This window comes from Brevibacillus sp. M2.1A (assembly GCF_013284355.2).
GTDB lineage: Bacteria > Bacillota > Bacilli > Brevibacillales > Brevibacillaceae > Brevibacillus.
This window is the reverse complement of record NZ_JABSUY020000001.1, coordinates 2,842,501-3,073,186: the sequence shown is the minus strand read 5'-3', so window position 1 is coordinate 3,073,186 and position 230,686 is coordinate 2,842,501. Positions and strand designations below refer to the sequence as shown.

Genomic DNA, 230,686 nt, shown 5'->3' with positions numbered 1-230,686 from the left:
TCTTCAAACAATCCGAGTGTGTTCGGGTTCGTCAGCATCAAAGCAGCCGTGTCAGGTCCTACTGCATCACGCAGCGCTTGAATGTCAACCAATCCACGCTCGTCAGATGCAATGGTTACGGTATCCAAACCAGCTACAGCAGCAGATGCCGGGTTCGTACCGTGTGCGGAGTTCGGCACGATTACTTTGGTACGATGGCCTTCCCCACGGCTCTCGTGGTAGGCGCGGATCATCATCAAACCTGTCCACTCACCCGCAGCACCAGCGGCTGGTTGCAGAGTAACTGCGTCCATGCCTGTAATTTCACCCAGCTCTTCTTGCAGGTTGTACAACAGCTCCAAAGCACCCTGTACGGTTTCTTCCGGTTGGTACGGATGTGTCTGCGCAAAGCCTGCGTAACGGGCAACGTCTTCGTTAATTTTCGGGTTGTATTTCATCGTGCAAGAACCAAGCGGGTAGAAGCCATTGTCTACCCCGTGGTTGCGACGAGACAATTCTGTATAGTGACGAACCAATTGCAGCTCAGATACCTCAGGCAGCTCAGCCGGCGTTTCGCGAATGAGGTGCTTTGGCAAAAGGCTTGCTACTTCTACTTCTGGAACATCCAATGCCGGCAAATTGTAGCCCACACGGCCTGGCTTGCTCATTTCAAAAATCAGTGCTTTCTCTTGGTCGTTACGCACGTGTGATCGCCTCCAATTCAGCCGCCAATGTGTCGATTTCTTCTTTGGTTCGCAGCTCAGTTACTGCAAGCAAGGTATGATTTGCAAACTCTGGATAGTCGAGACCGAGATCATAGCCCCCGATGATTCCTGCAGCCAACAGGCCTTTGTTTACTTCTGCAACTGGTTTGTTCAGCTTCACCACAAACTCGTTGAAGAATGGAGAAGTGAATACGATCTCCAAGCCTTTTGCTTGCAGAGCATTCTTGGCGTAATGAGCTTTTTGCAGGTTCATCATCGCCATTTCTTGTACACCCTGTTTGCCGAGTGCTGTCATGGCAATAGAAGCAGCCAATGCGAGCAGCGCTTGGTTCGAGCAGATGTTGGAAGTCGCTTTTTCACGACGAATATGTTGTTCACGCGCTTGCAGTGTCAAAACGAAGCCGCGTTTGCCATTTTCGTCCTTCGTTTGACCGACGATACGACCTGGCATTTTGCGCATCAGTTTGGATGTGGTAGCAAAGTATCCGCAATGTGGTCCACCAAAGGATGCTGGGATACCAAATGGCTGCATGTCGCCCACTACGATATCTGCGCCCAGTTTGCCCGGCGCCTCCAGTACACCCAGAGCAAGCGGATTGGAGGATGTAATCAACAGTGCACCTTTTCCGTGCGCGATTGGTTCAATCGCTCCCAAGTCCTCTACGTTTCCGAAGAAGTTCGGATACTGCACGATGACCGCTGCTGTGTTTTCATCGACAAGCGCTTCCAGAGCCGCTGTATCCGTAACGCCATTGCTGTTGATACCTACTTCAACCAGCTCAACGTTTTGACCATACGCATATGTTTTCAAAACGCCACGCGCTTCTGGATGTACAGCACGGGAAACGATTACGCGCTTTTTGCCAGTATGGCCAGCAGCCATCATTGCTGCCTCTGCCAAAGAAGTCGCGCCGTCATACATCGAGGAGTTGGCTACCTCCATGCCAGTCAGCTCACATACCATCGTTTGGAACTCGAAAATAGCTTGCAGCTCACCTTGGCTGATTTCTGGCTGGTAAGGTGTATAAGCGGTAAAGAATTCACCGCGGAGCAGCATGTGATTGACTGTGCTCGGCGTGTAATGTTGATAAACACCCGCACCTAGAAAGTTAACATGCGTGCTGAAGTTTACGTTTTTATTTGCGAGGTGTGTAAAATACTTCACCAAATCTGGCTCGGAAAGTGCTTCTGGAATATTCAAAGCACCTTTGAAGCGCACTTCTTCCGGAATATCAGCAAACAGTTCTTCTACACTCGAAATGCCGAGGGTTTCCAGCATTTCGCGCTTGTCCTGATCAGTTTGGGGCAGGTAGCGGTATTTCACGGACGTTGTCCTCCTCTAAAAGGATGTATGTGGTGGATCGTTTAGTTTTTTGGGCGTTTATAAAATGGAGCGGCAACGACTTCTGCTTTCAGACGTTTTCCGCGGATTTCTACTTCTACTTGTGTACCTAGCGCAGCATGCTCGGTTTTTACGAGAGCGAGACCGACGTTTTTCTTCAAGGTTGGGGATTGTGTTCCCGTCGTCACTTCGCCAATGAGCTCTTCTCCCACATAGACAGGATAATGCGTGCGCGGAATCCCACGATCGATCATTTCGATCCCTACCAGCTTGCGTGGAGCTCCGTTTTCTTTTTGTGCCTTCAGTACTTCTTGACCGATGAACGGCACTTCTTTGTCTACCTTGACAGCAAAGCCAATGCCCGCTTCGATCGGCGTAATGTCTTTGCTGAGCTCTTGACCGTACAGTGGCAGCTTGGCTTCAAAGCGAAGCGTATCGCGCGCACCGAGACCGCACGGCAACAGACCTTCATCTTTTCCGGCATCGAGCAAAATGTCCCACAGCTCTGCTGCACGATCGGCATCCAAATAAATCTCGAAGCCATCTTCGCCAGTATAGCCAGTGCGAGAGACCAATGCCGGAATGCCGCTCACTTGCACATCACGCTCAAAACGGAAAAAACCGATTTGTGACAAGTCTGTAGTCGTCAGCTTTTGCAGAATGGACTCTGCCAAAGGACCTTGAATCGCGATTTGTGCTGTTTGTGGCGAAATATTCTCAATCGTTACGCCTGGAATCAGATGTTCTTCTAGCCACGCATAGTCTTTGTCGATGTTCCCCGCGTTGATGACGAGCAGGTAATGATCATCTGCATACTTGTAAACAAGCAGATCGTCTACCGTCCCCCCATCCGGGTAGCAAAGCACACTGTACTGCGCCTGCCCGACTTGCAGCTTGGACACGTCATTCGTAGTCACACGCTGGAGATAAGAAAGAGCGTTTTCCCCTTTTACGTCCACTTCTCCCATATGGGAAACATCAAATAGACCAGCTTTTGTCCGAACGGCTTCATGCTCTTGACCAATGCTTGTAAACTGCACTGGCAGATCCCAACCACCGAAGTCGATGGTTTTCGCGCCATACTTTGCATAAGAATCAAATAGTGGCGTACGTTTCAAATTGGACATGTGGCACCTCCTGTGAACAATAAGATCTTAGAAAACTTGGCTTCACTGAGCCTTTGGCGAGGCCTTCGTTGCACTTATGTCGATAGGAGTCTTATCGACCAAAACAAAACAGAGGGGGAAAAACGGGTACACCAAAATGAATGGTGCCCATTTCTCCTCCTCTGTCCTTGGTACCTGAGAGTTACCTTGCGAATCAGATGGGGGGTTACATCGTTCCCCACTTGCAAGTTTCCCCTTTGGTGGCTCATGTGAGCTCTCTCCAGAGTTGCGTCCGGTAGAGGTACTTTTGCCTGAGAGATTCACCGTTTACCGGCTTGCTCCTTCGGCGCTGCCAAACGTTCAAGCAGTCTCTCCCTACTACCATCATTCGCGGTTGTTTCATGGTCATACATAAGTTTCTGCTGTCATTTCCATACTAAGGGATGTACTACCTCTTTATCCTACCATGAGAGTCCAAAGTTGAAAATATACAAATTAACAGTCAGATTCAGAAAAACTTAACAAAACACATTGACAATAGATAAATGTTCAGTTTTTTGACGATAACCTTGAAAGTTATGGCAGAGCTATGAAAAGGAGTATCTTATATGCCGAATGTTCCTATTTCATTTGATACGAGTTGGATCAATCCGCTTACAGAACGCATGCAAGAAGATGGCCCCTGGGATAAGTGGGAGCTGTTCAAGCTCTCATTGGAAGCGGAGGAAGCGATGGCTGTTCACGAATTTGACCAGCTACAGTGTCTGAAATACCTCCCACTCTTATCGCCATTTCCTCACCAGTTGGACACAGCAAAACGGGTCCTGCTAGAAATGCGCGGTCGTGCCATTCTCGCAGATGAGGTCGGTCTGGGAAAGACGATCGAAGCAGGATTGATCATGAAAGAGTATATGGTTCGCGGCTTGGCTAAAAAAATTCTCGTCCTGGTTCCAGCCTCTCTCGTGATTCAATGGACAAAAGAGCTTCATCAAAAATTCGGCATTGCAGCCGTCGCACAAAAAAAAGAATATATGTGGCGCCAGCACGAAGTCGTGGTCGCATCGATAGATACAGCAAAACGAGATCCGCACAGGCGACACGTACTCGACATCGATTACGATATGCTGATCATCGACGAGGCCCATAAACTCAAAAATAAACGGACACGCAACTATCAGTTCGTCAAAGAGATCCGCAAAAAATATTGCCTGCTCCTTACAGCCACCCCCATTCAAAATGAGATGGACGAGCTGTACAACCTCATCAATTTGTTAAAGCCAGGTCACCTCGGCCATACTTCCACCTTCTCTACCAATTACGTAGAGGGCAAACGTCAATCCAAAAACAGCGAGAAATTGCGGGAAGAAATTGAAAAGGTCATGATTCGCAACAAGCGAAGTGATGGCGGTATCCAATTTACCAGCCGCCGCGTTCAGTCCATTCCGATTGACCTTTCGCCTGAGGAAATGACGTTGTACGAAGGCGTGACCCGCTTTGTCCGCGAGCAGTACCAAACTGGATTGGGGGTTGGGGGCTTCAACTCCCTTGCTTTGATTACCTTGCAGCGTGAGGTCTGTTCAAGTAAGGAAGCTGCGTTTATGACGCTGTATAATATGCACCAGCGCACTGGCGAGGACTCTCCCCTGCGTACGCAAATTCTTGAGCTAGTCGAGATGATCAAACAAATTGAGACGCATTCCAAAGCTGCCAAAACGGTTGAGCTCATTCAACAAATCAACGACAAAGTGATCATTTTTACAGAGTACCGGGCAACACAAAACTACCTGCAAAAATATTTGCATGACCACGGCATTACTTCTGTCCCCTTTCGCGGCGGCTTTAAACGCAGCAAAAAGGACTGGATGACTGATCTTTTCCAAAACCGAGCACAAGTCCTGATCGCGACGGAAGCAGGCGGCGAAGGTATCAATTTGCAGTTCTGCAATCAGGTGATTAATTACGACATGCCTTGGAATCCCATGCGAGTGGAGCAACGAATCGGCCGCGTCCATCGACTGGGTCAAAAAAGGGATGTGCACATTTACAATTTATCGACAACAGGAACGATCGAGGAGCATATTCTCAAGCTGCTGTATGAAAAAATCGATCTGTTTGAAATGGTCATCGGTGAACTCGATGATATTGTGGAACGCCTGAATCTAAATCACTCCTTGGAAGATAATCTGATTCAAATCATTATGGATTCCCGTTCGTCCAAAGAAATGGCGCTGAAGCTCGATAACATTGGACACGCCATTCGGGCAAGCAAAATAACAAAAGAAGCCGTCCCGCTTTCTGAGGCGGCTGACCAATAATTTTTGTTGGAAACGAAAAAGAAATGAGGTCTCCTGATGCAGCAACAACAGGTCAGACAATTTGTCGAGCGCTATTTGGCGACTTTTTCTGCCCATATCGTCGAGTCTCACCCGGATTATTTCACAGTCAAGCTCCCTGTCGAGGTGGACAAAGATATCGGCAATCGCCCTTTTTACTGGAGCTGGGTGGATAAGATGAATTTGGCTTATCAGCCATTGGTGCTCACCTTTACTTTTCATCCGGATTGCACGCCTGAAGGTTTGCGATCTGAGCATCTGCATATAGGCGCTACCCGCATGCAACAAATTTTCGCTTCAGCCAAAAAGCACGGCAGCTTTGTCTGTATGTACGAGCAACAAGGGGGCCTTTTAGGTAATGCAGGCAAGCGTAGGTCAACCCCTCTCGTGCCTTGGCTCGGGATGAATTTAAAGATTTCTCTGCTCTGTGACAAGCGACGGGACATTTTATTGTACCTGGGGATTAATTTGCATCAGCCACGGCTGGTGACGGATTTCACATCGTTTTTATTTTCACTTTCCCTGACCCCTGCGATCCCTGACTACTACTACACATTGGATCGGAAGGTTACCATACAGGAAGCCCTCCAAATGGCACAGCAGGAAGTCGAACATACACTGGAACAAGAAGATCAGCAATGGGCAGAGGAAGCGCGCACACGTTTGCGTGAAGAGTTGGCCATCTTGGAAGCGTACTATGAAGAATTGGCACGACGCGAACCGGAAAATCAGCAGACAAACACAGACGAAGCCGAAGAAGAAGAAGCAGAGCAGCCGGAAGCTCAGCCGTCACTCGAGCAAGAAGCTCTGCACCCCGAGCCTGATCCAGCTGGACCAACTTCTGTCGAACAGCCCGTATCTTTTGACGAATACCGGGCGTCTGGCGGACGAATCCTCGACTTTTTACGTACAAACGGAATCCCAATCACTCCACGCGAAGAGGTTAATCAAGCAGAGTGGAAAAAGAGCACACCAGATGAGGAGCGACAACGCAGAAAAGACGAGCTGGCATGGCAATACGAGCCGCGGATCGAGGTTTCGTTCATTAATGGTGGCTTGTTCTATTTATCTTCCGTTCCTCCGCTCATGCGGTCATCGAAAGCAAAAAGCATGCGACATCTCCCCGCATCAGGGCGAATCATGTAAAAGATCAACGAGAAAATGTGAAACAGAAAAGACACGTTGCAACAAATCTTTTTGTCATAGCTGGTTACAATAGGAATAGGTTAAGCCTTTACAAAAGGTGGTGCATAGTTGTGACCAGACGATTTTTTCCTTTTATCGCTGCTCTTTTGGCTCTAATGCTGCTTTCCTCACCAGCTTTTGCACAAGACGAAGCAAGCTGGGACAAGCAATTCCAAGCACAAATTCGAGAATGGATGGATGCGATCGCAAGCCGAGACCCTCAATTCAAGCAATGGCAAGGCGCAAAGACGGACGTGCAAACACTTGGTGCAGGACAGCATCAATGGCTGGTAAGTATAAAAAAAGCGGACAAGCAAGTAGGATATTTGGTGGTAGGAGAAGCACCTGATTCCACTACCCATCAAAAATTTGTTCTGCTGGAATACGGTGTCGGGGAGTACATCTTGTTCGATGACGCTTTTGCTCCGAAGGAAATCGCGGCAGAGCCAGTTTATGACGGGTTCGCTTCCTACTGGCTGATCACCCAGAAGTCAGATACACAAATGGTCAATGCAAAAACGGGAGAAATGTATCCCACTTCTTTTCAAATTAGTGAACCCGCTGTCGATGCTTTTGCAGACGAGCAGCTCATACAAAATGGCCAACGCCTGACTCAAATGAGAATTTTAAGCGCAGCCGAGTCTGATCCTTTTGATCATATCGGGTGGGTCAGCCAAATGAGTACAACGGATACGGACGTGTCCTGGAACCAATTATGGCAGCAAGATTATACCTCACCGGTAACATTAGCCGTCCCGATTCATCAGTCACAGGTTTTGGCACCCTTTGTCGTGGGGTCCCTGCATTTATGGAATGATCAAAATGCTTATGTCGGTGTATGGGATGAGGGCCTGCGCTTTGTTCCGTATTCGTATGCCCATCGCGTCGGACGATTTTTCGTAAACGAAACAAGCTCTCCTGCCGAATAACCGGTTGGAGAGCTTGTTTTTTACGTTTTCTATTCACCGATGTTCTGTAGGAGAGAGACGTTCATGAACGGCATGAAAAATTTCATTGACCGTCATACCCTCTGCATTAATGACGGGAGCTCCAGTAATCGTTTTGTTTTGATCACCCAGTACGTTGATATCCTGTCCTGTAATGACAATCGCATCTACCACCTGCTGCCAGTTGCCCAGATCAACAACTTCGTAACCATTTTGACGCAGCATCTTGCACACTTCAGACAGGGAATTTTCTACCGCTACTCTCGCCATATGCACCCTCCGTCTCGTTCATGATAGGTTTACGAATTTTATTTGCGCCACAACAATCGAATGGACATGGGAATGGCACCAAACCAGCGTGACGACCAGGACTCCCGTGGAGTCTTACGCAAACGGCGTTCATCTTTTGGGGTGTCCATGTACTGGACAAACAGTTTCGTCAGGTACTTTAAATATTCCTGAAAGGACATCGCACTTGACCTCCTTCTTACTCGTGGATTCCACCACGGCGCAAGCGCTGTCCCCTCTATTGTTCCCCGTCCTGTGTTCTTTCAACCACTTGGCTCGTAATTTCCATCACGATATCGGAAAGGCTCTTTCCTGTCGTATCCACCTGAATCGGAGCGAAATCGTATACACCTGCGCGCTCCGTCATTAAGGTTTTTACCCTGGTTGCGACTCCTCCTGCCAACAACGGCCGGCCTGTATCATTTTCCAAACGCTTGATGAGCTCCTCTTCCGTGGCATGCAGCGCGATGACGATGCCATACTCCATCATCATCTCTACATTTTGCTTCCGCAATACAGCTCCTCCCCCAGTTGTTACTACCTGAGATCCTACTGCCAGTAATTGCGCCAGACGTTTCGTCTCAACGTCTCGGAAATACGCTTCTCCTTGATCCGTGAAGATTTCTGGAATACTCCGACCTTCACTTTCCACAATCGCATCATCCAAGTCCGTATGCTTCATTCCCAAAGAGGCAGCGAGTGCGGCGCCAACCGTGGTTTTTCCCGTTCCCATAAATCCGACCAACACCAGGTTTTTCATTTTGTTTCTGCCGCCCTTCCAATCGTTTGGTATGTATTGATCTTCACCGTTTTTTGTTGTTGATTGTACGCTGTCTCATATCCCAATGCTTTTTCAAAAAAGGACAGTGGAACCATCGTACGTTCTTTGATCTCAATTAACGGGCTGCCTAGATCGATTCGCTTCCCATCTACGTCAGCAAAGCGCTCCCGTTCCTTTATAAATACCTCGCGTCCATTTCCTTTTACGCGGATCATTTGTTTCTTGTCGTCCCAGCTAATCGCTAATCCCATTTTCTCACCGAGCTCTCGCAACGGGATATACACCGTATTTTGGGTGACCCGAGCTGGAATCGATGGATAAAAACTCATGTTATTAATGATTGTGGTGATATAGGGTTCCAATTGAACAGCACCAAAGCCATTCTTATTTGCACTGTTGGTATACAGGGTGAAATATTTCGCTTCCCCTTGCAAGGTTTGTCCAAGCGCCTGATCGAGATGCTCTGCACCAATGACACTGCCATGATAATTTTGCTGGACGCGCTGCAAGAATCGCTTATAGGCATCGTCACCAATTTTGCGGCGCAGGTTGTCGAACAGGAGTGCTCCCCGGGAATACCAGGTCAGCTTAAACTCTTCTTCGGTGGCAAACCTCTGCAATGGCTTGTCGAGCTTTCCATTTGGATAACGCTCTTGCAAACGTTTAACATCCCGGTTGTACGTATCCAGCAGAGTCGTAGCTGATTGAGCACCATAACGCTTCTGCAAGTAATGGGAAACACCGAGCTCTACCAGCCCCTCATCAAGCCACCCATGCGAGGACTCCAAGGTAGCTACACTGTTGTACCACCAAAGATGTCCTACCTCATGCGGCAGCCAATGATCGATCAAATTATTGTGATGCATGTCTCTTTTGAACACAGCGAGGTTTGCGTATTCCATGGCGTACGTCGTTCCTGAACTTGTTTCCGCAATCGCCACATGCGGATACGGCAACGGTCCATACATGTCGATGAAAGTAGGAAAGACCGATTGGGCAATGGTCTTGATTCGTTCAATGTTACCTTTATCCACGGAAGCAATGTCCACCGTTAAATTCGGAGCAAATTGAATCGTTTCAATGTGATAAAGCGGACTTCCCACCAATCCAAAGTTCAACAGATTTTTTGCTTGATAATGGACTTGCTGCTTATTTCCACCGATTGACTTCGTTTGCCCTCTGCCCCACGAACTGACCCATTTGTAGCCTTGTGGAGAGGTAAATGACACATCGTAATCTCCATAGTGGTAGACGAATGGATCACCAAAATCAACGCGTTGCGGCGGGTCATACCAAACGCCTTTTTGATTTTGGGCCCCAAGCATCGGGTACCAAGTCGTCAACGTCCATATATCGTCTTTGACCCCAAAACGTGTGCCTCTGCGTGGAACCGGGTTCTCGAATTCAATGGTTAAGGCGCCACGAAGCTCCTTACCAAGAGGATTTGCCAGCTTCACCAGCGATTGACCACGTTCAAAAGAAAGCGGCTTGTCCTTGTAGCGAATCGACTTCACCGTCATTTTGTTCCAAAGGTAATCGTAAATATACAATCGTACATCTGGCGTTTTCGGATTATCGAACTCCAATGTCATGTTTCCGGTTATTTTTGCTTCAGACGTATGTAATTCAGCTTGAATCTTATATACCGGGTTTAAATCCTTTACATAAGACGGCAGAGGCGGATCATATGAAAATGGATCGACGAACGTTTGCTCCCCCTCAGGTGATTGATTCATGGCAATGATTTGAGAAATGGCTGGCCAATACGCGACGACCCCAACTGAGCCGAAAAAAACGAGGATCGTCACGCATACGAGCAAGCTGGTTTTATGTAGTGATTTCATGACAGCCCCCATATAATAAATCGCCCGGCGGCAGGCGCTATATGTTTTTGTTTCATTGTAGCAAATATATGTCAAACTGAGTAGAAATTCAGGAGATTCTGTAGAGAAAACGCCTTATTTGGCGATGATCTTTCTGCGAAAATAAAAAGCCGCCACTCATTGTATCGTAATGATTGGCAGCTTACTTTAGTATTTACCAGGTTTCGTACATAATTTTTCCGGTCTGGCTCAGATCATATCCCCCAACTGCTTCCAGTTCCTTTTGAAATGGACGCGACCCGAGAACATCAAGCACTGCCTGAATGAGCTGCTCGTTGTCCTTGTTTTTCAACAAGACGAGGTCATATCGCTCACGAATAGTTGGGACAAACTCCACTCCGACGAGTGAAGCTGCCTTTTCAATGCCCACCCCTACGTCTGCCTCGCGCCGTGCTACTACCCCTGCGACTGCCAGGTGATTGGACTCTTCCCGTTCATAGCCAATCACGTCACTCCCCGCTATTTTTGCCAATCGAAACTGCTCTTCAATCAACGTGCGTGCACCTGACCCTTTTTCCCGATTGACCATGCGAATGCCCGGCTTCGTGAAATCGCTCCATGCTTTCATCTGTTTCGGATTGCCTGCCTGAACGTAAAATCCGGCCCAACGTGACAACATATTGATGACAACATAACGATGCCCACACAAAATGCGACGAATATACGGGACATTGTATTCATTGGTATCCCCATCGTACAAGTGAGTGCTGACGATATCAGCCTTACCCGTATACATCGCCACAAGGCTGTTCAGAGAGCCCACGTACGAGCGAAGCGGTCGGTATGCCTCATCCTTTTTCTCCAAATGCCCAGCCAGTAGGTCCAAGCTCACATCCTGCCCGCTGATAATGATATTCCGACCTGTGCCAGCCTGCTCATGTCGTGACGTCTGCTGAGCTTGTCCTGCCTGCGGGATGCTGACGGCTGAGGCTTGTCTGTATTCCCCCTTTGCCTTCGCCTTGTACGCTTCCAGATCGCTTTCGTCTACGCGCATTTGCCGACCGACCCGATATGCAGGCAGCTCGCCTTTTTTAATCAAGTCGTAGACCGTCAGCTTAGAAATACGTAGAATTTTTGCTATTTCTTCGGTGGTGTAAGAATTTTGTTGACTCATGTCCCGCCTCCGTTATCTCCTTTGCTCTATTTTCAAACAAGTGTCGTAAAATCGCAATTGATTATTCATTACGAATCCATATAATCTAGTTATGTCCAGTTATAATTAATTATAACTAAATATAGTTATGGAGGTCCTTTTTTATGAAGAAGCACTGGTTAGCCTTATTGACAGCATTTTGCTTGATGCTGACTGCTTGCTCAACAACGCAAACAGCGCCACAAACAAGTGAGCCAGCCAAAACCGATGCAGCAAAGGTAGAACTGATGATTTCTGCTGCTGCCAGCTTGACAGATGCCTTGAATGAGTTGAAAACCCAATACGAAACGGAACACCCGGGAACGACCCTCACCTTTAACTTCGGAGGCTCTGGCAAACTCGCCACACAGATTACACAAGGCGCTCCGTCTGACGTATTTTTGTCTGCTAGTAAAAAAGACATGGACGGTCTAGCGGAACAGCAACTGATTGCCAAAGACACACGCCAAGACTTCACGCAAAACTCGCTTGTTCTCATTGCTGGTAGCACAAGTGCTGTCGCTATCTCTTCTTTTGAAGAGCTGAACAACTCAGCAATCAAGCATATTGCCGTTGGTGAGCCTGAGACGGTCCCGGCAGGACGATATGCAAAAGAAACATTGGATACGTTGAAAATGTGGGATTCTCTTTCGGCACAAATGGTATTTGGCAGCGATGTTCGCCAAGTCTTGACCTTCGTAGAATCCGGTAACGCCGAAGTCGGCATTGTCTACTCCAGTGATGCCGCAGCTTCGAAAAATGTTAAGGTATTGGCGACAGCAAAGCCTGAATGGCACAAGCCGATCGTTTATCCAGGTGCAGTCGTCAGCGCATCGAAGAACCCAGATGCAGCAAAAGCTTTTCTAGCCTACTTGACAAGCGATAAAGGAAAAGCGATCTTACAGAAGTACGGGTTCCAATAAACCAAACGAATCGAATTGGAGGTGGCAAGCGTGATCGAAACCAATCTTACTCCTTTGATGCTTTCCCTTAAAGTTGCTGCGCTCTCCACCTCCTTTGTTTTTGTCCTGGGGATGGTTTTTGCAAGGTGGATGACACAAAAAGATTTTTGGGGGAAGAATGTGCTGGAGTCCTTCTTTTTGCTTCCGCTTGTTCTTCCTCCTACTGTTGTTGGCTTCGGCTTGTTGCTGCTTTTCGGAAAAAATGGTTTTCTCGGTCAGCTTCTGCATGAATGGTTCAATATTACCGTCGTCTTTACGCTGACAGGAGCCGTTATTGCCTCGATTGTCGTTTCCTTTCCGTTGATGTATCAGAGTGCAGTCGCTGCCTTCACGGGAGTGGATCGTCGTTTGGAGAATGCGGCACGCACGATGGGTGCTTCCGAATGGCGATTATTCTGGACCGTTACCTTTCCGTTGGCTTGGCCTGGCCTGTTGGCAGGGTTTGTTCTTTCTTTCGCACGTGGTTTAGGGGAGTTTGGCGCTACGCTGATGCTCGCAGGCTATATCCCTGGGAAAACCGATACGATTCCCGTCGCCATTTATTTTGCTGTTGAGGCTGGTCAAATGGATAAGGCATTGTTTTGGGTCGTCATTATTGTTTCCTTGGGGATGGGTACGACTCTCTGGCTGAATTGGTGGAGTCGTCGCAATGTGCGCAGGTACGCCAATCAAAAGTAAGGCAGGTGAATGGTCATTGCTCTTTGTCCACATACAGAAGCGTTTGCCTGATTTTACTCTGGATGTGTCCTTTTCGGTGCAAAAGGAAATTGTCGTGCTGTTCGGACCATCCGGCTCTGGCAAAACAACGATATTGAACAGTATTGCAGGTCTGGTTCATCCTGATACGGGTGTGATCCAATTAAACGAGAACATCTTTTATCGAGAAGGACAGAAGCCGCTACCTGTACAAAAACGCAACATCGGGTATTTATTTCAAGATTATGCGCTGTTCCCTCACATGACCGTCGAGCAAAATGTTCGCTACGGCTTGAAAAAGGGGCATGAGCTGAATGTAGAACCATTGTTGTCCACGGTAGGAATCGATCATCTGTTGCAAAAATATCCTCACCAGTTATCCGGGGGACAAAAACAACGGGTGGCACTTGTACGAGCGCTGGCGACTGAACCAGACATCCTGCTCCTTGATGAGCCTTTATCCGCGCTGGATGCGGATACCCGTAAACAATGCCAGGATGAGTTGCTTCGCCTTCACGCCATGTGGAACATCCCGTTTCTGCTGGTCACCCATGATCGTGAGGAAGCCGAGAAGCTCGCCAATGTCATTTTCCTGATTGACAACGGCACAATCAAAGAACGGAAAAATGAAAAAAGCCATTCAGCAACGTCCCTCTCCCGATAATGGGATGGCATTGCTGGATGGCTTTTTACCTATCGAGCTGTGATTGGTTCAATTTTTACATCGTTTTGCTTTGCCCACTTATGTACTTCGCCAAGGAATTGCAGTACGTCATGGCTCTCGTGATGGACACAAAGGGTATCGGCTGCCAAGTCAATGTGCTCGCCATTAACCGTCATTACTCTTTGTTTTAAAACGAGCTGACGTGTCTGCTCCATGCGTTCTTCCTTGCTGATCAGCACGCTTCCTTCCAACTCACGCGGGGCCAATCGACCATTCGGCAAATAAGCCCGCTCTGCAAATACTTCCTCTGCCACCTGTAGCCCGTATTCCAAGCCTGCCTCTACAAGTTTGCTGCCGGACAGTGCATAGAGGATCAGCTCTTCATCAATATCCGCAATGGCTTGAACTACCGCTTCGGCGAGCTCTGGGCGTTCAGCCGCTTCGTTATACAGCGCGCCATGCAACTTTACATGGTGAAGCTCCCCGCCGAGTGCTTTTGTAGTTCCAGCCAAGGCTGCAATTTGATACAGCACCAGCTCATACACTTCATTGACAGACAAGTTCATCGAACGACGTCCGAAGCCTTGAATATCTGCATAGCCGGGATGTGCCCCGATTTTCACATCATGCTTGAGTGCAGCTTCGATTGTTCTGCAAATAATATGGGGATCCCCTGCATGCAATCCGCAAGCAATATTAACGGAGGTGATCCATTTCATAATCCCCAAATCCTCTGATTGTCGACCTCTACTGAAGCCCTCTGCCATATCGCAGTTAATATCCAGATGAATCATGTATGCTCACCTTTCTTTCACTAATCCATCTCTTGAAAACGCATTCATGCGCGTGACTTCTCGTTTTCTTCCACTTTAGCATACCATGTACGCCAGTTTAACAAAAGCAAAAAAGCTGCCGAAAAATGGCAGCTTATGAACAACTTATGTCGAACCAACGGTTGCTTGACTGCTTTCTTCTGTCTGTAAGGTCTCTGCTAGTGCCATTACCTGGTTCTTTTCTTGTTTATAATCGTATTCCTTTGCCTTATCCGGTCTGGCATTGTTGTACTCTACCGGGATCTCGTGGCGATGGGAACGTTCAATTTTCGTTACAAAGTGCAGCTTTTCCATAATGCGAATCGTTTCGTCCAACAAATTGGCATCCACATACATCGAAACGTAATTTAAGCGCTTGGAGATGTAATGAATGGTGCCAAATTTGCGTAAATTTTTGGCGGCACGCGTGTTTTTCACCCACACGGCGACCCCCAGACGTCGCTCTCTCATGTTTGGCCGTCGGTCTCCTTCCCAATCGTGGTATACTTACTGGTGAAAGCTTATTACAGAAAGGAATCGTGGTCTATGCTGGCTACGTTTTATCATCAATTTGAGGAAGCGCTTCACCGCGAAAAAATCGTGACCCATAGCAGTTGGCAAACATATGCAGGCCAGCTCTTTTTCTATGTATGCAGTACGCTCCCTGCTCCTCTCTTAACGAAGCAACTCATGGAAACAGGAGAGCGCCTGACCACTGATACCAAATTACAGCCAGAATGCATTTACGTGCGTTCAGATGACGTGCAACACGTGTATCGCTTCCGCTTTCGTGTACCTGACGAAAAGCAATTTTGCTGTGGCAATCTTTGTGAAAACTGTTTTCTGCTGCGTCAAAATGAATCTGGAACAGCGTAAATTACGATGGCTTTTTCACGCTGCAGCCACAGCTTCCGCCTGTCCCGCAACCGCTGCCCTGCGCCTCTAAAAACGGATTGTTGCTCGGTACCTTGATCGTTTCCGAGACGGAATGAGCAATGGTTCTACTCACCTGATACAAGAGTTCATCCAGAGCATCTTCTGCTCGCTTGAATGCCTGTACGGAATCCCTCAGTTCAATGCTGCGTTTCAATTCCCGTACTTCTTTGGATATATGATTGTAATCCGGGTGATACTTCCCGAACCGTTGCACATCTTCGTACTGTTCCTTCTTAGCCTCGAACACGACGAGCAGACGTTGCACTTCCTCATCTGCTTCCATTTGGCGTTTGGCCTCCAGATACTCTGAGACCTCGCGCGATTGGTTAATCATCGTGGACAGCTCATGAGACTCCATGATCAACTGTGACATATCCACAGCTTCCAATGTTTCCATAAAGCGAGACCTCCTTTCGCCGTAAAGCTTGAAAACTTTACGTCATTCCTGATTGTATCACGATGCACACCCTTAGTACAGATATTCGGGCACTACAATGCGCACTCGCTCGATGTTCTCGAGACGGTAAGACTGTTTGCCGCCCTGTCCTGCAATCGTAACCATCCAGTACCCCATTTCCAGGCGTACCTCTGTTGGTAGCCCGCGCAGCTTTTCTTTTCCACTTTGCTGGATCTCGACTTCCAGCTTCAGTTCTATTGCGCGCTTAAACAAATCCCGCATCGATTGTGGATGATACGATTGGAAATGCTTCGTCCACATTTTGGGAAGTGCTGCGATTTGCTCATTTTGCTCAGGGAACGTGTTTTCTATAGCATAACCGTCCCAGGGCCGTTCAATGAGAAGCAGGCCCTTATTTCCCGCTTGACTGTTTTGAAGTGGCTGGAGCTCCTTGCCTGCACTAGCAACATGCGCCAGTACTTGTGGTTCATAACCGAAGTGCCGTAGTAAACGAATCAATTCTTTTTCCTGCGTGAACGGAATCAAAAACGAAGTCGGCGAGATCACTTGGGTAAGAAATGGCCGAAAATCAGGAATTTCGCGCCATTCCTCCAGAAATCCAGCATGTGCTGTCCGCACGAGGAAGTACGGCTCCATTTGAATCTGCCTCGCTGTTCTCGCCCATTGGCTCACAACCTCAATCAAGCTTTCAGGCAACGGATGAACACAGGAGGCACGGAGCTTTTCGATGACTTGCTCCTCCGTCCCTCCTTGGGCCAAATACGATTGCAACAGCCTTGCTTGCAATTCACCCCGAATCAATTGCCCATCAAATTGGAGCTGGCAAAATCGGCTGATCTCCCATACTTCCAGCAACGGGACAAGCGGAGGGATTGTAATGGCACCTGTGGGGTCCACAAACCAGCCTTCCTCCGCCGACAATCGCGGCAAGCTGCTCCAACGCCAAAAAATCATTCGATTCTCGTCCATTCCGAGCTGAATCCATCCCAAGCCTAACAGCAAATGCAGCCATTGCTCCACAATCAGCTCCCCTGCATTGTCGGGCAATGGGAATCCGGCGTCTTTTAACATGCGCAATTGCTCATGGATGGAGCACCACTGCTCGACTGGAACCTGTCTCATCAATTGAATAAAAAATTCCCACCAGTCGCCATGCGGCAAAAATTGTTCCATGACGAGTTGGTACATCTCTTCCCAACGTACGAGGGGAGGTTGCTGCAGCCATTGCTTCGTTCGATTGAGATCGAGGACAAGTTCCCGCTCTTCCCTATGCACCAAGCCCAGTCTGAGCGCAATATCGAGAACAACGGTCAAGGATAAGCCCTCTCTCTGTTCCTGATCGATCGGCGGAATGATGATTCCTTTTACATGCTCATCTGTTAACGAGAGCAGCGGCAGCATTTTTTGCGACATCCTGCGATGAATACTTCCTTTTTGCGTAATGGGAATTTGGTTGTCCCGAACAAACAACAAAAGCCCAAAAAGATCCAGCTGTATCCCTCTGCCTGCTGATATATAATAAGGGAGCGTTTTTGAAAGAGAAACAAAAGCCTGAGAGGCTTCCGGCAGCATTAGATTCGTCAACTGCTCGCGAACCTCCTGTGGCATCAAATAGCCAATTTCACTCCACATTTTCCGTACAGTCAAGATCAGTCCAAGCCGTCGCAATTTCGTCAAGCCGACTGACAGATGTCTGTGCTCTTTTGCCGTTTCGCGTTCCCAAGTTCGTTTGCTAAAAAAACCTCTCGTCGCTTTGGTTACGAAAAGCCGGATAACGGTTCGTTCCAACTCATCTGCCTGTCTCCATACTTGCCCAATAAAAACCGGGTCCAATAATCTCGCTGTTAAATCTTGCTCTTCGGCAATCTGATATCGTTTGGTTTGTTCATGTAGAATCGCTTGTCGCGTTGATTCGGACAGGTATTCCAGCGAATCCTTCACACGCACGCCTGTCACCTCGGTCTATATGATGTTCGATTCATTACTTTTACCAATTGGAGGGATCTTGATGTTGCATGTATTTCCTAGTTTACTCTTAACGGCAACCTTGGCAGTAACGGGTACACAAGTCTTGTCACCTCAACATCCTACCGTATCTGAGCCTGTGGGGAAAGAGGCTGTACAAGCAGATGCTGTTTACGAAGCCGTTGCTGCTCCCTATCCTCCTGCCGTGCAGGAAGCTTTGAAAAAAGTTCGAAAAACTGGCGGACACACCATTGTTCGTGCCAATGGAAAATCCTATGTTGTCGTGGGTGCAGGACAGCGCCCTACAGGAGGATATCGTTTAGTGGCGGATCAAGTCAAGCGGACTGGCCCACATGCCTTTGCCGTACACGTTCGGGTACAAGCACCCGCTCCAGGTTCGATGAAAACCCAAGTCATCAGCTATCCGACTTTGGTGATTGCCCTGCCAGACCAGCAAGCAAAAGTCAGTGTGCATATGCGTTAGTCTATCCATGAAAAAAGCCGACAGTTCGAAAGCCACAAGGCGTATCGAAGTCGGCTTTTTTCCTTTTCCCTACAGTACCCTTTGCTTATCAGGGCTTTACCTCAATGGAAAAGCTCTCTGCAACACCATACGACTCGTGGTTATTATGGGCCAATTCTACCTTGACCTCATGCTTCCCAGCAGGGATATCCTTCAAGACATAGCTAGGCTCAAATACTTTGGCGATCTTTTTGCCGTCGAGGTACAGATGTACATGACCTTCCCCGTGCTTGTTTTCTTTTCCCATGTTTTCGAGGGAAAAAGAGAAGTTCGTAACAGCCAATTTGAGCTGCAAATCATCTTTCTCAAGGGTATGCGTCACAGCGAGTGTCGGCGCTGCATGATGAGCGTGCGACTCGTCTGCTACCACTTCGGTTTGCGCTTGTTGGTTCGCATACACAAACCATTCCACACCAGCCGCAATGGCAATCAATAGAAACAAGCGGAAAAGAAATCGTTTGGTTTTCACCGGAGCTGCTCCCTTCCAAAATGAGTCTTACCCCAGTGTGCCCGACTCCTGTTTGGTTCATTCATCCATTTTTACTGCATGATCTCCCCTGCTATCCATACATACTCAGCTTTCCAATAGGCAAAAGTAACCACAAGATGCTTTGGGGAGGTCATTGACTGCTTATGAATACATCGAATGAAACTCTTTCTATTTTTGCATTAGGAGGAGTATATGAAATCGGCAAAAACATGTACGGGATTCAATATGGGGATGAAATTGTCCTCATCGATTGTGGCTCGAAGTTCCCGGATGAGAGTTATTTAGGAATTGATCTGATCATACCGGACATTAGTTATCTGCTGGAAAATCAAGAAAAAGTCCGAGCCTTGATTGTCACGCATGGGCATGAGGATCACATCGGGGGCATTCCTTATTTTTTGCGACAACTAAACGTCCCTGTGTATGGTACCCGCTTAACGTTAGGTCTTATCGAATTAAAGCTCAAGGAGCATAATTTGCTTCATCAGTCCACCCTCATCTCCATCGATCGTGACTCTACTATTTCATTGGGCTCGCTCTCGATCAGCTTTTTTCAGACGAACCATAGCATCCCAGATTGCTTGGGCGTTGTATTTGAGACAAAAGCAGGCTCCATTGTGCATACGGGCGATTTTAAATTTGATTTAACACCGGTGCATAAGCAATCCCCCGATTTGCACAGAATGGCTGAAATCGGTCAGAAAGGCGTATTGGCTTTGTTGTCGGAGAGCACCAATGCGGAGCGTCCAGGCTTTACCCCGTCAGAAAAACACGTAGGCGATCGTCTGTTAGAGGCATTTAGTAAGGCACAGCAGAAAATCTTTGTCTCGACGTTCGCTTCCAATGTATACCGTCTCCAACAAGTCATTGATGCCGTAGAAGCAACGAATCGAAAGCTAGCTTTGCTGGGCCGAAGTATGGTCAATGTGGTCAAAATCGCATCGGAACAAGGCTATTTGCATATTCCAGAAGACATGCTGGTGGAAGTAGAAGAAGTAAACGAGCTCGATCCAGCCCGTGTTGCTGTTCTGTGCACGGGAAGCCAAGGCGAACCGATGGCTGCTCTATCCCGGTTGTCGACCTCCGGCTATCGGCACGTGAAAGTAGAACGCGGCGATACCGTCATCCTCTCTTCATCCCCTATTCCAGGGAATGAACGAAATGTAGCGCGCATCGTCGACAACTTGTTTATCATGGGTGCCAACGTTATTTATGGCTCCGGGACGGGCATGCATGTATCTGGTCATGGCTTCCAGGAAGAATTGAAGCTCATGCTCACTCTCATGAAGCCAAAATACTTTATCCCCATTCACGGCGAGTATCGGATGCTCCATCAACATCGTCTGTTGGCTGAATCTGTCGGCGTTGATTTCGAGTCCATTTTCATTGTGAATAACGGAGATGTCGTGGATATTCAGGACGGTGTGGCTATGCAGGAAAGAAAAATCCCTGCTGGAAATACGTTGGTGGATGGTTTAGGAATCGGTGATGTAGGGAATGGAATATTACGGGATCGCAAACATCTTTCGGAAGATGGCATTCTCGTGATCGTTGTGACGCGCAGCAAAACCGACGGCAAGATTTTGTCGGGTCCTGACCTTATTTCTCGCGGATTTATCCATGCCCCGGAATCGGAGGGCCTGTTGGAAGAAGCGACTCGCATTGCATCCGAGGTGATCACCAATTTGCAGGAAGCAAATGTGAGCCAGTGGAACCGCTTGAAACAAGGAATGCGGGAATCGATTGGGAAATTCGTGTATGCCAAAACAAAGCGCAGACCCATGATCCTGCCGATTATTATGGATGTGTGAGGGAAAAGCCTTCTTTTAGGAGGGCTTTTCCAGCATGTTATTTTCAATCTTGGGGTGATTTGAAATGGTGAAAATGGTTAGACTTTTAGCGTGCTTTCTTGCAATCTTTTTTATTTTCTTTGCTTCAGTTCCAGAGTCTGAAGGGGCAGAACTCAAGGCAAATGTCATTGTAGATTCAATGATTTATGGAAGATCAGAGGACAACAACACGTTTTTTATTTATGCCCTATTACTTAATCTAGGTGAAGCAACCGCTACAAATTTTAGCTACGCAGGTCTCTCATTTGAGGGCAAAAACGGAATGGACCACTTCTACCCCGAAACTAGCCACACTGTTATCAATTCATCGTTGAAGCTAGAGCCGGGACATTTTGTAGAAGCAAAATTTGAACTGCCCTTAGATTTTATTGATTCTAGGTTTAAAAACATAAATGACATCAAAAAAATTAGTATTTTGATTCTCCGCGATAACTCTGCTCCTTATAAAGACGACTCAGCAGTGACTGTGACCGTAAATAATAAAAAGCTTGTGCAACAAACCTTTATTGAAAATGATGTCACTTATGTTTCCCTTCGCGAGTTAGCCGACGTTCTTGGTGCTACGATCCAGTGGAATGATCCTACCCAAACGGCAACGCTCATCCTGAGAGACAACTTCATGGAATACGATAGACAAATAGTCATACCGGTTGGCAGTGATCGCTTTATTGATCAAGGTCGCGAAACTACTGTGTCGGGAAAAGCGAAGCTGTACAATAACACCACCCTGGTTGTACCTTTACGAGATATTGTAGAAATGCTGGATTACTATGTTGTTTTTGAACATAAAGGGGGTCAGAAAACCATCGTCGTCATTCCGAATGATCTTCTTTATAGATGAGAAGGGAAAAGCCTTCTTTACTGAAGGCTTTTCTAACATGATATTTTCAATCTTGGGGTGATTTGAGTTGGTGAAAATGGCAAAACTGTTTATGTGCCTTCTTTCGAGCTTTTTTATTTTCTTTGCTTCGGTTCCAGTTTCCTTGGCATCATTGGAGAAGAATCCTTTACTGTTCGAATTTACGGAAGTAAAATTTGTAACCAAGCCAGATGGAAGTCACTATGCACAAGGATACTTGAACTGGGGAAATCTCAGTCCTTATGAAATTATTGAACTTAAGGGAAGCATTGATTTGCTCAATAAGCAGGGACAAAAAATCAGTACGAAACCTAAATCCATTGAAAGTTATCATCTCGATTCGGGTACTAGTGGTTATGACTTTTTTGAATTGGTAGACTTTGATCTTGTTCCTTCCGTTACAAATCCCAAACAAATCGAGGGTGCTTATCTAAAACCAACGTATACATTTACATTAGGAAAAAAAGCTGAACTCAGACCTGACATCGTACCAGGAGGAATAACATTTGGGCCGTCCGGGGACACTCTCTCCATCAAGACCATTTTAATTAATCACGGAGAGGCAACAGCCTCAAATTTTAAATACTCGGGAATATCATTAACCGATCAAAATGGAATGGTACACTTCTATTCTGAAACAAATCACGATGTTATCAATTCATCATTGCGGCTAGAACCGGGGCAATTCGCCCGTGTATCCTTTCAAATACCAATGAATTTTATCAATTCTAAGTTTAATAGCTTTCAAGATATATTCACGATAAAGTTTTCTTTTACGCATGAGAACTCAGCACCTTATAAAGATACAGCCCTGAGTGTGACAGTTAATAATAAAAAGCTTAATGATTTAATCTTGGTTGAAAATGATGTCACATATGTGCCACTTCGCGACTTAGCGGATGCTTTTGGTGCTACTCTTCAATGGGACGATTCAACTCAGTCCGCAACAATCACAAAAGAGACCTACCCGGGAAGCGCAATTTGGATTACCATTCCAGCAGGGAGTAATCGATTCATCATCAATAATTACCCAGTTACTGCATCGGCAAAGGCAAAGCTGCACAATAATACCATTCTTGTGGTCCCGTTACGAGAAGTTGCAGAAATGTTAGAGTGCGAGGTTATTTTTGTTCATAAATGGGGGCAGAAATCCATTATAGTGATCCCATACGATTTTAGCGAAGATTAACAACTTCAATCACCTTCGCCAGCTATGGGATAGAATAAATTAGAAAAAGAGAGCCCACCAGCTCTCTTTTTTAACATTCAAAATATCTTCTTCGCATCCCGTTCTTCCTTCAAAATCTCTACAGCCTCGCGGAAACGCATAGAGTGAACCACTTCCCGCTCCCGCAAAAACTTCAAGCTGTCCTGCAAATCAACATCGTCGGTCATGTCGATCAGCCATTGATACGTCGCGCGGGCTTTTTCTTCTGCTGCGATATCCTCATACAAATCAGCGATTGGATCGCCCTTGGCAGCGATGTAGGCAGCCGTCCACGGTACACCACTGGCATTGTTGTAAAAGAGCGCCCGATCATGATTGGCGTAATGGTCACCCAGACCGGCTTCCTTCAATTCTTCTACCGTCGCGTCTTTGGTCAGCTTATACACCATCGTGGCAATCATCTCGAGATGCGCAAACTCCTCGGTAGCGATATCCGTTAATAATCCGACCACTTTATTTGGGATTGTATACCGCTGATTCATATAGCGCAAAGCGGCTGCCAGCTCTCCATCTGCTCCTCCGTATTGCTCAATCAAATACTTCGCCATTCTCACATCGCACTTACTGACACGAACCGGATACTGTAGTTTTTTTTCATAGATCCACATCGGTTTCGTTATCCCTCTCTTCTAAACTTGCCAAGGCCATGGATCATCATTCCACTGCCACGGATAGCCTGAATAGCTGCGGCCAAGATTTTGCAAAGGTCCATACAGCCTCTCATACTCGTTTGCCAAAACCCAGCGTTGTTCCGTTAAATCGTTAAACTGCTGGAGCGCATTCTGATCGGTTGGATGAGTATCTAAGTAAAGATTTAGCTCTACCAGCACGAAGTCGATCGCTTGCAACTGTTCAAGCAATGCGTAATATTGTTCATCGCCAAATCTATTTTCAGCTGTCATGTGCCTCCCCTCCCTAAATGACTCAGTCTGGGATCATATGGGCTAAAAAGCGCCGGCCATAGCGTACCTAATTTCAACGCTTCCATCGGGCTGTATTGCGGCAAGTTCTCTGGCTGAAACTGCATAAAAAGCTGAGGGGGCACCTGGTATGTTTTTACCCGAATCGGCGGACAAGGATCGAAGGGACCAACGTACGGAAAGTAGTCGCGTGTTTGCGAATGCAATGCCAATATCCTCCTCCAACTTGCAATGTCACTTCCTTCATGACTACACTATGCAGCCCACCCAGTAGGCGTGATTGCTACCCCAAAAAGAAAGGCATTCTCCTCCCCCGTTGCTTCATCCCGTCACTTGCAAGCTACCAATCATGCCGCTTTCTTTGTGTCCCGGGATCGTACAATAAAATTCATAGTTTCCTTCCTCCAATGCCTTCCACACTGTTTCAACAGACTCTCCCGGTTTGGCGTGCAAGTGAACCACACCCTCAGCCATTCCTCCATGCTGATGTTCACTGCTTGATTCTGAAATCGTAACGATTTTTCCATGAGAGGCAACCTTAATATCGTGCTCTACATTGCCATCATTTTGAAAGACGACTTTGATCTCCGTATCTTTTTTAACAGTAAATTGGTTCGGTTTATAGGAAAAGTCGACGGCTGTGAGGGTGATTTCTGTCGCATAAAGCGCCGGAGATGGAAACGGTAACGATTGAAACCAGAAGAAGACGGCAAGCAGCAACACAGCTGGGGTAGCTGGATGATGAAAAAAGGAAGACCACTTCGTTTCTTTTTTATTGAAATCAATCAGCTTGGATACGAGTAGCATACATACGGTATAGAGCATGACGAAAACAAACAGGAGAGGCTCTACTTTTTCACCGGGAACCATTTCTCCCAGCATCGCGCCCATCATCCCGCCCATGACGCCAGATAAGATTCCTTCTACAATACTCAGGATCGACAATGGAACGCCTAGCAAAAAACCAGACAATCCACCTGCCAGCATTCCCCACATAGTGGATACATAAAGGTCTCCCTTGTAAACATCGCCGAAGATCAACCCTCCGATCAGGCCAATTATCATACTGACAGACATCGTGCTCATCATGCCTTGCATATGATCGATCCCTTGCTTTCGTCGCCAAATAAACCATGTGAAGCAAGCATAAGCGAGACTGACGTAGATCAGGACCTGATACACCGCGCTCAAGATACCACCCCCGAGTATATTCCCCTCATTGTAAAGTATGTCCTACGCCAACTAAATAGGACAAAACGAACTAGAAAAGGACACCCTCGTTGAATTCATGCATAGACCGTCGTCTTCGTCTTTTTACTGCGAAAAACATCCCCTGCTTCATTTCAAAACTTGTCCAGATTTTGCACCGTCACACGCTTTCTCCATTATAAAAAGCTTCATTTCTGAAGCTTTTTATTTCATCAGCTTATTCATCGTGGTTAACAGCTCGTCAATGACTGCACTGTCCCCTTCTTGGATGCGCTCAATCACACACGATTTCATATGTCCTTCCAAAAGGATACGTCCCACTGAATTTAAGGCAGATTGTACTGCAGCAATTTGATTCAAGACATCATCACAATAAGCATCCTTCTCCACCATGCCCTTAATCCCGCGAATCTGCCCCTCAATCCGATTGAGACGCGCCTGCAAGTTTTGCTTGGTTTTTTCTGAATGATGACTGTTTCGATCAGATGTATGACAAGACTGCACAATGTTCAATTCCGCATTTGACAATAAGATTCCCCCTCTAATCATCCTACAATATTCACATCTCTGTCAGGAAGACAGCCCCAATTCTTTTCGGACATTCTCCAATCCAAATCGCTCGACAAACTTGAAAAACTTCTCTCTCTTTTTCCCTTGCGTCTGATACAACGCAATGATGCTTTGGACGATGGTGGATAATTGTTCTTCCTTCACCTGCTCGATCAGGAGCTGGGCTGTTCTGGCCTCCATTGTTTTCGATTGGCCTCCGACGTAGATTTCAAAGGTTTCTTTTCGCTTGACGATCCCGATATCTTTTACCAACGGCTCTCCACAGGCATTTGGGCAGCCTGTATAACCGACTCTCATCGTAAAAGGAACGGTCATCCCTGCAATCGTGTCATTTAAATTTCTCGCTGCCATAAGCCCTTCAATCTCCGCTCCTTTGCAAAAAGAACAGACTGACAAATTCTTTACAACAGAGCCCGTTTCGTACACGCATAAGCCTTTGTCACGCAGCGCATTTTTGGCAGCCTCCGCCTTCTCTTCATTCATCTCGACTATAAGCTGCTGAAAGATCGAAAGTTCGAGTTGGGCATCCTCGCCAACGATTTGACCGATTGCCATCATATCTGCAGGAGTAAACACAGAACCCCCGACACGAATTTCTGGACTTACGGCAAACTGTACACGCTTCAAAAAGCATTCCTCCTACACTATCTGGATTTGTAATATTCGGTCAACTGATCGATATACGAAAGGCTGCAATTCTACAATCACAGCCTTTCCCGCAACTTTTGCTTATACGACATCGTATCCTTGATCTTCAATCGTCTCTTTCACATTTTCCAGCGAAACAACAGATTCATCAAAAGTCACGCTTACCTGATTGTCAGCAAGGCTTACCGTTGCTTTGCTAACCCCTTCCAGTTTTTGTAGAGCACCTTCTATAGAGATAACGCAGTGATTGCAGGACATTCCTTGTACGTTCAAAGTGACATTCATTTTACATCCTCCTTTGTTTTTGGGAAACTTATCTCGATTACATTTTACAATACCCCTGTAGGGTATACAATACCCAAATTTACATTTCCTGCTGTGTACATTTAAAAGAGCTCCCCATCTATTTAAGACAGGGAGTTATTTGCTTACGCTTCTTGGCTGAGATGCGTTCTTATGGGAACAAAAAACACTTGCTCCACCTCATTCGCTGATAATGGGCGACTGTAATAGTACCCTTGAATTTCCTTGCAATGATTTTCTGTTAAAATATCCAGCTGATCCTTCGTTTCAATGCCTTCTGCAATCACATCCAATTTCAGATGCTTTGCCATCGAAATGATGGTGGCCACAATGGCTTTATCGTTTTCATTTCGAGACAGGTCTGTTATGAAGGAGCGGTCAATCTTTAGCTTGTGAATCGGAAACTTTTTCAAATAGCTCAATGAGCTGTAACCGGTTCCAAAATCATCCAAGCTAATTCTCGTTCCGATTTTGTTTAACTCTTGCAGGATACTGATCGATACTGCCGGATCCATCATCATGCTCTCCGTGATTTCCAGCTCCAAAAAGTGCGGGGCAAGCTTGGTTTCCTCGAGGATATTTTTGATGTACTGGACGAGGTTCCGTTGGTGAAATTGATGGGAGGACAAGTTGACGGAAACGGGTATCAACGGTCCCCCTCCATCATGCCACTGCTTCATTTGCCTGCACGCTTCGCGAAGCACCCATGTACCAATCTCATAGATCAACCCTGTCTCTTCAGCAATAGGGATAAACACTCCTGGTGAAAGCATCCCTTTGGTAGGATGATTCCACCTGACGAGAGCCTCCACTCCGATCATGCGATTACTTTCCGAATGAAATTGAGGTTGGTAGTACACCACCAGCTCTTTTCGTTCAATTGCTTTTCTTAGATCACGTTCTATTTCAATATTTTCCAGCAATTGGACGTCAAATTCGGGCGTGTAGAACAGATGACCATTTTTCCCCTGTTTTTTCACCTCGTACATGGCCGTATCCGCTTTTTTGAGTAGCGCGACAGCATCCGTTCCATGGTCTGGGAAGATTGCCGTTCCGATACTCGCTGATATGTAAAACTCACTGTCTTTTAGCGAGAATGGCTGTTTCAACGCTTCAATGATCTTATCCGCTAAACTCGCCGCTTCCCTGCGGTCCGCTCCTGTTTCGCAAAGGATGGTAAATTCATCTCCACCCATCCGGGCAATTGTGGCGTGGTACCCTTCCGCACTCTTTGCAATTCTGTCGCTGACCCCCTGCAAAAAGATATCGCCGTAGGAGTGACCCAAGGAATCATTGATCATTTTGAAACGATCGATGTCGATAACCATGATGGCAAAGCTCGATAAATCTTGGCTGCTTTTTTCAATGGATTGATGAAGAACTTGATTAAACTTTCTTCGGTTCGGCAAGTCGGTCAGCTCATCGTGATAAGCTAAATATCTGATTTTTTCTTTCACGCGATTCTCTTCGGTAATATCCTTCACAATGATGTGATTCCCCACCACTTCTCCTTCAATCTCAACCGGGACATTGAGTACACTCAACTCTACGCGATTTCCGTTCGGATGAAAAATGGTCGTCTCAAAATTATTCCGATTGGGCTGAAAAGACTGGGCAAAAGAATCTTTGGTGATGTCCCTTTTCTCCTCTACAATATGCATGCCAATTTTCGATACGTGTTGATTAATGAATTCTTCCTCCCGCAATCCACCAATCTTCGTAACAGCTGGGTTCATTTTGATAATACATCCGCCTGTATCTAAGGAAATAATCCCGTACTCATTATTTTTATAAAGGGAACGATACCAGCTTTCACTTTCCTGAATGACCGTATCTTTTTGCGAGAGTCGTTTGTTAATAAACAAGCCGAACAATGTAATGCCGATCAGTAAAAAGGTGGCCAAGACAATGATATAGGCCAAGGTCTCCGGCTCAATCTGCGTTTCCACTTCTGTTGTCGGCAGTTCTGTAACGTAGAAATGCGCTGCAACCATCCCGGTGTAATGCATGCCCGCGATTGCTGCTCCCATTATGAGTGAGCTGCCCAATTTGTATAAATACGCGTATTTTGCCTGATCACGGCGAAAGTAAAACAAGAGCCAAAGTGCCGCTGCCGAAGCAGTCGCTGCGATGATAATGGATAAAATGACGATCCACATATCGTATGTAATTTCAATAATCATCGCGGCCATTCCAACGTAATGCATCCCAGATATTCCAGCAGCCATAAGAATTCCCGCGATACCTAGCTGTCTCGCATGTAAGTTGCTTTTCGTGACGGTAAACAAGGCTATGCTTGAGACAAAAATAGCAAGGATGACGGATAGGACGACATACTCCATGTCATACAAAACCTTAATGGGGAGGGTAAGTGCCAGCATTCCGACAAAATGCATGGACCAGATTCCAAGCCCCATCGTTGTGGCACCAAAAATCAACCAGAGTAGCTGATGCTTCCCCTTACTTTTACTCACTCTGGCTGCCAGGTTGAGAGCAGAAAAAGAAGCTGCAACCGCGATTAAATAAGATAGTATCACAAGGAAACTGTCGTACGTTCCATGTATCTGGTGATCCAAGCTCGTTCACCGCTTTCCTTTTGTTAATCTCGATGGTCTCACTTAACCATGCTGCCTGATTTCCCATAACGATTTACCTGCAAAAAGGAATCGATTTCTTTCGTGGGCAGCGGCTTACTGTAAAAGTACCCTTGGACTTCATTACACATTTGTTCCTTTAGAAATTCAACATGTTCGTGTGTTTCTACGCCCTCTGCAATAACGGCAATTTTCATGTTGTGTGCCATGTCGATGATCGTTTTTATAATCGCTTGATTCCGTGGATTCAAATTCCGGACAAAGGATTGATCGATTTTGAGCCGGTCGATCGGAAATTGACTTAGATAGCTCAAAGAACTGTAGCCCGTCCCGAAATCATCGATACTGATGCTAATCCCAAGACCTTTCAACCGATTCAAAATCCGTATCGTATAGTCTACATTTAGCGCCATGCTTTCCGTGATTTCCAGCTCTAAGTATTGCGGTGATAAGCCTGTTTCTTCAAGGATTGAGGTAATCATCTCAATGAGGTTGTTTTGCATAAATTGGCGTAAGGATATATTCACTGCAACAGCCAGTTCTGTATAGCCTGCTTCTTGCCACACTTTTGTTTGCTGGCATGCCGTTCGCATTACCCATTCCCCAAGTGGAACGATTAAGCCTGTTTCTTCTGCGATCGGGATAAATTGAATTGGTGGGATGAGACCAAGGTCTGGATGTTCCCAACGAATCAGCGCCTCCATGCCGATAATCTTGCCGGTGTGCAAATGAATCTTCGGTTGGTAGTGCAGTGTAAATTGTTTCTCATCCAGAGCTTTTCGCAATTCTCTTTCAAGCTGTAGCTTTTTAGCTAAAACCTGATGCAGCTCCTCCGAGAAAAATTGATAATTATTTTTTCCTTGCTCTTTTGCCAAATACATGGCTGCGTCTGCATGCTTCAGTAGCGCTTCGATATCGTCTCCATCATCCGGATACATGCTGATGCCGATACTTGGTGTGATAAAGATTTCGATATGGTCTAACGTAATCGATTCTGACATGCTCGTGATGATTCGCTGCGCAATTTCACCAGCCTCCTTGTGTGAGACACCTGTGAGAAAGATGGCGAACTCATCTCCACCTAGTCGAGAAACAGAATCTTCTTTTCGCAAACAACCGATGAGACGATTTGCTACTGCTTGTAAAAGGACATCCCCAATGGAGTGGCCAAGCGTGTCATTGATGTTTTTGAAACGATCCAAATCGATGAACATGACGCCGATTTTCTCATTTTTTTGTTTTGCCTTGAGCATGGCCTCAGCCAGTTTTTCATGAAAAAGCGTTCGATTAGGCAGGTTGGTTAAGGAATCGTAATGGGCCATGTAGCGAATCGTTTCTTCTGCCTTTTTTCTCTCGGTGATGTCAATCATGGAGCCTACCATTTCCACGATCTCTCCGTTTTCCTCAATAGGCGACAATGTAATGTAATAATCATTTCCGGATAGTTTCAGTTCGAAGGTAACAGACTCACCAGCAAATGCTCTGCGAAAATAGCTTTCCATTTGCTCCGCTACCTCATATGGAAAGATTTCATACGATGTTTTTCTCAACATCCTCTCAGACGTTAGCCCGAGCTCTTCGGCAATTTTCCCTTCACACAAGGTATAGGTGATGTTTCCTTTTGGATCTGTTACGATCTTGAACACGCAGTTTTGCAAGTTTTGGACCGTCCTGCGAAAATCGTTCTGCAATGCTTCTGCCAATGCTGCCTCTGCTTCAATCCGGTCGGTAATATCCGTACGGATCGAAACATATTGATACGGAACTCCCCGGTCGTCTAAAAATGGCACGATGGTCGTATTCATCCAGTATTCACTGCCGTTTTTGGCGCGGTTCTTCACTTCGCCCTTCCAGACTCGTCCTTGCTTGATCGTTTCCCACATCAATTTAAAAAACGACTTGGAATGATAGCATGAGTTAATGACCCGATGTGTATTTCCAACCAATTCATCCACTTCGTATCTGGAGATTTCACAAAACTTGTCATTTACATAAGTAATGACGCCTTTATCGTCTGTAATCGCTACAATCGAAGATTCATCAAGTGCATTTTTGATATCGTGCAAGTCCTTCATCGTCTTTGAAAGAGACTCTTCCATCTGCTTTCGTTTCGTGATGTCCGTCCCAATTGCCACGTACTGATAAAGGAAACCACTGTCGTTCATGAACGGCACTAACGTCATGCTAAGCCAGTATTCCGTACCGTCCTTTGCCCGATTTTTCATCTCGCCTTTCCACACTTTTCCTAGGCTGATGGTATCCCATAGCGATTTAAAATAGTTTCTCGGATGGAAACCGGAATCGACGATGTTATGGTTTTTTCCGATTAATTCCTCTCTACTAAACTTGGATATTTGACAGAAGTTGTGATTGACGTAGGTGATGATTCCTTTTTCATCTGTTATCGAAATAACAGATGACTCTTCCAATGCAGATAATGCATACTTTACATCTCTGATTTGATTAAACACATGGCACCCCCGCCTGTTCTCGCATTACAATTGAAACTTACGAATGGAATGCTGCAGCTCTTCTGCCATTTCGGCGAGTGTACTAGAAGCGGTTGTAATCTGTTCCATAGAAGCTGTTTGTTCTCCGCCACCATTCTTGAAACATGAGCAATTCCCTCTGAAAATTCCACGACGGAAACCGTTCCGTAATTGGCTTTATTGATTTGTCCTGACATTTCTTGTGTTCTTTTCGAGATTCGTTTGACTCGCGATTTTCGTAATAATCGAAACGATTGAACCGACTTCTTTTGATTTTTCGCCGAGCATATTGACCACTTCAGTTGAAGAGCTCACTCTTTGATTCATCTCATTCATTTGCTCGATAGATTTGGCAACCACTTCATTCCCTTCTGTTGCTGTTTTGTTCGCTTCAATGGATGAGCTGATCGCATGCTCCATGCTCGTTGCTGTCAATTCCTCGGAGGAAGCGGCTACTTGTTGTGAATGGAAGGAGACTCGTTCTAATAAATCTTGCAAATTGTGCTTCATTCGGGAAAAATGGCGGGCAAGTTCACTAATCCCTTTATCTTATGTAACGGCATTTACCATAGGTCTTTTGACCTTTTTTCATCAATTAACATCGTTCTGTAACATTTCTGAAATTCTTTTCGACAAGGAAAAAGCCCCGACTGCCAAGGCAGACGAGGCTTACATTTTCATTTATGCGGCTCATGTTTCCTGCATGTCTTATCGTTTTGGCGCCCGAAAACCTGCTTGCTGGGCTTCTTCCTCCGTCGCAAACCACATTTCCGCTTTTGTTTGCTCATAGCTAGCGGAGCCAGGAACGTGATAGATTTTCTCGCCCTTGCTGTTGACATTGCCCTTGATGGTCTTGCCTTCTGGTGGTGCAGCGTCTGCGGCGGTATTGTTATTGGATTGTTTTTGGGGCTTGGCTTTTTCCTTAGAAGCCCCTGCCTTTTGCCCTTCTAAAGCCCAAAGCCCTCGATTCTGCTCCCGCGCCTCACGCTCGGCTGCCAGGAACAGCTCTGCTTGGGCTACATTCGGTGGGATCGTCATGATCCGGGCGTAGCCGTCACGAACGAGCTTTTCATTGACAAAGGTTCCATCTTCCAAATATACGTAAGCAAGCAAACGCTTGTATTTGTCATAGGGCTCGACATCGAACTTCAGCTTAACCTTTTTACCCGTTAAAAGCTCCTTGGAGTAATCGCTCGCTTCTTTCCCATACGGTTCGACTGGATGGTTGGGTTTCACTGTCTCCGGGGTATCTACGCCAATCATACGGACTTTTTCCCCGCTGTCCAGTTCGAATGTATCGCCATCAACCACTCGTTTGATCACAGCATCCATCTCTCCGTTAGCTTCTGGTTTGCCGGACGCTCCACAGGCCGATAGCAAAAGAGCCAGTGCGAGCAGATACATTGCAAATCGTTTCATAGACTTCCTTCTCCTCTTCTATGTTGCATTGTTTTCCAGCGTAGTGGATTTGCCCGCGCAGGTCAATAGGAGAGAAAAAAGTACAAACACTCAAGACTTTTGGTAAAATAATGAAAATGGAAAGGGAGCGATTCTTGATGGGTTGGGCTGAATTTCAACTTGTACCAAACCAGTACAACGACGAATGCAAAAAAATCGACGAGAGTATTCTTCAGCTACTTCGTGAGCGAAAAGTGCTTGCAAACGGGAAAAGATTAACCCCACCCCAGGAAATCCGACAGGAATGGGCTGAGAAATACGGTATCGATGAAGCTGAACTTGGTTGGTTTCTGCACACATTAAATTCTGAAATAAGGCCCGTATTCCCTGATGAGCACGGCGAATTGATCGGTGTGCTGCCAATTATGAAAACAACTGTGCTTGATGGTTTTACCTACACATTGACACATGCCATGCAACACAAGAATTTGAGCATCGTTCATGTCGAGATAAAATCGGGATTGACCGATTATGAAGACATTGGTATGCTACGCCCACATCTCATGCTTGAAATCAAAAGCTCACAGGAGCACCATGTACGCAAAAGCGGAGCGCGCGGCTCTGAGCGAAAAATCTCCCTGCAGTTTATGGTCAGTCCTGCCCTTCCCGATCAACTCGATAGTGTTGGCTTCTCCTTGACCCCCTACGCAGCGCCACGAGAACTGCCACCGCTCGAGTATGTGTTGGATAAAGAAGTCCATTTTGGGTAACGAAAAAAACGACCTTCGCGCAAGGTCGTTTTGTTTATACGTCCAGATTTTAGTCACGATCGGCACTAAACAAGAACAACAGGACGACCACGACAATAATAATCCATATAAATTCCTCGTTCTCGCGATCAAAAAAACCGTCGAACAGACCCATGGTGGAGTCCTCCTTTCCTTCTCGCTACAGCCTATGCAAAAGGCTAGACGCGTGCCAGTAGGTGGAAGAGCCCAAAAGTGAAATGCGTGTTCGACAGACGACTTTTAAAAAACCTCAACAAGAATGTACTACTTACTAGTAGACAGGATCAAATGCGTATAGGTACCTAGCTGTCTGACTTCATTCGTAAAACCAAGATGAACAAGCTCCTGTAGCAACCGAGAGCGATCAGCATAACAGCGGTCCTGAATATCTGCTATCACGCTCGTATGGCCAGCCTCCTCTAGTGCAACAAGATGCGCTTGTCTATGTGCCTGATCCACAAACATCAAATCGGCAATGACCAAGCGTCCCCCTGGTTTTAACACACGACGACATTCCGCCAAGGCAAGCTGCTTTTGATCATCCGTCAAATGGTGCAAGGCGTAACTCGTAGCCACAAAGTCAAACCGATTTTCTAAAAACGGAAAGGCGAAAAAGGTTCCCAGCTTCGTCTCGACCTCTGGGTGTTTCGCTCTGCATTGCTTCAGCATTTGCGGTGATTGGTCGAACCCGCTCATCCTGGCTCCTTTTTTCACAAGACGCCCTGCGAGGTTTCCAGTTCCCGTTCCGGCATCTAGGCCACATTCTCCCGGTTTGACTGCAACTGTCGCAACGACTTCATCCAGCACGTTTTCGTAAGATTCGTGACCATTCCCGCCATATACCCATTCGTCGTATCGGTCCGCCCATTCATTAAAATTCCATCGATCCACCCAGTTATCCCGAGTCTGCTTTAATCGCTTGTTCGCCTCTGCCAATGTAAACAGCTCTGCTGGATCAATCGACTCTCTACCCTTTATCCGCTCAATCATCGCTTCTGTCGTTTGGATGACCTTGCTCATTTCTACCCATCTTGTATACATAAACGAACGCTGCAGCTCTAAATAATGGAGAAGAGTGCCTTCCTGATCCTTCATTTGAATCAGAAGCTCCCGAATGTCTTCTACCGCCATCCCGACCTCGCGCAGTGTAATGATGGTTTGCAGTCTCCAGACATCTTCCTCTGTGAACTGGCGATAACCGGATGCATCTGCTTTCGATGGCTTGATTAGCCCTTTTTCTTCATAATATCGAATCGCACGCGGGGTTATTTGCAAGCGATGGGCCATGTCTTTGATTTGCATGGAACTCTCTCCCTGTATCATTCTTTTCTTATCATAAACCTTGACGCAGCGTGAATGTACAGATAGAAAGAAAAAAAGCTGCCGGATTCCTCCCGACAGCTCATTTCTATACTTATTAATGTGGCGCCGGCTCAGAAATTTGTTGGAGAGCGTCACTCGCCTCATCGTGGTGGACTTGACGAACAGCCATATCTGCCAACGCCACAATTCCGACCAGCTTGCCATGCTCGACAACGGGCAGGCGACGAATTTGATGCTGAGCCATCACCTTTGCCGCTTCATCAACCGTCATTCCTGGCTGACCGAGAATAATGTCTCGGGTCATGACAACCTCGGTTGCAGTCGATCCTTCATGCTTTTCAGCCAAACCGCGAATCACAATATCACGATCCGTAATCACGCCGATCACATCATTTTTTTCATCTACAACCGGAATGACCCCTACATTCCAATCGCGCATTTTGCAAGCCACTTCATACACATTATCCTTAAGCGTCACAGTAGCGACATCTTTTGTCATAATTTCGCGCAGAGTGCGATTTTCCAGCTTTGCCATTTCATTCTCCTCCTTTTGCTAATCAACGATTGTAGTTTGTCCGCTCATCTATCGTTTCATTCGCAAGAAAGAGTATGATATATTGCGCTTCTTCCAAAAACAGACTATGATTAATAAGTGAATATCTCACCCATTTTTAGGAGGAAAAAGAATGGTCATTAAGGACACGGGTATTGGCACGAAAGAAGTCTTTTTCGCCGATCTGGAGCACTATATGAGCGAACTCGGCTTTGATCGCGGCGCTTGGGATTACAAGCATGCTACATACGATTATAAAATCCAAGATAAAGGCAACGTCTTCTACCTGCGCATCGAAGCGAACGTGACAGAAGGCAAACTTGAGGATACGCACGCAGTCCTGAAGCTCGAAGATCCTTACATGGGCAAACACCTTTTCCCACACGGTCTGGATTACGATTACCCAATGCCAGACTCCGTTGTAAAAACAGCGAAGTTGAAGCTGCAAATGCTGGGTGAAAAGCTGTCCTCACACTAAAAAATGAAATGGCACGGTGTACAGAGAGGAATCCCCTCTCTGTTTCACGTAGAGGGGGGTTATTTTTATGAAGACGAGGGGCGTACCTGACTTCTTGCTCCTGTTTTTGACCGCCCTACTTGTTGGGTTTGGGATAACCATGGTGCTTAGCTCCAGCTCCATTTTCGCGTTGACGAGCTTTACAAGCGGCGGCTGTGATTATTGTGGCGGAGATGAGCTTTATTTCGTGAAGCGTCAATCTGTTTTCTTGCTGCTCGGTGTCGTTGGGATGCTGGTGGCCATGAACATTCCCTTCTCCTTTTATAAGAGAAACTTCTTATTGATTGCGCTAGTCAGCTTCTTTTCTTTGCTCCTGGTCCTTGTTCCAGGTATTGGTAAGGAAGTAAACGGAGCTCGATCGTGGTTTGAAATCGGTTCTGCAACTATACAGCCTGCGGAGTTTGCCAAGCTTGGCCTTATTCTGTACTTGGCAGCGATCATCTCCAAAAAAGGGAACGGGATTCAAAAGCTGAAATCTGGTTTGATGCCCCCACTGATGGTAACGGGGATGTTTTTTATGATGATTGTAGTCCAGCCTGACCTCGGTTCTGCCGCCATCTTGCTCGGGTGCGCTTTGATTGTCATGATCTGCGGTGGAGCCAAAATCCGTCAACTGGTCGGTCTCGGTGCACCAGCTGTGACTGTTGCGCTATTGATATACATCACAGCTAAGCCCCATGCCTTGAATCGGATTTACTCGTACCTCAATCCGTGGAGTGATATGGATGGCACCGGCTACAACATTATTCAATCCTGGATTGCGATTGCACATGGCGGTCTGACTGGGACAGGCTTTGGGAAAAGCATTCAAAAGTATTTGTATTTGCCCGAGAGACATACCGATTTTATTTTCTCAATCATGACAGAAGAGCTTGGTTTTATCGGTGCCTCGGTGTTCCTCTTGATTTTCTTGCTTTTCCTGCTGCGAGGCATCCATATTTGTCTGCGCGTAAAAGACACCTTTGCCAGTCTGGCAGGTATCGGTGTTGTCAGCATGTTTGCCATTCAGGCGATCTTAAACATCGGCGGAGTGACGGGTTTGATTCCTTTGACAGGTGTACCATTGCCGTTTATCAGTTATGGTGGTTCCTCCTTACTCGTATGTCTGCTCGCCACTGGCTTTTTACTCAGTATATCGCGGGAAGTCAGTCGCCAGAAGGTAGAAGAGCAATTACAAAAACAGCCATATGCCATGTGAAAAACAAACAAAAGGGATACCGGATGCGTCCAGTATCCCTTTTTTCTTAGTCATTTCGAAGAAGTTCGATTGTTTCCACCCGTACATTCACAGCTTCCACATAAAGACCTGTCAGTGTTTCCACCGCTTCTTTTACTTTTTCCTGTAGGACGTGACAGACGTGATGGATCTGCGCCCCATAACGGACGGATACACGCATGTCAATGGTGACTCTGTCGTCGATTACGGATACAGTAATGCCTTTCGCGCCGCCATTCAGCTTTTTCGCCAAATCTTGATAGATTCCGCCTGAACGGACTGTGACTTCCAACACTTCTTCTACAGCAACGCCAGCAATGATTGCGATCACCTGATCTGCTACTCTGATTTCGCCAAGCCTGTCAGCCATCAGGACGCCCTCCCTCTTCGCCCGTTTCGTTCTTCCCCCACTGGTTTCATTTGCCTTTTCTTTCATTATAAACAAATCATGCTTGGGCTTGGAAGGAAATTTGTTTTTTTCTCTCCGTTAGTGTCGGAGACGTGCAATGTATGTCAACGAGTGTCAACTGATCTGCAGCAAAAGCCTCCCGCAATACTGGCTCAAGAGCTTGTACCTCTTTGACAACCTTGCCGCTGATTCCGCAAGCACTCGCCAATTGCTGAAAATCTGGATTACGCAATTTCACTCCAAAAGGGATCAAACCCGCCTGACTCATTTTCACCTCTTCCAATCCTAATGTCCCATTGTTCACCACAAGAATCACAATCGGAAGTTGGAGCTGGGCCGCTGTCATAAGTTCCGCCAGATTCATTTGTAATCCCCCATCCCCAGCGACGCAGACGACCTGCTTCTCAGGATAGGTGAGCTTTGCAGCCACAGCCGCAGGCAACCCGAATCCCATTGTTCGCCACTTTCCCGAAAAGAGTGGGGTCTGTTTTTTCCCACGGAACGCACGGTTAAACCAGATTGTGTGCTCCCCCGTATCCAGGACGATAATCGCATCTTCATTGACCATGCCCCCAAGTGTATGCATCAAGGTTTGTGGCTTTACTCGTTCACTCACTTGTTGAATGACTGCTTGCTCTGTCTCCTCGCCAAACTCTCCATGCCAACGCTTGATCTGTTCCTGCCACGCATCGTCTTTTCTGTGCGATTGCAAACGCCTCATCCAGATCGGCAGGACATCATCCAATTCAGCTGTGACAGACTGGAGGTAGGGATGAGCATGTATGGATCCAGGCTGATGATCTACTTGAATGACGGACAGTTTCTTTGGCAAAAAAGTACGAGGGAACCAGCTCGCTCCCAGAATCAGCAACAAATCTGCTTCCGCTAACGCATGTAAAGCGGTTTCGCTGCCCCCCTCTCCCCAACCGCCAATCACAAGTGGATGAGATTCATCAACCGTCCCTTTTGCTCCGAGCGACAGCAACACCCCTGCCCCTAGCTGTTCCGCTAGCCTCACACACGAATCGGCCGACTTGCGGGCACCGATTCCAAGGAGAACGAGAGGCTTTTTCGCCTTCGCAACCTGCTCGGAAACAAGCTCAATCTCCATCCGATCAGGATAAATGGCATGTGGAATACGTGGAAGTGCTGCAAGGACAGCTTCTGAAGTCGTTTGGGTGAAGACATCCTTGCAAATGGCGAGATGTGTCACTCCTTTTTGTTGCATAGCCGTGACAAATGCTTTGTGCAGAACACTTTGGATTGCGTCTGGATGCGTAATCGTTGTCGAATAAAAACTGATGGGGCGTATCATATCTTCTTGTGAGATAAACTGCTTGTACGCACCACCCAGCTTGTATGTCTCCACTTGACCTGTAATTGCAATGACAGGTACACGATCCGTATGGGCATCTGCAAGTCCATTCAGCAGATTGACGAAACCCGGCCCCATCGTCGCGGTACAAACAGCCGGAAACCCCGTCAGTTTTGCTTCCGCACTTGCCATCATGGCCGCAGCAGATTCATGCTTGCAAGCAATGTATTGAATGTCGGATTGCTTCGCGATCTGATCCAGCCAGGCAAAGATTCCGTCACCTGCCACCCCGTAGATTCGTTTTACTCCCCATCTAATCAATTGCTCCGTCAAATATTGCGCGACCTGCATCAAAATCTTCCCCTTTCAGGACAAAGTGCAAATACATGTACTCGTAGTCTACGCATTCTCCAATATTTTACTAAGACCAAAATGACGGAAGTTGGAGAACCTAACAATAATCAACTGATATACAAATCCATACCCGAAGGAGGGTAAGAAATGAAACAGCCTGTCAAATGGCTGCTAGCTGTAGTAGTATTCGCACTTCTGATTACGTCTGCGGTTATGGTATCTCCCTTACGCTCGGATGCATTCAGTAAGCAGATCGTCAAAGTAGGGGCAGAAGGCTCAGACGTGCGCGAAATGCAGTATCGCTTGAAGCACCTTGGCTTCTATACCGGAAAAGTAGACGGGGTATTCGGATGGCGTTCTTATTGGGCGCTGCGTAACTTTCAGTATGAGTTTGGCTTAACCGTAGACGGTGTCCTTGGGGCGCAGACGAAAGTAAAGCTGTACAATGCAACGAAAAATTATAAGCCCACTGCTTCTGATCTCGGGGTGCCACAAACCGCAACCCCAGCACCAACGAAGCCTTCTACGCCTTCTAAACCTACGTATCACGCAGCTGGAATATCGGAGAACGACCTGCGTCTGATGGCGAATGCCGTTTACGGAGAATCGCGTGGAGAGCCCTACATTGGCCAAGTGGCAGTGGCGGCTGTTATTCTAAACCGGACGAAAAATGCGTCCTTTCCCAATACACCCGCGGGCGTTATTTTCGAACCTCGGGCCTTTACGGCCGTGGCGGATGGTCAGATTTGGCTAACACCGAACGAGCAGGCAAAAAAAGCAGTGAATGACGCGCTCAAAGGTTGGGACCCAACTGACGGGGCCATTTATTATTTCAACCCGGATACCGCTACATCCGGTTGGATTTGGAGCCGCCCTCAGATCAAAAAGATCGGCAGACACATTTTTTGTCGTTAGCATTCTATTAAAAACAGGCACGACAGTCGTAAACTGTGTGCCTGTTTTCCTTTTCGCGTTTCATTTCGAACGCTGCGATTGGAAATGCTGGGCCATTTTGATGAATCGTTCTTCCGGTTCAGTGGTCCCGCAAACTCCACATTGTATCATGTAGTTCTCACCTTTGTACGGCTGGTGAAACATATCGAGCTGGTCTTGATGGAGTTCTGCTACGACTTCGCCTGACTGTGGATCCAGTCTTATATAGCGAGGGGTCTGCTCAATGACAGTGAACCTCATCCGATTCGATTTACATGTCGGGCACAATAAAGGCTGGGTCATAAAAAAACACCTCCCTTTTCTAGTTCATGGTTAGTTTTGTCCAGAACAGGAACTCTATACCTATAAGGTTTAGAGATGCGTAAAAACTGCTGAGGTGATGAAATGAACTTGAAACTCTTTTTCTCATTAGTAGGCGGGAGCATGCTATTAGCCCTTTACGCCCACTATTTTTCTGGAAATGAAATGCTCCAATTCGCCACGTCTTCCCTTGCCATCATTTTTTTGGCGGCTTGGCTCGGAAAATCGACAGAGAGCGTCGCCCATTATGCTGGGGACCGAATCGGGGGCTTTCTTAACGCTACCTTCGGAAATGCCGCTGAACTTATTATTGCTTTTTTTCTGGTGAAAGAAGGCTTGTTCGATATGGTCAAAGCCTCTATTACCGGTGCGATCATCGGAAATATGCTGTTGGTTCTCGGCTTGAGCACGCTACTGGGCGGTCTTAAGTACAAGGAACAAACCTTCAATAGCAGGCTGGCCAGTCACAATGCTTCCCTGATGACACTCGCAATCGTCGCTTTGTTCATACCGGCAGTCTTCATGTTTGATCTGCCTATGATCAAGGTAGAGATCATCAGCATCGTCATCGCCAGCCTGCTCATCATTGCCTACATTTTATGGCTCATCTTTTCAATGATTACCCACAGTGATTTTTTATCGGATATCGAGCCGCAAGAAAGTGATGCGGTATGGTCAAAAGGCGTCTCTCTCTTGATGCTTGCTGTCTCCACCTTTTTCGTGGCCGTTGTCTCGGAATGGCTGGTAGAGGGAGTTCAGCATGTCTCCGAATCGTTAGGGTGGTCAGAGTTATTCGTCGGTGCTTTTGTCATTGCGATCATCGGGAATGCGGCAGAGCACAGCGCTGCCATGCTTTTGGCACTAAAAGGACGCATCGGTGCAGCAGTCGAAATCGCGATCGGCTCCAGCTTGCAGATTGCCTTGTTTGTGGCCCCTACTCTCGTCATTCTCAGTCTCTTGCTAGGCAATCCGATGGACATCGTGTTCACTAGCTTTGAATTAGCTGCGATCGGAGTTGCTACCTTTATTACGATTTCCATCACACGGGATGGCGCTACGAACTGGTTTGAAGGCGTACTCCTTTTGACGGTGTATATTATTTTGGGTACGGTTTTTTTCTTCGCGTAGGGCGCAGGAACAAAAAAGGCTCCGCCATCCTAAAGTGGCGAAGCCTTTCGTTGTTTTACCAGATTCCCAGCATTTGCAGGAAAACGGCGAGAATCGCGATAGGTGCTACATATTTAATCAGGAGAAGCCAAACAATAAACAGGCGTTTGCCCAGAGAAGTATGCGCCCCCAGCTCGTTGATCAAGGTCTCCCGCTTCATTTTCAAAGGAACGAAGATCGCAATAAGCAGCGCTCCCAGCGGCATCAAGATATTGCTGACCAAAAAGTCCATCGCATCAAAGATAGATTTACCGAACAGCGTAACCTCGCTCCATACGCCGAATGACAACGCCGACGGTACACCGACGATAAAGATCAACAGACCAACCACCCAAGCAAGGCGCTTGCGCTTTGCTTCGTCCCCTTTTGCAAGAGATGCGACGATAATTTCCAACATCGAAAAAGCCGAAGTCAACGTAGCGAAAAGGAAAAGAGCCAAAAAGATTAACAGAAAAATACTACCGAAGGCAATTTGTTCAAACACAGAAGGCAGTACGATAAACAGTAATCCCGGCCCTGCTGTTGGCTCTACTCCAAGGGAGAAGACAGCAGGGAAAATCGCCAAACCGGCAAACAGCGATACGAGCAGATTCAAACTGACAATCGATCCAGCAGAACGAACCAGACTTTCGTTTTTGGCAAGGTACGAGCTGTACGTGACCATGACAGACACCCCGACGCTCAGCGCGAAAAAGGATTGGCCCAATGCGTACAGGATCGATTGTGCACTCAGCTTGGAAAAATCAGGACTCAGAAAGAAGGAAACGCCCTCCATCGCTCCATCCAACGTCAAGGAACGAACCATCAATACCATGAATAAAAGGAACAAACCAGGCATCATGTACTTGTTAGCGGACTCAATTCCACTCTGTACGCCTCTCGCGACTACCCATGCAGTGATGAGCATGAAAACCAACTGCGCAACGACTGCACTAACAGGATCACCGATAACGTCACCAAACACTTTGTCATAAGCTGGCCCTTGCAATTGACCAGTAAACCCGCGAAGAAGATAACTAAGAATCCAGCCCCCCACTACACTGTAAAAGGACAAGAGCAAGAAGCAAGTGATCACCCCAAGGCGACCGATCCAATGCCAGAGTGACCCTGGCGCAATTGTTTTGTACGCACTGATCGCCTCTTTTTGCGTACTGCGTCCGATTGTGAATTCTCCTAGCAACAGCGGAAGACCAATTGCTAGTGTAAAGATGATGAAAAGGAGAAAAAACGCTCCACCACCGCTCGTTCCGACCATATAAGGAAATTTCCAAATGGCCCCCAATCCAATCGCCGAGCCTGCTGCTGCCAAGATGAAGCCGAGCCTGCTCGTCCATTGTTCGGCTTGTTTCATAGTCTTCACCCTCCAAAGATATTCTTTTTATGCTCAAAAATGGATACAAAAAAACCCGCCCCAAAAAGGGACGAGTTTTCATTTCTCGCGGTACCACCCTACTTAGACATCCCCCTAAAGGCGATGCCTCGCTTCGTCATTGATAACGGGTGTGACCCGGACTCTCCTACTGGCGGCGCCTGCGTTCAGAGGTCAGCTCAAGAGTGAATTCAACGGGGCTTCCATCAGGCTGCTCTCAGTCTATGGCAGCCTTTCCTGTCATGTAGCAGGTCCGTTTACTAGTCTCTTTCCTTGCTTGTTTCTATGATTCGATTGTTGGGCATTCACGAAAATTAAAAAAACCCGTCCAAAAAAGGGACGAGTTATTCGCGGTACCACCCTGATTAAGTGCACGGGATACAGAACCCCTACACACTTCTCTCCATCATTGATAACGGGAATGACCCGATTCCTCCTACTAGGCGAAAAGCCATTAAGAGGGCTGCTCAGGAGGGAATTCTACGGGGCGCGCTTCAAAGCTGCTTACAGTCTAAGGCAGCTTCTCCCTGACAAGCGGTGATTCCGCATACTAGTCTCCATCATCGCATTTCAAAATTAATAAAAAATTATAGAATTTAATTTAATATAAATATACGAAATAGGCAAGTGTTTTTTCTTTTAACAAAATGAAAAGCGAGGATAATCGCCGCTCTCCTCGCCTTACTTTTGATTAAACAGTTCATGAAGATGGGCCAATTTACGTTCCAATGAACCCATAATTTCTCGACCAATGTCTTCACTAATCAGTCCTAAGCGGACCGCGTACTCTACTTCACGAGAAAGCCCGAACATTTGGGTATCCAGCACTTCTTCATACAGTGGGCACTGCGGCATGGTCAGGTTTTCCATCTGTACGTCGATCAGCTTGTAAATTTTGTCGGCGTCTGCTTGAAGCAACGCTAGCGCTTTTTGTTCCAGATCGGGAACCTTAATTTCTGTCAAAACCTATCCCTCCGTTTGCCTCCATCCTTATCATACATAGTACGCGATTCTGGGCCATTTGAAAAGGGGAGAAGACAGATCAACTGCAAGAAGCTAAAAGATACCAAGCTTCCACTCTTTTGAGAGTAGCTCCAACAGCTTGACACCGGCTACCGAATTTCCTTTTTCATCCAAGGACGGACCGAACACACCAATCCCCATACGCTGTGGCACGGTTGCCATAATACCGCCGGCAACCCCGCTTTTCGCAGGGATTCCTACGTCAATCGCAAACTCACCAGAGGCATTGTACATCCCACAAGTCACCATGAAAGTCTTGCAGATTCTTGCTACCTCTTCTGGAATCACTCGCTCACCCGTATTCACGAGAATTCCGTCCGCTGCAAGGACCATCCCTAGTGTAGCTACTTCCTTCGCTGTCACTTCTATCGAGCAATGGCGAAAATACAGATCAAGCGTCTCTTCTACATCTGTTTCGAGAATGCCGCTGTCCTTTAGAAACCAAGCGAGGGCACGATTGCGATCAGCCGTTTTCTTTTCAGAACAATAAACAGCTTGATTGATCGTAAGATGAGGGTTTCCCGTCATTTTCCGCATCAAAGCCAGCACAGCATCTATCCGCTCGTCCACATTAGCGCCACGAATCATGCCAGCAACCGCAATGGCTCCTGCATTGATCATCGGGTTCAGTGGTTTATGGGATTCGGTCGTCTCCAGTTTAATAATCGAATTAAACGGGTCGCCAGTTGGCTCTTTCCCCACATGCCGAAACACGTATTCCTTCCCGTTCTGGCATAAGGCGACGATCAGCGAGAAAATCTTGGAGATGCTTTGCATCGAGAATGGCACATCTGCATCACCAGCAGAAAGGATCGTCCCATCGGGCAAGCATACAGCCACCCCCAATTGATGTGGTTCGACTTTTGCCAATTCAGGGATGTAGGACGCTACACTCCCATTGTGTGTATACTCAAGTGATTGGTTGCGTACTTGTAACAATTGTTCAGACGCTTGCTTCAAATCCATCGAAAATCCCCTCTGTCTATTACGTCGATGTATACAGATTCGATTGTAGATTTCTATAGGGGACATGTCAAATTATCCCTACTTCTGAACAGCGTGCTCCAATCGTTCCATCGCTTCGACTAGAATCGATCTCGGGCAGGCAAAATTAATTCGCATAAACCCTGCACCATCTGGCCCAAACGTCGTGCCATCGTGCAAACCGAGCTTTGCCTCCTCGCGAATGAGCTTGTTCAACTCCGCCTGACTACAACCTAACTGTCTAAAATCCATCCACCCCAAGTATGTCGCTTCTGGAATTGCCATAGATACCCCCGGAACACGAGTCGATAAAAACTCATGTACGTAGGCCGCATTCTTACGTAAATAGATTAACAGTTCTTCCAGCCATGTTTCTCCATGTTGGTAGGCAGCGATCGTTGCTTCCATCCCAAACAGATTCAGGTTCTCGTAGCCCATTTTGGATGCTGTGTCCTGGAAGTCCCGCAATAACTGCAGATTTTCTGCCACCAAATAGGAAGTATACAGGCCAGCCAAATTAAACGTTTTGGCGGCTGATAGAAAGGTAACGCTCTGGTTAGCCAGCTCCGGTGCCAGCGAATAGTAAGGCGTATGAACATTTGGCTCATAGACCAAATCCGAATGAATCTCGTCGGCAACCACAATCACGCCATTTTCTACACACAATCTCCCCAAGCGCTCCAGCTCTTCTCTGGTCCATACCCTGCCGATCGGATTATGCGGTGTGCAGAGCAGCATGAGCTTCACTCGCGTGTCGCTCAGCTTTTGTTCGAGATCATCCCAATTCATTTCATAACGCCCGTCACGCTCTATGAGTGGGCTGGCAACGACATGACGTCCGCGATTTTCGACTGCATGATTAAAAGGATGGTACACGGGCGTCTGGATCAAGACACCGTCTCCTGGGGCTGTAAAAGCCTCTACAGCGACGTGAATGCCGGGAACGACCCCAGGTATCCCTGTCATCCAGCTCACGTCTACCTCTACACCAAATCGCTTGTGTATCCACTCTTTCAAGCTCTGATAAAGGGCATTTGACTTCAACGTATATCCGTATATCGGGTGATTTGCTCGTTTGATCAATGCCTCTGTGATTTCAGGAGCGCAAGCAAAATCCATGTCGGCCACCCACAGCGGAAGCATCCCTTCTCCGTTGACTCTCGGATTTTGAATCTCCCATTTGACACTGTCTGTCCCTTTACGTTCGATGCGCTGATCAAAATCGTACACGCTCGTTCCCTCCCCGTAGTCCCTTCACTTACATACACACAGCATAAACCGTCTTTTTCCAATTGTCCAAGCTTCTGGTGCACGAAAAAAAGAGCCGCCCTGATGAGCGACTCTCTTCTTACTAAATAATAAACTAGCGAGCGTATACGCCAGGGCCAAATGGAAGATCCAGGAAGTACCATACTGTCAACTGCAAGATCCATACAACCAAGAAAACGATTGCAAATGGAGTCATGGTAGAGAAAATCGTTCCCATCCCGGCATTCTTATTATACTTCTGATAGAAAGCCAGGAAGAGCGGGATGTACGGATTCACAGGTGAAATCGTATTGGTTGCGGAGTCCGCAATCCGATAAGCGACTTGGATAAACGCCGGATTGTAATCCAACAGCATCAGCATTGGCATAAATACAGGTGCGAGGATCGCCCACAAAGCTGAACCACTCGTGATAAACAAGCTACAAACACCTGTGAATAGGGTGAAGGCAATAATGATCGGCAAGCCTGTCAGGCCCATGCTTGTCATGAATTCTGCACCATTGACAGCCATCAAAATACCAATGTTGCTCCAGTTAAAGAACGCGATGAACTGCGCTGCTGTAAACGCTAACACAATAAAGCCTGACATATCCTTGATGGCTTCGGACATGTAATGCGGAATGTCCTTCGATGTTTTAATCAGTCCCATTGCTCTGCCGTACACAAACGACACAGTCACGAAGAACAACAAGATGATGGGAATGATCCCTTTCAAAAACGGTGAGGTCAAGAAGTCACCTGTCTTTGGATCACGCAGCAGTGAACCCTCCGGAACGACCAGCAACCCTACAATGACTACGAAAATCAATGCTGCGATACCAGCTTTGCGCAGTGCTTTGTTTTCTTGCGGAGTTACTTCCTCGAATTGTACGTTTCGATCCCCGTGATACGTGCCAAGACGTGGTTCGATGATTTTATCGGTAATCCACCCTCCAAAGAAAGCGAGGATGACAACGGAAGCTGACATGAAGAACCAGTTATCTACAGGTGTAACCATTGCATTTGGATCAATTGTTTTCGCTACTTCGGTACTGATCCCTGCCAAGAGAGCATCTGTGCCGGCAATGAAAAAGTTCGCTGTAAAACCGGAGGATACACCAGCCATACCAGCTGCAAAGCCTGCAATCGGGTGACGCCCCATTGCCAAGAACACGAGACCGCCAAGCGGAGGAATAATAACCATGGCTGCATCAGAAGCAAGATTTCCTAAAATACCGACAAGGACAATGGCATAACTGACAACGGCTGCCGGAATGCCTGCCATCATTTTGCGTAGAACTGTCGTCAAAAGACCGATTTTTTCTGCCAGTCCAATTCCAAGCGTCATCGCCAGAACGAGGCCAAGTGCTGGAAATTCAATAAAGTTTTTCAGCATGCTCGTTAACATCCAATGAATACCTTCGACGCTAAGCAAACTCTTTACAGCAACCTCTTCGCCTTTTGCAGGATGTATAACCGAAAAATCCATGGCTGCGAGGATTGCAGAGACGACCATTAACACGCCACACAAAATAATGAACAGTACAAATGGGTGCGGGAGTTTATTCCCTACGGTTTCAATCCATTTTAAAATACCTTTTTGCTTCATCAGATCTGCTTGCACATTCGTGCCTTTCGCCATAGTTTCGCCCCCTAAGTCGTTTGAATTCCCTGAATGTTTCTGCGGCTTTGCAACCATCCTCGGGATGAATGATGTAGGTTTCCTTCTCTAGCGCTCATCGCCGTTGATGGTTCAGCGGGAGAAAGACGAAGTGAGCTTCCCTTTTTTCGTGAAAGCCTTTTCAAAAATCGAAAGGCTTGTACACAATGCCTTTTATCTGGCCCCCCCACTTTTCAGTAGGAATTCAAATATCACAGGCAAAGTTCACTCTCACATAATAACTTTCTAATATGATTATATAATCTGTAAAATGTATGTCAATAATTTTTAGACTATTTTATGAAATTTTCGCTTTTCCGATAATTGCTGTCATTTGCTGGTCTATAGTAATATAGAGATTGATTATGAACGACCACGGAGGAATGACGCATGTCTGATGTTATCGTGTTCAAAGGGGCTATTGCTTTCCCTATTACATTGGATCCAACCGTCTGGGTTTTTGATGAACGCAAATTCGATCTGAAAACATACTCGGGCGAAGATGATAGCTCGCTGGCCACGCAAGCAAAATATTTGGCTGGCACAGGTACGCAGTGGGATAAGGAATTGCGCGAAGGAGCTACGCTTCCTTCCGAAAGAAAAAGTTTAGCCGAAGAACGCAAAGTGCTCGAAGGCGAGTACGGAATGCGCCTTGATCCCTTCATTACAAATGCTGAGCCCCTACCAGAGGTGACTCATGTCCGTCTTCACCGCGAGGATGAGGAAGCGATCGTTCTTCCACTTGCCGAGGCAAGAAGAGCCATCCTCCAATTCTCCAAAGGCGGCAGGCCTATTAAAGAGGATGGTCCTGTGTATTTTTATTTGCCTGAAATGTTGCTTGCCAATGAAGAACCAATTAAAGGAATTACCGCTTTTGAGTTTATTACGGAGCAAGCGTAAGATAACAAAAGCCATCCTCCCGAAAAAAGAGGATGGCTTTTGCCATATGTGACGTATGTGTGATGATTTTGCTCTTAGGCGCTGAACTGCGTGATACGGATATTCCGATGCTGTAGTTCTTCGCGAAGCAATTCGATAAAAGCTGCATCTAGTTGAAGGTCGACAGCTCGATGATATACTTCTATCAACATTTGGTCACTTAAGTATTTCACCTTTGCTCACCTCCATCCTTAATATGAGCCCATTGTACCAGAAGCATTTGTATCGAACAATCGTTCGGATATCCACAAGCAATGTGGACATCTTGTTGGTAACATGTGGGCAAATTGTGTGTAACTTATAAGCATCCAAGCATTTCCTTTGTGGATGTTTTTTTTCTTTTATCCACAGTCAGTCGAAATTTGTCGAACGAATGATGCGATTATTCTGTCATAATAACCCACAAAAAAGCCACCCTGTACAGGATGGCTTTCCTTGTTGCTTTTATGCGTTTGCTGCTTCTGTCACGTGCAGAACTTGTTTGATGCGATCAATTGCCCAATCCAGGTCTTCTTTGCTGATAACAAGTGGCGGTGCAAAGCGAATGGTTGTCTCATGTGTTTCTTTGCACAGGAGTCCCAGTTCTTTTAGTTTTTCGCAATATGGACGAGCCGCTGTAGTCAGCTCCAAGCCAATGAACAGACCGCGTCCGCGAATTTCCTTGATAATCGGGTTGTTGATTTCTTTCAATTTCTCCATGAAGTATGCGCCCATTTCCAGGGAGCGCTGTACGAGACCTTCGTCAGCCAATACATCCATAGCTGCGATGGCAACCGCACATCCGAGTGGGTTTCCGCCAAAAGTAGAACCGTGGGAGCCTGGCTCAAATACGCTCAAGATCTCTTTATCTGCTGCTACTGCGGAGATCGGGAACACGCCACCCCCAAGAGCTTTCCCCATGATGTACATATCTGGTACTACATTTTCCCAATCGCTGGCAAACATTTTACCTGTGCGTCCGAAGCCCGTTTGGATCTCGTCGCTGACCAAGAGTACGTTGTTTGCTTTACATACCTCTTGTGCCTGCTTCAAGAAGCCCTCTTGCGGAATGATGATCCCTGCTTCTCCTTGAATTGGCTCCAGCATGAATGCTGCTGTATTCGGTGTAATCGCTTGCTTAAGCGCTTCAATATCGCCATAAGGAATGATTTTGAAACCAGGTGTAAATGGCCCGAAGCCACGTCTGTACTCTTCTGCAGAAGAGAAGGAAGTCACTGTGACAGTGCGACCATGGAAGTTGCCTTCACATACGATGATTTCTGCTTGGTTTTCTGGTACTTTTTTCACATCATAAGCCCAGCGACGAACTGCTTTGAGTGCCGTCTCTACTGCTTCAGCACCGGTGTTCATTGGCAAGATCATTTCTTTACCTGTCACCGCAGAGAGCTTTTCGTAGAATTCACCCAGTTGGTCATTGTAAAAAGCTCGGGAAGTGAGCGTTACTTTATCTGCTTGATCTTTCAGAGCTTGGATGATACGTGGATGACGATGTCCTTGGTTCAGCGCAGAATATGCACTCAGCATATCCAGATATTTATTGCCTTCCGGATCGTGTACCCATACGCCTTCTGCTTTGGAAATAACGATCGGTAGCGGATGATAGTTGTGCGCACCAAATTTTTCTGTTTGTTCAATAACCACGTTTGTTTTACTCATGTCGTTAGCCTCCTTCAAGATCACTTGCTAAAATTATCTAGCAAGAACGATGCCAAACAGCAAAACCCCAAAAAGTCGATCCAATTCGATGAGTTGAGCAAAAAAATTTTGCATCTCGCATTCGTAATCTTTTGCAGTGCATAATGTTTTTGCACTCATTCCCTTTATGCTATGATACCCTCATAAGGAAAGGCTGGTGACCACAGTGTCGTCTTCTACGCATAATTCTTCTGCTGACACTCTCTTGCGCATTTATGAACATACTTTGGACAGAATGAATGAAGGTGTACACGTCATCGATTCGGACGGGACAACGATTGTATACAATGCCAAAATGACCGAGCTGGAATCGATGACCAGACAAGATGTTTTGCACAAACCTTTGGCAGAAGTTTTTCAGTTCCCGTCTGGTCAGGAAAGTACCTTGCTCACATGCTTGCGTACCGGAAATAGCATCCGCAATACACGCCAAACGTATTTCAATGACAAGCAAAAAGAAATTTCAACCATCAACAATACGTACCCCATCATTGTAAATGGCAAGATCATCGGGGCGATGGAAATCGCCAATGATGTTACCAAGATGGAACGATTGATCAGAGAAAACCTGCTGCAAAAAAACGGGTCACGCTACACATTCGAGCACATTATCGGGAGAAGCGGTCCAATTCTCGATGTCATCGAGAATGCCAAACGCGCAGCACGCACCTCCTCATCCGTATTGGTAGTCGGTGAGACTGGTGCCGGGAAAGAGCTGTTCGTGCAAAGCATCCATAATGCCAGCCTGCGTGCATCTGGTCCCCTTATCTCACAAAACTGCGCTGCACTTCCGGATAGCCTGATCGAAGGGTTATTGTTTGGAACTGCTCGCGGAGCATTTACCGGCGCAGTAGAGCGACCTGGCTTGTTTGAGCAAGCAGAAGGCGGAACACTTTTTCTCGACGAAATCAACTCGCTTAGTATGCCACTACAAGCAAAATTGTTGCGTGCTCTGCAAGAGAAGTCGATTAGACGTATTGGTGACACAAAGGATCGAACGATCGATGTACGAATTATTGCGGCTATCAATGAAGATCCTGTTGAAGCAATCGCCAATTCGCATTTGCGAAAAGATCTGTACTATCGGCTCGGAGTCGTCACGTTATTTCTCCCCCCGCTTCGGGAACGCAAGGAAGATATTCCGATGCTGGTCAGCCATTTTATCGAAAAATACAATGAGCTGTTCCAAATGGAGGTAAGAAGCATCAGTGACGAGGTTCTGCAATTTTTTATTCAGCATGACTGGCCTGGCAATGTGCGTGAACTTCAGCACTTGATTGAGGGGGCCATGAATCTGATGATTGACGAATCAACCATCCGTTATGAACACTTGCCCTTACACTTTTTGCGTCGTATGCCAGCCGCTTCTGTAACAATCGAGCAACCTTCCCCCCACACGTTGCCATTTGTGGACGAAGGAAAGCCGTTGAAGGAAACGATGCAAGAATTTGAAACAGCATATATTCACCATGTTGTGGAACGCTATAACGGAAATATTTCAAGAGCAGCCAAGGAATTACAAATCAGTCGTCAGAGCTTGCAATATCGTTTGCGTAAGCTGGGGATAAAGGGGTAAAGCATACCAATAAAAACGTTTTGGTTTGAGTCAACATAGTGGAGGAGAAGAAAAAGCACAGTTCTCTTCGACTCTGACACGCTTGCAAAGGTGATTCACTATCCGTCTCCACTGCAAAAAGGGGTCCGTCGAGCCAAAGCCACCCTACGGGCGGAAGGTTCTCGAGGAAGAAGTGTTCGACAAGCGTGGTCCCCTTTTTGCAGTTCCGACTGGGTAGGCTTTGTCAAGGTCTACGAGCCCTGCGCTTTTTCTTCTCGACAGTTTTGTTGGTTCATCGTTCCCTAAAAAACTTGCATGATAATCTCATGAGATGCTATTCAGCCAATCCAATTATTCCCTTATCAATTTTAATAAACGCCAAGAGATTTGGCGTTTTTTTAATTATTTTGCATCAACTGCCGAATCATTTTGCACTTTTTGCCAGGATATACCTCAAAAATAATATTTTCATAAAGTATTTCATTTGGTATCATTCTTGCAGAGCATATATCGCTATCGCGCCTGAAAACGCATACATCCATTTAACATACTCGCGTGAAGGAGAGGGTTATATGTCCCAAAGCAACATGGAACAGCACAATCAATTGAAACGCACGATGAACAGCAGACACCTCTTTATGATTTCTCTTGGCGGCGTAATCGGAACCGGGTTATTCCTCGGATCAGGTTATACAATTAGTCAGGCAGGACCAGTTGGTGCCATTCTCTCCTATTTAGTCGGCGGCTTTATCATGTACCTGACTATGCTATGTCTGGGCGAGCTCACAGTTGCCATGCCAGTGGCCGGTTCGTTCCAAACATATATGACTCGCTTTGTTAGCCCAGCACTTGGGTTTGGTGTAGGCTGGTTGTATTGGCTTGGTTGGGCCGTGACCGTTGCTTTAGAGTTGTTGTCATCAGGATTGCTGATGCAACGTTGGTTCCCTGACTCACCTGTTTGGATGTGGTGTGCGATCTTCGGTGTAGTGCTCTTCTTATTAAATGCTTTATCTGCTCGAGCGTTCGGTGAGTCTGAGTTCTGGTTTTCCAGCATTAAAGTAAGCGCTATCATCTTGTTCATCATCTTGGGTGGAGCGGCGATGTTTGGCATTATCGACCTAAAAAACGGTCAGCCTGCGCCAATGCTCACCAACTTTACAGAAAGCCCGCTTCTCCCCTTTGGAATTACAGGCTTGCTGATGACGATGATCACCGTGAACTTCTCCTTTCAAGGTACCGAGTTAATCGGGATTGCGGCTGGAGAAAGTGAGAATCCAGAGAAGACGATTCCGAAGGCCATTCGTACGACGGTTTGGCGCACACTCGTATTCTTCATTCTGGCGATTGCCATTGTGGCAGGGATGATTCCACACCAACAGGCGGGTGTGATTGAAAGTCCATTTGTCGTCGTATTTGACAGCATTGGGATTCCTTATGCAGCTGACATTATGAACTTCGTTGTCCTGACAGCACTTCTGTCTGTGGCCAACTCTGGTTTGTACGCAGCAACTCGTATGCTTTACTCCCTGTCCAAAGAAGGAATGGCTTCGAAAAAGCTTGGGGCGGTAAATGGAAAAGGCATTCCGATGAACGCTTTGTTGATTACGTTTGCCATTGCTCTCTTGTCTCTTCTGTCCGGTATTTTTGCAGAAGATACGGTGTTCATGGTGCTCTTGTCCATCGCTGGTCTCGGCGCACAGGTGGGATGGATCTCCATCTCCGCTTCGCAGCTCGCTTTCCGTCGCCATTACCTGAAAAATGGAGGAAAGCTGGAGGACCTGAAGTTCCGTACACCTTTGTACCCTATACTGCCTTTGATCTCCTTGATCTTGAACTTGCTCGTTCTCGTGAGTCTGGCATTCGATCCAGAACAGCGCATCGCCTTGTACTGCGGAGTTCCGTTCATGATCATTGCGATATGCGTGTATCAATTCCATTTAAAAAAGAAACTCGAAGCGTAAATCAAAAAGAAAAGCTTGCAGCCCCCTACTTTCAAGAAGGGACTGCAAGCTTTTCATGTTTTATATGCGATGCGTTAGGCTTGGCATTGCTACAATGAGATTCGGACAATTTCCGTAACGACTACCATGGCAAAGACTGCAAATCCAAGGGAACTCGTTACCAGCAACATGCGCTTCAGCTTTTTCATATCTTCCATAAAATTCCCTCACTTTCTTGCGCCAATCATCTCTATCGATATATACGTATGAACAATGGAAAATGTTTCATTTCGCCCAAAAATATTTATGAGCGAGCTATTTTCTTCAAATCATTCCCGATTTGTCCGGTTTGTTGTTCCATACGATGCAGCATCCAGGCCACCCAAAAACCAATGACCAAACAAATGGTCCACGGCAGCCACGGCGTTTGCAAACGCAGCCCGACATCGTACACCCATCCTCCCGCTACCTGTCCAAATGAACCTCCGATGGCAATCGAATATCCGTTAAAGCCATAATAGGCGCCCACCAAATCTTTAGGAGCAAAACGGGGAACGACATCCACCAGATTCGGAACAGCAATCATGGTACCTAGTGCAAAAAGGAACACATCCAAGAGAATGAGCCACAATGAATCAGCAAACGTGAACAAAAATAGTCCCACGCTCATAAACAACGTCCCGATGCCAATCAAGGTAAGCCTTTGCGGATAACCCTCCAGCAATTGTGTCACTTTCATTTGAAATAAGATCACAAACAGCGAAAGCGCAGAAAGCACGATCCCTACATTCACCTTGCTATGTGTAACATTTTCAACAAATAGCGGAATCGTTAAAAACACCTGCATATTCAAGTAATAATACCCCATCAAAATAAAGGTATAACGTACAAACAGCTTGTCCTTCACTACCGTAGACATACTTTCCCATATACTATGCCGTGTATTCGTGGCGCGAATCGGTGGGAATAAAAAGAAGATCACGATAGCATTCACACCAAAAACCGCCCCTGCAAACAGCGAAATGTACGTAAAATCAATAGCCGAGAGTGCTGTCCCCACGATTTGAGAGCCGACAACTGCAATATTGCCAAGCACATTGCGAAGGGAGAATACTTCTTTTCGAATGGGATCAGGCGTAATAATGGCATAGGCAGCAGAACATGCAGGCTCAAACAACGCCCCACCCAAACCGGAAAGAATCGCGGCAACAAAAAAGTGCCACGTCTCGGTGCAAAAAGCGAACATCGCAAAACCAACAGCACGCACGCCCAACCCGAGGAACATCGCCCCTTTGTATCCGAAGGCATCCGCGATCACACCGCCAAGAAAGGCAAGACCTTGCTGCGAGAACTGTCTCACACTCAGGACAATTCCTGCCATCGCCAGTGTCCAGCCGATGCTGCCTGTCAAATACAAAGTGAGATATGGGATTAATGCATAAAAACCCATATTCATCATAAAAGATGTGCTTAACAAGAGCTTCACTGAAAAGGGCGTTTCTCGCCACCATTCCCACTTCATTCCAATACCCCTCGCTCTCCCGATAGCCCATGAAATAAGGATATCCCCAGCTTAGCGAACAGGGTATAATTTGGGAAACGAACAATTTTGTATATGGTAATCAAATATTTAGATAAGAGGGATTCCAACTGTATGGACTTCGAACAATTACGCGCTTTCTACACATTGGCCCAAACGAAAAATTTCACCAAGGCTGCGGAAATGCTCCACTTAGTCCAGTCTACGGTGACAATGCGAATCAAGCAACTGGAAGAAAAAGTTGGCAAACCTCTTTTCATTCGTGATAAAAGAAGTGTTGAGATAACCCAAGCGGGCTTAACCCTTTTACCGTATGCAGAGAGAATTCTCAAACTGTCCCATGAAGCCCTAAATGAAGTCGCCTCACTCCAGCCTTATGAAGACTATTTATCGATTGGCAGCTTAAACGCGATCTGGACATCCACCCTCGAACCAATCTTGAAAGAGTACCACTACCGGTATCCACAAATTGCTATCAGCACAAAGACAGGCCACTCGTCCGATGTCATCCAGTATTTGCTGGATAACGTGATTCAAATCGGAATCGTATATGTTCCTCCATCCTTACCCAACTTTGACGTCATTCCAACGTGGGATGATGAAATTGTCCTGGTTTGCTGTCCAGAGAGCTCCATCGCCGCATCTACACACGTCGATTCGCGCGAACTGCGCAATCTGCCGCTGCTGTACATGAATTGGGGCCCTCCTTTTAACGAGTGGATAAGACAGACACTGCCGCGAAATTACGTACCCAAGCTAACAGTAGACAAAGCGGAGCTCGCCATCGATCTGATAAAAGAGGGTCTCGGCGTGAGCTTGTTGACGCGCTCTACCGTCAAAGCCGAGCTTGCGGCTGGTACCTTGAAGGAACTGATCATCACAGGCAATAAGCCTCCCAAACGCTCGGCGTACATCGTCTTGCCGAAGGACAAAAAAAATAAACCCAGCGTAGAAAAATGGCTGAGTTTAATGAGTGAATTAGGGTATTCCACCTAGCTTCGTGATTATCTGGATTGCGGTATGGGGTCGACGACTGTGCTTCGTCTCCCCATCCATTCTTCATAGCCAAGACGAAGGAGAAAGTACCAGCACATCGACAGGAAAAAGCCAGTAAGCACATCACTCAAAAAATGAACGCCCAAGTACACACGGCTGAACGCGAGCAATGCCACGAAAATAAAAATCGCAGGCTGCACAAGCGACGACCATCTTTTCTCCGCAAACCACTGGGCAATCCAAAACCCGACCATGCAATAAAAGGCTGGTCCGATCATTGCATGACCACTCGGAAACGAAAAGGACTCCGGCAGCTCAATCAGATTGACGCCACTCGGTCTAGGTCTGGCAAAAAACAGCTTTAAAAGCTCATTTGCGACTTCACTGACACCGAGGGAAATGAGAACAAACATTGCCTCCACACGATATTTCTTTATGTATAGGACAACGATCATAATCACTGCTACTGGTACAAGGAACATGCCTCCGCCCAGATTGGTTACCAATCGAAAAAAGGCAGTCCCAACATCCGAGCGAATCGACTCCGCAAATGCGATGGCAGCTTGATCCATACCTGCCACTCTCCCTGCTAGGTAGAGGGCAAACATGATCGTAGCAAGAACAGCAAACGCTAGTGCTCCGCCTACATATCCATTTTTTCTAGTTGTCTGAATCATTGTTGATCTCCTCTTTCTATCAAAAAGCGCAGGGACTCAGCAAATCGTTGATCGTCTTCTCGTGTACGAGCAGCAGGCCCCTTCGTACGACCTCCCCCGCGGCGATATCTCGCTTTTTCATTTCGTTCTTCCAAGTGAAACGCAATCCGTTCTGGGTCAAAAACCATCCCGTGTGGTGTCAGGGCATGGGCTTTCTTCCCGAGAATGAGAGCTGCCAGACCAATATCTTGTGTCACCACGACATCCCCCGGACTCGTTTCGTTCGCCAGCTTCATATCTACCGCTTGTGGCCCGGCATCTACCGTCACATGATTTGCGTTGCCGATTTGATGATTATAACTGGCAAAGGTCAAACAGATCCAGTCGAGCTCTTTGCACAATGCTTGGGCGGTTAAGAGTGCCTGGCGCGGACAAGCATCCGCATCGATAAGAACACGTCCTTTTGACATGGTTGCTCCTTTCGTGTGTATTTCTCTCCCCGTACCGATTCATTTTTGGTATGATGGAGGTGGAGAGGAGTGAGTTCACCTTTGCGCTATCAATTTATCCATGATGAACGGCTAGGTATACGACTTCCCGTGCTGCATCTGGAATGGGAAGATTATTCGACTGTAGAAAGAGCGGACATGTTGCTGGAATGGGAAGAAATCCGCGCAACCATTCCGGATCAAATACACCGGGTAGAGCAGGTTATCATTGAGAAAACCAAACAAATGTCCGAAGAGGAAAATTTCGTAAGATCTTGCGAATTGAACAGCGAGATCCACGAATTGGCCAGTGTTATTAACGATCTTAATATATGGTTCCGTGTCCAGCAAGACCATGACACCAAAATCCATCAATAATTCGTTTATTAAAAGCAACAGCTCCTTGGCTTCATTTTAGCCTGGGAGCTGTTTTTTCGTAGAAACGCTACGCTTTTTTTCGTTTGCGACCAATTTCTAGCGCTTTCAGCCCTGCCACATGCGGGGCAGCCATAGAAGTACCATTCAGCTTTTTAAACTGATTGCCCGGCCACGTAGACAAAATATCAACTCCGGGTGCCTTCATATTTACGCCCTTGCCTCTCGCACTGAACGATGCCAATTTTCCCGTTTGATCAATCGCACTAACCCCTATGACACCATCGTACCGAGCGGGATACTCCGCTTCTCCCCCTCCGTTTCCTGCAGAAGCCACCAGTACGATTCCTTGCTGATGGGCCCTGCCAACTGCTCGCGCCATTGCTTCGCTATATTGGGGCATGCCAAAGCTCATGTTGATCACATCCATCTTATTGGCAATCGACCATTGCAGAGCCTGCAAAATGGTCGACAAAGATGATTGACCTTCATGATCAAAAGCACGGACGTCATACAAATGGGCCTCAGGAGACACTCCCACAATTCCTCTTTGGTTCATCTCAGCTACGATGATTCCTGCGACATGCGTACCGTGTCCATTTTGTTTGCCGCGTACAAGTTGGATGCCGCCCTTTATTTGATCTCTCAAATCAAAATGATCCCGGGAGATTCCTGTATCGATGACAGCGACTTTGACGCCTGCTCCGCGCCCCTTTCGCCACAATCTTTGTGCCCCTACATATCGCACGCCCCACGGGATTTCATCCTCCCCTTCCGCATGGACGCTTACGGTAATGTTCTCTTCCACCATCGCTTTATACCTTCGAAAAAGCTCCTCATGCTGCTCAAAAATCTTTTGTTTGACACACAAGCAAGAAAGGTCATCATAGCATCGCCATGGAAGTCTCTCGGTTTTGGTCAGAACCTTGGTTTTCAAATCTGACAGTATCTCGGTAAATGGCGTATCCCGATGAAAGCTGACAATTTTCAACCTACTAGCCTCCCGTCATGCATCGTTCTGACTCATCCTATGTCATGGCTCCCCCTATGGGTTTGGGCCATTGCACAACGTTAAGCAAAATAGGCGAAAAGCGGCGTGAATCTGTCCAAGCGAACCCCCTTGCATTTCCATATAACTGCATAGGGCAGACGTATTCTTTTGAAAGGAGCGAAGCATCATGGCAAAAGCAAAAGGAAAAGCAAGGGCAAAAGTCAAGCTCAAAGCGAAGGGCAATCCACGTGATTTACTGAAGTCCATCAACAAGAAAAGCAAGAAAAAATGGACGATGGGCGATGTACGATCACTGGCAAAAGATTTTTCCATGAAAGACTTGAAGGACGACAAGAAATTAAGCGAGCTGATTAAAAAAGTCAGCAAGGCAGTCGGTGTCAAATTATCCGACCAGCAAATGTCCAGTGTAAAAAAGCAAGTGCATGATCGTCTCGGATAAGATATGTCTACCCTTGGCTTCGCCACTCTTTGGCGAAGCCTTTTTCATGCAAAACAAAAGAGAGAGCGAAAAATCGCTCTCCCTCTGGCGAAGCTACCCAGTGTTTTTCGTTAGTCGCAAGAGCAAGCAACGATAACGAGCAATACGAACAACACCAGTATTAAAGCAAAGTCGTCAAATCCTCCGTTGAACAGACTCATTCGCTTTCCCTCCTTTGCCAGCAACTAGTCATACTGTATGTGCGAATGCTCAAAGATGATTGGACCATCGCCTATACAAGACCGTTTTTCCCGGATTTTTACACAGCTACTGGCAAATTGAATGGAGATTAGCTCGCTTGTCTTTCAACTGGCTCGGGCAGTTCATACTGTTTTTTCATAACTTGACGCCAAAACGGAATCGTCCTTTGAATCATTGGTCCCGTTAACAGCGCGATCAGAATCGTGCCGATTGACACAGGTCCACCCAAAGCTGCTCCTGCGAGCAGGACGGTTACTTCTATGATGAGGCGGACTCGCTGGATACTCCAGCCAAGACGCTCATTCATCGCCAGCATAAAGCTGTCACGCGGACCCGCACCAAGAGAAGGAGACAAATACATCCCGATTCCGACAGCCAGAACAACAACACCTGCGAGAAACATCAAGAACCTCGCCCAAATTGATTGCAGTTCAGGAATAAAATCCAACCATAGGATAAGATCGAGAAAAAAGCCAAAGCAAATCATATTTAAGAACATTCCAAAATTGGGCTTGATTTTTGCCACCAAATACGTGGCGAAAATGACAACGACTCCTACGATCTGAGACCATAGGCCAATCGTTAATCCAAATGTTTTTTGCAGGCCGATGTGAAAGGTTTCCCAGGGTGCTACGCCTAAGTTTGCCTTAATGGCCAGCACCGTACCGAATGCACCAACGAACAAGCCAAGCACAAACATCATGTAGCGAACCGCAATCGACCGGTTGGAACCTCTGCCAGACACGTCTACTCATCTCCTGACGATGTGTTTTACTTCCAGCCTGCGATGACTTCGTAAAAAAGTCCGTCCTTCCGGTAATACGCTTCGGATTTGGAGAAGTTTAGGTAGGTCTGTGCCTCTGCAAGCTGCTCGCCCGTCAAAATGACCTGGCGTTGCTTGTTCACTTCGTCTCGATATTCGACAACGAGGCTGACTTCTTCCGACTGACAATGTTGAATAAGTTCTTCTGGTGTAGCAAAGGTAATCCGCTTCATGCTCCCCCACCTCCTCCATCGTGATCATTCATTATAGCAAGGATTATTTCTTTCTCCCATCGTTTCTCTCTCGCTTGACAGAAATGCTGCCGAGATCGTCAGCCAATTGGGTCGCTGGGAAAATTTGCTGCGCCTCTGCCAACAAATCCTCCATCGAAAAATCCCCGTCTTCATCTTCATAACGTGGACTGAAGTGAGTCAGACACAGTTGTTTCACGCCAGCCTCTTTGGCAATTTGAGCCGCCTCTCGTGCTGTGGAATGCCCGCTTCTGGTCGCCAGCTCCTTGTCGTGATGGGCGTAGGTCGCTTCGTGGACGAGCAAATCCGCCCCTTTTGCCAGCTCGAGTACCGCGTGGCTCGGTTCCGTATCTCCACTGAAGACGATTTTGCGTCCTGGCTGCGGCTCTCCAACGAAGTCCTTCCCGTCCAGAACACGACCATCCTCGAGTGTGACCTGTTCTCCTCTCTTCAAGGCTCCAAACAGCGGCCCTGACGGCACCCCGGCCTGCTTTGCCAGTTCTACTTGAAATGCTCCTGTCTTCTCCTTTTCCACCACGGCATAAGCAAACGAAGGCACGCGATGCTTCGCCATCCGACAGCTCACCACGATCTCTTCGTCCTCGTAGATTACGCCCTCACTGACGATTTTTATTTCTAATGGATATTGCAAATGAACCGGACTTGCCTCCATGATCGCTCGAAAATATTTATCGAGCCCCGGTGGTCCGTACAGCTCTAACGGAGTTGGCTCGGTATTGCGCAATGACCGGCTCGCAAGCAGTCCGATCAGTCCGTACAGATGATCCCCATGCAGATGGGTGATAAAAATTTTGTCCAATTGACTGATTTTCATCGGTGCTCGCAGTAGCTGGTGCTGCGTCCCCTCTCCGCAGTCAAACAACCACCACTTTCCTGCCTGTAAAAATCGCAAGCCGATCCCACTCACATTTCTTCGCGTAGTGGGTGCACCTGATCCGGTGCCTAAAAATGTAACGATCACGCTATGTCCATCTCCTTTGTGGCCTTCCCTCATCATGTGCCTGTCTCTATCTCTAGGCATTCACCCTTTTTTGTCTGGGCGCATAGCCTACAACATACAAAGCCTAGCAAGGAGGGACTCCTTATCATGAAACGATTTTTGGCGCTGGGGCTGGCCGCTTTTCTCGTTATGACGGCCGTCTTGACTGGCTGCTCCAGCACTCCCGAAAAAATAAGAATTGGTGAAGTGACTCGTTCTTTGTTTTACGCCCCGCAATATGTCGCACTTGAAAAAGGATTTTTCAAGGAAGAAGGTCTGGAAGTGGAGCTCTCAACCATTCCCGGCGGAGATAAAGTGATGGCGGCTCTGTTATCTGGCGGCATCGAGGTCGCGCTCGTCGGCTCCGAGACCAGCATCTACGTCTCTCAGCAAGGAGCTGCCGATCCCGTTGTCAACTTCGCGCAGCTCACACAAACGGATGGTACCTTCCTCGTCTCCCGCACCAAAATGGATGACTTTACTTTCGACAAGCTAAAAGGCAGTGTCTTCTTGGGGCAACGTAAAGGCGGCATGCCGCAAATGGTCGGGGAGTATGTACTCAAAAAGCACAACATCAATCCGCAAGGCGACCTGGAACTCATTCAGAATATCGAATTCAAAAACATTGCCTCTTCCTTCGCATCTGGTACAGGAGCGTATGTACAGTTGTTCGAACCGGAAGCCTCCCGCTTTGAACAGGAAGGAATCGGCCATGTCGTCGCCTCTTTTGGCAAAGAGAGCGGAACCGTTCCTTACACTGTCTTCATGACAAAACAAAGCTATATCGACAGCAACGCAGCAGCTATCCAAAAGTTTACCAATGCGGTCTACAAAGGGCAACAGTGGGTTGCCAGCCACAGTGCAAAAGAAACGGCTGATGTAATAGGCAAGTACTTCGAGCAAATCGATCCAAAGATTCTGGAAACCGCTGTACAGCGTTACCTGGAGCAAGGCTCCTATGCGACAGATCCCATTCTGGACGAAAAAGAATGGAACCAGCTACAAGATATTATGGATTCCGCTGGTGAATTAAAGCAACGCGCTGATTACAACAAGCTGGTAAACACCACTTTTGCTATCCAATCCAAAGAAGGGAAATAGGCCGTCATGAAGCAGATTTCTTCTACGCCGGCAAAAATAGAACTCGGCCACGTGACCCATCTTTATTTATCCACGACCAGGGCGTTCATGGCGGTCCAAGACATTAACCTGCGCGTGGAGGAAGGCGAATTCATTTGTCTGGTTGGTCCCAGCGGTTGTGGAAAGACGACGCTGCTCTCCCTGATCGCAGGGCTGGAGAAGCCGACAGCAGGCAAGGTGTGGATCGACGGAAGAGAAGTCCAAGGAACGTCTAGGCAAGTTGGCTACATGCTGCAGCAAGATTATTTGTTCAACTGGCGCTCCATCGAAGACAACGTGTTTCTCGGACTCGATATCCAAGGCATCCGAACCAAAGAAACAGAGGAGTACGCGCTGCATCTGCTGGATGAAATGGAGCTGTCTGATGTGCGCAAATCCTCTCCCCTGCAGCTGTCAGGCGGCATGCGGCAACGGGTTGCCCTCGTCCGAACACTCGCCTGTCAACCGGATGTGCTGTTACTTGACGAACCATTTTCGGCATTGGACTATCAGACCAAACTCAAGCTAGAAGACTTGATTTTTTCAACACTGCGTCGGCATAAAAAAACGGCAGTCCTTGTAACACATGATCTCTCCGAATCGATCGCGATGGGCGATCGCGTTTATATCTTTTCACGCAACCCGGGACGTATCAACAGCGAGATTGTCGTACCCAGCCCGATTCGGGATGCTCTGCCCTTCGACGCCAGAAATCATGAAGGATTCCAAGACTTGTTCCATCGCGTGTGGAAAGAGATGGAGGTAGTGTCTGATGCAGCCAAAGGAAATTGAATCCGTCCATCGCCGCTACTTGCAGCTAGAAAAGCGTATGAGCTTTTCCGTTTTTTCCGCACAACTGTTCCTCTTTCTCGTTTTTCTCGGCTTATGGGAGCTGTTGGCTCGAACCAATACCATAAATGCGCTCATCTTCAGCTATCCCTCCAAGATTTGGGCTCAATTTTGGTTGCAGCTGCAAGATGGCAGTCTTCTCCCGCATGTTGGCTTGACTGTATGGGAAACGATTATCGGCTTTCTCTTAGGAACGATTCTGGGAACCGTCATGGCAACGATCATATGGTGGTCCCCTTTTCTCTCCCGCGTACTAGAGCCTTACCTGGTTATTGCCAACAGTATGCCAAAGGTAGCCCTCGGTCCGGTTTTTATCGTCGGCTTTGGTCCAGGTTTGCTCTCCGTCATAGCTATGGGGTGCGCGATCTCGGTCATCATCACCACGATCAACGTCTACACCAGCTTCAAGGAAGTCAATCAAAACTACGTCAAAGTCGTGCAAACACTCGGAGGGAGCAAACGGCAAATCTTCACGCTCGTCATTTTGCCGGCTACCATTCCAACCCTTCTCGCAACGCTGAAGGTAAATGTCGGACTTTCGTGGGTAGGCGTCATCGTCGGAGAGTTTCTCGTATCCCAGCAAGGCTTGGGGTATTTGATCATATACGGCTTCCAAGTGTTTAATTTCACCCTGGTCATGATGAGCTTAGCCATTATCGCGGTCATCGCTACCCTGATGTATCAAGGCGTAGCCTATATAGAGCGGCGGCTCACCAGCCAGTTCAAATAGATGGCTTCTAAAAAACGGTGCCAACCATCTACCGGGGATGATTGCACCGTTTTTTCATGGACTAATATGTTCCGGGGAGATCAGGGTGCCACGATTTCGACCTTTATTCTATCTGGGTCCTCGAAAAACAAAGCATAATGCCCCTCTCCTCCAGCATGGGGATGCCGATCCTGATAAAGTAAGGAGATGCCGCGACGAGCAGCTTCCTCCCGCAGCTTTTCCACATGTTCCCGATCCCGTGCGTAAAATGCCAGATGATTCAAACCGACACGACAACGGTGATACGAAATGTCGAGGAATCGCTCTTCTGTCTGGACGAATACCAGATAGGTGCTATTCTGTTTCCAGCTTACCCCACTGGCCCATTCCTGATACCGCGTATAACCCAGCTCACCCTCCAGCAACCAACCCCAAAAATCTTTTGAGCGCGCCAGATTGGAGACATTTACTTCCACATGATGCAGCATCGCACAATCCCCCTTCTTACAGAAAAACGCCCGACAGTGAAATGCCGGGCGCTCTAGCTATCGATTTACTTCCAAAACTTCCACTTGCTCTTCTTCGTCGTCGGATCATCCATTTGGCTCTCGACGACTTTCTGTTGGGCGGCTGCTTCCACTTCGAGCGCTCCAGGTACTCGATTCAGGAAGTGATCGACCATTGGCTTGTAGTTATCTGGCAAATGCTCTTGCATGTTACGCAGGATGCCGATTGCCTTTTCCATTTGATCAGTCGCCAACAGAGCATTGGCATAGTTGAAGCCCGCATACGGATACGGGAAATGTGGCGTCCAGAACTTTTCACAAATCTGAATCAATTGATAGACATAACCCGCTTGTCCCAATTCACCAGTCACAGTCATGACGACCTCAAAGCGGTCCTTCGCTCCTTCAATCGCTACCGTGTACCATTTCATCGCATTCAGGAGGTCCTCCTCCGTCAAAGCAAGACGAGCCAGTTGAAGCTGTGGTCTCCAAGCTCCTTCTTTACTTGCCAGCGCCTCCAGCTGCCCTTTTAGCTCATCCTTTTCCCCTCTTTGCAAGAAGCTCTCGACAAACATGTTCAAGCCATTTTCTTGATTCGGGTCTTTGTGCAAACCTGTATGTAGTGTCTCGAACGCTTTTGGCTCATCTCCCTCAAACGCGAAGATTTTTGCCAAATTGGTGCAAGCCGTACCAGATGACGGGAATCGTTCCAGACAATCTGTCAGGATTTTTTTAGCGCTTTCAAACTCTCTCGCCTGCATATGAACGACTGCACGGAAAATGAGAGCAGACTCAATTGGCCCGTATAATTCGAGAAGCCTGTCGGCAGCGATCTGGGCTTGCTCGTGAAATTGACCCTTCACCAACTCCATCGCAAAATCGCGAAGCTTATCTTTTTCATCCCAGTACTTATCCAGATTTTGCGGAATTATTTTTTTCTGGTAATCCTCTCGGGACATATCGATGGTTTGACCAAGCTCATTGGTAAACGTCACAAATTCAGACATGAAACAGCCTCGCTTTCATTTCCTCACAAAAGTTTCAAATGCTTGTATCGCCAATTAGATCCATGCTTTGATATTTACTTTACGGATAAATTCCTCCATTGATTCCTTCGCCGGTTCGTCATTTGCCTCTTCTGCATCTTCCATGCCCATCAGTTGTCGAAACAGTGCTTCGTTCCTTGTCGCCAATGCAAAGTCAAGTAAAGCCTCATGCGAGATGCGGTTTGCTTCTTCCTCCAGCAATTGCTCCTCCAAGGCGATATCCTCTTCTACAACGGCGATATGCTTATCAATTTTCGGAATGCGTAAAACCCAGGAAAATGCGCTGTCCGGATTGCGGTCACGAGCAATCAGGTAACCGTATTCACCCAAAGGCAAACCCTGCTCGAAGGAGTCGGCAACAATGACGACGCGTTGTCCAAGCTTGAACATGAGCGTCAACTCCCAATAAAGATTAATTCTAATCATACTAAATTGTATGTGTTCTTGGGAAGAGCAAACCCCTTAGGATAGGTAAACGCACAAAAAGTTTGTTGCCCGAACCAAAATAAGGTACAATTTTACTAATGAATGGATATTGGTAATGAGGTGTACAAGGTATGGGTGAAATGACTACAGGGTTTTCCCTGTTTATCGTTGGCTGGACCATTGTTCTCGTAAGTCTGATGGCGATTGGCGGGTATTTCATGTTCCGCAAATTTCTCAAGTCCATGCCCAAGCAAGACGGAAAATCTGACTTGGATTGGCAAGACCATTACATTGATCAGACACGTTCGCTCTGGACAGATGAGGGTTTGACCTTACTCAATGAACTGGTTGATCCTGTGCCACAGTTGTTTCGTGATGTTGCGAGACGTTCCATCGCAGCGAAAATCGGCCAGATTGCATTAGAAGAGAAAGCAACCACCATTACAACAGATTTGATTGTAAAGGGATACATCGTAGCAACCCCCAAGCGTGACCATAAATGGCTCATTGCCCACCTGCAATCCAAAGAAATCGACTACACGCCCTATGAGAAATATTTGAATGCCGAGGGATAATTGAAACTTCCTGTGGAGTCATCCGTAAAAAAGGTAAGACCTTTTAGGCGAGGAGACGATGTGGATGTCAGTCCTACTCACGATTTTGGGGATCGGTTTGGTTATTTTGATCGTTGCGGTTGTCATTGTGGCGGTCCTCTTTAAGAAAGGTGCCCGGTTCTTATGGAAAATGACCGGACGTGGCTATCACAAGTACAGCAGCAGTGATTACCGATATCGGCCCTCGTGGAAGATGGGGCATCGAACATACGGTCATCGCCACTATCGTCGCAAATATTCCAGCCATAGTGGATTTTTTAGCAGCTAACGTTACTGAAATGAAAAGACACTCAAACTCGCTTGAGTGTCTTTTTTGTGTGGAACAGTCGAATTTAGATAGATTTACGCATCGCTGCTTTTTTTGTTACCGTTTTGCTGCCCTCCGGACACCCCACCCGATACCAGGAATGCCATGACTTCTGAGCTTTCCGTATCAAGCAGCTGTACCTGATCACTCGGAAACAACAGGAGATTTCCCGCAAAATTGTACGACTGCGGCAGATAGACTGCTACGTGGTCGCTGAGACCGAAAGAATCGAGGCTTTCCTTTGTAATAAACCCAATGGCCTTCGCATTTCCATCCTTGGATAGCGTCACGAGCACCGGCTTGTCAAAGCTCTTCTTCTCCCCTACAAACGCTCTGATCAAATCCTTGATGGACGTATAAATGAGTTTGATAAATGGTACTTTCTCGAAGACAGTGGATACCAGCGAAAGCACTCCACGTGTCAGTACATTCGATGCGAGGAAGCCTACAATCGTGATGCCAAGTATAGTCAAGAGGACACCAAGTCCTGGAATTTGGAGATTAAACCACCTATGGACCAGCAGATAGAACCAGTTATCCACGGTCGTGAAAATCCAGTACAAAATATAAATTGTCACTGCCAAAGGAATGACAAACAATAACCCCTCTAAAAAATAGCGAATGAAACGCTTCATCTCTCTTCTCCTCTCTACTAACCACTTTTCCGTAATTATTGTACCTGATTGGATTGCCATCTGCTATGATGAAGAAAAAAGAGAAAGTAGGGAGATTCATGCAAGCACTTGTCACACCTCAATGGCTCAAGGATCATCTGAACGATGAAAATTTGGTGGTCGTCGATTGTCGTTTTGCTTTAAGTGCTTCTGAAGCAGGTGCAGAGGAATACACGAAGGACCATATCCCGCAAGCCCTCTACTTTCATCTGAACCGTGACCTTTCTGGCACCAAAAGCGAGCATGGTGGACGTCATCCCCTACCAGATACGGATCTGCTGGCTGCCCATTTTTCAAATGCGGGAATCGATGCCAACACGACTGTCATCGCCTACGATGATCAGGAAATGGCGATGGCAGGACGGCTATGGTGGCTGCTGCGATACCTTGGTCACGATCAGGTAGCTGTCCTCGACGGCGGATACGCTGCTTGGAAAAAGGCTGGCTATGAGGTAACAGCAGAAGTACCTACTGTACAAGCTCGTCAGTTCGTCCCCCATGTACGTCACGATATGCTGGTTGACATGGAAGGTGTCAAAAAACGCAGTGAACATACTGTATTGCTCGATTCTCGTGCACCAGAACGCTACCGCGGCGAGAACGAACCGATCGACGCAAAAGCAGGTCACATACCCGGGGCGCACAATTTCTTTTATAAGGACAACCTGGCTGCGGATCAGACAATGCTTCCAGCAGACGAGCTGCAAAAGCGTCTCGCTCCTTACGCTGATAAAGAATTGATCGTCTATTGCGGCTCAGGCGTGACGGCTTGCTCCAATTTGCTCGCTTTCCATGCTGCAGGTCGAACCGATGTGAAATTGTATTTGGGCAGTTGGAGTGATTGGAGCTCGTATCCAGATAATCCGGTAGCGACCGGCGAAGAGTAATCCATAATTGAACTGGCGGCGATCGCTTCCCTACCCACAGTAGGAGCGGTCGTCTTATTTTTTCTTCCTCTATCATTTTCGCCACCATTCATAGATAATAATTATCATTATCACAAGCATCTGCACGTGCCTGAAAAGGTGGATGGATTCATGAAGCATAACGAAGAATACGAGCCTAGTCGCAAAATGTCACTCAACGAGGTTCGCGTCTATATGATCTGTAACTTCGATCGTCCATTAAACGTAACTACATTGGCAGCGATGGCGAACTTAAGTCCGAGCTATTTTGGCGATTCGTTCAAGAAAGCTTACGGACAAAGTGTCATGGATTATGTAACGAGTCTGCGTATCAATCACGCCAAGCGATTGTTACGCGAGACGGATATGAAGCTGCGCGATATTGCGAAAACAATCGGGTACAGCGATGAGTTTTACTTTAGCCGGAAGTTCAAAAAGGAAGTGGGTGTATCCCCCTCCGCGTATGAAAGAGCTACCACGCGCAAAGTTGCCGTCTACTCCCCTTCCCTGCTGGGACATCTAGTAGTACTGGGGATTATACCAGTCGCTGCTCCTTTGGATGCGAAGTGGACCCCCTATTACTATCAGCAGTATCAGCAACAGATCGCGGTTCATCTAAAAGCGGTCGAAACAACGTGGAACGATGACGATCAGGAAGTCATGCTTCTAGGTGCCAAGCCGGATGTTGTCATTAGCCACATAGAGCTTGCCGGTACTACCAGACAACGTTTGTCCGCACACGGCATTGACGTAATGACCCTCCAATCTTCTGGCTGGAAGGAGCAATTACGTGAGGTTGCCAGTTACACGGGCAAAGAAGCAGCTTGTGACGCCTGGATCGCTTCTTATGAGGCGAAGGTTGCTGCCGTTCGAGCAGACCTGCAATCCGTGCTCAAACAAGATAAATTTGCGATCATTCGACTTTATCGGGATGGCATCCATCTTTACAACAACAAGGGAATGAAGGAGCTTCTATGCGACGATTTGCAGCTTTCTCTTGTGGAAGAGGAAATGGAACCTTGCAATCGGCCAATCACACTCGAGCAGCTTGCGAGCATTGACCCGGAGCGAATCCTGTTGTTCGTTTGTCTGGATGAGTCGACACGTCTAAGCTGGCTGACTCTCCAGCACCATTCGATTTGGAGAGGACTTCGCGCTGTTCAAAATGGGTATCTCTACCCCTTGCCTTCTAATCCGTGGTACGAGTATTCACCGGTCGCCATGAACCGTATGCTGGATGAGATGCTGCTGATGGTAACGGGGAAAAGTCCAAATGCGATTCAAGGTGTTGTCCATGGAGCCCCTTTCTTGGGTGAATTATAATGTTCCTGAGTGAGAAACATTATCAACGAGAGGGGATTCCACTTGTATGACAAAGAAAACAAGTCTTGCGCTGATGCTGACCACGACGATGCTCGTTGCTGGACTGGCAGCAGGCTGTGGGAACAACGTAAGCAGTGAGGCAGTGACGCAGAAGGTCGATTCGTCTGCGACTGGGAATTTCGCAGGATCGGCAAAAAGCTCTTCTGACCACCCTACCTACCCCCGGGTATTAAAAGATGAAATGGGTAACGAGGTGACATTGCCTGCCGCACCTGCCAAAATATTCGCTCCCAATCTGGAAGATACTTTGGTCGCACTGGGCGTTGCTCCGGTCGTGCAGTGGTCTTCTGGCTCAAGACCAAAAATGTATTTGCAAGATCAGCTAAAAGATGTGCCGTCCATTGCCTTCACAGGTGGATTGCCTCCAGAGCCAGAAGCGGTTATGGCCCATGAGCCAGATCTCATCCTCTTGCACAATGCCAACCATATCGAAAGCGGCGTGTACGATAAATATAAGATGATTGCGCCGACATATGTGTTCAAGCAAGCAAATGCTGATCTCGAATCTTCCGTACGCGTGGTTGGCAATTTGTTGGGCAAGTCGGCGGAAGCTGAAAAAGCTTTACAGACATATAAGGAGCATGTCGAGGCAGCCAAAAAGGAGCTGGCCCCTCATATCCAAGGCAAAAAAGCAGCGATCATTCGCTTCAATGGCAGAGGGATGTTTTTCATCAAGTACGATTTCTTCAGTGGATATGTCCTTACCAATGAGCTAGGCTTTTTGCCAAGCCAGGTTGTATCCGGCGGTGACATCAATTTATCACTGGAGAGCTTACCTGATTTGGATGCGGACTATATTTTCCTCATCAATGATGCTGGTACGGGAGATGCCTTCGAGAAAGAATTAACAGAGAGTCCTGTTTGGAAAAGCATGGAGGCTGTGAGGAATGGTCGTACGTTTAAAGTAGAGGGAGATCACTGGTTAAGTGGCGGCCTGATCGCACATAGGAAAGTCATTGACGATGTGAAAGGATTGATTGCAAAATGAAAATCATAGAGAAAAACGACTACTCCACTCGTAATTGTGTAGAGTGGACACTGCAATCAAGCCAAGGTCATGACTATCGGATTATGATTGCGATTCCGGAAGCTGAGGCCCCTCCCGAAGGATATGCGGTTATTTATGCCGTAGATGGCGATGCGATGTTCGGAACGATTGCCGAGACAGTGAAGTTGCAAACCCGCAAGCCCAAGGGCTTCAACCCAGCCATTGTTGTAGGAATCGGCTACCCGTCCCGTCTGCCATTTGACATGAACCGCCGTTGTTACGATTTGACCATGCCTGTGGACGCAGCTACACTTCCTGACCGACCGAATGGGCAGCCTTGGCCAGAGCATGGTGGAGTTGATTTGTTTCTCGATTTCCTTGAACAGCAGCTGATGCCAGCTGTTTCTTCCGAATGGCAGGTAAATCCGAGCAAACAGGCGATTTTCGGCCACTCGTTGGGCGGTCATTTCACACTGTATACGATGTTCTCGCGTCCGAAGCTTTTCTCACACGTCGTATCAGGCAGCCCTTCCGTCTGGTGGGGCAACGACGAGGTATTAAGAGAGCAAGAGCGCTTCATCGCCCGTTGGAAAGGCGATCATGAACTAAAGCTGCTTGTCATTGTTGGCGGCGATGAGCTCTCCTTCATGGTCGAGGGTGCACAACGGGTCGTCGAGCGCATGGAATCACTCGCTACCAAAGGTGTTCAAGTGAGCTTCATCAATTTCGAAGATGAGGGCCACGTAAGCGTGCTCCCTTCCGCTATTAATAGGCTTGTGCGGTTTGTGCTTACGGATTAGCCCTTTGAAACTACTCTCGTAAACGTAAAGGACAGACAAATGATACGATATATGCGTCTATTGCTTCATTTCGGTTATCAAGAAGCCATGTCTTGCTTGTTTCCGGTCTTTATTTTCGGTTCGCTCGCCTTATCCAAACTCGTCACCATTCCTGGTTTGCCAAGATATGACCTCCTGCTGTTGCTCTGCCTGCTCTTTCAGATTTTCATGGTGAAAAGCGGCTTGGAGTCTCGGGACGAATTGAAGGTCATCACGGTCTTTCACGTGATCGGGCTCTGCTTGGAAATATTCAAGGTACATATGGGATCTTGGAGCTATCCAGAGGATGCGTACAGCAAAGTGTTTGGTGTTCCTCTTTACAGTGGGTTCATGTACGCCAGTGTCGCGAGCTACTTATGTCAAGCTTGGCGTCGACTAGAGGTTTCTCTCACCGGTTGGCCGAATCAGATTATCGCCACCATTTTGGGTGCAATGATCTATCTGAACTTTTTCACCCACCATTATATTTGGGATTTGCGTTGGGTGCTTATGGGAGCTATTTTCATTGTCTTCTGGAAAACACGTGTATATTTTACTGTCGCGAACGAGCGGTTTTTCATGCCCATCCCTCTTGGCTACTTTTTGATCGGTTTTTTCATTTGGATTGCGGAAAATATAGCGACGTTCCTCGGCGCTTGGAATTATCCGAATCAAAGAGCAGGCTGGGAGCTCGTGCATCTCAGTAAAATCAGCTCGTGGTTTTTACTTGTCATCGTGAGCTTTATTATCGTGGCGGAATTGAAGCACGTAAAATCCAGACGATCCCAATCCCATGATAGCAAGGAACACATGTAAAAAGCCTATCCACTCTTCGTACAAAACGTCAAAGGGTGGATAGGCTTTCTCTTCTTACTTAATAACGTTGCTGAGTACATTCTCAATCATTTGGCGGTTGGCAATGACGCCTGTGTACAGCCAGCTGGAATCTTTCGCAAACGTATACGCATTTCCATTCTTCACAGCAGGGATATTCGCCCATATTGCATCCTTTTGCAGTTGTTCTACAGCAGTCGGATTACTGTTTACAATAAACAAGTACTCGGCATCCAGTTCAGCCAATTTCTCCATAGAGATCGCGTTCCAGTTTGCTTCTCCTGACTTGGAGATTTCCTGAACGATAGCAGGAACCTTAAACCCGAGATCCTTGTAGAGCACATCGCCGCTAGACAAGTCCTGACGTGCTACGTACACATTTTTCCCCGTCATCCACAGCGCTGCCGCTGATTTTTCCCCAATTGCTTGCTGCAACTTTTGCTTCGACTCGGCTGCAAACGTCTCATAATCCGCCAGCGCTTTCTTCGCTTCTTCTCCCTTGTTGAGGACTTCTCCTACTGTCAGGAGCTCTTTTCGCCAATCGCTGTTCTTTTCTTTTCCAATGGTGTACGTAGGAGCGATTTTTGAATACTGGCTATACTTGTCCCCTTGAACCAGGGATGCGCTATCCAAAATAATCAGGTCGGGGCTGTGGCTCATCACGACCTCTGGCGGCAGATCGTAAGGAATCGCTGGAATACCCGCCAACTCTTTTTGCAGGTAGCCTTGTACCTGGTTGTTCCCTACTGACCATTGAGCAACTGGCTTCACTTCCAACGCTACTAAATGATCCTCCAGATAAGAAGCGATCACGCGCTGCGGTTTAGCTGGGACTGTTACTTCATTCCCCATCGCATCCTTCAGTACTCGTGGAGCTTCCGCAGTTGGTGTCGCGGTCTGACTGTTGCCCGTCTGTGTCTCTGGACTCGCAGTGTTCGGCTGGCCAGAGCAAGCGCTCACGATTGTAACGAGGCTTGCCAATACGACACTGGCTATCGAAAGTTTGGCTGTTTTTTTCATGGGTGTGTTCCTCCATTTGCGTCATGCCATCTAGCAGCGACAATTGCCTACTTGACCGCATTTTCATTGAGAATAATTATCATAATCACAATGGGTATTATAGCGGATCATGGCAAGATGCTCAACTTTTTATTTTGAAAACGAAAAAAGACCCCCTGCTTACTAAGCAGAAAGTCCGTATCCTCCTAGCGTGGAACCCCGCTTAACAAGAATCGATGCAGTCCCCCGATCAGACAGACACCCGCGGTTACAAAAAACGCAATGAAGTAGGAATGGTGCCAATTCCCCAGCAAGCCTGCCAATACTGGGCTCAATACCGCTCCGATTGACAAAACCGCCGAGTAAATACTAAACACACTCCCGTATAACTCTCGGGGTGAATGTACCGTCAAAACGGTTGCAAAAGCAGGGAACAGCATCCCAAAGCATGCACCGAAGAAAAACATCATAACGTGAATCGGAATCGCCAGCCCGATTGCCAGGGCGTACAGCAGAAGGCTGAGCACACCCAATCCGGCAAACGTTCTCGTCTCAACAGGGACGCGGTGCAGCCAAAACTGGCATAAAATCGCAAGTGCTCCCAACCCTTTCAAGCTGAATAATATCCCCGTAACGGCCGGGGACATCCCCTGTCTTTGGATGAGCAAAGGCACTTCATAGATGATCGTTCCTTGTGCGTAAATGATCGCAAATCCCCCAAGAAACGCTGGATACAGCATTCGATTTTCCAGGATGGCGGTTAGGCTCTGCTTGCCCCCACCTTTCATCCTTGGCGTTGACGGCGCGCTTCCCTCTACTCTATCGGGCAGCATCATCCAAGCGAAAACGCCAGCAATCATCATCATGTAGCCGAGAATCACAAATGATTGACCATAACCAAACTGCACCGCCAAAAAGCTACCGACTGCCGGGGATACAATACCTGCCGAGGTAAGGACCAATCCCTTTTTTCCCATGATCTCGCCCTGCTCAAGTGCCGTCTTCCCTGTTTCTCCGAGCAAGGCAGAACAAGCAGGAGAAACAAACGCCATCAAAAACCCGAGCATCAGCCGAAAGGTAAAGAAACCCGCGGTATTTTGCACAATGCCTTGACCAATCAGCATCACACCAGCCAAAATCAATCCACCTGCGATAAACCATTTTTTCGGATAGCGATCGAGAAAAGGTCCTGCGAGCAGGTTGCCTGTCAAGTTGCTGATCGCATATCCCCCGAGCACGAAACCAATCATCGCAGCGGATACACCCAATACGTTTAAATACGGCGCAAGAAGTGGCGTCTGCGCGTGCATGTCAAAGGCAACAAGAAACAAAACCACTAACAGGAGAGCTCTCAAAACATTCCCTTCCTCTCTAACGGCCTGTCTTTATTCCAGTATATGAAGCGAATGGTACAAGTAGGATACGAAAAGAAGAAGGAAGATTCAGAATAGATGTAGCATTTATTTTTGTATTACCGTAATATTTACTGTAATACCGTAGTCGACTTTGTCAGGAGGTGACTTTTTGGAGCACATCTACAAAAAAATACGAGCACTTCGTATTCAGCAGGAGCTTACTTTAAAGGATTTAAGCGAGAAATCGGGATTCTCCGTCAGTTTTTTATCACAGGTAGAGCGCGGCAATAGTTCGCTCGCGATTACTTCTCTGCAGAAAATTGCGGAATGTCTGGGTGTCCCCATTACGTACTTCTTTGAAGTCGAAAAAGATGTCACGTACCACACCCCCATTGCAAGGCGTAAAACGTTGCAGATTGAAGGGTCACCTGTGAAGTACGTTCGAATCGGTGGAAATTTCCCTGACAGAGCACTTGAGCCCCTCCTCAACGTGTTGCCACCCGGACAGACGAAGCATGTCGCCTTTCAGCATCCTGGGGAAGAGTTTTACTATGTCGTTAAAGGATGTGTCACCATCGTCGTCGACGAAACAGAATACCATCTCGATCAAGGAGACACAATTCACTTCCCTTCCTCTCTCCTTCATACGTGGTACAATCCTTCCACTGTTGAAGAAGCCGAGATCCTGTCCGTTTTGACACCTGTCATTTTTAGAACCTAACCTTGTCTACCATTAAAAAAGGGTGATCTGGATGCAAGAAAGATTGGAAAAGCTGCACGCGTACATGGAAAGCAGGAAATTGGACGCATTGATTATGACGCATCCCAAAAACGTGTACTATTTTACCGGATTTTTGACGGAGCCACATGAACGGTTTATGGCCCTCGTTTTGGTGAAAGGTGAGTCCCCCTTCCTCTTCGTTCCACTGCTGGACGGTGAAAAAGCACGGGAGGCTTGTCCAGCCATTATGATTTACACGCATGATGATTCACAGGATGCACTGACTGTGCTTCAGCAGCTGCTTCCAACTCCCCTCTCTCACATTGGTGTGGAGAAGAACCATTTGACAGCGAAAACATATGAGTCGCTTGTCTCGATCGTGCACGCTACAGAAGCAGTCGATGTCGGAGAACTGCTGTCCAATATACGTGTGTCCAAGGATGCATCTGAAATCGCTACCATCAAGCGGGCAATTTGGGTGATGGAGGAATCCCTACGCCGTACGCTCCCTCTGATATCCGTAGGGATGACGGAACTGGACGTCGTAGCAGAACTGGAATACCAAATGAAAAAGCTAAAAGCCCAAGGCCCTTCCTTTTCAACGATTGTACTGGCGGGAGAAAAATCAGCACTGCCCCATGGTGACCCAGGAGAACATGCGATTCAGGCAGGAGAAGTTTTGTTGATTGACGCAGGGGTCTATGTCGATGGGTATGTATCGGATCTGACTCGTACTTTTGCAGTTGGTCAAATAGGGTCAGAATTGCTAGACATGTACGATACGGTCTTGCAAGCGAATCTGGCCGGGATACAGGCCGTTCGACCAGGAGCTCCGATCGCAGAGGTTGACCGAACTGCACGAGCTGTCATTGGGGACCGGGGCTATGGAGAATTTTTCATCAATCGTGTCGGGCACGGAATCGGACTAGAGCTACATGAAGCTCCTTACGTTCATAGCCAAGCAGCAGGAGAGCTCATCCCGGGCATGGTTTTCACGATTGAACCAGGCATTTATAACACGAAGATCGGTGGCATCCGCATCGAAGACAATGTGCTCGTCACGAAGGATGGCGTAGAAGTATTGACGTCGTTTCCCAAAGAAATGCAAATTATTGGATAAATCCAAAAAGCAAAGGCTGGTGTCGTTCCTTTGAAAGTGCTGGAAACAGATCGTCTCATCCTCCGCTGGCAAACTGCCGAAGACGCAGATTTTGTCTTGAAACTCATGAATGAGCCTTCTTGGATTCGATTTATTGGCGATCGTGGTCTTCGTACGACGGAAGACGCCCGCAACTATATTTTGAATGGTGCTGTCGCGATGTACGAGAGTCTTGGCTTTGGTCTGTATTTGGCAGAGCTGAAGGAAGGAAATGTTCCGATCGGCTTATGTGGACTGATCAAGAGAGATTCGTTGGAGGATGTCGATATCGGCTTTGCCTTACTGCCCGCATACTGGGGCAAAGGCTACGCGTATGAGGCAGCCTCTGCTGTTCTTGCCCACGGAAAAGAAGTTGTCGGCTTAAAGCGCATCGTAGCAATCACTAACCCCGATAATGCATCTTCAGCCAACCTTCTAAAGAAAATCGGTCTGCAAGAGAAAGGAATGGTTACCCTTCCAAATGCTACGGATGAGGTCAGATTTTTTGCCATCGAGTTCTAGTCCATGCTGTCCAAATGAGTCGTGGAATTCGTGAAATGGACAAAGAGGGCCTCACCGTGATCGGGAGGCCCTGCATTTTCTTTTTCAATTAAGAATGAACAGTTTTCAAACCGAGAGAACTCTCGTGGAACTTGATATTCGAGTACTTATCCATCGCGACACGCAGCTGGTACTCGCTCTCAAACAGCATAACCGGACGGCCATAACGGTCGGAAACGGTTCGGTTCTTCACAGCATCGAGGTCTGCTTTCTCCCCTTCGAGCCAGCGAGCGATTTGATACGGCATACGAGTCAGCATGATGTCTACCCCGTACTCGGCTTTCAAACGGTATTCAAGTACCTCGAACTGCAGCACACCTACCACGCCAAGAATCAGCTCTTCCATCGGATGGGTACGGAATAATTGCACCGTTCCTTCCTCGGTCAACTGCATGATTCCTTTTTGGAATTGCTTGTGCTTCATCGCGTCCTTCACCATCACCTTGGAGAAAAACTCTGGCGAGAAGTGCGGCATTTCTTCGTACTCAAATGATTTTCCGACACAGAGTGTATCGCCGATCTGAAAAATGCCCGGGTCAAAAAGACCGATGACATCTCCCGCGAACGATTCTTCGACTATTTCGCGGTCCTGTGCCATAAACTGTACCGGCTGCGCCAATTTGATGTCTTTGCCAAGACGGACGTGCTTGACTGACATTCCCCGCTCAAACTTGCCGGAGCAAATACGCAAGAAAGCGATGCGATCTCGGTGAGCTGGGTTCATATTGGCTTGGATTTTGAAAATGAAGCCGGAGAACGCGTTCGTATACGGATCGATCAAGCCTTCTGTACTCTTCTTCGCGGAAGGTGCTGGCGCCATTTGCAGGAAGTTGTCCAGGAATGTTTGTACACCGAAGTTATTGATGGCACTACCGAAGAAAACAGGCGTCAGTTGCCCTTTGTTGATCAGTTCAGGATCGTATTCATCTCCCGCAACATCCAGCAGAGAGATTTCGTCCTGCAATTGCTGCCACAGTTCTTGACCAACACGATCACCGATCAATGGATCTTCTGCTCCCTCAACAGGGAAAAAGGAAATTTCCTCGTGCTGTGTATTGTTTTGATACAGCTCGACACGAGACTTCATACGGTCAAATACGCCGCTGAAATAGCTGCCCATCCCAATCGGCCAGTTCATCGGATAAGAACGAATACCCAGTACACGCTCAATTTCTTCCAAGAGCTCGAATGGATCTTTACCGTGACGGTCCAGCTTGTTCACGAACGTAAAGATCGGAATACCCCGCATCCGACAGACCTTGAACAGCTTGATAGTCTGTGCCTCTACCCCTTTTGCTACGTCGATAATCATCACAGCAGCGTCAGCAGCCGTCAGCGTACGGTACGTATCTTCACTGAAGTCCTGGTGACCAGGTGTATCCAAAATGTTGATGTGGTGTCCGTTGTATTCGAAATCCATCGCACTGGACGTAACGGAGATTCCACGCTTTTTCTCGATCTCCATCCAGTCGGAGGTGGCATGCTTGGAATTTTTGCGCCCTTTGACCATCCCTGCTTCACGGATGGCTCCGCCGTAGTAGAGCAGCTTTTCCGTCATTGTCGTTTTACCCGCATCCGGGTGGGAGATGATGGCGAAGGTACGGCGTTTTGCTATCTCATTTTCCCATTGGGGATTGGATTGACTCATCTTCATTCTCCTGTCATCGCAAATAAGTAACACATTCGTATCCTCTACGATTATACCGACAAATGCTTGCCGCATCCACCTAGTAATTTTTTGTTAAACCGATATAATATTCAGTAGTAAAAATTTTTTGACTGCATGACGTACATATTGATTACCAGAACATGACAAATTTACAGGAGGAACCCTATGTCAACGACTGTGGAAACACGTGCGGCCAAATTCCGTGACTATGTGAAGAAAATAACCAGCTACACGCAAGCACTGAACGTTCTTTATTGGGACAAGGCTACACAAGCTCCTCGCAATGGAATGGATGCCCGTTCCGAAATCATCGGGACATTGGCAGGCGAGCAATTCAAGCTGGCGACGTCTAAAGAAATGGAAGCGCTTTTGACAGAGCTAAGTGAGCCATCTGTCCTCGAAACATTGGATGAAATTACCCGTCACAGTGTGCTGGAATGCAAAAAGGAATTTGACCGCAACAAGAAAATTCCTGCTGACAGGCATCAAGAGTACGTTGTACTGACCGCCAAGGCAGAAACAGTGTGGGAAGAAGCTCGTGCCAACAACGACTTTTCCATGTTCCAGCCGTACCTCGAGAAAATCGTGAACTTCCAGCTCGAGTTCATCGAATATTGGGGTCATGACGGCAAAAACAAATACAACACCCTCTTGGACATGTATGAGCCTGGCATGACTGTCGACCAGCTCGATCCGATCTTTGCTACCTTGCGTGAGAAAACCGTCAAGCTGGTAAAAGCGATCGCCGACTCTCCGAACAAGCCAGACACATCCTTCTTGACAAAAAACTTCCCAGTGGCAGACCAGGAAGCATTCAGCCGTTATATCCTCGAGAAAATCGGATACGACTTCACGTCTGGTCGCATGGATCGTAGTGCGCATCCGTTCTGCACCACCTTCAACCCTGGGGATGTTCGCATTACGACGCGCTACGCTGAAAATGATTTCAATTCTGCACTCTTCAGTTGTATTCACGAGGCTGGACACGCGATGTACGAGCAGAACATCAATCCAGAACTGCTGTTCACACCACTGTGCGATGGTACCTCCATGGGGATTCACGAGTCTCAATCCCGCTACTGGGAAAACATGGTCGGACGCAGTCTGCCATTCTGGAATCACTTTTTTGCGGACTTGCAAAAAGCGTTCCCTACCCAGTTCGAAGGAGTGTCTGTAGAAGATCTGCATCGTGCGGTTAACGCTGTTACTCCTTCCTTTATCCGGACAGAGGCAGATGAGTTGACGTACAACCTGCATGTCATGATCCGCTACGAAATCGAGAAAGGCTTGATCAATCAAACCATTCAGGTGGCTGATCTGCCAAAAATCTGGAACGAAAAAATGAAAGAATACCTGGGTGTCGAGCCACCGACAGATACATTGGGTGTGCTTCAGGATGTCCACTGGTCAGGCGGAATGATCGGTTACTTCCCGACTTACTCGCTGGGTAATGTGTATGCGGCACAATTCGTCCACGTTATGGAGAATGAGATTAACGGTTACGAGGAGCTGATCGCGAAAGGCGATTTCGCGCCGATCCGTGAGTGGCTCAAGGAAAAAATCCATCAGTACGGTAAAATGAAGAGCCCTCGTGAACTCGTTCAAGCGATTACTGGCGAAGGTACAAATGCTACTTACTTAATGAATTACCTCGAGAAAAAATACACAGACGTATACAAGCTGTAAGTAGTTCTCCCCTTGCTCCCCAATGTTCTCCCTACTCAGGGAGGACATTTCCATTTTCAACAGTTACTTTTCGTAACCTACGTACATAAAAGTGCATCCTTCCCCCCAGGGATAAATGCTAGTACACTGCACAATATACATGAGATTCCTATTGTCTTGAAAAAGGAGTGTTTTTCGTTTGGCTATCGATCTAAAAGGAAAAACCGCATTCATTACGGGTGCAGGTAAAGGTATTGGCCGCGCAATTGCGATCGCTCTCGCAAAGGAAGGCGTGCATCTCGGTCTCTTGGCTCGCTCTGAGGAAAGTCTGAAGCAAGTCGCCAAGGAAGTAGAAGCATACGGCGTCAAGGTAGCGACTGCGACCGCAGACGTCTCCAATTACAATGCTGTCACAACAGCTATTGCTTCTATCAAAAATGAACTGGGTCAGATTGATATCCTGATCAATAATGCGGGCGTTGCCAAATTCGGCAAGTTCATGGAGCTGGAAACAAGTGAATGGGAGCAAATCATCCAAGTTAACTTGATGGGTGTCTATTACGTGACTCGCGCGGTGCTCCCAGGTATGATTGAACAAAACGCCGGTGACATTATCAACATCTCTTCCACAGCAGGACAAAAAGGTGCTCCTCTTACCAGTGCGTACAGCGCATCCAAGTTCGGTGTTCTTGGTCTGACGGAGTCTTTGGCTCTTGAAGTACGCAAACACAATATCCGCGTCACGGCGCTGACTCCGAGTACGGTAGCTACCGATTTGGCTTTAGACTTGGGTCTGACAGACGGAAATCCTGAGAAGACGATGCAGCCTGAGGATATTGCTGAGTTCGTGGTTAGCCAGCTGAAACTGAACAAACGCATCTTTGTGAAATCCGCTGGACTGTGGTCCACCAATCCATAGAAATGACATGGCAAAAAAGCGGAAAGAATCCGTTCGTACAGGCGGATTTCTTTTCGCTTTTTTTCGAAGCCCTGTGAAATCGCTTCAATTTTGTTCACGTTCTATCCACGATTTCTTCACGCCTTATTCACACCTGCCCAACCAAAAATGCCCTCAACTGGAGTATGATGAACATGTAAAACATTTCCACAAAGTGGAGGGTATCCTTATGATACAAATGCTGTCGAATTGGTTGTGGGGTAATGAAGAACAAGAAGTCGTTCCATTCGAGACGAAAAGATACGTCCGGAATGAAATGGAGCAATTCACGTTCAACGAGCCACAGCAAGTGCTGCCGTATCCGCATCCCCAGCTCTAAGATCCGTTACTTGATCCAATATAACCTGAAGCTGCCGAGTCTGGCAGCTTTTTTTGCTTCTTTCTGAAAGCGCTCACTGATGTGCTACAATGTGGTAAACAGGAGGGGTTCGCTTTGGTCGAGTTCACAGAAAAATGGTTGCCTACATACATACGCCGCGATTTGGCAGTCTTATTTTGCGGGATCAATCCAGGGCGTATATCAGCTACGACGGGTTTTCACTACGCCAATCCAGCCAACCTGTTTTGGCGCGGATTGTACGAAGGAGGCCTGACACCTCACAAGCTCTTGCCAGAGGAAACTGCTACCCTCTTAGACTACAACTATGGTATTACCGATCTGGTCTCACGCCCTACCCGCTCCGCAACAGACCTGCGCAATGAGGATTTTGCTGCAGGGGCAGAGCTGTTCGTCCAAATGATCCAGACTTACCGGCCTCGTGTCATCTGTTTTAACGGCATTACTGCTTTTCGTCACGCGACTGGACAAAAAAAACAAGCAATTTCACTGGGACTGCAGCCAATCAGGTACTTTGGGACAGAAGATTGGTCCGGCAGCTATGTGTTTGTCGTCCCGTCTACAAGTGGGGCTAACGCATCTTTTACACGTGAGGAACGAATCGCCAAGTTTACTGAGCTGAGTCATTTTTTACGCGAGATGAATTGGCACCCTCTTCCCTTGCCAGCTAAGTAGATATTTAGTGTCATTCACACCTTTTCTTCCGTACAATACTTGTAGCTCTGTACGCAAGGAGGGGCATCAGCAGTGGACGACCTCATCAAAAAAATCCAGATCAAATACGACATGACTGTTTTGCATCACAAGACCATTCGGGATACACCCAAATCACTCGTCATTTACTTGGAAACAACCAATGGCAAATTCATTGGAAAAGCTTCCCCTCTGCAAAAGGAACGTTTACATTTCATCCTGGATGCTGAAGCGCATTTGCGGAAAAAAGACGTACTCATCCCCGACATTCAACGAACCAAAAATAATAAGCGTTACATAACTCATAAGGAAAATCTTTTCGTTCTCCATCAAAGGCTATCCTGGCCAAATATCGCGTATAACTCCCCTATTCGAATGGAACGGATCGGCTCGGTATTGGGCAAATTTCATATGAGGTCGCTCGGTTTTTCTTCCAAGCATGGCAACCTTTATAATGGCGCAGAAAAATGGACCGTGGAGTACAAGACAGATTTAGCTGCCCTTGAGAAGTGGGAGCTTCAATATGCCGGGAAGAATGATCAAAAATACGCTGTGATCGCGGAATACCTTCCTTTTTTTAAACAAGCCGGGATCACAGCAAAGGAACATTTGATATCCTCTCCATACTTTTCGAAATGGAAAAGGGAACCCTTAACCAACCATTTTCTCTGTCATGGAGATTTTAATAATGGGAATTTGCTCGTCAGTAATCAAAGAATTGCGATCATTGACTGGGAGGACGTTCGTTACGATTTTCCGTCCAAAGACATTGCCCGTGTTCTATCCCTTGCTATGCGAAAAAATGACCAGTGGAACGAGGAATTGTTCTCTCATATATTGCGTGGCTATCTCCAAGAAAATCCCCTTTCGATGGAGCAACTGCATTTGCTCTTTGTCGATCTCACTTTCCCGCATATCATTGAACGTTTTTTACGCAAAAAGCTGTATGCCCAGATGGACCTTGCGGAGATTCAACAGTTTTGCAATCGGGAAGCTCTCAAGACCGCCTTTATGCTAAACGAAATGAAGGCCCATGTGTATTAGAAGCAAGGCTATAGCCTGTCTATACAATGGGCCTTCCCTATATATCTGGCGTAAAACCGTTAAGCCTGGGCCATCTTCACCAAAGAGCTTTGCTGGCGTGTATATGAAATGAGCTCTGCCGCCATCTCGTAATAATTGAACGGTGTAATCAGATAGATACCATTGAAGTAACGAACGGCCGTGTCGACCAATTCCTTCGCGATTGCAATTCCTTCCTGTCTGGCGGCTTCTCCCTGAACCTTTTTCATCCGTTCCAGAGCCTCTGTCGACAGTTTGATTCCGGGCACTTCATTATGCAGGAACTCCGCATTACGCGAGCTGGTCAACGGCATGATCCCGATAAAGACAGGAATGCCGATATGCTTCGTCGCCTCGTACACATTCCGAATGGACTCTGCATCGTACACAGGTTGCGTCATAATGTAATCCGCGCCTGCCTCGACCTTCTTTTCCAATCGGGCAACAGCAGCATCCATATTTCGGACATTCGGATTAAAGGCGGCGCCTACGATGAACTGGGCTTTTTGCTTTAACGGACGTCCTGAGAACGAAACACCTTCGTTCAACTGCTTCACCATGCGGATTAGATCAAACGAGGTCACGTCAAATACCGAGCTGGCACCCGGCAAGTCCCCAAAGCGTGATGGATCGCCAGTAATCACCAATATTTGATCGATCCCCAGAGCGTGCAGCCCCATTAAGTGCGATTGCTGCCCAATCAGATTGCGGTCCCGGCAAGCAAGGTGCAAGAGTGGATCGATTCCATGTCTGCTCTTCATGAGTGCCCCGAGTGCCATGTTGCTCATCCGAACTGTCGCCAACGAATTATCCGCCAGCGTAATCGCGTCCGCTCCTGCTTTGTGCAGCTCGCAGCATCCGTGGAGAAATTGGTCTGCATCCAGATCACGTGGCGGATCAAACTCGACAATGATCGTCGTTGCGGTTTTTACGCGCTCGACAATGCTCGGTTTCTCCCTCTCCCTCGTGTTCTGCACAGAAATCGTAGGACGATCTCCAGCTACGATGGTCGGGTTTACACGCGCTTGCGGCTCCAGTGACTCAAGTGCATCCGCAATCGCCTTCACATGTGCAGGTGTGGTTCCGCAGCATCCGCCAATCAACCGAACCCCCTGCTCACGCAAACGAAGCGCACTCTGTCCAAAATATTCAGGTGATGATTTAAAAGCGTATTCTCCGTCAGTCATCCCCAGACGCCCTGCATTCGGGAATACAGATAAGAGTGCATCTTCTGGAATCACTGTATTTTCAAACGAGCGTAAGAGTTCAGCGGGACCAAGGCGACAGTTTAGTCCGATCACGTCAGCGCCCGCGGCTTTCAGCTCAGAAAAGGCATCTGTCAAAGCGTAGCCATCACGTGTACGCCCTACTTCCAAAGTGGCTAACTGCGCGATTACGGGTACATCTGTGAGCGGGCGGATTACCTCGATCGCCAGAAGCAGCTCCTCCAAATCGAGGAACGTCTCCAGAATCAGTCCATCCACGCCCGCATGCAACAATGCGATTGCCTGTTCCTCATACTGGTCACGGAATTCATCCAATACCTTTTTCTTCACCCGTCCAGCCAAAATAGATCCGATGCTGCCAGCTACATACGCATCATCCTGTGCAGCTTCCCTTGCAATGGCGACTGCAAGCCGGTTAATCCTCGCTACTTTATGCTCCAAACCGTAACGGCTCAATGCATCTCGGTTGGCAGAATACGTATTTGTCTCTAGGAAACGTGCACCCGCCTGGTAGTAAGACGTATGGACTTCATGCACCAAACGAGGGTTGGACAAACACAGCTCTTCAAAGCTGACGCCAACTGGGACGCCCAGCCCGTGCAGCTGGGTCGCCATTGCACCATCTCCGACTAGGAGGTGGTCTTTCAAGTAGGCTCGTAAATCTTTCTTTCTCGTCGTCAACTCCATCCCTTCTCTCCCATTTTCATTTATACGTGGTCAAACTCCGTCGTTTTAGACTTCAAAAATAGATGGACCTGCATTGAAGTAACGCGCTTCAGGGTGAGCAAATACCATCGCTGATACAGAAGCCTCTGGCTCCATCATGAATCCCTCTGTCAGCTGAACGCCGATATCCTCTGGACGCAATAGACGGAACAACTGCGCCTGATCTTCCAGGTTCGGGCAAGCAGGGTAACCGAAGGAGACACGAATGCCCTGATATCTAGCTCCAAAGCGCTCCAGCATCGTCATTTCAACAGGGTCTGGTATACCCCACACGTCGCGCATGACGTGATGAATTCGCTCAGCAAATGCCTCTGCCAGCTCCAATGCCAAGGCTTGGAGGACATGAGAGCGCAAGTAGTCACCACGCTCTTTTAGCTCTGTAGATTTTTCGCGAATCCCGCCCCCAGCCGTTACGGTCAGGAATCCGACATAATCCATTTCCTTGCTCTCCACCGGTCGCAAGAAGTCGGCCAGGCAAAGATGAGGTTCTTCCAGCTGACGCGGGAACGAAAAGCGCTCCAGCAACTTGCTGTGGTCTTTAGGATCATAGACCAAAATATCGTTGCCATCTGACTGAGCCGGGAAGAACTGATACACACCGTGGGTCGAAATGGTTCCTTTTTGCTTCGCTTCATTCAATAACTCTTCCACAATGCCGTACAGTTCCAGTACCTTCTCGTCGCCTTCCTCTATCAATCTATCTACATTTCCGCGTACGCCGAGGTGTTTTCCGAGGAGCATCCGCAGGTTCAAATACGGTTGCAGATGGCTCAGCGGGTATTGTCGCAAAACATGTCGTTCACAATCGGGCGGCAGATGGATTGGAACGGTTCTGCTGATGGCTGAACGAGCTGGCAAAGGTGCTTTTTTCTCCTCGACAACAGGCTGAGCCGTTGCGACTGCTTCCAGCAGATGCTGCTGTTCCTCTACCAAGCGATCACGTTCTTCTGGATTTTGCAGACGATTCACAAGCTCCAGACCATCCATGGCGTCTTTTGCGTATAAAACAATTCCACGGTATTCCGGTGCAATCCGGTTCGATGTGAATTTGCGTGTCAATGCCGCACCGCCAACCATCATCGGGATATCAATGCCTGCTTCACGAAGGTCTTGTGCGGTAATGACCATTTGCTGCGCGGATTTTACCAGGAGTCCAGACAGACCGATGGCATCCGGCTTTTCTTCTCTGCATGCGGCAATCAGTTGCTCTGGCGGTACCTTGATCCCCAGGTTTACGACATTGTAGCCGTTGTTTGACAAAATAATTTCCACGAGGTTTTTTCCGATGTCGTGTACGTCGCCTTTGACGGTCGCCAGCAAGATTTTCCCCTTTGCAGCGGCATCGCTTTTTTCCATGAATGGCTCTAAAAACGATACGGATGCCTTCATCACTTCCGCGCTCTGCAGTACTTCTGCCACGATCAACTGGTTGCCGTTGAACAGGCGACCTACCTCTTCCATCCCAGCCATCAACGGGCCATTGATGATCTCGAGTGGTGTGTATTTATCCAGCGCCAGCTTCAGATCTTCCACCAGACCATCCTTGGAGCCTTCGACTACATAACGGGCCAAACGTTCTTCAAGTGTTAACGAGGAGACTTCCACACGAACTTCCTTTTTCTTTTGACGATAAAATTCAGTGAAGGCCGCCAATGTCTCATCATTTGTCTCGAATAGAAGGGCTTCTGCCAGCTTTCTCTCGTCTTCTGGAATCGAAGCGTAGCGCTCCAGCTTTTCTGTGTTAACGATGGCGTAATCAAGCCCTGCGAGAGTGGTGTGGTACAAGAAGACCGCATTCAGCACTTCCCGACCCGCAGGAGGCAAGCCGAAGGAAACATTACTGACACCCAGGATCGTCTTGCAAGCAGGCATTGCCTGTTTGATCAAACGAATGCCTTCTACGGTTTCCTTGGCAGAGCCGATGTATTGTTCATCCCCTGTCCCTACTGGAAAGACAAGTGGATCAAAAATAATATCCTGTGGCTTTATTCCATACTGGTTGACGAGAATGTCATACGAACGTTGTGCGACCTCCAGCTTCTTTTCGCGAGTGATAGCCATACCCGCTTCTTCAATCGTTCCGACGACAACGGAGGCACCGAACTTGTGAATAAGCGGAACCACTTCCTCAAATCGATCCAACCCGTCTTCCAGGTTAATCGAGTTGAGAATGGCCTTCCCTTGCGAATAGCGAAGTCCCAACTCCATGACCTTGGCATCTGTCGAGTCGATCATGAGCGGTGCTTTTACTTTTTTCACGATGAACTGTAGGAATTTTTCCATATCTTCGTATTCATCACGGTCGGGGTCAGCCAAGCATATATCGATGACATGTGCCCCACGCTTTACTTGGGCTCGGGCAATATCAGACGCTTCTTCATAGTGACCAGCTGCAATCAGATCACGGAATTTTTTGGAACCGATGACATTGGTCCTCTCCCCTACGAGCAAGGGACGATTGTCATCTTCGACGTAAACGACCTCGATCCCGGAGACCGCGCTCAGCGGTTCTACAGCAGCACTGCGCGGCTTGCAGTCTTTCAATGCTTCTGCCATCGCTTGAATATGGTCAGGCGTTGTTCCGCAGCAACCGCCAGCGACGTTTATCCAGCCCTGTTCCGCGAACGCCCGCATTTTCGAAGCAAGTCCCTGTGGCGTTTCATGATAATGACCGTTCTCATCTGGCAAGCCTGCGTTCGGATAACAGCTGACCGCACATTGGGCAATTCCTGATAGTGTCCGCAGATGATCACGCATGAACTCGGGTCCTGTCGCACAGTTCAGACCTATAGAAACAGGCTTTATATGCTCCAAGGAGACGTAAAACGCCTCGATATTTTGGCCCGCCAGCGTCGTGCCCATCGGCTCAATCGTACCTGACAGCATAACGGGGAGCTCCTGTCCAAGCTCTTCAAAAGCTTTGCGAATCCCGATCCCGCCAGCCTTGACGTTCAACGTATCTTGCGAGGTTTCTAAAAGAAGAACATCGGAGCCGCCGAGAATCAGACCTTTTGCCTGACGATAATAAGCCTCGATCAGTTCTTCGAAGGTGACACCGCCTGTCAACGAAAGGGTTTTGGTCGTCGGTCCCATGGCACCTGCTACAAAACGCGGCCACTCCTCCGTGGAATAGGCATCCACCGCTTCTCTGGCCAAGCGAGCTGCCGCTATATTGATCTCAAGGTCTTTCTCTGGCACATCGTACTCGGCCAAAACAATGGAAGCAGCACCAAACGTATTTGTCTCGACGATGTCTGCGCCTGCCTCTAAATATTTCTCGTGAATGGAACGAATCACATCTGGTCTGGTCAAGTTCAGGAGTTCATTACAGCCATCATAGGCTTCACCGCCGAAATCATCAGCAGTCAGATTCGCCTGTTGAAGCATGGTGCCCATTGCACCGTCCAGAATCAGAATTTTCCGGGAAAGCTGTTCGCGAAAAGTTGGAAAAGTTGGTTTCATTGACGTGCCCCTTTTCTCCCTTGCATCTGGGTAAATAAAAAATCCTCTTCTTTGAAAGAAGAGGATTTGTCAGCAGATACGAAAACGCCTGAGACATCCTCTTATCTTTCAAAGCACGTAGCTTTGCTGGAATTGGCACCGGATTTTTACCGGTTGCCGAGGCTTCATCAGGCCAGTCCCTCTGCCTCTCTGGATAAGAGTCGTACACTTGTCATTTAGTTGGTTTGCGAAATGTCTTGAATGTTTGCAAGTATCTTAACACCCCCTTTGTCTCCCCGTCAATTGTGAATTGTCTATTTTTTACTGAGCTTCTCTTCTTACCCGCCCATTTTTGCCTAAGTGGGCATCCGCCCAGTCCAATATCGGCATTCGTGTATAGACTGGAGTATAACGGAAAGGAGGGGAAACAAAGATGAGTACATCTTTCTGCGGTAACGGATTCTTCGGTGACTGCTTCGCAATCGTGCTCGTGCTGTTTATCCTGTTGGTTATTATCGGGTGCTCGTGTGACGACTGTTAGATAAGTGTAAAAAAGGCTATCCCAAAAGCCATCAGGAATGGCTTCGGGATAGCCTTTTTTTCTTGTTATTTGGTGATGATCTTGCCTGTCACAGCATCCAGAGTAATATATTTGAACGCCAGCTTTTCGTCACTCCACGGCACATACGCCATCTTTGGTTGAGCTAATTTTTGCCCATCCACATCTCTCCTCAAATAGACCAGCTTTAATGGCATGACTCGTAAATACGCCTCAACAGCCTTGTCTTTCGAGACGATCTCGTCGGATGCTGGAAGCTCCACCAACTCGTGCGTCTCTCTGTAGTTTGCGAACTTTGTCACTTTGCCAGAAGACGGATCGACTGTTACTGAATAAGCCGCTTTCGGCCAGCGATCCTGTACTGGAATGCCATCCTTGCTCATGAGATATCTGAATTCCCATTCGCCCGAAGACACAGGATTCGTTTCGTCTGGCTGTATGACTTGCGCCAATTGCACTTCTTTTATGCCTGGATCAACGTATTTAGGCAGAAAGGCAAGTGCAGCCTCTTCCGCTTGCTCGCGTTTGACTGTCACTGCTGTATCGGATCGCGGTGACCCCAGCCCGACGACACTGCCTGTTTCTGCGAGAACTTCTACGCCGATATACTTGTCATTTTTATCATTCCAGACGTATTCCTTGCGTCCGTCACGGTTACTCTCTCTATAGGTCGAGTCATCCACTTGTATGCCGAATTCCGCTTGCAGCAACGCTTTTGCCTCATCCTTGGAGCGAACCTTGACGTATTCCTTTGGAGATTCGATCGGATGTGCTTCCTTCGTATTCAACTGATCATAAGCAAGCCCGTTATCTCCCGTTCCATACACCATCTTGCCATTGGTCGCGTCGATATACCACTCCTGACCATCTTCACGTCCTCTTTGCATGAAGGAAACAGCTGGTGTGTACTCCAGAATGGGCTGCCACATATCCCCTTGATTTGATTGTGGCTGTATTCTCGGATTCTGCACGTACCGAAGCTTCATATGCTCGCTCAGCTCTTTGATGGCTACCTCTTCTGACACAGCAGTCGATACATCCGGGTACTGCGACGGCTCAAATGATTCGAGCCCCTTATTGAAATATTCGAGGTGGCCAGAGTCGGTTGTTTCGATGCTTATTTCATCAGACAACACCGGCATCCCGTTATAGTATCTCAGGTACAATCCCGGATGGTTGGCGTCCAACAACCGATAGTTCTCGCTATCAGCCCCGAGCAGCTTGTTCAGGAACTGTCGCTCTTGCTCCAATGCTTTTGCTCCTTCTGCTCTTTTCTGGCTCTTTGCTTCCTTTTCATCCTTAAACAGAAGCCTATAATGTTCCAATGCTTGACCATTGCCAGTGATCACAAGAGAAACTTCATGACCCTCTTTGTTCGTTTTCCCCAAAATGAATGACATGCCATCGTGGTTCTTTTCTTTATCCAAAAGAAGAAGGGATGGGCTCAAATCGGGCATGGCATCTGTCAGCTTGGTGAAAAAGGCTTGTTCGCTCTTGTTCAATCGCCCGAAAAACGCGACTTGCTCACGTTCGTCAATTCCAACCGACAATACGTCGAACGGAACGGGCTGGCCGTTTTCGATCCGTTGATAATTCACGCTCATCCATGGGCCTTTTACCATATGCTCGTCGGTGTAGATCTGAGTCTCGACGAGCTGATAGGTCTTACTTTCCTCCCCCAAAAAAGCTTGAAGAAATGCGCTTGCTGCTTTCGCCGCAGTCTTGGATGATGGCAAGTTTATCTCCTTCTGTTCTTTCCGCTCACCGTTTATTGTAAAGCTCTCAATTTGTCCTGTCTGTGTATCATAGACAACATTGGCACGCGCAGTATCCCCTTCCAGTAAAGTTAGTGCACTGAATCCATAGCTTGTACGATCCACTCTTATTGTCATCTTGCTCAAGGCTGGAATCACTTTTTTCAATGGTAAGACGGCATCTTCCGCCGACACCATTACACTGTTCTGATTTGCCTCTTTATTATTTGTTTCCGTAGCAGTCGTTGCAATCGCATTCGTTACATTTTTGCCATTTGGCAACTGTGGAAACCAGCCTTGCTGGTGCATTCCCACAGCAGTAACCGCCAAGCAAGCTGCCAGCGAACCAGCCACGAAAATTCGGTTTCGATTCTTGTGTTTATTCTTTGCAATCGCATCTCTGATCCGCAATTCCATTTCCTTTGTAAACCTCACTTCCTCCACCGATTCCTCACTTGCACTCCGTACCGCTTCACGCATTTGCTTATCTACGTCCATTCCAATCCCTCCTTTTCACACAATGCCTTAAAATGTTTTCGGGCCCGTGACAATTGGGTTCGTACGGCATCTTCTGAAATATCCAACACATGCGCAATCTCTTTTATCGACAAATCTTCATAGTAATGAAGTACCATGACTTTTCGGTACAGCGGCGAGAGCTTCATCACCTGCTCCGCTACCTGTATCTTGCTCATTTGTCCGATGACTGCCGATTCAACATTTGCCGTGTCGACCTTTTCCGGGGGTGCTTCCTCTTTGGAGAGGTATGTAGAAAAAATCTGGCGAAAGGACCACGAACGCAAATATTTGCGGGACTCGTTGATCGCGATTCGGTAAAGCCATGTTTTCACGCTACTCTGATGGCGGAACTGATCCAGACCCCGATACGCCTTCAGAAACACTTCCTGGGTAATGTCTTCCGCAATTCCCCGATCCTTGACGATCAAGTAGGCGAGCTGCACGATGTTGTCTCCGTACTCGCTCATGAGCCTCGTCAGCTTCTCCTCGTTGGTCAATTGCAGCGTCCAGTCCGCTTCGCTACTTTTGGCACTTGCATTCACGCGCTGTTCACCTCCTTGTTTCGTGTTGATATGTATTTGATCCAGCTGGCTTATTTTTGTGACAAGAATATCCAATTATTTTTTCCATAATCCTTTTCTCTTCTTCCACTGCTGCACTCTGTTACGTTGCTTTCATTGTCAGCGCCCATTGCTTTTGCTATCATGAGGCTTATTGTAGAGCGAAAGGAACGAGATGACATGGATGACTTGCAAGCACGAGAAAAAGACAAATTTCTGTCCTGTTTGGAAACCATAAAAGAACTATCCAAATCCGATTTTGAAACCTATTCCATCGTTAAGAATACCGAAACCGGGGAACATTATCTCCATTATTTTTTGTCCCACATTAACTTGTCCGAGGGAGGCAGAAGAGACGATTACGATCACTTCCTGCCGATTGAATCCGACGATATTTTAGCGATTATGTTTGGCGAACAGCCGTACCAGTTTCCGGAGAACTGGCGCTCCGCTTATTTGCGAAGTGGGAATGACAATCGATTGATCCCGTTCGATCCATCGGAAAATTACGATCTGGATGAGGCCGCTGCTGCCGAGTTGGCTATGCTCGAAAAGTTGGAGCAGTACAAAGAGCAAATGATGAATGCGGAAAACCTCAGCGCGGAAGAAAAGGAAGAGCTGACCAAGCAATATTTCGCGGAATTAGATAAGATATTAAAAAAACCTTGATCGAGGCACCTTGCATCATGACGGTATAAACAGCTATAATTCTAGTGAAACAGACGAATCGTTGATGAGGAAAGTACTCCTTGTGTGAGGACGAAAGCGAGTCGGGGACGGTGTGAGCCCGATGCCAAACCATGTGAGGAAGCGCCCCTCGGAGATGCGGCCTGAACATCCTGCGCCAGCCATTATGGGCAACGGATCGTGTAGGGCCTATGCCGGGACTGCCCGTTACAGCAGATCAAGCGGTTTTTGCCTTCCTGTTCGATGGAAGGGAAAAACAACAAGAGTGGCACCGCGGGAGTATAACCTCTCGTCTCTTTTTCACAGGAGACGTAGAGGTTTTTTTATTTGAAAGGAGTAGAAATTTAGATGAGTTACAAACACCAAGTCGCTGAAAAGATTGCCGCTACGCTCTCCTCGATGGGCGTTGACACACTGACCAAAGAAGCTGTATACGGCATGCTGGAAACACCTCCAAACCCTGCAATGGGCGATGTGGCCTTCCCATGCTTCCAATTGGCAAAAGCATTGCGCAAAGCCCCACCGATGATCGCATCAGAGCTGGCTGGACAGCTCACCGGTGCACCAGTGCGCGAATCGCAAGCAGTTGGTCCGTACGTGAATCTGTTCCTGGATCAAGAAAATGTGGCAGAGCAAGTAATCGGAACCATCCTTACCCAAGGCAGCACATTCGGAAGCAGCAATGTCGGTCAAGGGCGCAAAGTACCAATCGACCTCTCCTCCCCGAATATCGCGAAGCCGTTTTCCATGGGTCACCTGCGCTCTACCGTTATCGGGAACGCAATTGCCAACATCATGGAAAAGCAAGGCTACGAGCCAGTGCGCATCAATCACTTGGGTGACTGGGGTACACAGTTCGGGAAACTGATCGTTGCGTATCGCCTCTGGGGTGACGAAGCAAAGGTAAAAGCAGAACCAATCAAGGAGCTGCTCAGCCTCTACGTTCGTTTCCACGAAGAAGTCGAGAACGATCCTACCTTGGAAGATCAAGGCCGCGAATGGTTCAAAAAGCTCGAGGATGGCGACGAAGAAGCACAGCATCTGTGGAAATGGTTCCGTGATGAGTCCCTCAAGGAATTCATGAAGATCTACGACCTGATGAACGTAGCCTTCGACTCCACACACGGGGAAGCGTTCTACAACGACAAAATGGATCGCGTTGTTACATTGCTCGAGGAAAAAGGGCTATTGACTGAATCCGACGGTGCGATGGTCGTGAACCTCGATGAATACAACATGCCGCCATGCCTGATCAAAAAATCTGACGGCGCTACCCTGTACGCAACGCGCGATTTGGCTGCTGCCCTCTTCCGTCACGAATCGTACGATTTTGCAAAAGCACTCTATGTCGTAGGAAACGAGCAACGTCTTCACTTCCAGCAGCTCTATAAAGTGTTGGAAAAAATGGGCTATGCGTGGTCTGCAAATATGCACCACATCCCATTCGGCATGATGCTCAAGGACGGCAAGAAAATGTCCACGCGTAAAGGGAAAGTTGTTCTCTTGGAAGAAGTGTTGGCACAAGCCATTTCTGATGTCCAAAAAGTCATCGAGGAGAAAAACCCTACGCTGTCCAATAAAGAAGAAGTGGCTCGTCAAGTCGGGGTAGGCGCAGTTATTTTCCATGACTTGAAAAACTTCCGCCTCAATGATGTCAACTTCTCCTGGGAAGAGATGCTGACCTTCGAAGGGGAAACAGGACCATACGTGCAATACGCACACGCGCGTGCATGCTCGCTGCTGCGCAGAGGTGGCTACCAGCCAGCGACGGCGGTAAACCTGGCTTCCGGTGCACTCGACAGCAAAGAGGCTTGGGCAGTGATTACCCTCTTGAACGCGTTCCCAGAGATAATCGAACGTGCTGCCGATAACTTCGATCCGTCGCAAATCGGCAAGTATGTGATCGACCTGGCACAAACGTTCAACAAATTCTATGCGAATGTACGCATCCTGGCTGAGGAAGAAGATGTGAAGGCATCTCGTCTCCAGCTCGTAGCAGCAGTCGTTGCTGTGCTGAAGGAAGGTCTGCGTCTGCTCGGTCTGTCTGCTCCAGAAGAAATGTAAGAAAGAATACGAAAAGCCGGTTGCCTTCCTTTTGTGGGGAAGCGCCGGCTTTTTTGATTGTCCCGTGTCATCGTCATTCTTCTGTGAGATAATGAAACGATGGCAGATGAAAGAGGTGAGCAACAATGGGAAGAAGTGTACATTTCGGCAAGACGGATTTTACCTTGCGACTCACTGGCTTGCATACGCTCTTAGCCTTAAAGAGCACGATCACGTTACCTTATCAGTCGATCAAGCATGTCGAGGTTGGTTCTTTCATTCCGCCAAAATGGATGTTGCGCATGCCAGGGACGTCTTTTGGCCCATTGAACATTTATGAAGGAAGCTTTCAGTATAGAAATGAATGGTACTTCCTTTCTTTTACCCAGACAGATTCGTTGTTGATCCTGGAAGTAGAGGGTCATGCCAAATACCAGCACGTCATTGTACAGCTGGAAAACCCAACAGAAGTAGCGGCTACATTGCGAAAATACTTACGTGAACAAAATGCCCCTTCATAACCGATCTAGCTTTCATGACAAACAGCCCCGACATAACAACGTTCGGGGCTGTTTCCTTTGTACATGTAAAGTTTATAGCGTCAAATTTTCATAGATCACTGACATTCCCATGCCACCTGCCATGCACAGCGTCACCATGCCATACTTCTCGCGTCTGCGCATCATTTCGTTCATCAACGTCACTGTCAGCTTCGCGCCAGTTGCTCCCACAGGGTGACCCAAGGCAATCGCGCCTCCATTGACATTCACCTTACTCGAGTCCAGCTCCAAGCATTTGATCACGGACAAAGCCTGGGCGGCAAATGCCTCGTTTAACTCGATGAGCCCAATGTCTTCTAGCGCCAATCCCGCTTTCTCCAGTACTTTTTGCGTAGCGGGAACTGGTCCGATCCCCATTACGTCAGGTTCGACTCCTGCGCTGGCAAAAGCCTTGATTTTCACGAGCGGAGTCAAACCCGCCTCCTCCGCCTTTTCACGAGACATCATTAATACTGCGGCTGCGCCGTCATTCATCGGACACGCATTTCCGGCAGTGATAGATCCCTCTTTTTGAAAAACACTTTTCAGCTTGGCGAGCTCTTCTAGCTTGATATCCTGTCGCACCGATTCATCCTGCGCAAAAACACGGGTGCCTTTGCGATCCTTGATTTCAATTGGTACGATCTCATTCGCGAACGTGCCTGCTTCGATTGCTGCCGCTGCTCTTACGTGGCTCTCATAGGCAAAACAATCCTGCTCCTCACGGGAAATACCGTACTGTACCGCCAGCCGTTCTGCGGTCAACCCCATATGCTCGCCGGTCAACGAGCAGATCAAGCCATCGGACAAAAGAGCGTCCTCCATGGACAAATTGCCGAATTTGCTGCCCCAGCGGTTCTTCACGAGGTAGGGAACACTGCTCATGGATTCCACTCCGCCCGCAATCACCACATCCTCTTGACCTGCTGCAATGGCTAGCGCACCGTTGCCAATTGCTTTCAATCCTGAACCACAGGCTTTAATAACGATGTGACCATAGACATTGCGTGGAAATCCCGCCAGCTGCGAGCTGATACGTGCAGCATTGAGTCCTCCCCCATGTACGTACCCATTGCCAAAAATCACTTCATTGACTTGTTCCTTCGGCAAATCAACCTTATTCATCAAGCCTTCCAATACCTGCCGCCCCAGCTCTGTTGCCGGTACGTCCCGCAGGCTTTTCCCAAATGCACCCACAGCACTGCGCACACCCGCAACAATGACTACGTCTCTCATACCCCAGCTCCCTTTCGTTTTTACGCCATTACAGTACACGGTTCAAAAATTCTCTCGTGCGCTCTTCTTTCGGGTTGTTGAAAATTTCTTGGGGTCTAGCCATCTCGATGATCTTGCCTTGATTCATAAACGCCACCCAGTCAGCCACTTCCTTGGCAAACCCCATCTCATGCGTCACGATAATCATCGTCATTCCTTCTTGCGCGAGCTGCTTCATTGTCTCCAGCACTTCCCCTACCAGCTCTGGGTCAAGCGCCGAGGTTGGCTCGTCGAAGAGCATGATATCCGGTTTCATCGCCAGTGAACGAGCAATGGCCACGCGTTGCTTTTGTCCACCGGAGAGGCTGGATGGGTAGGCGTCCGCTTTTTCAGAAAGACCTACCTTTTTCAGCAGCCGGAGCGCTTCCTGCTTCGTTTCTTCCTTGTCCGCTTTCTTCGCAATCAGCGGTGCCTCCATGATGTTTTCCAGAACGGTTTTATGCGGGAACAGATTGAAGTGCTGGAACACCATGCCTACCTTTTGCCGTACTTTGGTCAAGTCATCCTTCTTCGGATCGATGCTTTTACCTTCGATATAAATCTCTCCGCCGTCCTTGATCTCCAGAAAATTAATGCATCGAATCAATGTGCTTTTCCCCGATCCACTGGCACCGATCAAGACGACGACCTCACCCTTTCCGACTTGCAGGGTGACATCCTTGAGAACTTCCACTTTTCCGAAGCTTTTCTTCAAATTTTGCACGCGTATCATTTCTCTTTGCTTTTCCATCGTCTTTCCCCTCCGCTTTACGCCTCTCCTTTTGCCAGACGCTTCTCCATGATGTGGACCACATACGTAAACGCCATAACAATAACCAAGTAATAGAGCGCCACAATCAAAAAGTACGTCATTTCATCAAAGGTTTCCGCAGACAAGCGACGGGCCAGTGAGAACAACTCATCCATGGCAATGAAAGCGGCCAGAGATGATTCCTTCAAAGACAAAATAAACTGGTTACCAAGCGGCGGGATTGATCGTTTCATCGCTTGCGGCAAAATGATCCGGCGCATGGTTTGACGAGCGGACATGCCCAAAGATAGACCTGCCTCCATTTGTCCTTTATCAATCGACTGAATCGAGCCCCGGAAAATCTCTGCGATATAGGCTCCACTGTGAATCGCCAGAGCGAGCGCTGCCGACCAAAATTGACCGAGATCAATAATTTTGTAAAAGCCGAAATACAAAACGAAAATTTGCACGACCAACGGTGTACCGCGAATGATCATGATGTACGCATTGGCTATGAAGCGTGCAACTGGAAGCCTGGATACCTTTAACAAAGCGACAAACAATCCGATAATCGAGCCTACGATAACAGAAGCGATCGTCAACTGAAAGGTCAGCAGCAACGGCTTCCAAAAAAACGGCAATGTCCGGAAAAACTCTTCTGTCAGATGGGCAAAACTGGGCACTTGATGCCACCCCTCACTCGTAATGGAATTTGTCTTTTATACCAACTCACTATTCTGCTTTGCTGATATCGCGATTAAAGTACTTCTCGCTCAATTTAACGTAGGTACCATCCTCCATCATTTGCTTGAGCACTTCGTTGATCTTGTTCAGCAATTCCGTATTTCCTTTGCGCACTGCGATTCCATGCTTGACTTCCGAGAGTGGCTTCCCGCTTTTCTTGAGCTTCAAGCCTTGCGCAATGGCAATCTCCCCTACGACGCTATCTGTAATCACGACATCGTGTTTTCCCTGCTCCAAGGCACGCAGAGCCGTTACATCGCTGTCATACGTTTTGATGTTATCCGTATACTCCCGCGCCATCTTTTCGTGTGTAGTGCCGAGTGCGACTGCCACTTCTTTACCTTTCAAACCTTCCAGTGTGCTAATCGTCCCATCCGGGCGAACGAACAGTTGACCACCGGACAAGTAGTACGGGTCTGCGAAATCAACCTGCTGCTTCCGTTCTTCTGTAATCGCATGGCTGGCAATCGCTGCATCGTAGCGTCCTTCTTTTACCCCTGCGATAATACCGGAAAAAGGCGACGTGACTGGCTTTGGCTCAAGACCCAAACGCTTGGCGATCTCATTGCCGATCTCGACATCAAATCCGGTCAATTGACCATCCTTGAAGTAGCTGAATGGCTGATATTCACCTGAAGCCGCGTATACAAATACGCCTGCCTCTTTTGTCATGGACGACGCATTTCCAGCAGAAGCCCCACCTGCTTGCCCTCCCGCACTGTTAGTGGAAGCGCCTTGGCTACATCCGCTTACAAGTAGTGACAACGAAAATACGACTCCTGCGATCATTTTGATTGTTTTTTTCATGTGTTTCATCCCCCTGTTCTATTTGTTCGCGCTTACATTTTTCATTACTCTACCATTTGTAAATTTTCTGAAATCATTAAAGGTGCCCCGGTATTCGTAATGACATTTTCCAAGGTGAACGGGTACATTACCTCTGTCAAAAGCAAGCCTCTTGGCGTGATCTCGATTACAGCCCTCTCGGTGATAATGAGATCGACGCAGCCCTTCGCCGTCAGTGGCAATGTGCACTCCCTGCGGATTTTGGGCTCACCTGCCTGATTGACATGGCTCATGAGCACGATCACTTTCTTGGCGTAATAGGCCAGTTCTGCTCCTCCACCAATTCCATGAACGCGCGAGCCAGGAACAATCCAGTTTGCCAGATCTCCTCGGCGATTCACCTGCAAAGCCCCGATAAACGCTGCGTCCAGCTTTCTTCTTCGGATCATGCCATACGCAATGGTGCTGTCGAAATACGATGCCCCCGGTACAACGGTAACAGGTGCTCCACCTGCGTTGGAAATATGCTGGTCCTCTTCTCCCTTTAACGGCGTAGGTCCGACACCCAAGATTCCATTCACCGAGTGAAACATGACTTGCCATTCATTCGGGATAAAATCAGCGACCAGCTCAGGTATTCCGATCCCCAAGTTCACTGCCATTCCGGGAGCGACCTCTTTGGCCGCACGCCACGCAACCATATTGCGCTGATCCATTTCCAACCCCATTAGCTGTTCCCTCCGCCACGAACCACGATATAATCCACAAAAATGCCAGGCGTCACGATTTTATCCGGGTCCAGCTCTCCTGCCGGAACGATCTCTTCCACCTCAGCGATTGTGATATCTGCGGCCATCGCTACTAGCGGATTCAGATTTCTTGCTGCCTTGTCATAAATGAGATTTCCGTAAGTATCCGCCTGTTTTGCATAGACGATCCCTACTTCCGCTGTCAGGGCAGCTTCGATCTGACAGGTTCTTCCGGCAAAAGCAAACGGCTCTGCTCCTTCCATTCGCTCTCCACTCACATGCGCATCTACAACGATTCCCGGAATGCCAACACCCCCTGCCCGAATCTTTTCTGCGAAAATTCCTTGTGGACAAAATGTCACTTCCAGCATTCCATCCAACATTTGTTGACCTGCTTCGGGATTGGAGCCAATATGTGTGGTTATCAGCCGCCTCACCCGTCCATGACTGATCAGCTTTCCGATTCCGATTTCCGGATACCCCGCATCAATTCCGATGAGTGTCAAGCTTTGCACGCCTTTGTGCAAGATCGAATCAATCAAGAGTGCCGGGGAACCGATCGTGCCGAATCCGCCATACATTAGCCGGGTGCCATCCAGAACATGCTCCACTGCTTGTTCGTGCGTCACCAGTTTTGATAACATCGCATGCATTTCCTTGTCTCGTATTCTTGGGTAAATCGCTTACGTCGAACTATGTAGTAGCAACTCTTGTGCCAAGCCTCAAAGCGGCATAAAAACACAAGCAAGCTACAAGCTACTTCTATTACTGAGTCGAAATAGACTCACTTTTGAAGCGAAAAGGCAGGAAAAGTCTAACTTTTCTATTGAATCGATTTCGACTCAGCTAGTTTTAATTTCGATTCACTATACAACAATCAATTTGATCTTGTACAATCAGTTGAAAAACCGGGGAGCTACTCAACATGGAAAAAGCTGCGGAGATACTAGCACTGTCTTCTGTTGATCGTTTTATTGACATCCTGAACACACTGGCAGATGGCATATTCATTGCTGATGCGCAGGGAACTACTTTATGGTTAAACAATGCCAGTGAAAACCTGTGTGGTCTGCCAAAAGCCGAACTCATCGGGCAAAACGTATCCGACCTCGAAGAAATGGGGATTTTCAGCCCCTCTGTCACCCGCTTGGTTTTGGAAACGGGAAAACCGACCACAACCATTCAGCTCGTCAATAATAAGGGGAAATTTCTGGTGACCGGACATATTATCCCGGATGAGGATGGAAGACCGGAGCTGATCGTTTCCCACTCACGCGATATCACTGAGGCAGCCCGTGCCAGTTCACAGCTGGAAGAGACGGTCGCTTTACTAAAGCGGTACAGCGAAGAAATTCAGCTCATGAAGTGGGAAGCTAGCCAGAGCTCTTCCCAAACCTTGATTGGCAACAGCCGTTCCTATCTCGCCCTGCTGGAATTAATGAAAAAAGCAGCCCCTGTGGACACGACCGTGTTTATTACAGGAGAAACAGGTGTAGGAAAAAGCTATCTTGCGGAGCAAATCCATCAATTGAGCGAACGAAGCAGCGGGCCGTTCGTCCACGTCAACTGTAGTGCCATTCCCGAAACCTTGATCGAGTCAGAGCTGTTCGGCTACCATAAAGGGGCCTTTACGGGGGCGAGTCACTCGGGAAAAATCGGATTAGTAAAAATGGCGGACAAAGGGACGCTTTTCCTGGATGAAATCAGCGAGCTTCCCTATCACTTGCAATCGAAATTATTGCTGCTTTTGCAAAACAAAACGTTTATGCCGATCGGCGGAACGAAAACATACACTGCTGACATCCGCATCATAACCGCAACCAATGCCAACCTTCAGGAGCTCGTGCGGTTGGGCAAATTCAGACATGACTTGTACTATCGCCTAAATATTTTACCCATCAATGTTCCGCCATTACGGGAGAGAAAGGACGATATTTTCCCGTTACTCCATCACAATTTACAGCGATTCAATAGCAAACATAACCAGAAACGGCGTTTATCTCCGGAAGCACTGGATGTTTTGCATCAATACGAATGGCCTGGGAACGTGCGGGAGTTGGAAAATTTGGTAGAGCGGATCGTTATTACGTCAAAACTGGATGAAATTCAAGTGAGTGATTTGCCAGAAGAACTGCGGAGTATTCGTGAGCTGGAGGAGGGAATTCTTTCACTCGGTTCTCTTTCTCTTACAGAGCGGATGGAGAAAATTGAGATGGAATTTATTCTGCAAGCATTGCGTACACACAAAACAACTCGCAAAACAGCATCGGCCCTCGGCATAACCCAGTCGCTACTTATGCGGCGGATTAGAAAGTATGGGATTCAGCTGGATTCTGAGGAGGAATGATTGGGAAGCTGAGTCAACATTGTGGAGGAGAAGAAAAAGCGCAGTTCTCTTCGACTCTGACACGCCCACAAGGGGGATTGACTGTCCGTCTCCACTTCAAAAAGGGGACCGTCGAGCCAAAGCCACCCTACGGGCGGACGTTTCTCAGGGAAGAAGTGTTCGACAACCGGGTCCCCTTTTTGAAGTTCCGACTGGGTAGGCGTTGTCAAGGTCTGCGAGTCCTGCGCTTTTTCTTCTCACCAGCTTTTTTTGTTCATCGGTACCTTTTAAAAGCAAGATCCTCGTCAGTATAAACTGAGGGATAATCTTCATAAGGCTCAATGCTACAGATGAGCGTCCGTATACACTCTTATTGACATAAAAAAGGAGCGCTACCTTGCAGCGCTCCTTTTCGTTCTTGGATTACTCGTCAATCTTCTTTGCTTTTTTGCCAAACCACGTATTTGCAACCAGCTCGACTACCTGCTTCGGTAATGATTGTGGTGCTTGTATTTCCGTTCCAGCCTTGTCCACTGTGCGGTACAGCAAAGCTTTGTCATCCGCTGGGTCTGACATGGTTTGCAGCGTCCACTCGCCGATTTGTCCGGCGCTTGTCCACTCCTCGATCATCAGCTGATACTCACCTGGGGCCAGCTCGATATAATCTTCGTCAGTCACATCTACAATCGCATATCCATCATGCTCGATTTCAGCATCGTATGTATTTCCGTTCGCCGCTTCGTACAGAGCGAGCTCCTCCGGGTTATTCAAGTTTTCAGTCAGATGAGTAAAATCCGCAATCGTCACCTTAATACGCTTTTTCATAGATACCCCTCCCGTGTTGAACACATCATTTCACACTCTACCACAACATGGTCAGCCCTGCCAATTGTCTATAAGCAGACGGACATGTTTGATTTCTTCGCGATGTCCCCCTTCTGAGCCTCTCGCGGTTTCCAGAACGATGGGAAGTTCCCGCAATTCGGGTGTTTGTAAAAAAGCGGCAATGGCTGCATCCCCGATCATCCCTTTACCGATAGAGGCATGCCGGTCTCGAAAGGAACCACTCGGATAAACGGAATCGTTCAGATGAACGGCTCGCAGGCTCGTAAAATAATCGAGCTCTCGCATCCGATCAGCTACTTCTCCCCAATCATTCCCTTTCCACAATCCGCTGGCAAATGCATGACACGTATCCAAGCAAAAGCCTACCTTTCTTGGCTCAGCAAACAGTTGTCGAACCTGCGTAAGCTCTTCGAGTGTCGTGCCCATGCGGTTGCCTTGTCCAGCATTGTTTTCAATTAACAGCTGGGCTTTTCCATTCCAGCCATCCAGTATTTGATTGACCATCTGGATCATGATTTTGTATCCGGTAAGGACATCCGCGCCTTTATACTGGCCAAAGTGAACGACCACACCCAACGCCCCACAGGCTTCGGCAATTTCAAGATCATTTCGTACGGAGCCCACTGTAACGGCGAAAAGCTCCTGCTCCTCGACGCAAAGATTCACTGGATATGGTGTATGAGCAATCGATAGCATGCCATTTTGCTGACAAAAAGCGCGACATCGCTCTGCGTCCAGGGCATCGAATTGCTTGACACCTAAGCTACGCGGGTTTTTCGGGAAAAATTGAAATGCTAACGCTCCTTCTCTGAATGCAGTTCTCGCCGCCTCCTCGTACCCGTGACGAATACTGACATGACAACCGATTTGCAAGATAGCCCCTCCCCTCACTCGCTTCTTCTCATTTTTCCCTCTGTCCCTTTTTCTCAATCGAGCACTTGCACTTCCCTGTCAGATCGAATAAACTAAAACTAAACCGAACGTTCAGTCTATAATAAGGAGCATTTCTATAATGTCAAAGCGCCGTCTCGATGGGGAGAAAACCAAGCAACATATCGTAGAGAAAGCCACCGAGTTATTTTCTCAGAAAGGCTATTCAGCCACTTCCATTGAGGACATTTGCCAAGCAACTGGAGCGAGTAAGGGCAGCCTCTATTACCACTTTAAAAACAAGGAGCAGTTGTTCCTGCATTTGCTTGAAAAGCAGTACAGCGAATGGGTAGATTTATGGCAGGAAAAAGAAAAAGAATTCGAGACATCCATCGAAAAGCTGTACGGCTTAGCTGCCTTTTTCTTGGAGGATTTTTTGTCCCACCCTCTGAAAAAAGCAGGCGAAGAGTTCTCCGGCAGCCAGCTCGCTGATCCAGTCATTTTGGAACAAGTGCTGGAAATGCTCGGCTCCACGTATACCCTCTATACCTCACTCTTCCAAGAAGGAATCGACCGAAGGGAGTTCGCTCCATGCGATCCCGAAGAAATGGCGATGATACTGGAAGGGCTCATGAATGGAATCATCAATGTAGGTTATCAAATGGAAGATGAGCGTCTTCATGCTCTGCTGAAAAGGAGCATTGACGTTTTGCTGCACGGCATTATTGCCAGGTAGCATTTTTTTCAACTTTAATTAGACCGGACGTTCGGTATAATTTTTCGGGAGTGATATGACCCATGAAAGGTCTTTGGGGAAACAAAGTTTTTCTTACCGTTTTTATCACGGATACATTAGAAAATATTGGTATATGGATTCGCAACATGGCCTTGCTCTACTATGTCATGGAGACGAGCGGCAACAATCCGACCGCCGTATCGCTTTTGACTGCTATCGAACTTGCGCCGATCTTGGTTTTTTCGATTATTGGCGGGGCATTGGCTGATCGCTGGAACCCGAAGCGAACGATGATAGCCGGAAACCTGTTAAGCGCCCTCTCTGTATTGGTCATCGTGTATTTGCTCTGGCAAGGGATGTGGATCGCTGTATTCTTTGCGACCTTTATCTCGGCTATCGTGTCGCAGTTCTCCCAGCCTTCTTCTGCCAAGATGATGAAACGTCATATTCCTGATGAGCAAGTTGCAGCAGCTGTGTCTATTTCCCAAAGTACGGGTTCGATTTTTCTGCTGGTTGGCCCGATTATTGGTACCTTTTTCTTTGAGCAGTGGGGCATCTACCCTTCCCTGTTAACGATGGCCGGGCTGTTCTTCGTCTCGGCACTGATCTTGCTGATACTTCCCACCTCAACTGCCAGTGCAACAGAGGAAGGCGGAACTCTCCTTTCTGAGATTAAAGCAGGTTTTGCCTATGTAAAAAAGCGACCAGCCTTGCGCCGGATCGCCATTACCTTTTCATGTCTGGGGTTATCCTCGGGTTTTATCAATTCACTGGAGGTATTTGTCATCACGGATCGTCTTTTACTTTCCAAGGAAGCCATTCAATGGTTTACCGCGCTAGACGGTTTGGGTATGCTGTTGGGCGGCATCTTGGCTTCCATTTATCTGGAACGCTTGAATAGTCGCTGGGTCATTACAGGTGGATTAATATTCTTCGCTCTCTCCGTCGCCGTAGAAGTTCTCTCTGTATGGATGTACCTAACTGCAGCGATGCGCTTTTTTACCGGAATAGGGATGGCATTTTTACAGATTGTAATCGGTATGTTCATGATCAAGCTCGTGGATGAAGCATATATCGGAAGGGTGAATGGAACGATCTCACCGCTCATGGTCGGACTCATGATGGTCGGTTCCTTTGCAGCAGGTCCGCTCATGCAGATGACTTCGTTGATTACGGTATTTCTGATTGCATCTGTCATCCTTCTGCTCGCTGCATGGGGATGTAAGCAAATCAAGTGGGATTCGGCGGAAGTAACACAAGATGGAGCTAACCAACTTCTCGAACACAAGCAGGCGCAAACGCTATCGTAAGAGACATACGACCAAGCAAAAAAGCTGTCCACCAAACGGACAGCTTTTTCTAGTAAAATGCTATGTTTTCACAATGAGGAGTGGTGTTTTCGTACGATGAATCGTTTTAAATGTCACACTGCCGAGCAGCGTACCTGCGACTGCACCTTGGCCATGATGACCAAGCACAACCAGTCCAGCATCGATTTCTTCAGCGGTCTGGCGGATCACAGTCGCTGGATCTCCGACCACGACCTTGCTTTCAAAAGGAAGCGATGCAGCTTCAAGCATCTCCTCGCAAGGTTTTAACGATTCACGTCCCCAACCTTCGAGTGTATTCATGTTATCCCAGCCTACGCCATATACACCTGCATATGTGGCTGGTGGGATGACAACGGACAAAAGCGTATACGATACATCTGGGAGGTGCTGACTCATCTCAATGGCTTTTTTCGCAGCTTCCATCGAATGATCGGAACCATCTACTGCAATGAGTACTTTGTTCCAAGGGAAGCGGCTCTCATCTGTCTCCTCTGCAATGAGGAAAACCGGAACTTTGACATCATGGAGTGTCGGATAGCTGACGCTTTGCAACAGGAAGCCTGTAATGCGGCCGTAGCCGTGTGTTCCCATTACGATGGCGGCATAGTCATTCGCAGCGTGCTTGGCAATGACTTCATGCGGCTCTCCGAATTCAATCTCCAATTCATACGTGATACCTGCTTCTTCTACGATCGCCAGAAATTTCTTCAGATCTTCTCTTGCTTCATCCAATTGATAATCTTCTACGACATCTCGTCCCAACCTTCTGACAACATTGCGTGAAGGGAACGGAGAGATGGCATGAAGCAATGTGATATCATGCTTATTTTTGGCGTAGGCCAGCGCGAAGCGGACAGCCTGAATGGACTGCGCTGAGAAATCAACAGGAACTAGAATGCGGGACATAATGACACGTCCTTCCTCTTTTTCATCTGGCAAATGCGGTGTAGCTCTATGTATCCATCTGCCTTGATTTCATTGTAGCCCTGTGGGCCCTACGTGTATGTAGGGGTATTCCCTGATCTTGGTAGGGATATTCCCTGATAGGGAGTCCTAATCTTTCAATGCGCTAGTCCATGACAGCCGTGATAAAAATAGTAGGCTTTTCACTTAAATCAATGTCCGTAATCTCATGATCATCCACCATCCGCCGAGTCGCCTGTTGGTCTCTTCGAATAACCCGAACGACTGGGCGCGAAGGCAAGCCTTTATTTTGATCAATGATCACACCAATTTCGCCTGTTGACAGCTTAAGCGAGGTTCCTGTCGGGTACATGGCAATCGAGCGCAAAAAGTGAATGACCATTTTATGATCGAAGCGTTTCTCCGCAAGCCCCATGACTTTTTCGCAAGCCTCATACGCTGGCAACGTCTCTTCTTCCCCCGAAAAAGGCGAGATGAGATTGTCATAGTAGTTACAAATCGCCACAATCTTGGCGAAATCATGAATCTCATCGCCAGTCAGTCCTCGTGGCTGCCCACTACCATCCACCCATTCATGATGCTGCAAAGGGACATGTGCGGACACAATACTCATCTCATGTTTTTTACGCAACAGATCAAAGCCCAGCCAGGTATGATGATTCGTTTTGCTGTTCTTTTTGTATGCTGGTGCTTCCTTGTCGACTGACAGCTTTCCAATGTCATGCAAGAGGGCGCCGATGGCGAGCTCTTTTAGTTGAGCCGTATTATAACCTAATCCAACGCCCATTACTGTCGCCATCATGCACACATTCAAGGAATGAATGTACATAGCGTTGTCGGTCGTGCGAATTTCTCCCAGATTCAAGAGCACACGACGATTTCTCAAGGTTTCATCGATGATACTTCCCACTGATTTTTGAATGCCGCGGACATCGAAGTTTTTTCCGGACTGCACACACGAAATCGCTTGTGACAGATTGCGGATTGCGTCCTTCCGAGTGGTCTCCGTGACGACCTCCTGCTCTTTCACTTCGTCGAGCAGCGGGTCTTTGATGCTTAGCATCGTGACGCCAAACCGGCGCAATTTATTAATCATTCCGACAGTCAGTTGGACACCTGCATGCAAGAGCGTCAAACCCTCGCTTGTATAAATGCTTCGAGCCAAAACGTCTCCTGGCTCTACTAGGTCTACATTCACATATTTCATGGGGTCTTTCCTCCTGATTCCGTCCTCCCCTGATGCTTCTTCCCTATCTTTGCTTTGAAAAAACCTGTTTCGCGGGATTTTGCCGAAAAAACATCCCCGGAACAGATTCCTCCTCGTTTTTCATCTGTGTCTTCCAAGACCAAGCCATGTACAAAGCCCAGAAAATTGGGTACGTGCATCCTGGTAGCCTTGTGAGTAATAATGCTCCAGCTTCTCCTCTTGACGTTCAAAACCTCGTAGAAAGGTACCGACGGGAGGTGCGATGACAAACGCTTTGCCTTCCTTTTGCATCTCTTTGACCTGCTCAATAGCCTCACAATAGATACGAAAATGACGAATGAATGCTTGACACAAGCGCTTACTTTTGGGAAAAAAACGCTCGACACGCGAAAGCTTGCGCATCCACTCACTTGGCGGACAAGAAGAAGTAAGCACTATAATATGTTTTTGATTGCCATCAAGCTTGGACTTCACAAAAGGTACCGGATGCACGATGCCTCCATCCCATAGTTTACGTCCGTTGAACGCAACTTTGGGTGATAGAAACGGAAGACTGCACGAAGCCCGAATCACATGAAAAATATCCTCACAGTCGTCTTTCGTAAAGTAAACGGCATCCCCTGTCGCGCAATCCGTCGTGACAACAACAAACTGTTCCTTGGCTTCACGAAACCGATCAAAGGCGAACGGCTCCAGTTTGTTAGGCATCTCATTGAAAATAAAATCCATGCCAAACAGCGAGCGCTTCTTGATCAAATTTTTGTAGTGAAAGTATCGGGGATCACGAATGTATTTCGTATGATAAATCTTGCCCAATCCGTGCTGTCTCGCCAGGTATGCCGCCCCATTGCATGCACCTGCTGATACAGCAATCACATACGGAATGTATAGCTCCTGCTCCATGAAGTAATCCAAAACGCCAGCAGTATAAATTCCACGGCTACCCCCTCCCTGCAAAACGAGCCCGACCTTTTCCATACCAATCACCCATTTTGATGTCGTTTACCCGTAGTATGAATGATTGCCCAACGAAACATGCAGGGTGAGATCGTGCCAATCAAAAAACGACCCTCAAACGGGGTCGCCACTCAATCGTCTTTTTTCATCATGCTGTACTCATCACGGATCATCGTTACGTTTTCCTCATGCTGTGTCAACTCCAGCTTATAGAGGATATCGGCAAGCACCGCTGCATAGATCAACGTTAACTCCCCGGTGTTGACCGGCTCAGGAAAGTAGCTTCCGATCATTTCATAGCCTTTTCGCTTATAGGATGTGGTATCTTCCTCTTCCAGTGCTTCACATAGCTCGCCAATCAGATCATCCAGTGCCAGCCTTGCGCGCTCATAAACATCTGGCTGGTCATGTGATAAAGCGTCTGACTCTTTCGTCGTCCCCACTTACCCCTCCTCCTTTATTCCTAGAGTGGGGCACGCGGCTGGGCTTTATGCAGATTCTTGTTCCGATTTCTTCGCAGGTGGAACTCGGATTCCCGTCAACGCCTGAAACAGTACGCGTTGGTACTTCCTCTCGGCATCCGGATCAGGCCGATCCAGTAGTGTTCCGAGCACTGCCCCTAAAAAGCCGAGGGGTATAGAGACCAAACCAGGATTCGTCAGTGGAAATAGTGGCTCCGCACGAATAAGTCCGGTTACGGGATGCATAACAGTCGGTCCCAAGAAGACAAGGACTACTGATGCCGTTAACCCTGTCAGGACACCACAAATCGCTCCTCTTACAGTAAACCGCTTCCAATACAAGGTAAACAACAGCAGTGGCAAATTGGATGATGCTGCGACCGCAAACGTCAGCGCAACCAGAATCGCCACGTTCATTTTTTCTGCACCGATCGCCAGCCAAATGGAGATCACGCCCACCGCAACTGACGAAAGCTTTGCCATGGTGACTTGTTCTTTTTCTGATGCCACCCCTCGCCTGATCAGATGACTGTAGACATCATGCGCGAATGCAGAAGAGGCGGAGAGCACGAGTCCTGTCACGACCGCCAATATCGTCGCGAAGGCAACGGCAGCAATATACGCCATCAAAAACTCTCCGCCGAGAGCATCCGCCAAGAGTGTGACAGTCAAATTCCCCCCGAAGCCCACATTTTTCAATGCCTCGTAGCCTACAAACGTGCTCGCCCCGAAACCGAGGAAGATCGTCATCAAGTAAAAAGCGCCGATGACCCAGGTAGCGGTGTAAATCGAATTACGCGTCGTCTTTGCGTCCTTGACTGTGAACAACCGGGAGATAATATGGGGCAGTCCCGCGGTACCGAGAATCAAGGCCAAATGCAGGGAGATCGTTTCAAGCGGATCATGAAGCTGATTACCCGGCTGCAAGAACTGTTCCTGAAGAGGTGTAATCGTACTCACATGGGAAAACATTTCGGAGAAGCTCCAATCAAAACGTGCAAACACGATCAGACTTAAGATCAACGTCCCCGTCAGGAGCAAAATCGCTTTAATAATCTGAACCCATGAGGTCGCAACCATCCCGCCGAACACGACGTAAAATGTCATCAGGCTCCCGACAATCAGGACCGCCGTATCGTAACGGACTCCCAATAAATAATGAATGAGGGCACCTGCCCCAACTAATTGCGCCAGCATGTAAAAAATCGTAATTAATAGTGTCGTACAGGCAACAACGCCACGCAGCCAAAGACTGTCAAACCTGACGGCAATCGCGTCTGCCAACGTATATCGCCCCAAATTATGCAACGGCTCCGCTACTAAAAACAAAATAATCAGATAAGAGACAAAAAAGCCAATCGCATACACGAACCCGTCAAAGCCGTACATCGCAATCGTTCCCGCAATCCCCAAAAACGAAGCAGCACTCATGTAATCTCCTGCAATGGCAATGCCATTTTGTAACCCATTCAAGCGATTTCCAGCTGCATAGAAATCTCTCGTCGTTCCTGTCTGTTGGGCAGCCGAATAAGTGATGGCCATCGTCCCGATAATGACGGCAAGGAAAAAGATGATCGTCGTCACGGACAATACCTCTCCCTTCTTGCAAAAATGAAAAAAAGACCAGGGGCTAACCCCAGCCTTCTCTTCGTGGCATGAGCTTCCTATGTTTACTGTTTCTACGCTGAATCTTTCATTCCTGTATTCGCTTTCACCAAAATTTCATCGTACTTCTTATCATCACGGGAGCTGGACAACAAGGTTCCGATCCATGCTGCCAAAAACCCTAACGGGATCGAGACAATACCCGGGTTCGGTAACGGGAACAGCGCTTCGCCGACCAAAATAGCTTTTCCAGCCACAGGATTCCAAACGTTCGGACTCAACGCAACCAGAATGAGAGCGCTGAACAATCCGACGAGCATCCCGCTGATTGCTCCCGCCGTATTGAACCTTTTCCAGAAGATCGTGAACAAAATCACTGGTAGATTTGCACTCGCCGCTACTGCGAAAGCCAAGGCAACAAGGAAAGCCACGTTCAGATTTTGCGCAAACAAGGCGAGCAAGATAGAGACAATCGAGACTCCGACAGACGCCCATTTGGCCATCTTCATCTGCTCCTTTTCCGTTGCTTTTCCTTGACGTAATACGTGTCCATAAAAGTCGTGCGCAAACGCAGAAGCCGCAGTCAGCACCAGCCCAGCCACTACCGCGAGAATGGTAGCGAAGGCAACCGCGGACACGAAGGCGAACAAGAAATTTCCGCCGAGTGCTTGCGCAAGCAGAGGAGCTCCCATGTTACCTGCCGGGTCCATATTTCCCGCTCCGACAAACGCTGCCGCCCCAAAGCCGAGGAAGATCGTCATGACATAGAAGACACCAATGATCCACGTCGCGTACACGACCGACTTGCGAGCTGTTGTGGCATCTTTTACGGTGAAGAAACGAATCAAAATATGCGGCAATCCAGCTGTTCCGAGCACAAGCGCGAGATTCAGTGAAATCGTATCGAGCCCTACTTTAAACTTGTTGCCAGGATTGAGGAATTGTTCTCCCAATGGTGTCGCCGTCTTCATTTGCTCGAACATTTTCAATAGATTAAAATCGAATTTGGCGAAAACCATCATAGAGATGATGAATGTCCCGACCATCAACAAAACTGCCTTTACGATCTGCACCCACGAGGTCGCCGTCATCCCTCCGAAGACGACGTAGATCGTCATCAATGCCCCTACGATCAATACGGAGGTCGTGTAATCCAGCCCCAAGAGCAGCTTGATCAAGGCCCCTGCTCCAACCAATTGCGCGATCATGTAAAAAATCGAGATGGCAATCGAATTGAGAGCGGCGACACCACGAACCTTTTTATTGTCAAAACGCGCGGCTATCATATCAGCCATCGTGTATTTTCCTAAATTACGCAAAGGCTCTGCTACCAAATAGAGCACAACGAGATACGCGACAAGAAAACCGATACTGTAGAAGAATCCATCAAACCCGCTCAACGCAATCATTCCGGCAATTCCCAGGAAGGAAGCAGCGGACATGTAATCTCCCGCAATCGCGAGGCCGTTTTGCCAACCCGTCAAGCCTCCTCCAGCGGTATAAAACTCACTAGTCGTATTCGTCTTTTTCGAAGCGTAAAAAGTGATGACAAGCGTCAATAGAACAATGACGAGAAAGAGTAAAAATGCAGTAACGTTCATTAGCCCCTTCCACCTGCCTCTTGTTTGATTTTCTCAACGAGCTGATCAAACTGCTCTGCCCGCCTCGTGTACAGGATACAGAGACCCCATGTCATGACGAACTGAGCAAAGGCAAATACCCACGCCCACGAAATGGCTCCAAACGCTGGTTGATTCAGTACGGTGAAGTAGGAGGTTAAAATCGGAAGGGTAAAGTAAAACACGAAGAAAAAAATAGAAGATGGCAAAATAAATGCTTTTTTTCTTCTTAAAAGCTCTTTGAAAGTGGCTGACTGAATCACTTTTGCATAATCAACAGCATCCTTCTTCTGATCCTCGGCTTTTTTTGCCGAAGCGGATTTGCCCATGGGAACCTCCCCCTCATCTACAAAAATGTAAGCGCTTCCTACATTGTAGAGAATCCTTTTCTAACCGTGTATTTTTCTGCGCAAGATGTCGGGGAGCGTGTGTCAGTGGCAGATTTTTAACCACGATCTGCAAACCAATGGATCACCAGGCTTACTCCTCGAGCCGTTTGAGCAAATCCTTAGCGGAGGTCCGAGACACGGGGATACGTGGTCTACCTTCTCCCTTCAAAATCAGGTTGTAGGCACCGTTGAACCAGGGTTCGAGCTCGCTTATGTATTGAAGATTGACCAAATAGCTTTTGTGGGTACGGAAAAAGTCGTATGCGAAAAGCTTATCCGCCAGTTGTGTCAGGGTCATTCTCGTCGAGTAGGTAGCCGTTTGGGTGACGATTTGCACATATCGCTCCTCCCGCACTGCATAGACAATCGTCGCTGGATCAATAACCACTAATCTGCTGTTGTCTTCTACCAACAGCTTGGTTCGTTTGGTCTGGACAGGCTCTACTTTTGGCTTGACCAGACGCTCTCGTATTCGTTGCATCGTTTCTACCAACCGCTTGGGCTCCGTAGGCTTCAACAAATAGTCGACGGCGTACAGCTTAAATGCATCGATGGCAAATTCCTCATACGCGGTACAAAAAACGATGAGGGGATGCTGCTTGCGTGAAGCGAGCATTCTCGCTGCCTGCGCTCCTTCCAGCTCAGGCATTTTCATATCGAGGAAGACGACATCCGGCTCGTGCACATCGACCAATTCCAAAAGCTCTCGCCCGTTAGTAGCATAGGGCAGCAGTTCTACGTCTCCTTCCTGTAGCAGTAAATAACTCAGTTCTTCGCGTGCTAGTCGCTCGTCTTCTGCAATCATGACGCGTATTGGCATCAGGCACTCACCTCTTTTGTAATCGGAATCGTAAAGGTAATCGTACTGCCGCCTTCTGGTTTATTGGCAAAATGAAGTTGGGCATCTTGTCCGCACAAGCTGATCAGACGTTGGTTGACATTATGGATGCCAATTCCGTTGCCCTCCTTACTCTCCATGGGCACCTTTCCTAGAACTGGCAGCAAGTTGTCTGGAAAGCCTTGTCCATTATCTTCGATTTGAAAAACAACATGCACATCCTCCCGTTTCACATGGAGAATGATCTCACCGCCGTTCGTGATGTCGCGAACACCATGCTGAATGCAGTTCTCAAATAACGGCTGCAACGTGCCAGGGGGAATAAGAGCTTCCTCTACCCCCGCATCAATGATAGTGCGAACGGCGAATTGCTCGGAAAATCTGATTTTGATAATTTCCAAATAAGCATGCAGGTGATCCAACTCCTGTCTCACGGTGACAAGCGGACTCGCTGTTAGCTTCAGGTTAAAACGCATGAACACGCCAAGCTGAATGGTCATATGCCGGGCCAGCTGCGGATCAATTCGTATCAAGGTCACAATTGAATTTAATGTGTTAAACAAAAAGTGAGGATGAATCTGTGCCTGTAGCATCCGCAACTCTGCATCCTTCATCAAACCTTTCATTTGCTCCGTGAGAGATAGGGTCAATTGATTGGAGATCAGGTTGCCAAGCCCTTTTGCCAATGCTTCCTGGACCCTTCCTATTTGTTGCGGCCTCCGATAATAGAGTTTGATCAGACCAACGACGCTGTCCCCCTCTTTAATCGGCACGAGAATCGCGGCATGCAGGCTACAATTTTTCCGCTTGCACCCGACACTCTCTCGCGACAATCCCTTGTCGATTCCACCGCTATACAGAGCCCGCTTATCGAGCTCGCTATGGAGCGCTTCTCCCGGATGATGATGATCTGCCCCCACTCCAACGTGCGCAAGAAGCCGTTCTCGATCGGTTACCGCAACGGCTGCTGCTTTCGTTTCTTTTTGTAAAACGAGGGCTGCGGACTGAGCCGTTTGCGGTGTAAGCCCCCTTTTCAGGTGTGGCAAAATTCTTTCCGCTATCGTAAAGGAACGCTCCGCCTCAATGGCAGCCGAACGTTCTGCCTCTTGCAAGGCAACCCGTATCATCGTCGTAAAAATCGCAATCGAAACGCTGTTCGTCAGCACCATCGGGATTCCAATTACGTTGACCATGGTTCGCGCCAGCTCGGGTGGAGCTGCCATGATCAATAAAAGCGACATCTGAATAATGGGCGCGAACATGCCGATGAACATGGCTTTGGACGGAGAAATAACCCGCTCCTGTGAGAAAAAACGCGCTACATATCCTGCCAGCAACCCCGTGATCGGGATCGACAAGCCCATCGGTACTGCGGCGAATCCTCCCAATTGAAAGACATGAAGTCCAGCCATGACACCTGCCCCCAAGCCAACGAGAGGTCCCCCTAGCAAACCTCCAATAACGACCCCTACCAAAGTAGAATTGGCAATTATTTCATCATGGGACAAACGAAATATCCAAAACGCAGGAAGATAGCTCTCCCCTTGCACGACCACTCCTGCATATGTACCTGCAATCCCAAACAACCCGAACATCACGGAAAATGCAATTGACGTCCCTACGTGCAATTCGCGGTCTAAAAGCTGGCGAAACAACGGTGTCCTTGTCAAAATAAATGCCAGCGTCAAAAGAATGCCCATTCTTTCAATGAGCAATAACGTGAGATTATCCACCGTAGCCTCCCTTAGTTTAAATCTTCTATAAATTCCGCATATTACCCGCAATTCCCTGCTGGACAGACAACCTCGTTGGGCTAATTGCATACGCTGTGTGTGCAATGCTTCAGGAGAAGGGTGATCATGCCATGTGTGGAATTGTAGGATGGATTGATTGGGAAAAGGACTTATCTGGTGAACGTAATGTACTGCAAAAAATGACCCAATGCCTCAAGGATCGAGGCCCTGATGCAGAAGGCTTTTGGCTGACTCCTCGCGCGGCCCTCGGTCATCGTCGCCTTGTGGTCGTAGACCCTGCGGGCGGACAGCAGCCCATGTCGGCTCTCAAAAACGAACATGCCTGCACCATGATTTACAATGGTGAATTGTATAATACTGAGGATTTGCGAGCAGAGCTGCTTGCTTGCGGACATACTTTTCAATCTCACTCGGACACGGAGGTGCTTTTGCACACGTATTTGGAGTGGGGCCCAGAATGTCTGTCAAAGCTAAACGGAATCTTTGCTTTTGCGATCTGGGACGAACGCGAACAAAGATTGTTTGTCGGTCGTGACCGTATGGGGGTTAAGCCGCTGTTTTATGCGCAAAGAGGCAGTTCATTTCTGCTTGCCTCTGAGCTGAAAGCCTTGCTCGCTCACCCCGAAGTCAAACCAGAGCTCTCTCGTGAAGGCTTGGCGGAGGTTTTCGGAATCAGTCCCGCCCGTACGCCTGGCCATGGTGTTTTTCACAACGTACACGAGGTTCGGCCCGGCGCTTATCTGTTAGTGACGCGGGATGGCGTCAAGCAAAAACGCTACTGGCAGCTCGAAAGCCACCCACATACAGATGACCTGGAGACAACAGCGGAACGTGTCCGGGAGTTAGTCACGGATTCGATTGAACGCCAATTGGTTGCGGATGTGCCCGTTTCGACCCTCTTGTCAGGTGGGTTGGACTCGAGCATTATTACAGCCGTTGCGGCAAATCATTTTCAAAAAACAGGCCGCGGCACCCTGCACAGCTACTCCATCGATTACGTCGACAACCGAAAACATTTCAAGGCGAGTGCTTTTCAACCGAATGAGGATGAACCTTTTGTGCAACTCGTTACAAAGTTTCTCGGAACCGAGCACCACACGATTGAGTTCGACACTGAAGATTTGATCGAATCCTTGAAAACAGCGACACTCGCCCGCGACTTGCCGGGGATGGCTGATGTAGATGCGTCCCTTTACCTGTTTTGCCGCGAAATAAAAAAAGAGACAACCGTCGTCCTCTCTGGAGAATGTGCAGATGAAGTATTTGGCGGGTATCCGTGGTTTCATCGTGAGGAGCTGTTAAATGCCGGAACCTTTCCTTGGTCGAGAGCGACAAAAGAACGTGCCACCTGGCTATCCCCTGATCTTCGTGATTGGGTCAAACCAGAGGAATACGTTGCCATGCGATATGAGGAATCTCTCAATGAAGTCCCACATCTTCCAGGGGAAGATCCGATTGAAGCTCGCCGACGGGAAATGTTTTATTTGAATATAACGTGGTTCATGAACACATTATTGGATCGCAAAGACCGAATGAGTATGGCGGCCAGTCTGGAAGCGCGTGTCCCGTTCTGTGACCACCGTATCGTGGAATACGTTTGGAACATCCCATGGGATATGAAGACGTACGGGCATCGGGAAAAAGGAATTTTGCGAAAAGCCATGGAAGGAATCTTGCCTGATGAGGTTTTGTACCGCAAGAAAAGCCCGTACCCAAAAACACACAATCCAGCCTATACGGAAGCCGTTCGCTCTTGGCTGCTGGATATCATAAACGACTCTTCCTCTCCACTGCTTCAACTGGTAGATGTTCCAACGATTCGAAAAATTGCTGAGTCAGATGCACAGGCTTCGAGCATTCCGTTTTTCGGTCAGCTCATGAGTACACCTCAGTTGTTCGCCTATCTCGGTCAGCTGGATTATTGGCTGCGGGAGTACCGTGTTTCCATTCGTACGTAACGGTATAACAAAAGCTCCTCGCCCCTTATGTTTCGGGGGAATTGAGGAGCTTTTCGTTACTTTTTGGTTCTTCCCCGTTGCTTGGTTCTACGTACGGGTTGTGCCTTCGGGTTGAGGGGTATGGTAGCCAGAGATTGATATCTCAGATCAAACTGCTCGCCTGAGCGTTTCATGATCGTGAACGTTTTGGTTGCGCCGACTCGGATCAAACGGTAGTCCACTCTTGTTTTTTTCCCTCCCCCGCTCAGGATCGCAGCCACGGTCCGATGATCCGGCAGATTCACTTTTATCTGCAACGACAGCACGGTTGCTGGAAAAGGCGGGATGTCACGGTAAGGAACACAGAGCTTACCTTTCAGCATCCGCAAATGGAGATTCCGAATCATCACTTCCGTCAATTGCTTCCCCCAATACCGGCGGAAAATACGGGAGATTTTTCGTTTGGTGTTGTATTTTTCGGGCAATGGCGTGTAATCCACACCGTTTACGGTATAAACAGGCTTTCCTCTCGGCGAATTCGCGATCTGAGTCCAGACATGCTCTGCTGAAGTGATAAACTGTTTGAGCCTCTGCAACTCATCCAAGGGATTTCACCTCCTCCATAAACCGTATGGTGGTGGGCTTATGCTAGTACGCCCGATTTCAGCGCTCCAAACGCAAACAGACAACAATTCTGAACATACATATAAATTGCAATCATATTATCGGGATGATAGAATATAAACCGCTTTCACTTCTCTTGTCGGGAAGTGCGTTTTTTTGCCTTTTAAGTTTAGTACTATTTAATTTCTTGGAGGTTGTAATGAATTTTATCATTCCCATCGCTGGCATACTCATCGTGATCGGGTTAGCATTGTTAGGGAGCAATAGTCGAAAACAGGTCAAATACAGACCGATCATCGTCATGATTGCTCTGCAATTTTTGCTCGCCTTTCTTCTTCTGCATACCAAGTTTGGGTTTATATTCGTTTCAGCCATTTCCAAATCGTTTGAAAAGCTTCTTGCTTTTGCTGCGGAAGGAATCAATTTCGTATTTGGCAATCTGGCAAACGACGGACAAATGTCCTTTTTCCTTGGTGTTTTGCTCCCAATCGTCTTCATTTCCGTCCTCATCGGTATTTTGCGTCACTTCAAGATTTTGCCGATGATCATGAAAGCAATTGGCTTTGTTCTGAGCAAAATTAACGGCATGGGTAAGCTGGAGTCTTACAACGCTGTTGCTTCTGCTATTGTCGGCCAAAATGAAGTATTCATCACGGTGAAAAAACAGCTCGGTTCCTTGCCGGAGCACCGTCTGTATACGCTGTGCGCGTCAGCCATGTCAACCGTTTCGATGTCGATTGTCGGTGCGTACATGACGATGATTGAGCCAAAATACGTTGTCACGGCCCTGTTCTTGAATCTGTTTGGCGGCTTTATTATCGCTTCGATTATCAACCCTTATACAGTGAACGAAGAAGAAGATTTACTGGAGATTCAAAGTAATGAAAAGCAGTCCTTTTTCGAAATGCTCGTCGAGTACATCATGGACGGATTCAAGGTAGCGGTAGTCGTGGGAGCCATGCTGCTCGGTTTTGTTGCTTTGATCGCAGCTGTGAATAGCTTGTTCGGCATGATTTTCGGCTGGACGTTCCAAGAAATGCTCGGATTCGTCTTCGCTCCTTTTGCCGTCCTGATGGGCATTCCTTTTGGGGAAGCGATGACGGCTGGTAGTATCATGGCGACGAAGCTCGTAACGAACGAGTTTGTAGCGATGATCGAGCTGGGAAAAGTCGTATCTGAACTGAGCCCACGTACAGTAGGAATTCTCTCCGTCTTCCTCGTTTCGTTCGCGAACTTCTCCTCTATCGGCATTATCGCTGGTGCGGTGAAAGGGCTGAATGAGAAACAATCCAATGTGGTTGCTCGCTTTGGGTTGAAGCTGTTGTTCGGTGCCACGCTGGTTAGTCTTTTGTCTGGTATCGTCGTCAGCTTTGTTTTGTAAGTGACATAAAAAAGTGTCCCTCTGCCATGTGCAGTAGGGACACTTTTTTGTATGCAAAGGGTATAGCTAAAGTTCTCTTACAAAAAAAGGATGATTGCATGATTTGTGGAAATGAACCAAATAAAAAAATATTTGGAGGAGATAAAATGAGTGACATTGGAATAAATGAACCGAGTCAAAAGCTCGACATCGGTGGAGTTAGACTATGTTTCAAATATTTTGGTGAAATAAGTGATTTTCCGACGGTGGTTTTTGATTCTGGTTATGGGTGTACATTGAACTACTGGAGTTCAATTGGTGGTGACATTTCAAAGCATACTAGGATGTTCATTTATGACCGAGCAGGTATAGGGGAAAGTGAAAATGATAAAAGACCTCGTCATAGTCAGCAAATCATTGAGAATCTTAGAAGCTTGCTTCAGAAAGCAAACGTGTCTCCCCCTTACGTTTTGGTCGGGCACTCTTTTGGGGGATTGAATGTTCGACTATATGCAAGTACATTCCCAGAAGAGGTTGCCGGAGTGATTTTATTAGATCCATGTCATGAAGATCAAAATAAAGTCATGGTTCCTTTGTTCTCTGAAGAAGTTCAAGCAGCGTACTATAGTCAGTTTGTTCTTGAAGGTTCTATTCAAGAGATAGAAGAAAGCTTTGAACAAGCTCGGAATTCTAAATCACTTGGCAACAAGCCACTCATTGTCGTATCGGGTACATTACAACCTCATCATAATCCCGAATCTATGGCTGCTTGGGTCCATTTACATAAAGAGCTTACGAAATTATCAACCCGCAGCAAGCATATCATCGTTGAAAATGCTGGACATGCCATTCATATTGATCAGCCAAATGTTGTCGTAGATATCATTAAAGACATGCTGTTTTTGTGTAAAGCTCAAAAATAATTAAGATGAATTGGTTTTACAGCAACTATGATCATTGGACAACTCCCTCACTATAACCCTTGCTATCCTTTCGGGTAATAAAAGTAACCAGCGAGTGTCCGGCTACAATCGAGACACTCGCTGATTTTTATCGTATGACCTTCTCCACATCGACACGCCCGGAAAAAAAGGTAGCTCCTCCCCCCATGTCCGCGATGCGATCCGGGGTCAGCACATTTACATAATGCTTTGAGTGAGGAGCATCAGCCCACAAGCCTTGACTAACCACCACTCCCGGTAAAACATTTTCTCCTATCGATACAACCAGCTCGCATTCTCCCCGCTCATTCCATATGCGGACCGTATCTCCGTCACTTATGCCTGATACAGACGCATCTGCCTCATTCATATGCAAACGTGGTATTTTCTCCATTTTCTTATGCTTCTCATTATTCGAGAACGTGGAGTTCAAATAGTTGTGATTCGGTCCCGGCACAAATAAATACGGGAAATTCCCATCATTTACCAATGGCGTGTACGTCGGTAATGGGGGCAGCCCTCGTTTTTCCATTGCCTGCGAGTAAAGCTCAATTTTGCCACTTGGTGTGGGGAGATGTTCCAAAAAGAAAGGTTCCAAATTTGCTTTGGCATATTGTTTTTCGACCAAAGTTTCATACGTGATTCCTTCCAAATGAGGATTGCCGTGCCCCTCCAACGCCTGTCTGACCATCTCTGCATCACTGTCTTGAAAAACAGGTTCGTCATACCCCATGGCGGCAGCCAGCAAGCGGAAAACATCCGTGTTGGACTTGCTCTCTCCAAACGGGGCGATCACCGGTTGCTGAAGTTGAATGTAATGATGCCAATACGACGTGTAAAAATCCGTATTTTCATAAGAAGACGTCGCTGGCAAAACGATATCGGCATAAAGAGCCGTCTCCGTCAAAAATAAATCATGCACAACGGTGAATAAATCCTCTCTCGCCAAGCCTTGCCGTACTTTGTTTCCATCCGGTGCAACAATGGCTGGGTTGCTCGTATAGACGAAGAGCGATTTCACCGGCGGCTCTGTATTGAGCAACGCTTTTCCAAGCTCATTCATGTTAATGACTCTCGTCTGTTTATTGGCCAGCAAATCTGGTCGCTGCACGGCAAGCTTGTTGTGCTCCAAGAAACCTTTATTTCCTTTATTGGCCCCACCACCTTTGACGAGCCACTGCCCTGTCAGGGCCGGAAGACAAGCAATCGTCCTTACACACATTCCACCATTGTCGTGATGCTGAATGCCGTTTCCAATGCGAATAAAGGACGGCGAAGTGGTGCCATACATTCTCGCCAATTTGTAAATATCGTCGACAGGGACTCCCGTTATGGCTGATACGGTAGCAGGATCGTAGGTACGAACATGCTCCCTGAGCTCTTCATGTCCTACCGTATACTTTTCCATAAAGGCTGAATCCACCAAGTTTTCTGCAAAAAGCACATGCATGATACCCAAAGCCAAAGCTGTATCTGTTCCGGGTAAAATCGGGATAAACCAATCAGCCCATCGACCCGTCTGATTTTTATGGACATCGATCACGACGATCTTCGCCCCATTTTTTCGAGCCTGTTCTGCAAATACCACTTGATGCATGTTGGTGCTGACCGTATTGATTCCCCACATGATGAACAGCTTGGAATGAACGGTGTCTTCCGGATCTGTTCCAAAAGCTCCGCCCATCGTGTAGCTGTACCCTACAGCCCCTGCACTGTTGCAGATCGTACGGTCAAGCTGACTAGCCCCCATCCGATGGAAAAAGCGGCGATCCATTCCTTCGACACTAATTCGCCCCATGTTCCCGTAAAAGCTGTAAGGCAAGATGCTCTCGGGACCGTCTGAATCGATCAAGGCACGCCAACGTTCGGTTATGGTAGTGATGGCTTCTTCCCAACTGATTCGAACAAACCCCCCGCTCCCCTTTTTGCCAACACGCTTCAACGGATGCGTGAGTCGCTTGGGATCGTAAATGCGCTCTGTCATGTTGCGGACTTTGTTGCAAATATTCCCCTTCGTCACCGGATGGTTCGGGTCCCCTTCGATTTTGACGATTTTCCCCTCTTTTTTATGAAGGAGCAATCCACATTGGTCCGGGCAATCAAGTGAACAGACTGCTGGAAAAACACCGTTTTCCTGTGTCGTATAAGTCATGGAGGTTCCCTCTTTCTCCTAACCATAAATGGCTTTTATACGCTATTATAATCGATTGAAAAAAGAAGGCACTACCCCTGCTGAATGAGAAGTTCATGAGTTTTAAATCGCGGTCAATAGCAGAGAAAGGCTCCAAATAGCCACGGCAATCAAAGCAGCTATCCCGTTCCTAGCATGTTCCCCTAAATCGAGTGCTACTGGTGACAAGAAAAGAACAAGCATTGCTTCATTCCATACAAAGAAGGTTAATTTACAAAACACTTTTGTATGTAAGGAATGTGTAGACTTTTTATACCACGATCTTCATATTGTCTAAAACAACTAAGTAGCCCCTCTCCATAATAGTACATGTCTGCCGACACAAGCATACTGCCAATCGATTTTGCAACTCAAACATACTATTACTTTACATCGCAGTATCGCACGTTGAGGATTTTTTTAGACGTATTTTGCATGTTCCGATATTGTTTGATAAACCTCCATCTATGGATTGTCAAGTGGCTTATGAGTACTTTCGTTATTTATACATAATTGATATTATGTATAATTATCTGGATCCCATGATAATGACTGAGTAAACCCCTACTGTGAACTGTCGAGTGACACAAATATAGGTACCAAAATGACACAAACATGTATACCGTTCATCTGGAACGTATTCACCCTTGAATTATAATCAGCAATTACAAGTAAATAGTGATTATGAAACCGCCCCGTTGGTATACATGTTTGTGTCATCAGGCATGAACGGATTACGTTTTAAAGGTGCTTTTGTTACAAACACTGCGTAGTCCATGTGGTTCCAAATTGAATAGCTGCTATTTTGTAAAACTAGCATTCTTTACAAACCAATTTGAGCACCTTGGCTGTCGTGATGGTAGGAACGCCGATTGCACTTACGTTCGGGGTGCCGGTCGGCACTTGCTTGGTGACCTTATCGGTTGGCGTGCCGTATTCGGACTCATATCTCTTCTTGCTCTTGTTTTATTTGGTTGGGTTCTTTGCAAAGTGCCGGATTATCCTTAAAGTAATAAAAAGCGCCAATCCGGTAATGGTTGGCGGCTTAGCGCATATTTTCGTTAAAATGCTGGCGGTCCCCCTTTTACAGTTTGTTATTCCTTAGGCATTTCGTTAAAGAAAGCTACCTCATCGACTGCCAGCCTCACAGTCGGATGACCGGGCTTCGCCGCCTTGCCGATGGCGATCAGCATAATCGGAATGTAGCGTTCTGATATGCGGAAAGCTTCCATGAACTTTTGTTTGTCGTAGCCGCCAATCGGTACCGTGTCGTATCCTTTAGCGCGGGCGACAAGCATGAGTTGCATCGATACTAGCCCGCCGTCGGTATAAGCGATTTGGCGGATGTCCTCGAGTGGCATGCTCGAATACATGCCGGTATAGTGTTTAACCATCGATTTTGCCGTATCCGCAGGCATGAAGCCCGCATCGACAGCTTGACCGTAAATCTTCTCGGCCATCCGGATGTTCTTGAGGTCTCCAAGAACGGCGACGACAGCCGAAGCTTCGACCACTTGCTGTTGATTGAATGCGATCGGAAGCAGCTTCTGCTTCAGCTCCGGCGCGTCGATAACGAGAAACCGCCACGGCTGCAGGTTAGCGGCTGAAGGAGCCAGCGTGGCTTGCCGCAGTATTTCGGCCAGTTCCTCCCGCGAAATTTTGACCTCGGGATTATAACTACGAACCGACCGGCGTTCTTGAATAACATCGAAAAAAGGTTGGTACTCCATCGTTTGCGATGGTTGTGAAATTGACATGGTTCTCTCCTCCTTTTGGTTTGGAAAAGCTGCATGCAGTTTTTCGTTCAAATACAACACTGGTTGTTTGAACAACACTTGTTGTATTTGTAGGTTATAATAACAACTGATTGATGCGCAATCATCAATAACCCTAAACCGTTGTATAGACAACACCATCTCTATAATGTCGTTTTTATGGGGGAGATCCTAACCATGACAATGAAAAAGAATGAAGCTGATCCTCGTGTGGTACGTACACGGCGACTCCTTCAAGACGCTTTCGATTCACTAATTCAAGAGAAAGATTTTGAATCGATAACCGTTAGGGATATTGCAGAGCGGGCTACTGTTAACAGAACGACTTTTTATGCGCACTTTGTAGATAAGTTCGAAATTCTTGAGGCCAAACTAATGGAATCATTTATGACTATCATAAATCGTAGAATAAGCGGTCATGAAGTATTAAATGAAGAAACAATTCAGAGTATTTTTCTGGGTGTATGCGATTTTCACAAGGGTCTAAGCACTATGTGTAAAAGAAGGTATGAATCGCTTGGACCTGTATTCGAAATTCAAATAAAGGAAAAAATTCAAACGATTCTTCTTTCCTTTATAGACGAAGACAAGATGCTATCGAGTCCAAACGCGCAATTCTTAATAAATACAGCTTCTATCATGTTAAGTTGGGGGATGTATGGGGCGGCTTACGTTTGGAACAATGAGGGGCGTCTAATTAGTGCGGAATCATTCGTTAAACAGACAATGCCCTTAGTGATGAACGGAGCCAAAGAACTGCTGGGATAGGTCCTGCCGGTATTTCTCTATCCTACCCGTTCAGATGAAACCATTATCTTGAATCAAGGTTGTTGTGTAACACAATGAATCATCCCGCTATCCTTGTATGCTGTACGACGGCCTGGCCCCAATACCATGGATCTTTAGAAGTAATAACCAACTAATCCGAAAAGTTACCTTTTCGGATTAGTTTAGAGAGGCGTTGTTGAAGTAAAGAAGGTACCCAGTTAATCCTATTATCTGACGACACAAAGATTCTACCATTCCGCGATACAACCAAGCTTTCAAATAGTGTTACGATTAAGCTGACACCGTCCTCTCTCCTCAGATAAAGAGGCGCACACTTGGTGTGCAATGAGGTTCAAGAGCCGTACTTTAAATGAGTTTTTCTTCCTGTTAATAGACAAATAGTTGGAAGAAAATTTAACTCGTTGAACTTGAGCATATCTAGCGGATTAGTTTAATTGATGTGAGTTGGCTAATCAAGAAGGCTGTGCCTCTAAGTAGATATTTCAACAAATGGTGCTGCCCTAGATATGATTTATTTACCTCTGTTTAATTGTTCGATTGAATTCCAACCTACAGGAGGGCGTCTCCCTTTTGAAAACCAAACGCATCCATTGCTAACCCAATTATCTCTCCATTTTTTGTAAACCGCCTCTTTATCAGGTACATCATCGTCATCATAACCATAGTGAATCCCACAACACGGGCATATTTCGTCTGAAGGTATTCCCCTTTCATTGTATGGGGCCTCCAAAAGTTCATTATAATTGCAAACAAAGCACCTGTTCATATTGATCATCATCTCCCTGGTTGCCTACTCCAATAAGTAGGTGATGTAGGTTTAAAGAAGGTTCTAGTGTAACCACGAGAATTATAGGAACCAAAAACGTCGGTATTTTGGTCATACTCTCTAATCTTTCCCTCGCAATCAACCTTAACCTGAGAATTACTTCTGTTTTTAAAGAAGTCATTTGCCATTTTGCATATTCCACTGGGGGTTGAGACCAAAGTCTGATCCATGTCTCTCGAAATGCTCCTGTAGAAAAGGTAGTTACACTAGTTTCTTATCATCCAAAGTAATCAATACGTCTCCCGCTAGAAGGTCTTTAGCTTTGAGCCACTCTTTTCCAACAATATTTTCCAACAATCCAGAAAGGATGTTCATCCGTTATTAACCTAAGCGATTCAGAAAGCAAAAACATTTTGTTTTCACCACGCTAAGGGTGTAACCGGCTTTATTGCTATGCTTGGTTCAATGGCATCAATGATTCTAGGATCTCCTACATCCACACATCCGTTAAAAAATAAAGAAAGGCTTCAACCCCTAAGGGATTGTCTTTCTCTACACCAACGTGTCAAGGGTTCGCTTCGCCTTACGCCCTTCACCTTGTTGGTTCCATGAAAGATGTCCCAATTAGGGGATGAAACCTTTTTAATATCGGTTGATTGAGTTTACACAAAACCCTTACAGACCCGAGGCCGTGTTAGAATTTATCAAATAAGGTCCTCCAACTCTATTCAACTAAGTTTACATGAAATCGGTTCTTTAATTCTGACCATGTGGCGTTAAGAAATTCAACCTTGTTCGTAAACCCAATATAATGCTTAAAATTTTCTTCGTCAAAAGTTGCATAATATTCTTGTTGGAATATCATATTCGAGTATTTCGAAAAGTCGTCGCCATCCTTCACAACAACACATCGAAACAAACTGTCGATATCTATCGCTTTTATAATCTCGTCCGTTGTCTTTACTGAGAACCAAATAATATTTGGTGGAGTATTATTTGGTTTGTCCCAGTGAGGACTTGTCTCTTCCCACGGCAATACCCATTCGGAATTAGTAAATAGACGTCTTTCATTGATGAAATCTTGAATCTCCGACTCGAATAAATGAAGATTTCTCTCATAGAAGGAGAATAACAGCAAGGAATCGTTTTCTATTAAAAAACTAAGAATTTGAGCAACTTCCTCAGTTGACACATTATGTTTTAACATTCCAATTAATTTTATAAAGTTAAGTTCCATGCTATTCTCCTAATCGTTAAAGTAGAAATGTTGGTCTGATCTAGTTCTCCCTGTGTTTGGATCAATATATTGAAAGTGAGTTGGGTTATATTAGTTAAGATCGATTACATCTTTTTGGAAAGAATGAATAGCTTTTTTTAAGATTACATTGGAAGGGCTACTCTGGTGCTTTCTATATACTTAAAATCACTCAAACCAGTTTTCATTTTACTATCACTTTAAATCCTCTTCCATTTTTCTCTGCATCAGTAAAGACTTGGAGTAATTTCTCTGCATAATCGCCTAGATATTCAACACTTTTTTCATAATTCAACCATTCAATCGTACCTCCAAAACTTATTTAATGGCAGTTGGCTGCTATGCCATCAGCGTCAAATATGGCTGCCAAATCACTGATTTTTGTTCTTTGCCATACAGCTTGGAATGCTGCACAATCAAATCATATTCTTCCGTCACAATATCCACTCGATCAATCGAGATCTTTGCCTGCCAAATATAATTCGAAAAGCACGGTTTCTTTCAAAATTTTAGATTTCGCCAAACGTGCATCGTCTTTGAATTCGCGTCCATTCTTTTCACCAGATCGAATAAAACAATTGTACCGTCATTGGCAATATCAATACATTTCCCATTCTTTTTGTAGCGATGATGGGCCGTTTTTTTGAAATGATATTCAGCCGAATCTTTGCCATTGTCAAAGCTCCCTTTGTTCGAAGCTGTAATATGTAACGCTAATGGGTTAAATTCAAACATTTTTGTGCGTACAGGCATATTAAAGGAACATCATACGGGGATAATTAGGGTTAAGTTCATTCAGTACGTTCCGCCCAATTTATTCGGCACTGGGTAGTGTTCATTTTGCTCAAAAAGAACCACCCTACGCCGGTTAAGGCGTAGAGTGGCGCTAAGTTAATAGATCCTAATGACAGTAAAAGGAGTTTTGAATTTGTTATTTCCGAAACAAATCATTTGTCACCCCTCCATTAGTAGTAATATGGTTATTAACGACAATCGTTTTCTGTTGATGATGACTATTTTTTCCAATGACTTTGATGCCACTTTAGATTCTGTCATACTTTGTAGCACTATAGTCCAAGCGCCCAAGCAAATAAATAACCACGCTAAACTGTAAACTCCGTTTCAACTTAATTGACATGTCTTTATGATCACATGATTAGGTAAACTATTCCACATCAGCAATTCATTTAGGCTTAAAGTGGTCAGAATCTTTAAAATGAGAATCATTTAAACCTCTTTGTAGGCGCACTCTTTACGTTATAACACGCTGAGGGATACAACAAGAAGTTGCTAGTAAGCCTAGGTGTTCACTGAAAATAATGTATTAGACTCGAAAAATAAAGGGTACCGGCAATATGAAAAACTCGTGTTCCTTAGCGTACAGGAATACGAGTTTTTTATTACATCCAGGTCACATTTTGTTGGCGGTACCCCCAAAAGATACCATGTAGGCTGTGGCCACGTTTGCCACAAGAGGTACAATTCGTAACAAGCGATTTGCTACTTCTGATTATCTTCAGGAAGTAGCGAATATTCTAAACCCATAAAACTAGCTACGGAGAGCTTTTCTTCGTTGCTGACCTGAAATCGGTAATTAGCAGGAGACAATAGCGCCTTTTCATCATCTTCCGATAAATTTTCTTTTAGCTTTAGCTGTTGCGAAATCGTATACCGATTCTCTTTACTGTTGAACTCAATTTGAACGTGTGAAGGAGTCTCAGCAAGCAAATTTTTAATGGTCTCGTTGCCTGGCATATCTGCAAACGTAAAGTAAATGGGTTTTTCAGTATGCATCATTTTTTCTCTTAAATCGTCCGAAATTAAGATTCGTAACGTGAGTTCTGCCGAATTACCGTTTTTTGTTATTTGAAGCACGGATGTTTTTAGATTCTCCCCTGTAATTTCTTCGAAATAATCGTAGACAGTTACATATGACTTCTCTTTAGGGACTGTTACTGCCTCGCTACAGCCACTAAGAAGAACTATGAACAGAAGGAGAAGTATATGGAGAGGTCGGATCATAGATCTTTTGATTTTTTACTAGAATACTCTTTGTACGAGTATTTGACGTTAACGTAGTTAGAATCTACTACTCTGCCTTGAAAATATTCGTTTAAGCTTCCAGTTGTTTTTACGGCTTTTGATCCGTATTCAACGGTTGTAATCGTACGCTTTGGTATGACCCAACTGTGGGTTGTTTCTACAATGTCTTCATCTCCAAAGGAGACTTCTGCATTAATCCCCACTTTTCCCTCTATGATCCTCCAGTTGACTTTCGTCTCGGCTTCCACGCCTATTTTTCCGGTTAGAAATGTTTTTCTTGTAACCTTCCTTGAAAAGGTATCGTTTTCGCTACTATCGTTCTCAATATCAGCTTCATAAGATTTTGCTTTGTATAGGTCCTTCTTAGACATTTCATATACTTTGCCAGTCATATCATTGCCAAAGGGACCAATCTTAGATGAATCACTCTTTGTAAGGTCATCTGTAAAATCATACTCTACTGGGTTCTCATATACACGTTCAACGATTTTTAGGTTACCTATTTTAATAGTCTCACCTTGAGATACTGCGAAAGCAGAGCCAGCTCCAGATACAACTAAACTGCTAAGTAAGAGAGTTGCGAAAGAAATTTTCTTAATATTCATTTTACCCTCCTGTATATTTTTAGAAATTTTAAATTCAAGGGAATTATAACATATATTTCCAAATTGAGTTGCTATAACCTTAATTCAAATAAAACCTTATCTACTTTTTTCTTATTTTTGCATCATTTTTGATTGAATTACCAGGATGTACTGATCCAATTGCTGACTTAATTCCACGACTGCATCATCCAACAAATCATTCTTCTCCAAAAACAATTGCACCAGTTGCTCGCGTAATTGTTCCACAATGTTTTTCAAATGATCTACATCGTGATAAGTTCCTCCTTCCTGATCTAACGCTAGCGTGGTACATTTACTTATAGGAGCTGTATCTGCTCCTCCTGCGGGCGTTCCTTTAACCTGGCCAAGGGGTGGAACGCCCTTGATTGCGATACATATTTGCGAAGTTCTCGGCATCGATCCAAGAGAAGTTGACGAGTGGAAAGACAGACGTATACCTAACTAAGAGCGGTTTCCTATGAGAAATGCAAAATTCAACCCTAAGATTAAATAAGCAAAAAAGCCGGATTACCGTGGGGTAATCCGGCTTTTTACTTATCGAGAGTACTGTTCACAGACATAGGACACCATCAGTGTGATGGCGCCCCTTTGTTTCCGTACTTAGAAATCCCAATCCAGCAAATCCTCCAGCAATTCCCGGGAAAATGCTAATTGCTCCGGTGTGTATTTATCCAGAAAGCTCTTAAATCGCTGCTCAATGTCCCGATGCAACTGGTGATGAATCTTATACAGCTTTTGTCCCTTTGCGGTTAGCCGATAGTACACTTCCTTCTTATTATCAACCAGCTGTTGCCTTTTAATTAAATCAAGCTTCCATAGCTTTTTGCTGATCCGTGTTATGGACCCTTTCGTTAAATTGACTTTTTCCGAAATCGTCGTGACATTTATGGGACCATGATCCCCGATACAGGCAATGAAATGAATTTCCGATAGGGTAAGGTTTAGCTTCATCCCCATCTCGGCTTCCAGCTTCTGCATCTCTTCTGCCATTCGGGCAGTCAATTTGCTTTCTCGCAGCTCTTGCTGCGTGACTAGCTGTATGTAAAGCTGTATGATCCGCTGCTTGGAAAGTTCTGTGCTTTGCATATCATGTCTCCTACATTACTATCTAATCTCCTCTCCATTATATACTGATTGTTTCGAGAAAAACAATTTCATTTTGTTTTGTGCGAAACAATCGTACTTATAATCAATCATGTCCGCACCAGTGGGTGATTCCTTTCCGAATAGCTTCTATCGGATTAGACTCCTCTTGGGGAACCGCCCATGCGACATATCCATCCGGTCGAATCAACGCTGTATGCACGTCATGCCAGTCAGCAGCTCCATTAGCAAGCGAAGCGTGAACTGCATGGACATGCTTGTATTTCGACCAATCGAGTGCATCGTCCAATCGTTCATCCGAGCCGAAATGCAGCAAGAGGAAGGAACCAGAATGAAAAAGCTCGTATGCATTCTGGCACTCACCGTTCTCCAGACGCAGATTCAACTCTGTAAAACGTCGACCATTCAATACATGCGGCGGCATCTCCCCAACCGATTCATACTGGACATTGAACGCAGAAATTTGGGTAGCCAGCCGATAATTTGCCTCGGGTATTTGCAGCAGGTCGGACACCATATTCCTCAAAGCGATAACAGATGGGGAGAATTCCGAACTACCGAACAGCAGTGATTGCACCAGTGTATTCGTTAGCAATGCGGTATTGATGGGGAAACGCTCCGTATGATAGCTGTCCAACAGCCAATCCGGTGCCCAGCCTTTTAAATGGCCTGCCAGTTTCCACCCCAGGTTGATTGCCTCTTGCAAGCCAACGTTCATCCCCTGTCCTCCGGCTGGAAAATGAATATGCGCTGCATCTCCCGCCAGGAAAATCCGTCCTTCTCGATAACGCTGAGCTTGCAAGGTCGCATTGCCAAAACGAGTCATCCAAAACGGATCGGAAATCCCGAAATCGTCTCCAAGAATACGCAACAAACTTGCTCGCAGTTCGTGCAGTGTAACTGGTTCTTCCTTTGGCACAGCCATTCGCTCCGAATCGATCAGCACCACCCGATGCATCCCTTTTGGCAAGGGTACAATCATGACTAATCCTCGTTCATTAAAGTAGGAAGGAGCTCCTGATTCCGGCGGATTTTTTAAAACAACATCCCCTTGCATAGCCGTAAAAGTCGCATTCTTACCGACAAACGGAATGCCTGCCTGCTTGCGGACAATGCTGGCAGCGCCATCTGCGCCGACCACAAAAAGTGCCGTCAGCACAGCTTTTCCATTCGGCCCGGAAGTCTCAACCTCAACCATGTGCTGATCTTGGTGTACGGCCATTACCTCCACTTCTCTGCGTATTTCCACCCCTAGACTTTTCGCCCACTCCTCAAGCACCTTCTCCGTGTCATGTTGAGGAATAATCAGGGTGTAGTTGGAAGAAGAGTCCAAGACCGAAAAATCCAAGCGTGTATCAAGCGCAGCAAAATGCCCCGTCGAAATCGGCTTTCCTCTATCAAGTAATTTCGCTTTCAACCCGCGTATATCCAGGATTTCCAGTGTGCGCGGATGGACAGTGAGCGCCCGTGAGTACGGGGTCGTTTCCTTTAAACGCTCAAGTACGCAAACCTTCACTTTAGCCAACGCCAGCTCTCCAGCCACCATCATGCCAACTGGTCCGCCACCAACAATAATCACTTCGTAATCGACATGCATGGAAACCACTCCTCTTTTTTGTTTTGCACGAAACAATATGAATATATCACACCTTCTTTTAATTGAAAACCATTTTCAATGAAATACGTTTGAAAGACGATGCCAGCAAATGAAAAGGCGACCCCTTCTCGAATCGAGCAAGAGATCGCCTTTTTCTATTTTCTTATCGTTTTGCTACGACAATGGCATAGACATGACCTTGATCATTTGTCCACAAATCCACTTTGTCCTTGGAGGAAAGATCGCTTTCTTTCAAGTCATTACCGTTGTAGTATTTGATCTTTGCATCTTCTGTCATCTTCAAGCTCGTCGATACGTCATCGAAGAATACGTATTTGTCTTTGTTCACACGGGATTCAATTCCGACGAAACGCACGTTTTCCTTCGCCAGCTTTCCACTGACGGAAGCAGCAATGACATCGCCATCACGATCAAGGGTCAATGTTACGTACTCAAATTGATCGACGTCTTCAATCGCATCCTCATCCGTTACATCGTACGTCTTACCATTAACCTCTACCTTTGCGGAGGTCACCTTGCCGTCATCGTTACGGACTTCAACAGAGTCAACCACGCCGCTTACTTTTCTAGGCGCACCTGTAACTGCTTTTACTTTGCCAGCGTTGTTGAGTGTCAGCGTGTACTCTTTGTCGTTGGATGCTGCATCGCTGTCAATCGTTACACCGGACAAGAGCTCATACACTTTCCCGTTCACGGTAATTTTGGAACCGGATTTTTTCGTCACGTATCCTTTTACGGTTTGCTTTTCCAAAGCCAGCTCCACAATGTCATTCGTGCCGACGTTGTATTTCCACGTAAGAATACGGTGGTCATTGAACTGATCGGTTTTAATCGTTGTTGGAGATACGGAGCTGCCATCGACAGTCAGCTTCGCATTGGTCAAGATGTCATAGATTTTCCCGTCGATTTTCACTGTTGCCAGTTTACCAGGTGCATACGCAGTTGTGTCTGAGACCAGCTTGTTCGTAGCTGCCCCTACGCCCTGCTCTACTTTTACCAGATTTCCATTTTTGTCAAACGAAAGCACTGCAATTTGACCACTCGTCAACTCATCCAGCTCATCTACTTCGTCTTCGTCTACGAACAACTCTGTATCTTCATGCACCTCGTAATTGACGCCGCCAACGCGAATCAGATTTTTGTCTGTATCAACGGTGATCGTATCTGTGTAGCTCAGCTTCGTGTAAACAAGCTCAGATACCTTGCCGTCCACATTGAGTGTCAGCTCAACCAAGTCATCTTTTTCGATGTCAGAGAACGAAGCACTTGTTGCTTTTGCCTCTGGATGTGCCTTACCTTTGATCGTTGCTTTGGAATCCAGCGTGTAGGTCGTGCCGTCTACTCTCAGCTCTTTCTTCGAGTTGGAACCGCTCACGGAAGATACTTTTTCCACAATTCCTTTTGTCGTGTTATCGCTGATCGTGATGGACTTGATCTTGCCATTGTCTCCAACGACTGCCACAAACTTTTGACCGATGTGAGAACGGCTTACATTCACGCCATCTTCTACTTCCAATACGACTTCTCTACCATTGACGATTGCCTTGAATTTCTTCTCATCGCCTACAGCCGTTGTAAAATTAAGGCCAGTCTTCACGATTCCTTCCACGATTTCGGAGTCAGAAGTAACAACAGTGAGGAAAGCCACTCGCCCGTTTTTCGTGATGTATTCCACTTGCGCGCCTACGACCAGATTGCCGTATACTTGCGCGGAATCAGCCAATTCGATTTCTTTGTTTTGTCCGACTAGTTTCAGCTTTTTGCCAGACTTGTCATAAGAAGCGACTGCGCCCTTCACTACTTGCAGCTTCTGATTGGTTCCTTTTGCATTGCCATCTTTGTCGTAGTATGCGCCGTTTGCGTATACAGGCGTCTCCATAAAACGATCCGTGTACTTCGCGACGATATCACGCGGAGCTGCTGCTGTCGGCGTTTCCTTTGCATCGTAAATACCTGCTCTGTCCGCTTCCAGCAAGTACGGGATGTACCACTCGCTAGAGGCTGATGGACGAACGTCAATCTTCAAGCCTTGAACGTAAACAGTCAACGCTTCCGCAATTTTTACATTGTTGTTCGGTTTGAAGGTTCCATCTGGATATCCCTTGATGATGCCTTGGGATACCGCAAGATTAATGTATCCTGTTGCCCAATGATCTGCTGGCAGATCTTTAAATACAGTCTTTCCTTGCAGAAGCTTTGCTTGCGCATCTGTGTATCCGAGTGCCAGGACCGCAACTTTGGCGAACTCTGCTCTCGTCACTTCTTTATACGGTTTGAATGTGCCATCGGTATAACCTTTCAGAACACCCGCATAATTCAATTTCAGAATCGCGTCTTTGTTCACATTTCCCCCGATGTCGGAGAATGGCAGTGCCGTAGCAGCCCATCCGGTACCCGGCAATGCAAGCGAGCCTGCCAGAACCGCTGTCGCCAATAATTTTTTGAGATCCTTGCTTGCTCGATTCTTTTCTTTTTGCAAAATAAACCCCTCCATCAATATAACAGTGATATCAGTTCATTCTCTCCAGCAGACACTCCCATTTGAAGAAATGATGGAATAGTCCACAGTAGAACTGTTTTCTTCGGCTGAACGCTCTTTTTAGACGACACGATTTCCGAAAAAGTTTCAGAGCTTGTTTACGGTAAATCATTCCACTGTTCCTCAAACATTGATAGGTAGCGGGTTCACGATATTTCGCAGAACGTAAAAAAACCACCTGAGATCAGGTGGTTTTACGTTTCATTCCAGCAGGAAATGCTATAAGCCAGGTTCTGTCTCTCCCGTGCTTCAAGCGGGGCAATCCCTCGCACCAAGAGCGGTAGCCATCTATCTATGGCATCCGAAGATACCATCCGTCCTTTCCGTTTGATTCCTTCAGGACGGTTCCCCTACCTAATTTGGGTTTCTCGCTCGCAGGGTTTACCGCGTTCCATCTTTTCTGTCGCCAGAAAAGCTACGTTTCTGTGGCACTTTCAGCGTACTCGGGCCTCAGAGAGAGCCCTTTCCACGCCGTCAGCAAGGCTCAGCACCTCACTGCCCTGGCTTGCACCAGGTACGAACACTCCAGGCATCTCAGCCTGGGCGAGCCTGGACTTTCCTCTACCGCCAATCATCGAAACGATTGCGGCAGCGACTACCCACATTTCCTGCACATCAGAATCAGTAACATTTACTCTATCACATGCCTCCTACATGGTCAACAAGCAGGATTTGGAAGGGTCATTTGTAGTACAATAGAAATGGTACAAGGAGGTAGGACGATGATAACCATTACTCCAACTGCGGCAGTACGTCTTGCACAAATGATCGCGGAGGAATCGGATGCTGAACAGCTCGGAATCAGACTCGTCCCGACTACGACGGGTTGTGGCAGCTATACATATAGCATCGCCATTACGGAAGCGGACAAACATGATCTCGACCAAGAAATAAGTGGGATTCGTTTCTTTTATCAAACACATGAGATTGACAAGCTCTCCGGGACGGTCATCGACTGCGATCCTGCAACTGGCCGCTTCTCCATTTTCCATCCGCGCCCCATGCAAACAGATTGCTCGCTTACTCATTGATTAGGAGGTAACTATGCTGCTCTTATCATTTGAAAACATCAAACCGAAGATTCACCCTACGGTTTTTCTTGCAAAAGGCTCCGTCGTTTCTGGCGATGTCGAAATTGGCGAGGATTCTTCTATTTGGTACAACACCGTCATCCGCGGGGACATCGCTCCGACCGTCATTGGAAAACGCGTCAGTGTCCAAGACAACAGCACCCTGCATCAAAGCCCGAACAACCCGTTGATCCTTGAAGACGAGGTGACTGTAGGACATAACGCTGTTTTACATAGCTGCGTGGTACGTCGGGGCGCATTGATTGGAATGGGCGCGATTGTGCTGGATGGTGCGGAAATCGGAGAAGAAGCGATGGTTGCTGCGGGTGCACTCGTTCCTCCAGGCATGAAGGTGCCACCTCGCTCGCTTGTTGTTGGCAACCCAGCAAAAGTAAAACGTGAACTCAACGAGGCAGACCTGAAAGAATTCGTACGCATTCGCCAATCGTATGTGGATAAAGGAAAGACGTATCGCCAACTGGAAGAAAGCCCGCTCGAACGGGAATAGAAAAAAAGGAAGAATTAGGACCCTGTGATGGAACAAAAAAAGCGGCGTATCCATAGTGGAAACACCGCTTTTTCCTTACGAAGCATTCTGCAATCGATCCACTTCGCGAATGTGCTCAAATAGCATATACGAGCGAATCGCTGTCTCTAAATGAATCCGATCCGGTTCTTTGGTCGTGCTGTATTTTTGAAAGAAAGCCGACAGCTTGTAAAGAAAACCGAAATATTTACGCACGTAGCGATCCCCGAGCATACCAACAAGCAGTCCTGCTCCCCCGCATGCGACGCTCCATTCCAAGGGTAAGAAGAATACAGACAAAAAGAACCCCGTAAAAAACCACACGACCAGATTCGTCGAGCAACCGTCATTCACGATATTTGCCCGTTGAATCTCTTTCAGTGCTGCTAGCGATTTCTTCCCTCCATAGCTAAACACTTTATGTTCTGCACCGTGAAATTTTTTCATCTTTTTCGGAAAAACGAAGTGAAACCCTGCGATGTATACAGCTACCCACATTGGATCGATGATGGCCCAGTCAGGCTTTATGATCGCCGCCAGTACATAACCAGCAAGAAGGAAGTGAAACAATTGATAGTACCAAGGAAAGGAGAAGAAGATTCGATACCAGAGCTTCCCTATCGTTTTCAATGTGATTTTTTCCGCCCACATGTGAATCACGCCGTCTTTTACTTCCGCGCAAGCCAGCACATTTCGATCATGAAAAAGCACACCGCGTCCAAAAGACATCCCCATAATCATGTCGTTAGCTATTCTCCTTCCGCCCTAATGTCGTTATAATAGGTTGAGTTGTACGCAGAATGAAGGAGGTTTCACAATTGATCCGCATGGTTCCAAATACACCATTAACACCTTTACACGATCCATGGGAGCCGTTGTTCAATGCGACACCCCCCGTCTATAAACTTACCAGCGTCGAGTTTACTGTAACGAATCTGTGCAATCTCCGCTGTGAGCATTGCGCGGTTGGTGATACATTGCGATACAAAGACGATCCCGCTCTCCCAGTTGATCTCATACTCCGTCGTCTCGATGAAGCAAAAGATCTGCTTACTATCAGTATAACAGGCGGAGAACCGATGTACAGCGAGCGCACCGTGAAAACTGTGATCGCGCCTATTCTACAATATGCAGCAGATCGCGGGCTGCGGACGCAAATCAACTCCAACATGTCTATGCCTTATTCTCGCTATGAATTGATCCTGCCTTACATCGATGTCATGCATATTTCGTGGAATTGGTCTACTCCCGAAGAATTCCATGATATTGTTTACGCAAAAGCACGGCAGCCGGTTTCAATCAAAAGAGCGGAAGCACAATTTCATGAGATGATGGAAAATGCCCGCAAACTCTCGGAAGCAGGTGTTTTTGTCTCAGCTGAAACGATGCTGAATCATCGCACATGGACAAAGCTCGATACCCTCCATCGTCAAATTCAGGAGATGGGCAGCAAACGACATGAGGTACACCCGATGTACGCGAGTGATTTTGCCCGTGATCTGGATGTCCTTTCACTCGATGAGCTCCGTCAAGCCATTCACCGGATGCTCGATGTGCGCAATGAAGATTTGTGGATGCTTTTCGGGACACTTCCGTTTTTCGCTTGTAGTCCTGAAGCAGCAGACAGAGAATTGATCAGCAGACTGCGCTCTGCGAAAAATGTGACGACTCGCAATGATCCAGATGGTCGCAATCGTCTAAACATCAACATTTTCACCGGCGATGTCATCGTGACCGATTTCGGGGATGTAGAGCCATTGGGCAATATTCAAACCCATCAGCTCCAGTCGATGTTTGAAAAATGGCAAGAACACACGCTGAATCAGAAGATCAATTGCTTCTGCCCTGCTGCTGGATGTGCAGGACCGAACCTGCTCGTTGCTAATACTTACTATCAGGAGACTGATTTTACTCTGCGCAAAGCACTCGTTTAATGGGGCACACTAGGGCGTGAGGTGATCTATCATGAGCAGACGCAAACGCCCTCTCGTACCCGAGGCGAGAAAAGGGCTGGACGCCCTAAAAGCGCAGGTTGCAGATGTTGCTGATCCCGCGCAGGCCAAATTCGAGGTCGCAGAAGAAATTCATGTTCCATTGCATCCCGGCTACAATGGACAGTTAACCTCTCACGATGCTGGTCGAATCGGAGGACGCTTGGGCGGCAGTATGGTCAGAGAGATGGTTCGGATGGCAATGGAAGGTATGAATAAAAAACCGTAATCCTATTGTTTGGGAACCCCGCTATTTGATGAATGCGAATGGCGGGGTTCTTTGTCGAGCAAGCGAGTATTACCAAGTCGGATACTGGCTATCAAACTGATTCCAATCAGAAACAAGCCAGTGATAAAGACGTCGTGCAAAGCTTCGTTAAACACCAGACCTTCCCGCATCCGCCATTCTACGATGCTCCCCAACACGCTAACTCCAATCGTCCCCCCGATGGAACGAAATAATTGCGATGTCGACATGGCAACACCTCGATCTTGCGGTTTTACAGCGCTATGTGCTGCTGTACCGAGTGCCGGATAGATCGCCCCCATGCCTAGACCTGTGACAATCAGGTAGCTGACGAGCTGTGTGTTGGTTGTCCCTACATCCATCGTGCTCAGAAGGAAAAAGCCTGTCGCCATGATGAGCAAGCTGGGAATCAGAATCGCCCGAAATGAAGCTTTTGCCATCCATCTTCCCCCAAGCGTCGAAGAAATCGCTGCGGACAGCATGAGTGGCACTAAAAGGAAACCAGCCTCTGACGGACTCGCACCGCGTACCTCTTGGACGAACAAAGGGATGTATGCGATTGCCCCAAACAAAGCGGCACTCACAAAGAATCCTGCGAGGTTGCCATATCCAATGGCCGGAATGCGGAATAGGGACAACGGAAGCAGGGGCTCCTTTGCTTTGGTTTCAATCCAGATGAACAGACCGAGAAATAAGATGCCCGCACCCCCTAACCCGATCTTGTATTCCCTGCTCTCCATGACAAGGGACAACAAGATGAGAATGATGGCTGCACTTAAGCTAGCCGCCCCATACCAGTCGATGACAGGCTTCTTATCATATTGCCGCTGATCTCGAAAGGCTAGGGCAATGATAAAAATGGAAGCGATACCGATGGGAAGGTTGATAAAGAAGATCCATCCCCATGACAGATGCTCCACGATAATTCCTCCAATGGTGGGACCGAGTATACTCGTTATCGCAAAGACAGCTCCGAAAAGACCTTGAAATTTGCCCCTCTTTTCGGGTGGATACAGCTCACCCACAATAATGAACGCAACCGGCATTAATGCCCCGGCGCCCAAGCCTTGGATTCCTCTCGCTGCAATAAGACCCGTCATGGAATTCGCCATGCCGCACAGAAGAGATCCTGAGAGAAACAGAAACAACCCGATCAAATACATTTTTCTCGGCCCAAACAAGTCTGCCATTTTCCCATAGATGGGCATGCTCGTGGTCGATGTGAGCATATAAATGGCGAACACCCAGCTATAAAGAGACAGACCTCCCAGCTCTTTCGTAATTGTCGGCATGGCTGTTGAGACAATCGTCTGATCCAACGATGACAAGACTAACCCCATCAGCACTCCACCCGTGACTAAGTCTACGCGACGCTTTTCCTTTTCCATCTCCATCGCACTCCCCTTTTTGAAGTCAGTTGATAACAGCTCCAAAAATATAAGGGATTTTTCAAAAAAAGAGTAGACTTTTTCTTTCAGTTGAGTTATTCTGATGATAGAGTCTGCCCCTAGGAATCACGAATGATATCATAAATAAAAACCGCCTCCATGATGGACGCGGTTTTTTTGTTTTGCCATTCATCTCAGCTTGTCGAGCTTTTTGGCACTTGCCTTACGAGGTCCAAGCATCGCCTTACCTATATTGCCCACTTTGTTTACAGAGTCAAAAACTTGGTCGATCACATCCACCAGCTCTCGAATCTGCACTACTTTTCCATAGACGCCCATGAAATGGTGTCGGACGTTTTTTCCATTTAACCCTAGCATGGCCGCACCTCCTCTTAATCCTCTCGTATTACTTTATGCAGGATCAGGCGAAGGGGAAATTGCGAAATGCGGAAAATTATTCGTTCCTCTATCCAGCTGCTTAGCGTGGACGAGGCGTGCCGGTCGGACGTGGGCGCGGAGGTTGTGTTGGTGTAATGGCCCGCTCCAGACGAGTGACACGGTTCTCCAATCGATCTACTCGATTATCCAGCCTACGATAGTCTTCGCGCAGCGCATCTACTCGGTTCTCCAGTCGATTCAAACGACGCTCGACATCCCCACCAGGAGTTGGTGTCGGAGTTGGAGTAATTGGGATGTACAAATTTTGCCCCACGTAAATGTAGTAAGGATAGGCGATATTATTCACGCGGATCAATTCCTGAACGGATACACCAAAACGAGCCGCAATGCTGTTCAGCGTATCTCCCGAACGGACTACATAGTTCACGAATCTCACTCCTTTTTTCTGTGATCATTCGTTATTAACCTATGCCCGCCCTGGTACACGCGCAATAAACCAATACCCATTTTGGCTTAAAATAGTCAAACACCCAGTACAAACGCCGTTACAAACCCGGAAGTGCAAGGCTTAGCCCCATTAACACTTTGAATAGGCTGTCGCACCCTCAAGTAACACTTCTTCTACTTGCTTCAATACCTCTATCTCTTGTAATGGATCACCTTTTACCACAAGCAAATCTGCAAAATAACCTGGCGCTAACGTACCGATCTTACTTCCTTGATCCAGCACCTCGGCAGCGTTTTGAGTAGCAGCCTGGATCGCCCGAATTGGCTCCATCCCCAGCTCCACCATCAGTTTAATCTCTTCTGCCACAGGTGTAATCGGATAGCCTTCCAATACAATATCCGTACCCGTAGCGATCTTTACACCTGTATTTATCAATCGTGCGAAGTTCTCCCGGTACGCCTTTTCCGATTCGATGAAAAAAGCTCCCTGCTCAATAAGCCCTTCGCTCAATATGCCTTGATTTGCCTGTTGCTGCTCATTCCAAATATGCTTGTAATAATCAGCAATCTGGAAGAAGGTGACCATGGTCGGTACCCATACGAGTCCTTTTTCTTTCATCTGTTCCGCCTGTTCGACAGTCATAAACGTTGCATGCTCGATCGTATCAAATCCCGCATCAATCGCCATTTGGATCGCCGGTTGGAGCGAGGCATGCACACAACACTTTCGTCCCAAGCGATGAGATTCATCAACCGCCGCATCCAACTCCTCTTGTGTGAACTCCGGCGTTGGTGTACGATGACTCGTCATGAGCTTGATCCAGTCTGCACCTGCTCGCACTTGTTCACGCACGGCTGTCCGAACTTCCCACGGACCGTTTGCTTCTCTGAGGGCACCCTCTAATTGCCAGCCGTGCCCCCCGGTCATAATAATCCCTTGGTTAACCTGAAAAAGACGAGGGGACACAATGAACTTATTCTTGGCTGCCAGTTTCAGTGTACTGCACAATCCATCCGGTGCTGCTACATCGCGGATCGTCGTGACCCCTAAAGAAAGTGCTTCTTTCAAGTTCGCTGTCGCAAGTAAAGCCACGAGTCCATCGTTGTTGCGATACTCAGCGGAATCTGGTTTGCTCCACCAATACCCGATGTGAACATGTAAATCGATCAAACCCGGTAAAATGGAACATCCGCTGTACCGCTTTACTTCTCCTCCTGAAATGGAATCTGTAAGCTCCGCTTCTGTCCCTACTGCTACAATCTTTCCTCGCTCATCAATCCCGACAGCGCCTTGTTCGATTACATGCTCTCCATCTCCGATAATGACGCGATCAGCAATCAACCATTTCATTCCTGTCCCCCCTGTCAAAAATGAAAATTCATCTGTCCGCAATCGTGGTTAGTTCCTCGAAAGTTCATCATTTATCCGACTATTTCCTTCTCCTCTTCCGCCTAGTTTGAAAAAAAAGCCTCTGGGAGCACGTGAAGTGCGCCAGAGGCTTTCGTGTTTTACATTTCTTATTTAAATACAGGTGCTGCAAACTGAGCCAATTTCTCTGCGGAAGACTTTTCCACATCCGCGTGCAAGCTGTTGCCATGAGCATCCATGGTGACGATTGCTGCGAAGCCTTTTACGCGCAGGTGCCACATCGCTTCTGGAATACCGAATTCCATGAAGTCGACACCTTCTACTTTTTCCAAGCATTCTGCATAATACTGGGCCGCTCCACCAATCGCATTTAAGTACACAGCGCCATGCTCGTTCAATGCTTTCAGGGTTTTCGCACCCATTCCGCCTTTTCCGATAACGGCACGGATTCCGAATTTCTTGATGATTTCGCCTTGGTAAGGCTCCTCGCGAATGGAGGTAGTCGGGCCAGCCGCTTTTACATGCCACTCGCCTGCTTCGTCCTTCAGCATGACCGGACCGCAATGGTAGATGATGCCACCGTTCAGGTCCACTGGGCAGTCATGATCCATCAGGTAGCTATGCAGGGCGTCGCGTCCTGTGTGCATTTCACCATTGATAATGACCACATCGCCCACTCGCAGGCTGCGGATTTGTTCTTCAGAGATTGGCGCTTCCAGAACAACCTCGCGGCGTTTTTCGCCCGCATCGTCCGTAGCTGCTACCGGGGACAAGTCCATCGCCACTTCTTCATCTTTATACAGATAACGGAGAATTTCGCCAGTCTCCGGATTCAGTCGAACACCTTGACGGCGGAATGCCCAGCAGTTGTACGCAACGGATACGAAAAAGCTTGCTGGCAGGCGGTTTTCCACGCCGATTTTACAGCCGAGCAAAGTCGAGTTACCACCAAAGCCCATGGTTCCGATTCCGAGTTGGTTCGCTGTTTCCATGATGTAGTCTTCCAAAGCAGCAAGTTCAGCAATTGGATTCACATCGTCCACTTTGCGGAACAATTGATGCTTCGCCAGTGCATAACCGGAGGTGCGATCCCCACCGATTCCTACGCCGATGAAGCCGGCACTACAGCCTTGTCCTTGCGCTTGGTAGACGGCATGCAAAATGCACTTGCGGATACCATCCAGGTTGCGGCCCACTTTGCCCAGGCCTTCGAGCTCACAGGGCAGGGAGTACTGGATGTTCTTGTTCTCACAGCCGCCGCCTTTGAGAATCAGCTTGATCTCGATTTCATTCTCTTCCCATTGCTCGAAGTGAATGACAGGCGTACCTGGTCCGAGGTTGTCCCCTGTGTTTGCACCCGTCAAGGAATCTACGGAGTTGGAACGCAGCTTACCTGTTTTGGTTGCTTCTGCAATCATTTCTTTGATCGCTTGTTTAATGATCAGTTGGTTGACTCCAACCGGAGTTTTCACTTCGAATGTAGGCATCCCCGTATCTTGACAGATCGGAGAAACATTTTCTTCTGCCATGACGACGTTTTGCGCAATCGTAGACAAAGACAGCGCTGCACGAGTGCCAAGATCCTCTTTCACTTTAGCTGCATTGACGGCACGACGCACGTCTGGTGGTAGATTCGTAGAAGTATCCGTGATGAGTTCCAGAATGCTTTGCTTCAAGTTTTCCATCTATGACGCCCCTTTTGACGTAGTGGTGTAAATGGTAGCATAAACCGCCTATTATTATAGCACACGCTCCCCCACCTGTCCGTAGATTGCTGCCCAAAGAGTGTGTGAAACATTCCGTAAACGTGCGTCGTCTTATTACCGACAGCAAATTTTGGCAAGAAGCAGATACGAGGGGGATTAAAATGAAAAGAACATTTGCCGGGCTTCTCGCCTCCGTGATGGTGGTGACCGCTATACCCTTCCTGTTCACAACAGGTACAATTGCGGAGCCTGCCGTTCAAGCCGCAGCAACTACAGAAGAGTTGCCAGTAGTCGGTTCCTATGCGGAGCTAAAAAAGCTCATCCAATCATCAGACTTGGACAGCTATCATTACGGCACCTTGGAAACGACTGCCGCTATGCCAGCAGCCGCACCTAACACAGCCAACAAAGTAGCGGACACTTCCGGCGGCGCTGCTCGCGGTGATTTTTCCACAACGAATACACAAGTGCAGGGCGTAGATGAAGCAGATATCGTCAAATCAGACGGAACTTATCTTTATCAATCCACGCAGGATGAGGTACGCATCATCAAAGCATATCCAGCCACCGAGATGAAGGTCGCAAGCCGTATCAGCTATGACAATGGAAAATTCGTACCGCAAGAAATGTACGTAGACGATCGGAGACTCATCGTCATCGGGCAAGCGGATGAGAACATCTCTTATCCTCCTGGTTCTGCTTCCAAAAGAGGCATCCCCCGTTTCCAAAGCATGCAGTCCGTGAAAACCATGATCTACGATATTTCGGACAAAAAACAACCTCGGCTCATTCGTCAACTGGAGCTGGAAGGCCAGTACATGTCGTCCCGCAAAATCGGCGCGAGCCTGTACGTGACAGCCAATCATTACATGGATACGTATCGTATTCTGCAAGAGAAAGCGGAAGTGCCAGGCCCAACGTATAAAGACAGCGCCCATGATAATCAATACCAAACCATTCCCTACAGCGAGATTCGTTACTTCCCGGATCATTTTCGTCCCGAGTATTTGATCGTCACTGGCGTGAATCTGGATGATTCGAAAGAAAAGATGTCACTGCATACGTATCTCGGCGCTGGCGAGAACATCTATGCATCCACCAAAAATCTGTATGTAGCCGTCACTCAGAACAATGCCGCCCAGCCAGTAGCCGTTAAGCAAAAAGGAGTACCAACTCCTTTCGTTGCACCTCCCATTGAGTCTGATACAACCATTTATCGTTTTGCCATGAACAAGGGAGACATTCAGTATACGGGAAAAGGGTCGGTGCCTGGACGCATTCTGAATCAGTTTTCTATGGATGAAAACGACGGTTATTTCCGAATCGCCACCACGAGCGGGAACATGTGGCGAGACGATGAGCTTACGTCCAAAAACAATTTGTATGTACTGAACAACAAACTCGAGATATTCGGCAAGCTGGAAGGCATCGCTCCTGGAGAACGCATTTACTCTGTCCGTTTCATGGGAGATCGCGCCTACATGGTCACCTTCAAAAAAGTCGATCCGCTGTTCGTTCTCGATCTGAAGAAGCCTTCTGCGCCAAGCGTACTGGGTGCTCTGAAAATTCCAGGTTACAGCGACTATTTACACCCGTATGATGAAAACCATATCATCGGTTTTGGCAAAGAGGCAGAATCTGATAAAGACTGGGCGTACTACCAAGGGATGAAAATTGCCCTCTTTGACGTCAGTGATGTAACCAAACCGAAGGAAAAGTTCAAGACGGTTATCGGGGACAGGGGGACGGACTCCGAGCTATTGCACAATCACAAGGCTCTGCTGTTCTCCAAAGAAAAAAATCTGCTAGCCTTCCCTGTATCCGTCCACGAACGTACAGCTGAACAAAAAGCCAAAAACGATATGCGCGAGTACGGCCACTTTACTTTCCAAGGTGCCTACGTATATCGGCTTGATCTGCAAAAAGGATTTCAACTGAAAGATCAGATCACCCATCTGTCGAAGGAAGATGTTGCGAAAGCAGGCGAAGGCTGGTACGACAGCTCCAGTAACATTAAACGGATACTTACGATTGGCGACACGCTCTATACCGTTTCTGACGATTACGTCAAAACGCAGCAGCTCTCTACCCCCAAAAAAGAGAATATCTTGCCATTGGCGAAATAGCGGTAATGCTCTGTCATGCGGACAGGTTCTGTGCTAAGATGGGGTAATAGATGCAGCGTAAATAGAGAGGGTGTCACTACGTGGAGTATTTGAGTTTTAATTTGACATCGACGCTGGCAGGGATTGCGGCTGTGCTGTTGGTTATGTTTATTCGCCTGCACTGGCCCTTCCGCTTTCAGTACATGGCCAATCTTTTCAAACGTCGTTTGAATATTCGATTGCGCTGGCTGGAGGCTTCCTATCGGAAGAACCGTTCCCGTGCTGTCGCTATGCTGGATAAATCAACCCATGAAATCATGCTTGGCAACTATGAAATGGCCGAAAAATATATCGTTCAAGGAATCAACGTCTGCAAAGAACGACCAACGTTATTCAATCAAGCGATGATTCACTACTTGTTTTACAACTTGGCGATCGTCTACTATTCCTCCGAACGATACAACGAATCATTGGAAGTGGCGTTTCGTATTTACCAGCGTGATCAGGGAATGATTGATTCCTTAGCTCTTATTGCCTGCTCGCACGCCCGCCTGGGTGAAGTAGAGAGTGCGATAGAAGCTTACCAGCTGATCGCAAGCAAACGATCGGCAAAAGACTGGAAGCTCTTCTGCTTGGCAGAGATTGAAGCTGCCAAAGGAAATTATGAGCGAGCCCTTTCCCATCTGAAGCAATTGATGGACAAATCAGCCAGTCTTTTGGATCTGAATCAAACCGTACTGGAAAAACGCTTGGAAGAGTGGAAAAAAGCCTCTACACAAGCCAGCTAATCGATTGACGACCGCACATTGCTTTATGTGTGCGGTTTTTATTTTCCGCTTCCCGTAACGCTGCTCTATGCACAGTCGTATTACTATCAAGAAAGCGAGGTATTTTTCATGAAAAAATTCAATGTATCTATACTTGCTGCCTCAGCACTTGTACTCGGTCTCGCTCTAGCGGGCTGTACACCTGGAAAAGATTCTGCATTCTCTGCGGATAACCCTGTTGCCAAAATTGGTAATGTGACGATCACGCAAGAGCAACTGTACGACAAAATGAAAAAAGATGCTGGCAAGCGTATCATGGCTGATATCGTCACCTTGGAGCTGTACAAACAGGAAGGCGCTGCACGAGGAGTTACTGTAACCGATCAAGAACTCGATGCGCGTGTGAACCCAGTCAAAGAAAAAATGGGATCACCAGAAAGATTCCAAGAGTATTTGAAGGAAAAGCAAATGACTGAGCAAGAGCTCCGTGAAGGCGTGCGCGCTGTTATGCTACGGGACAAGCTGTTCGAGAAGGATAACCCGATCACCGAAGAACAAATCAAGGAATACTATGAGAAAAACAAAGATAAGTTCGAGGGAACATTTGAACAAGCTCGCCCGAAAGTGATCGAAAAAGTAAAATCCAGAAACAAACGAAATAATATGGATAAATGGATCGATGAATTGTATAAAAAGCATAACGTCCAAATCATGGATAAAGATTTAGAAAAAGAAAAATCAGTGGAAGAAGAAGAAACAACAACTTCCAGCAAGTAATGCAAAAAGACTTGTGCAAGCCGGCAATGAGCGGCACACAAGTCTTTTTTCGTTACGGACGAGCAATCGCAATCAACTCTTGCAAAAACTCCTTGATTTCGCCTTGAAGAATAGGGCCATGACCAGTGGCTAAATACTCAATGGGCCAATCCTGCAAAATCTCCAAGCCCTCCGTAAACTCCGCTGCTCGCTCTGGTTCACGTGCTACCCATTGCTTCAAGTGTTCTTGATAAGCTGTCCGACAGTCCACTTCTCCTCCAACGATTTGGCCGAGTTCTGTGTTTTCAAAACATAAATGATCGCCAACAAAGCATATTTTCGACTGGGGATCAAAGAAGGCAACGGAGCCTTCTGTATGAAAGGAAAGCTGTCGGAAACGCAGAGAAGGCAGATCTCCCCCACTACCTGTAAACGTATGGCCGAATAGCGTCTGTGAAAAATCGTCCAGTTCGTAATAATCGTCGAGGTGAATCCAATTGTTTCGAGAAGGGAACATATCGGCATTTCCAATATGATCAGCATGTCGATGAGTGAAGTAGACATATTCCGTTCGATCTGGCTTGACCCCGATCTCTTCCAACGCCTGTTGAAAAAATGAGCGTTGCTTGCGCTGGTGAGAATCAATCAATACAAAGGCATTCCCTTGTTTGATCACATAGCTGTTCACGTAGCTATTCCACGCTTCCTCATAGGTGATGATCGCCCAGGTGGAGTCTGTGATTGGTGCAATCACATTGTTCATGCCTCCATCTCTCCTCTCCTCCCAGATACAATTTCTTATTGCTATTATACACAATCATGCACAACCGTGCTGACTCGTGCCCAAACTTATCCTACACGATCAAACTTTCGCCTCTTCCCCTAAGCTGACCCAAGATCTTCCTTGCGAGCGTTGAATGTGAACCGGTACGCCGAAAAAGCTTGTCAGACGTTCAGCCGTCAGGACCTCATCTGTTTTTCCAGCTTGGTCTACTTCTCCCGCTTTTAACAGTAAGGTATGCGTGAAGCAAGGCAAAATCTCTTCGATGTGATGGGTGACATAAATGAGCGTGGGCCCATTTGGCTGTTTGGCGATTTGTTCAATCATGGCCAACAGCTGCTCTCTTGAAAGCAAGTCCAGTCCAGTGCAAGGCTCGTCCAGAATGAGTAATTGAGGGGAAGCCATCAACGCACGCGCAATCAGTACTTTTTGTCTCTCCCCTTGCGATAAAGCGGCAAAACGTCTGTTTTTCAATGCACGGCATCCAAATGTATCAAGTAAATCCGACGCTTTCTCTACGTCTGCCTCCTCTGGAACGGAATACAAGCCGATGGTTGCCTCTCGACCACTCAAGACGACACGGAGTGCGGTTTCATGCTCGTGAAGCTGTGCCATCAGCGCCGTGCTTACCCAGCCGATTGATTTACGTACCTCGCGCAAATCGACTGTTCCGTAAAGATTGCCTAATACACTGACCTCCCCCTTTGTCGGCCATACATAGCCACAAATGATATTCAGCAGACTGGTTTTACCAGAGCCGTTTAAACCGACTAAACACCAATGCTCCTTGTCTTGCACTTGCCAGACAATGTCTCGCAAAATGGTTGTTTCATCTCTTTGCCAGGTAACCTTTCTTACATCAATGATCATACTCTCTCCACTCCTAAATTTAACAGTTGTATGTGCAAAGAACCTCCATGGCATATGGAAGCACACGGAGGCCCTAACACAAAAACAGTTTCGTTAAAATTTGCCTTGAATCTTGAATACAATCTCCGCAAACAACGTAGCGAATAGGAACGTGCCGGTAAAGACGACGAGAGACACCACTACGATACGCCAGCTAAGCTGTTTGAATAGATGAACGTCTTTTCCAAGAGACAGACCCGCATAGGCGAGAATCGGAGTGGCCAGTGCGAGCAGATTGATCTTGGCAATCGCAGCAGCCGTATATTCGTTCCCTGGAAAAAACGGGGATGTCGCAAGCATCGCAAACAAAGAAATCCAAACAATGACGGGGGATTTGAACGGCAGAATGCGAGTAAAGCCCATTCCGATCAACGTAATGACCGCCAAGAGCAAAATACCTGGCAAAGATTCCATGAATGGTACTTTATAACCGATCCAGTTACCGATAAGAGCAATGAAGCCAATGATAAAAATCGTCAAGATTTGATTCATGCGCTTTTTCTCCCCCCTTCTGCTTCAGAAGAAGCGCCTTTGCGTCCAATGATTGGCTCAAGCCATGCGTACAGCTTTTGTGTAACCGGCAAGGAGAAGAAGATACATACGTACGTTCCGACGATACTCATCATCAAGTTTGCCGCTCCGGAATAAAAGGCAATGTCTTTTTGCGCTTCCGGGAAAATAACAGCCAATGAACCTGTTGCTGCAGCCATCATACTACCGGAACCAACTGCTGCTCCCATCGCCAGAGAAATCGGGTGAAACAACCCGCTGCTTCCTAAAATACTTGCAAGAATCGACATATAAATGGCACCAAACAAAGTTCCGCAAATATATACGCCCAGCGCGCCGCGAGCTTCGGCAGAGTTTGCTCCAAACTTATCTACAATAATCGCCAAGTTTGGTTCGCGGTCGAGAGAATAAGTCGCCCCAATTGCTTCGCGCTTCAGACCCAGCCACAATGCGATTGGCAGGCCAAGCGCGATTGTCCCTACAATGTGTCCCATTTCTTGAACAATCAAGGATACACCAGAGCCGAGTAGCTTAGGCAGCTCAGGACCGATATTGGCTCCCAGCTTCGCAATAAAGATTAAAAACGAAACGCCCAAAATATTGGCTGCGACGTTCATTTCTTTTTCACTCAATAATTTGAACTTGGGCCAACTAATTGCCCCGCCTAAAACGAGCGCGTAAAGCATCGGAAACAGAGCGATAACCCCGATGCCAATACTGATTTTTTTTGTCCCGATAAATTCTGTCAATGCGACGAGAATCAGTACGAGAAAATGCAGCTTGTACTCATTGACGCGTGCCTCTGCCATACGACATCCCCCTCATTCTATCTCGCTCTACTCCATGACGACTTTTTGAGCTGCCCGAACAAACAACTCCACACCGCGTACCATTGCATCCTCATCAAAATCAAAGCGTGGATGGTGATGCGGATACGTAAAGCCCTTGTCCGGATTGCCAGCACCCAATTGAATAAAACAGCCCGGAGCTTTTTTCAAATACTCAGAGAAATCTTCACCCGGCATCAAAGGATCAATGTAAATAATCTCTTCTTCTCCCCAACGCTCGCGGATGGTATCCTCCATCAGCTTCGTCACCTGCTTGTCGTTGACAACGGACGTGTAGCCATGTGAGAACGTGAATTCATAACTTGCGCCATGCGCTTCCGTAATTCCTTTGACAATTCGTTCAATCCACATCGGTATATTTTTGCGAATCTCCGCATCGAAGCAGCGTGTGGAGCCCGTCAGTGTCATCGAATCTGGAATGATGTTATAAGCAGTCCCAGCATTCAGCATCGTCACCGAAATAACGACCTTGTCCAACGCACTCACATTGCGGGATACAATTTGTTGTAGGCCAGTAATAACCTGTGCCCCAATGACGATCGGGTCAACAGATGCTTCCGGTTGCGAGGAGTGCCCGCCTTTTCCTTGAATCTTGATATCAAAGCGATCTGTCGATGAAGTAAGTGCCCCGTAAAGAACACCAAATTTCCCGACAGGCATGTATGATGCCAAATGAATGCCGATAATCGAATCCAGACCGTCCGCTGCACCAGCTCTTACGATTTCAGCAGCCCCACCCGGCGGCAACTCCTCGGCATGCTGGAAGAAGAAACGAACCTCACCTTTTATTTGATCCTTGTACTGGGACAAAATTTTTGCGGCTCCCAACAGCATTGCTGTATGGCCGTCATGTCCGCACGCGTGCATCACACCAGCTTTGCCTGATGCATATGGCACATCATTTTCTTCATGGATAGGGAGAGCATCAATGTCAGCGCGAATGCCAAGAACTTTTCCTGGCTGTGATCCGATCAGTCGAGCGACCACACTCGTTTTGGTTGGCCGCGAAAGCTCTAAATTCCCGAAAGATTGCAACGTTTCGTAAATAAATTGGGACGTCTTCTCCTCTTCAAACGACAATTCTGGATGCTGATGGAGATATCGTCGCCATGAAATTACCTGCTCAGCTACCTCATCCGCCCATTTCTTCGTTTCCAAACTCACACAATCACTCCTTTTTTTGCTTTCTTCCTCAACATTTTCCGAGTCAGTTAAGTTTAACTAAAAAAAATATCGTTTTGTGAATTCTATCACGGAACGATGAAAATAACAAATGTCCATTCCACAAGGACAAAGTTGTCGAATCTACATCTGTTGCTGTCTATTTATTTGTTATTTTAGAATTTTCCATCGACAATGTCCATGTAAAATATACTATTTGGAACAATAAAAACATTTATACTGCTAAATTGGGAGCTTTTTTGAAAGCAATTCGAAAATTGCCCTTATTCGTTATGCAAAACCGTTCTTCGCGAAAAAAAGCCCCTATGCCATTACTGACATAAGGGAGGCTCTTCGCATTCCGTGCACCGGAAATTCTTTTCTATTAGGAGTCCCGAAATTTTGCTTCCTGACGTTTAATGTCTTCCTCCGAATTGCCCAGCGCAGCTTGCGGGCCCCTGAAATGCTTCCGGTAATAAGCCAAATCCATGATGAGAAGCACTAAAAACATAACTATCAAGGCATACCCCGCTGTCTGATTGGGTGGAATCACCATCATAATCGAGATGAAGACGATCCAAATCAAGCTCAACACATTAATGGGTTTACTCCAGTTCCCCAGATGCCAGGGACCGTAATGCTTCCGCTGAAAAAGTCCTCTTGATTCCGCCCGGAGCTTGAGGTACAACGGAATCCCGTAAGCGACATATAACCCAACGACACTTACCGCTGTAAGAAATGCCAAGGTGGTATACGACGTGTTCGGATTGATGCTTTTCACGATGTAATCGAACAAGGCAAGCGCAAAGGAAAGAATGATAACCAGCCAAATTGCTTTTGCCGGCGTTCTGTATTTGGTCGAAATTTCTGCCCACTGATGGCTCCACGGCATTCCTTTGTCACGTGAAAACGCATACAACATTCGCGAAAAGGAAGTAATCGACGCCAAGCCACAAAACCACATCGCAAAGGTAACCAGCCACAGCACCACCGAACCAAATGCGCCGCCTAATGCCTCGCTAATCACATAAATAAATGCATTTTCCGCTTCACTCGCAGCCGCTGCGTTTTTGATAGATAAGGTGACAAAAGCAAGCATGATAAATCCAAAAATAAAGGAAAAGGCCACAGACGTATAAATCCCCCAAGCAGCACGAACGCGGGGGTTAATTGTTTCTTCAATCGTATGCGCCGATGCATCATAGCCAGTAAACGTCCACTGCGCCTGTAACAACCCAATTAAAAAAGCAATCACGTACGGTTTTTCTGAAAAGGTTTGACCGACTTGAAAGAGGTAATCAAGCGGTTGCAAATCATGACGGGAGAAAAAGACGAGGCTTCCGACGAGTATGACGACGACGCCAATATGGTACCAAGCGGAGAAGTCATTTAACCGGGCAACGAGTCGAATTCCAATGTGGTTAAACGTACCGTGTAAAAGGAGTGTAATCCCGAATAGAATTAATGTGGTCGTTTCTGTTGAGGTATAACCAAATGCACTCGCGAGCAGCGGGTCCGCGAACAAAGAGAACGAATAGTCAATGCCCGCGACAATCCCGATTTGGCCGATGAGATTGATCCACGCTGTGTACCAGCCCCACCGTTTGCTACCTAAAATAGCTGCCCAGTGATACAACGCTCCGGCTGTAGGGATCGCAGATGCGAGTTCAGACATCGATGCTGCAATCAAGATGACGAATAACGCAACCAAGGTCCATCCGAAGCCCATCATGCCAGAACCGCCATACAGTAAACCATGCCCGTACAAGGATACTGCACCAGTCAAAATAGAGATAATCGAAAATGAGATCGCAAAGTTCGAAAAGCCACCCATATCCCTCAGTAATTCCTGCGCATAACCAAACTTGTTCAGGTCTCTCTTGTCCTCGAGCAATTGCTGTTCTTTTTCCTGCTGCATTTCGTTATCCCTCCCTCTCTGCTTGGGAACCGATAAAGCTCTCATGCGCGCTTTCATCAAATTGCCGGACGCTTTCGTTTGCCCGATACCCAATGGCAATCGCAACTCCAATGGTAAACAGCAATAAGATGACACCTAGAGCCAGCATTCTCTCCCTCCTTTCGTCCCTCATGCAATTCCTTGACAAGTTAGCAGGAATAGTACATTTTACGTGCCATTTTGACAGCTATACCATCTCATTTGGCTAGCAGATGCAAAACAAAAGAGCAACTCATGAGAGCTACTCCTCTTGTTTAACTAGCGCCTTTTTGTGCTTGCAAATAAAATGCTACGTCTTCGCTTGGTAGCGGCCTGCTGAATAAATAGCCTTGCACTTCCTCACACAGATGGTCCTGCAAAAACGCAAGCTCCTCTTTTGTCTCGACCCCTTCTGCAATCACACGCAGTTGTAAATGATGCGCCATGGAAATAATCGTGGACACGATGGCCTGATTCGAAGGCTGTTCGATCATGTCACGCACAAATGAGCGATCTATTTTCAAACGATTCAACGGAAATTCTTTTAGATAGTAGAGAGAGCTGTAGCCCGTTCCAAAATCGTCAATCGCAACGCACACCCCTAATTGCTTTAGTTCCTTAAGTACTTGTGTGGCCCGCTGGACGTCGATCATGCTGCTTTCTGTGATTTCCAGCTCCAAGTAATCCGGTGCCAGTCCTGTCTGGTCCAGAATCTCAGTGACCATCTGGGTAAAGTCTTGTTTGAGAAATTGACGCGCAGATAGATTGACGGCTACCCGAAGTGGTATGAGTCCCTGTTCTTGCCATTGCTTGTTCTGCTTGCATGCCGTCCGCAGCACCCATTCTCCAATAGGTACGATTAACCCTGTTTCTTCTGCTACCGAGATGAACTGGTCTGGCAAAAGTAAGCCTCGTTCAGGATGATCCCAACGAATTAACGCTTCTACGCCAACGATTGCGCCTGATTTCGCACATACCTGTGGCTGGTAATGCAATAAAAATTCTTGTCTGGCCAAAGCGCGATTCAATTCATTTTGAATATTCATTTTGTCATTCACTGCTTGCTCCAGATTCTGTACGTACAGGTGGAAGCTGTTCTTCCCTTTTTCTTTGGCTGCATACATCGCCGCATCTGCGTTACGCATCAAGACACTTCTGTCTTGCCCATCCTCTGGATAGCGAGAAATCCCGATACTCGTTGTTATGTACATCTCGTGCCCATGGATAAAAAATGCCTGTTCAATCCTCTGGTTGATTTCATTCGCCACGGAAGATACTTCTCTTTCCGTAACATCTGTAAGAATCACCATGAATTCGTCTCCGCCAAGCCTGCTCACCGTTCCTTTTTTACCCACACATTCCTGCAAACGCAAGGAAGCTTCCTGTAGTAACAGGTCACCAAAATCATGCCCCAAGGAATCGTTTACCAGCTTGAAATGGTCGAGATCCAAAAACAACACATATACTTGCTGGTGCGTTTTTTGTGCCTCCATGATCACCTGATCCAGTTTCTGCTCGACAAAACGGCGATTCGGCAAACCAGTCAACGAATCATGAAAAGCGAGATAATTGATTTTTGCCTCGTATTCCTTCTTATTGGTAATGTCTCTCATAATCATAAAGACACCCGTAATCTGCTGATCGACAAATACGGGGGTATGGGTCATGTTCAGATGAAGCTGACGCCCCTCTCTCGTGGTCAAGGTAATCTCGTAGCTGCGCGCCTCACCATGTACTGCATTTGAAAAATGTGTCGATATGAGCTCTGCATCCGCAGAAGCACACATCGTCATTAGTTTTTTAAGAGGCAGGCTCTGCTCCTTTGTCAATCGCATTGCCGCAGGATTCATAACGCTTTGGCTACCATCGATCGAGTAAAAAATCACCCCGTCGTAATTGTGCTCAAATAGCGATTTATAGCGTTGATCACTTTCTAGCACGCGCAAGGTCTTCCCTGCAAATTGCTTGTCCACGTATACAGAAGCCAAGGTCACGATCAGGATCAACACGATGACTATGCCAATCATCGTAGCGATCAGCCCAGAATCATCATACGAGATCGCTGCGATTGTCATGTACTCATGCGCGATGAATGTGGTGGCGTACATACCAGTGTAATGCATACCCGTAATGGCTGCCCCCATCAACAGCCCTGCAAAAATTTTACGCCGGAGACCTTTTACTGGGTCCACCGAACGCAATTGAAACGTAAGAATCAATGCAACCATCGAAACCAGGATGGCCACGAAAATGGATACGATAAACCATAGCCAATCGTATCGAATAATGGCGTTCATCATCATCGCTGCCATCCCTGTATAATGCATTCCTGCGATACCAGCTCCAATGGCAACTGATCCTATTGCTACCCTCGTATTGGACATGGACTGCTCGCTCACGATCCATAATGTAAGCGCCGATGATAACACGGCCAAAACAATCGAGAAAAATACAATCAAGTTATCATACTGAACAGCAATCGGCAGATGCAAGGCAAGCATGGCAACAAAATGCATAGCCCAAATACCAAGCCCCATGGAGACGGCTCCAGCACATAACCAAAACACACGTCCCCTGCCTTTCGCATAATGGAGACGTGCGCCTAGATCTAATGCTGTGTATGACGCCATTGCTGAAATAAAATAGGAGAGAAAAACCAGAGTCATACTATAGGATTGGTCAAGACTATTCATTGCATTCTCCTTCAAAAACCTTTACCGAAGTCTACTCACAAGGAACACCCGCGTTTTCAAGGAAAGTTTATCGGCATACCTGTGACATTCTCCCATCTTATCCGTTTTATAATTCCCTGGCAAGAAGCCGACGACGTTCCCGTTTTGGAGATACTACAAAGGAATGCTGTTGCAAAGGAGGGAGATTATCTTTGATCCGTATGGGCTATGCCTGCATCAGTGTCAAGACCAAAAACAATCCAAACAAAAAAACGACGGTTGCCCAAGTAAATAAATTAGATCCCCAAGCCCGGTTAAAAAAGCTGCGGCAAGTTATGCAGGCAAACTTTTTCAATTTAATGGATTTGCTTGCTTATAATGTAGAAAATCAGATCTTTTTGTATCGACTTCCTTCTGAATTTGTTCCACTGGCGACCCATCCAGTAGCAGCTGAATGGGATTGGGCAAAAGAATTCGCATGGGACTTCCAAAAGGCAGGGAATTATATCCGCAATCATGGCATTCGTTTAACAGCTCATCCTGGCCATTACAGCATATTGAACAGCGACAAGCCTTCTGTGCTGGAATCGACGATTGCCGATTTCTCCTACCATGCAAAAGTGTTTGATTTACTGGGGCTCGACGATAATTCCGTCTTGGTGACACATGTGGGAGGCGTATACGAAGATAAAGCCTCTTCTCTCGACCGTTTTGCATCCAACTTCGAGCTGCTTCCTGAAAACGTCAAACGTCGTTTAGTCGTGGAAAACGATGACATGTCTTTTACCATGCGCGAGGTACTGGAGCTGTGCGAACGGATCGGTGTGCCGATGGTGCTCGATATTCACCACCACAACTGCCATTCTGAAGGCGAAGATTGGACGGAATACCTTCCAAGGATTATTCAAACCTGGGGAGAGCGCACTCCGAAGATGCACATGTCCTCGCCAAAGTCAGAAAAAGACTTTCGCGCTCATGCAGACAATATTGACCCTGAGGCGTTCCTAACTTTTGTCAGTGCACTCGCGAATTACAATGTGGACATCATATTGGAATGTAAAAACAAAGATGATGCCCTCCTTACTTTAAGACGCGAATTAAAGAAAAAAGGAGTCGCTGTTGAGGCATTTACGAAATGAATATGGAAAAGGACGCCGCTTAATTAGCTGGCGTCCTTCCTCATGCGCTTCAAAATGAACATCCGCAATCACACCCACGCCCTCGTCTATGACCCCGTCTATGTTGATAATTGTATCCGGAGGAGGAGGAGCTACTGCCACCCGAAGATGATGAACCTCGGCCAAAGGAACTGCTACCGTCATTCCATAATTGGCACCGGTCATGATAATGATGCATTCTCCGTTCATGATGCTTGTAATGTCTGCGGTAATCCATGTATTTGCGGCGATTTTCACGATGCTCCTCGCATTTGTGGCGGAAATATTCCATCCGATCCATATGGAACTGGAATTTGAACAGGTACAGCTCCAGTTCCCTTCCTATGTTCTCATTCGGTCGCGTATTCGGCCTGATTATATTGGGTCTGATGTTCGGTCTGATGTTCGGTCTGATATTCGGTCTGATGTTCGGTCTTACATTTGGCATCATATTTGGACTTTCATTCGGCCTTACATTCGGCCTTACATTCGGCCTTACATTCGGTCCAACATTTGGCCGCATATTTGGACTTTCGTTTGGCCTTACGTTCGGTCTTACATTTGGCCGCATGTTTGGACTCTCATTTGGTCGCACGTTTGGTCTCATGTTTGGACTTTCATTCGGCCGCACATTGGGTCTTACATTTGGCCTTATGTTTGGGCTCTCATTTGGCCTTACATTCGGTGAAGCGTTAGGCATGGGGTTTGCCGGCATTCGGTTCGGTGGCATTAGATTTGGCGGCATTGGATTCGACGGCTTACTATTTGGTGGCATTGGGTTTGCTGGCATCCGATTTGGCGGCATTACGTTTGGCACGTTCGGGTTAGCCAAATTGGGAGCAGGCATAATCGGCTTTTGCGGCATTGGGCGCGCTGGGATAGAATGATTCGGATTGATCGGACTTTCCGACTTGGGTTTTTCAGGAGAAGGCATCATAGGTGACGGCATCGATGGGGAGGGCAATGGCATAGCTGAAGAAGGCGGTTTCGGCATTTCTTTAGGACGCCTTGGGAGTGCGGTAGGCATTGGCGGCATCTTACGTCGCTTTTCCACGGAATTCTACACGTCCTTTCGGATGAAATAACACAGTACATGGTATGACATTTATCCAACTCGAGAGACGACTCTCGCCCAGTTTCAAAAAATGGACTAAGCCCTTTTTTTGCTCCTTAGGGAAGTCGCCGTGACAAGATCATCTTGACTGCACGTAGGCATTTGATACAATGATAGCAATAGCTTAAATAATCAGACAGTTGCACATGAACGAAAGTGAGGAAGAACGTATGCCGCGACGAATGCAGGCTTACACGTTTTCATCCAATCACATACATGCTCTCGAGCGAGGGGTTAGGATATGATATCCTAACCCCTCGCTCTTTTCGTTCTCTGCTCTGCTAAAGGAGGAAATTACAGATGAATCAGCAAGCAAACATTGTAAAAGTAGACGGGGATCAATTGTGTATCGAAGATGTCGTTTCCATTGCAAGGAGCGCCACCTACATCCAATTGACCGAAGAAGCATTGCATCGTGTTCGTGCTTCACGGGCTATGGTGGAGAGAATGGTATCGCAACAGGAAGTCGTATACGGAATCACCACCGGCTTCGGAAAATTCTCTGATGTCATGATCCACGGTGAGGACGTAAGCAAACTGCAAGAAAATTTGATTATGAGTCATGCTTGCGGGATGGGCGACCCTTATGCCGTTGAAGTTGTTCGTGCGATGATGGCTTTGCGCATCAATGCGTTGGCAAAGGGGTATTCAGGAATTCGAGAAGAAACATTGCTCCAGCTAGTAGAACTATGCAATCGAGGGGTTCATCCGATTATACCTCAACAAGGTTCCCTTGGTGCCAGTGGCGACCTGGCCCCTCTCGCTCATATGGTTCTGGTCATGCTCGGCAAAGGTGAAGCACTCGTCAATGGCAAGCGGCTTTCTGGCAAAGAAGCACTGAACGAAGTGGGTCTCTCCCCTATTCGACTGGAGGCAAAAGAAGGTCTGGCTCTGATTAACGGTACACAGGCGATGACCGCACAGCTTTGCCTGGCCTTGTATGATTCGCGAGTTCTGCTTGAAAGCGCGGAATTGATTGCGGCGATGACGATTGAAGCGCTACGTGGAATTCCAAAAGCCTTTGATCCTCAACTCCATCTCGTCCGCCCGCATCCAGGACAGAAGGAATCGGCCAAGCGATTACTCCAGCACTTATCCGGCAGCAAACGTACAACTGCGCAGGGTGAACTGCGTGTACAAGATCCTTACAGCCTTCGTTGCCTCCCGCAAGTGCACGGTGCAACTCGTGATACACTGGAGTATGTATGGACCACAGTTACTCGTGAATGCAATAGCGTCACCGATAACCCTATCCTTTTTACGGAAACTGGCGACGTCATCTCCGGCGGAAATTTCCATGGTCAGCCAATGGCATTCGCAGCAGATTTTCTTGCCATTGCCATAGCTGAACTGGCAAATATTTCTGAAAGAAGGACAGAACGTCTCGTCAATCCACAGCTAAGCGGTCTTCCCGGATTCCTAACCGAAAATGGAGGACTCCATTCTGGATTTATGATTACGCAATATGTAGCCGCTTCCATTGTTTCTGAAAACAAAGTGCTCTGCCATCCGGCATCTGTCGATTCGATCCCGTCATCTGCCAATCAGGAGGACCATGTCAGCATGGGTACAACTTCTGCTCGCAAGCTTCGCACGATCGTATCTAATGTCACCAAGGTGCTTGCCATTGAATATTTGGCAGCAGCACAAGCTATCGATTTTGGTTCGGGAGATCTTGGAACAGGTACAGCACGAGCCTATGAAGAGTTGCGCCGGGTGATTCCCCGCCTGCATGAAGACCGCGAAATGCATCCTGATCTCGTAAAGGCAGAAGAGCTGATCCAGCAAGGGACACTCGCGTTTGTGACGGAATAATTGTTCGTGTATAGGAACCATTGTCTTTCTCTGTTATGATGGAGCTAAGGATAAGCATGTAGAACAAACCACTTGAAGTATGGAGGGCTGTCTCATGAAAGCAGGCAGAGAACTGGACCATCCTGCGTATCTGTTGCTGTTTGATGGGGTTTGTCATCTGTGCCACGGTGCTGTGCAGTTTATTTTGAAGCGTGATCCGCATGGACACATTCATTTTGCTTCCTTGCAGTCACAGAGAGCGCAGGAAATTTTGTCTCATTACAACTATCAGGAAAAAGACATGTCATCCGTTGTCTTTATCGCCAACGGACAGCTATATACGAAATCGGATGCGATCTTGCACGTTGGCCGCAAGCTTCAAGGCGGATGGCCTCTGCTGTCAAACATAGCTCGACTCATCCCTAGACCTGTCCGCAATCCGATTTATGATTGGGTCGCGAGAAATCGCTATCGATGGATGGGTAAAGCAGAGCAATGCATGCTACCTACCCCGCAGATCAGATCCCGCTTTTTGGATTAAATGAAAAAGGAGAAGCCGCTGTCCTCTCGCGGCTCCTCCTTTTTTATTCGCTGTGTTCAATCATTCGTTCTTAAATGACAATCCCTTTTCCTTCAATACTGTCCGAAGTTTCGGCATAGATGCTGGCCCCATCCCATGAAATTTCAGAACCTCTTTTTCGCTGTAGCTTGCGAGCTGTTCCAAGGTAGTGATTCCATTGTGTTCCAATGCCCTTCTTGCTGGTGCCGAGAGCAGAGAAAGAAATCCCATGTCCGGTTTGCGTTCTTGCTCACAGATTGGACAAGTCGGACAATCTGTGCTTTTCATGTATGAATGACCATTCGCGCACGTTCTTTCCGTTTTTTTGGAAGTTGTCATGGCACGTATCCTTTTTATTTCGACATCGCTTGTGGATGCTCATCGCTTACATAGTCAGCCGCTTTGGCATTTGCCTCTACTTGTGCTGGGCTCTTGCTGCCCGGGATCACGGTCGTGACAGCCGGATGCTTGAGGCACCACGCCAATGCCCACTGCGCCATATCCATTCCTTCTGGAACTTCATTTTTCTTGATTTCTTCTACCTGGAGCAACAGCTTGTTGACATGCTCCTGATCGTGTCGGTGTCGAACATCATTTCCACTGAATACAGAACCCGGCTTATACTTTCCGCTCAAATAACCACTCGCCAACGGAACGCGAGCCAATACACCCAGGTCTTGCTGCTGGCAAGAAGCAAAAACACTTTCTTCCGGCTTTTGATCCAGACGATTGTAAACTACTTGGATTGCTTTTGCATGTACTGAAGAAGCAGCTGATGTTTGATGCATGTTGTCGTTTTTCGCTATGGAGAGACCGAGATGACGGATCGTTCCTGCCTGCACCTGTTTGTCGAGGTAGGTCCACAAGTCATCATTGTCAAAAGCCTCGTCAGGTCCCGAGTGGAATTGGTACAAGTCAATATAGTCGGTCTGCAAGGCTTGCAGCGATTTTTCCAACTGCTGCTGTACTTCAACTGCACCGTAATGATTGGTTCGAGAAAATTTGTCATGAAAATGATGCCCGAATTTCGTCGCCACAATCCAGTCTTCCCGGCGGCTTTTTTTCAAATATCCTCCGATAAGCTGTTCGGACAGATGATCTCCGTAGCATTCCGCTGTATCAATCAAGTTGATGCCGAGATCTTTTGCTTTGTCGAGAATCTGGTCAACAGCTTCTTGGGAGAAATCCATGCCCCACTCCCCGCCAAATTGCCAGGTACCTACACCGATCACGGATACGTTCAGATCCGTTTTTCCTAGTCTGCGGTACTTCATTGCCCGATTCCTCCTCCTCATAAATAAACGAGAATTCCCTGAACGAATGTTCGTTCAGGGTGAAGACTAAAAGAATTTATATGTTTTTCTCGATGTTCAATTGGCTCACGAAATCTTGCAGATTCCCTTTTCGTTCTTTGCGCATTTTTTTGCGCTCATCCGCAGTGGCCATCAATCGCTCTTCTTCCTCTGTTTCAGGGACAATGGCTGGCACCTCAGTCGGATTTCCATCTTCATCTAAGGCAACAAAGGTGAGAAAAGATGTCGCGGTCAAAATGCGATTGCCAGTCTGGAGATTTTCTGAGATAACCTTTACGAAAATTTCCATGGACGTTTTGCCCGTTGACGAAACAAACGCTTCGAGGCAAATGGAATGTCCCATTTTGACGGGAGCAAGAAAGTCAATCGAGTCAATCGATGCTGTCACAACAGGGCGACGCGAATGTCGCATCGCAGCGATTGCAGCTACCTCATCTATATAAGCCATCATCGTACCACCAAAAATAGTCCCATGGTAATTCGTATCGGATGGCTGAACCAGTGATGCCTGAATTGTACGAGATTCTTGAGTTGTCTTGACGTTCATCGCTGTTGCTCCTTTATCAATCTACTTGATGCATACATCATCATATCACAAGGCATTCAACGTTCCAATTGATAGCTACTCGCAAGTATGCCTTCTATTCGCTCGGCATCATCTTGCAAGATATAACGTAACAAAGGGAGATTCCACTCATAGGCTGGTCGATAGCCTTCTAATGCAAACAGCTTGTCATCTATGTGCGTGGCAAGCTTTCGGCGAGCCGGACTGGCACAATAAAACTGCTCCAAATAATCCGTACCCCATCTGGAAAAGGAGGACGTTTCATTGGTAACTGCTGTTAACAGAATCCCCTCCCCTGTATCAATCAAATCGATTGGATACAGTTGACAGCTAAATGGCTTAATAGGCTCTACTTCACGACCAGCCTGCTCCGCATAAGCATGGATCGCACACCCGTAACGCCCATTGTTTTCTTGATAAAAAAGGCAATTGCCATGCCGCATGCGAATAGTTCCTTGAGGTTCATTGCGATCCCAAACTCCATAAAGAAGCCAATGATTGCGTTCAGCCTCATCCTCGAGTCCAGCAGAGATAGAGGGGATTTCCCCCTCCATGATTGGAATCTGCCATTCTTCTACGGCGTAAGGTTGTCCACCCTCACAACAGGTCTCACGATGAACCGTCCTGCAATTCCAACAGTCCAAGTGAAACAAAGCATGGAGGGCTGTTACATCAACCAAATATTGTCCCGCTCTCACCAACGAATGCTTGTTTTTCTTTATATATTTTTCGCAGTGGTACGCCTCTTTATCAGACATAGGATCGGGCGTGCCTACATAACGAAAAGCTCGCTTCGTTTTCATTTTTGCAAAACAATCTCCGCTTCTGTTCCAAAAATACGCAAATGCCCTTCCTCATAGCTAGCCAAATCTACTTCATCACCCGGAATCTCCATCAGGATTTCCAGTTCTTCGCTATCTGCTGTGGTAAACACAAGGAGGAGATCTTTTTCTTCAAATTCATTGTCAGTCAGCTTGGTTTCCAAAAGCTGAGCTTGAAATTGTGTTACCTCTTCCTCTTCTTCCCTATCGGTATCCCATTGGGTAAAAGTCACGGAAGCCTTTTGATTTTTATACTCCGCCAACAGTTGAATCAATTGCTCATGTTGTTGAATGTCCATCTTGTAATCCCTCCGAAATGGTTCATACTGCCCATCATAACAAAGTAACTCTTAAAAAGCCAAAAAGAAACACCGCTTCGCTATGGGAAGCGGTTATTTCTCTTCTGCCTTTCAGCTTACTTTGCTAATGGTCTGGGCTAATGCAAAATCTTTGCCGGTTAAACCTTTTGCCTCACGGGTGGCTAACGTAAACGTGACTGTCCCACCTGCCAGATGAATTTCCACATGCTGATTGTCATGCTCAAGCATCTCCGCCACACGGTTGACGAAACTGACCGCAGTGGAAAAGTCACGACAGTGGTACGTGCGTGATAGTGCCATTCGGTCTTCTACCAGCTTCCAGCCAGGTACTTTGCTCAGATACAATTTGACCTGTTCCAAAGACAGCTTGCTCATTGTAGCAATGCCCCCTTTTACCCGATAAATGGTTGTTACACCATCATATTCACGAGACGTACAGGTTATCCGCACCCTATTGCTTCACAGCATAAAAAATCATACGCGGTGATTCATGCGCCACATATTCTTCAAATAGATAGTTTCCAAATACTTGAATTTTTTCGAATCCCGCTTCTGTCAGCATCGCAATCATTTGCTGGGCAGAAAACAAGCGAACCTGCTCCATATACTCACGCGGTTCATTCGATGACTCGTCGGAAATCAGTATCCGCTTTTTCACAAATCCATCCTGGATCCAGCGCTCTTCTTTAATCAACATCCCACTGACTTCCTTGGTAGAGTGCGGCACGAGATTATCGATGACGTACGCTGCATTTAAGAAATCGATGACCACTTCACCTTTTGTTTTGAGAGCTTGTGCCATGTTACGAATAACGTTAGCATTTTCTTCATCTGTGGAGAAATAACCGAAGCTGGTAAACAAATTCACCACGATATCAAATTCTTCGCGAAACGGAATGTCGCGCATGTCACAGCGGGCAAAACTTAGCTGTGGATAGGTGTTTTGTTCCTCGGCCAACTGTAAAAGAACAGGCGACAAATCCACACCAACTACTTCATACCCCCGGCGAGCCAGCGCACGCGAATGACGCCCGCTCCCGCAGCAAAGATCAAGTACGCGTCCTGTGTCCTTTACCGGCAATCTTTCCAACAGATTAGCGATCTCTCCATCTGCTGCCGAATCGTCCCTATGACGATACACAAGCACATAATCTTCGCGAAAGCTGCGTTCAAACCATTCTTCTGCCATGTCTGAGCCCCTTTAATTCCAAGATGTTCTTATTATACCACAGCGGGGTTTATCCGTTGCCGATTTGCGTGTGGCAAAGTGTAGGAAGCTTTGTTGAAAAAATTGTGAAAACATTTTACATACATACTGTATGTATGTAAAATTAACCTCATCCAATCGTGAAGGAGAGATCCGTAATGAAAGTGAATAGCTTTTATCCTGTCATCTTGACAAAACAAGTTGAGGCTAGCTCGAAGTTTTATCGAGAGCACTTTGGTTTTGAAATTGTTTTCGAAGCAGACTGGTATGTGAGCCTGCAAAATAAGAGCAGTACTCCAGCATTTGAGCTAGCCATCTTAGATCCTTCACACAACACGATTCCACAGGGTTTCCGAAAGCCAGTTGATGGTGGTCTTATCCTTAATTTCGAAGTCGATGATGTTGACGCTGAATACGAGAGACTTATTGTGAAAGCAGGTCTTCCTCTCCATCTTGACATTAAAGACGAAGATTTCGGTCAGCGGCATTTTATCACATCCGATCCAAACGGCATTTTACTTGATATCATAAAAGTAATCCCGCCTTCTGAAGCATTTGCTGACAGCTATGTTGACCCTGTCTAATCTGGCATGAAACAAGTAAGGAGATTGTAAAGCATGAAGATGTCCAAAGCAGAACAAAAACAGCAGACGATGCAAAAACTGATCGAAATAGCAAGAGAGGTGTTCTCCAAACAAGGCTATGCGGATGCCGCCATGGAAGACATCGTAAAACAAGCCGGGGTGACCCGGGGCGCACTATACCATCATTTTGGGAACAAAGAAGGGTTGTTTGAGGCAGTACTGGCTTCTGTCCAACAAGAAATCGGAGAGCGCGTAGAAGCTGAAGCTGCGAAAAGTGAGGAGCCTTGGCAACAATTGATCTTGGGGTGCCTGGCCTTTGTCTCCTCGGCCATCGAACATCGCACCAAGCGGATTTTGCTTATCGATGGCCCTTCTGTCATCGGGTGGGAAACGTGGCGCCGAATGGACGAGGAAAACTCCATGCGGCATCTCAGGGAGCAGCTTCAAACGATGCAGGAGCAAGGGTACCTACGTCCCGTTTCCATCGACGCTCTGACCCATTTGCTGTCTGGTGCGATGAACGAAGCCGTCCTCTGGATTTCGGAGACGCCTGATCATGAGAAGTCCCTTGAGGAAATTTCTGCAGCATTGACCTTGCTCTTGGAAGGATATCGCACCCAATAAAAGCAAAGCACCCCTGCTTCCGCCTCTTTCCGGGCAAAATGCAGGGGTGCTCTGTTATTGTAAAGGGTTTTATGATGAAAAGCGGGTAGCTCGTCCGATCCGAATTTTTTCAGCAGCCCGCTCAATAATGCTCTCTACCGAAGATGGGTCATCCACAACGTCGTATTCGTTGATATTGACCCGCAAAATCGGACAGGAAGTAAAGGAGGCAATCCAGCTATCATAGCGACCAAACAAATCCTGCCAGTAATCCACCGGCGTTTGTTGTTCCATCGGACGCCCGCGCTCTTTTACGCGACCAACAATATCATCGAAGCTGCCCTCTAAGTAGATCAAAATGTCCGGATGCGGGAAGTAAGGCGTCATGACCATCGCTTCAAAAAGTTCTGTATAAGTGCGGTAATCTTCTTCTGTCATGTTGCCTTGCTCGTACAGCATGCGGGCAAAAATCCCGGTATCCTCATAGATGGAGCGATCTTGGACAAAACCGCCGCCATAATCAAACATCCGTTTTTGTTCCTTGAAGCGTTCTGCCAAAAAGAAAATTTGCAAATGGAAACCCCATCGCGATAAATCATTATAGTAACGGCCCAAATACGGGTTATTGTCAACCTTTTCTACAGATACGCGAAATCCGAGCTGATCTGCCAAGGCATGTGTAAAGGTGGATTTTCCTACCCCTACTGTCCCGCCGATCGTAATTACTGCGTTGTTTGGTATCCCGTATTTTTCACGAAGCGTGCTGTTTTGAAACCTCGACATGTACGCAACTCCTTATCCCCATGCTTACTTTTCCTTTGTTCCCTATCCTTCTTGTCCCATCAACTCTTGAATTCGTGGCACAATTCGATCCAGTACAACCTTCAAATCTTCTGGTCGATGTACGAAATCCAAATCGTCACAATCGAATTTGATGACAGGCGTATCCGGATGATGCTTTTCAAACGCTTCCATAAACTCGTTGTAATCAGCAATCAGGTTCTCCATATAGGTGACATCCATGCTGCGCTCCATTTCGCGATCGCGCATCGCAATTCGCTTCATCACGGTCTCAATCGAAGCTGTCATGTAGATCACTAAATGCGCCTGAGGCAAATCCTCTGTTAGGATATCATAAATTTTGAGGTACTTTGGCAGGTTATCTCCTTGTAGCGTCCGTTTGGCAAAAATCGTATTTTTGAAAATATTGTAATCAGAAACAACGGAAATACCTTGATTCAGGAACTGTGAATGAATATCCTGCAACTGCTTGTAACGATTGCAGAGGAAAAACATCTCGAGTTGAAAGCTCCATTCGGCAATATTTTCATAAAATTTACCCAGGAACGGGTTTTCGTAGACGATCTCTTCCAGTAGCTGCAAGTTGCATGCACGGCTTAGTTCCCGCGATAAAGAGGTTTTTCCAATACCAATAGGTCCCTCAACGGTAATCAATATGGACTTCATGTATGCTTCGATTCCTTTCAAGAAAATGAGAGCACTCCATATTCTAGCACGTATGTAAGCGTTTGTCGAAAATATTCGCATCGTGTCGTTTGGTATCATTTGGTGCTCATCTTTCTAAAAGAAAAACTGCTCTTCATCAAGAGCAGTCTGGTTCTTACGTAAAATATTCAACCCGAGCCTGTGGAAACAATCGTGCAATTTCACTTTCCAAATGGGCCTGCAAAGCCTTTGCTTGGATGTCGGGATAGACATACTTCCCTTTCCCGTATTTCCCCCATTTGTACTTGCGCTCTTCTTCCTTCATCTCCAGCTTCGTTTTCGGATAACGCTGGAGGATCAAGCTTTTCGCGATCTTGGTAAAACGGTGCTGGATTAGCTCAAACGTCAAATCCTCCATCGCTTCGGGAACCAACTGCGAACGCAGCCTTTCCAACAAATCGGTATACCCTGCTTCCCATCCGTCAAACCAATACAAAGGCGCTAAAATAAAGCCCAGCGGATAACCTGCCTTGGCTACCTTCCCTGCTGCCTCCAGTCGCTGATGAAAGCTGGAGGTACCTGGCTCAAAATTTTTGATGACATAGTCGGCATTCATGCTGAAACGAAATCGGGTATGCTTGTTGTGCTTGGCATCCAGCAAGGAATCCACATGGTGAAACTTCGTCACGAAGCGCAACCGCCCAAACTCCTGCTGGCCCATAAACTCAATTGCTCGTTTCAGATTGCCTGTAAGATGCTCAATACTTACCGGATCAGATGTACAAGCTGCCTCAAAACGAGTGATTTCTCCCGGGCGTTCTTGGATATACTTTTCGGCCTGTGCCAGAATCTCATCTGTATTAACGTACACCCGAACATACGGCTTAGTCCCGATATTGGTGTTCAAATAGCAATAGTGACAGTGGGCAGCACATCCTGTTGCCAGTGGAATGGCATATTCTGCGGAAGGCTTGGAAGTCTCGAACTTCAATGTTTTGCGTACACCAATGACCAACGTCCGCTTCGCATTGCGATATTTCTCCACTTCTGTATCACCAGGAATGCCACGAACCTGATTATGGCTTGTCGTCATCTGCATCGGAATCCCTTCCGCCTGAAAACGGCGATACAGCTCTTGACCAAGTGGATAATTCAATGCATGTGGCTCCACGAAAATATAATCCGGAACAAACAGCTTGCTGCCTTTCTGCTCCGTTTTTTCAGGTCTTTCCAAAAGGGTTGTTCCCATAGCCATCATTCCCCCCTTCACCTAGTATGCCCGTGCCACTCGACTGGACGTGAGGGGAAGTATGGCTGTGTCTTTGCCTTTTATTTCAGGGTGTTCTTAAAATCGCGTAATAGCGTCTTTGCTTGCTCCTCTTGAGTTTGCGGGACTTGGAGCGTATAGACATGTCCTGCTTTTTTGGTCTGCCTGGATAAAAGCCTGACTCGAATTCCTTTCATTTCTAAATAACGCCGACATTCCTGAGCAATCCGTGGGAGACCATACGATTCATGAATCGTAACCCATTTGATCCACATACACCTGCACCCCATCCTTACACACTTCTTTCTTTTACAGTAAGCAGTGGACGGGTGATTGGTTCAACACAAAAGAGAGTTGCTGACATTTTAGGAAAACCGTTTTTGCCTCTTGGCCGTCTAATGGTAGAGGAGGGGGAAAAAGTGAATCTGGAACTGCTCGTTTCACGCGCAAAAAATGGGGATGATGATGCCTTTTTTCAACTCGTCAGCCTTCATAAAGAACAACTGTATAAAATCGCCTACGCCTTTCTTCGTAACGAGACAGATGCATTAGAGGCCATTCAGGAAGCGACGTGCCGTTCCTATCTCAAGCTGGCACGATTGAAACAGCCTGCGTATTTTCGTACTTGGCTGACCCGCATCCTTATTCATATTTGTCTGGATGAGCAAAAGCGCCGAAAACGGATCATATTGGATCCTATGGAGGATGACGTCGAAAGTCTTGCAAGTACTCCGATGGACGACCAAAATGTCGAGCGTATCCAAATTGAAGCGGCTCTCGCTCGTCTCAGTCCAAATTATCGGCACATCATTATTTTGAAATATTTCGAAGATCGGACAATACGCGACATTGCTGAGGTACTCGGTCATCCGGAAGGCACCATCAAAACATGGCTGCACAAGGCTCTGGGTGCACTGCGCAAAGATCTCGGGAAAGGCTGGTGAGCTTTATGAGTGAAAATGAAAAAAAGAATGCGAGTCCATTCATTGTTCCCGCTGAGATTGATCAATACATTCGAAGAGGGATGGAACAAGCAAAAGAGCTGCGTCAAAATCGGAGCCGCAAACGCTGGGTACGCGTTGGTTCTAGTCTGGTTGCTTGTTTGTTCATTTTCGTGTTTATTTTTTCCGTTCGCCTTTCACCCGCTGTTGCCGCATATGTCAGCTCGATTCCCTGGATGGAAAAGATCGTTGATTTTCTTCGGGACGATAAAGGCTTGCAAAAGGCAGCAGAACACAACCTCGTTCAAAATATTGGCGCCAGTGGTTCAAGGGAAGATGTGACGTTTACCATCGATCAAGTTTTGGCCGACGAAAAACGGATGGTCCTCTTCTATACTGTAAAGCATCCATTTACGGATAAAGAAGTAGCCCTGCACAAGATCGAGTTGTTAGACAAAACGGGAAAGGAATGGGAGCATGGTGTATCTTGGTCAAGCATGGGGAGAGAAGAGCCTGTGATTCAGGATCGTATTGATATTGTCATCAATGAAGCCACTGAAATACCCGATGCAATGACTGCAAAAGTCACACTTGCAATCGATAATCTCGAACAAAAGACTCCTCTCTTGATCGACTTTGCTGTAGATAAAAACAAATTTAAGACCTTTGACAAAAAAGTGTACCCGGTGATGAAGGAAGTCATGATCGACGGTCAGCGTTTCACGATTGAACAAATCGCGGTCTTTCCTACTCAGACAGAAGTGAGCATTCGCTTTGATCCAGCTAACCAAAAGCACGTATTTGATTTTGATAAGCTGAGGCTCGAAGATGAAAAAGGAGAAACATTCGCTTTTTGGGGAAATGGCGTTCCTGTTCGTGACAACGGTGAAAATGGGAGGATATACAATCTGGAAAGTATTTATTTTGTAGAGCCCGAAAAGCTAATTCTCAAAGCCGATAGCATTCGTGCCCTAGACAAAGATAAATTGCGAATCGTAATCGACGCGAAGACAGGCACATTAACAAACGTGCCGAATGATCGCTTAAAATTAACAGCACTGCGTCAAGTCGATGATGTGGTGGGTATGGACTTTTCTTTGAAGGTTCCGCTTCAAGATAAACACTCTCATATATCCTTAGGGTATGACCTGACTGACGACCTTGGAAATGAATATGATTATGTGCAAGGAAGCAACTACTCCACAAATGATGAATCGATTCAAAACTATTCTATTTTATTCAAGCGAAAAACAAACAAAGGCACCCCTACTTCCTATTCCTTTCCTCTGTCCAGCTATCCTGAACGTCTTCAAGGTACTTTTTCTGTAGAAGTCAAATAAAAAATACCCCATCAGCGATTGCTTGTACGGAATCGCTGTGGGGCATTCTTTTGATAAACTTAGTCTACAACCGCCCAGTGGTTGGTCGGCCCATGCCCGCCACCCAATTGGGGTGCTGTCTTAATTGCTTCGAAAATAAAGCGATTTGCTTTTTCTACCGCAGTGATGAGCGGTGTATGTTTGGCTAACTCTGCTGTAAGAGCCGCGGAGAATGTACAACCTGTACCGTGCGTATGGCGTGTATGAATACGCTCATGGGATATTTCATGGAATGCGGTACCATCGAACAAAATATCAACGACAACGTCCCCTTGCATATGTCCACCCTTCATCAGGACATTGCGGGCGCCCAACGCATGTATCGCTTTTGCCCCTTCGCGCATCTCATCTGTCGTCTCGATTCTCATGCCAGTCAAGCATTCTGCTTCCGGCAAGTTAGGTGTGACGACTTCCGCCAACGGCAACAACTCTGTTTTCAATGCAACGATCGCCTCATCCAACAGTAGTTTTGACCCTCCCTTGGCAATCATCACCGGGTCTACCACCAGCTTTTTCAGGCCAAATGCTTTGATCTCTTCCGCAACAACACGAATGATATCAGCGTTAAACAGCATGCCCGTTTTCGCCGCGTCAGCGCCAAGATCACGCAACACCTCATGCATTTGCTGGGCAACTGCCTCTGTCGGCAACGGATAAACACCTGCTACACCCAATGTATTTTGTGCAGTGATTGCGGTGATCGCACTCATCCCGTACACACCGAGTTGATGAAAGGTTTTCAGATCTGCCTGAATCCCAGCTCCCCCACCGCTATCTGAACCCGCTATCGTCAATGCTTTCGCAATCGTGCTCATGATATTCCCTCCTGCTTTCCACCTTTTCTCACCTGAGTATACCATCCGCTCGTCCCATTCGGTATACTTAAGGAATGTTTGCCAACAGTCATGCAAGGAGGCATCTGCATGTCCTATCGAATCTTTTATTGGTTGACCTTTTTGATTCCAACCATCATCATCGGGGGTTTTGAATTCATCCGTCACGACTTTCTGCTGCCTTATATGTCTATGGAAGCTGGAAATGTGTACATTACCCTCTTGACGCTCTTTCTCTCTTTTTTATTTGCTACCTGGATGTTTCACACACTTAAACAAATGAATGCACGAATCGTCGAGGAACAAGCCCGTCGCGCTGTTTATGAAGAACGGGAACGCCTTGCCCGCGAATTACACGACGGGATTGCACAGTCTTTGTTCTTCCTCAACGTAAAGCTGAAGCAGGGACAATTGGACGATGCACGGGTCGCTGTATCTGCCATCGACAATCATGTACGCCAAGCCATCTTTAACTTGCGCTCATTGCCAGAAGAAGGCAGTCTGGATCAACGCCTTGAGAAATGGTTGGCCCAATGGAGCGCTTTATCAGGAATCGACGTTGCTAGCGAATTGCACGTCAAAGACGGCTTTTTTACTCCCACCGCAGAAGTACAACTGTTTGGGATCATCCAGGAAGCTTTTGCCAACATTCGCAAGCATTCTCAGGCCAAGCATTCGTGGATTCACCTCACGACAGATGAAACAACTGGCTGGATTCTCGCCGTTGAGGACGATGGCATTGGGATTTCCAACCCTTCTCCCGATACGAAAAAATACGGTTTGTCCATGATGCGCGAGCGAGCACGCCAGTTGAACGCCTACCTCGACATTCAGGTGCGACCGGCAGGCGGCACGATCATCCGCTTATCTTCTTATTCAGGAGGAAAAACACTATGAACGCTTACCGTGTATTGATCGCCGACGACCACCCGATGGCTCGTATGGCCATTCGCAGCCTCCTTGATCCAGATCCCTCTTTTGAAGTCATCGGAGAAGCACAAAATGGTGAGGAAGCCTTTCTCTTATGCGGACAAATACAACCGGATCTTGTGCTCATGGACATCAACATGCCGAAATGGAGCGGACTCGAAGCGACCCGCGAGGTCAAGAAAGCATACCCGCACATCAAGGTAGTCATTCTCAGCGTCTCCGATGACGTTGCTGACCTGATCACTGCCATTCAGTTCGGTGCCCAAGGTTACTTGCTGAAAAATTTAGAGCCTGACGACTGGATTAACTACTTGCATGCCTTGCTCGGCGAGGACAGTGAATTGACTCGCGAAATGGCAACACGACTCATGTACCGCTTCCGTCAAGAAGAAACCACAGATGAAATGGTCCCTGCTGTTCTGACCCCGCGAGAGAGAGAGATTGTCATGTATGTGGGAGCAGGAAAAACGAATCGGGAAATAAGCGAAGCGCTGATCATCGCAGAAAACACAGTGAAAAACCACCTGAAAAACATTCTCGAGAAGCTGCAATTGGCTAATCGCGTCCAGCTCGCTGCTTACGCGGTTCGCCATCATTTGGTTATCAAATAAAAAACATTGCTTTCTGCTCGATCAACTGTCATCCTTAGAAAGATACGTTTTCCACAGACATAAGAAATGCAGGTGATCCGCATGATCGAAGTCAAGACCTCCAAACTAAGCAATGGAGAATTAAATAGAGGTGTATTTGCAACGCAAGATATCCGAAAAGGCGACCTGATTCATGAAGCGCCCGTGCTGCCTTATTTGAACGAAGAGCATGAGCATATTGAGAAAACCTTGCTCGCGGATTATGCATTTGAGTACGGTGCTAATCACACGGCCTTCTTGTTAGGGTATGGTATGCTATTTAATCATTCCTACACGCCAAATGCCACGTATGAGATTAATTTCGACAACCACACGTTTGATTTTTATGCGTATACGGACATTCAGGCGGGTGAAGAAATCTTAATCAACTACAATGGTGATGAGGATTGCGATGATCCTCTCTGGTTTTACGAAGACCAACAGAAAGAAACAGACGATACCAAATAAGCTTATGCTGTAAAAAGAAAGAAAACCCGGAAACAGACACTTGGGAAAGTGCCCGTTATCCGGGTTGTTTTGTGCAACTCTATCCCTTCCCAAGCTATTTGGGCGGGCTTTCGCCTTCTCGTGGAAAGGTATCTATTGCATAGTCTTGTTAATTCCCCTACGTTCCATTTGAATATACTCTTCTTTGCTTCTATATTCATTGCATCTGGATTCTCTTGAAAATCATAGTAATCTATATCCAGTCCAATCACATCTTAACCTTTAAAAACTGTCTACGGAATGAGAAGTCTACATTACACAAGGATTATGATGAATCGTAATCAATACAAAAAGACACTAGCATTAAATTGCTAATGTCCATGTAGAAAAGAATAAACATTGTTGTGGTATCGTTCACCGACGCTTTGCCGGGAAAGGTTGACAGGATCACATCTTTGTTTCCTTTTTGGGAGAATCGCCCGAAACCAGGAACCCTCCCATCAGGCAGAGAATCACCCCTAGCCCTATTAAAATATAGTTATATTCAAAGGTCTGAAAATAATATTGCAGAACAAACAGTACCATCCCTAATACAATAGCGATTTTGCCACCCCATTGTTTTCTCACAATTTAATCCTCCGTGTACAAGATCTTTGGCTGTAAAACAAGAATGATACCTTTTACGTTGACCCCTACCTGATTGTTTCATTTTTCTTAAAACAATATCACCTCATCAACTCCGCTTACCGAATTAATAATTATGCTATCCTGCCCGTTCGTATTATGAGGTCAGCCAATTTTTACTGGTTTATCATTTTTAATATGGTTCTACGATTACGTAGCCGGGGTAGAACGTCCCTACCCGTGGGGCATTGACCTCGTACGCTAAACTGTTCACCCCCTACTTGTAGAAACATGTTTGAGGCTGGTTGGGACATCTTTCGACGATGTTAATGGGAAGAACCTCCTATCTCTTTGACAGGAGGTTAAGTACGTTATCTATTGACGCAATTTGAGTATCTACCCTTTCACCTGGACCGAGAATACTGCTTTTTTTCCTTGAAAGGTTGCGATGATTTGCACTTTTCCCTTCTCTTTGGCCGTAACTCGTCCATTCTCGTCAACCACGGCCATTTCTTCGTTGGAAGAGGTCCATTGAACCCCGTTCGTCAGATCTTCTTTAGTATCGTCATCATAAACAGCCGTAACCTTAAGTTCTTCTGTATCGCCTTTATCCAGTTTCAGTTTGTGCATTTGCATTTGCGGCTTAAGGGAGACGATGGTTTTTGTTTTGCCGTATTTGATCAGATAGATGTCTCGCTTGTCCGCCATTGTTGTGCTTTTTTCCCAATATTCGCCCAATAACAAGTACTGGTCATTTCCCTGGGGAACCGCATTAGCAACGCGTATTTGCGGGAACGAGATCGTTCTCTCCCACAAAAGGTCGCCAGAGTGATCCAACTTCTTGAAATTCCATTTGGAAGGGTCAGCGTTTATCGAATCCATCAGCCCGATCAGCATGTAGCCATCATCCGCTGTCTCGGACAACAATAAGCCTCTTTCTCCGTCCGACACTTCTCCACTTCCCACTTCGGTATCGTAAAGCTTCTGCCAAACAACTTTCCCCTCCGAATCGATATGCCACGCAACGATGTCATCGAAACCCGGGTCAGAGTTGAAGCGGTTGGTGTATCCGGTGACGAGAAGCCCGCCATCGGTCGATGGGAGGACTGATTTGATTGTGATTGAACCCTTCTGTTCGTAGGTATGTTCCCAAAGCTTGTCCGCTTCTTCGGACAGCTTTGCCACGTACAGGTGAGCATCGCCGGAGAACACACTGCCTTGGACAAACATTTCCCCGCTTTTGGTAACAAAAACCCGATGAGCCGAGTTGCTCAACGGCTTATCCCATTCGATTTCACCTGATGCTGTGATCTTCACGATATTGTATAGGTACTGTCCACTCTCTTCGAGGTATTTGTGGCCTACTGCGACCACACCACCGTCGAATGTTTCGGCGAAATCACTGTACAGCAGGACGTATCTGTCCGGTATCATCGCCCCTCCCTCTACCTCAATTGCTTTCGTCCACTCCTCATCTCCGGTTTCACTCAATTTGATCAACTGCAGCTTGTCCGGCTCCGAGCGCAGCGCTCCCATCACTAGATATCCGCCTTCTTTCGCCTGCTCCACGTCGGCGATAAAGAACTCTTCCGGCATGCGCTTTGACCATTCTTCCTGACCCGTTCCATCTGCTTTCACCAGCAAAGGGGGGAGTATGCGATAATCACTGTTCGTCCCGTTTGCCCATACCAGCCCGCCTCCATCTTTCGTCGGGACGACCTTTTGGACTAACTCCCGCGTCTCCTCTTTCGTATAACGCTGTTCCCACTTCAGTTGGATCTCATCATCGGCAGCGGAAGCTTGTCCGATCAGACAAAGCGATGCCGCCAACGAGAAGCCAACCATCCGGATCAAGAACCGCCGGCAACGGAAATGATTCTTTTCCCTTGTTCTCATGTTTTCCACACTCCATTTTTAGCGATATTGGAAATGTTTTTCCAACCTATTCCTACTTATATAAGAGCATGAGCATGACAATCTTGTACAGTAACCTTATTCCTAGGCAATAAATCGGAAAGCAAGTCTTCGTTAAACCTTTTTCCTGCTTCTTCCTACTTAGTGACTACTGGAGGGGATTACGCATACAAACGGGATTTCGACGAATACAAAAGACCTAGGAAAATGGCCTAGATCTTCTCCTGATTCCGCTCCTATCGTCCGCGGAACATTGCATAAATAAAATTCCACCATGTTGTCTAACCTAACTATTTAGGACGCAACCCATAACTCCCCCGAAGGCACCAATAATTATCGGACCGACTCTAAAACTCTCTTCTTCCCCATTGCAGTACTAGGGAGTTTTTTTAGTGACTAAAAAGGAGCCAAAATTCCAGTCATTTAGTTTTGAGTTGAAGAAGAAAAGCATATCGCCAACCCCTCGCTAGCTCACGGGACTATCCTTTTTTATGAGATCCTTCTCTATTAGGTCACTATCTCTTATTTTAAATGTTCGTCGAAAAAAGCTTTAACAACTTCCATTGTTTGCTGTTGTGTGAAACCGTTGTGCCCTGCTCCCTTAATTTTATACATACTTGCATTGTTTCCAGCTCTACGTAATGCATTAAAAAATTCAACGCTTTGTTCATAGGGCACTACATCATCTGCATCACCATGCATAATCAATATGGGCGGAGCATCCGGACGAACATACTCTATAGCAGTGGATGTGCGGGGACTTACTTTAACCTTTTCTCGAAAAAAGATAGCCACAAACCGGGCTTCACTTCTTTTTTATCCGTCAAGGTAAAACCATGTCTCCCATACAACCGAACGGCCGGTTCGTTCAAAGAGCCAGTCGCGACGATGATCTTGCTGCTGCCATGCTCGTGGACAGAGGCGAGCAATTGACTCGCGATTCCCTTGCGAAAATGAATAGGATCTACAATCATTCGGTGAATATCCAATGTATCTCCTTCGATCAAAAAAGATACAGCCCCAGCCAGCTCGCCTCCCTCTATGTAGCCATAAAACGTTTCTCCACATGCTCTTAGTTGTTCTACCGATTCTCGCAGGGGAGGAATATCTTCTGTACCGATTATCTCCGCCTCTACACGATACGCTCTTTGCTGCATGTTCCAAAGTTTTTGTACCGTTTGTTCATCCTGTAAATCTAGTCGCACGATCATTTCGGTTCCCCCGCATTTTAACTGTCTGGTGCTGATTCAAAGCTGTAATACACATAAGGATCTTTGGGTGCGGAAACGGCTTCTACTTGAGAGGCTTTGAGAACAAGCATGTCGTACCCGTCTACCTGACGCAACTCAAGCTTTCCGCGTACTTTTACCCAGCTATCCTTTTTCCATTTGTTCGCGTCCTCTTTTTCCACCAGAACACCATAAACACTGGAATCTGCTGTACAGCAGGTGACGGAAAAACGCGCTACGACAAACTGCTGCTTGGTAAAGTCAGGCTGCCGATATACAAATCCCATTGTCTCAAGCTCTTTTCCAGCAAATTCTTTTGCATATAGCTCCATCGTGGTGAGTCCGTCCAGGAACACCTTGTCATTGAGTTCGATTACTGGCTGTTTATGTAAAAAGACGGCGATATCCGTGTAAAAGTCACCAAATCCCTCGTTCGAGAATCGCTGTCGCAATTGTTCGTCGTCTGTTGCTTGAACCGGGGGTATTGCTACTTGATTGGTTGCCTCTGGCTGTGGTTCTACGCTTTGTTCGGCATCTTCTTTTCCTTCTGCTTTCTGCTTCACATTTTCTTCTGCATTCGCATTCACATTCGCGTTCGCCGTAACATCCGCCAGCTTTCGTACATCATTGCTGAGCAGCGTGATCCCCCGCTTCTGTGCGACATCACTGCCAAGAATTTTATCCGGCATGACAAATCCCATTACGATGGGGAGTACAAACAATCCATAAACCAAAAGGGAGCCGATAGGTGTACGCGGAACTTTGTGTTGCTCCTCACAATCGCAATCGTAAACGCTACTGCCTACAAAAATTTGCCGTATGCTGACAATGGTCAACAGGGCCAGGATGACGAGCGTGACATAGCTGAACATGTGCAATCGCGGTGCGAGATAGTGACTGAGTGTTTCCGACAGGATCAAATAGGCCAACAACGCTGTAATGCCCGCCAAAATCAAACTGCGCATGATATGATGACGCTTCAATTTGTTCTGATCCATATTCTCCTCCTTATATCGGTATGAGCATGGTGACGCAAATCACTAAAAGCGTAATAGCCACGACCAGCTTGATAACAAAACCAAAACGGAATGTTCCAAATAGCATCAACGTCGTTTTTAAATCGAGCATGGGGCCGAAAACCAAAAATGCAAGCAACGAGCTGCTTGAAAACGTATTGGCAAAGGAAGCAGCGATAAACGCATCTGCTTCTGAACAAAGCGAAAACAAATACGCCATCCCCATCATGACCAAATGGGAGGTGAGCGGCGTTTGACCGATGTCCATAAGCGTATCCCTGCTGATGTACACCTGTAAAAGCGCACTGATAAACGCACCAAACAACAAATATTTTCCCATGTCAAAAAATTCATCTACCGCGTGGGCAAACGTCGAGGACAGCTTTCCACCCGTCGCTTTTACATGGTCGGCTTCATGACTGATTTGTGCTTCCATGCCAAGCCGTATCGGATTTTTTTTGACAAACAAGAAGACAAGCATGCCCACAATAAGTGCAACAACGAATCCCGCAATGCCCCGGTAGAGAGCCATTTCCGGCTGACGAGTGAAAGCGACATAGGTCGATGACAAAACAACGGGATTCACAATCGGTCCTGCCAATAAGAAAACAATCCCGACTGACAAGGGCATCCCTTTTTGGATTAAACGACGAACCACAGGGATGATGGCACATTCACATACGGGGAACAAAAATCCGAGCAACCCGGCAAACGGCAGGGCAACGAGTGGATGCTTCGGTGTCCAGCGCCTCACCTGCTCTTCTGTCACAAATGTCTGGATAAACGCAGAAAAGAATACACCCAGGAGGACAAACGGGATTGCTTCCAGCCAAATACTAAGGAAAAAGGTTTTCACATCAAGCCACAAAGGGGACCACTCTATGCTCCAACCGGAAAACAAGCTGCTGTCCGTGCCCATTGTTAACCAAACGACACTTAGTCCAAGCAGGAGCGCCCCGATTATTTCAACCAGGAATTGGCGAATCTTCAGAATCAAGTGGGAATTCTCTCCTCTCCATTTACAAATAGGTATCATTCCTATTTAGATAAAGACACCTTTTATTCCTTCTTCTCCTTTACTTTTTTTACAAGAAGAACAGGTTGTCCAGCCTTCCCTTCCCCCTGTATCCGTCTTATAATGGTGGAAAATGGTACGGTTTGGGGTGAATGAAGTGAACGAAGACATTCAGCGCATTCCCACTGATCTCGAGGTTTGTGAAGTCCAGACGATTGATGAAGAAAAAGTAAACCGGCTTCGGCCCAGGATGATGGAGACGGAAGGTGTCGCCCCTCTCTTCAAGGCTCTCGCAGACGATACCCGAGCAAAAATCATTTACGCGCTGGCGCTTGAAGGAGAACTATGCGTTTGTGATGTCGCAGCAACTATCAATAGTTCGATCCCCAATACCTCTCACCATCTGCGACTGTTAAAAAACATGGGTCTCGCCCGTTATCGGAAAAGTGGTAAGCTCGTCTATTACTCACTCGATGATGATCATGTCCGCCATTTAATCATGTGTGGAATTGAGCATGCTGCCGAATTGAAGCAATCAAAACCGTAAATCCACTGGCTTTCAAACAGGTCCGTCACCAATGTGGCGGCCTTTTTTGCTGATTTCCAAAAAACATTCAAACAATTACTTGAATATGATAATGAATGTGGTATGATGTAGGTAATCCTTACCAGAAAGAAGGCACTACTCATGAATGATTATGACGTCATCGTAATTGGCGGAGGGCAGGCAGGACTTGCGCTCGGATATGCGCTCAAGCGTAAAAATCGTCGTTTTGTCATCGTGGAGCAAAACCAACGGATCGGGGACAGTTGGCGGCAACGCTACGATTCACTGGTGCTTTTTACACCACGTAAACATAATCAACTACCTGGTCTTGCGTTTCCCGGAGAGCGGAATACGCTCCCGAACAAGGATGAAGCAGCAGACTACCTAGAATTGTACGCCAAACATTTTGAATTGCCTGTCATGCTGGGTACGACTGTTATGGAGCTCAGCAAAATTGGTTTCCGCTTCCAAGTACGGACACAAGACCGTCTGCTCTTCGCGAAGCAAGTCGTCATTGCAACAGGGCCATTTCATACGCCGTTTATCCCAGGTATTGCGAACAGCTTGGACCACACCGTTCATCAACTGCACACTTCGCAGTATAAGAATGAGAGCCAGCTCATCGACGGCGCGGTTCTTGTCGTTGGCAGCGGCAACTCTGGGGCACAGATTGCGGTAGAGCTCGCCGCTCATCGACCTGTTATTTTTTCACAGGGAGAATCACGCTCTTACTTGCCAAACTTCCTATTTGGAAAACCTATATTTGATTACATGAAGACACTTGGATTACTCGATGCTCCCCACTCCACCTGGATCGGCAAGAAAATGCGCAGCTCACCCGATCCAATATTCGGCTATAAAAAGCAGGTGCGCGAGCTCTCTCGCTCAGGAGCATTGCGGTTGGTTTCTCGAGCCGTACAGGTTAATGGGCGTACCGTTTATTTTGCAGATGGAACAGAGGCAACAGTCAATAACGTATTGTGGGCCACTGGCTTTCGACCAAACTACGATTGGTTGAGTATTCCAGATGTGCTGGATTCGAAAGGCAGACCCATTCATCTTCGGGGTATCACAAAAGTGCCTGGCCTATCCTTTCTCGGACTTCCATGGCAGCATACGAGGGCGTCAGCGCTTATGGGTGGTGTAGGAAAAGACGCCCTTTATCTAGTGGAACATCTATAAATTCTTTTCTATAAGGAGGATTCTATCATGGGCTTTCATCATCACGATCATGGAGATGGTCATGGTCATGGTCATGGTCACGATCACCATCACCATGGAAAAGGAGCCAGTAAACGAGCTCTTCTCATTTCTTTCCTCATCATTGCTGTATTTTTGGTTGTAGAAACCATCGGGGGCTTCCTCACCAATAGTTTGGCGTTGCTCTCTGATGCTGGGCATATGTTAAGCGATGCATTAGCGCTTCTTTTGAGCTTAATCGCTGTGCATTTCGCTGCACGACCACCTTCTGCAAAGAGAACATTCGGGTTGAAACGTTTTGAAATCTTGGCTGCCCTGACCAATGGTGTGACACTTGTACTGATATCCTTGTTCATTTTCTGGGAAGGGTTCCAACGCATGTGGAATCCGCCTGAGGTTGCCAGTGGCTCCATGATCATCATCGCCACAGTCGGACTCTTGGCAAATATTGCTGCAGCCATTGTACTCATGCGTGGCGATACCAAAAATAACGTCAATGTACGCAGTGCCTATCTCCACGTTCTCGGCGATCTTCTCGGTTCTGTCGGCGCAATCGCTGGTGGTATCCTGATGTGGGCTTTTGGCTGGTACATCGCCGACCCAATTATCAGTATCGTCGTGGCTGTCCTAATCATGCTGAGCGCATGGCGCGTAACGAAAGAATCTGTCAATATTTTGCTGGAAGGCGCCCCTTCACGACTGGATACAACAAAAGTGGAAGAGCGACTCAGTCAACTGCCTGGAGTTATCAGAGTGCATGACCTGCACATTTGGACGGTTACTTCCGGATTTGATTCCCTGACATGCCATTTGGTTGTTCAAGACGATTTGCCCAGCTACCCTGTATTAAATGACGCACTGGTCCTTTTGGAAAAAGAATTCGGCATTACACACGCTACCATCCAGATTGAGAACTCCTCTACTCTACATGGTGACTTACATTGCCAGGCAACAGCCGATTCCCACGATCACGATCATAACCATGAGCACAACCATGACCACGACCATCCTCATGATCATTAGACAACATAGCCATTCCTAAAAAAAGAAAACCATCTCCCGACATTTTCGAGAGATGGTTTTCCTGTGATTAATCTTCCATTGTAGACAGGTCACCAGTCGGTAGACCTAATTCCCACGCTTTCAAGACGCGGCGCATGATTTTTCCGGAACGTGTTTTTGGCAGCTTGTCGCGGAATTCGATTTCACGAGGAGCAGCATGTGCAGCCAGTCCTTCTTTCACAAACTTGCGAATTTCTTCCATCAACGCTTCACTTGGCTCATACCCAGCTCGCAGCGCGATGAATGCTTTGATAATTTCACCACGAACCGGATCCGGTTTGCCGATGACGCCTGCTTCGGCTACTGCTGGATGCTCCACCAGCTTGCTCTCTACTTCAAACGGACCGACTCGCTCACCGGAAGTATTGATCACATCATCAATACGGCCTTGGAACCAGAAGTAGCCTTCTTCATCCTTGTAGGCAGAATCCCCGGATACATACCAGCCCGGGATGCTGAAGTATTCTTCGTACTTCGCCGGGTTGTTCCAGATTTGTCTCATCATGGCCGGCCAGCCCGCACGAATTGCCAGGTTCCCCATACGATTCGGCGGCAGCTCATTTCCTCGATCGTCAATAATCGCTGCATAAATACCTGGGAACGGCTTACCCATCGATCCAGGCTTGATCGCCATACAGCGATAGTTAGAAATTAGTTGGGCACCTGTCTCCGTCATCCACCAGTTGTCATGAATGCGTTGATTGAACACGCGCATGCCCCAATGAACAACTTCAGGATTGAGTGGTTCGCCAACGCTCAGGACGTGACGCAGGCTGGACAGGTCAAATTGCTTGACGAGTTCATCCCCTGCCCCCATAAACATGCGGAACGTAGTCGGAGCACTGAACCAGATCGATACTTTGTTTTTCTCAATGACTTTATACCAATCTTCGGGAGTGAAACGTCCGCCACGTACAACAATCGTCGCTCCATTCAACCAAGGCGAAAAAATGCCATAGGAAGTACCCGTTACCCAGCCTGGGTCTGCTGTGCACCAATAAATATCATCCTCTTGCAGGTCGAGAATCCATTTCCCAGTTTGATAATGCTGGATCATGGCATTGTGGACATGCAGGACACCCTTTGGCTTGCCGGTTGAGCCTGAGGTATAGTGCAGGATCATGCCATCCTCACGATCGACCCATTCGATTTCCAGCTCGGTGGAGGCTTCTTCCATTGCTTTTTCAAAGCGGATGTGACCTTCTTTTAGCTCCTCTTCTGCACCTACAACAATCACGTGTTTTAGGGCAGGCAGGTCGCTTACGGGAATGCGCGGCAAGAGTGCAGGCGTCGTAACGATCGCAACGGCTTCGCTATTTTCCAAACGATCACGCACTGCTGCTTCCATGAACGCTTCGAACAGCGGCCCTACAATCGCGCCAATCTTGATCGTGCCTAAAACGCTTACATAAAGCTCCGGCGAACGCGGCATAAAGACGAAAACGCGGTCCCCTTTTACAATGCCCAAATTCCGCAAAACATTCCCGAATTTATTGGATAATTCGCTTAATTGCGCAAACGTATAAGTCTCGTCTCTCGTTGCATTGCTGTACATCAAAGCAATTTTGTCTTTCCGATCAGTAGCGAGATGTCGATCAATGGCTTCGTACACCATGTTCACTTTCCCGGTCTCATACCAAGAGAATTGCTTCTCCACATCCGCCCAATCAAAATTCGCATATGCTTCGTCATAATTTTCCAGATTATAAGGGCCTTCCGTTGCTGGAATTTTCTCTACGTTCATGTCTTCACTCTCCTACTCTACATCGTTTTTCTCACTACGCAACATTCATAATATTTCTACATTTTTTGCGTAATTCCTCCTGCCAGAACCTACTTATTCGATTGCGAACTTTTTCTTGTATAATTGACGGTACGCTTATCGTAAAGGAGATGGCTGACCTTGATGATCTGGTTTATTTTACTTGGCGCTATCGCCTTGTTGCTTTTTCGAGCCTATCGCAATACATTTGATGTTCAAATAAAAGAAGTAGCAATACCCTTGCAAAAATCACGGCATCTTCAACAACCGCATGATTTTGAACCGATTTCGATCTTGCATCTGTCTGATTTGCACATGGAAAACTTATCTGTATTACCCCAGCGCATTGTCGATGACTTCTCGCAGCGTCAGGTAGACCTGATTGCGATTACCGGCGACTTGCTCGACCGCGACAAAAACATTCCGAAGGCAGTTGCTTTTGTGCAATGTCTCCAGCAATTACAGCCGACACTCGGAACTTATGTAGTTTTTGGCAATCACGACTACGTGCTTACCCCTTTCAAGCTTGCACAGTTAAAATCTGAGTTGGAACGAATTGGCTGTCATGTTCTTGTCAACGAAAATGAAACGATCTATCACAAAGGGCAACCCCTGCACCTTATCGGTGTGGATGATTTCAGTACGCGCCATAGCAACCTGGCCAAGTCTTTCTTCGGTGTTCCCGAGACAGGAGCAAGGCTCGTCTTGACTCATGATCCTAATATAGTTTTGCACATGAAGGAGTATGCTTACGATTATTTGTTGTCAGGGCATTTTCACGGAGGTCAGATCCATTGGCCTCGTCCCTTTCATCTCGTAAAGATGGGGAAATTGCCGAAGCTAAATATCGTGAAAGGTCTTCATGAGATGGATGGTCGACCCTTTTACATCAGTGAGGGCCTGGGGCAAACAGGGGTAAACATCCGTCTGCGTTCCCGTCCCGAGATAACCTTGCATGTATTGGGCAGTGATGCTCCATTCAGCGTGATAGCCGCTCCAGCTCCGGCCCTACAAGAAACTGCTGCCACGCTTGCCCTCGACTAAGGTATAATAGCCTTACTTTCGTGTCGAGATGGGGGTCACCTTGTGGAAAAATGGAAGAAAGATGTCGAGCACATCCGACAAACGACGAATTTACCTATCGAATATGTACAAGTCTCACAAACGGAAGCTGCACAAGCCCAGCAGGATTGGGTACAAAAAGGTTGGGAACTAGTTGCCCTCCATTCGAGTAACGGTGTAATGACATTGATTCTTATCGAAACGGCATCTTGGCATGCTTCAGCCCGGGCGTTGTTGGATCTGATTTTTCCTCATATGGATGACCCAACAACGCTTCCCCTTCCAAAACAGATATCCAATTGGCTTTCGGGCATTGTCTCCGGTTCCCCTGTTGCAATTCCTGCTCAACTGGAAGCAAAATGGCCGTGGAAAGAAGCTCGCGTCTCCTTTTTATTAGAGCGATGCAGACCGGATCAAAAGGGAGAATGGGATTCCTTGCAGCCCTTGCTGCATGATTTTTTTGAAGGAGCACCTGATTTCATTTCGCTAACGCAAACACATGCCCTTCTCATCATCCCTGTCTCCATGCTCGATCACCAAAAAACGGCTTCAGAGCTTTTGGAGTGGGCATCTGGGCTGCATGATCTGATTTCGATGGAATGGATGGAACCCGTTCGCCTTGTTGTTGGATCGCCAATCGCGAGTCCACTAGCATTGGGCGACACTCTTTTACAGCAATTATCACTGGCCCGTGCCCTTCAAACCTATCGACCACAAATGATGGTTGCTGGAGATTGGTCTTATCCATTGGAACGATGGGCGGCTTCTCTCCCCAAAGAAATAGCAGCCGCAATCGCCAACGAGCTAACCGCTGTCATAACCGTTCCGCACATGACAGATGAACAACTGGAAACATTAGATACCTTGTTCGCCAGACAATTGAATGTAAGCGATACAGCACGACAGCTCTTCCTTCACCGGAATACACTGTTGTACCGATTGGACAAGCTGACGGAACAAACCGGATTAGACCCGCGATTGTTTCCTGATGCCGTCATGCTCCAGCTCTACCTTCTCTTTCGTCAAAATTAACAAAACATTTTGTATATAATGTCCGTATCCAACTTGCAAATGAATTGGTACCCTACCATTACAGTCATCCAAGAATTCTCTCTTCACAAACCCGAGGAGGTGCCTTTTTCATGGCAAAGGTAAGTCTTTCCCACATTTATAAACGATATGGAAACAACGTTACGGCAGTAGACGATTTTCACTTGGAAATTCAAGATCGCGAATTCCTCGTTCTAGTCGGACCATCTGGTTGTGGAAAATCTACCACGCTGCGCATGATTGCGGGTCTGGAAGAGATTTCGGAAGGTGATTTATACATAGGCGATCGCCGTGTCAACGATGTGGCTCCCAAAGATCGCGACATCGCCATGGTTTTTCAAAGCTATGCACTCTATCCGCATATGAATGTATATGAAAATATGGCTTTCGGTCTGAAATTGCGCAAATTCTCCAAATCCGATATTGATAAGCGCATTCAAGATGCAGCTCGAATTCTCGATATTTCGCATTTGCTAGACCGCAAGCCAAAAGCGCTGTCCGGGGGACAAAGACAGCGTGTCGCACTGGGCCGTGCTATCGTGCGTGAACCGCAAGTATTTTTGATGGATGAACCGTTGTCCAACCTCGATGCGAAGCTACGTGTACAAATGCGCACGGAAATTTTGAAACTGCATCAACGCTTGAATACCACAATCATTTATGTGACGCACGATCAAACGGAAGCCATGACTATGGGAGACCGGATCGTCGTCATGAAGGACGGCCTCATCCAACAGGTGGCAACCCCGACTGAAATCTACAATCATCCAGTCAATCTGTTTGTAGCAAGCTTCATCGGCTCCCCTGCGATGAACTTTGTGAAAGGGAATCTTTCCGAGAAAGACGGAGCACTCTATTTTGATGCCCAAAATATTCATGTACGCTTCCCGGAAGATAAAGCCAAGACTTTACGGGAAAAAGGTTATGTAAATAAGCAGGTTATTTTTGGGATTCGCCCCGAGGACATTTACAGCGACGCCTCTTTTATGGAAGCAAATCCATTTGAGAGCTCACTGGAAGCAGAAGTGGAAGTCGTAGAAAATATGGGTTCCGAATTGTATGTCTATTTCCACAATATCGGGGATACCCAGATGGTAGCGCGTGTGGATTCTCGTGAAGCGCTCAAACCAAAGATGAAGGTAAAACTAGCGATGGATCTTGCCAAATGTCATGTATTTGACAGCGAGACAGAAGTAGCTGTATTCTAATAGCGAAATGAAAAGGAGTGTCCCAAACGGCATTCCTTTTCCTATTTTTTTGTGCAAAACTTTTTATAGAGAGAACACCTAGAGAGAGAGCGTGGAGAGGAGCGGATAAGAAGTGGCTTATCAAATCGTCTTTTTTGACATTGACGGAACCTTACTGAACACCGATCACATCATTCCACAAACAACGGTGGACGCCATACAGACATTAAAACAAAACGGTGTCCATGTCGCGATCGCAACAGGACGAGCTCCTTATCATTTGATGCCAATCGCTGAGCAACTAGGCATTGAGACATTCGTGGGCTTTAACGGGTCGTATGTGAAGAGTGAAGGAAAGATCATTCATCACACGCCAATTGCTACAGAAACATTGGCACAGCTCGAACAAATGGCTGAGGGTTATTCCCATCCGATGGTATTTTTGAGCGCAGATCACTTCTATGCCAATACGATGGACCACCCACATATCATCGAGTCTTTTGATTGGTTGGGACTGGAATACCCAGCGTATCGCCATCGCTACTGGGAGGAAACGCCGATTTATCAAGCATTTCTATACTGTGGTCCTGATGAAGCAAGGTACACAGGAGAATTCCGTGACGTTACTTACATTCGTTGGCATGAACACTGCATGGATATTTTGCCCCCAAACGGCTCCAAGGCAAAAGGAATTGAAGCCGTCTTGAAACATTTTGGACTCACTCCTGCGGATGCTGTTGCCTTTGGAGATGGATTGAACGACAAAGAGATGCTCTCCTATGTTGGTATGGGAGTAGCAATGGGGAATGCTCATGAAGAATTGAAGCCGTTCGCCAATATGATTACGCTCCACGTAAACGACAATGGCATTCAACATGGTTTAGCAAAGCTTGGATTAATCTAGTCACGCCAATTGTAAGCTATTTCCTTCATAATCACTCCCTTCATGTGCACGATATAGATAACAGCACTGGAGGGAGTGAGTTTTTTTGCGCGTCTGGCCTTTTGTTGCCGCTATTGCCTTGGTCGGTCTCGTAGTTGTCCCGTATCGGATGAATCAGAATGCAGAGCAGGAAATGCGCGAACCTCATCCCCGCGTGACATCCGTTCAAGCGAGAATTCCCCGCATTAACTACATTGAACAAGTGAAAGACATTCGTCGTGACCTGGAGACAAAAAGCCATATCCAAACGCTTCATCATAACCAGCGTGATCGCAGTCATTATGTAGAAAATGAAGTTGTCGTGCGCTTTTCCCCTCGACCCAAGCAAGAAAAAATTGATGAGCTCGTTTCTTCGTTGGATGCCAAGATCAAGCGCGACTTTGACAAATTTCTCATTATCAAATCAAAGAGCATGACTACCAAGCAGCTCATGAAAAAACTGGCTGAACATCCTGACTCCGTATTTGCCGAGCCAAATTACCTTTTACTCCCGAACGTGAAACCAAACGATACGTACTACAAGGAATACCAGTGGAATCTTCCTCTGATCGGCATGGAGCAAAGCTGGGACGTCAGTGAAGGTAGCAGTGATGTCATCGTTGCAGTCGTCGATACAGGTGTGGATATGAAGCATCCGGAATTTGCCGGTAAGCTGGTCAAAGGCTATAACGTTTTGGATGGCAGTAACAAACCCGAGGATGATAATGGTCATGGAACCCATGTATCAGGTGTCATAGCGGCGAAAACGAATAACAGAGATGGCATTGCCGGGATGTCCTGGAATAGCAAGATTATGCCGGTCAAAGCCATTGGCGCAGACGGCTCGGGATCAGCTGTAGACATCGCACAAGGTATTTATTGGGCGACTGATAACGGAGCGGATGTCATCAACTTGAGCGTAGGCAACTATACCTCCTCAGCCGCTCTACGGGAAGCTTGTCGCTACGCCTTTGAAAGGAATGTCGTGTTGGTCGCGGCTTCCGGAAACGACGCAAGTGATCAACCTAGCTTTCCTGCAGCCTATGATGAAGTCCTGGCCGTTGCCGCTGTCGATCACCGCAAGGAACGCGCCGATTTTTCCAACTTTGGCGATTATGTAGATGTATCTGCTCCCGGGGTCGATATTCCGAGCACGTACATTTATAGCGACTATGCCTCGCTATCCGGTACTTCGATGGCATGTCCTCACGTCGCTGCACTCGCTTCGCTCATCCGTTCCATTCATCCCGACATGAACACCCGAGACGTGATGAATCTCATTAGACATTCCGCAACTGACCTCGGAGCTCCAGGTCACGACCAGTTGTACGGGTACGGTATCATTAACGTGAACCAAGCCCTTCGCCAAGCCCAACCGGTCGAGCAAGTCAAAACGGAACAGCCTCCAAAAACAATTGGCGGCTTACTTACCAAGTTTTTCCAACGTCTGCGTTTTGGGGCACAATAAATGCAGTAATAAATTTCGGTGAACAAAAAGGCGTACGTCCCCGTTTAAGGTTTGTACGCCTTTTTATATACATTTCGGAGCGATTCGAATAGAAAAAGGTGGCATCTAACCACCTTTTTCGTTACTCATGCCTTGGCATACCATATGCTTTGTACGCCTTGCGCAAAATCTCAAAGCTCAGCTTTTTTCGTTCATGGTACGTTGGCAAATCCCATTTGTCCCATTGGTACAAGAGTGGTTTGGAAGCTTCCCGAGAGAATGGCTTTTGATTGGAATGTGCAAATACTTCCACACCAACCCCTTTACTTTCGGTTGGAACGATTCCATTCGCCTCATACGGGTATTTCCAAACCTGTTTGCTACTCGGGTCAGTATACCCCAGAAACATCCAAGGAATACGTATTTCCAAAACATTGCCTTTTGCATACCAATCCGCCAATGAGTTGTACGTCGGATCTTCTGGATCGGAAATCCCTGGTTTCATGATGCCCACTTCCAACTCTTCGAAAGGCATTTTTTTCTTGGTTTCCGGTAAATACAATGCTTTGTTGAGTGTCAGCTTCCATGGCAAGAATATGCCCCTATCTGCTTGATCATAACGTTCATCCCAAGGCAGCATTCCCTTGATATACCCATATAGCCAACTATGCTGATCATAGGCGCTATTGACAAAAATGCGAGAATTGCTTTCCCCTTGCATTCGCAATAAAAATTCGATCTCTTGGGAAAATGTAATTCCTGGTGCTTGATCAGCTGTTCGACTCCCACCACTCAGCGTATCAAAGCCAATATCCAGCCTGTCCTTTGAGAAATCCCAAACCCCTTCGCTCTTCTTTAGCATGAGATACAGGTACGCTTCATCGTGTGAAACAGAGAGATCAAATCCGGGATAAGCACGTTTGACACGCTGAAGTCTTTTTTCCCAATCTGCTGTTTTCCCATCAAGGATGATCTGGTCAGATACGTAATTACCAGGTTCGACCGCGATGACGCCAAATTTCTCCTCGTTTGTTAACGGATTGTTCCACATTGCCCTCCGTTCCCAAGGCAGCTCCAGGTCAATCGTATTCCAAGTAAATTTGAACCATTCATCCTGCCATGCGAATAAAAGTGCACCATCGTAACCCTCTTCAAAAATACTGCGCAGCATATCGGCGTTCATCTCGCCTTGCTCTTGTTCCGTATGCATTCCCTGATTCCGTCCAGCAGGCCCATAATGAGTCATTCCTCGCGAGCTAGGTACGCCATATTCGGCAACTAACAATGGGATTCCTTTGTGGTGGGCACGCAAATCACGCAGGTAGCCGGCATACGGATTTATCTTGCCGCTTGAATCCCGGTACGTTTGATACTTTCCCTCATATCGCAAAAAGTCCGGGTAATACGGATAGACATGATATGCGGCAAAGTAACCAGCTGTCCATTCCGCCGAGGCTTTCAGATTCATCGGGTCAATCGAGACCATATCCTCTTGCGGCAGCGGCTCGTTGGGATGCGACAGCGGATCGGTCGTCAGCCAATTTGTAAACGATACCGGATGCTGCCATCCATATTTCATCTCTTCCTCAGCCAAATAATCAAGCATGGAGGCAAGCCAGCTTTCAAAAGGAGACGCTTTTTCCGTTGTTATGATATATTTTCCCTGATAAGGAGGCATGTCCAGATTTGTTGCATTCGTCACCTGTACCGTATACGGATGCCACTCGGTACCGAGTATCCACCCTACCAAGTATTCCGACACATCTGTTCGATATTCACCGCTGGCACGACCGTACCGCTCCGGGAGAGTCACGTCTCCATGGACTGCTTGTACAGCGTCTTTAATCTCCTGGCGAAAATCTCTGGTTATCTCGGGAGTAAATGCATCCCGTCCTTTCCGATCTTCACCCGCGAGCGCTTCATCCGGCGACCAGATTCCTTGCAGTAGGAGCAACGGCTCTTCCTGCTTTTGGTTGAATTCATGTAATGACTCATAAAAAATCGGAGGTAGAATTGTATAAATGCGGACGACTTTGTTATTCATTTCTTTCATCTGTGAAAACCAGCGCAAGTAATCTTCGCGGGTCGGGGAGAGCTCTCCAGGATAGTGCCCTGGTGTCGTTGCACCCAGATTGATTCCCGCCCAAAACACGGGTTCCCAGCCTTGCCCGTTATAGAGGGCAATATCCCCGCCGTCTACTTTGGCAACCAGCTTCTTGCCTTCACCTTCGAATACAGGCATCGGTTTTGCCGCTTTGCTTGCTTCCATTTGGGCTTCGCTTTTTTTGACCAGTTCCTTCCACTTCTCGTAATCATGGATGGCGTATCCGGCGTAGCCTCCAAATTCTTCGAGATTATCTTCGAGAACGGCCAGCTGCTCCTCCAATCCGCCATGCCCTTCCTCATAAAAGGTTGTGTTTTCTCCCTCTGCGCTTTGCAGCAGGTTAAGGCCTACGACCACTTTGTTTTTGTGACCGTTCGCTTCGTTCATGATCGGGTTCACAATTTCCAATACCCCGTTCGGTCCCTCTATCCTGTCGCGGTAGGCCATTAACGTTACATGATCTAGCGTGCTGACCAGCCACTTGCTGACCGTTTCCGATTGGTCTGCCAGCGACAGCTCGTACATCCAAAACGGAATATCGACACTTAGCTCCAACGCTGGGTCCTTTTTGATTTCCGCGGACAAGTATTCGATATTGGCTACCCATTCGTTTTTGATTACTTCTTTATTCTCATTCCATTCGGGTAGTACGTGAGGTTCTATATCGAGATGGAGGCCGCTAAATCTTTCACCTTCTCCTGCTGATTTATTATAGGTCTGAACCCAGTTTAAGAAGGTGGTAATACTTTTTCGATTAGAAATGAGAGACCAGACCGGATCTCCCGCAAGAGCATCCACGCGAATGCCGGATGCATTTGCTTCCTTAATAAAGGAACGATAATCTTGATGGGCAACATTTTCTTGGTCAATATGCAAATAAATGAGATTGACGTCATGTTGCTTGGCAAATGCGATGATTTCTTCTCTTTCTGTAACAATGAGCTGCGTATTCCAAATCCAGGTCGCGATCATCGGCGGAGTCTTATACAAATAAGCGATGATTGCGATGACTGGTATGATGATGATCAAAAAACCAAGCAGTAGCTTTTTTTTGCTTGATCGATTTTGTTCTGGTTCTATGCTAGCTGTAAAAATAAGACATCCTCCTACTGACTGCGATTATGGGCGGGTTGTCATCAACCGTTTGGCATACTGCTCTTTGATGCTCTGACGTTCTCTGGCGATGGCCAAAGCGTCGTTCGGAACATCATCTGTGATCGTAGAGCCTGCGGCTACATAAGCGCCCTCTCCGATGGTAACTGGAGCGATCAAGTTGGCATTGCAACCAATAAAGGCGTGATCACCAACGATCGTTTTATGCTTGTGGACGCCATCGTAGTTGACAGTGATTGTACCGCACCCTACGTTTACATGTTCACCAATATCAGAATCACCAATATACGAGAGATGAGCAACCTTTGCACCTTTCCCGAGACGTGAATTTTTCAGTTCGACAAAATCTCCGACTTTCGCCCCCTCACCTACATCTGAACCTGGACGAATATAGGCATAAGGACCAACCACAGCTCCATCTCGAATCGTGCTATTACATACATTTGAGTAGCGAATTTCTACGTTATCCCCTACGATACAATCACTTACGTCTGCATTTGGTCCGATGACGCAAGCCGGTCCTATCGTTGTTTTCCCGCGAAGGTACGTTCCCGGATGAATAACCGTATCAGGTCCGATACACACATCGGCATCAATATAGGTGGAGGTTGGATCAATGATCGTGACCCCGTTTTGCATATGCTGCTCATTGATTCGCATACGGAGCAATCTCTCGGCGCAAGCCAGCTGGATTCTGTCATTCACGCCGCCCCCCTCTTCCGCATCATCGGTCATAAAAGCCCCAATGCGCTCGTTTTGCTCGTTTAAAATACTCAAAACATCAGGCAAATAATACTCTTTCTGGGCATTATCATTTTTCACTCGAGATATGGCTTGAAACAGCTTTTGGTTGTCGAAACAATACATTCCTGTATTGATCTCGCATACGAGCCGTTCTTCGGCTGTTGCATCCTTGTGCTCCACGACCCGTTCTACAAGACCGTTTGCGTTGCGGATCAATCGCCCGTACCCTGTAGGATCGTCTACGCGTGCTGTTAATACAGTTGCTGCTGCATGTTGAGTTTCATGTTGCTCGAGCAGTTGCGCCAGTGTTTTCTCCCTCACCAATGGTGTATCCCCGCTCAACACGATCGTTGTTCCCTGTTTGTCATGCAGGAGGTCAGCCGCCATCATCACTGCATGGGCAGTCCCCAATTGCTCGGACTGGTAAGCATAGCGGACAGAAGCACCGAATTGCTTTTTCACTTGCTCGGACCCATGCCCTACAATCAAAATAATCTCATGGATGCCAAGACCATGTAATCGGTCGACAATATGCTGGATCATTGGTTTGCCACAAACCTCATGGAGCACTTTGCATCGCGCAGACCTCATTCGTGTCCCTTTTCCCGCTGCCAATACAATTGCATAACGACTAGTCATGTGATCCTCCTATCAGATCGACTTATTTGGCTTCTTTGAAGTACGGCCTTACTCTGTTGACAATATCCTCAACAATATCTCTCGTTCCCATTGTCGTTGTCTGTTGACCTTTCTCGTAAACCTGAAGCATGATTTCTATCAACGTTTTTTGATCAAGAGTTTGGTCAGTGGAATCCATCATGGACACTTCAGCCCCTTACGGAAATAAATGTAAATCCGACAAGTCAAAATGGGGAAAGAATCCCGTTCACTCCAATAAGCTGGCTGTTCCGGGATTCTTCCAAATCATATTTTTTATTCAACGGTTACACTTTTGGCAAGATTCCGTGGCTTGTCTACATCATTACCCAATGCCAGAGAAGTATAATACGAGATCAACTGCAGCGGAATAACGGACAGGATGGGGGTAAATACAGGCAAAGTCGCAGGCACAAAGCACACTTCGTCAACATTTCGGTGCAATTCGACATTCCCTTCCAATGTGATCGCTAACACATTCCCACCTCGGGCCTTCACTTCTGTAATATTGCTAACCATTTTTTCTTGCAGCTCTTTTTGTGTCACCAAGGCAATGACAGGCGTACCCTCTTCGATCAAAGCCAGCGTTCCATGCTTTAATTCCCCTGCAGCGTATGCCTCTGAGTGAAGGTAAGAAATTTCCTTCAGCTTCAAGGACCCTTCCAACGCCACAGCATAATCAATGCCTCGACCGATAAAGAACAGGCTGGCATGATTTTGGATAGACTCGGCATAGACGCGAATATCATCCGCATGTTGGAGTGCCTTTTCAGCCTGCTCAGGCAGCTGTCGCAGATTGGCAATCATGAATTCCCGCTCTGTTTCGGTAAGCGTCTCCTTCACCTGAGCCAGATACAATCCGAGCAGGTAAAAAACGATTACCTGAGAGGAGTACGCCTTCGTTGAAGCGACAGCAATTTCCGGCCCGGCAAAGGTAGCAAGTACGTAATCGGCTTCACGGGCAATGGAGCTGCCCTGTACATTCGTGATGGCCAAGACCTTGGCTCCCAGGCGTCGACTCTCCCGCAACGCTGCCAGCGTATCAGCTGTTTCACCAGACTGGCTCACGACAATGACCAACGTTTTTTCAGATATAATAGGGCGGCGATATCTGAATTCTGAAGCGACATCGATCTCTACCGGTATCCTCGCCAGTTCTTCGATCACATTCTTGCCGATCAACCCTGCATGATAAGCGGTTCCGCACGCTACGATGAATATTTTCTCAAACCGATTGATTTGTTCTGGATGTAGTTGAAAATCCTTTAAAACAATTTGCTTTCCGTCCTCGTCAATCCGGTTGAGCAGCGTGTTCCGAAATGCATTTGGCTGCTCGTAAATTTCTTTTAGCATGAAGTGCTCAAAACCGTCCTTCTCCGTCTGTTCCACATTCCAATCTACGCGGAATAACTCTCGTTGAAGCGGTTCGCTCGTTTCCACTTTCATGAGAGAAACACTGTCTTTCTTGAGAACCGCCATTTCCCCATCTTCTAAGATGACAATTTCGCGTGTGTGCTCAAGTACAGCAGAGATGTCGGAGCCAATGAAGTTTTCTCCTTTGCCTACCCCGATAATTAATGGACTTGCCAATCGGACTGCCACCATTTTATCTGGTTCGTACTCGCAAATAACCCCGAGAGCATATGCTCCGCGCATACGCAGTACTGCATTTCGAACCGCGGTAACGAGATCGCCTTCGTATAGTACAGCAATGAGATGAGCAATGACTTCTGTATCGGTCTCGGATGTAAACGTGACACCATGGTCCAAAAGCTCCTGCTTGATTTCCAGATAGTTTTCGATAATACCGTTATGGACAACAGAAAACTTTCCCGATTCATCCGTATGCGGATGTGAGTTCTCATCGGATGGACGTCCGTGAGTGGCCCAACGCGTATGTCCGATTCCCAAACAACCTCGCATAGGAGATTGGACGAGCCGTTCTTCCAAAACGGCCAGCCTTCCTTTCGACTTGCAAATCTCCATTTTTTCACCGTTAAATATTGCGACACCAGCCGAGTCATAGCCGCGATACTCCAACTTCTGCAAACCATTTGTCAGGATTTTTTGCGCTTGCCCCTCACCAATATATCCCACGATACCGCACATACGATTGCCTCCCTATTCCGTAATCATCAGCCAGTTTTCTAATTAAGCCAGGAGTACGACTCGTTCTTCCTCGGCGTGCATCCTTGCCGGATTCCCCAGCTTGTAAATGTGTTGACCTGTTATGCTGTCAAAAGCATTTCGTGTATCAATGATGGCTACACCCAGGTCAGCAAACTCCTGATAGTCAAAGCTCTTATGATTCGTAACGAGTACCATGCAATCGTAATTTTTCATTTGTTCCAAGTCATGCGGAATGGAACGAACTGTGTTCCCGCGTTTGTCTACAAAGCTTTGTGCATAAGGATCGTAGTAATCCACACGTGCCCCATTTTCCAAGAACAGCTCGTATATATGCAAGCCTGGGGATTCACGTAGGTCATCAATGTCAGGCTTGTAGGCCATCCCCAAAATGAGAATCCGGGAGTTTTTGATTGATTTGGCATAAAGATTCAGTACCTGTGCTGTTTTATTGATCACATAGTCTGGCATATTGTCGTTAATCGATTGTGCCAGCTCGATGAATTTGCTATGAAAACGGAAGCCCTTTGCCTTCCATGAGAGGTACATCGGATCAAGCGGAATGCAATGCCCACCGATTCCAGGACCTGGATAAAATGGCATGTAGCCAAACGGTTTCGTTGACGCAGCTTTGATAACCTCCCACACATCGATGCCCATTTTGTCGCACATCATAGCCATTTCATTGATAAAGGCAATGTTTACACTCCGGAATGTATTTTCCAGCAATTTAGACATTTCAGCGACCTTCGGAGAAGAAACCGTTACTACATTCGTAACCAAATTGCTATACAACAAGGCCCCCAACTCCAAGCACTTCGGCGTGGTTCCCCCGATTACTTTTGGCGTATTGTGTGTGTTGAAGGAATAGTTACCTGGGTCTACTCGCTCAGGAGAGAAGCAAAGAAAGAAATCCTTTCCGACGGTCAGACCCAGCTTTTCGAACTCCCATTGAATCAATTCTTCTGTCGTCCCCGGGTAAGTTGTGCTCTCAAGCGTAATCAGAAGGTTTTTCTTTTTATATTTAATAATTTCACGGACAACTCCCTTAATGAAGGACGTATCCGGATCTTGATTTTCACTGAGCGGCGTTGGCACACATATGCTGACGGCATCCAGCTCCTTGAGCACCCGATAATCAGTAGTCGGGAAGAATCGCTGAGCAGAAAGGCTTGATTGGATCACATCGCAAGGAACGTCCTGAATATACGACCTCCCTGCAAGCAAGGTTTCTACCTTCCGTTGGTCCAAATCGATGCCGTAAACAGAGAAACCGCTTTTTGCCATTTCCATAGCGAGGGGAAGACCAACGTACCCAAGACCAATTACCCCGACTTTTACGGTTTTTGATTCCATTTTTTGCTTCAATTTTGTGAAGTAGCTCATTTTTTTCTTCCTCCCTTTTATCTATCTTTAAGACAATAGACTTCTCACTCGTGCTTCCAGGTCCACTGGTGAAAATGGCTTCGCTATATAATCTGAGACTCCCAGCTCGAATGATCTTTTCTTGTCGTCTTCCAACCGTTTGTGGGTTAACACCACGATTTTGGTGCCATGCTCAACTGCATTGATCTTGCCGATGAGCTGGTAACCGTCTTCAATGGCCAAATTGACATCGGTGATAACAGCGTCCGGTAAAAATCGTTTGTATTTTTCCCACGCTTCTCTCCCGTTGTCCGCCAAATAAACGCAGTAACCTTTTCTTTGTAAATAGATGCGTAAAAACTCATTCACAGTTTCATCTTGCGAAACAAGCAAAAGACTTCTCTTTTCTTCCGATGATCTTTTACCGCTGTATATGTGAATCTCACCAGCGCTTCCCTTTCCAGCAGTAATCTCCTGTACCATACCACTTAGAACTTGTGCTGCTGATTCCCCCTGTTCAGGGAAGCTGGCGATGAATACTGGCCCTGCCAACAGTTGTTGGGTCTGTAGCTGTTCCTTGATGAAGAGAGAATAGAAATGAGTATTGCCTAGCATTTGATCGCCAAGGAGAATTCCCAGAATGCTGCTTTGTTTGTCGTAAAAACAATGGATATCCGTAAACCCCTCTGCTTTTGCCAAAGACATTTTCAAATCTTGGAGCTTTTCCTCACTGCTTCCATTCGTGACAGCCAGAATAATCCCGCATGGCAACTGACTCGACTCATAGAAGGTAAGCACATGTTCAAAGGCTTGAAATAAAGGAAACGAATACGCTTTTGCAATCTGACTCATGGTATCTCCCTCCTGTGCCTTATTTCTCTATGTTTTCCAGCTTGTTCTCGTCATGGTTCCCCATGTGTTATTGTTGCGCATAAACTCGATATGCCCCAGAAATCTCCAAATGACTCCCAACTGCTGATATCCAAGAAACATGAAGAAGAGGAATGCCAACATCTTGAGGTTGTCGCGAAATCTTGTGTAACGCTTGAAGGCCAGCTCTTCCATAAAAAGAGAACCGATCCCGAGCAGCACGCCAAACAAGAGATTCAGCAGCGCATAGATAGCCAGTATTCTCCATTGAGTCATGTCCATCAATGTATATCCCAGCAGAGCCAAAAAACCGGTAAACCTGAAATAAGGATTGAGCGTTTCGAAAATGATGTTATAGGGAAATGTAATCAGCCCTACAACTTTGTACTTGGGACGGCCTACTATATAAATACCGTACTCCAGCATGTTTTTAAGGTTGCCACGTCCCCATCTTCTTCGCTGGCTGCCAAGTATTTTCAAGGTATCAGGAGCCTGGGTCCAGCAAACGGCATCAGGGCAAAAAGCCACTCGATATGGAAGTTTATTTTCAAGCATATATTTATGAAGCTTGATGATAATGTTCATGTCCTCGCCGGGATATCCCCCTCGATAACCGCCGGCTTTGACAACGAAATCTTTTCGAAATACCCCAAAGGCACCAGACACAATAATCAGTCCGTTGATTGAGCTCCAACCGATCCTTCCCCCTAGGAATGCCTTTAGGTATTCGACACACTGAAACATAGGCAAAATTTTGTTAGGAAGATTGACTTTCTTTATCATTCCATCCTCGATTTCACAACCGTTCGCAATTCGGACTATGCCGCCGATTGCGACCGTTTCTTCAGGGTTTTCCATGTACACCTTGGCGATGCGGATCAACGCGTCCTTTTCTAATAAGGAATCAGCATCGATGGAAGCAATCAATGGATAATGGGAAAGATTAATCCCAGCGTTTAGCGAGTCGGCTTTTCCTCCGTTTTCCTTATCAATGAGATATAAATTCGGATATTGCGGATTGTAATAAACGCCTCGTACGTTGGAGGTTTCCAATACTCTGGAGCCCCCTGCATACTCTGTGCGAGTTAACTGGAACTCCTGTAACAAAACTTGCAACGTTTCGTCTTTGGAACCGTCATTAATAACAACGACTTCATACTTGGGATAATCTAGCGCGAGAAGCGAACGAACGTTTTCAATGATGGTCAATTCCTCATTGTAAGCGGGAACGAGAATCGAAATTTGTGGTACGTACTCTGATCCAGAGAGTGACTGAAAGCGAGAATACATGGAGCTTTTGATGATGGAAAAAATATTTTTGATGGACAGGCTTAGAATCGTTAAATAGAGCGTCTCAATCACGATTACGTAATAAACAGCAAAGATCCCGTATGCTTGCAAAAAGTCCCTCATGTCAAACTCCTTTCAGGTATAGTTACACGGCATAAACATACCGGCTTTTCTTGTCCACCTGCTCATCCTCATTGATTTGCTTTTTGTAACTGGCATACGTCTCAATCATTTCAGTATTCTGACAAACTTCCATATCGTTCGTCTTCATCAAGGACTCGAATAATGCCGTTGCCAAAACAGCATCATATTTGAACAGCAACCTCATTGACTGGATGCGGACTTCCTTGTCTTCCGAATCGATCTGCCGATATACCAAATCGGCAATCTCCGCGGTTAAAGGAGCAGACCATCCAATCAAAGCGATTTTATTCAAATCCTTGTCCGTACTTCGCAAACATTCAAGCAATAATGGTGTGCAATCGAGATCTGTCTCTTTCATGATGTCAACGGCAAGGTAATGATTGCTTTTTCGATGTTTTACAAGGAGCATCAGCATGTTCCTTATATCCTCCAGATTTCTCGCACACTTAGCGATAGATCTCGCGATGATAAAATGAGTGGGATCGAGTTTTTTTGTCTGTAGCAATTGTAGAAGTCTTGGTACAGCTTCCTCCGACCGCATTGCTCCTAGAAAGTACGCTGCATCGATCCTTATCCAATGGAAGCGACTATACAGCCTTCGGAGGTTTTGCTTGACGAGTCCTATATCCTCACATAGTGTAATCATTTTCTCTCGGTGGCTTCCTGTTAGAGATTCGATCCATTCAATGAGTTTTTGTTGCAGAACTCTCATTTCCAAACGATTTAATTGCCAGTAAGGCGGTTTCAATCTCTCAGGCGAGTCCATATGAGACTGGATATACGTGAAGTAGTCTTGAAACTGTCTCAGGTAAACGCGCGTTCTCCTTTCTATCAACAAGTTCCTTGATTTAATCACCAAGATCCCCATAAAAAATAGTATAATTATTACAATTAGCAGGCAGATTACCGTTACTGCTTCTGACAAATTGGCATGCAGAATGGATCTCTCCTCTCCGATTTTTTTTGTACGTTTTTCTGTGCATTCCTATCCATTTCAAATCGACAGCAGTAAACGCCGTTCAAATTCGAAACTTTCTTTATAGAGAACACTTTGTTCGTTTTGTTCTTTATAAAGAACGATTTGAAATTAGTATCCTGTACAAGCAAAAGAATGTAAAATATCAATTTTCTCTAAAAATAGACCAAAAACAGCGAAAATCGACTATTTTGTTGAATAACGTCTGAATATCTCGTTTTTGCTCAACCTTAATAACGAACAACGCGTTTCTTATAAAGAACAACCACAATTATAGATACTTAGCCATAATGGGGCTACATTTCATCTAGTAGAAAGGTAATTTTTTAGCAGTGTCAGTAGGTTCAATTCGAATAAATGAGCCAAACGACACAGGACTAGTCCCACAAAAAGTTGTGTTTCAGCTATGTTGACGTTATAATAAACGAAGAGATTTAAAGGGGTGGCTATTACATGATCGGCTCGCGTATACAGCAGCTTAGAATAGACAAAGGCCTTTCTCTTTCTGATTTAGCTGAACGCGCTGGTGTCGCCAAGTCTTATCTGAGTTCAATCGAGCGTGGCATTCAGCGAAATCCTTCTATTCAATTTCTTGAGAAAATCGCACTAGTATTAAATGTGACAGTAGACACATTGCTTCAGGAAAAAGATATTCCTTCAAGCGAGAATGTTGATGAAGAATGGTACAAGCTGATCGAAGAGGCTATGAAATCCGGGGTAAGTAAAGAACAGTTTCGGGAATTTTTGGAGTACAATAAATGGCGGTTAAATCGACATAAATAACATTGTTGCCAGCACTGAAATAGTGGTGGCTTATTATTTTTTGCATGAATTTAAAACAAAAGTCACAAATACTAGATTTACATATGAAACTGAATTAAGTATCATTTCTGATATAAGCTTTTTACCTATCTTTTTCCAACCATTTTTTGGGTATTTTATTTGTTTTTACAAAAGGAGGGTAAAAGGGGAACTAACATGAAAACCACTCCGTCTCCTAAAGATCTCCTGGATAAGGAATGGATCGATCTAATCCTTACAGCACGAAAAATGGGATTAAGCATTGAGGAAATTCGTTTTTTTCTCATGAACTCTCCTCTCTCTTTTGATGAGGAGAAAAGTGAGTACTTCGAAGCATAATGTACACAGCCATTATCCATTACGCTACACTTTTATAAATAATAGGACTTCCATCAGGGTTCATCCCTGATTGGGAAACCAAAGAAAAACACAGGCTTATTAGGCCTGTGCTTTTTCTATTTGCATACTTTTTTTCGCAATGTAGTCGGTCTCATAATATTGAAGATCATTACGCATCTGTTCGAACACTCTGGCCAGGGACAAGGTCAACTCCTGCAACTCAGGGACTACCTGCTTGCGGAAAATGATACAGTCCTGACCTGTATAGGCCAACCGCCCATCTTCTTCGTAGACCTCACCTTTTGGATAGTAGAAGTTATTTATACAGGTATGGTAGACCTGATACAATACTTCCTCGGCAAACTCCTCATGGAATCGTGCGCGTCGGAGTGATACTCCCAGCCTTTCGTATGCATTTTCGCAGTAGACCAAAAGGTGGCGCAAGTCGGAAAGATAGTTACGGTAATACGTTTCAAATTCTTCAGGATCACGTGACGCAGATACTAGAGCAGATAAGGTAACCTGATTCAAAAAACGTTCCACTTCCATGCTGACCTTTTTCAACTTGGTGTACGTCTCCTCGCACAATTGCTTTAGATGAGTCGCTGACATAAAGTCCCCCTAGTGTTGAAGAATCTGCCTTTTTTATAATAAGTATAAAGGAAGGATTATTTATTACACAAGGGTTATTTTTATGCAGCCTGACTGCCAAACAAGATGCATGTAAGTAAAAAAAGGCTACGCCATAGCTCTGGCGCAGCCAAATTCTCATATTTCTACAGCCGTTTGTTCTCTAACTTTCCCCTTCATTTTCCTTATCTGCAACAAATAAATCACATAGGCTGCGAACAACCCGATGAGTGTCATGAAGCCGAGAACCATAAAGTCGTCCATGACTGTTGACAGCCCGTGGCCCTTCGTCAAAATTTCTCTGACACCATCCAGGAAATAGGTCAGTGGCAAAGATTTTGCAATTGCAGCAATCCCTGTTGGCATCGACATCAGTGGCCATGTATAACCTGATAGCATGAAAGAAGGTACGGCAATCATCATCCCGATCTGTGTAGCTTGGAGCTGGCTGCTGGATACAAAGGAGATGGCATAACCGATAGCCAATACCGCCAAGTTAAACATGGTAGCCAGTAGCATTAGGTCAAACGTGCTTCCGTAATAAGGGATATCAAAACCTTTTAACATCAGAGTAAACGCAAGGAACATATTGAGTGTCCCTGCCAGAAAGTACGGCAACAATTTGCTCGCTGTGATCGCGAAGAAGCCATGGCGAGAGAGTGTATCCTTCCAGGTACCCTCTTCTTTTTGTTGGGCAACCGACAATACGATTCCGAGAAACAGCACTTGTTGAAGCACTGTACCTGCAAGACCGAATACCATGAAGGACAGGTAGCTGAAGGTCGGGTTGTACAACACTCTGTATCGATAGTCGATACCCGTAAACATGTTTTTCCCTTCTTCTCCCCAGCCGCCGAGTGCTTCCATCTTCTTCAGCGTGGTTCCTGCTGAAACAGACTTAATCGCTGTATTTGCTGCTCGAACTGCCGTATTCGAAATCATGATGTTACTGCCGTCGATAACAGTCAGTACCTCTGCCTCTCTCCCAGCCTTCACATCCTTTTCTAATCCAGCAGGAATGATCAGGGCGATATTTGCTTCGCCCTTGTCAACCAACTTCATTGCTTCTTCTTCTGTTCCTACGATTGACGTGATCCGAAATGTATGATCGACCTCAAAGGCGCGATAGAGCTCACGACTCAATTCGGTTTGATCGGCATCCACCATCACAGTGGGGATCTCCATTACTTTTTTCTCACTGTACAGAAAGCCGAACATCGTCAAATAAATTAGCGGAACGAGAAAGAGAATATTGCGAATGGTTTTGTTTGCAAAAAGATTTTTCCATTCGCTCCAAAATAGGTGAGAGAAACTATTCACCATTACCAGCTCCTTCAAGTTGCCACTCAACCGTCAGACCTGGACGCAATTCCGGATCGGACACCAGCAGCTTCACCTGGAAGGAACGAATGTCACGATCACCGAGTTCTTGTGTCGCTTTTTTCACGGCAAAGTCAGCAGCAGGAGCTACAGTAACCACTTTGGCGTCTACTTCTCTGTTCAGGGCTGGGACAAACAATTTCACTTGATCGCCTGTTTTCACATTCGCCAGCATGTATTCATTCACATAAAATTTGACATAGTTGTCTGCTTTCGTTTGGATCGTCAAGACGGTGAAGCCTTGCGAAACCAGCTCTCCCTTTTGAACGGCTACTGATTTTACAATACCGTCTACTGGAGCTGTCAGCTTGGTGTTGTTCACATAGGCTTCCATTTCTGCCAGTGCACCTTTTGCCTGCATGACGTTCGCTTCTGCGGATTTAACATCCAGCTCCTTCAAGCCTACCTGACCTCTCCCTGCTACCGCTTGGTTGTATGCAGCTTTTGCTTGATCCAGTTGTGCTTGTGCGGCATCGACTTGCTCTTTGCGCGATCCAGTTTGAGCCATTTTCAACTGCTCTTCTGCTGCTTTAAACTCCGCTTGAGCTTTATCTGCTTGCATCTGCGCCTCTTCCACTTTCACTTGTGGAACGGCGCCTTCCGCCATTAATTTTTTCATTCGTTCCAAATTAGTCGCGGCAATTTGATTCGCAGTTTGTGCTGCTTGTAATTTCGCTTCGAGCTGCGTAATTTCTTCCGAACGCGCTCCATTTTTGTTCGCGTCAAGCTGCGCTTGCGCCGAGTTTACTGCTGCTTTTGCTTGGTCGACTTGAGCATTGCTGGAGTTATCCGTCACTGATACTCCTTTTTTTGCCTGATCAAGTCTGACGAGTGAGAGCTTGTAAGCAGCCTCAGCCTGTTCTTTCTTCGCAAGGATTTCCGCGCTGCTTAGCGTGGCAACTACTTGACCTGCCTTTACTTCGTCTCCTTCTTTTAAGGAGAGCTGTTCGATGGAACCGCCCATTTTAAAAGAGAGGTCTACCTCTGTTCCCTCGATTACACCTGCTAATTTCGTTGTATTCTGACCTGCCATGCTACTCACATTTGAACCAAACAATACAGTTCCAAGTACTGCAATGCTGACTACAAAGCTACCTACACCGATCCATGCACGTTTGTTCATCTGTCTTCTCCTCTTGTTTTCGTTTCTCTAGACGTTATTTTGAAACATTCCTGAAAGCATATAACGAAGCGTCTGTTTATCTGCGGCACTGTTCACTGGCTCTTTGCGAAACTGCTTGCGTAGTACAGTAAAACCAACCATGCCAAACAACGAGGAAGCAAGTGTGCGAATATCGATATCCGCCCGGATATACCCTTGCTTCTGCAGTTCCAGCATGTGAGACTCCATCGTGCTGAAATAGCCACCTAACAGATTGCCAACCATCCTGTCGCGCTGTCCATCTCCTGAAAAGGCACTCAGCAACAGGAAACACAAATCTTGATTCTCGGAAAAGAAGCGAAGATGCTCATCCAACACATTCAGAATGCGATCCTCCAAGGAAAGCTCTTCATTCTGCATCACATGATCTACATGGTAAATCAGCATCTTCACGCCTTTTTCTATCACGTACAAAAACAGCTCTTCCTTTGTGGAAAAGTGATAATAGAGTGTTCCTTTTGCCACCTGTGCCATTTCCGCGATTGCATCCATGGTCGTTTCGCTATAACCCAATTGGGCAAATGCGGTTAAAGCTCCGTTTGCAATTTGATCTTTTTTTGATGGTGCCATCACTCCTGTCCCCTTTCGATTTTTTGAACTGACTGGTCAGTACAAAGATTATATTACGAATACTTCCTAGTTTTGTCAAGCAGCCATTGCTCTATGTACAAAAAAAGATCGCTTTGTGAGCGATCTTTTACTTCTCAATAATTTGAAGGTAAGTCTCCAAGGTTGCAGGCATTGGTGCGACACCGAGGTTCTCCTTCAGTTTTGCTACACATTTTTCATACAAGCGGATTGCCTGCGTCCGATTATTTTGCTGATAATACGCAGTCATAAGTAAGCGGTACGCCTCCTCCCAGCAATCGTCCACTCGCAAAATCGCTTCACACCAACGGATCGTTTTTTCCAATTGCCCGTCCTCTAGCATGATTTTGGCTACCCTCTCTGCTCCGCGTAAAAACAGCGCCTGCACTCTCTCACGCTCTTCTACACACCAATCCTCATAACGGCATTCCGGCATGTAATCACCCAAGTAATACGCAAGCCCTTTTTCCAAAAGGATGGCCCCCTGACGCGGATCAGACTCTGCCAAGCCCAGTGTAACGAGCTTCTCGAACTCCTCGACGTCCATATGGTAGCCCGATGCCAGATTGAAACCGTAAGAGCTGCCATGGCGTTGAATGAAAAATGTGTCCGTTCTGGCCGCACGATCTGGCTCGAGGGCTTTGTTCAACGCATTCAACGATACTTTAAAATCACGAATTGCCGCTTCTTCAATACTGTCTGGCCATAGCCGGTTCATGATTTCTTCCCGGGCTAATAAATGATGTCTCTTCGTCAATAAAAGCTGAAACAACAGCTTGGCCGTCCCACGCTGCCATGCCTTTTCGCTCAGTTCCCGCTCTCCCAGCCATACACGGAAAGCACCGAGCGTCTGAATACGAAGGGTATACCCGGGGTGGAAAGTCACGTTTTGCAAGCCCAAATCATTTAACAGTTGAGAGACGTAATCCGGTGATACCTTGCGGCGCTCTGCCTCAATCAGAATTGGCATAAGCTGCTGTACATCATGCGGTGTAAGTAGGGTAGGCCTCTGCAAAAGGAATGAATATTCACCGGACTTCATCAAGGACAGCGCTTGCGTCACTGCAGGTACGAACAAATCCCATTGTTTCTTGCGATAAGCCAAGAAGCTCAGCCACAGTTGACAAATGACGACGCTGTAGCTGTCCCCGCAGTGACTGAGTCGGTCGGCACAATCGATAAAGGTAGCCCATGCTTCCTCTTCTTTCCCATATTTGGCATAAGCAATTCCAATCGCCATGCGTACAAGACTGCCTAACCAGTCGTCGCGCATTGCCTCTGTCTCTTGTATCCCCCTGTTGCCATATAAAAGCGCTTGGTCGAGTGCCTTTTCTCTTGCATGAAGCAAGGTTAGTCCCAGAAGCGTTTCTGACTTTCCCCGTGTCGACTGGAGCTCCTCCATGATTTGCAAACCTTTTTCATAAAGCTGGAGAATCTCGTCTGTAGGCAATGTTTGACTGATGAGGGCCGCATGGGCTTTTCGAACATAACCATTCGCCTCTACAAAAGGGGAATGCGCTGCACGTCCGAGCTGTATGGCAGTTTCTGCTGCTTCCCACCCTCGCTCCCATTCGCCATTCAATGCATACACAAAAGATAGGAGCAAAGAGGTCTCCCGATACGATCTGGTCAAGGGAGGATGCTTCCTCTGTTCTACCTGCCACTTACTCTCCAACAGCTGAATGGAGGACTGTAGTCGGCCAGTACGAAACAATAGGCGCGATTCCAGCTCAACCTCCGTCTGCTGCTCTAATTCCTGACTCCGTTCATACCAAGCAGACGCCTGTTTGGCATCTCCGCGATTCGTATAAATCTCTGCCAACAAGCGATACAGCCTCGGCGCCATCTCATTCTCCTGTTCAAATGGGGGCAAGAGTTGAATCGCTCTTTTAAGCAGTTCTTCTGCCCGGACGCCTTGTACGCTGTCGAGATGAACGCGTGCTTGCCCTTCCAGCCCTCGGCACAATCCGATTTGATCTTGCTTTTGTTCACATTGTTTCAAAAATTGCTCATAAGAAGAAAAGGCCTTCGCATATAGACAGCGATAACGTTCTACTTCGCCTTGATAAAACAACAGCCAATGCTGTTCACACTTGATGTGATCTGGTAACAGCGTAATCCACTCATATAAAAAGTCCAGCTTCCCTTCTTGCAGCAACCTTTCCGATGCTTGGCACAGCCATTCGCCCAGCACCTCCCACTGTTCGACGAGACGCAACCGCCCAAAAGCTTTTGCCTCGTCCCCTTTACGTCTGTACCAACCTGCGGCCTTTTGATTGACCTGCAGATATGTCGCTTGATTCGCAGCCAGCTTGCTAGACAGGAGACGCTGGAAAAGTGGATGAAAGAAATAATGAGATCCTGTTTGGACATGAAGAAAAAGATTACAACGCTGGGCTTCCAACAGGTGCTCCATGCATCCTTCCCCAAGTACTTGCTTGCAATCCTCCAAATCGAATTGTTCGAGAACCGCTGCCTCCAACAAGAAGCCCTGCATACGTGCATCCAACTGTGTCCAGACTTCTACTTCCAGCAAGTGCAGCAATCGGGATAATTCACGCAGACTATCTGATACCGTCTGCCCCCTCGTTACCATTTCACCAAAAGTGCGCAGCGCCATCACCCAGCCTTGCGCCACTTCTTCGACTCGGCCCCAATCGTCTTCGGACAGTGTGATGTCGTATTGATCTGAATAAAAGGCCTCACTCTCCTCCAGCGTAAAAGAAAGGTCATTTGTTGTAAGTTCCAGACACTCCCCTCTGGCGGACAACAAGTCGAGATTGGACCATTTCGGTCGGGAACGCGTTAAAATAACCAGCTTGACCTTTTGTGGAAGAGCCTCGGCTAACCGTTGAACAAATCGATCAACTTCACTACCATTCTCAATTCGTTGGTAATCGTCCAAAACAACTATGTGGTCAGCCTGGAGCTGTACACACTCCCCGACAAACCAGTCAACCAGTACCTTACTGTCCAGGGAGGGCACCGGACTTTGCTCTGTGATACGTTTGAGTTGCTCTCGCAATACCTGTCCAAAATCAGAATGAACCTGACGAACGCTTTCGACGAGACAGATGACAAATGCAAGAAGGGCATCGTCTCCATCCTGAATGGTATACCAGGACGAAGCCAGTGCATCATCATGTAAAAATGTAGCCAAAGAAGTCGTTTTGCCGTAGCCTGTCCCTGCATGTATGAGACAAAGCTGCGTATATTTCAACAATCGTAATTTTTTTGCCAATGCAGGTCTCCGTAAGACATACGGCTTCTGTCCTGGAGGAGTTATTTTGGATATTGGGATGTGGATTGGAATCATACAATGTGCACTCCTTGCCGTTCTCCTGCTCTTCTTTGACTATTTCCCCATTTCTAACTATTCTCCTGCCGTTTGACCCTTAATCGACAAAAAGCCCACCCGGGAGTCCAGGTGGTACTCTTTCAATCCACTAAATTATATCCAATAACAGTATATCCAATATCATTTAACAGGACTTGAAATTCCTCGTCACTGATGTGCTCTCCGTTCGAAATTCGTGAATGCAAATCTGCGATTCGGTCATAAACAGCGCGATTGGTAGACACATACAAAATGTTGAAGCGTGTTTCTGCTTGTAAACTTGACCTCATCCGATTCACAACACGTCTGTGCAGCGAATCTGGATGTCCATTATCGACTCGCACAATTTTTCCAGGCGTATACGGGATCGACGTCCGCGGATTGACTTCGTCAGGCTTTGGTGTATCGACTGGCAGCACACCTACAATCAAGTTATCCTTGTACGCTAACACCTTGATATCAGCTACACCGGGCAGCTTTTCCGCATGCCCCTCCAAGGACGTCACAAGCTGCGGTTCTCGCTGATGAACCCTCTTTTGGCTAATCATGGCTGCCGGTCCTTTGTCCCTACCGACGTTATCGTTCTGGAAGTTAATCCCAAGAGATTCAAATTTGGCCTGATTTCCGTTCTGATCTTCGGTGCCCTGTTCTTTGTTAGGCGAACACCCTGTCAGCAAGCCGGCAAACAGGAGTACTGCAATGATACTCCTACTTATTCGTCTCACAACAAAAACACCTCCTTGCACTTAGTGTGATGTGCAGGAGGTGTTCTTACTCAGAAATCAGATGGCTTAATCAATGGAAATAAATTCGCCTTCAAAAGTATCTTGTTTACCGTCTTTTTCAGCTTTAACGGTAAAGCTGCGAATGCCTTCATCGCCATTTATTTGTAATTTAAAAGTGCCATCTGCATTCACTTCTACTTCATGTGTATCATCACCAATTACAACGGTTAGATCCGCTTTCGGATCAACCTTACCAGTAACTCTATACAGTCCAATAACAGCTATTTTGGTAGATTTCCCCTCGATACTTTCTTTATCAATCAAAGCCACCTGCTCAGCCTTTTTCTCATCTGTTGCTGGTTTCGTCGGATCTTTTGGCTTTTCCTGTTGACCAACTTGATTAGGGTTCACATTATCCGCAATCAATACCGTTTGTGTCTTCGGATCCCATTCAACCTTGTAGCTCAGAGCTTCCGCGATGAAACGAACAGGTACTACAGTACGCTTGTTCACAATCTGTGCAGGCACGTCGAGGTTGATGGTTTGTCCATTTTTGTTGGCAATTTTTTGAGTAACCACCAATCTGATATTATCCTTTCCTTTGTTGATGGTTACGGTACGTGTTTGTTCATTCCATTTCACTTCAAATCCAAGACTCTCTGCAATCGGACGAATCGGAACCAATGTCCGCCCTTGGGTGATAATAGGTGCTTGGTCAGGAAACGCAATTTGTTTTTTATTGTACTCCACCTTAACAGCATTCTGTACGGCTTTAGGTGCTCCAGGTGCAGTCGCTGCCGCTGCAGAAAACGCTGCCATCGGTACCAAGGCAATCGCTAGCAGTAATGAGGTTACTTTTTTCAGCAAAACATTCACTCCATTTCCAAAAAGGTTCACACGATTCTTAATCTACTATAGGATGAAGGCTGTTTCAAGATTTTCCTGTAGACTCCCTTTCAAAAGAACATTTCTTCCTAATACCCCTCCCCTTTTCCGTTACCTTTTTCTGCTCCTTTTGACCTAATTTCAAATTGTTACAAAAATGCAACCATCTTGCATTGCAAAACCGTTACAATAGACAAGAAGCGACAGTATTTTATCTTGAAAGAGGCAATGAATGATGAACAAATTTCTCCCTTTCCTCATCCTGGCACTTATCTTAACTTTAATTCCTCCAGTAGGAAGCTCCGCCAATACGACTGCCATCCAATTGGGAAGTGATGTACTGTTCAATCAGTTCCACCATCTCATTGAAGGCAAAAAAGTCGGGTTAATTACGAATCAAACAGGTCAGAACAGTCAAATGGTTAGCACGATCGACATGTTACGACGAGATCGCTCCGTCCATTTAACCGCTCTCTTTGCACCTGAACACGGCCTCGACGGAAAAACGGTCGCAGGAAAACAAGTAACGAGCTTTGTTCATCCCGTCTACGCTATTCCCGTCTATGGCTTGTCTGGATCAACTCGCAAGCCGACACCAGAAATGCTGAAAGACATTGATATTCTTCTCGTTGATTTGCAGGATATCGGATCGAGAACCTACACGTACATATCTACCTTGCAATATGCCATGACAGCTGCAAAAGAACAAGGAAAAGAAGTAATGGTACTGGATCGACCGAATCCTCTCGGTGGAACGATTGTCGAGGGTCCTGTAGTTGAACTGCCATACCGCTCTTTTATTGGAGTGGATACCCTCCCGCTTGCACATGGCATGACCATCGGAGAGCTGGCCTTGTATTTCAACCGTACCATCGGTGTAGATCTTACCGTCATTCCGATGCAAGGGTATACACGCAACATGATTTATCAACAGACTGGTTTGGCCTGGATTCCGAGTTCTCCGCACATTCCTAGCTTGATCTCGGTTTTCGGATATATGGCAACTGGTTTGGGTGAGGGTACCCCCATTCGTCAAGGCGACCATTTCACTTGGATCGGGGCAGAGGGTCTAGACTCGCACAAGTACGCTGATCTGTTAAATGGAAGTCTTCTACCTGGCGTCATCTTTATTCCTGAGAATAAAGGAACTGCAGGGGGAGTACGTCTTCAGATCAACGATCCATATCAGTTTAACCCGGTAAAAACAGGTATTTACGCGCTGGCATATGCCAAGCAATTACAACCATTCCCTATGCCAAAAAGTACGAGTATGCAAATCTCCATGTTCGACAAGGTAATGGGTACCAACAAAATCGCTCTGCTTCTCGAACAAGGCAAATCCCCGCAGGAGATTGTTTCTTCCTATGAAGCGGATCTGAAGAAATTTGTTGAGCTGCGTCAAAAATATTTGATCTATGGCAATGAACCGTTTATTCCGATGCAGCCGCTTCAACAGAAGCAGCCAAAGCAGCCTGAACAACCAAAGCAACCAGAACAACCGAAACCATCCAAGCCTGCAAAACCAGAGACACCGACTCCACCGCAGCCTGGCAATAACAAAGGAACCACCAATCAAACGAAGAAGCCTGAACCTGCTACAAAACCGATCCCTCAGACACCGAAGTCTTCTGAGAAGATCGCTTACTTAACCTTTGACGATGGACCCTCTCCTGTAACTCCGCACGTTTTGGATACGCTGAAAGCGCATCAGGTCAAAGCCACCTTCTTCATTGTGGGTCGTGAGGTAGCTGGTCATGAGGCCATTCTCAAAAGGATTGTAGCTGAAGGACATGCGGTGGGAGGACATTCGTATTCCCATAATTATCAGCTTGTTTACAAAAATATGGAGAGCTTTTTTGCTGACGTGGAAAAAGGCAGCCAAATGATTGAAAAAGCAACCGGCATAAAACCAACCGTATTCCGCTATCCAGGTGGCAGTACGAATACCGTCAGTTTGAAATATCAAGATCCCAAACGTTATAACAAGGAACAAACAGTTATGCATGCGATCAAAGCAGAGGCGAAACAACGTGGCTTTACGTTTATCGACTGGAATATAACAAACGGCGATGCCAGGAGCAACAAATACACAGCCGCGCAAGCACTGGCAAATATAAAGCAGCAAGTAAAGTCACAAAAAGAAATCGTTGTCTTGATGCATGATTCAAGCACCAAATCGCCAACAGCTCAAGCTCTCCCCGGAATCATCTCGTATTTGAAAGAAAAAGGCTATCGTTTTGAAGTCATTCAAGCCGATCGCCCGACTGGTTCCAATGTAAAATAATTAAACAGCAAAATGCCCGCTCCCTGAAAGAGCGGGCTTTTCTGAAGCTTTATACCTTGTGACTGGCTAAGTCGTCAGTGTTTCGTATCGGAGGCGCAACTCTCTTTTCAAGATTTTGCCGCTGGGGTTTCTGGGTAGATTATCAGCAATCACTACATATTTAGGTGCTTTGAAGGAGGAAAGACGTTCTTTGCAAAAAGCAAGCATCTCGTCAGCAGTCAGCAACTCACCCGCTTTCGGCACAACAACGGCCGTCACTGCTTCGATCCAGAACGGATGAGGAACGCCGATCACGGCGACCTCAGACACTTTCGGATGTTGATAAATAAGCTCCTCAACCTCCCTGCTTGCTACGTTCTCTCCACCCGATTTAATCATATCTTTTTTCCGATCAACGACCGTAATATAGCCTTCGTCATCCATGATGCCTAAATCCCCGCTGTGAAACCACCCTCCCTGGAAGGCAGCCTGTGTCTTTTCCTCATCACGGAAATACCCCAGCATCGCGTGACTGGTCCTGTGTACAATTTCACCAACACTACCACGAGGGACTTCCTTCCCGTCATCATCGACGATTTTTGTCTCCACATTTAACGCTGGCTTGCCTGCAGAGCCTGCTTTTCTCATCTGATCCTTCGGTGGTAAAACAGTTGCTAATGGCGCCACTTCCGTCTGTCCGTAAAAATTGTAAAACTGTGCATTCGGGAGGCGTTGACTGAGCTCTTTTAACACTTCTATTGGCATGATTGCTGCACCATAGTAGCACTTTTGCAAAGAACTCAAATTACGCGCGGCAAAATCGGGAGAACGAAGTAAAGCAATCCATACAGTTGGCGGGCAAAACAACTGGGTGGCCTTATACGTCTCTACCGTCTTTAGCATCAGCGCAGGGGTTGCCTGTTCCAAAATAATGCCACTTCCACCCAGGTACACATATGGTCCCAAAAAGCAGTGAAGCTGCGCGCTATGAAACAAGGGTAGTGCGTGAACAGCCACATCATCCTGCGTCATCCCGCCTTCGATAATCGTGCTGACATATTCGGAGATAATGCTTTTATGAGTGAGCATAACACCCTTGGGCTTTGACTCCGTTCCGCTGGTATACAAAATCTGCACAACATCTTCGTCCACGATGTCGACTTCGGGCTCATGATCGTCTGCCGCTTCAATCAGCGTGCGAAAAGGCAACCATTCCCCTGCTTGAACTGCTGGTTTGGACATGAGGGAAAGCAGCTTGGGGGAAATTCCAGCTAGTTGGAGTCCGTCTTGAGCGAGCTGCATGAATTCGGGAGCTGCGAAGCACGCACTCACTTCCGCATGACCGAAAATATAGGCGACATCTTCCTTATTCAACATAAAGTTGATCGGAACCATGATAGCCCCTGCTTTCGCTAGCCCAAAGTTCAGAATCGCAAAATCCATCGAGTTGCGTGACAATACTGCTACCCGCTCCCCTTTTTGCAAGCCTTTGGAAAGAAGCAAATGAGCCGTCTTGTTCGCAAACTGATCAAGCTGCGTGTAGGTCAATACTTCTTCCTCAAAGTACAGGGCAGGCTTATCAGGATTTCGTCCACGACTTCTTCGCAAAATATCGCCAAGTGCATTTCTACGAACCCTTTGCGCTTCGAGCATGCATATTCCCCCATCACTTATAGTCTCCTCTCCATTATATAATAGTTTTCTTTATTTTCTGATATTTTCAAAAAAAAGAAACGACAACTTACTCTCAAAGTTCTCGACCATAAAAAAGACCCCAGCTTTTTCAACTGGCGTCGGTTCATTTTGTATTTATGGCGGAGGGAGCAGGATTCGAACCCGCGTGAGCTTGCACTCTAACGGTTTTCAAGACCGCCCCGTTATGACCACTTCGGTATCCCTCCGTATTTCAACAATATAAACTATATCACAGCTCTACTATTTTTTGCAAGAGCTCTTTCTCCATTTCCTTTATCGCTTGATGGCAACGAGTTTCAATTCCGTCATTTCTTCTATCGCGTATTTGACCCCTTCCCGACCAAGTCCACTCTCCTTTACGCCACCGAAGGGCATATGGTCCACCCGAAAAGTCGGAATATCATTCACCATCACACCGCCCACACGCAGCTCTTCTGCCGCTTCCAGAGCCAACGACAGATTGTTGGTATAGACACCAGCCTGTAATCCGTAGCGTGAATCGTTGACCAACGTAATGCCATGCCGGACCGAATCCACTGGATTTATCAGCACGACAGGGCCGAATATTTCCTGACAAGATACTTTTGCATCTGCCGGAACACCCGTCAACACCGTAGGTTGAAGCATCCGATCCACGATCTGTCCCCCACACTCCAAACGTCCCCCCTGAAGGAGTGCCTCATGAATCCACTCCATCGCTCGTTCAGTTTCGCGCGGATTGATCATAGCCGAATAGTCTGCGTCCTCAGAGAGCGAATCACCACCGCGAAGTGCTCGTGTTTGTTCAACAAAACGCTGGACGAAATCTTGATAGATCTCTTTCACCACATAAATTCTTTGCACGGAGATACATACCTGCCCTGAGTAGGCAAAGCCACCAAAAACGCATCGAGGAATCACTTCATTCAGCTGTACATCACGATCAACGATCACTGCCGAATTCGATCCCAACTCGAGCATGACTCTTTTCATACCTGCTCGATTGCGTATATCCAGCCCAACACTTGGACTCCCTGTAAAGGTAACGGCCCTGACTCTCGGATCAGACACGATTTGATCGCCAACGCTCGCCCCACTTCCCGTGATCACATTGAGGGCGCCAGCAGGCATACCAGCTTGCTCTGCGAGCTCTGCCAGAAACAATGCGCTAAGCGGTGTCTGCGATGCTGGCTTGAGAACAACGGTATTGCCAGCAGCGAGAGCAGGCCCGACCTTATGGGCGACGAGATTCATCGGAAAAGGAAAGGGTGTAATGGCTCCGATGACTCCCAGTGGTTCACGCACGGTATAAGCCAAGCGTCCTTCTCCCCCGATCGCTGCATCGAGTGGTACGGTTTCTCCGTGGAGGCGTTTGGCTTCCTCTGCCGCAAACTTATACGTCTGAATGGTTCGAATCACTTCTCCGCGAGCTGTTTTGATTGGTTTCCCCGCTTCTATTGCGATGATTCGCGCCGCTTCCTCCAAACGTTCATTCATTAAAATCGAGATTTTTTCAAGCAGGAAGGCGCGTTGATAAGCAGGAAGACGCCGCATGTCGGCAGTCGCTTCGTGGGCCGCAGCAATTGCCTTTTCAACTAATGATGAGTCTGCTTGCGAAATTTGTGCAATCTCTTGACCCGTACATGGAGAGAACAGTGGTGCATGAGTAGTGGCTGGCACCCACTCTCCCCCGATAAAGCACGTTTTTTTCATCGGCATATCCCCACTCTCATTGATTGGCGTTCACCTTCCAATCATTCTCTCTCATCCGTGTGCCTTCCTGTCTCGATTTTGAAATATTTGGTTTTTTTACTCTTTCACACTTTCAGCCACACCGCACCATTCCAGTAACGTAAGCGCAAAGATCTCAGCGCAACGGAATACCTCATCCAAAACGATGAATTCATTCGGGTAGTGTGCAACCTGTGTGACTCCAGGTCCGACCACAATCGCTGGCGTATTGGCCAAAGCCGTCAGCAAACCGCCGTCTGTACCCCAAGGTGATGCTTCCACAATGGCACGATCTCCTGTCACAGCTTCAAACTGCGCTTGCAAAATATCCATCAACGGATGATCGAGCTCCACTGCTCCCGGTACCCAACGAGCTCCGAACCACTCCAGCTCAACAGGCTGCTCTGCAAACCACGGGTCGACCTCTGCCAGCTTTTTGAGTGCTGCCGCCATTTCCGCTTTGGCATCGTCCATCTGTTCTCCTGGGGCAACCCCCATCCTTCCTTCCAGCTTGACGAGGTCCGCTACAGACGAAGGCCACTTGCCACCCTCAATCACCCCCAGATTAATCGGGATCGGAATAGGTAGCTTGGCATAGAGCGGATCGTCGAGTCGATCGTTACGCTCTTTTTCCAATTGTCCAATGGCTTGAACGACGAGCATGCTCTTTTCGATGGCGCTGACTCCCTCGTAGCGAGTCCCTCCGTGAGCAGAACGACCTTTAACCGTTAATCTGAACCACATGGAACCTTGCTGCTTCGGGAAAATTTTCATATTGGTCGGCTCTGGAATCAAGGCAGCATCCGCTTTGTACCCGCGAATGATCGTCGCCAATGTGCCTGCACCGCCGCTTTCTTCTTCTACGACGCTCTGAAAAATGACGTCGCCTTTTAGTTGCACACCCAACTTCTGTAGAACCTGGATCGCCAACAGTGAAGATAAGTTTCCACCCTTCATGTCGGTTGCTCCACGCCCGTAAAGCTTGCCATCCTCAACCTTCCCGCTAAACGGATCATCGCTCCACTGTGCCAGATCGCCCGCTGGCACTACATCCACATGTCCGTTCAGAATGATGGAACGGCCATCTCCTTGCCCCTTCCACACACCGACGACATTCGGGCTGCTTTCAAACATTGTGCGCGGGGAGACAAAATACGGATGTGACACCAGCTCTTCGCCTTCCATGACCCATAAGTCAACGTCCAGCCCCATCTGCCCCAAAAGCTCTGCAATGCTTTGTTGAATGGATTGTTCTTCTCCTTGCACGCTCGGGCTTTTTACCCATTGCTGCAGCAGTTGAACAGCGGCCTCCCGATCTTTTTCCAATTGCTCCCGGATACGCACCTGCCAGTTTGCCATGTTTTTCCCCCGTTCTATCGTTTTTTCTTTGCTTAGCGGAAAACGCGAACCTCTCCGTCCATCTTGAGTTCGGCTTCCGTTGCTCCAATCACGTCAGCGACACTGTATGGATACATAACTTCTCGCAGATACAACCCATCTGGCATGACCTCCATCACTGCCATGTCCGTGATGATTAAATCCGCAGCTTTTGTCGCGGTTAACGGCAGTGAGCATTCTCGCACGATTTTCGAACGTCCGTTTTTATCCAGATGCGTGGTCACAACCATGACCTTCTTGGCCTTTTGTGCCAGTTCCATAGCTCCACCCATGCCAGGGACACGTTTGCCTGGAACGATCCAGTTGGCAATGTCACCATTTTGACTTACTTCCAGGACTCCTAAAATCGTCATATCCAATAGTCCACGGCGGATGATGGCAAAAGCAGTCGCACTGTCAAAAAAGGAAGCCCCAGTGGCAAGCGTGACAGGAAAACCGCCCGCATTGCAAAGCATGGCATTCTCCTCGCCTTTCGCAGGGCTTGGCCCTGTACCGAGAATGCCGTTCTCCGCGTGAAACATGACTCGTTTTTCCGCTGGGATAAAATCCGCTACTAATGTTGGAATGCCGATTCCCAAGTTAATGATCATACCGTCTTCCACTTCCAATGCTGCGCGGCGGGCAATACGTTCACGATAGCTCTCGGTTTCTTTTACTTCTCCCATGCCCATTGCCAGTTCACCCCTTCACTTTGGACAATAAAGTTCACGAAAACACCCGGGGTGACGATTTCTTCCGGGTCGATCATGCCTACCTCTACTATCTCATCCGCTTCCACGATGGTAATGTCACCTGCCATCGCCACTAACGGATTGAAATTCCGTGCACTTGTATCAAACACCAAATTGCCAAAGCGATCCGCTTTTTTCGCATGTACGATAGCCACTTCGGCAGTGAGCGGTGTCTCCAACAAGTATTCCTTTCCATCCAGAACGACCTTCTGTTTTCCTTTTTCCGCGATCGTCCCGATGCCGACATCCGATAGAATGCCTCCCAGACCGACTCCACCTGCCCGTACACGCTCTGCAAGTATCCCCTGCGGGCAGAACTCTACTTCCAGCTCCCCAGCTGTCATTTGGGCCCCTGCGTTCGGATTTGAGCCAATATGCGAAGCTATCACTTTTTTGACGCGCTTTTCGGTTACCAGCTTGCCAATTCCGATATGCGGGAAAGCCGTATCGTTACTGATCAGCGTCAGATCACGCACACCTCTATCCAAAATTCCCTGTATTAAAGTAGGCGGGTTTCCTACGCCACCGAATCCCCCTGCCAACAGCGTCATCCCATCACGAAAATGGGTGAGCGCTTCGGACAGGGAGACGACCTTTTCAAATCGATTTGTCATCCTCGTTCCTCCTTCTCTATCCGATCAGTGCCTTGTCTTGGAGCTCTTGCTGAACAGCTACCACCGCTTCTTTCAGCAGAGATATCAGTTCATCGATTTGCTCCGTAGTAATGGTCAGTGGAGGTGAGATGATGACAGCATCCCCTGCCACCCCTTCGATTCCGCCCATTGCCGGATAAATAAGCAAGCCTTTTTCAAATGCTTTTTGAATGACCTTCCCGCCTACGCCTTGAGAAAGCGCAAACGGTTCTTTTGTCTGCTTGTTTTTCACAAATTCCAGCGCGCACAACATGCCAAGACCACGTGCATCTCCGATCAACGGGAGCTCGTCTGCCAGTTCTTTTAGGCGGGCAAGCATATAGGCACCTTGTTCGGCTGCTTTGTCGACCAACTGATGCTTCTCCACATAGTCGAGGACAGCCAGAGAAACAGCAGCAGATTGTGGATTGGCGCTATACGTATGTCCTGCCATAATCGAGCCGCTGCCTTTTGTAATGGTCTCAATGATTTCGTCCGAGACAATCGTAGCAGCCATAGGCGTGTAACCGGCACTCATCCCTTTACCCAATGTCATCAGGTCAGGCACGACGCCCCAATGGTCGATCCCAAACGCTTTTCCTGTGCGACCTACTCCTGTCATTACTTCGTCTGCGATAAACAAAACCTCATATTTATCACAAATCTCGCGAATACGCTGGAAGTAACCGTCTGGTGGCACGACCGCTCCCCCAGAAGCTCCGATGACAGGCTCTGCAATAAATGCCGCTACCTGCTCGGGTCCTACGCGCAAAATTGCGGTCTCCAGCTCTTCTGCACACGCAAGCGCATACGATTCCAGGGACATGTCTTCCGGTTTACGATATGGATATGGTCCTGTGATCGCCGGATAGTCAGCCAATAATGGGGTGAACCGCTTTCTGCGCAAGACGTGTCCTGACATCGAGAGCGCACCCATTGTAATCCCGTGATAGCTCATCCAGCGGGAGATAATCCGATTTTTCGTTGGTCTTCCTTTTTCCTGCCAATACTGGATCGCGATTTTTTGTGCTGTCTCGGTTGCTTCCGAACCACTGCTGACAAAAAACGTCCAGTTCAGTGAGCCTGGTGCCCACTCCGCCAGCTTTGCAGCCAGCTTCTCCACGGCATCGCTGCTAAAATGCGAGCGGTATACGAAGGAAACCTCCTTGGCTTGCGCATACATCGCCTCAGCTACTTCTTCTACACCGTGACCAATGCTTGCCGTCACCGCTCCACTGGAACCGTCGATGTAACGATTCCCCTCTTTATCGTAAAGATAGATACCTTTTCCGTGAGAAATAACCGGATACTCTTTGCCCAATTCAGGCTTGATTACATAGCTTTTCGTCATTTTCGTCGCCACCTCGCTTATTCTCTACCTCTATCCTAGCTGACCAGCACGCAAGAGCCATCCTACGTGCTGGCAAAAAAACATGGCAAAGAGACAAAATCTTTTGTACATTTTGTATAAGAGAACCTTTACCGAGGCTTTTGGAGGAGATACCTGATGACCATCACGATAAGAGAAGCGCTGCAACTGCCGGACATGGTTCACACCAGGCTGATCGCAGGAGCAGGCGGACTGGACAATCCGATTCGTTGGGTGACAATTGTCGAGGTGCTGGAGGATACGAGTCGCTTGCAGGAAGGCGAATTTTTGATTACAACCGGCTTTGGGCTGGCTGAGCATACAGAAAAGCTCGCTTCTTTTATTCCTTCGTTGGCGAAGCAAAAGCTGAGTGGCGTTGCGATTCATACGGGCTTTTATTTACGGGAAATTCCCGAGACGTTTTTGACTTTGGCGGATCAGTATCAACTTCCATTGATTGAAATTCCTACGGAGATAAACTTTTCTACTATTACCAAAGCCATTTTGCAGCCGATCATGAATCGGCAATTTGAAACGCTGGCCTATTCCTCGGCGATTCATAACCGAATGATTGATGCTGCCCTGTCTAAAGGAGGCCTTCCCGCCATCGCAGGCGAGCTCGCTGCACTTACGGGAGGCGTCGTTTCGCTCGTAGATGCACTAGGCTTTGAAGTCACACAGCATGGCAGTTCGGAAGCGCTGCCGCATGATCAGTCCCAGGAAATCGCGCATCATGTACCGATTCGCGCCAATCGCGAGCATTTTGGCACGTTGACCTTAACGAAGCCCGAGCACGCCTGGAAAGAGCTCGATGACGTCGCTCTACAGCATGCCTCTACTTTATGTGCACTCGAATATGTAAAGGAAAGGGCAGTAGCCGCAACGGAATGGCGGTTAAAAGGGGATTTTGTGGAGGAGTTGCTGAATGGGCAGCAGATGACCCACACGGAGCTGGAGAGCCGTTGTCGCATGCTCGGGTACCCGCTTGCTGGACATCATCTCTGCGTCGCTGTCCGTGTAGAGGTAGCCGATCAAACGATGCTCGGAGACATGCATCAAAGTGTCATTACGTTGATGCGGAGGCTTAGCGACCGTCATCAACGCTCTTATTTGCTTCGCGAGCGGCCACATTGCCTCTTGTTTATTTTGCCGGATGATCAGACGAGCCTGCGCCTGTTGGAACAGCTCACTTCCCGCTGGAGAGGGCTGCACCCTGACTTTGCTCTACACATCGCCTTGAGCAATCCCTGTGAGCAATTGCCAAACGTCGTCACTGCCTCCGAAGAAGCGATGTTTGCTCTGCAAGCTTACCCGCTGTTGGCCCAGTCCCCGCAGATTTTGCGATACCGGGATATGCAGGGCTATCAGTTTTTGTTTCCGTACCATCGTGAAAAAGATAGCTTGCTCCGCCTGTGGAACCCATTGCTGGATCCATTGATTCGCTATGATACGAAATATAATCAACAGCTGCTCGAAACACTTGAGGTGTATTTAGCCCAGAACGGAAACGGTCTTCAGACCTCGCAAGCCTTGTATATCCATCGACATACGCTCAAGTACCGGTTGACCCAGATCGAAGAAAAAACAGGCTACCGCCTGGAGGATGCTCATCAACGCTGGCAGCTTCAGTTGGCCCTGATGGCCCGCCGTCTGCAGCAGCAGTTGTATCCTACAAACAGGTAGCCTGTTATTCCCTCGTCGGGCGGAGTGGCTTAACCCATATATTCATGTCTTCATAACCTGAAAAGATCGTACAATTGTTAATTAGCCGTCCGCGGTATGCATAGCCCATTTTGGCAGCCGTCACATTCATGCCTGCCGATTGTGCCCGGGTCAAGGTGTACAAAAAGTAAATCCCTGCCTCCTCCATCCTTTTTTCCAACGCGATAAACAGCGGTTGGAGGAGACCTTTCCCCGCATGGTCTGGATGGGTCGCGCAATCCGTCATTTCCGCTGACCCAAAGCGTTCGGATACTTCTGCTGACGCAGCACAAGCAATCTTGCCTTCAAATTCAACGACATAGTAGAGGGTACCTTCTTGCATGGTTTTGCGAATGTAGGACGGATCGTTCATCGGTGTAGGATACGTCGCGAATACCAGTCCATACAGACACGCCAATTCCTTCGTGTCTGCCTCCGTTGCTTCACGCAGGTGATATCCCTCTGGTAATGATTTTTCTATCATACTCCCCGCTTTTGACAGGCTCAACCCAAGAATTTCTTCAGCAAGTTTTTCTGCACCAGAGGTACCCCGCTCTTTTGTCAGATAGCAGGTGAGCATCTGTGCGTTTTCCCCTTGAAAAAAGCCGTCAATGGTACCCTCCAACTCGTAACCTAGGGATTGCCATTGCGGAACATCTTGTTTCTTCCCGTACACAATCACTTTTGTTGCCTCTGACTCCTCGGCCAGTTCCTTCAAGACCCGATCCCACTGCTCGATTTGTGATGGTTCATACACATGCAGCTTTACGCGGCGATTTTGTCGATCAATGATCAGGTCGCCAGCATCCTGTGCGCCTACAACATTTATCACGGTCTTCACCCTCCCCTACAATACTCTTACTCTCATTGTAGCAAAACAAGGTATACCGTCATCTGCCAATCTGTATAAAAAAGCGTTCCTTATGCACAAAAAAACGGAAGGTGGGCATTCTGTTGGGTCATATTTACCTCTTCTTCATACCATGAGAGTAGATGCTTCATGTGCGAGAAGGAGGGTGTGTTTTGTGAGTTGCCATAACAATTTTGCCCTGATCCTTGTCCTCTTTGTCCTGTTGGTCATCGTACTCGTCGTAATCGGATAGACTTCTGGAGATGCCTCTCATGTCAGGTCGTATCGAGGGGCCCTTTACATATCATGATAGTAGGCAATGACACGCTCGAGAAGGGAGGAAGCCCTCGTGCCCCCACTTATTTATGCCCATCGTGGCGCTTCCGGCCTGTTTCCGGAAAATACGATGGAATCGTTTCAAGGAGCCGCCCGACGAAAAGCCAATGGGATCGAATTAGATGTTCAGCTCAGCAGTGACAATAAGCTGGTCGTCATTCATGACCATAACCTGGAGCGCACGACCAATGGTTCTGGCTTGGTGCGTCATTACACATTGCGTGAGCTGCGTCAGCTACGAGCGGATAAAGACTCGTCTATGCGAGTACCAAAAGCCCACATTCCAACCCTACAGGAGGTATTTCAGTCATTTGTAGACACACCACTGCGCTTTATCATCGAGATGAAAAATTTCTTCCTCGATCAACCTCACTTAGAGGAGCTCGTCATCGAACAAATCAGACGATATCAGCTAACAGAGCGAACGATCATTTCAACGTTTAACTTCGATAGCCTTTTACGAATCAAGCAATTAGATGCCACGCAAACGACGGGACTTTTATATGTTGGGCCACTCGCCAAGCCTTGGGAAGTAGCCAGTCGCTATCGAGCTGATCAATTGCACGTCCCCTATGATCAATTGACGGAGGATTTGGTCAAACAAGCAAAGCAGCGTCATTTTGAAGTTTTGAGCTGGACGGTAAATACTGGTCCGCAAATCCAGCGAGCCATCGACTGTGGGGTAGATGGTCTGATCACCAATTACCCGAAGCGTGCGAGAAATCTGATTCGCAATCTATAAAAAGAAAGGGAGCCCAGAAATGGCTCCCTTTTTGTTGCGATGAATTTACGTGCGTGGCACGAATAACTTTCCTTGCCAGCTATTCCGTGCTTTCAGTTCTGCATCAATACCATTCAGAACTTCCCACTTTTTGCGGCTCCACATCGGTCCAATCAAAAGATCAGGTGGTCCGTCCCCTGTGATTCGATGGACGATCATCTCTGGAGGTAAAATTTCCAATGTATCCACAACGAGCTTCGTGTACTCTTCCTGAGACAGGAATTCCAAGAGTCCTGCTTCGTACTGCTTCACCATCGGTGTTTTGCGCAGCAGATGTAACAGGTGTATTTTGATCCCCTGCACATCCAGATGTGCCACAGCATCTGCCGTCTGCATCATCTCTTCGTGGCTCTCTCCGGGCAATCCGTAGATGATATGAGAACATACACGTATGTTGTGCTTGCGCAACCTCTCTACAGCATCCACGTAGCATTGATAATCGTGTGCTCGATTAATTAACTGGGCTGTGTGCTCATGAACTGTCTGGAGTCCGAGCTCCACCCACAAATATGTGCGCTCATTCAATTCAGCCAAATACTCCACAACGTCGTCAGGCAGGCAGTCAGGACGTGTGGCGATGGAGAGTCCGACTACACCTTCTTGCTGGAGGATGACTTCGTACATCTCCCGCAGTTCCTCCACAGGCGCATACGTATTCGTATACGCTTGGAAGAAGCCCAAATACTTGGCTTGTGGCCATTTCTCGTGCATACGATTTTTCACATCGTGAAACTGTCTTTCCAGATCCATTCTGCGGTCACCAGCAAAATCTCCAGATCCTCTGGCGCTGCAAAATGTGCAGCCGCCTGTCGCTACTTTCCCATCCCGATTCGGACAACTAAAACCGCCATCCAATGGAACCTTGAAAATCTTTTCGTGAAAAGTCCCTCTTAAATGATAATTCCATGTATGGTATCGTTTATCGCCCCACAACAATGGGACGTCGTTGTTGTGAATATCTGTCGCGAGCTTCATTGCTGTTTTCCTCCTATGGGCACCGCTACGTCTGGCGCTGGTGCCTTAATCCCGTTGGCGAACGCTACTTGCTTGATCACGTCATTATACCAAATTCGGCAACGGTCTCGCTACTTTAAGATAATAGGAAAACCACAGGTGAATATTCCCCCTGTGGTTTTTGCTTGTTTACGTCACTATTGCTGGATCTCCTCGATACGAATCGCGCGTGTGTGAGAGGTATGACTCCACACTTGGTTTTTCTTCGTAAAGAACGCGTAAAACATAATCGGAAGCCAGGTCAGGAAAAAGAACGGTAGCAAGAGGAGCCCGAAATACCCCTTCCACGGAACTTTATCCAAATAGAGGGCCAAGATCGGCAACAGGTAGAACACGGCAGTAGAACCGTATACCAGCCATGTTGGCAAGATCGTGGATACCGTTGAAAACGTACCGATATCAAAAAATCTTGCCAGGAACAATACCGACATCATTGTCACCATCAGCACATACATCGGTTGGAAGAGGTAGAAGGCTGCATCAAGCATCCCCAGCTTTCTCGACTTCATACCATTAAACAAGACAGATCGAATATAGCGTCCTGCCACATCGTAGTGCCCTTGCATCCAACGCAAACGCTGGCGCATAGACGATTTTAAGTCAATCGGTTTTTCATCCCATACCTTGGTGTCATGTGCCCATGTCGGGTAAATACCTCGTTCAATACAACGTGTTGCAAATTCTAAGTCTTCCGTGAGACTGGTTGCTCCCCAGCCCATTTCTTTGAGCAGGTTGCTCTCAATGCACAAGCCAGTTCCGCCCAAAGTGTTCGGCAGTCCCAAATTGTGACGAGCCAGTTGCCACATACGGTTTGTAAACCAGTAGGTAACCGCATAAGACAGCGTAATCCAGGAATCAAACGGGTTCTTGGAGTCGAGGTAACCTTGAATCACACGCGCCCCTTTGCAGAGACGGTCATTCATTACTTTCAGGAAGTTTTTCTCAACCAAGTTGTCAGCATCAAACATGACGACAGCGTCATATTGCTTAGGTCTTGCCCAGAGGTTCTCCAGCATCCATTCGATGCCGTAGCCTTTCCCACGCTTGGATGTGTCAAAACGCTCACATGCAATTGCACCATGCGCCCGACTAATTTCTGCCGTGTTATCTGTACAGTTGTCGCAAATGACGAAGATGTCGTACATTTCACGTGGATAGTCGAGTTTCTTCAGGTTTTCAATAAGCGGAGCAATTACGGCGCTCTCATTGTGAGCCGCCACGAGCACAGCAAATGTCTTTTGCGGCTCAGATGTTACTTGCTCTTTTTTGCGGAACAGGCCTGCACAAGAAACTAGTGTTTGGTATGTGCCGATTACGCCCACCGCAGAAGTAAATCCGATGAATAATCCCTCAATGATCTCTCTAATTACACTCATGGGTTCTTCTCCTCGACCTAAACCAGATTGGGTCTGATCTGAATTTAGGTAGTGTTGTTTTTCCAACATTTCTCTATTGTTTTTCTCTCAATTGGCAGTTTACATCAAATGCGATTCATAAGCAATGACCCAAAAGTGGGAAAAAATAAGGCACTGCTATCACCTTTCCCACCTTTTTCTCTTTCTATTCGACAGTGCTTTCGCAGTTGGCAGAAAAAAAAGCCCTTGTCGAAAAAGGCTCCATCTATTTAGAAAAATACAAACGCTCGTTTCCATTTCTTCCTGATTGTTTCCGGGATTGGTGCGGTCGGCGAGACTCGAACTCGCACGGGTCGCCCCGCCACCCCCTCAAGATGGTGTGTCTGCCAATTCCACCACGACCGCCTATAAACACTGATTTTACTCGTGTTTTTCTGTTGACACGAAGTACGTTTTTGAGTATACACAATCAATTTTCGTAAGTCAATATCGTTTTCGAGTAGATGGAGCCCATATTTTTCCTGTCAAACTATTGTTTTTTTGCTCTGTCTTCTAGTAGATACGTTTGTCGAAAAAGAAAGTTACATGTCGCAAAAATTTTGAAAGAATGCAAGCGCCTCCTTACAAAAATATCATCGTTTCGTCACATTTTCCGAACAGAAAGGGAGCCATATTCTGTGATATTTTTACATAATTTATGACAAATTAGACAAAATATTTCCAGATGTGGGTGAAAGTTTTTTTGCTATTTTTTTGAAATAGGCCATTTGACTTATCATTTGTTTCTGATTGCCTCCTGAAAGGCGCGCTATCTTCTACGAAAAAAACCTCCTGCGGACGCCACAACGTCCTAAGGAGGATATCTTTTGAAAAGGCGTGGCGTCCCAGGAGAGATTCGAACTCCCGACCGACGGCTTAGAAGGCCGTTGCTCTATCCTGCTGAGCTACTGGGACTAAAATGGAGGGAGTACCCGGATTTGAACCGGGGATAAGGGTTTTGCAGACCCGTGCCTTACCACTTGGCTATACTCCCGTGTTGTATGGGGCGATCGATGGGACTTGAACCCACGAGTGCCGGAGCCACAATCCGGTGCGTTAACCCCTTCGCCACGACCGCCATATTTTTTATGTAGTTTGGTAGCGGTGGAGGGAATCGAACCCCCGACCTTTCGGGTATGAACCGAACGCTCTAACCAGCTGAGCTACGCCGCCAAAATAAAAATGGCGGAGAGTGAGGGATTCGAACCCTCGCTACGCTTGCGCATACTAACGGTTTAGCAAACCGTCCCCTTCGGCCTCTTGGGTAACTCTCCGTGATTATATGCACCTTCAAAACTAGATATGCATGATTGCTAAGAATGTGTGGATAAGTCCTCGACCGATTAGTATTCGTCAGCTCCACGCGTTACCACGCTTCCACACCGAACCTATCAACCTCATCGTCTATGAGGGGTCTTACCAGCTTGCGCTGTGGGAAGTCTCATCTTGGAGGGGGCTTCACGCTTAGATGCTTTCAGCGCTTATCCCGTCCGCACATAGCTACCCAGCTGTGCCACTGGCGTGACAACTGGTGCACCAGCGGTGCGTCCATCCCGGTCCTCTCGTACTAAGGACAGCTCTCCTCAAACTTCCTACGCCCGCGACAGATAGGGACCGAACTGTCTCACGACGTTCTGAACCCAGCTCGCGTAC

223 protein-coding genes, 7 tRNA genes, 1 rRNA gene, 1 other RNA gene, 2 pseudogenes, 3 riboswitches and 2 other annotated features (2 of these 239 running past the window's edge) are annotated in these 230,686 nt (G+C 47.1%); of the genes and pseudogenes, 83 read left to right on the top strand and 151 right to left on the bottom strand.

Translation table 11 applies throughout. The features are described 5' to 3' along the window. The 3 genes in view from gcvPB to gcvT are tightly spaced (at most 41 nt apart) and all read right to left on the bottom strand, a layout consistent with a single transcriptional unit that may run on beyond the window. Nucleotides 1-683: the start of an aminomethyl-transferring glycine dehydrogenase subunit GcvPB gene (gene gcvPB / locus HP567_RS15175; protein WP_173609632.1), read on the bottom strand. The gene continues 787 nt to the left of window position 1, outside the view; the window shows 683 of its 1,470 coding nt (coding positions 1-683); it begins with the start codon at nt 681-683; its stop codon lies beyond the left edge, outside the window. Continuing rightward, nucleotides 676-2,028: an aminomethyl-transferring glycine dehydrogenase subunit GcvPA gene (gene gcvPA, locus HP567_RS15170; RefSeq protein ID WP_173609633.1), complete on the bottom strand. Its 1,353-nt coding sequence runs from the start codon at nt 2,026-2,028 to the stop codon at nt 676-678. The genes gcvPB and gcvPA overlap by 8 nt, the downstream gene beginning before the upstream one ends. Before the next feature lie 41 nt (nt 2,029-2,069). Beyond that, nucleotides 2,070-3,173, bottom strand: coding sequence for a glycine cleavage system aminomethyltransferase GcvT (gcvT, locus tag HP567_RS15165; RefSeq protein ID WP_173609634.1), 1,104 nt, complete (start codon nt 3,171-3,173; stop codon nt 2,070-2,072). Nucleotides 3,174-3,324: 151 nt separating this feature from the next. After that, nucleotides 3,325-3,441, bottom strand: a riboswitch (glycine riboswitch). Beyond that, a riboswitch (glycine riboswitch) is annotated at nt 3,442-3,540 on the bottom strand. 220 nt (nt 3,541-3,760) lie between these two features. Between gcvT and HP567_RS15160 the strand changes: the two genes are divergently transcribed. The 3 genes from HP567_RS15160 to HP567_RS15150 all read left to right on the top strand — a co-directional run bounded on the left by HP567_RS15160 (nt 3,761) and on the right by HP567_RS15150 (nt 7,599). Next, complete coding sequence (locus HP567_RS15160; RefSeq protein ID WP_173609635.1) at nt 3,761-5,467, top strand: DEAD/DEAH box helicase; 1,707 nt, start codon at nt 3,761-3,763, stop codon at nt 5,465-5,467. 36 nt (nt 5,468-5,503) lie between these two features. Further along, nucleotides 5,504-6,631: a YqhG family protein gene (locus HP567_RS15155; protein ID WP_173609636.1), complete on the top strand. Its 1,128-nt coding sequence runs from the start codon at nt 5,504-5,506 to the stop codon at nt 6,629-6,631. A 110-nt stretch (nt 6,632-6,741) separates the two neighbouring features. Further along, the gene (locus HP567_RS15150) at nt 6,742-7,599 is read left to right on the top strand and encodes a hypothetical protein (protein ID WP_173609637.1); all 858 of its coding nucleotides are present in this window, start codon (nt 6,742-6,744) and stop codon (nt 7,597-7,599) included. Nucleotides 7,600-7,632: 33 nt separating this feature from the next. Here the strand turns inward: HP567_RS15150 and HP567_RS15145 are convergent, their stop codons facing one another. The 5 genes from HP567_RS15145 to HP567_RS15125 form a co-directional block, all read right to left on the bottom strand. Further along, nucleotides 7,633-7,887 (bottom strand): YkuS family protein, encoded by a 255-nt coding sequence (locus HP567_RS15145; RefSeq protein WP_106785704.1) that lies wholly within the window; start codon nt 7,885-7,887, stop codon nt 7,633-7,635. Nucleotides 7,888-7,925: 38 nt separating this feature from the next. Beyond that, on the bottom strand, nt 7,926-8,087 hold the full coding sequence (locus HP567_RS15140) for a YqzE family protein (protein ID WP_007725773.1): 162 nt from the start codon (nt 8,085-8,087) through the stop codon (nt 7,926-7,928). A 56-nt stretch (nt 8,088-8,143) separates the two neighbouring features. Beyond that, complete coding sequence (locus tag HP567_RS15135) at nt 8,144-8,665, bottom strand: shikimate kinase (protein WP_173609638.1); 522 nt, start codon at nt 8,663-8,665, stop codon at nt 8,144-8,146. Further along, the gene (locus HP567_RS15130) at nt 8,662-10,530 is read right to left on the bottom strand and encodes a stalk domain-containing protein (protein ID WP_173609639.1); all 1,869 of its coding nucleotides are present in this window, start codon (nt 10,528-10,530) and stop codon (nt 8,662-8,664) included. The genes HP567_RS15135 and HP567_RS15130 overlap by 4 nt, the downstream gene beginning before the upstream one ends. Before the next feature lie 193 nt (nt 10,531-10,723). Next, a complete protein-coding gene (locus HP567_RS15125; RefSeq protein WP_173609640.1) occupies nt 10,724-11,683 on the bottom strand; it encodes a helix-turn-helix transcriptional regulator in 960 nt (319 codons plus the stop codon). Between the two features lie 143 nt (nt 11,684-11,826). Between HP567_RS15125 and modA the strand changes: the two genes are divergently transcribed. Genes modA through HP567_RS15110 form a run of 3 tightly spaced genes read left to right on the top strand, consistent with a single transcriptional unit; the run spans nt 11,827 to nt 14,023 of the window. After that, entirely contained in the window at nt 11,827-12,624 is a 798-nt protein-coding gene (gene modA, locus HP567_RS15120) for a molybdate ABC transporter substrate-binding protein (RefSeq protein ID WP_173609641.1), read from the top strand. A gap of 30 nt (nt 12,625-12,654) precedes the next feature. Next, nucleotides 12,655-13,341 carry a molybdate ABC transporter permease subunit gene (gene modB / locus HP567_RS15115; protein WP_106785708.1) on the top strand — a complete coding sequence of 229 codons (687 nt, stop codon included), beginning with the start codon at nt 12,655-12,657 and terminating at the stop codon, nt 13,339-13,341. Between the two features lie 16 nt (nt 13,342-13,357). Beyond that, entirely contained in the window at nt 13,358-14,023 is a 666-nt protein-coding gene (locus tag HP567_RS15110; RefSeq protein WP_173609840.1) for an ABC transporter ATP-binding protein, read from the top strand. 29 nt (nt 14,024-14,052) lie between these two features. Here HP567_RS15110 and HP567_RS15105 read toward each other — a convergent pair whose 3' ends face one another. Beyond that, a complete protein-coding gene (locus tag HP567_RS15105) occupies nt 14,053-14,817 on the bottom strand; it encodes a LamB/YcsF family protein (protein ID WP_173609642.1) in 765 nt (254 codons plus the stop codon). A gap of 144 nt (nt 14,818-14,961) precedes the next feature. Further along, the gene (locus tag HP567_RS15100) at nt 14,962-15,306 is read right to left on the bottom strand and encodes a YlbG family protein (protein ID WP_007725782.1); all 345 of its coding nucleotides are present in this window, start codon (nt 15,304-15,306) and stop codon (nt 14,962-14,964) included. A gap of 75 nt (nt 15,307-15,381) precedes the next feature. Between HP567_RS15100 and HP567_RS15095 the strand changes: the two genes are divergently transcribed. Beyond that, nucleotides 15,382-15,711 carry a hypothetical protein gene (locus HP567_RS15095; RefSeq protein ID WP_173609643.1) on the top strand — a complete coding sequence of 110 codons (330 nt, stop codon included), beginning with the start codon at nt 15,382-15,384 and terminating at the stop codon, nt 15,709-15,711. Between the two features lies 1 nt (nt 15,712). Here HP567_RS15095 and HP567_RS15090 read toward each other — a convergent pair whose 3' ends face one another. Both HP567_RS15090 and HP567_RS15085 read right to left on the bottom strand, forming a co-directional pair. Continuing rightward, nucleotides 15,713-16,168, bottom strand: a complete 456-nt coding sequence (locus tag HP567_RS15090) for a YlbF family regulator (RefSeq protein WP_173609644.1) — start codon at nt 16,166-16,168, stop codon at nt 15,713-15,715. A 72-nt stretch (nt 16,169-16,240) separates the two neighbouring features. Beyond that, the gene (locus tag HP567_RS15085) at nt 16,241-18,136 is read right to left on the bottom strand and encodes a hypothetical protein (RefSeq protein ID WP_173609645.1); all 1,896 of its coding nucleotides are present in this window, start codon (nt 18,134-18,136) and stop codon (nt 16,241-16,243) included. 61 nt (nt 18,137-18,197) lie between these two features. Here HP567_RS15085 and HP567_RS15080 point away from each other — a divergent pair, with 61 nt between their 5' ends. Continuing rightward, nucleotides 18,198-18,638 (top strand): protease complex subunit PrcB family protein, encoded by a 441-nt coding sequence (locus HP567_RS15080; protein ID WP_173609646.1) that lies wholly within the window; start codon nt 18,198-18,200, stop codon nt 18,636-18,638. An 88-nt stretch (nt 18,639-18,726) separates the two neighbouring features. Here the strand turns inward: HP567_RS15080 and HP567_RS15075 are convergent, their stop codons facing one another. Next, complete coding sequence (locus HP567_RS15075) at nt 18,727-19,146, bottom strand: hypothetical protein (protein ID WP_173609647.1); 420 nt, start codon at nt 19,144-19,146, stop codon at nt 18,727-18,729. 164 nt (nt 19,147-19,310) lie between these two features. On the opposite strand from HP567_RS15075, the gene HP567_RS15070 reads away from it, so the two are divergent. The 3 genes from HP567_RS15070 (at nt 19,311) to HP567_RS15060 (ending at nt 23,065) form a co-directional block, all read left to right on the top strand. Then, nucleotides 19,311-20,978 carry a ribonuclease J gene (locus HP567_RS15070; RefSeq protein ID WP_173609648.1) on the top strand — a complete coding sequence of 556 codons (1,668 nt, stop codon included), beginning with the start codon at nt 19,311-19,313 and terminating at the stop codon, nt 20,976-20,978. Between the two features lie 64 nt (nt 20,979-21,042). Further along, nucleotides 21,043-21,858, top strand: coding sequence for a copper amine oxidase N-terminal domain-containing protein (locus HP567_RS15065; RefSeq protein WP_173609649.1), 816 nt, complete (start codon nt 21,043-21,045; stop codon nt 21,856-21,858). A 76-nt stretch (nt 21,859-21,934) separates the two neighbouring features. Further along, entirely contained in the window at nt 21,935-23,065 is a 1,131-nt protein-coding gene (locus tag HP567_RS15060) for a copper amine oxidase N-terminal domain-containing protein (protein WP_229088215.1), read from the top strand. Between the two features lie 77 nt (nt 23,066-23,142). On the opposite strand, the gene HP567_RS15055 is transcribed toward HP567_RS15060, so the two are convergent. The 11 genes from HP567_RS15055 to HP567_RS15005 all read right to left on the bottom strand — a co-directional run bounded on the left by HP567_RS15055 (nt 23,143) and on the right by HP567_RS15005 (nt 33,256). Next, the gene (locus HP567_RS15055) at nt 23,143-23,712 is read right to left on the bottom strand and encodes a manganese catalase family protein (RefSeq protein WP_007725798.1); all 570 of its coding nucleotides are present in this window, start codon (nt 23,710-23,712) and stop codon (nt 23,143-23,145) included. Between the two features lie 21 nt (nt 23,713-23,733). Beyond that, a complete protein-coding gene (locus HP567_RS15050; protein ID WP_173609651.1) occupies nt 23,734-24,006 on the bottom strand; it encodes a spore coat protein CotJB in 273 nt (90 codons plus the stop codon). After that, the gene (locus HP567_RS15045) at nt 24,003-24,230 is read right to left on the bottom strand and encodes a spore coat associated protein CotJA (RefSeq protein WP_173609652.1); all 228 of its coding nucleotides are present in this window, start codon (nt 24,228-24,230) and stop codon (nt 24,003-24,005) included. Before HP567_RS15045 ends, HP567_RS15050 begins: the two co-directional genes overlap by 4 nt. 115 nt (nt 24,231-24,345) lie before the next feature. Next, nucleotides 24,346-25,206: a cupredoxin domain-containing protein gene (locus HP567_RS15040; RefSeq protein WP_173609841.1), complete on the bottom strand. Its 861-nt coding sequence runs from the start codon at nt 25,204-25,206 to the stop codon at nt 24,346-24,348. Between the two features lie 231 nt (nt 25,207-25,437). Next, entirely contained in the window at nt 25,438-25,761 is a 324-nt protein-coding gene (locus tag HP567_RS15035; protein WP_173609653.1) for a metal-sensitive transcriptional regulator, read from the bottom strand. A gap of 42 nt (nt 25,762-25,803) precedes the next feature. After that, complete coding sequence (locus tag HP567_RS15030; protein WP_173609654.1) at nt 25,804-26,430, bottom strand: nitrite reductase; 627 nt, start codon at nt 26,428-26,430, stop codon at nt 25,804-25,806. 102 nt (nt 26,431-26,532) lie between these two features. After that, nucleotides 26,533-26,736, bottom strand: a complete 204-nt coding sequence (gene copZ, locus HP567_RS15025) for a copper chaperone CopZ (protein ID WP_173609655.1) — start codon at nt 26,734-26,736, stop codon at nt 26,533-26,535. A 143-nt stretch (nt 26,737-26,879) separates the two neighbouring features. Further along, on the bottom strand, nt 26,880-29,330 hold the full coding sequence (locus tag HP567_RS15020) for a bifunctional diguanylate cyclase/phosphodiesterase (protein ID WP_173609656.1): 2,451 nt from the start codon (nt 29,328-29,330) through the stop codon (nt 26,880-26,882). Nucleotides 29,331-29,368: 38 nt separating this feature from the next. Next, entirely contained in the window at nt 29,369-31,819 is a 2,451-nt protein-coding gene (locus HP567_RS15015; protein ID WP_173609657.1) for a bifunctional diguanylate cyclase/phosphodiesterase, read from the bottom strand. A 195-nt stretch (nt 31,820-32,014) separates the two neighbouring features. Continuing rightward, complete coding sequence (locus tag HP567_RS15010; RefSeq protein ID WP_229088035.1) at nt 32,015-32,335, bottom strand: hypothetical protein; 321 nt, start codon at nt 32,333-32,335, stop codon at nt 32,015-32,017. Nucleotides 32,336-32,545: 210 nt separating this feature from the next. Continuing rightward, nucleotides 32,546-33,256, bottom strand: coding sequence for a thermonuclease family protein (locus HP567_RS15005; protein ID WP_173609658.1), 711 nt, complete (start codon nt 33,254-33,256; stop codon nt 32,546-32,548). Between the two features lie 137 nt (nt 33,257-33,393). Here HP567_RS15005 and HP567_RS15000 point away from each other — a divergent pair, with 137 nt between their 5' ends. Next, nucleotides 33,394-34,005: a hypothetical protein gene (locus HP567_RS15000; RefSeq protein ID WP_173609659.1), complete on the top strand. Its 612-nt coding sequence runs from the start codon at nt 33,394-33,396 to the stop codon at nt 34,003-34,005. Between the two features lie 282 nt (nt 34,006-34,287). On the opposite strand, the gene HP567_RS14995 is transcribed toward HP567_RS15000, so the two are convergent. Continuing rightward, the gene (locus HP567_RS14995; RefSeq protein WP_173609660.1) at nt 34,288-35,325 is read right to left on the bottom strand and encodes a MerR family transcriptional regulator; all 1,038 of its coding nucleotides are present in this window, start codon (nt 35,323-35,325) and stop codon (nt 34,288-34,290) included. Between the two features lie 115 nt (nt 35,326-35,440). After that, complete coding sequence (locus HP567_RS14990; RefSeq protein WP_173609661.1) at nt 35,441-35,881, bottom strand: CBS domain-containing protein; 441 nt, start codon at nt 35,879-35,881, stop codon at nt 35,441-35,443. 151 nt (nt 35,882-36,032) lie between these two features. Here HP567_RS14990 and HP567_RS14985 point away from each other — a divergent pair, with 151 nt between their 5' ends. Together HP567_RS14985 and ftsW are read left to right on the top strand one after the other, a co-directional pair. Further along, nucleotides 36,033-36,377 (top strand): YugN family protein, encoded by a 345-nt coding sequence (locus HP567_RS14985; protein WP_047068784.1) that lies wholly within the window; start codon nt 36,033-36,035, stop codon nt 36,375-36,377. Nucleotides 36,378-36,444: 67 nt separating this feature from the next. Beyond that, complete coding sequence (ftsW, locus tag HP567_RS14980; RefSeq protein WP_173609662.1) at nt 36,445-37,614, top strand: putative lipid II flippase FtsW; 1,170 nt, start codon at nt 36,445-36,447, stop codon at nt 37,612-37,614. 46 nt (nt 37,615-37,660) lie between these two features. Here the strand turns inward: ftsW and HP567_RS14975 are convergent, their stop codons facing one another. Together HP567_RS14975 and HP567_RS14970 are read right to left on the bottom strand one after the other, a co-directional pair. After that, nucleotides 37,661-38,002, bottom strand: a complete 342-nt coding sequence (locus HP567_RS14975; RefSeq protein ID WP_173609663.1) for an Asp23/Gls24 family envelope stress response protein — start codon at nt 38,000-38,002, stop codon at nt 37,661-37,663. A gap of 76 nt (nt 38,003-38,078) precedes the next feature. Next, nucleotides 38,079-39,707 (bottom strand): thiamine pyrophosphate-binding protein, encoded by a 1,629-nt coding sequence (locus HP567_RS14970; protein WP_173609664.1) that lies wholly within the window; start codon nt 39,705-39,707, stop codon nt 38,079-38,081. Nucleotides 39,708-39,857: 150 nt separating this feature from the next. Here HP567_RS14970 and sleB point away from each other — a divergent pair, with 150 nt between their 5' ends. After that, entirely contained in the window at nt 39,858-40,625 is a 768-nt protein-coding gene (gene sleB, locus HP567_RS14965) for a spore cortex-lytic enzyme (protein ID WP_173609665.1), read from the top strand. Nucleotides 40,626-40,685: 60 nt separating this feature from the next. On the opposite strand, the gene HP567_RS14960 is transcribed toward sleB, so the two are convergent. Further along, on the bottom strand, nt 40,686-40,946 hold the full coding sequence (locus HP567_RS14960) for a hypothetical protein (protein ID WP_173609666.1): 261 nt from the start codon (nt 40,944-40,946) through the stop codon (nt 40,686-40,688). Between the two features lie 102 nt (nt 40,947-41,048). Between HP567_RS14960 and cax the strand changes: the two genes are divergently transcribed. Then, nucleotides 41,049-42,092: a calcium/proton exchanger gene (gene cax / locus HP567_RS14955; RefSeq protein ID WP_173609667.1), complete on the top strand. Its 1,044-nt coding sequence runs from the start codon at nt 41,049-41,051 to the stop codon at nt 42,090-42,092. 55 nt (nt 42,093-42,147) lie between these two features. On the opposite strand, the gene HP567_RS14950 is transcribed toward cax, so the two are convergent. The 5 genes from HP567_RS14950 to HP567_RS14930 all read right to left on the bottom strand — a co-directional run bounded on the left by HP567_RS14950 (nt 42,148) and on the right by HP567_RS14930 (nt 48,397). Then, entirely contained in the window at nt 42,148-43,482 is a 1,335-nt protein-coding gene (locus tag HP567_RS14950; RefSeq protein WP_173609668.1) for a sodium-dependent transporter, read from the bottom strand. A 63-nt stretch (nt 43,483-43,545) separates the two neighbouring features. Beyond that, nucleotides 43,546-43,783, bottom strand: a binding site (T-box leader). A 49-nt stretch (nt 43,784-43,832) separates the two neighbouring features. Then, nucleotides 43,833-44,073 (bottom strand) — a binding site (T-box leader). Nucleotides 44,074-44,181: 108 nt separating this feature from the next. Next, nucleotides 44,182-44,463 carry a YlaN family protein gene (locus HP567_RS14945; RefSeq protein ID WP_007725848.1) on the bottom strand — a complete coding sequence of 94 codons (282 nt, stop codon included), beginning with the start codon at nt 44,461-44,463 and terminating at the stop codon, nt 44,182-44,184. Nucleotides 44,464-44,556: 93 nt separating this feature from the next. After that, nucleotides 44,557-45,489 (bottom strand): glutaminase A, encoded by a 933-nt coding sequence (gene glsA / locus HP567_RS14940; protein WP_173609669.1) that lies wholly within the window; start codon nt 45,487-45,489, stop codon nt 44,557-44,559. Between the two features lie 78 nt (nt 45,490-45,567). After that, entirely contained in the window at nt 45,568-46,737 is a 1,170-nt protein-coding gene (locus tag HP567_RS14935) for a MalY/PatB family protein (RefSeq protein WP_173609670.1), read from the bottom strand. A gap of 133 nt (nt 46,738-46,870) precedes the next feature. After that, nucleotides 46,871-48,397: an AbgT family transporter gene (locus HP567_RS14930; protein WP_173609671.1), complete on the bottom strand. Its 1,527-nt coding sequence runs from the start codon at nt 48,395-48,397 to the stop codon at nt 46,871-46,873. Between the two features lie 408 nt (nt 48,398-48,805). On the opposite strand from HP567_RS14930, the gene HP567_RS14925 reads away from it, so the two are divergent. Beyond that, on the top strand, nt 48,806-49,315 hold the full coding sequence (locus HP567_RS14925; protein WP_173609672.1) for a hypothetical protein: 510 nt from the start codon (nt 48,806-48,808) through the stop codon (nt 49,313-49,315). 74 nt (nt 49,316-49,389) lie between these two features. Here HP567_RS14925 and HP567_RS14920 read toward each other — a convergent pair whose 3' ends face one another. Continuing rightward, entirely contained in the window at nt 49,390-49,527 is a 138-nt protein-coding gene (locus HP567_RS14920; RefSeq protein WP_007725857.1) for a sporulation histidine kinase inhibitor Sda, read from the bottom strand. 271 nt (nt 49,528-49,798) lie between these two features. Beyond that, nucleotides 49,799-51,010, bottom strand: a complete 1,212-nt coding sequence (locus HP567_RS14915) for an ornithine--oxo-acid transaminase (protein ID WP_173609673.1) — start codon at nt 51,008-51,010, stop codon at nt 49,799-49,801. Nucleotides 51,011-51,206: 196 nt separating this feature from the next. Here HP567_RS14915 and HP567_RS14910 point away from each other — a divergent pair, with 196 nt between their 5' ends. Both HP567_RS14910 and HP567_RS14905 read left to right on the top strand, forming a co-directional pair. Then, nucleotides 51,207-52,625, top strand: a complete 1,419-nt coding sequence (locus HP567_RS14910; RefSeq protein ID WP_173609674.1) for a sigma-54 interaction domain-containing protein — start codon at nt 51,207-51,209, stop codon at nt 52,623-52,625. A 551-nt stretch (nt 52,626-53,176) separates the two neighbouring features. Then, nucleotides 53,177-54,565: an amino acid permease gene (locus HP567_RS14905; protein WP_173609675.1), complete on the top strand. Its 1,389-nt coding sequence runs from the start codon at nt 53,177-53,179 to the stop codon at nt 54,563-54,565. 283 nt (nt 54,566-54,848) lie between these two features. Here the strand turns inward: HP567_RS14905 and HP567_RS14900 are convergent, their stop codons facing one another. Beyond that, complete coding sequence (locus HP567_RS14900; RefSeq protein ID WP_173609676.1) at nt 54,849-56,066, bottom strand: MDR family MFS transporter; 1,218 nt, start codon at nt 56,064-56,066, stop codon at nt 54,849-54,851. 132 nt (nt 56,067-56,198) lie between these two features. On the opposite strand from HP567_RS14900, the gene HP567_RS14895 reads away from it, so the two are divergent. After that, a complete protein-coding gene (locus HP567_RS14895; protein ID WP_173609677.1) occupies nt 56,199-57,080 on the top strand; it encodes a LysR family transcriptional regulator in 882 nt (293 codons plus the stop codon). 8 nt (nt 57,081-57,088) lie between these two features. Here HP567_RS14895 and HP567_RS14890 read toward each other — a convergent pair whose 3' ends face one another. Both HP567_RS14890 and HP567_RS14885 read right to left on the bottom strand, forming a co-directional pair. Then, on the bottom strand, nt 57,089-57,757 hold the full coding sequence (locus HP567_RS14890) for a phosphatase PAP2 family protein (protein ID WP_173609678.1): 669 nt from the start codon (nt 57,755-57,757) through the stop codon (nt 57,089-57,091). Beyond that, a complete protein-coding gene (locus tag HP567_RS14885; RefSeq protein WP_173609679.1) occupies nt 57,754-58,206 on the bottom strand; it encodes a YaiI/YqxD family protein in 453 nt (150 codons plus the stop codon). Before HP567_RS14885 ends, HP567_RS14890 begins: the two co-directional genes overlap by 4 nt. Before the next feature lie 69 nt (nt 58,207-58,275). Here HP567_RS14885 and HP567_RS14880 point away from each other — a divergent pair, with 69 nt between their 5' ends. Next, nucleotides 58,276-58,602, top strand: coding sequence for a hypothetical protein (locus HP567_RS14880; protein WP_173609680.1), 327 nt, complete (start codon nt 58,276-58,278; stop codon nt 58,600-58,602). A gap of 67 nt (nt 58,603-58,669) precedes the next feature. On the opposite strand, the gene HP567_RS14875 is transcribed toward HP567_RS14880, so the two are convergent. Beyond that, a complete protein-coding gene (locus HP567_RS14875) occupies nt 58,670-59,590 on the bottom strand; it encodes a S8 family peptidase (protein ID WP_173609681.1) in 921 nt (306 codons plus the stop codon). A gap of 187 nt (nt 59,591-59,777) precedes the next feature. On the opposite strand from HP567_RS14875, the gene HP567_RS14870 reads away from it, so the two are divergent. Beyond that, nucleotides 59,778-60,050 (top strand): stage VI sporulation protein F, encoded by a 273-nt coding sequence (locus tag HP567_RS14870; RefSeq protein ID WP_173609682.1) that lies wholly within the window; start codon nt 59,778-59,780, stop codon nt 60,048-60,050. A gap of 110 nt (nt 60,051-60,160) precedes the next feature. On the opposite strand, the gene HP567_RS14865 is transcribed toward HP567_RS14870, so the two are convergent. The 4 genes from HP567_RS14865 to rnz all read right to left on the bottom strand — a co-directional run bounded on the left by HP567_RS14865 (nt 60,161) and on the right by rnz (nt 62,286). After that, complete coding sequence (locus HP567_RS14865) at nt 60,161-60,250, bottom strand: YjcZ family sporulation protein (protein WP_100169674.1); 90 nt, start codon at nt 60,248-60,250, stop codon at nt 60,161-60,163. Between the two features lie 128 nt (nt 60,251-60,378). Next, nucleotides 60,379-61,035: a YczE/YyaS/YitT family protein gene (locus HP567_RS14860; protein WP_173609683.1), complete on the bottom strand. Its 657-nt coding sequence runs from the start codon at nt 61,033-61,035 to the stop codon at nt 60,379-60,381. A 26-nt stretch (nt 61,036-61,061) separates the two neighbouring features. Further along, nucleotides 61,062-61,286, bottom strand: a complete 225-nt coding sequence (locus HP567_RS14855; RefSeq protein ID WP_088907054.1) for a hypothetical protein — start codon at nt 61,284-61,286, stop codon at nt 61,062-61,064. A 43-nt stretch (nt 61,287-61,329) separates the two neighbouring features. Next, nucleotides 61,330-62,286, bottom strand: coding sequence for a ribonuclease Z (rnz, locus tag HP567_RS14850; protein WP_173609684.1), 957 nt, complete (start codon nt 62,284-62,286; stop codon nt 61,330-61,332). Nucleotides 62,287-62,412: 126 nt separating this feature from the next. On the opposite strand from rnz, the gene HP567_RS14845 reads away from it, so the two are divergent. From HP567_RS14845 to HP567_RS14835, 3 genes are read left to right on the top strand one after another with little or no spacing between them, the layout of a single operon-like run. After that, complete coding sequence (locus HP567_RS14845) at nt 62,413-63,405, top strand: ABC transporter substrate-binding protein (protein WP_173609685.1); 993 nt, start codon at nt 62,413-62,415, stop codon at nt 63,403-63,405. Nucleotides 63,406-63,411: 6 nt separating this feature from the next. After that, a complete protein-coding gene (locus HP567_RS14840) occupies nt 63,412-64,215 on the top strand; it encodes an ABC transporter ATP-binding protein (protein ID WP_173609686.1) in 804 nt (267 codons plus the stop codon). Next, entirely contained in the window at nt 64,196-65,002 is an 807-nt protein-coding gene (locus HP567_RS14835) for an ABC transporter permease (protein WP_173609687.1), read from the top strand. The genes HP567_RS14840 and HP567_RS14835 overlap by 20 nt, the downstream gene beginning before the upstream one ends. A gap of 80 nt (nt 65,003-65,082) precedes the next feature. Here HP567_RS14835 and HP567_RS14830 read toward each other — a convergent pair whose 3' ends face one another. The 3 genes from HP567_RS14830 to HP567_RS14820 form a co-directional block, all read right to left on the bottom strand. Further along, nucleotides 65,083-65,469: a VOC family protein gene (locus tag HP567_RS14830; protein WP_173609688.1), complete on the bottom strand. Its 387-nt coding sequence runs from the start codon at nt 65,467-65,469 to the stop codon at nt 65,083-65,085. A 65-nt stretch (nt 65,470-65,534) separates the two neighbouring features. Continuing rightward, nucleotides 65,535-66,494, bottom strand: coding sequence for a tetratricopeptide repeat protein (locus HP567_RS14825; RefSeq protein WP_173609689.1), 960 nt, complete (start codon nt 66,492-66,494; stop codon nt 65,535-65,537). Between the two features lie 54 nt (nt 66,495-66,548). Continuing rightward, nucleotides 66,549-66,923: a hypothetical protein gene (locus HP567_RS14820; protein WP_012685928.1), complete on the bottom strand. Its 375-nt coding sequence runs from the start codon at nt 66,921-66,923 to the stop codon at nt 66,549-66,551. Nucleotides 66,924-67,090: 167 nt separating this feature from the next. Here HP567_RS14820 and HP567_RS14815 point away from each other — a divergent pair, with 167 nt between their 5' ends. Both HP567_RS14815 and HP567_RS14810 read left to right on the top strand, forming a co-directional pair. After that, nucleotides 67,091-67,534, top strand: a complete 444-nt coding sequence (locus tag HP567_RS14815) for a DUF2621 domain-containing protein (protein ID WP_173609690.1) — start codon at nt 67,091-67,093, stop codon at nt 67,532-67,534. Between the two features lie 64 nt (nt 67,535-67,598). Continuing rightward, entirely contained in the window at nt 67,599-67,841 is a 243-nt protein-coding gene (locus tag HP567_RS14810; RefSeq protein ID WP_173609691.1) for a hypothetical protein, read from the top strand. Between the two features lie 74 nt (nt 67,842-67,915). Here the strand turns inward: HP567_RS14810 and HP567_RS14805 are convergent, their stop codons facing one another. Next, nucleotides 67,916-68,515, bottom strand: a complete 600-nt coding sequence (locus HP567_RS14805) for a DUF502 domain-containing protein (protein WP_173609692.1) — start codon at nt 68,513-68,515, stop codon at nt 67,916-67,918. A gap of 98 nt (nt 68,516-68,613) precedes the next feature. Between HP567_RS14805 and HP567_RS14800 the strand changes: the two genes are divergently transcribed. The 5 genes from HP567_RS14800 (at nt 68,614) to HP567_RS14780 (ending at nt 73,464) form a co-directional block, all read left to right on the top strand. Further along, a complete protein-coding gene (locus tag HP567_RS14800; protein ID WP_173609842.1) occupies nt 68,614-69,441 on the top strand; it encodes a sulfurtransferase in 828 nt (275 codons plus the stop codon). Nucleotides 69,442-69,591: 150 nt separating this feature from the next. Continuing rightward, nucleotides 69,592-70,782 carry a helix-turn-helix domain-containing protein gene (locus tag HP567_RS14795; protein ID WP_173609693.1) on the top strand — a complete coding sequence of 397 codons (1,191 nt, stop codon included), beginning with the start codon at nt 69,592-69,594 and terminating at the stop codon, nt 70,780-70,782. A 46-nt stretch (nt 70,783-70,828) separates the two neighbouring features. Continuing rightward, the gene (locus HP567_RS14790) at nt 70,829-71,830 is read left to right on the top strand and encodes an ABC transporter substrate-binding protein (RefSeq protein ID WP_173609694.1); all 1,002 of its coding nucleotides are present in this window, start codon (nt 70,829-70,831) and stop codon (nt 71,828-71,830) included. Then, complete coding sequence (locus HP567_RS14785; RefSeq protein WP_173609695.1) at nt 71,827-72,630, top strand: alpha/beta hydrolase; 804 nt, start codon at nt 71,827-71,829, stop codon at nt 72,628-72,630. Before HP567_RS14790 ends, HP567_RS14785 begins: the two co-directional genes overlap by 4 nt. A gap of 39 nt (nt 72,631-72,669) precedes the next feature. Beyond that, entirely contained in the window at nt 72,670-73,464 is a 795-nt protein-coding gene (locus HP567_RS14780; protein WP_173609696.1) for a DUF817 domain-containing protein, read from the top strand. A 54-nt stretch (nt 73,465-73,518) separates the two neighbouring features. Here the strand turns inward: HP567_RS14780 and HP567_RS14775 are convergent, their stop codons facing one another. Together HP567_RS14775 and HP567_RS14770 are read right to left on the bottom strand one after the other, a co-directional pair. Beyond that, a complete protein-coding gene (locus HP567_RS14775; protein ID WP_173609697.1) occupies nt 73,519-74,502 on the bottom strand; it encodes an ABC transporter substrate-binding protein in 984 nt (327 codons plus the stop codon). A gap of 185 nt (nt 74,503-74,687) precedes the next feature. Beyond that, a complete protein-coding gene (locus tag HP567_RS14770; protein WP_173609698.1) occupies nt 74,688-75,836 on the bottom strand; it encodes an MFS transporter in 1,149 nt (382 codons plus the stop codon). A 169-nt stretch (nt 75,837-76,005) separates the two neighbouring features. On the opposite strand from HP567_RS14770, the gene HP567_RS14765 reads away from it, so the two are divergent. Genes HP567_RS14765 through HP567_RS14755 form a run of 3 tightly spaced genes read left to right on the top strand, consistent with a single transcriptional unit; the run spans nt 76,006 to nt 78,217 of the window. Then, nucleotides 76,006-76,557, top strand: coding sequence for a helix-turn-helix domain-containing protein (locus HP567_RS14765; RefSeq protein WP_173609699.1), 552 nt, complete (start codon nt 76,006-76,008; stop codon nt 76,555-76,557). A 31-nt stretch (nt 76,558-76,588) separates the two neighbouring features. Further along, the gene (locus HP567_RS14760; RefSeq protein ID WP_173609700.1) at nt 76,589-77,677 is read left to right on the top strand and encodes a M24 family metallopeptidase; all 1,089 of its coding nucleotides are present in this window, start codon (nt 76,589-76,591) and stop codon (nt 77,675-77,677) included. A 30-nt stretch (nt 77,678-77,707) separates the two neighbouring features. Beyond that, nucleotides 77,708-78,217: a GNAT family N-acetyltransferase gene (locus tag HP567_RS14755; RefSeq protein ID WP_217367030.1), complete on the top strand. Its 510-nt coding sequence runs from the start codon at nt 77,708-77,710 to the stop codon at nt 78,215-78,217. Between the two features lie 88 nt (nt 78,218-78,305). Here the strand turns inward: HP567_RS14755 and HP567_RS14750 are convergent, their stop codons facing one another. Further along, entirely contained in the window at nt 78,306-79,904 is a 1,599-nt protein-coding gene (locus HP567_RS14750; protein WP_173609701.1) for a peptide chain release factor 3, read from the bottom strand. A 186-nt stretch (nt 79,905-80,090) separates the two neighbouring features. Here HP567_RS14750 and HP567_RS14745 point away from each other — a divergent pair, with 186 nt between their 5' ends. From HP567_RS14745 to HP567_RS14725, 5 genes are all read left to right on the top strand, one after another. Continuing rightward, nucleotides 80,091-81,611, top strand: coding sequence for a carboxypeptidase M32 (locus HP567_RS14745; RefSeq protein WP_173609702.1), 1,521 nt, complete (start codon nt 80,091-80,093; stop codon nt 81,609-81,611). A 178-nt stretch (nt 81,612-81,789) separates the two neighbouring features. Continuing rightward, the gene (locus HP567_RS14740; protein WP_173609703.1) at nt 81,790-82,509 is read left to right on the top strand and encodes a 3-ketoacyl-ACP reductase; all 720 of its coding nucleotides are present in this window, start codon (nt 81,790-81,792) and stop codon (nt 82,507-82,509) included. Nucleotides 82,510-82,717: 208 nt separating this feature from the next. Next, nucleotides 82,718-82,867 carry a hypothetical protein gene (locus HP567_RS14735; protein WP_162837744.1) on the top strand — a complete coding sequence of 50 codons (150 nt, stop codon included), beginning with the start codon at nt 82,718-82,720 and terminating at the stop codon, nt 82,865-82,867. A gap of 114 nt (nt 82,868-82,981) precedes the next feature. Beyond that, on the top strand, nt 82,982-83,560 hold the full coding sequence (locus HP567_RS14730) for a mismatch-specific DNA-glycosylase (protein ID WP_173609704.1): 579 nt from the start codon (nt 82,982-82,984) through the stop codon (nt 83,558-83,560). Between the two features lie 72 nt (nt 83,561-83,632). Continuing rightward, nucleotides 83,633-84,622 (top strand): phosphotransferase, encoded by a 990-nt coding sequence (locus HP567_RS14725; RefSeq protein ID WP_173609705.1) that lies wholly within the window; start codon nt 83,633-83,635, stop codon nt 84,620-84,622. 59 nt (nt 84,623-84,681) lie between these two features. Here HP567_RS14725 and HP567_RS14720 read toward each other — a convergent pair whose 3' ends face one another. Both HP567_RS14720 and metH read right to left on the bottom strand, forming a co-directional pair. Next, nucleotides 84,682-86,553, bottom strand: a complete 1,872-nt coding sequence (locus HP567_RS14720) for a bifunctional homocysteine S-methyltransferase/methylenetetrahydrofolate reductase (RefSeq protein ID WP_229088033.1) — start codon at nt 86,551-86,553, stop codon at nt 84,682-84,684. Between the two features lie 45 nt (nt 86,554-86,598). Beyond that, entirely contained in the window at nt 86,599-90,054 is a 3,456-nt protein-coding gene (gene metH, locus HP567_RS14715; RefSeq protein WP_173609706.1) for a methionine synthase, read from the bottom strand. A 98-nt stretch (nt 90,055-90,152) separates the two neighbouring features. After that, nucleotides 90,153-90,254: riboswitch (SAM riboswitch) on the bottom strand. Nucleotides 90,255-90,466: 212 nt separating this feature from the next. Here metH and HP567_RS14710 point away from each other — a divergent pair. Beyond that, nucleotides 90,467-90,574, top strand: a complete 108-nt coding sequence (locus HP567_RS14710; RefSeq protein ID WP_007724452.1) for a YjcZ family sporulation protein — start codon at nt 90,467-90,469, stop codon at nt 90,572-90,574. A 65-nt stretch (nt 90,575-90,639) separates the two neighbouring features. On the opposite strand, the gene HP567_RS14705 is transcribed toward HP567_RS14710, so the two are convergent. Together HP567_RS14705 and HP567_RS14700 are read right to left on the bottom strand one after the other, a co-directional pair. Next, nucleotides 90,640-92,844: a YcdB/YcdC domain-containing protein gene (locus tag HP567_RS14705; protein WP_173609707.1), complete on the bottom strand. Its 2,205-nt coding sequence runs from the start codon at nt 92,842-92,844 to the stop codon at nt 90,640-90,642. Then, entirely contained in the window at nt 92,835-93,407 is a 573-nt protein-coding gene (locus HP567_RS14700) for a sigma-70 family RNA polymerase sigma factor (RefSeq protein WP_173609708.1), read from the bottom strand. The genes HP567_RS14705 and HP567_RS14700 overlap by 10 nt, the downstream gene beginning before the upstream one ends. A 198-nt stretch (nt 93,408-93,605) precedes the next feature. On the opposite strand from HP567_RS14700, the gene HP567_RS14695 reads away from it, so the two are divergent. The 3 genes from HP567_RS14695 to HP567_RS14685 all read left to right on the top strand — a co-directional run bounded on the left by HP567_RS14695 (nt 93,606) and on the right by HP567_RS14685 (nt 96,676). Next, nucleotides 93,606-94,094 carry a hypothetical protein gene (locus tag HP567_RS14695; protein WP_173609709.1) on the top strand — a complete coding sequence of 163 codons (489 nt, stop codon included), beginning with the start codon at nt 93,606-93,608 and terminating at the stop codon, nt 94,092-94,094. Nucleotides 94,095-94,460: 366 nt separating this feature from the next. Then, on the top strand, nt 94,461-96,176 hold the full coding sequence (gene argS / locus HP567_RS14690; protein ID WP_173609710.1) for an arginine--tRNA ligase: 1,716 nt from the start codon (nt 94,461-94,463) through the stop codon (nt 96,174-96,176). 125 nt (nt 96,177-96,301) lie between these two features. Then, nucleotides 96,302-96,676 carry a hypothetical protein gene (locus HP567_RS14685; RefSeq protein WP_173609711.1) on the top strand — a complete coding sequence of 125 codons (375 nt, stop codon included), beginning with the start codon at nt 96,302-96,304 and terminating at the stop codon, nt 96,674-96,676. 72 nt (nt 96,677-96,748) lie between these two features. Here HP567_RS14685 and HP567_RS14680 read toward each other — a convergent pair whose 3' ends face one another. From HP567_RS14680 to HP567_RS14655, 6 genes are read right to left on the bottom strand one after another with little or no spacing between them, the layout of a single operon-like run. Continuing rightward, nucleotides 96,749-97,930, bottom strand: coding sequence for a thiolase family protein (locus HP567_RS14680; RefSeq protein ID WP_173609712.1), 1,182 nt, complete (start codon nt 97,928-97,930; stop codon nt 96,749-96,751). 28 nt (nt 97,931-97,958) lie between these two features. Next, nucleotides 97,959-98,699: an amino acid ABC transporter ATP-binding protein gene (locus tag HP567_RS14675; RefSeq protein ID WP_285860344.1), complete on the bottom strand. Its 741-nt coding sequence runs from the start codon at nt 98,697-98,699 to the stop codon at nt 97,959-97,961. Nucleotides 98,700-98,716: 17 nt separating this feature from the next. Next, nucleotides 98,717-99,382, bottom strand: coding sequence for an amino acid ABC transporter permease (locus tag HP567_RS14670; RefSeq protein WP_173609713.1), 666 nt, complete (start codon nt 99,380-99,382; stop codon nt 98,717-98,719). Between the two features lie 49 nt (nt 99,383-99,431). Next, nucleotides 99,432-100,250, bottom strand: a complete 819-nt coding sequence (locus HP567_RS14665) for an ABC transporter substrate-binding protein (protein WP_173609714.1) — start codon at nt 100,248-100,250, stop codon at nt 99,432-99,434. Between the two features lie 44 nt (nt 100,251-100,294). Next, entirely contained in the window at nt 100,295-100,957 is a 663-nt protein-coding gene (locus tag HP567_RS14660; RefSeq protein ID WP_173609715.1) for a 3-oxoacid CoA-transferase subunit B, read from the bottom strand. Next, nucleotides 100,957-101,622 (bottom strand): CoA transferase subunit A, encoded by a 666-nt coding sequence (locus HP567_RS14655; protein WP_173609716.1) that lies wholly within the window; start codon nt 101,620-101,622, stop codon nt 100,957-100,959. Before HP567_RS14655 ends, HP567_RS14660 begins: the two co-directional genes overlap by 1 nt. 281 nt (nt 101,623-101,903) lie before the next feature. On the opposite strand from HP567_RS14655, the gene HP567_RS14650 reads away from it, so the two are divergent. Next, nucleotides 101,904-103,325: a sigma-54 interaction domain-containing protein gene (locus HP567_RS14650; protein ID WP_173609717.1), complete on the top strand. Its 1,422-nt coding sequence runs from the start codon at nt 101,904-101,906 to the stop codon at nt 103,323-103,325. Between the two features lie 402 nt (nt 103,326-103,727). Here HP567_RS14650 and HP567_RS14645 read toward each other — a convergent pair whose 3' ends face one another. Beyond that, nucleotides 103,728-104,129: a hypothetical protein gene (locus tag HP567_RS14645; RefSeq protein ID WP_173609718.1), complete on the bottom strand. Its 402-nt coding sequence runs from the start codon at nt 104,127-104,129 to the stop codon at nt 103,728-103,730. 51 nt (nt 104,130-104,180) lie between these two features. Further along, entirely contained in the window at nt 104,181-105,023 is an 843-nt protein-coding gene (locus HP567_RS14640) for a deoxyribonuclease IV (RefSeq protein WP_173609719.1), read from the bottom strand. Between the two features lie 139 nt (nt 105,024-105,162). On the opposite strand from HP567_RS14640, the gene HP567_RS14635 reads away from it, so the two are divergent. Both HP567_RS14635 and HP567_RS14630 read left to right on the top strand, forming a co-directional pair. Beyond that, entirely contained in the window at nt 105,163-105,756 is a 594-nt protein-coding gene (locus tag HP567_RS14635; RefSeq protein ID WP_173609720.1) for a TetR/AcrR family transcriptional regulator, read from the top strand. Nucleotides 105,757-105,818: 62 nt separating this feature from the next. Beyond that, entirely contained in the window at nt 105,819-107,066 is a 1,248-nt protein-coding gene (locus tag HP567_RS14630; protein WP_173609721.1) for an MFS transporter, read from the top strand. 60 nt (nt 107,067-107,126) lie between these two features. Here HP567_RS14630 and HP567_RS14625 read toward each other — a convergent pair whose 3' ends face one another. The 9 genes from HP567_RS14625 to HP567_RS14585 form a co-directional block, all read right to left on the bottom strand. Then, nucleotides 107,127-107,993, bottom strand: a complete 867-nt coding sequence (locus HP567_RS14625; RefSeq protein WP_173609722.1) for a universal stress protein — start codon at nt 107,991-107,993, stop codon at nt 107,127-107,129. A 163-nt stretch (nt 107,994-108,156) separates the two neighbouring features. Next, complete coding sequence (locus tag HP567_RS14620) at nt 108,157-109,218, bottom strand: HD-GYP domain-containing protein (protein ID WP_173609723.1); 1,062 nt, start codon at nt 109,216-109,218, stop codon at nt 108,157-108,159. Nucleotides 109,219-109,338: 120 nt separating this feature from the next. Beyond that, nucleotides 109,339-110,196 carry a patatin-like phospholipase family protein gene (locus HP567_RS14615; RefSeq protein ID WP_173609724.1) on the bottom strand — a complete coding sequence of 286 codons (858 nt, stop codon included), beginning with the start codon at nt 110,194-110,196 and terminating at the stop codon, nt 109,339-109,341. Nucleotides 110,197-110,306: 110 nt separating this feature from the next. Continuing rightward, nucleotides 110,307-110,618: a hypothetical protein gene (locus HP567_RS14610; RefSeq protein WP_173609725.1), complete on the bottom strand. Its 312-nt coding sequence runs from the start codon at nt 110,616-110,618 to the stop codon at nt 110,307-110,309. Between the two features lie 45 nt (nt 110,619-110,663). After that, on the bottom strand, nt 110,664-112,226 hold the full coding sequence (locus tag HP567_RS14605; RefSeq protein ID WP_370648009.1) for a solute symporter family protein: 1,563 nt from the start codon (nt 112,224-112,226) through the stop codon (nt 110,664-110,666). Between the two features lie 89 nt (nt 112,227-112,315). Then, nucleotides 112,316-113,842 carry a solute symporter family protein gene (locus HP567_RS14600; RefSeq protein ID WP_173609727.1) on the bottom strand — a complete coding sequence of 509 codons (1,527 nt, stop codon included), beginning with the start codon at nt 113,840-113,842 and terminating at the stop codon, nt 112,316-112,318. Then, complete coding sequence (locus tag HP567_RS14595) at nt 113,842-114,189, bottom strand: DUF485 domain-containing protein (RefSeq protein ID WP_017247858.1); 348 nt, start codon at nt 114,187-114,189, stop codon at nt 113,842-113,844. Before HP567_RS14595 ends, HP567_RS14600 begins: the two co-directional genes overlap by 1 nt. A gap of 151 nt (nt 114,190-114,340) precedes the next feature. Beyond that, entirely contained in the window at nt 114,341-115,069 is a 729-nt protein-coding gene (locus tag HP567_RS14590) for a LytR/AlgR family response regulator transcription factor (protein ID WP_173609728.1), read from the bottom strand. Beyond that, nucleotides 115,069-116,820 carry a LytS/YhcK type 5TM receptor domain-containing protein gene (locus HP567_RS14585; protein WP_173609729.1) on the bottom strand — a complete coding sequence of 584 codons (1,752 nt, stop codon included), beginning with the start codon at nt 116,818-116,820 and terminating at the stop codon, nt 115,069-115,071. Before HP567_RS14585 ends, HP567_RS14590 begins: the two co-directional genes overlap by 1 nt. Before the next feature lie 131 nt (nt 116,821-116,951). Between HP567_RS14585 and asnB the strand changes: the two genes are divergently transcribed. Beyond that, on the top strand, nt 116,952-118,799 hold the full coding sequence (gene asnB / locus HP567_RS14580; protein ID WP_173609730.1) for an asparagine synthase (glutamine-hydrolyzing): 1,848 nt from the start codon (nt 116,952-116,954) through the stop codon (nt 118,797-118,799). A 56-nt stretch (nt 118,800-118,855) separates the two neighbouring features. Here the strand turns inward: asnB and HP567_RS14575 are convergent, their stop codons facing one another. Next, the gene (locus HP567_RS14575; protein ID WP_173609731.1) at nt 118,856-119,383 is read right to left on the bottom strand and encodes a hypothetical protein; all 528 of its coding nucleotides are present in this window, start codon (nt 119,381-119,383) and stop codon (nt 118,856-118,858) included. Nucleotides 119,384-119,601: 218 nt separating this feature from the next. Between HP567_RS14575 and HP567_RS14570 the strand changes: the two genes are divergently transcribed. Continuing rightward, a complete protein-coding gene (locus HP567_RS14570) occupies nt 119,602-120,783 on the top strand; it encodes a NupC/NupG family nucleoside CNT transporter (RefSeq protein WP_173609732.1) in 1,182 nt (393 codons plus the stop codon). 146 nt (nt 120,784-120,929) lie between these two features. After that, the gene (locus HP567_RS14565) at nt 120,930-121,685 is read left to right on the top strand and encodes an alpha/beta fold hydrolase (RefSeq protein WP_173609733.1); all 756 of its coding nucleotides are present in this window, start codon (nt 120,930-120,932) and stop codon (nt 121,683-121,685) included. Nucleotides 121,686-121,812: 127 nt separating this feature from the next. Here the strand turns inward: HP567_RS14565 and HP567_RS14560 are convergent, their stop codons facing one another. The 3 genes and pseudogenes from HP567_RS14560 to HP567_RS14545 all read right to left on the bottom strand — a co-directional run bounded on the left by HP567_RS14560 (nt 121,813) and on the right by HP567_RS14545 (nt 125,630). Further along, on the bottom strand, nt 121,813-123,855 hold the full coding sequence (locus tag HP567_RS14560; RefSeq protein WP_173609734.1) for a molybdopterin-containing oxidoreductase family protein: 2,043 nt from the start codon (nt 123,853-123,855) through the stop codon (nt 121,813-121,815). A 105-nt stretch (nt 123,856-123,960) separates the two neighbouring features. Beyond that, a pseudogene (locus HP567_RS14555) lies at nt 123,961-124,104 on the bottom strand (DUF418 domain-containing protein); the annotation flags it as partial. An 863-nt stretch (nt 124,105-124,967) separates the two neighbouring features. Further along, nucleotides 124,968-125,630, bottom strand: coding sequence for a nitroreductase family protein (locus HP567_RS14545; protein ID WP_173609735.1), 663 nt, complete (start codon nt 125,628-125,630; stop codon nt 124,968-124,970). A 195-nt stretch (nt 125,631-125,825) separates the two neighbouring features. On the opposite strand from HP567_RS14545, the gene HP567_RS14540 reads away from it, so the two are divergent. Next, nucleotides 125,826-126,416 carry a TetR/AcrR family transcriptional regulator gene (locus tag HP567_RS14540; RefSeq protein WP_173609736.1) on the top strand — a complete coding sequence of 197 codons (591 nt, stop codon included), beginning with the start codon at nt 125,826-125,828 and terminating at the stop codon, nt 126,414-126,416. A 1,511-nt stretch (nt 126,417-127,927) separates the two neighbouring features. On the opposite strand, the gene HP567_RS14535 is transcribed toward HP567_RS14540, so the two are convergent. From HP567_RS14535 to rnpB, 8 genes are all read right to left on the bottom strand, one after another. After that, complete coding sequence (locus HP567_RS14535; protein ID WP_173609737.1) at nt 127,928-128,440, bottom strand: hypothetical protein; 513 nt, start codon at nt 128,438-128,440, stop codon at nt 127,928-127,930. Between the two features lie 1,518 nt (nt 128,441-129,958). After that, nucleotides 129,959-130,333, bottom strand: coding sequence for a hypothetical protein (locus HP567_RS14530; RefSeq protein ID WP_229088032.1), 375 nt, complete (start codon nt 130,331-130,333; stop codon nt 129,959-129,961). Between the two features lie 143 nt (nt 130,334-130,476). Then, nucleotides 130,477-131,106, bottom strand: a complete 630-nt coding sequence (locus HP567_RS14525) for a hypothetical protein (RefSeq protein ID WP_173609739.1) — start codon at nt 131,104-131,106, stop codon at nt 130,477-130,479. 111 nt (nt 131,107-131,217) lie between these two features. Next, a complete protein-coding gene (locus HP567_RS14520) occupies nt 131,218-131,364 on the bottom strand; it encodes an aspartyl-phosphate phosphatase Spo0E family protein (protein WP_229088030.1) in 147 nt (48 codons plus the stop codon). 363 nt (nt 131,365-131,727) lie between these two features. Further along, nucleotides 131,728-132,213: a MarR family transcriptional regulator gene (locus HP567_RS14515; RefSeq protein ID WP_173609741.1), complete on the bottom strand. Its 486-nt coding sequence runs from the start codon at nt 132,211-132,213 to the stop codon at nt 131,728-131,730. Between the two features lie 103 nt (nt 132,214-132,316). Then, nucleotides 132,317-133,828 (bottom strand): monooxygenase, encoded by a 1,512-nt coding sequence (locus HP567_RS14510; protein ID WP_173609742.1) that lies wholly within the window; start codon nt 133,826-133,828, stop codon nt 132,317-132,319. 163 nt (nt 133,829-133,991) lie between these two features. Further along, complete coding sequence (locus tag HP567_RS14505) at nt 133,992-136,328, bottom strand: S-layer homology domain-containing protein (protein WP_173609743.1); 2,337 nt, start codon at nt 136,326-136,328, stop codon at nt 133,992-133,994. A 277-nt stretch (nt 136,329-136,605) separates the two neighbouring features. Further along, an RNA gene (gene rnpB / locus HP567_RS14500) (RNase P RNA component class B) lies at nt 136,606-136,995 on the bottom strand. 115 nt (nt 136,996-137,110) lie between these two features. Here rnpB and HP567_RS14495 point away from each other — a divergent pair. Together HP567_RS14495 and HP567_RS14490 are read left to right on the top strand one after the other, a co-directional pair. Further along, the gene (locus HP567_RS14495) at nt 137,111-137,419 is read left to right on the top strand and encodes an iron-sulfur cluster biosynthesis family protein (protein WP_106782299.1); all 309 of its coding nucleotides are present in this window, start codon (nt 137,111-137,113) and stop codon (nt 137,417-137,419) included. 13 nt (nt 137,420-137,432) lie between these two features. After that, complete coding sequence (locus tag HP567_RS14490) at nt 137,433-137,966, top strand: gamma carbonic anhydrase (protein WP_173609744.1); 534 nt, start codon at nt 137,433-137,435, stop codon at nt 137,964-137,966. Nucleotides 137,967-138,041: 75 nt separating this feature from the next. On the opposite strand, the gene HP567_RS14485 is transcribed toward HP567_RS14490, so the two are convergent. Beyond that, nucleotides 138,042-138,725 (bottom strand): DUF1385 domain-containing protein, encoded by a 684-nt coding sequence (locus HP567_RS14485; RefSeq protein ID WP_173609745.1) that lies wholly within the window; start codon nt 138,723-138,725, stop codon nt 138,042-138,044. Nucleotides 138,726-138,802: 77 nt separating this feature from the next. Here HP567_RS14485 and yfkAB point away from each other — a divergent pair, with 77 nt between their 5' ends. Further along, a complete protein-coding gene (gene yfkAB / locus HP567_RS14480; RefSeq protein WP_173609746.1) occupies nt 138,803-139,918 on the top strand; it encodes a radical SAM/CxCxxxxC motif protein YfkAB in 1,116 nt (371 codons plus the stop codon). Between the two features lie 31 nt (nt 139,919-139,949). Next, complete coding sequence (locus tag HP567_RS14475) at nt 139,950-140,204, top strand: alpha/beta-type small acid-soluble spore protein (protein ID WP_173609747.1); 255 nt, start codon at nt 139,950-139,952, stop codon at nt 140,202-140,204. 2 nt (nt 140,205-140,206) lie between these two features. On the opposite strand, the gene HP567_RS14470 is transcribed toward HP567_RS14475, so the two are convergent. The 5 genes from HP567_RS14470 to HP567_RS14450 all read right to left on the bottom strand — a co-directional run bounded on the left by HP567_RS14470 (nt 140,207) and on the right by HP567_RS14450 (nt 145,510). Next, nucleotides 140,207-141,616 (bottom strand): MDR family MFS transporter, encoded by a 1,410-nt coding sequence (locus HP567_RS14470; RefSeq protein WP_173609748.1) that lies wholly within the window; start codon nt 141,614-141,616, stop codon nt 140,207-140,209. A gap of 183 nt (nt 141,617-141,799) precedes the next feature. Beyond that, nucleotides 141,800-141,988: a hypothetical protein gene (locus tag HP567_RS14465; protein WP_017247839.1), complete on the bottom strand. Its 189-nt coding sequence runs from the start codon at nt 141,986-141,988 to the stop codon at nt 141,800-141,802. A 100-nt stretch (nt 141,989-142,088) separates the two neighbouring features. Further along, nucleotides 142,089-142,436 carry a LysM peptidoglycan-binding domain-containing protein gene (locus HP567_RS14460; protein ID WP_173609749.1) on the bottom strand — a complete coding sequence of 116 codons (348 nt, stop codon included), beginning with the start codon at nt 142,434-142,436 and terminating at the stop codon, nt 142,089-142,091. Nucleotides 142,437-142,586: 150 nt separating this feature from the next. After that, nucleotides 142,587-143,807 carry a metal-dependent hydrolase family protein gene (locus HP567_RS14455; RefSeq protein ID WP_173609750.1) on the bottom strand — a complete coding sequence of 407 codons (1,221 nt, stop codon included), beginning with the start codon at nt 143,805-143,807 and terminating at the stop codon, nt 142,587-142,589. A 167-nt stretch (nt 143,808-143,974) separates the two neighbouring features. Beyond that, the gene (locus HP567_RS14450; RefSeq protein WP_173609751.1) at nt 143,975-145,510 is read right to left on the bottom strand and encodes a fumarate hydratase; all 1,536 of its coding nucleotides are present in this window, start codon (nt 145,508-145,510) and stop codon (nt 143,975-143,977) included. A gap of 182 nt (nt 145,511-145,692) precedes the next feature. Here HP567_RS14450 and HP567_RS14445 point away from each other — a divergent pair, with 182 nt between their 5' ends. The 3 genes from HP567_RS14445 (at nt 145,693) to HP567_RS14435 (ending at nt 149,180) form a co-directional block, all read left to right on the top strand. Continuing rightward, nucleotides 145,693-147,657: a beta-propeller domain-containing protein gene (locus tag HP567_RS14445; RefSeq protein ID WP_173609752.1), complete on the top strand. Its 1,965-nt coding sequence runs from the start codon at nt 145,693-145,695 to the stop codon at nt 147,655-147,657. A gap of 80 nt (nt 147,658-147,737) precedes the next feature. Then, nucleotides 147,738-148,424 carry a tetratricopeptide repeat protein gene (locus HP567_RS14440; protein ID WP_173609753.1) on the top strand — a complete coding sequence of 229 codons (687 nt, stop codon included), beginning with the start codon at nt 147,738-147,740 and terminating at the stop codon, nt 148,422-148,424. 108 nt (nt 148,425-148,532) lie between these two features. After that, nucleotides 148,533-149,180: a SurA N-terminal domain-containing protein gene (locus HP567_RS14435; protein ID WP_229088029.1), complete on the top strand. Its 648-nt coding sequence runs from the start codon at nt 148,533-148,535 to the stop codon at nt 149,178-149,180. Between the two features lie 52 nt (nt 149,181-149,232). Here HP567_RS14435 and HP567_RS14430 read toward each other — a convergent pair whose 3' ends face one another. From HP567_RS14430 to HP567_RS14395, 8 genes are all read right to left on the bottom strand, one after another. After that, nucleotides 149,233-149,922, bottom strand: coding sequence for an MBL fold metallo-hydrolase (locus tag HP567_RS14430; RefSeq protein ID WP_173609755.1), 690 nt, complete (start codon nt 149,920-149,922; stop codon nt 149,233-149,235). A 99-nt stretch (nt 149,923-150,021) separates the two neighbouring features. After that, nucleotides 150,022-150,810, bottom strand: a complete 789-nt coding sequence (locus HP567_RS14425) for an ABC transporter ATP-binding protein (protein WP_173609756.1) — start codon at nt 150,808-150,810, stop codon at nt 150,022-150,024. Nucleotides 150,811-150,903: 93 nt separating this feature from the next. Next, entirely contained in the window at nt 150,904-151,341 is a 438-nt protein-coding gene (locus HP567_RS14420; protein ID WP_048032367.1) for a hypothetical protein, read from the bottom strand. Beyond that, a complete protein-coding gene (locus tag HP567_RS14415) occupies nt 151,338-152,168 on the bottom strand; it encodes a DUF3100 domain-containing protein (protein WP_173609757.1) in 831 nt (276 codons plus the stop codon). Before HP567_RS14415 ends, HP567_RS14420 begins: the two co-directional genes overlap by 4 nt. Before the next feature lie 27 nt (nt 152,169-152,195). Beyond that, nucleotides 152,196-153,371, bottom strand: coding sequence for an amidohydrolase (locus HP567_RS14410; protein ID WP_173609758.1), 1,176 nt, complete (start codon nt 153,369-153,371; stop codon nt 152,196-152,198). 382 nt (nt 153,372-153,753) lie between these two features. After that, nucleotides 153,754-155,286 carry an amino acid permease gene (locus tag HP567_RS14405; RefSeq protein WP_173609759.1) on the bottom strand — a complete coding sequence of 511 codons (1,533 nt, stop codon included), beginning with the start codon at nt 155,284-155,286 and terminating at the stop codon, nt 153,754-153,756. A 4-nt stretch (nt 155,287-155,290) separates the two neighbouring features. Continuing rightward, on the bottom strand, nt 155,291-155,434 hold the full coding sequence (locus HP567_RS14400) for a hypothetical protein (protein ID WP_007724273.1): 144 nt from the start codon (nt 155,432-155,434) through the stop codon (nt 155,291-155,293). A gap of 145 nt (nt 155,435-155,579) precedes the next feature. Then, a complete protein-coding gene (locus tag HP567_RS14395) occupies nt 155,580-157,997 on the bottom strand; it encodes a bifunctional diguanylate cyclase/phosphodiesterase (RefSeq protein WP_173609760.1) in 2,418 nt (805 codons plus the stop codon). 191 nt (nt 157,998-158,188) lie between these two features. Between HP567_RS14395 and uvsE the strand changes: the two genes are divergently transcribed. Further along, nucleotides 158,189-159,115, top strand: coding sequence for a UV DNA damage repair endonuclease UvsE (gene uvsE, locus HP567_RS14390; protein WP_173609761.1), 927 nt, complete (start codon nt 158,189-158,191; stop codon nt 159,113-159,115). On the opposite strand, the gene HP567_RS14385 is transcribed toward uvsE, so the two are convergent. Further along, nucleotides 159,074-159,391 (bottom strand): hypothetical protein, encoded by a 318-nt coding sequence (locus HP567_RS14385; protein ID WP_173609762.1) that lies wholly within the window; start codon nt 159,389-159,391, stop codon nt 159,074-159,076. The genes uvsE and HP567_RS14385 overlap by 42 nt on opposite strands. An 86-nt stretch (nt 159,392-159,477) precedes the next feature. Here HP567_RS14385 and HP567_RS14380 point away from each other — a divergent pair, with 86 nt between their 5' ends. From HP567_RS14380 to HP567_RS14370, 3 genes are all read left to right on the top strand, one after another. After that, complete coding sequence (locus HP567_RS14380) at nt 159,478-160,020, top strand: hypothetical protein (RefSeq protein ID WP_173609763.1); 543 nt, start codon at nt 159,478-159,480, stop codon at nt 160,018-160,020. Between the two features lie 527 nt (nt 160,021-160,547). Beyond that, nucleotides 160,548-162,062, top strand: a complete 1,515-nt coding sequence (gene hutH / locus HP567_RS14375; protein WP_173609764.1) for a histidine ammonia-lyase — start codon at nt 160,548-160,550, stop codon at nt 162,060-162,062. Between the two features lie 79 nt (nt 162,063-162,141). After that, nucleotides 162,142-162,582, top strand: a complete 441-nt coding sequence (locus HP567_RS14370; RefSeq protein WP_173609765.1) for a thiol-disulfide oxidoreductase DCC family protein — start codon at nt 162,142-162,144, stop codon at nt 162,580-162,582. 60 nt (nt 162,583-162,642) lie between these two features. Here HP567_RS14370 and HP567_RS14365 read toward each other — a convergent pair whose 3' ends face one another. The 7 genes from HP567_RS14365 to HP567_RS14335 all read right to left on the bottom strand — a co-directional run bounded on the left by HP567_RS14365 (nt 162,643) and on the right by HP567_RS14335 (nt 166,808). Next, nucleotides 162,643-162,939: an RNA polymerase alpha subunit C-terminal domain-containing protein gene (locus HP567_RS14365; protein WP_173609766.1), complete on the bottom strand. Its 297-nt coding sequence runs from the start codon at nt 162,937-162,939 to the stop codon at nt 162,643-162,645. A 14-nt stretch (nt 162,940-162,953) separates the two neighbouring features. Continuing rightward, nucleotides 162,954-163,874, bottom strand: a complete 921-nt coding sequence (locus tag HP567_RS14360; RefSeq protein ID WP_173609767.1) for an aldo/keto reductase — start codon at nt 163,872-163,874, stop codon at nt 162,954-162,956. Nucleotides 163,875-163,950: 76 nt separating this feature from the next. Beyond that, nucleotides 163,951-164,460, bottom strand: coding sequence for an acyl-CoA thioesterase (locus HP567_RS14355; RefSeq protein WP_173609768.1), 510 nt, complete (start codon nt 164,458-164,460; stop codon nt 163,951-163,953). A gap of 56 nt (nt 164,461-164,516) precedes the next feature. Then, nucleotides 164,517-165,281 carry a DUF3109 family protein gene (locus HP567_RS14350; RefSeq protein ID WP_173609769.1) on the bottom strand — a complete coding sequence of 255 codons (765 nt, stop codon included), beginning with the start codon at nt 165,279-165,281 and terminating at the stop codon, nt 164,517-164,519. After that, nucleotides 165,278-165,598 carry a hypothetical protein gene (locus HP567_RS14345; protein ID WP_173609770.1) on the bottom strand — a complete coding sequence of 107 codons (321 nt, stop codon included), beginning with the start codon at nt 165,596-165,598 and terminating at the stop codon, nt 165,278-165,280. Before HP567_RS14345 ends, HP567_RS14350 begins: the two co-directional genes overlap by 4 nt. 111 nt (nt 165,599-165,709) lie before the next feature. Next, on the bottom strand, nt 165,710-165,994 hold the full coding sequence (locus HP567_RS14340; protein WP_048032351.1) for a 4a-hydroxytetrahydrobiopterin dehydratase: 285 nt from the start codon (nt 165,992-165,994) through the stop codon (nt 165,710-165,712). Between the two features lie 76 nt (nt 165,995-166,070). Then, nucleotides 166,071-166,808, bottom strand: a complete 738-nt coding sequence (locus HP567_RS14335) for a class I SAM-dependent methyltransferase (protein WP_173609771.1) — start codon at nt 166,806-166,808, stop codon at nt 166,071-166,073. Between the two features lie 176 nt (nt 166,809-166,984). On the opposite strand from HP567_RS14335, the gene HP567_RS14330 reads away from it, so the two are divergent. After that, nucleotides 166,985-167,410, top strand: coding sequence for a VOC family protein (locus HP567_RS14330; protein WP_173609772.1), 426 nt, complete (start codon nt 166,985-166,987; stop codon nt 167,408-167,410). Between the two features lie 33 nt (nt 167,411-167,443). Continuing rightward, a complete protein-coding gene (locus HP567_RS14325) occupies nt 167,444-168,034 on the top strand; it encodes a TetR/AcrR family transcriptional regulator (protein ID WP_173609773.1) in 591 nt (196 codons plus the stop codon). Nucleotides 168,035-168,103: 69 nt separating this feature from the next. Here the strand turns inward: HP567_RS14325 and HP567_RS14320 are convergent, their stop codons facing one another. The 4 genes from HP567_RS14320 to HP567_RS30015 form a co-directional block, all read right to left on the bottom strand. After that, nucleotides 168,104-168,796, bottom strand: a complete 693-nt coding sequence (locus HP567_RS14320) for a deoxynucleoside kinase (protein ID WP_173609774.1) — start codon at nt 168,794-168,796, stop codon at nt 168,104-168,106. A gap of 42 nt (nt 168,797-168,838) precedes the next feature. After that, entirely contained in the window at nt 168,839-169,480 is a 642-nt protein-coding gene (locus tag HP567_RS14315) for a deoxynucleoside kinase (protein WP_142064742.1), read from the bottom strand. A gap of 154 nt (nt 169,481-169,634) precedes the next feature. Further along, nucleotides 169,635-170,708, bottom strand: coding sequence for a spore photoproduct lyase (splB, locus tag HP567_RS14310; RefSeq protein WP_173609775.1), 1,074 nt, complete (start codon nt 170,706-170,708; stop codon nt 169,635-169,637). An 80-nt stretch (nt 170,709-170,788) separates the two neighbouring features. Further along, nucleotides 170,789-171,016 (bottom strand): hypothetical protein, encoded by a 228-nt coding sequence (locus tag HP567_RS30015; RefSeq protein WP_312027517.1) that lies wholly within the window; start codon nt 171,014-171,016, stop codon nt 170,789-170,791. Between the two features lie 108 nt (nt 171,017-171,124). Here HP567_RS30015 and HP567_RS14305 point away from each other — a divergent pair, with 108 nt between their 5' ends. Next, nucleotides 171,125-171,670, top strand: a complete 546-nt coding sequence (locus HP567_RS14305) for a sigma-70 family RNA polymerase sigma factor (protein ID WP_173609846.1) — start codon at nt 171,125-171,127, stop codon at nt 171,668-171,670. A 5-nt stretch (nt 171,671-171,675) separates the two neighbouring features. Next, a complete protein-coding gene (locus HP567_RS14300; protein ID WP_173609776.1) occupies nt 171,676-173,007 on the top strand; it encodes a DUF4179 domain-containing protein in 1,332 nt (443 codons plus the stop codon). Between the two features lie 59 nt (nt 173,008-173,066). Here HP567_RS14300 and thiD read toward each other — a convergent pair whose 3' ends face one another. Continuing rightward, nucleotides 173,067-173,861: a bifunctional hydroxymethylpyrimidine kinase/phosphomethylpyrimidine kinase gene (gene thiD / locus HP567_RS14295; RefSeq protein ID WP_173609777.1), complete on the bottom strand. Its 795-nt coding sequence runs from the start codon at nt 173,859-173,861 to the stop codon at nt 173,067-173,069. Between the two features lie 108 nt (nt 173,862-173,969). Here thiD and HP567_RS14290 point away from each other — a divergent pair, with 108 nt between their 5' ends. From HP567_RS14290 to HP567_RS14280, 3 genes are all read left to right on the top strand, one after another. Continuing rightward, nucleotides 173,970-174,776, top strand: a complete 807-nt coding sequence (locus HP567_RS14290; protein WP_173609778.1) for a sensor histidine kinase — start codon at nt 173,970-173,972, stop codon at nt 174,774-174,776. After that, nucleotides 174,773-175,420, top strand: a complete 648-nt coding sequence (locus tag HP567_RS14285; protein WP_173609779.1) for a response regulator — start codon at nt 174,773-174,775, stop codon at nt 175,418-175,420. Before HP567_RS14290 ends, HP567_RS14285 begins: the two co-directional genes overlap by 4 nt. A gap of 81 nt (nt 175,421-175,501) precedes the next feature. Further along, the gene (locus HP567_RS14280; protein ID WP_012685826.1) at nt 175,502-175,906 is read left to right on the top strand and encodes an SET domain-containing protein; all 405 of its coding nucleotides are present in this window, start codon (nt 175,502-175,504) and stop codon (nt 175,904-175,906) included. Nucleotides 175,907-176,332: 426 nt separating this feature from the next. Here the strand turns inward: HP567_RS14280 and HP567_RS14275 are convergent, their stop codons facing one another. The 6 genes from HP567_RS14275 to HP567_RS14250 all read right to left on the bottom strand — a co-directional run bounded on the left by HP567_RS14275 (nt 176,333) and on the right by HP567_RS14250 (nt 181,587). Further along, nucleotides 176,333-176,512, bottom strand: coding sequence for a hypothetical protein (locus HP567_RS14275; protein ID WP_173609780.1), 180 nt, complete (start codon nt 176,510-176,512; stop codon nt 176,333-176,335). A 393-nt stretch (nt 176,513-176,905) separates the two neighbouring features. Continuing rightward, nucleotides 176,906-178,405 (bottom strand): Ig-like domain-containing protein, encoded by a 1,500-nt coding sequence (locus HP567_RS14270; RefSeq protein WP_173609781.1) that lies wholly within the window; start codon nt 178,403-178,405, stop codon nt 176,906-176,908. A gap of 540 nt (nt 178,406-178,945) precedes the next feature. Then, entirely contained in the window at nt 178,946-179,218 is a 273-nt protein-coding gene (locus HP567_RS14265; protein WP_173609782.1) for an alpha/beta hydrolase family protein, read from the bottom strand. Continuing rightward, complete coding sequence (locus HP567_RS14260) at nt 179,185-179,634, bottom strand: GNAT family N-acetyltransferase (protein ID WP_173609783.1); 450 nt, start codon at nt 179,632-179,634, stop codon at nt 179,185-179,187. Before HP567_RS14260 ends, HP567_RS14265 begins: the two co-directional genes overlap by 34 nt. Nucleotides 179,635-179,651: 17 nt before the next feature. Further along, on the bottom strand, nt 179,652-180,650 hold the full coding sequence (locus HP567_RS14255) for a TIGR03943 family putative permease subunit (RefSeq protein WP_173609784.1): 999 nt from the start codon (nt 180,648-180,650) through the stop codon (nt 179,652-179,654). Between the two features lie 10 nt (nt 180,651-180,660). Beyond that, entirely contained in the window at nt 180,661-181,587 is a 927-nt protein-coding gene (locus HP567_RS14250) for a permease (protein WP_217367092.1), read from the bottom strand. Between the two features lie 253 nt (nt 181,588-181,840). On the opposite strand from HP567_RS14250, the gene HP567_RS14245 reads away from it, so the two are divergent. From HP567_RS14245 to HP567_RS14235, 3 genes are all read left to right on the top strand, one after another. Further along, nucleotides 181,841-182,230: an ArsR/SmtB family transcription factor gene (locus HP567_RS14245; RefSeq protein ID WP_229088025.1), complete on the top strand. Its 390-nt coding sequence runs from the start codon at nt 181,841-181,843 to the stop codon at nt 182,228-182,230. Between the two features lie 141 nt (nt 182,231-182,371). Beyond that, nucleotides 182,372-183,412 (top strand): flavin-containing monooxygenase, encoded by a 1,041-nt coding sequence (locus HP567_RS14240; protein WP_173609787.1) that lies wholly within the window; start codon nt 182,372-182,374, stop codon nt 183,410-183,412. Nucleotides 183,413-183,439: 27 nt separating this feature from the next. Further along, a complete protein-coding gene (locus tag HP567_RS14235; RefSeq protein ID WP_173609788.1) occupies nt 183,440-184,453 on the top strand; it encodes a cation diffusion facilitator family transporter in 1,014 nt (337 codons plus the stop codon). Nucleotides 184,454-184,520: 67 nt separating this feature from the next. Here HP567_RS14235 and acsA read toward each other — a convergent pair whose 3' ends face one another. Further along, a complete protein-coding gene (gene acsA, locus HP567_RS14230; RefSeq protein WP_173609789.1) occupies nt 184,521-186,236 on the bottom strand; it encodes an acetate--CoA ligase in 1,716 nt (571 codons plus the stop codon). A 162-nt stretch (nt 186,237-186,398) separates the two neighbouring features. Here acsA and HP567_RS14225 point away from each other — a divergent pair, with 162 nt between their 5' ends. From HP567_RS14225 to HP567_RS14205, 5 genes are all read left to right on the top strand, one after another. Continuing rightward, the gene (locus HP567_RS14225; RefSeq protein WP_173609847.1) at nt 186,399-187,298 is read left to right on the top strand and encodes a metallophosphoesterase; all 900 of its coding nucleotides are present in this window, start codon (nt 186,399-186,401) and stop codon (nt 187,296-187,298) included. A 42-nt stretch (nt 187,299-187,340) separates the two neighbouring features. After that, nucleotides 187,341-188,348: a PucR family transcriptional regulator gene (locus HP567_RS14220; RefSeq protein ID WP_173609790.1), complete on the top strand. Its 1,008-nt coding sequence runs from the start codon at nt 187,341-187,343 to the stop codon at nt 188,346-188,348. 110 nt (nt 188,349-188,458) lie between these two features. Continuing rightward, nucleotides 188,459-189,574: an ABC transporter ATP-binding protein gene (locus HP567_RS14215; protein ID WP_017247792.1), complete on the top strand. Its 1,116-nt coding sequence runs from the start codon at nt 188,459-188,461 to the stop codon at nt 189,572-189,574. Nucleotides 189,575-189,686: 112 nt separating this feature from the next. Next, nucleotides 189,687-190,457, top strand: coding sequence for a Cof-type HAD-IIB family hydrolase (locus HP567_RS14210; RefSeq protein ID WP_173609791.1), 771 nt, complete (start codon nt 189,687-189,689; stop codon nt 190,455-190,457). A gap of 85 nt (nt 190,458-190,542) precedes the next feature. Then, nucleotides 190,543-191,943, top strand: a complete 1,401-nt coding sequence (locus HP567_RS14205; RefSeq protein WP_173609792.1) for a S8 family peptidase — start codon at nt 190,543-190,545, stop codon at nt 191,941-191,943. A 121-nt stretch (nt 191,944-192,064) separates the two neighbouring features. Here HP567_RS14205 and HP567_RS14200 read toward each other — a convergent pair whose 3' ends face one another. From HP567_RS14200 to HP567_RS30010, 9 genes and pseudogenes are all read right to left on the bottom strand, one after another. Beyond that, on the bottom strand, nt 192,065-195,055 hold the full coding sequence (locus HP567_RS14200) for a hypothetical protein (RefSeq protein ID WP_173609793.1): 2,991 nt from the start codon (nt 195,053-195,055) through the stop codon (nt 192,065-192,067). A gap of 90 nt (nt 195,056-195,145) precedes the next feature. Beyond that, nucleotides 195,146-196,522 (bottom strand): bifunctional UDP-N-acetylglucosamine diphosphorylase/glucosamine-1-phosphate N-acetyltransferase GlmU, encoded by a 1,377-nt coding sequence (gene glmU, locus HP567_RS14195; RefSeq protein ID WP_173609794.1) that lies wholly within the window; start codon nt 196,520-196,522, stop codon nt 195,146-195,148. A gap of 22 nt (nt 196,523-196,544) precedes the next feature. After that, nucleotides 196,545-196,703 (bottom strand): hypothetical protein, encoded by a 159-nt coding sequence (locus tag HP567_RS14190; protein WP_157966782.1) that lies wholly within the window; start codon nt 196,701-196,703, stop codon nt 196,545-196,547. Nucleotides 196,704-196,816: 113 nt separating this feature from the next. Further along, nucleotides 196,817-198,649, bottom strand: a complete 1,833-nt coding sequence (gene glmS, locus HP567_RS14185) for a glutamine--fructose-6-phosphate transaminase (isomerizing) (RefSeq protein WP_173609795.1) — start codon at nt 198,647-198,649, stop codon at nt 196,817-196,819. Between the two features lie 42 nt (nt 198,650-198,691). After that, complete coding sequence (locus HP567_RS14180; RefSeq protein WP_173609796.1) at nt 198,692-200,053, bottom strand: nucleotide sugar dehydrogenase; 1,362 nt, start codon at nt 200,051-200,053, stop codon at nt 198,692-198,694. Nucleotides 200,054-200,080: 27 nt separating this feature from the next. Next, the gene (locus HP567_RS14175; protein WP_173609797.1) at nt 200,081-200,884 is read right to left on the bottom strand and encodes a response regulator transcription factor; all 804 of its coding nucleotides are present in this window, start codon (nt 200,882-200,884) and stop codon (nt 200,081-200,083) included. Nucleotides 200,885-200,911: 27 nt separating this feature from the next. Beyond that, a complete protein-coding gene (locus tag HP567_RS14170; RefSeq protein WP_173609798.1) occupies nt 200,912-202,315 on the bottom strand; it encodes a glycosyltransferase family 2 protein in 1,404 nt (467 codons plus the stop codon). Between the two features lie 22 nt (nt 202,316-202,337). After that, on the bottom strand, nt 202,338-202,751 hold the full coding sequence (locus HP567_RS14165) for a hypothetical protein (protein ID WP_229088024.1): 414 nt from the start codon (nt 202,749-202,751) through the stop codon (nt 202,338-202,340). Nucleotides 202,752-202,844: 93 nt separating this feature from the next. Next, nucleotides 202,845-202,982 (bottom strand): annotated as a pseudogene (locus HP567_RS30010) (HEAT repeat domain-containing protein); the annotation flags it as partial. A gap of 783 nt (nt 202,983-203,765) precedes the next feature. Here HP567_RS30010 and HP567_RS14160 point away from each other — a divergent pair. Both HP567_RS14160 and HP567_RS14155 read left to right on the top strand, forming a co-directional pair. Then, entirely contained in the window at nt 203,766-204,095 is a 330-nt protein-coding gene (locus HP567_RS14160) for a helix-turn-helix domain-containing protein (RefSeq protein ID WP_048032327.1), read from the top strand. A 195-nt stretch (nt 204,096-204,290) separates the two neighbouring features. Further along, entirely contained in the window at nt 204,291-204,452 is a 162-nt protein-coding gene (locus HP567_RS14155) for an anti-repressor SinI family protein (protein WP_173609800.1), read from the top strand. 99 nt (nt 204,453-204,551) lie between these two features. Here the strand turns inward: HP567_RS14155 and HP567_RS14150 are convergent, their stop codons facing one another. The 7 genes from HP567_RS14150 to HP567_RS14120 all read right to left on the bottom strand — a co-directional run bounded on the left by HP567_RS14150 (nt 204,552) and on the right by HP567_RS14120 (nt 213,171). Further along, on the bottom strand, nt 204,552-205,064 hold the full coding sequence (locus HP567_RS14150) for a DUF3907 family protein (RefSeq protein WP_173609801.1): 513 nt from the start codon (nt 205,062-205,064) through the stop codon (nt 204,552-204,554). Between the two features lie 156 nt (nt 205,065-205,220). Next, nucleotides 205,221-206,405, bottom strand: a complete 1,185-nt coding sequence (locus HP567_RS14145) for an ABC transporter permease (RefSeq protein WP_173609802.1) — start codon at nt 206,403-206,405, stop codon at nt 205,221-205,223. Continuing rightward, entirely contained in the window at nt 206,395-207,585 is a 1,191-nt protein-coding gene (locus HP567_RS14140) for an HlyD family secretion protein (RefSeq protein WP_173609803.1), read from the bottom strand. Before HP567_RS14140 ends, HP567_RS14145 begins: the two co-directional genes overlap by 11 nt. A 27-nt stretch (nt 207,586-207,612) precedes the next feature. After that, on the bottom strand, nt 207,613-208,194 hold the full coding sequence (locus HP567_RS14135) for a TetR/AcrR family transcriptional regulator (RefSeq protein WP_173609804.1): 582 nt from the start codon (nt 208,192-208,194) through the stop codon (nt 207,613-207,615). A 127-nt stretch (nt 208,195-208,321) separates the two neighbouring features. Continuing rightward, nucleotides 208,322-211,528 (bottom strand): BTAD domain-containing putative transcriptional regulator, encoded by a 3,207-nt coding sequence (locus HP567_RS14130; RefSeq protein ID WP_173609805.1) that lies wholly within the window; start codon nt 211,526-211,528, stop codon nt 208,322-208,324. A 122-nt stretch (nt 211,529-211,650) separates the two neighbouring features. Next, nucleotides 211,651-212,274, bottom strand: coding sequence for a YhcN/YlaJ family sporulation lipoprotein (locus tag HP567_RS14125; RefSeq protein ID WP_173609806.1), 624 nt, complete (start codon nt 212,272-212,274; stop codon nt 211,651-211,653). 66 nt (nt 212,275-212,340) lie between these two features. Then, nucleotides 212,341-213,171: a copper amine oxidase N-terminal domain-containing protein gene (locus HP567_RS14120; protein WP_173609807.1), complete on the bottom strand. Its 831-nt coding sequence runs from the start codon at nt 213,169-213,171 to the stop codon at nt 212,341-212,343. Between the two features lie 223 nt (nt 213,172-213,394). Between HP567_RS14120 and HP567_RS14115 the strand changes: the two genes are divergently transcribed. Next, the gene (locus HP567_RS14115) at nt 213,395-215,443 is read left to right on the top strand and encodes an exo-beta-N-acetylmuramidase NamZ domain-containing protein (RefSeq protein ID WP_173609848.1); all 2,049 of its coding nucleotides are present in this window, start codon (nt 213,395-213,397) and stop codon (nt 215,441-215,443) included. 66 nt (nt 215,444-215,509) lie between these two features. On the opposite strand, the gene HP567_RS14110 is transcribed toward HP567_RS14115, so the two are convergent. The 7 genes from HP567_RS14110 to HP567_RS14080 all read right to left on the bottom strand — a co-directional run bounded on the left by HP567_RS14110 (nt 215,510) and on the right by HP567_RS14080 (nt 222,939). After that, nucleotides 215,510-217,075, bottom strand: coding sequence for an acyl-CoA synthetase (locus HP567_RS14110; RefSeq protein ID WP_173609808.1), 1,566 nt, complete (start codon nt 217,073-217,075; stop codon nt 215,510-215,512). A 159-nt stretch (nt 217,076-217,234) separates the two neighbouring features. Beyond that, nucleotides 217,235-217,323: transfer RNA gene (locus tag HP567_RS14105), tRNA-Ser, on the bottom strand. Nucleotides 217,324-217,390: 67 nt separating this feature from the next. Continuing rightward, on the bottom strand, nt 217,391-218,809 hold the full coding sequence (locus HP567_RS14100; protein WP_173609809.1) for an aldehyde dehydrogenase family protein: 1,419 nt from the start codon (nt 218,807-218,809) through the stop codon (nt 217,391-217,393). Nucleotides 218,810-218,905: 96 nt separating this feature from the next. Continuing rightward, on the bottom strand, nt 218,906-220,186 hold the full coding sequence (locus HP567_RS14095; RefSeq protein WP_173609810.1) for a peptidase: 1,281 nt from the start codon (nt 220,184-220,186) through the stop codon (nt 218,906-218,908). Between the two features lie 32 nt (nt 220,187-220,218). Continuing rightward, entirely contained in the window at nt 220,219-220,896 is a 678-nt protein-coding gene (locus tag HP567_RS14090; protein WP_173609811.1) for a 3-oxoacid CoA-transferase subunit B, read from the bottom strand. Continuing rightward, nucleotides 220,878-221,570 carry a 3-oxoacid CoA-transferase subunit A gene (locus tag HP567_RS14085; RefSeq protein ID WP_048032315.1) on the bottom strand — a complete coding sequence of 231 codons (693 nt, stop codon included), beginning with the start codon at nt 221,568-221,570 and terminating at the stop codon, nt 220,878-220,880. Before HP567_RS14085 ends, HP567_RS14090 begins: the two co-directional genes overlap by 19 nt. Nucleotides 221,571-221,586: 16 nt before the next feature. Further along, entirely contained in the window at nt 221,587-222,939 is a 1,353-nt protein-coding gene (locus HP567_RS14080; protein WP_173609812.1) for an aspartate aminotransferase family protein, read from the bottom strand. A gap of 156 nt (nt 222,940-223,095) precedes the next feature. Here HP567_RS14080 and HP567_RS14075 point away from each other — a divergent pair, with 156 nt between their 5' ends. Continuing rightward, a complete protein-coding gene (locus HP567_RS14075; RefSeq protein ID WP_173609813.1) occupies nt 223,096-224,640 on the top strand; it encodes a PucR family transcriptional regulator in 1,545 nt (514 codons plus the stop codon). 4 nt (nt 224,641-224,644) lie between these two features. Here the strand turns inward: HP567_RS14075 and ablB are convergent, their stop codons facing one another. Further along, on the bottom strand, nt 224,645-225,499 hold the full coding sequence (gene ablB, locus HP567_RS14070; RefSeq protein WP_173609814.1) for a putative beta-lysine N-acetyltransferase: 855 nt from the start codon (nt 225,497-225,499) through the stop codon (nt 224,645-224,647). Here ablB and HP567_RS30005 point away from each other — a divergent pair. Further along, on the top strand, nt 225,447-225,761 hold the full coding sequence (locus tag HP567_RS30005) for a YjcZ family sporulation protein (RefSeq protein WP_353057218.1): 315 nt from the start codon (nt 225,447-225,449) through the stop codon (nt 225,759-225,761). The two genes, ablB and HP567_RS30005, sit on opposite strands and share 53 nt — an antisense overlap. A 96-nt stretch (nt 225,762-225,857) precedes the next feature. Next, nucleotides 225,858-226,586 carry a glycerophosphodiester phosphodiesterase gene (locus tag HP567_RS14065; RefSeq protein ID WP_173609816.1) on the top strand — a complete coding sequence of 243 codons (729 nt, stop codon included), beginning with the start codon at nt 225,858-225,860 and terminating at the stop codon, nt 226,584-226,586. A 45-nt stretch (nt 226,587-226,631) separates the two neighbouring features. Here the strand turns inward: HP567_RS14065 and HP567_RS14060 are convergent, their stop codons facing one another. The 9 genes from HP567_RS14060 to HP567_RS14020 all read right to left on the bottom strand — a co-directional run. Next, nucleotides 226,632-227,600, bottom strand: a complete 969-nt coding sequence (locus HP567_RS14060) for a TIGR01212 family radical SAM protein (protein ID WP_173609817.1) — start codon at nt 227,598-227,600, stop codon at nt 226,632-226,634. 176 nt (nt 227,601-227,776) lie between these two features. Continuing rightward, nucleotides 227,777-229,015 (bottom strand): glycosyltransferase family 2 protein, encoded by a 1,239-nt coding sequence (locus tag HP567_RS14055; protein WP_173609818.1) that lies wholly within the window; start codon nt 229,013-229,015, stop codon nt 227,777-227,779. Between the two features lie 299 nt (nt 229,016-229,314). Beyond that, a tRNA-Leu gene (locus tag HP567_RS14050) sits at nt 229,315-229,399 on the bottom strand. A 472-nt stretch (nt 229,400-229,871) separates the two neighbouring features. Next, nucleotides 229,872-229,948, bottom strand: a tRNA-Arg gene (locus tag HP567_RS14045). A gap of 5 nt (nt 229,949-229,953) precedes the next feature. Further along, nucleotides 229,954-230,027 (bottom strand) — tRNA-Cys (locus HP567_RS14040). An 8-nt stretch (nt 230,028-230,035) separates the two neighbouring features. Further along, nucleotides 230,036-230,111, bottom strand: a tRNA-His gene (locus tag HP567_RS14035). Nucleotides 230,112-230,129: 18 nt separating this feature from the next. Further along, a tRNA-Met gene (locus tag HP567_RS14030) sits at nt 230,130-230,206 on the bottom strand. A 10-nt stretch (nt 230,207-230,216) separates the two neighbouring features. Beyond that, nucleotides 230,217-230,307: transfer RNA gene (locus HP567_RS14025), tRNA-Ser, on the bottom strand. Between the two features lie 49 nt (nt 230,308-230,356). Beyond that, nucleotides 230,357-230,686: ribosomal RNA gene (locus HP567_RS14020) — 23S ribosomal RNA — on the bottom strand (it continues 2,599 nt past the right edge of the window).

What these genes read in the sequence shown, in the direction of transcription:
- HP567_RS14430 (WP_173609755.1), bottom strand. Translation starts at nt 149,922, where the DNA reads ATGAACAATGTGATTGCACCAATCACAGACTCCACCTGGGCGATCATC.
- HP567_RS14405 (WP_173609759.1), bottom strand. Translation starts at nt 155,286, where the DNA reads ATGCAGCAGGAAAAAGAACAGCAATTGCTCGAGGACAAGAGAGACCTG.
- sleB (WP_173609665.1), top strand. Translation starts at nt 39,858, where the DNA reads ATGAAACAGCCTGTCAAATGGCTGCTAGCTGTAGTAGTATTCGCACTT.
- HP567_RS14235 (WP_173609788.1), top strand. Translation starts at nt 183,440, where the DNA reads ATGGGCTTTCATCATCACGATCATGGAGATGGTCATGGTCATGGTCAT.
- HP567_RS14095 (WP_173609810.1), bottom strand. Translation starts at nt 220,186, where the DNA reads ATGGCAAACTGGCAGGTGCGTATCCGGGAGCAATTGGAAAAAGATCGG.
- HP567_RS15140 (WP_007725773.1), bottom strand. Translation starts at nt 8,087, where the DNA reads ATGTCCTTTCAGGAATATTTAAAGTACCTGACGAAACTGTTTGTCCAG.
- HP567_RS14990 (WP_173609661.1), bottom strand. Translation starts at nt 35,881, where the DNA reads ATGGCAAAGCTGGAAAATCGCACTCTGCGCGAAATTATGACAAAAGAT.
- HP567_RS14600 (WP_173609727.1), bottom strand. Translation starts at nt 113,842, where the DNA reads ATGAACGTTACTGCATTTTTACTCTTTCTCGTCATTGTTCTATTGACG.
- HP567_RS14325 (WP_173609773.1), top strand. Translation starts at nt 167,444, where the DNA reads ATGAAGATGTCCAAAGCAGAACAAAAACAGCAGACGATGCAAAAACTG.
- HP567_RS15090 (WP_173609644.1), bottom strand. Translation starts at nt 16,168, where the DNA reads ATGGAAACATTGGAAGCTGTGGATATGTCACAGTTGATCATGGAGTCT.
- HP567_RS14110 (WP_173609808.1), bottom strand. Translation starts at nt 217,075, where the DNA reads ATGCTCGAAGCGCAAAGGGTTCGTAGAAATGCACTTGGCGATATTTTG.
- HP567_RS15100 (WP_007725782.1), bottom strand. Translation starts at nt 15,306, where the DNA reads ATGAGAGAGCGACGTCTGGGGGTCGCCGTGTGGGTGAAAAACACGCGT.
- HP567_RS30015 (WP_312027517.1), bottom strand. Translation starts at nt 171,016, where the DNA reads ATGGGGTGCAGGTGTATGTGGATCAAATGGGTTACGATTCATGAATCG.
- modA (WP_173609641.1), top strand. Translation starts at nt 11,827, where the DNA reads ATGAAGAAGCACTGGTTAGCCTTATTGACAGCATTTTGCTTGATGCTG.
- HP567_RS14290 (WP_173609778.1), top strand. Translation starts at nt 173,970, where the DNA reads ATGTCCTATCGAATCTTTTATTGGTTGACCTTTTTGATTCCAACCATC.
- HP567_RS14835 (WP_173609687.1), top strand. Translation starts at nt 64,196, where the DNA reads ATGCAGCCAAAGGAAATTGAATCCGTCCATCGCCGCTACTTGCAGCTA.
- HP567_RS15050 (WP_173609651.1), bottom strand. Translation starts at nt 24,006, where the DNA reads ATGACAGCTGAAAATAGATTTGGCGATGAACAATATTACGCATTGCTT.
- HP567_RS14775 (WP_173609697.1), bottom strand. Translation starts at nt 74,502, where the DNA reads ATGAAAAAAACAGCCAAACTTTCGATAGCCAGTGTCGTATTGGCAAGC.
- HP567_RS14380 (WP_173609763.1), top strand. Translation starts at nt 159,478, where the DNA reads ATGTTCTCATTCGGTCGCGTATTCGGCCTGATTATATTGGGTCTGATG.
- HP567_RS14780 (WP_173609696.1), top strand. Translation starts at nt 72,670, where the DNA reads ATGATACGATATATGCGTCTATTGCTTCATTTCGGTTATCAAGAAGCC.
- HP567_RS14445 (WP_173609752.1), top strand. Translation starts at nt 145,693, where the DNA reads ATGAAAAGAACATTTGCCGGGCTTCTCGCCTCCGTGATGGTGGTGACC.
- HP567_RS14960 (WP_173609666.1), bottom strand. Translation starts at nt 40,946, where the DNA reads ATGACCCAGCCTTTATTGTGCCCGACATGTAAATCGAATCGGATGAGG.
- HP567_RS14365 (WP_173609766.1), bottom strand. Translation starts at nt 162,939, where the DNA reads ATGACAACTTCCAAAAAAACGGAAAGAACGTGCGCGAATGGTCATTCA.
- HP567_RS14350 (WP_173609769.1), bottom strand. Translation starts at nt 165,281, where the DNA reads ATGAAAACGAAGCGAGCTTTTCGTTATGTAGGCACGCCCGATCCTATG.
- HP567_RS14540 (WP_173609736.1), top strand. Translation starts at nt 125,826, where the DNA reads ATGACAATGAAAAAGAATGAAGCTGATCCTCGTGTGGTACGTACACGG.
- HP567_RS14490 (WP_173609744.1), top strand. Translation starts at nt 137,433, where the DNA reads ATGCTGCTCTTATCATTTGAAAACATCAAACCGAAGATTCACCCTACG.
- HP567_RS14415 (WP_173609757.1), bottom strand. Translation starts at nt 152,168, where the DNA reads ATGGCAGAGGCACGCGTCAATGAGTACAAGCTGCATTTTCTCGTACTG.
- HP567_RS14285 (WP_173609779.1), top strand. Translation starts at nt 174,773, where the DNA reads ATGAACGCTTACCGTGTATTGATCGCCGACGACCACCCGATGGCTCGT.
- HP567_RS14155 (WP_173609800.1), top strand. Translation starts at nt 204,291, where the DNA reads ATGAAAACCACTCCGTCTCCTAAAGATCTCCTGGATAAGGAATGGATC.
- glmU (WP_173609794.1), bottom strand. Translation starts at nt 196,522, where the DNA reads ATGACTAGTCGTTATGCAATTGTATTGGCAGCGGGAAAAGGGACACGA.
- HP567_RS14160 (WP_048032327.1), top strand. Translation starts at nt 203,766, where the DNA reads ATGATCGGCTCGCGTATACAGCAGCTTAGAATAGACAAAGGCCTTTCT.
- HP567_RS14315 (WP_142064742.1), bottom strand. Translation starts at nt 169,480, where the DNA reads ATGAAGTCCATATTGATTACCGTTGAGGGACCTATTGGTATTGGAAAA.
- HP567_RS14545 (WP_173609735.1), bottom strand. Translation starts at nt 125,630, where the DNA reads ATGTCAATTTCACAACCATCGCAAACGATGGAGTACCAACCTTTTTTC.
- HP567_RS14400 (WP_007724273.1), bottom strand. Translation starts at nt 155,434, where the DNA reads ATGCTGGCTCTAGGTGTCATCTTATTGCTGTTTACCATTGGAGTTGCG.
- HP567_RS14395 (WP_173609760.1), bottom strand. Translation starts at nt 157,997, where the DNA reads ATGAATAGTCTTGACCAATCCTATAGTATGACTCTGGTTTTTCTCTCC.
- HP567_RS14300 (WP_173609776.1), top strand. Translation starts at nt 171,676, where the DNA reads ATGAGTGAAAATGAAAAAAAGAATGCGAGTCCATTCATTGTTCCCGCT.
- HP567_RS15000 (WP_173609659.1), top strand. Translation starts at nt 33,394, where the DNA reads ATGGGTTGGGCTGAATTTCAACTTGTACCAAACCAGTACAACGACGAA.
- HP567_RS14570 (WP_173609732.1), top strand. Translation starts at nt 119,602, where the DNA reads ATGAATTTTATCATTCCCATCGCTGGCATACTCATCGTGATCGGGTTA.
- HP567_RS14895 (WP_173609677.1), top strand. Translation starts at nt 56,199, where the DNA reads ATGGACTTCGAACAATTACGCGCTTTCTACACATTGGCCCAAACGAAA.
- HP567_RS14615 (WP_173609724.1), bottom strand. Translation starts at nt 110,196, where the DNA reads ATGGAAAAGGTCGGGCTCGTTTTGCAGGGAGGGGGTAGCCGTGGAATT.
- HP567_RS14925 (WP_173609672.1), top strand. Translation starts at nt 48,806, where the DNA reads ATGTCTGATGTTATCGTGTTCAAAGGGGCTATTGCTTTCCCTATTACA.
- HP567_RS14255 (WP_173609784.1), bottom strand. Translation starts at nt 180,650, where the DNA reads ATGGATCAGAACAAATTGAAGCGTCATCATATCATGCGCAGTTTGATT.
- HP567_RS14995 (WP_173609660.1), bottom strand. Translation starts at nt 35,325, where the DNA reads ATGCAAATCAAAGACATGGCCCATCGCTTGCAAATAACCCCGCGTGCG.
- HP567_RS14420 (WP_048032367.1), bottom strand. Translation starts at nt 151,341, where the DNA reads ATGAATCAAATCTTGACGATTTTTATCATTGGCTTCATTGCTCTTATC.
- HP567_RS14830 (WP_173609688.1), bottom strand. Translation starts at nt 65,469, where the DNA reads ATGCTGCATCATGTGGAAGTAAATGTCTCCAATCTGGCGCGCTCAAAA.
- HP567_RS15125 (WP_173609640.1), bottom strand. Translation starts at nt 11,683, where the DNA reads ATGAGTCAACAAAATTCTTACACCACCGAAGAAATAGCAAAAATTCTA.
- HP567_RS15095 (WP_173609643.1), top strand. Translation starts at nt 15,382, where the DNA reads ATGCTGGCTACGTTTTATCATCAATTTGAGGAAGCGCTTCACCGCGAA.
- HP567_RS15145 (WP_106785704.1), bottom strand. Translation starts at nt 7,887, where the DNA reads ATGGCGAGAGTAGCGGTAGAAAATTCCCTGTCTGAAGTGTGCAAGATG.
- HP567_RS15070 (WP_173609648.1), top strand. Translation starts at nt 19,311, where the DNA reads ATGAATACATCGAATGAAACTCTTTCTATTTTTGCATTAGGAGGAGTA.
- HP567_RS14225 (WP_173609847.1), top strand. Translation starts at nt 186,399, where the DNA reads ATGATCTGGTTTATTTTACTTGGCGCTATCGCCTTGTTGCTTTTTCGA.
- HP567_RS14145 (WP_173609802.1), bottom strand. Translation starts at nt 206,405, where the DNA reads ATGGTGAATAGTTTCTCTCACCTATTTTGGAGCGAATGGAAAAATCTT.
- HP567_RS14675 (WP_285860344.1), bottom strand. Translation starts at nt 98,699, where the DNA reads ATGGAAAAGCAAAGAGAAATGATACGCGTGCAAAATTTGAAGAAAAGC.
- HP567_RS14335 (WP_173609771.1), bottom strand. Translation starts at nt 166,808, where the DNA reads ATGGCAGAAGAATGGTTTGAACGCAGCTTTCGCGAAGATTATGTGCTT.
- HP567_RS14750 (WP_173609701.1), bottom strand. Translation starts at nt 79,904, where the DNA reads ATGAGTCAATCCAATCCCCAATGGGAAAATGAGATAGCAAAACGCCGT.
- HP567_RS14465 (WP_017247839.1), bottom strand. Translation starts at nt 141,988, where the DNA reads ATGCTAGGGTTAAATGGAAAAAACGTCCGACACCATTTCATGGGCGTC.
- HP567_RS14590 (WP_173609728.1), bottom strand. Translation starts at nt 115,069, where the DNA reads ATGCCAATACGCGTCATGATTGCAGAAGACGAGCGACTAGCACGCGAA.
- HP567_RS14885 (WP_173609679.1), bottom strand. Translation starts at nt 58,206, where the DNA reads ATGTCAAAAGGACGTGTTCTTATCGATGCGGATGCTTGTCCGCGCCAG.
- HP567_RS14075 (WP_173609813.1), top strand. Translation starts at nt 223,096, where the DNA reads ATGACCATCACGATAAGAGAAGCGCTGCAACTGCCGGACATGGTTCAC.
- argS (WP_173609710.1), top strand. Translation starts at nt 94,461, where the DNA reads ATGAGTTACAAACACCAAGTCGCTGAAAAGATTGCCGCTACGCTCTCC.
- HP567_RS14685 (WP_173609711.1), top strand. Translation starts at nt 96,302, where the DNA reads ATGGGAAGAAGTGTACATTTCGGCAAGACGGATTTTACCTTGCGACTC.
- HP567_RS14825 (WP_173609689.1), bottom strand. Translation starts at nt 66,494, where the DNA reads ATGTCTGAATTTGTGACGTTTACCAATGAGCTTGGTCAAACCATCGAT.
- HP567_RS14260 (WP_173609783.1), bottom strand. Translation starts at nt 179,634, where the DNA reads ATGATCGTGCGACTAGATTTACAGGATGAACAAACGGTACAAAAACTT.
- glmS (WP_173609795.1), bottom strand. Translation starts at nt 198,649, where the DNA reads ATGTGCGGTATCGTGGGATATATTGGTGAGGGGCAAGCGCAAAAAATC.
- HP567_RS14455 (WP_173609750.1), bottom strand. Translation starts at nt 143,807, where the DNA reads ATGAAATGGTTGATTGCTGATCGCGTCATTATCGGAGATGGAGAGCAT.
- HP567_RS14810 (WP_173609691.1), top strand. Translation starts at nt 67,599, where the DNA reads ATGTCAGTCCTACTCACGATTTTGGGGATCGGTTTGGTTATTTTGATC.
- HP567_RS14240 (WP_173609787.1), top strand. Translation starts at nt 182,372, where the DNA reads ATGAATGATTATGACGTCATCGTAATTGGCGGAGGGCAGGCAGGACTT.
- HP567_RS14055 (WP_173609818.1), bottom strand. Translation starts at nt 229,015, where the DNA reads ATGAGTGTAATTAGAGAGATCATTGAGGGATTATTCATCGGATTTACT.
- HP567_RS14915 (WP_173609673.1), bottom strand. Translation starts at nt 51,010, where the DNA reads ATGAGTAAAACAAACGTGGTTATTGAACAAACAGAAAAATTTGGTGCG.
- HP567_RS14870 (WP_173609682.1), top strand. Translation starts at nt 59,778, where the DNA reads ATGGCAAAAGCAAAAGGAAAAGCAAGGGCAAAAGTCAAGCTCAAAGCG.
- HP567_RS14800 (WP_173609842.1), top strand. Translation starts at nt 68,614, where the DNA reads ATGCAAGCACTTGTCACACCTCAATGGCTCAAGGATCATCTGAACGAT.
- HP567_RS14340 (WP_048032351.1), bottom strand. Translation starts at nt 165,994, where the DNA reads ATGAGCAAGCTGTCTTTGGAACAGGTCAAATTGTATCTGAGCAAAGTA.
- HP567_RS14805 (WP_173609692.1), bottom strand. Translation starts at nt 68,515, where the DNA reads ATGAAGCGTTTCATTCGCTATTTTTTAGAGGGGTTATTGTTTGTCATT.
- HP567_RS14645 (WP_173609718.1), bottom strand. Translation starts at nt 104,129, where the DNA reads ATGAAAAAGCGTATTAAGGTGACGATTGCGGATTTTACTCATCTGACT.
- HP567_RS14890 (WP_173609678.1), bottom strand. Translation starts at nt 57,757, where the DNA reads ATGATTCAGACAACTAGAAAAAATGGATATGTAGGCGGAGCACTAGCG.
- HP567_RS14525 (WP_173609739.1), bottom strand. Translation starts at nt 131,106, where the DNA reads ATGAATATTAAGAAAATTTCTTTCGCAACTCTCTTACTTAGCAGTTTA.
- HP567_RS14970 (WP_173609664.1), bottom strand. Translation starts at nt 39,707, where the DNA reads ATGCAGGTCGCGCAATATTTGACGGAGCAATTGATTAGATGGGGAGTA.
- HP567_RS14470 (WP_173609748.1), bottom strand. Translation starts at nt 141,616, where the DNA reads ATGGAGATGGAAAAGGAAAAGCGTCGCGTAGACTTAGTCACGGGTGGA.
- HP567_RS15105 (WP_173609642.1), bottom strand. Translation starts at nt 14,817, where the DNA reads ATGATTCATCTGGATATTAACTGCGATATGGCAGAGGGCTTCAGTAGA.
- copZ (WP_173609655.1), bottom strand. Translation starts at nt 26,736, where the DNA reads ATGAATGTCACTTTGAACGTACAAGGAATGTCCTGCAATCACTGCGTT.
- HP567_RS14515 (WP_173609741.1), bottom strand. Translation starts at nt 132,213, where the DNA reads ATGCAAAGCACAGAACTTTCCAAGCAGCGGATCATACAGCTTTACATA.
- HP567_RS14435 (WP_229088029.1), top strand. Translation starts at nt 148,533, where the DNA reads ATGAAAAAATTCAATGTATCTATACTTGCTGCCTCAGCACTTGTACTC.
- HP567_RS15005 (WP_173609658.1), bottom strand. Translation starts at nt 33,256, where the DNA reads ATGAAACGATTTGCAATGTATCTGCTCGCACTGGCTCTTTTGCTATCG.
- HP567_RS14710 (WP_007724452.1), top strand. Translation starts at nt 90,467, where the DNA reads ATGAGTACATCTTTCTGCGGTAACGGATTCTTCGGTGACTGCTTCGCA.
- HP567_RS14625 (WP_173609722.1), bottom strand. Translation starts at nt 107,993, where the DNA reads ATGTCCCGCATTCTAGTTCCTGTTGATTTCTCAGCGCAGTCCATTCAG.
- HP567_RS14745 (WP_173609702.1), top strand. Translation starts at nt 80,091, where the DNA reads ATGTCAACGACTGTGGAAACACGTGCGGCCAAATTCCGTGACTATGTG.
- HP567_RS14760 (WP_173609700.1), top strand. Translation starts at nt 76,589, where the DNA reads ATGCAAGAAAGATTGGAAAAGCTGCACGCGTACATGGAAAGCAGGAAA.
- thiD (WP_173609777.1), bottom strand. Translation starts at nt 173,861, where the DNA reads ATGAGCACGATTGCGAAAGCATTGACGATAGCGGGTTCAGATAGCGGT.
- HP567_RS14855 (WP_088907054.1), bottom strand. Translation starts at nt 61,286, where the DNA reads ATGAAGCGGATTACCTTTGCTACACCAGAAGAACTTATTCAACATTGT.
- HP567_RS14330 (WP_173609772.1), top strand. Translation starts at nt 166,985, where the DNA reads ATGAAAGTGAATAGCTTTTATCCTGTCATCTTGACAAAACAAGTTGAG.
- HP567_RS14930 (WP_173609671.1), bottom strand. Translation starts at nt 48,397, where the DNA reads ATGGCGAAAGGCACGAATGTGCAAGCAGATCTGATGAAGCAAAAAGGT.
- HP567_RS14485 (WP_173609745.1), bottom strand. Translation starts at nt 138,725, where the DNA reads ATGATTATGGGGATGTCTTTTGGACGCGGTGTGCTTTTTCATGATCGA.
- HP567_RS14345 (WP_173609770.1), bottom strand. Translation starts at nt 165,598, where the DNA reads ATGGACATTCAACAACATGAGCAATTGATTCAACTGTTGGCGGAGTAT.
- HP567_RS14175 (WP_173609797.1), bottom strand. Translation starts at nt 200,884, where the DNA reads ATGAGTCAGATTGCAAAAGCGTATTCGTTTCCTTTATTTCAAGCCTTT.
- HP567_RS14425 (WP_173609756.1), bottom strand. Translation starts at nt 150,810, where the DNA reads ATGATCATTGATGTAAGAAAGGTTACCTGGCAAAGAGATGAAACAACC.
- HP567_RS14085 (WP_048032315.1), bottom strand. Translation starts at nt 221,570, where the DNA reads ATGACAAATCGATTTGAAAAGGTCGTCTCCCTGTCCGAAGCGCTCACC.
- HP567_RS14475 (WP_173609747.1), top strand. Translation starts at nt 139,950, where the DNA reads ATGAGCAGACGCAAACGCCCTCTCGTACCCGAGGCGAGAAAAGGGCTG.
- HP567_RS14115 (WP_173609848.1), top strand. Translation starts at nt 213,395, where the DNA reads ATGAACAAATTTCTCCCTTTCCTCATCCTGGCACTTATCTTAACTTTA.
- HP567_RS14270 (WP_173609781.1), bottom strand. Translation starts at nt 178,405, where the DNA reads ATGAGAACAAGGGAAAAGAATCATTTCCGTTGCCGGCGGTTCTTGATC.
- splB (WP_173609775.1), bottom strand. Translation starts at nt 170,708, where the DNA reads ATGGGAACAACCCTTTTGGAAAGACCTGAAAAAACGGAGCAGAAAGGC.
- HP567_RS14190 (WP_157966782.1), bottom strand. Translation starts at nt 196,703, where the DNA reads ATGATGGATTCCACTGACCAAACTCTTGATCAAAAAACGTTGATAGAA.
- HP567_RS14785 (WP_173609695.1), top strand. Translation starts at nt 71,827, where the DNA reads ATGAAAATCATAGAGAAAAACGACTACTCCACTCGTAATTGTGTAGAG.
- HP567_RS14215 (WP_017247792.1), top strand. Translation starts at nt 188,459, where the DNA reads ATGGCAAAGGTAAGTCTTTCCCACATTTATAAACGATATGGAAACAAC.
- HP567_RS14620 (WP_173609723.1), bottom strand. Translation starts at nt 109,218, where the DNA reads ATGAAATATGTGAATGTAGACCTAGTAGAGCCAGGAGACGTTTTGGCT.
- HP567_RS14630 (WP_173609721.1), top strand. Translation starts at nt 105,819, where the DNA reads ATGAAAGGTCTTTGGGGAAACAAAGTTTTTCTTACCGTTTTTATCACG.
- HP567_RS14655 (WP_173609716.1), bottom strand. Translation starts at nt 101,622, where the DNA reads ATGTTATCAAAACTGGTGACGCACGAACAAGCAGTGGAGCATGTTCTG.
- HP567_RS14180 (WP_173609796.1), bottom strand. Translation starts at nt 200,053, where the DNA reads ATGAGCTACTTCACAAAATTGAAGCAAAAAATGGAATCAAAAACCGTA.
- HP567_RS14510 (WP_173609742.1), bottom strand. Translation starts at nt 133,828, where the DNA reads ATGCATGTCGATTACGAAGTGATTATTGTTGGTGGCGGACCAGTTGGC.
- HP567_RS14080 (WP_173609812.1), bottom strand. Translation starts at nt 222,939, where the DNA reads ATGACGAAAAGCTATGTAATCAAGCCTGAATTGGGCAAAGAGTATCCG.
- HP567_RS14170 (WP_173609798.1), bottom strand. Translation starts at nt 202,315, where the DNA reads ATGAGGGACTTTTTGCAAGCATACGGGATCTTTGCTGTTTATTACGTA.
- HP567_RS14150 (WP_173609801.1), bottom strand. Translation starts at nt 205,064, where the DNA reads ATGTCAGCGACTCATCTAAAGCAATTGTGCGAGGAGACGTACACCAAG.
- HP567_RS14795 (WP_173609693.1), top strand. Translation starts at nt 69,592, where the DNA reads ATGAAGCATAACGAAGAATACGAGCCTAGTCGCAAAATGTCACTCAAC.
- HP567_RS15160 (WP_173609635.1), top strand. Translation starts at nt 3,761, where the DNA reads ATGCCGAATGTTCCTATTTCATTTGATACGAGTTGGATCAATCCGCTT.
- HP567_RS14355 (WP_173609768.1), bottom strand. Translation starts at nt 164,460, where the DNA reads ATGAACGTCAAGACAACTCAAGAATCTCGTACAATTCAGGCATCACTG.
- HP567_RS15155 (WP_173609636.1), top strand. Translation starts at nt 5,504, where the DNA reads ATGCAGCAACAACAGGTCAGACAATTTGTCGAGCGCTATTTGGCGACT.
- HP567_RS14985 (WP_047068784.1), top strand. Translation starts at nt 36,033, where the DNA reads ATGGTCATTAAGGACACGGGTATTGGCACGAAAGAAGTCTTTTTCGCC.
- HP567_RS14665 (WP_173609714.1), bottom strand. Translation starts at nt 100,250, where the DNA reads ATGAAAAAAACAATCAAAATGATCGCAGGAGTCGTATTTTCGTTGTCA.
- HP567_RS14865 (WP_100169674.1), bottom strand. Translation starts at nt 60,250, where the DNA reads ATGAGTCTGTTCAACGGAGGATTTGACGACTTTGCTTTAATACTGGTG.
- HP567_RS14595 (WP_017247858.1), bottom strand. Translation starts at nt 114,189, where the DNA reads ATGGGCAAATCCGCTTCGGCAAAAAAAGCCGAGGATCAGAAGAAGGAT.
- HP567_RS14790 (WP_173609694.1), top strand. Translation starts at nt 70,829, where the DNA reads ATGACAAAGAAAACAAGTCTTGCGCTGATGCTGACCACGACGATGCTC.
- HP567_RS14560 (WP_173609734.1), bottom strand. Translation starts at nt 123,855, where the DNA reads ATGACTTATACGACACAGGAAAACGGTGTTTTTCCAGCAGTCTGTTCA.
- HP567_RS14360 (WP_173609767.1), bottom strand. Translation starts at nt 163,874, where the DNA reads ATGAAGTACCGCAGACTAGGAAAAACGGATCTGAACGTATCCGTGATC.
- HP567_RS14165 (WP_229088024.1), bottom strand. Translation starts at nt 202,751, where the DNA reads ATGCTGATGCTCCTTGTAAAACATCGAAAAAGCAATCATTACCTTGCC.
- HP567_RS14135 (WP_173609804.1), bottom strand. Translation starts at nt 208,194, where the DNA reads ATGGCACCATCAAAAAAAGATCAAATTGCAAACGGAGCTTTAACCGCA.
- acsA (WP_173609789.1), bottom strand. Translation starts at nt 186,236, where the DNA reads ATGAACGTAGAGAAAATTCCAGCAACGGAAGGCCCTTATAATCTGGAA.
- HP567_RS14635 (WP_173609720.1), top strand. Translation starts at nt 105,163, where the DNA reads ATGTCAAAGCGCCGTCTCGATGGGGAGAAAACCAAGCAACATATCGTA.
- HP567_RS15055 (WP_007725798.1), bottom strand. Translation starts at nt 23,712, where the DNA reads ATGTGGATCTATGAAAAAAAACTACAGTATCCGGTTCGTGTCAGTAAG.
- HP567_RS14495 (WP_106782299.1), top strand. Translation starts at nt 137,111, where the DNA reads ATGATAACCATTACTCCAACTGCGGCAGTACGTCTTGCACAAATGATC.
- HP567_RS14975 (WP_173609663.1), bottom strand. Translation starts at nt 38,002, where the DNA reads ATGGCTGACAGGCTTGGCGAAATCAGAGTAGCAGATCAGGTGATCGCA.
- HP567_RS15065 (WP_173609649.1), top strand. Translation starts at nt 21,043, where the DNA reads ATGGTGAAAATGGTTAGACTTTTAGCGTGCTTTCTTGCAATCTTTTTT.
- HP567_RS15130 (WP_173609639.1), bottom strand. Translation starts at nt 10,530, where the DNA reads ATGAAATCACTACATAAAACCAGCTTGCTCGTATGCGTGACGATCCTC.
- HP567_RS14100 (WP_173609809.1), bottom strand. Translation starts at nt 218,809, where the DNA reads ATGAAAAAAACGTGCTTTATCGGGGGAGAGTGGGTGCCAGCCACTACT.
- HP567_RS14305 (WP_173609846.1), top strand. Translation starts at nt 171,125, where the DNA reads ATGGTAGAGGAGGGGGAAAAAGTGAATCTGGAACTGCTCGTTTCACGC.
- HP567_RS14535 (WP_173609737.1), bottom strand. Translation starts at nt 128,440, where the DNA reads ATGGAACTTAACTTTATAAAATTAATTGGAATGTTAAAACATAATGTG.
- HP567_RS14845 (WP_173609685.1), top strand. Translation starts at nt 62,413, where the DNA reads ATGAAACGATTTTTGGCGCTGGGGCTGGCCGCTTTTCTCGTTATGACG.
- HP567_RS14900 (WP_173609676.1), bottom strand. Translation starts at nt 56,066, where the DNA reads ATGAAGTGGGAATGGTGGCGAGAAACGCCCTTTTCAGTGAAGCTCTTG.
- HP567_RS14450 (WP_173609751.1), bottom strand. Translation starts at nt 145,510, where the DNA reads ATGGAAAACTTGAAGCAAAGCATTCTGGAACTCATCACGGATACTTCT.
- HP567_RS14320 (WP_173609774.1), bottom strand. Translation starts at nt 168,796, where the DNA reads ATGTCGAGGTTTCAAAACAGCACGCTTCGTGAAAAATACGGGATACCA.
- HP567_RS14650 (WP_173609717.1), top strand. Translation starts at nt 101,904, where the DNA reads ATGGAAAAAGCTGCGGAGATACTAGCACTGTCTTCTGTTGATCGTTTT.
- HP567_RS14705 (WP_173609707.1), bottom strand. Translation starts at nt 92,844, where the DNA reads ATGGACGTAGATAAGCAAATGCGTGAAGCGGTACGGAGTGCAAGTGAG.
- HP567_RS14680 (WP_173609712.1), bottom strand. Translation starts at nt 97,930, where the DNA reads ATGAGAGACGTAGTCATTGTTGCGGGTGTGCGCAGTGCTGTGGGTGCA.
- HP567_RS30005 (WP_353057218.1), top strand. Translation starts at nt 225,447, where the DNA reads ATGATCAGGTCGCCAGCATCCTGTGCGCCTACAACATTTATCACGGTC.
- ftsW (WP_173609662.1), top strand. Translation starts at nt 36,445, where the DNA reads ATGAAGACGAGGGGCGTACCTGACTTCTTGCTCCTGTTTTTGACCGCC.
- metH (WP_173609706.1), bottom strand. Translation starts at nt 90,054, where the DNA reads ATGAAACCAACTTTTCCAACTTTTCGCGAACAGCTTTCCCGGAAAATT.
- glsA (WP_173609669.1), bottom strand. Translation starts at nt 45,489, where the DNA reads ATGGATTTGAAGCAAGCGTCTGAACAATTGTTACAAGTACGCAACCAA.
- HP567_RS14140 (WP_173609803.1), bottom strand. Translation starts at nt 207,585, where the DNA reads ATGAACAAACGTGCATGGATCGGTGTAGGTAGCTTTGTAGTCAGCATT.
- HP567_RS14720 (WP_229088033.1), bottom strand. Translation starts at nt 86,553, where the DNA reads ATGGAGTTGACGACGAGAAAGAAAGATTTACGAGCCTACTTGAAAGAC.
- HP567_RS14840 (WP_173609686.1), top strand. Translation starts at nt 63,412, where the DNA reads ATGAAGCAGATTTCTTCTACGCCGGCAAAAATAGAACTCGGCCACGTG.
- HP567_RS14130 (WP_173609805.1), bottom strand. Translation starts at nt 211,528, where the DNA reads ATGATTCCAATCCACATCCCAATATCCAAAATAACTCCTCCAGGACAG.
- asnB (WP_173609730.1), top strand. Translation starts at nt 116,952, where the DNA reads ATGTGTGGAATTGTAGGATGGATTGATTGGGAAAAGGACTTATCTGGT.
- HP567_RS15060 (WP_229088215.1), top strand. Translation starts at nt 21,935, where the DNA reads ATGGCAAAACTGTTTATGTGCCTTCTTTCGAGCTTTTTTATTTTCTTT.
- HP567_RS14950 (WP_173609668.1), bottom strand. Translation starts at nt 43,482, where the DNA reads ATGAAACAAGCCGAACAATGGACGAGCAGGCTCGGCTTCATCTTGGCA.
- HP567_RS14905 (WP_173609675.1), top strand. Translation starts at nt 53,177, where the DNA reads ATGTCCCAAAGCAACATGGAACAGCACAATCAATTGAAACGCACGATG.
- HP567_RS14280 (WP_012685826.1), top strand. Translation starts at nt 175,502, where the DNA reads ATGATCGAAGTCAAGACCTCCAAACTAAGCAATGGAGAATTAAATAGA.
- hutH (WP_173609764.1), top strand. Translation starts at nt 160,548, where the DNA reads ATGAATCAGCAAGCAAACATTGTAAAAGTAGACGGGGATCAATTGTGT.
- HP567_RS15080 (WP_173609646.1), top strand. Translation starts at nt 18,198, where the DNA reads ATGTTGCATGTATTTCCTAGTTTACTCTTAACGGCAACCTTGGCAGTA.
- HP567_RS14820 (WP_012685928.1), bottom strand. Translation starts at nt 66,923, where the DNA reads ATGTTCAAGCTTGGACAACGCGTCGTCATTGTTGCCGACTCCTTCGAG.
- gcvT (WP_173609634.1), bottom strand. Translation starts at nt 3,173, where the DNA reads ATGTCCAATTTGAAACGTACGCCACTATTTGATTCTTATGCAAAGTAT.
- HP567_RS14815 (WP_173609690.1), top strand. Translation starts at nt 67,091, where the DNA reads ATGGGTGAAATGACTACAGGGTTTTCCCTGTTTATCGTTGGCTGGACC.
- HP567_RS14250 (WP_217367092.1), bottom strand. Translation starts at nt 181,587, where the DNA reads ATGGGCACGGACAGCAGCTTGTTTTCCGGTTGGAGCATAGAGTGGTCC.
- HP567_RS15135 (WP_173609638.1), bottom strand. Translation starts at nt 8,665, where the DNA reads ATGAAAAACCTGGTGTTGGTCGGATTTATGGGAACGGGAAAAACCACG.
- HP567_RS14735 (WP_162837744.1), top strand. Translation starts at nt 82,718, where the DNA reads ATGATACAAATGCTGTCGAATTGGTTGTGGGGTAATGAAGAACAAGAA.
- HP567_RS14565 (WP_173609733.1), top strand. Translation starts at nt 120,930, where the DNA reads ATGAGTGACATTGGAATAAATGAACCGAGTCAAAAGCTCGACATCGGT.
- cax (WP_173609667.1), top strand. Translation starts at nt 41,049, where the DNA reads ATGAACTTGAAACTCTTTTTCTCATTAGTAGGCGGGAGCATGCTATTA.
- HP567_RS14060 (WP_173609817.1), bottom strand. Translation starts at nt 227,600, where the DNA reads ATGAAGCTCGCGACAGATATTCACAACAACGACGTCCCATTGTTGTGG.
- HP567_RS14695 (WP_173609709.1), top strand. Translation starts at nt 93,606, where the DNA reads ATGGATGACTTGCAAGCACGAGAAAAAGACAAATTTCTGTCCTGTTTG.
- HP567_RS14090 (WP_173609811.1), bottom strand. Translation starts at nt 220,896, where the DNA reads ATGGGCATGGGAGAAGTAAAAGAAACCGAGAGCTATCGTGAACGTATT.
- HP567_RS14660 (WP_173609715.1), bottom strand. Translation starts at nt 100,957, where the DNA reads ATGGGGTTGGAAATGGATCAGCGCAATATGGTTGCGTGGCGTGCGGCC.
- HP567_RS14370 (WP_173609765.1), top strand. Translation starts at nt 162,142, where the DNA reads ATGGAGGGCTGTCTCATGAAAGCAGGCAGAGAACTGGACCATCCTGCG.